Here is a 225,323-nt window from a genome sequence, read left to right on the forward strand (position 1 = left end):
TCGCAGGGGTGACGGGCTTGGCCAGCACCGCGTGGGCGCCGCTGTCGCGCGCCTGCGCCTTGCGGTCGTCGTCGACCCGGCCGCTCATGAACACGACCGGCAGGCTGCTGTGGCGCGACTCGCCGCTGGTGCGCAGAGCGCGGACAAAACCGAATCCGTCCATCGGCTGCATTTCCACATCGCACAGCACCAGGTCGGGCGCGTGGGCGGCGACCACCGCCAGTCCCGACTCGCCGTCGGCGGCCTGATGGACCGCCTTGACGCCCAGCGTGCCCAGCATCTTCGCCAGCACCATGCGGGTGAAGGATTCGTCTTCGACCACCAGGACCGACAGGGCGCCGAACGGCGTCCCCGTCTCGCCTGACGTCTTGCCTGCCGCAGCGCTCTCAGCCGACCGGTCAGTCATCACGCCCCGCCCTTTCGCTTGAGCGACCGGCCGGCGGAATGCTGCCGACGGTCATTTCGTGACCCGACCTGTGTACGATGGCAACCAGGGACGCGCAAGATGTCCAAATATACGAGGGTGCACACGGCCCTGGCTCATGCCCTGGCCCATGCTCTGGATGAGCGGTTGCACCGGCCCGTCCGCCCCGCTTAGATGGACGGCATGAGCTTCCTCGATCACATCCGCGCGTGCAACGCGCACGACCTGTCCGGCTTCCGCCCGTTCGAGCTGGACGGCCACACCGTGGGCTGGGTGCGCCATGCCCTGGCCGAGGCGCTGCCCGGGGTCGATCCCGGCTTCGTCGTCACCGCCAACCGGCTGACCATCGCGCCCGAGATCCGGGATTTCGAGGCGCGCTCCACCCTGCTCGACCATGCCGCCGCCTATCTGGTGGAACAGGGAACGGTCAAGGCGCTGCGCGGCGAATATTACCCGGTCCTGCCGCGCTGGGGGGCGGAGCCGCTGGCCCGGCTGGACCGTGCCGCCGTCGGTGCCTTCGGGATCGAGGCCTACGGCCTGCACATCAACGGCTTCGTCCGCGACGACTCCGCCGGTAATGGGGCCGGCGGACTTCTGCTATGGGTCGGCCGGCGCGCCAAGGACCGCGAGGTGGCACCGGGCCAGCTCGACAACCTGATCGCCGGCGGCCAGCCCATCGGCCTGAGCCTGGCCGAGAATCTGGAGAAGGAGGCGGCGGAGGAGGCCGGGCTCGACGCCGAGACCGCGCGGCGCGCCGTGCCGGTCGGCGCCATCAGCTACACCATGGAGACGGCGGCCGGGCTGAAGCGCGACCGCCTGTTCGTCTACGATCTGGAGCTTCCGCCCGGCCTCACCCCCGTCAACACGGATGGCGAGGTGGAGAGCTTCGAACTCTGGCCGCTCGACAAGGTGGCGGAGTCGGTGCGCGGCAGCGGCGAGTGGAAGTTCAACGTGACCCTTGTGGTGGCCGATTTCCTGATCCGCCATGGCCGGCTGACGCCGGAAAACGATCCCGACTATCTGGAGATCGCCCGCAGCCTGCGGCGGTAAGCCCGGCGCTTCGCCGGCCGGGTGCCGATCCGGACAAACAAAAGGCCCCGCCTCTTGCGAGAGCGGGGCTTTTTTCTTCCGGCCGCGGCGGCGCCCGGTACCCTGGTACTGGAGGCGGTTACTGGGGCAGCGGCTGCGGGCTGTCGGCCAGCGAGCGCAGGTAGGCGACGACGGCCGCGCGGTCGTCATCCTTCTTGAGGCCGGCGAAGGTCATCTTGGTGCCCGGAGCATAGCCCTTCGGGTCATAGAGGAACTTGTTCAGCTCGTCATAGGTCCAAGTACCCCCGGTCTTGACCAGCGCGTCGGAGTAGGCGAAGCCCTGCATGTGGCCCTTCGGACCGCCGACGATTCCGAACAGGTTCGGACCGACCTTGGCGGCGCCGCCCTTGTCGAAGCTGTGGCAGGCCGCGCAGGCCTTGGCCACCTTCTGGCCGGCCTCCGGGCTGGCGGCGGCGAGCAGCGGCGCGATCGGCGCCGGACCGGTGGGAGCGGCACCCTTGTCGGCGGGCGCGCTGGCCCCCTCGGGCGTCGCGACGACATAGACGCTCTTTTCGAGCGGCTTAGAATGAACCAGCACCTTGGACGCGAATCCGGCCAGCATCGCGATCAGCCCGGCCAGCAGCACGGCGCCGAAAACCTTGTTCCACTCCATGCTCATTGATGAGCCCCTTTGTTCCCTAATTTCAGTACACTCGGCGTTTCTCCCGCCCGCGGCTGAACGCGCCGCGGCTACCATAGCCCGCGGTCCGAAGCTTCTCATAGCCCGGCGGACCGCGAAAAAAGGTCGCATACAAATTTGTCGCAGTCACCAACCACTTAATTTGCTTGCGCATTACGCTGCATCGCAAAACAGCCGGAAGGCAGGCGCTGCGGCCCCCTGGCGGCTCTCGCACCGTCCGACATGCCATCGCCCGATGCCGCCCCTTGACGCCGCCCCGGCGTCCGTGGTTCACCCGCGCCAGAAAAGCGTCACGAATCCAAGCGTCCCGATTCCCTGACCCACCGGACCTTCCCACCGGAGTTTCCGCGCCATGCCGACCGCCGCCCCCGCCAGCATCTCCGTCGCCCGCCCGGCTAACCCGGTCGTGGTGATCCCGGCACGCATGGCCTCCGTCAGGTTGCCCGGCAAGCCGCTGGCCGACATCCTCGGCGCGCCGATGATCGTCCATGTGCTGCGCCGCGCCATGGAGGCGGAGATCGGCCCGGTGGTGGTCGCCTGCGCCGAGCCTGAGATCGCCCGCGCGGTCGAGGCCGCCGGCGGCACCGCGGTGCTGACGCGCCCCGACCATCCCTCGGGCTCCGACCGCATCTTCGAGGCGCTGCAGCTGATCGACCCGGAGGGGCGGCACGATGCGGTGGTGAATGTGCAGGGCGACCTGCCGACCATCGAGCCGGAGAGCGTGCGCGCCGCCTTCGCCCCGCTGGCCGACCCGGAGGTCGACATCGCCACCCTGGTGGCCGAGATCACGCGGGAGGAGGAGCGGACCAACCCCAATGTGGTGAAGGCGGTGCTGGAGCTGCCGGCCGGAGCCCGCCAGGGCCGCGCGCTCTATTTCACCCGCGCCACCGCGCCGACCGGCGACGGGCCGCTCTACCACCACATCGGTCTCTACGCCTACCGCCGGGCGGCGCTGGAGCGGTTCGTGTCGCTGCCGCCGTCGGTGCTGGAGCAGCGCGAGCGGCTGGAGCAGCTGCGCGCCCTGTCGAACGGCATGCGCATCGACGCGGCGGTCGTTGACGCGGTTCCGCTGGGTGTCGATACTCCCGCCGACCTGGAGCGCGCCTGCGCCCTCCTCTCCAGCCGTCAAGCCGGCTGACATCCGACACAGTCGGTCTTTTATTCAAGATCCGCCGGGGGAATTCCGCTCATGGGCACGTCCAACATCATCGCCTTCCAGGGCTTCCCCGGCGCCTATTCCGATCTGGCCTGCCGCAACGCGCGGCCGACCATGACGACGATGCCCTGCGCCACCTTCGAGGACGCCTTCTCCGCCGTGCGCGACGGGCGGGCGTCGCTGGCGATGATCCCGGTGGAGAACTCCATCGCCGGCCGCGTCGCCGACAACCACTATCTGCTGCCGGAAGGCGGCCTGCATATCATCGGCGAGCATTTCCAGCGGGTGAACCACCAGCTGCTGGCGCCGAAGGGCGCCACGCTGGACAGCATCCAGACCGTGCGCAGCCACATCCAGGCGCTGTCGCAGTGCCAGACCGCCATCCGCGGCCTGGGCCTGCAAGCGATCAACCATGCCGACACGGCCGGCGCCGCGAAAGAGATCGCGGCGATGAACGACCCGCGCCATGCCGCCATCGCCTCTTCGCTGGCCGCCGAGATCTACGGCCTCGACATCCTGAAGAGCGGGATCGAGGACGCCACCCACAACACCACCCGCTTCCTGATCCTGGCGCGCGAGCCGAAGCTGCCGGCGCTGGGCTCCTGCAAGACGATCACCACCTTCGTCTTCCGTGTCCGCAGCGTGCCGGCCGCGCTCTACAAGGCGCTGGGCGGCTTCGCCACCAACGGCATCAACATGACCAAGCTGGAAAGCTACATGGTCGGCGGCCACTTCACCCAGACCCAGTTCTACGCCGACGTCGAGGGCCATCCCGACGAACGCCCGCTGCGCCTCGCCCTGGAGGAGCTGGATTTCTTCGCCCGCGAGGTGAAGATCCTGGGCGTCTATCCGGCCAACCCTTTCCGCTATCAGGAAAGCCAGCGCGTCGGCGAGGACTGACGCTTTCCCGCAACGCCGCAAGTCTTTTCGCAGTTGCCGCAAGTCACGCGTCATTCCGCCGCAGTGACGCAACTTAGCCTTGGCCGCGTCCGGCCGGCGCTGGGCAAGATTAGCTGAAGTTGTTATACAGGAAGCACCGGCAAGCGCCGGTTCCACAAGGGTCCGATTACAACAAACACCACGGCGGCTGACGGGTGAGACCCCGCCGACGGCCATGGCGCCACGGATGGAGGTTGCCATGCTCACGATGGAAGATTGTCTGGGATTGGCCGATCTGGAGGCGGACGAGGTGGCGCAGATCGCCGCCCACGAACATATCCCCTTCATGGCCGCGCTGGAAAAGGGCGCCTCGCTTCTGCATGAACCCTGGGGCGATGCCGCCGTCCGCCAGATGGTCTGGGACAACCTGTGCTGCGCCACCTGCCGCAGCGCGGCCGAATCGGCCTCCCTGATGATGCTCTACAACGACACCTGCACCCGCCACCCCAACCCCTTCGACCGCCGCCGCTCCCCCACGCGTGCGGTGGGGGTGCAGCAGCGGCATTAGGAAGGGTGTCCACCCTTGCCCAGGATGACCGGCCTGACATCGTGTGCTACGCTTGGCAATATCTCAATTCCTGCTCTACGTCAGGCCGACCATGCGCATCATCCGAGGCATGTCCACGCCGCGTCCGGAGCCACCCGCTCCGGCGACCAAGCTCGCATCCGACCCGCCGGACAGCGGACTTTACGACGAGGACTTCGTCGCCTGGATCGAACGTCAGGCGGCGCTGCTTCGTTCGGGTACACTTACCGCACTGGATCGCGCCAACCTCGCCGAAGAGCTGGAGGATATGGGTAAGGCCAAGCGGCAGGAACTGCGCAACCGGCTTGAAGTGCTGCTCACCCATCTCCTCAAGTACCAGTTTCAGCCGGGCATGCGCACCGGCAGTTGGCTTGGAACCATCGGTGAACAGCGCCATCGCATCGAAGACGTGGTGGAGGAAAGCCCGAGCCTGCGCCCATTGCTTGCCGAATTGCTGGAGGATGCGAAGCTCTACAAGCGGGCCGTCCAAAAGGCATCGCTGGAAACCGGCTTGCCCGCCGGCACCTTCCCGACGGTCAGTCCCTATGGCAGGGAGGCGCTGGACGAGCGTTACTGGCCCGGCCCCGGCCCGCATCCGAACCTCGACTGACATGCCGAGGTCCGAAGATCGCAGTCTGAAGTCCGACATGCCCCTGATGAAGCGGATGCTCGGCTTCGTGCTTGCCTTTCAGATCGGCATCTTCGTGAAGCTGTTCATCCACTGATCCCTCACCCCTCCGCCATCCATTCCCGGATCAGGCGGTGGGCGATCGAGTCGGGCCGGGCGAGGCGGAAAGTCTCGTCCGGGGTGTGGCTGCGCAGGAAGTCGCGGTCGAACCAGCGGGCGCTTTCCAGCTCGTCGTTGCCGGTGTCGATGTCGAAGCTGGTGGCCCGCGCGGTGAAGCCCAGCATCAGCGAGGATGGGAAGGGCCAGGGCTGCGACGAGCGGTACCGGATGTCCGTCACCGTCAGCCCGACCTCCTCGAACACCTCGCGGGCGACGGTGTCCTCCAGGCTTTCGCCCGGCTCCAGGAAGCCGGCCAGCACCGAATGCATGCCGGGCGGGAACCGGCTCTGCCGGCCCAGCACCGCCCGGTCGCCGCCGTCATGGACCAGCATGATCACCGCCGGGTCGGTGCGCGGGAAATGGTGGGTGGCGCAGCCGGGGTTGGTACAGAGCCGCACATGTCCGCCCTCCGCCGTCGCCGCCGGGGAGCCGCAGACGCCGCAGAAGCGGTGGCGGGCATTCCACCACACCATGCCGCGGGCATAGGCGCACAGCGCCGCCTCGCCTTCCGGCATCAGCGGGCCGGTGGCGCGCAGATCCTCGAACCGGCCATGGCCGCGCAAGGCCGGCAGCGCGTCCGGGTCCTCGACCATCGACAGGTCGACGGTGAAGACCGGCGTGCCGTCCATCAGGCCGAGAAAGATCGGCACCGCGTCCAGCCCCTCCGCCGGCAGCAGGACGGCGCGGGGCGCATCCTCCGGACCGGCGACGAAGCTCTTGGTCTGCCAGATCGGCAGGACGCGGGACGCGGGGGCGAGCCAGGCCTCCGTCAGCCAATCCTCGTCCTTGCGGCGGAGGGAGGCGCGGTCGATGGGCGCGGCGGCGTAGATGTTGGGTCGGTTCGTCATGGCCCGTCGAGGCTGCCACAAGCCGGGCCGGGCGCAAAGCCCTGCCGGCGGAGGAGCTGCCCGGCGGAAACCGCGGCCTCTCCTCAAGCAGAGCCGGGGCGCTTTCGGGTTTCCGGGGCGGGCACACGCCGTTAGGATGCGGCAACCCTATCGACAGAAGTCTCAAGGAGCGACCATGACCGAACCCTGCCCCGCCCCGATGGTGGCGCTCGCCCAGCGGTTGGCCAACTCCAGCGGCAGCGTGGTCCGCCGCTATTTCCGCACTCCGGTCGCCATCGACGACAAGGCCGACGCCTCGCCGGTCACCATCGCCGACCGCGAGGCGGAGCACGTCATCCGCACCATCATCGAAAGCCAGCGCCCCGACGACGGCATCTATGGCGAGGAGCACGGCACCAAGAACCTGGACGCCGAATGGGTGTGGGTGATCGACCCCATCGACGGCACCAAGTCCTTCATCACCGGCCGGCCGATCTTCGGCACGCTGATCGCCCTGCTGCACCATGGCCGCCCGGTGCTGGGCATCATCGACCAGCCCATCGTCGGCGACCGCTGGATCGGCGTCGATGGCCGCCCGACCACCCACAACGGCCAGACGGTGCGCGTGCGCCCCTGCCCCGGCGGGCTGCCTGCCGCCATGTTCGGCACCACCTCGCCCGACCTGTTCCCCGGCAGCGATTACGAGGCCTACCGCCGCGTCGCCGCCAAGGTGAAGACGGCGTCCTACGGCGGCGACTGCTACAGCTACGGCCTGCTGGCGTCCGGCTATTACGACCTCGTCGTCGAGTCGGGGCTGAAGCTGTACGATTTCGCGGCCTTGGTGCCGGTGGTGACTGGGGCCGGCGGGCTGATGACGGATTGGGAGGGCAAGCCGCTCGACGCCAACTCCACCGGCCGGGTGATCGCCGCCGGCGATCCGCAGACCCACCGCGACGCCATGGCGACGCTGGCCGGTTGAGGGAAGCGCCATGACCGCCATCTCCCCTCCCGCCCGTTCCGTTTTTGAAACGTCCCCTGAAAAGCTGCGGCCCTTCCTGGAAGGGCTGGCGGCGCGGGTGTCGGGCGGGTCGAACTGGATGGTGCGCAAAAAGACCGTCTGCGACCTGCTGCTGGGGCTCGATGCCTTCTTCGCCCTGCCGGCGGCCGAACGCAGCGCCCTGATGGCCAACGGCGGCGCCTCCCCCGATCTCGCCGAGGCCGAGGGCAAGACCGACGGCGGGCCGGAGGATTTCCGCAAGGTCCTGCCGCTCTATGTCGGCGCCATCCTGGAAGGGATGCAGGAGACGGTCATCGCGTCCCCGGAACAGGCGGCGATCTATCTGCTGTCGATCCATCCGGAACATCAGGCGGCGGCGGAGGCCTGGATGCTGGCTGACCCGCGCAACGGAAAGTCGGTGCGCAAGCTGATGCGGACCGACCGCCGCTATCGCCAGTTGATGGACCGCATGGCCGACCATTGGCGCGCGGCGCGAAGCAACTGACCTGAGAACCGGAATTGCGCCCGGAATTGCGCTTGACCGGGGCGCGGGCGTGGCAATCTAACCAGAACGTCCGCACCCCACACAGGACCGCCGATGCGCCGCCTTCTCGTCCTTGCCGCCACGATCCTGACGCTGTCGACATCGGCGATCCTGGCGCCAGCGCAGGCCGCCACCCGGACCGTCACCGCGCTGAAGCAGTTCGGCGAGCCGCAGTTCCAGCCCGGCTTCACCCATTTCCCCCACGTCAATCCCGACGCGCCCAAGGGCGGGTCGGTCGGGCTGGCCGAATCGCAGCCGGGCACCTACGACAGCCTGAACACGCTGATCCTGCGCGGGGTGCGTCCGCGCACGCTGGGGCTGATCTCCGACACGCTGATGGTCGGGTCCGGCTGGGAGCTGGACGCCGCCTACGCCCACATGGCGGAAAGCGTCGAGGTGCCGGACGATTTCGGCTGGGCGATCTTCACGCTGCGCCAGGGCGCCCAGTGGCATGACGGCACGCCGATCACCAGCGCCGACGTGGTCTTCACCTGGGATGCGATCCAGGCCCATGGCGCGCCCTTCATCAAGTCCTTCCTCGACCGCACCGCCAAGGTGGAGGCGCTGGACGACCGCCGCTTCAAGATCACCCTGACCGGCACGGGGGAGATCAAGCCGATCATCGACTTCGCCACCACCTTCTCGCCGCAGCCAAAGCATTGGTGGACGGCGCAGGGGCGCGACATCTCCAAGACGACGCTGGAGCCGGTGCTGGGCAGCGGTCCCTACCGCATCAAGACGGTCGATGCCGGCCGCTCCATCACCTACGAGCGGGTCGCTGACTGGTGGGCGAAGGATTTGCCGACCGCCCGCGGCTTCTACAATTTCGACACCGTGAAGGACGACTTCTACCGCGACGACGACGTGATGTTCGAGGCGTTCAAGGCCGGCGCCTATGATTTCCGCGGCGAATACCGGGCGCAGCGCTGGACCACCGGCTACGACTTCCCCGCCATGAAGGACGGCCGCGTCAAGACGCTGGAGGTGCCGAGCGAGTTGCCGCTGGGCGCCCAGGGCTTCCGCCTGAACACCCGCCGCGACAAGTTCGCCGACCCGCGCGTGCGAGAGGCGCTGGCCCTGCTGTTCGATTTCGACTGGATCCAGAAGAACATCCTGTACGGCCAGTACAAGCGGACGCTCAGCAACTTCCCCAACTCCGACTTCGGCGCCAAGGGACCGCCCGGCCCGGCGGAGCTGGCGCTGCTGGAACCCTTCAAGGCGCAGCTGTCCGAGCGGCTGCTGACCCAGCCCTTCACCCTGCCGACCACCGACGGCAGCGGCAACAACCGCGCCCAGGTGCGCGAGGCGACCCGCCTGTTCAAGGAGGCCGGCTGGGAGGTCCGCAACGGCAAGCTGACCAACGGCAAGACCGGCGAGGTGATGGCGATCGAGTTCCTCGACGGCACCGGCGCGCTGACCCGCGTCATCCAGCCCTATGTCGAGAGCCTGCGCCGCGTCGGCATCGACGCCTCCCTGCGTCTGGTCGATACCGCGCAGTATCAGGCACGGCTGGACGAGTTCGATTTCGACTCGATCATCGTCAACCTCGCCTTCTTCACCCCGCCGGGCACCGAGCTGCGCGGCTATTTCGGCTCGGCCGCCGCCGGCCTCAAGGGATCGGCCAACTATTCCGGCATCCATGACCCGGTGGCCGACGCGCTGATCGAAAAGGCGCTGGGGGCCAAGGATCTCGAACTCGGTGCAGGCCGCCACCCGCGCGCTCGACCGCGTGTTGCTGTGGGGGTTCTACATGGTGCCGCAATGGCACAACCCGGAAAGCTGGATCGCCCACAAGGCGTGGCTGGCCCATCCCGCGGTCTGGCCGAAATACGACCAGGACTATCGCAGCACCAATTTCCCGGCGACCTGGTGGGTCGATCCGGCCGGCAAGGCGGCGCAGCCTTGATGACGCCCCATTGCGGGGCTAACTCCATAAGTCTGAACGCTTTTCGAGAAAACAAGCGAAGGAGGGGATCGGGCATGACGGGTCGGATGCGGTGGCTGGGCACCGGTATGGCGGCGGCAGCGGTGATGATGGCGGCAGCGCTTCTGCCGGCATCCCCGGCCGCGGCTCAGGACCAGGGCAAGACCGGGGGCAGCCACGCCCTGGCCCTGCACGGCACGCCGAAATACGGGCCGGACTTCCAGCATCTCGACTATGCCAATCCCGACGCCCCGAAGGGCGGCGAGGTCAAGCTGATGGCCTTCGGCGGCTTCGACAATCTGAACCCCTTCATCCTGCGCGGACAGGCCGCCGCCGGGGCCGGGCTGGTGTTCCAGACCCTGACCACCAGCAACGGCGACGAGGCGATCACCGAATACGGCCTGCTGGCCGAAAGCATCGAGGTCGCTCCGGACCGCACCTGGGTCGCCTTCACCCTGCGGCCGGAGGCCCGCTTCCACGACGGCCAGCCGGTCACGGCGGATGACGTGATCTGGAGCTTCGACACGCTCAAGGAAAAGGGCCACCCGCTCTACCGCACCTATTACGCTGACGTAACGAAGGCGGAGAAGACCGGCGAGCGCACGGTCAAATTCTCGTTCCGGGATGGCAACAATCCCGAGCTTCCAGTCATCATGGGCCAGTTGCCTGTGCTGCCCAAGCATGCCTTCGCCAACCGCGATTTCGCCACCACGACGCTGGAGCCGCTGATCGGCAGCGGTCCCTACAAGGCGGTGGACGTGCAGCCCGGCCGCGCCATCACCTATGAGCGGGTCAAGGACTGGTGGGCGAAGGATCTGCCGATCAACCGCGGCCGCTACAATTTCGACCGCATCCGCTACGACTATTACCGCGACCTCGACGTCGCCTTCGAGGCGTTCAAGGCCGGCGCCTTCGATTTCCGGCTGGAGAACTCGTCGAAGAACTGGACCACCGGCTACAACGTCCCGGCGGTGCAGAACGGCCAGATCATCAAGGAGGAGATCAAGCACGAGGACCCGCAGGGCATGCAGGCCTTCGTTTTCAACATCCGCCGCCCGGTCTTCCAGGACCGCCGTGTGCGCGAGGCGCTGAATTACCTGTTCGACTATGAATGGACGCGGGCCAACCTGTCCTACGGCCTGTACCAGCGCACCAAGAGCTATTTCGCCAACACCGAACTGGCCTCCACCGGCCTGCCCTCGCCCGAGGAGCTGAAGCTGCTGGAGCCGTTCCGCGGCCAGATCCCGGACGAGGTGTTCACCAAGCCCTACGAGCCGCCGAAGACCGACGCCAGCGGCAACATCCGCGGCAACCTGCGCACCGCGCTGGGCCTGCTGAAGGACGCCGGGTGGGAACTGAAGAACGGCAAGCTGGTGAATGCGCAGGGCCAGCCCTTCCGCTTCGAGTTCCTGCTGGTCCAGGCCGACATGGAACGCATCGTCCAGCCCTTCGTCCGCAATCTGGAGCGCGCCGGCATCGAGGCGCAGATCCGCGTGGTCGACAGCGCGCAGTACCAGAACCGCACCGATAATTTCGATTACGATATGATCATCGAGCGCTTCCCGCAGTCGTTGTCGCCCGGCAACGAACAGCGCGACTACTGGGAATCCTCGCGTGCCGACCAGCCCGGCAGCCGCAACTCGATCGGCATCAAGAACCCGGCCATCGACAAGCTGGTGGAGACGCTGATCGCCGCCCCCGACCGCCCGTCGCTGATCGCCGCCACTCGGGCGCTCGACCGTGTGCTGCTGTGGAACTGGTACGTCATCCCGCATTGGCACGACACGGTGTACCGCGTGGCCTATTGGAACCGTTTCTCCCATCCCACGGTTGCCCCAAAGTACGGCCTGGGCTTCCCGGACAGCTGGTGGATCGACGCGGACAAGAACGCGAAGCTCGCCAACAGCGCACGCCGCACGGGACCGTGAACCACGCTCTGGTCTAAGCTGTCGTTTCCTTGAGGATTGGGGAGGGTCGGGACACCCGCGATGCTGGCCTACATCATCCGCCGCCTGTTGCTGATCATCCCCACCCTGTTCGGGATCATGGTGATCAATTTCCTGATCGTGCAGATCGCCCCCGGCGGCCCGATCGAGCAGATGATCGCCCGCGTCCAGGGCACCGCGGTGGAGGCGACCTCGCGCATCGGCGGCAGCGCCGGCGGCGACGCCAACGCCGCCCAGCGCCAGAACCAGACCGGCGGCGACAGCGGCGGCAAGTATCGCGGCGCCCAGGGGCTGGATCCCGCCTTCATCAAGCAGCTGGAGAAGGAGTTCGGCTTCGACAAGCCGCTGCACGAACGCTTCATCCACATGATGTCGAACTACATCGTGTTCGATTTCGGAACCAGCTACTTCCGCGACCGCCGCGTCGTCGATCTGGTGCTGGAAAAGATGCCGGTGTCGATCTCGCTCGGCATCTGGACGACGCTGATCGTTTATCTGGTGTCCATCCCGCTCGGCATCGCCAAGGCGGTGCGCGACGGCCAGCCCTTCGACGTCTGGACGTCCGGCGTGGTGATCGTCGGCTACGCCATCCCCAGCTTCCTGTTCGCGGTGCTGCTGATCGTGGTGTTCGCCGGCGGGCGCTATCTCGACTGGTTTCCCTTGCGCGGTCTGGTCTCGGACAATTGGGGCAGCCTGCCCTGGTACCGCCAAGTGCTCGATTACTTCTGGCACATGGCGCTGCCGGTGTTCTCCATGGTGATCGGCGGTTTCGCCGGCCTGACCATGCTGACCAAGAACTCCTTCATGGAGGAGATCGGCAAGCAGTATGTGATCACCGCCAGGGCCAAGGGCCTGACCGAGAACCGCGTGCTGTACGGCCATGTCTTCCGCAACGCCATGCTGATCGTCATCGCCGGCTTCCCCGGCGCCTTCATCGGCATCCTGTTCACCGGCGCCATGCTGATCGAGGTGATCTTCTCGCTCGACGGGCTGGGGCTGCTCGGATTCGAGGCGGCGATCAACCGCGACTATCCGGTGATGTTCGGAACGCTCTATTTCTTCACGCTGCTGGGGCTGATCATGAATCTGGTCGGCGACATCACCTATGTGATGGTCGATCCCCGCATCGACTTCGACTCGCGGAGGGTGTGATGACTCCGCTGACCCCGGCGCCGGCTGGCCAATTTCAAGGCGAACCGCCGCGGCTTCTGGTCCTTCTGGATCTTCCTGGTGCTGTTCACCGTCTCGCTGGGGGCGGAGTTCATCGCCAACGACAAGCCGCTGCTGATCGAATACGAGAACCACTATTACTGGCCGGTTTTCCACACCTACCCGGAGACCACCTTCGGCGGCGAGTTCGAGACCGAAACCGACTACCGCGATCCCTATGTCCGCGACCTGATCGCCGCCAAGGGCTGGATGGTCTGGCCGCCGATCCCCTACAGCTACCGCACCATCAACTACAACCTGCCGGTCCCCGCACCCGCCCCGCCGTCCGCCGACAACTGGCTCGGCACCGACGACCAGGGGCGCGACGTGGTGGCGCGGCTGATCTACGGCTTCCGCATCTCGGTGCTGTTCGGGCTGGTGCTGACCGTCTTCTCCTCGGTCATCGGTGTCGCGGCCGGCGCGGTCCAAGGCTATTTCGGCGGGCTGACCGACCTGTTGTTCCAGCGCTTCATCGAGATCTGGCAGGGGCTTCCCACCCTGTTCCTGCTGATCATCCTGGCCAGCGTGGTGACGCCGACCTTCTGGTGGCTCCTGGGGCTGCTGCTGCTGTTCTCCTGGACCGCGCTGGTCCATGTGGTGCGGGCGGAGTTCCTGCGGGCGCGCAACCTCGACTATGTGCGCGCCGCCAAGGCGCTGGGGGCCGGCGACGTCACCATCATGGTGCGCCATGTGCTGCCCAACGCCATGGTGGCGACGCTGACCTTCATGCCCTTCATCCTCAACGGCTCCATCACCACCCTGACCGCGCTGGATTTCCTCGGTTTCGGCCTGCCGCCGGGATCGCCGTCGCTGGGCGAGCTGCTGGCCCAGGGCAAGGCCAATCTCCAGGCGCCCTGGCTCGGCCTGACCGCCTTCTTTGTGCTGGCGATCATGCTGAGCCTGCTGATCTTCATCGGCGAGGCGGTGCGCGACGCCTTCGACCCGCGCAAGACCATTGCCCAGATGTCCACCGCGCTGCCCGGCGAGGCCGCCGCGGCCACCGCGGCGCGCAAGGAAGCGGCGGAATGACGATGACGACCGTGAAGAGCCCGACATGAGCCTGATGCCCCCCAACCCCGACCTGCTGTCCGTGCGGGGTCTGCGCGTCGATTTCCGCTCGGGCGCCGGTGCCACGCAGGCCGTCAAGGGCGTGTCCTTCGACATCCAGAAGGGCGAGACGCTGGCGCTGGTCGGCGAATCGGGCTCCGGCAAGTCGGTGACGGCGCTGTCGATCCTGCAGCTGCTGCCCTATCCGATGGCGCACCACCCCGCCGGCTCGATCCGCTTCCGCGACACCGAGCTGCTGGGTGCCGAGGAGAAGACCCTGCGGCAGGTGCGCGGCAACCGCATCGCCATGATCTTCCAGGAGCCGATGACCTCGCTGAACCCGCTGCACAGCATCGAGCGGCAGATCAACGAGACCCTGTTCCTGCACAAGCGCCTGTCGACCGCCGCCGCCCGCGCCCGCACGCTGGAGCTGCTGCGCCTCGTCGGGCTGCCCGACCCGGAAAAGCGGCTGACCGCCTACCCGCACGAGCTGTCGGGCGGCCAGCGCCAGCGCGTGATGATCGCGATGGCGCTCGCCAACGAGCCCGACCTGCTGATCGCCGACGAGCCGACGACCGCGCTCGATGTCACTATCCAGGCGCAGATCCTGGCGCTGCTGAAGGATCTGCAAAGCCGCTTCGGCATGGCGCTGCTGCTGATCACCCACGATCTGGGGGTGGTGCGCAAGATGGCGGACCGCGTCTGCGTGATGAACCAGGGCGAGATCGTCGAGCAGGCCAAGGTCGACGACCTGTTCATCCGCCCGCGCCACGCCTACACGAAGAAGCTGCTGTCGGCCGAGCCGCGCGGCAACCCGCTGTCGCCGCCCGAGGATGCGGCGGAGGTGATGGCCGCCGATAGGCTGAAGGTGCATTTCCCGATCAAGAAGGGCCTGCTGCGCCGCACCGTCGGCCACATCAAGGCAGTGGACGGCGTCGATGTCGCGGTCCGCCGCGGCCACACCGTCGGCGTCGTCGGCGAATCGGGGTCGGGCAAGACGACGCTGGGCCTCGCGCTGCTGCGCCTGCACGCCAGCCAGGGCGCCATCCGCTTCGACGGCACCGACATCCAGGGCTGGCAGCCGAAGCGCCTGCGGGGCCTGCGCCGCGAGATGCAGATCGTCTTCCAGGACCCCTACGGCAGCCTGTCGCCCCGCCTGTCGGTCGGCCAGATCATCGGCGAAGGGCTGGGCATCCACGGCATCGGCGACGCCAAGGAACGCGAGACGATGGTCGCCCGCGCGCTGGAGGAGGTCGGCTTGCCGCCCGAGGCGCGCAACCGCTACCCGCACGAATTCTCCGGCGGCCAGCGCCAGCGCATCGCCATCGCCCGCGCCCTGGTGCTGAAGCCGAAATTCGTCGTGCTGGACGAGCCGACCTCGGCGCTCGACATGTCGGTGCAGGCGCAGATCGTCGACCTGCTGCGCGACATCCAGGCCCGCCACAACCTCGCCTATCTGTTCATCAGCCACGATCTGCGGGTGGTGCGGGCGCTGTCCAGCCACGTCATGGTGATGAAGGACGGCAAGGTGGTCGAACAGGGGCCGACCCAGCGCATCTTCGAGGAGCCGCGCGAGGAGTACACCCGCGCCCTGCTCGCCGCCGCGCTGAACCTGGAGGCGGTGGAGTCGCCGGCGGTGCGGACGTAGGGCGGGCGTGATCCCCAGGGCGCGGGAGTTGTCGACAAGATCTCCACGGATTTCACGGATTGGGACACGGATTTCACGGATGTCGCGGCCCAAGGCCGCACCCCTTCGTGAAGGGCCGAAGCGCCGCCAAGTTCAAAAAAATCCGTGAAATCCGTGTCTAAATCCGTGAAATCCGTGGAAGGCCCGCCCACCGAAACCACAGCGTCCGGGACGACCTGCCACCACGCCAAGGGCTTTATCCCGAACCGCTCCCTCGGGTAGGGTACCGCTCCCTTCGCACAGACCGACGCCGCCGCCATGACCGACACCGCCCTGCAAGACGCCGCCCGCCTCGCCGAAGCTGTCCGCTCTGGCGACCGCCGCGCACTGGCGCGGGCGATCACGCTGATCGAATCGACGCGTGCCGACCATCGCGCCACCGCCGAAGCGCTGCTGGAGGCGCTGCTGCCCTATACCGGCAACTCGGTGCGACTCGGCATCTCCGGCGTGCCGGGGGTGGGGAAATCGACCTTCATCGAAGCGTTCGGGCTGCATGTCATCGGGCTGGGGCACAAGGTCGCGGTGCTGGCGGTCGATCCGTCGTCGCAGCGCACCGGCGGCTCGATTTTGGGCGACAAGACCCGGATGGTCGACCTGTCGCGCGATCCCGCCGCCTTCATCCGCCCCTCCCCCGCCGGTGCGACGCTGGGCGGCGTGGCGCGCCGCACGCGCGAGGCGATGCTGGTCTGCGAAGCCGCCGGCTTCGACGTGATCGTGGTGGAGACGGTCGGCGTCGGCCAGTCGGAGACCGCGGTCGCCGACATGGTCGACCTGTTCATGCTGCTGCTGCTGCCGGCCGGCGGCGACGAGCTGCAGGGCATCAAGAAGGGCATCGTCGAGCTGGCCGACCTCGTCGTCGTCAACAAGGCCGACGGCGACCTCGCCGCCACCGCCCGCCACACCGTCGCCGACTACCGCCACGCGCTGACCCTGCTGCGCCACGGCGACTGGCGGGTGCCGGTTCTCAGCTGCTCCGCTTTCAAGAAGATCGGCATCGACACGATCTGGGACACCATCGGCGAGCACAAGGCGCTGACCGAGGCCAATGGCGCCCGCGCCACCCGCCGGGCGGAGCAGGCCCGCGCCTGGTTGTGGAGCGAGATCCGCGAGACGCTGATCGACCGGTTCCGCGCCCACCCGGCGGTGCGGGCCGATCTGGCGCGACTCGAGGCGGAGGTGACCGCCGGAACCACCATCCCCGCGGCGGCGGCCCACACCCTTCTTGGGCGCTTCCTCGACCGGACGGAAACCACCTGATCCAACGGGGCATAAACCGTTCAGCTTATGTTGCACCGCAACAAATCCGTTGCACCGCACCAACCGTAGGGCTATTCTGCACCGGGCGGGAAAGGGGCGACGTGCGCCGATTCGACTTTGTCGATCAGCCTCCGTTGCTTGGGCCGGGGTGCCCGCGGTCTCCTGGGGTTACGCCGGAGCGGCCTTTCCGTTTCCGCCAATATGCCTTGCTCTACGGGAGACAACGCCATGACCGCTCAGCCGACCCCCGCCAACGTCCTGAACCTGTTCAAGACCAACGCCCAGACCACTGCCGCCACCGCCGCCGCCAAGTCCGCCCGCGTCGCCACGCTGGTGCAGGACGGCTACCGCCGCTGGTTCGACGGCGTCACCGCCTCGGTCAACGACGCCAGCCGCCTGGCCGCCGGGCTGGGCAAGGCCCGCAACGCCGCCGATCTGGCCGCTCTTCAGCGCGACTGGCTGTCCACCACCCAGGCCCGCGTGACCGAGAGCGTGCAGGGCTTCCTGGACGTCTCCAGCAAGATCGCCGCCGAGATCACCACCCTGCCGGCTCCGGCCGCGGAGGCTGCCCCCACCGCGGCCCCCGTCGCTGCCCCGGCCCCGAAGGCCGAGGCTCCGAAGGCGGCGCCGGCGGCAGCCCTGGTGATTGCCCCGGCGCCGGAGGTCGAGGCCCCGAAGGTCGAGGCCGCTGCCCCGGTTCCGGCCGTGGCTGCCGAGACCGCCCCGGTTGCCGCTCCGGCCGCCGACCCGGTCGAGGTTCCGGTGAAGGAACTGGTCGAGACGGTGAAGGCCGAGACGGCCGCCCCCGCCGCGGCAATCGCCGCCGAGGCGAAGGCGGTGGCCAAGCCGGCGCAGCGCCGCCCCGCCAAGCCGCTGGCCGCCAAGCCGGCGTCGAAGACCTCCCCGACCGTGAACTGACACCGGTCGGCGCAAGACTGGCGCGGCGCGTCTCTTCGTCGGATCGAAGAGGCCGCCGCGCTTCGACTCTCCACAATCCCGCGACGACTCGGGCTTTAACGGTTTCATCGCGGTTCCCGGCTTGACGACAGGCTTGACGACGGCGCTTTTGTTCGACTATATAGCGGCCTCCTTCGGGCGGCAGGCCGTCCGTTACCGGGTTTCATTTGCTAAAATAAAGGAACAGTCCGATGGCACGTCGGTGCTCCGTGACCGGCAAGGGCACGCAGTTTGGCAACAACGTCAGCCACGCCAACAACAAGAATCGTCGCCGCTTCCAGCCGAACCTCCAGGAAACGTCGCTGCTCAGCGACAGCCTGGGTCAGCTGGTGCGTCTGCGCCTCTCGGTGAACGCGATCCGCTCGATCGAGCACAAGGGCGGCCTCGACGCCTTCCTGCTCGATGCGAAGGACGCGGTGCTGAGCCTGGATGCCCGTCGCATCAAGCGCCGGATCTCCAAGGCGCAGGAGAAGCAGCAGGCCGCGGCCTGATCGCTTCCCCGATTCTGGGGCGCGTTTGGTGTGCTGACGTGGGGCGCTTGCCGCTCCGCTGAAGAAGTTTAGGACGCGTACAGGACGATTCCGACTCCCGGTAAGAGAGCGGCGCGCGACATCCGAAAGGGTGCCGCGCGTTTCGTCGTTTCAGGGCCTGCTGTTTCCGGGCCTCTCATTTCTTGCGATGTGAACCATGGAACATCTCCCGAAAGATGTTCCACGCCGTTCCATCGTCAATGCTCCATCGGCCGCCGCCCTACTCCTCCAGCAGCCCGTCCGGATCCTCGGCATCCACCACCCGCCGGGCGATCTCATAGCCGAAGCCGGCGCGGCCCAGCGCCGCCATGTCCTTCTCCCGCTGCGACTCGCGCTGCTCCGGCCGCCGGTAGGGGCCCAGCCGCCGCCGCTTCGCCAGCGCCAGTGCCGCCGTCAGGTCCAAGTCCGGCCCGACATCCTCGCGCAGGCTGTCCAGCGCCTTGTCGGCCTCGTCGCGGCCGATGCCCTTGCCGGCCAGCTTCTGGGCGATCAGCCGGGTGGAGGCGCCACGGCGGTGCAGGCTTTCGGTGCGCATCCGGGCATAGGTCTCGTCGTTCAGCAGGCCGCTGCGGACATAGCGCGCCAGCAGCTCGTCGATCCAGCGGGCCCCCTCCTCGCGGTCGGTGCCGTGGGCCTTGGCCGACAGGTCGACCTTGCGCATCAGCACCCGGCGCAGGTTGGATGTCGAACTGGCGAAGCGCTCCAGATAATGCAGCGCCGCGTTCTCCAGATATTGCGGCGTGACCCGCTTCGGCGGCTTCCTCGCCGGCGAGCGGGCGGGGGGAACGGAACGCTTGTCGTCGGTGTTCATGGCAGTCCCTTCGGCGGCGGCGGTTGCCGGACGGGCAGGCCGCACGTACAGTCCGTGGCCTTACTGGCGGTCCGTGACCCACCCGGCGCCCTTTCCTGGCGAAACAGTTCCGGCCCTCACTCGGCTCCCCCCAAGGGCGCCGAAACCACAGGTGCCGGTTCCCAAAAGGCAGATCGTGACGCGATGACCCTTCCCCTTCCTCCCATGCCGCGCAATGTCGGTTCCGTCAACTGGATCGGCCTGTGGACGCTCTATGCACGCGAGGTGCGGCGCTTCATCAAGGTGCACCAGCAGACCGTCTGGGCGCCGGTGGTGACGACGCTGCTCTATTACGCGGTGTTCGCCCTGTCGCTGGGGTCGGCGGTGCGGATGGTCGGCGCAACACCTTACCTGGAGTTCCTGGCTCCCGGCCTGATCATGATGGCGATGGTGCAGAACGCCTTCGCCAACACCTCCTCCTCCGTGGTGATCGCCAAGGTCCAGGGCAACATCGTCGACATCCTGATGCCGCCCTTGTCGCCGATGGAGCTGGTCAGCGGCTTCGTGCTGGGCGGCGTCACCCGCGGCATCGTGGTCGGTCTGGTGACGGGCCTCGCCATCTGGGCGGTGATCCCGATGCACATGCCGCATCCGGGCTTCGTCCTGTTCCATGCGGTGATGGCGTCGATGCTGCTGTCGCTGCTGGGTCTGGTCGGCGGCGTCTGGTCGGAGAAGTTCGACAACATCGCCGCGGTGACCAACTTCGTGGTGACGCCGCTGTCCTTCCTGTCCGGCACCTTCTATTCGGTCGATACCCTGCCGCCGGTCTTCTGGTGGGTCGCGCATTTCGACCCGTTCTTCTACATGATCGACGGCTTCCGCTACGGCTTCATCGGGGTGTCCGACGGGGCGCGCTGGCTGGGCGTGGCGGTGATGCTGGGCGTGAATGCCGGCCTGTGGTGGCTCGCCTGGCGCATGTTCAAGACCGGCTACAAGCTTAAGGCGTGAAGACGCTGCGAAAACAGCGCTTTTTCACCCCTGTCCGTTGACAGAACCCATCAATCTCCGGATATTTGCCGTTCCCGGCGGTCAGGCATTGGCCGCCGGATTTTCCTTTTTTGGGAGACCAAGGCCGTGATCCCCGTCGTTATGCCCACATACGCCCGCGCCGATGTCGTTTTCGAGCGCGGTGAAGGTCCGTATCTCTACGCGACCGACGGGCGACGATTCCTCGACTTCGCCGCCGGCGTCGCGGTGAACGCCCTGGGTCACGCGCATCCCTATCTGGTCGAGAAGCTGACCGAGCAGGCGCAGAAGCTGTGGCACACCTCCAACCTGTTCCGGGTCGCCGGGCAGGAGAGCCTGGGCAAGCGCCTGACCGAGGTGACCTTCGCCGACACGGTGTTCTTCACGAACTCCGGTGCGGAAGCCTGGGAATGCGGCGCCAAGGCCGTCCGCAAGTACCATTACGACAGCGGCAACCCGCAGAAGAACCGTATCATCACCTTCGAGCAGGCCTTCCACGGCCGCACGCTGGGCGCCATCTCGGCCGCCAAGCAGGAGAAGCTGGTGCATGGCTTCGACCCGCTGCTGGACGGCTTCGACCAAGTGCCGTTCGGCGACCTCGACGCCGTGCGCGCCGCGATCACGCCCCAGACCGGCGGCATCTGCGTCGAGCCGATCCAGGGCGAGGGCGGCATCCGCGCCGGCTCGGTGGAGTTCCTGCGCGGGCTGCGCGCGCTGTGCGACGAGCATGGCCTGCTGCTGTTCCTCGACGAGATCCAGTGCGGCATGGGCCGCACCGGCAAGCTGTTCGCCCATGAATGGGCCGGCATCACGCCGGACGTCATGTGCGTCGCCAAGGGCATCGGCGGCGGCTTCCCGCTCGGCGCCTGCCTTGCGACCGAGCGTGCGGCGTCCGGCATGACCGCCGGCACCCACGGCTCGACCTATGGCGGCAACCCGCTGGCGACCGCCGTCGGCAACGCCGTGCTGGACGTCATGCTGGCGCCGGGCTTCCTGGACGAGGTGCAGAAGACGTCGATCCTGCTGCGCGGCCGCCTGGAGGAGCTGATCGCCAAGCATCCGTCGATGTTCCTGGAACTGCGCGGCCAGGGCCTGATGCTGGGCCTCAAGCTGGGCCAGCCGGTCGGCGAGGTGGTGGCGAAGCTGCGCGCCAACGGCCTGCTGTCGGTTCCGGCCGGCGAGAATGTGGTGCGGCTGCTGCCGCCCCTGACCATCGGCGAAGCCGAAGTGAACGAAGCCGTCGGGATTCTCGACCGGACGGCGCAGGAGTGCGTGGGATGAGCGGCGACAACAAGACAGTCCGGCATTTTCTCGACATCGACCGGATGGACGGCGCCACCCTGCGCCGCCTGCTCGACCATGCCGTGCGCATCAAGGCCGACCTGAAGACGGACCGGCTGGCCCACTCCACCCTGCTGGCCGGCCGCTCGCTGGCCCTGATCTTCGAGAAACCCTCGACCCGCACCCGCGTGTCGTTCGAGGTCGGCATGCAGCAGTTCGGCGGCAACGTCGTGGTGCTGAAGCCCGACGACATGCAGCTGGGCCGCGGCGAGACCATCGGCGACACCGCCCGCGTGCTGTCGCGCTTCGTCGATGCGGTGATGGTCCGCACCACCGGCGAGGAGCGGGTGCATGAGCTGGCGGCCCATGCCAGCATTCCGATCATCAACGGCCTGACCGACCAGACCCACCCCTGCCAGATCATGGCCGACCTGATGACCTTCGAGGAGCATCGCGGTCCGATCACCGGCCGGACCGTCGCCTGGATCGGCGACTGCAACAACGTCGCGGTCAGCTGGGCGCATGCCGCCGTGCGCTTCGGCTTCGAGCTGCGTCTGGCCTGCCCGACCGTCTACGGCCCGTCGCCGGAGCTGCTGGCCTGGGCCGAGCGCGAGGGCAACGGCCGCCTGGTCGTCACCGACAGCCCGGAAGAGGCGGTGCGTGGGGCCGAATGCGTCATCACCGACGCCTGGGCCTCGATGCACAACACCGATGTGGACGAGCGCGCGGCGATCCTCGCCCCCTATCAGGTGAACGAGGCGCTGATGGCGCACGCGCACCCCGAGGCGCTGTTCATGCACTGCCTGCCGGCCCACCGGAACGAGGAAGTGACCGACGGCGTGATCGACGGCCGCCATTCGGTGGTCTGGGACGAGGCGGAAAACCGCCTGCACGCCCAGAAGGCCATCCTCGGCTGGTGCATGGGCGTGCTGGACTGACCCTCCGCGCCCGATCCCTGCATTCAACGCTTCGATTGGCCCTCTTCCCACCCCGGGAGAGGGCCAAATTCGCATGGGTGCCCTACCGGCCTTGATTCGGCCCCTACGCACCCCGATCTTCGGCCCTACGCCTGCATAACCGGTCTCTGTACTTAAGGAATCTGCCCTATGGACGATCCGTCCGTCCGCCCGCTCACCGATGATTTCGTCCTGCCGTTCCAGATCGAGGCGTCGCGCCTGCGTGGCCGCATCATCAAGCTGGGACCGGCGATCGACGAGATCCTGACCCGCCACGACTATCCGCCCACCGTCGCCCGCTTCCTGGCGGAGACGGCGACGCTCGCCGTGCTGCTCGCCAGCATGCTGAAGTACGAGGGCATCTTCACGCTCCAGACCAAGGGCGATGGCCCGATCCGCCTGATGGTGGCCGATGTCACCTCGGTCGGTGACGTGCGCGCCTATGCCCAGTTCGATCCGGAAGCGCTGGCCAAGGCGGAGCGGGACGTCGATATCGCCCCGGCCGCCGCCCTGCTGGGCAAGGGCTACATCGCCTTTACGGTGGACCAGGGCCCCGACACCGACCGCTACCAGGGCATCGTCGAGCTGTACGGCAAGACGCTGACCGACTGCGTCCAGCATTACTTCCGCCAGTCGGAGCAGATCGACACCGGCCTGACCGTCTCGGTCGACCGCGCGGCGCTGCCGGACGGCTCCTTCGGCCCCTGGCGGACCGGCGGCATCATGGTCCAGCGCCTGCCGCAGGAGCAGGGGCTGACCGCGTCGGACAACGAGGACGATTGGCGCCGCGCCATGGCGCTGATGGCCAGCGTGTCCGGCGACGAGCTGCTGTCGACCGACCTGCCGGCCGCCGACCTGCTCTACCGCCTGTTCCACGAGGACGGCGTGCGGGTCTATGAGGGCAACGCCCTGCGCTTCGGCTGCCGCTGCTCGCGCGAGCGGGTGGAGACCATGCTGCGCGGTCTGCCCCGCGACGAGGTGCAGGAGCTGAAGATCGACGACGGCCGGGTCGAGGTGACCTGCCAGTTCTGCTCGACCGACTACCACTTCACCGACGCGGATCTCGACCGCGTGTATGGCCCTGCCTCCTAACGGGGAATAGGGTCCGACACGAACGCGTTCATGGGGGCGCGGCGTCCGCGCCGCGCCCCTTTTCTTTCCCAGCAACCCAGGTTGCCGAAAGCAGCCCAAGAACCGGAGCCCCCATGCTGTCGCGCCGCTTCACCCTCGCCGCCGGAATGGCCACCCTCCTGCTTGCCGCCTGCCAGAGCGCGCCGCCGCGGCCGGCGCCCCGTCCGGTCGACTTTTCCAATTTCGGGCCGATCGTTCTGAATGCCGGCACCGTCGACGTGGTCGACGCCTACCGTCCGGTCGGGGCCAAGCATGTGGAGGGCCGCTCCGCGGTTCCGCCGGCCGAGGCGGTGCGGCGCTGGGCGGCGGAGCGGTTGCAGGCGGCCGGCGGGACGGGCCGCGTGCGCGTCACCATCCGCGACGCCAGCATCGTCGAGGTGGCGCTGCCCACCAAGAAGGGCATCACCGGCTATTTCACCAACGACCAGGCCCAGCGCTATGACGGCCGGATCGAGGTCGAGATCGCTGGCGAGGTGCCGGACACCGGCAATGGCGGCTTCCGCGGCGTGACCCGCTCCACCGTCACCCATTCCACCACCGTGGCGGAGAACATCTCGCTGGCCGACCGCGAGGCGACCTTCCTGGAGATGACCCGCCGGATGATGGACGATCTGAACGCCCGCCTGGATGCCGGCATCCGCAAGGATCTGGCGCCGATGGTCCGGCGCTGACTTTTTTTGCAGGAGTTGGCCGGGCGCAAGAGTTGGCCCGGCCTTTGCGGTGAGGCACCCGACGTTTCGTCAGAACGGAGGGTGCCCATGCCGAAATTCGACCTCTATGTCGTCCGGCCGCCGGAGGGATCGGCCACGATCACAGCCATCCCCGAAGAAAAACAGCAGTCGTCCCAGGCGGCGCTCCGCAACCTCAGCCGCTCCGGCTGCATGGTGAAGTCCTTGGGCGACATAGACCTGTCCTTCGTCAAGAAGTCGGAGGCGCAGATCAAGCTGGAACTGGCGGTGCGGCAGATGTTCGCCGCCTCCGCCTACAAACCGCCGGTGTCCATTGTCTGGTAGTGGCTGTCCGGTGTTGACCGTCCGCTAACGGCATGAGGCGAGTGGCCTTCTGGCGGGGGCGGCAGAAACTGCCCCCGCCCGCCGCCCTCATCGGCACGTTCGGCCGGTAAATTCGGCGGTCAAGACCCTGTCCGGCAAAGCCTGCCCTAGATTTCCAGCTGCATGCCCAGCTCGACCACCCGGTTGGGCGGGATGCAGAAATACTCCGACGCGCTGGACGACAGCTTCGACAGGAAGATGAACAGCGGTTCCTGCCAGCGCGGCAGGCCGGACTTGCCATGGCTGCGGATCAGCGTCTCGCGGCTGACGAAATAGGTCGTCTCCATCGGCTCGAACGGCAATCCCGGGATGCGCTTGCTTTCCAGCGCCACCGGGATGTCCGGTTCGTCCTTGAAGCCGAAATGGACGATCAGCCGGAAGAAGCCGGCCGACAGCGCCTTCAACTCGAAGCGCTGCTCGTCCGGCACATGCGGCACGTCCTCGATGTCGACGGTCAGCAGCACGACGCGCTGATGCAGCACCTTGTAGTGCTTCATGCTGTGCAGCAGCCCCGGCGGCAGGCCGCGCGGGTTGCCGGTCAGGAACACCGCGGTGCCCGGCACCCGCTGCACCGACCCGCTCTTCAGCCGCTCCAGCAGCATGTCGAAGGGCAGCGCATCCTCGGCCAGCCGCTTGCGCACCACCTCGCGCCCGCGCCGCCACGTCGCCATCAGCAGGAAGACAGCCGCACCCACCACCAGAGGGAACCAGCCACCCTCCTCCACCTTCACCAGATTGGCGAGGAACAGCGCCATGTCGACGGTCAGGAACACCGCCAGCGCCAGCACCGCCTGCCACAGCTTCCAGCGGCCGAGCGAGCGCGCCACCTTGTAGGCCAGCAGCGTGGTCGCCACCATCGTGCCGGTCACCGCAATGCCGTAGGCGGCGGCGAGATTGCTGGAGGTCTGGAAGGTCAGCACCAGCAGGATGACGCCGGCCAGCAGCAGCCAGGTCAGCTGCGGCATGTACGATCTGGCCCTTCTCATGCTCCGACGTGTGCATCACCTCCATCCGCGGCAGATAGCGCAGATGCATGGCCTGCAAGGTCACCGAATAGGCACCGGAGATCACCGCCTGCCCGGCGATGATGGTTGCGGCGGTGGCCAGCAGCAGCAGCGGCACCTGCGCCCAGTCCGGCGCCAGATGGAAGAAGGGGTTCTCGATGGCTTCCGGCTCGTGCAGCAGCAGGGCGCCCTGGCCGAAATAGCACAGCAGCAGCGACGGCAGCACGATGGTGTACCAGGCGCCACGAATCGGCTTGCGGCCGAAATGCCCCATGTCGGCATAAAGCGCCTCCGCCCCGGTCACCGCCAGCACCACCGCACCCAGCAGCAGGAAGCCGTGCCAGCCATGGTTGAACAGCATCTCCACCGCATGGCCGGGCCACACCGCGCCCAGCACGCCGGGATAGCGGATGATCTGCCCCAGACCCAGCACTGCCAGCGTCAGGAACCAGACCATCATCACCGGTCCGAACAGCTTGCCGACCTTCTCGGTGCCGAATCGCTGCAGCACGAACAGTCCGACCAGGATGGTCAGCGTGATCGGGATGACATAGCTGTCCAGGGCGGGGGCGACGACATGCAGGCCCTCCACCGCGCTCAGCACCGAGATGGCGGGGGTGATCAGGCTGTCGCCGTAGAACAGCGAGGCGCCCATCACGCCGATGGCCATGACGACCCCGGTCCGCCGGTGCCCCGGGCGCATGCCGCGCAACGCCAGCGCGGTCAGCGCCAGGATGCCGCCTTCGCCCTGGTTGTCGGCGCGCATGATGAAGATGACGTATTTCACCGTCACCGTGATGATCAGCGCCCAGAAGATCAGCGACAGCACCCCCAGGATGACTTCGGGCGTCAGCGGGAAGCCGCCGCCCTCGGTCAGGCATTCGCGCAGCGTGTAGAGCGGGCTGGTGCCGATGTCGCCATAGACGACACCCAGCGCCCCCAGCGCGAGCGCGCGCAGCTTGGCCGCATGCTCCCGCCCATCCATGCTTGCTTCCATACCCGGTCCGCTCCGATCGTTTCCATGCACAGCCATGCCTAAGGTGGCTTGGCGTGACCGTGCAAGCACCGAATGGCGAAACGCGCCACCGGCACGACCGATCCCCGGTGATTTTCATCCCGACGGGTTCGGGACACCATAGCGCCGGCGCGGCACTCGGCACCGTTGCATCGGGGCCGGGGCCGTGCTTCCATTCCTGCGTGCACCGTGGGCAGTTCCGAGCCGGCAGCCATGTCCAACGATTTCCTGTTCGCCTCGGACAAGTCTCCCCCCGCAGGATCTTCCGGCGGGGCCGGCGGGACCGGCGACAGCGACCCTGCCGCTCCGCCCTGGCTGGTTCTGGTCGCCGACGACGAGCCGGAGGTGCATGCCGTCACCCGGCTGGCGCTCGCCCGGCTGCGCTTCCGCGGCCGCCCCGTCCGCCTGCTCGACTGCACCAGTGCGGCGGAGGCGGAACGCATCCTGCGCGACACCCCGGACATCGCCGTCATCCTGCTCGACGTGGTGATGGAGACCGAGGATGCCGGCCTGCGGCTGGCCCGCCGCATCCGCGAGGATCTGGGCAACCGCGCCATCCGCATCGTCCTGCGCACAGGCCAGCCGGCCCGCGTGCCGGAGGAGGATCTGGTCCTCGCCTATGAGATCGACGGCTACACCGCCAAGACCGAGCTGACGGCGCGCCGGCTGTTCACCAGCGTAGTGACGGCATTGCGCGCCTATGCCGATCTGGCGGCCCTGGAACGGGCGCTTGCCGAACGCGGCCGCGCGCTGGAGGAGGCGACCGTCCGCCTCAACCGCATGGCGACGCTGGACCCGCTGACCGGCGTGTGGACCCGCCGCCGCTTCCTGGAACTGGCGGCGGCGGAGCTGGCGCGGGCACGGCGCTATGGCCGGCCCCTCGGCGTCTTCCTGCTCGACCTCGACGGCTTCAAGACGGTCAACGACGCCCATGGCGATGCCGTCGGCGACGCGGTGCTGCGCGCGGTGGTGAAGCGGATCCGGGCGGCGCTCCGCATCTCCGATCACATCGCGCGGTCGGGCGGAGAGGAGTTCGTCGTGCTTCTGCCGGAAACCGACGTCGCCGGCACCGCCGTTGTGGCGGAACGGGTGCGCGCCGCCCTGGCCGACAGCCCGATCCCGGTGGAGGAGCGCGCGATCCCCGTCACCGCCAGCATCGGCGTCGCCAACTGGCTTCCCGATGAGCCCGGCGTCGAACAGACCCTGCACCGCGCCGAACACGCCTTGCAGGCCGCCAAGCAGGCCGGCCGCAACCGGGTCGAACGCGCGCCGGGGTAAAATCGTGCCGGGGTAAAATCATGCCGCCCCCGGCCTTCCGGCATGGCGACTGTGTAATATCGTTTCAGCGCCGCGATTGAACGACGACAAGCCAAGGGTTACTCCTATCGTTGGAAACATCTTGGCGTATGTCATTTCCGATCGGGGGTTCGCACATGTGGCAGGACTACACCAACGCGCTGATGACCGCCTTCGGACTGGCCGGACTGGGGTTCGGCATCGGCAAGCTCGTCATCGTGCTGGGCGAACGCGCGATCGAACGCCGCCACGGGTCGGAGGGGGTGCGCGACATCATCGCCCGCCGCGCCAAGCTGGAGACGAAACTGGAGGCCCGCCGCGGCGACCGCATCCGCGAGCTGAAGGATCTGGACGGTGCGGCCGAGGATGTGCTGCGCCGCCGCAAGGTGATGGAACGCCAGATCGAGGAGGCACGCCAGTCCGGCGAGCGGCTGGTCCGCCTGATCGGCGAGGAGGTCCAGGGCAGCCCCTGCTACGTCGCCATGCTGGTGAACAAATATGTCGGCACCAGCGCCGTCCAGCAGAGCCAGCATTCGCTGGTCGATCCCAGTTGGGCGCAGCCGCAGATGATCGAGGTGTGGGCGCGCTCGATGGCGGAGGCGCGGACGGAGATCGAACGGCGCTACCCTCCAGCCTTCGGCTATGCCGTGACGCGGATGCAGGAATTCCTGTCCGCCGACACCCCCGTCGCCAAGGCCAGCTGAGCCCCCCAATCGAAAGCCGGACCCGCCATGGACACCATGCCCTACATCTTTTCCGGTCTGGTCGGCCTCGCCTCCCTGGCGGTGTCGCTGCTGCTGGCGCTGCGCCGCCTGAAGACGTCGGAGGAGCGGATCGCCACCGCGGTTTCGCGCAAGCAGGCGCAGGTAGAGCGGATCAAGAAGATCGCCCGCGTCACGCTCCAGCAGGCCCGCGACCTGCGCGACGCCCGCCGCCGCAAGGCGATGGCCGAGCTGGGATGCGAGGATTTGGAGCAGCGCCTGAAGGCGGCCGGCGCCAATGACCGCCGCATCTATGTGCTGGACGACCGCCGCACACAGAAGGACCAGGGCTGGCTCCTGCGGGTGGTCAACATCGAATACGCCACCCGCGTCAATCCCACCCTCATCTCCACCGCGCTCGACAGCTGGAAGCGCGGCCGCCGGTTCCTCGTTTGGGCGCTCGACGAGAAGAAGGCCCGCGAAAAGGTCAACGCCCGCTTCCCGGAGAACAAGGGCTTCACCGTCATGGGCGTTGAATCCTATATCGAGTGAGAGCAGGGCAGGAAAGCCGCAACCTGCCTTAATGATGACATAAGTCCCATTTTCAGATTATCATCCCCGTGCGCACCCATGTGCCAGCGCCGGGGAGCCCTGCCATGATCCGTTATGCCGAGTTGCAGCTCGCCACCAACTTCAGCTTTCTGGAGGGGGCGTCGCACCCTGACGAGCTGGCGATGACGGCGGCGGCGCTGGGGCTGGCGGCGGTGGGGGTGACGGACCGCAATTCGCTGGCCGGCGTGGTGCAGATGCATGTGGCGGCGAAGAAGGCGGGCATCCGGCCGTTGATCGGCTGCCGGCTGGACCTGACCGACGCCGACAGCCTGCTGGCCTACCCGACCGACCGCGCCGCCTATGCGCGGCTGTCGCGGCTGCTGACGCTGGGCAAGATGCGGGCGCCGAAGGGCGAGTGCTTCATCGCCCGCACCGACGTGCTGGCCCATGCCGAGGGCATGCTGTTCCTGCTGCTCGGCCCCGACCGGCGCCCCGACCGGCGCGACGAGACGCTGCTGCGCGAGCTGCGCGCCTGGCGCGGCGGGCTGGCGCGCGGACAGCTCTATCTGGCCGCCAGCCACCGCTACCAGGGCGACGATGCCCGCCGGCTGCGCTGGCTCGCCGGACTGGCGGAGGCGGAGGGGGTGCCGCTGGTCGCCACCAACGACGTGCTCTATCACGGCGCCGGGCGGCGGGCTCTGGCCGACGTGATGACCTGCATCCGCCATCACACCACCATCGACGAGGCCGGCTGGCGGCTGTCCGCCAATGCCGAGCGGCACCTGAAACCGGCCGTCGAGATGATGCGCCTGTTCCGCGACCATCCCGACGCCGTCGCCCGGACGCTGGAGATCGCCGAGGCCTGCCGCTTCTCGCTGGAGGATCTGCGGTACGAGTATCCCGACGAGGTGGCGGAGGGCCGCGACCCGCAGGAGACCCTGGTCGCCCTGACCTGGGACGGGGCGGCCAAGCGCTATCCGTCCGACCGCTTCCCCGGCGGCATCCCCGATGCGGTGCGCCATACGGTGGAGCGCGAACTGGCCCTGATCGCCGAGCAGCGCTTTGCCCCCTATTTCCTGACCGTCCACGACATCGTCCGCTTCGCCAGGAAGAAGGACATCCTGTGCCAGGGCCGCGGCAGCGCCGCCAACTCCGCCGTCTGCTATTGCCTGGGCATCACCTCGGTCGATCCGACCGAAGTCGACCTGCTGTTCGAGCGCTTCATCTCCTCCGCCCGCGGCGAGCCGCCGGACATCGACGTCGATTTCGAACATGAACGGCGCGAGGAGGTGATCCAGTACCTCTACAGGAAATACGGCCGCGCCCGCGCCGGCCTGACCGCCACCGTCATCCGCTACCGCGCCCGCAGCGCGCTCCGCGAGGTCGGCAAGGCGATGGGGCTGTCGGCCGATCTGGTGGCGCGGCTGACCGGTTCGATCTGGGGCTGGAGCGGCCAGGGGGTGGATGAGGAGCGCGCCCGCTCGCTCGGCGTCGATCCCGACGACCCGAGGCTCAAGCGCACGCTGGAGCTTGCCCAGGAGCTGATCGGCTTCCCCCGCCACCTGTCGCAGCATGTCGGCGGCTTCGTCATCACCCGCGGCCCTTTGTCGGATCTCTGCCCGGTCGCCAACGCGGCGATGGCGGACCGCAGCACCATCGAGTGGGACAAGGACGACATCGACGCTCTCGGCATCCTGAAGGTCGACGTGCTGGCGCTGGGCATGCTGACCTGCATCCATCGCGCCTTCGACCTGATCGAACAGGTGCATGGGCAACGCTGGACGCTCGCCAGCCTGCCCCAGGACGACCCCGCGGTCTACGAGATGCTGGGGCGGGCCGACAGCCTGGGTGTCTTCCAGGTCGAAAGCCGCGCGCAGATGAGCATGCTGCCGCGGCTGCGGCCGAAGACATTCTACGATTTGGTGATCGAGGTCGCCATCGTCCGCCCCGGCCCGATCCAGGGCGGCATGGTCCATCCCTACCTACGCCGCCGCAGCGGCGCGGAGGACATCACCTACCCGATGCCGGCGCTTGAACCGGTCCTTTACCGAACGCTGGGCGTGCCGCTGTTCCAGGAACAGGCGATGAAGGTCGCCATGGTCGGCGCCGGCTTCAGCGCCGAGGAGGCCGACCAACTGCGCCGCGCCATGGCGGCCTTCCGCAAGACCGGAAAGGTCCAGCTGTTCCACGACAAGTTCATCGCAGGCATGATCGCCAACGGCTGCGACCCCGCCTTCGCCGAGCGCTGTTTCCAGCAGATCGAAGGCTTCGGCGAATACGGCTTCCCGGAAAGCCACGCCGCCAGCTTCGCCCTGCTGGTCTATGTCTCCGCCTGGATCAAGCGCCACCACCCCGCCATCTTCGCCGCCGCCCTGCTGAACAGCCAGCCGATGGGCTTCTACGCCCCCGCCCAGATCGTCCGCGACGTGCGGGAGCATGGCGTGACGGTGCTGCCGCCGGACGTGAACCTGTCGGGCTGGGATTGCGCGGTGGACGATCCGTCCTCCCTCCGCCTGGGTCTCCGCCTGATCAAGGGTTTCACCCAAGCCCACGCCGACTCGGTTGTCCTCTCCCGTGCCGGCGGCTACAGCGACCCTTACGACCTGTGGCGCCGCGCCCGCCTGCCGGTCGTGGCGCTGGAGAAGCTCGCCAAGGCCGACGCCTTCCGCTCCGTCGGGCTCGACCGCCGGGCGGCGCTGTGGGCGGTGCGGGCGCTGGGCGACCAGCCGCTGCCGCTGTTCGCCCGCCTGGACGGGCCGATGGCCGAGGAGCCGGAAGCCCCCCTGCCCGCCATGGCGCTCGGCGAGCATGTGGTGATGGATTACGGCAGCCTGTCCCTGTCGCTGAAGGCCCACCCGCTGTCGCTGCTGCGCGACGGCCTGCCCGGCATCACCCCGGCGGAGCGGCTGGCGCAGACGCGCGACGGCCGCCGCCTGACCACCGCCGGCCTCGTCCTGGTCCGCCAGCGGCCGGGCAGTGCCGAGGGCGTCGTCTTCATCACGCTGGAGGACGAAACCGGGGTCGCCAACCTCGTCGTCATGCCCGACGCCTTTGAGACCTTCCGCCGCCCGATCATGACCGCCCGGCTGATGGCCGCCACCGGCCGGGTGCAGAACCACGAGGGGGTGGTGCATCTGCGCGTGGAATCGCTGATCGACCTGTCCCACCGGCTGTCAGACCTGACCGGCGAGGATCGCCCGTCGGCAGGCCCCTTCCCCAAGGGCCGCAATTTTCATTGAGGGAGCCGATTGCTCCTGACATCACGCTGTCAGGAGGGGCGTGCTATCAAGAGGGCGTGCCGGCACGAACCACGAACATCCACCCCACTCGCTGTCAGGAGCCACTCCGATGAACATCCCGCACGTCGTCACCTGGTTCGAGATTCCCGTCACCGACCTCGCCCGCGCCGTCGCCTTCTACGAGACCGTCTTCGCCGCCAAGATGGTCCAGGAGCCCTGCCCCAGCGGCATGACCATGGCCGTCTTCCCGGCCGAGGGCACCGCCGTCAAGGGCTGCCTGATCCAGCATGAGGCCTGCAAGCCGAGCGCCGACGGCACCACCGTCTATCTGAACGGCGGCGACGACCTGTCCGCCCCGCTGGCCCGTGCCGAGCAGGCCGGCGCCCGCATCGTCGTGCCGAAGACGCTGATCACCCCCGAAATCGGCTATTTCGCCCAGTTCATCGACAGCGAGGGCAACCGCGTCGGCCTCTATTCGATGCACTGACCCCGCCAGCCCGCCGGAGCCGCCGCCATGCGCCGCGCCGACCGCCTGTTCCAGATCGTCCAGCATCTCCGCAAGGGGCGGCTGGTGACGGCTGCCGAACTGGCGCGGTGCCTGGAGGTGTCGGAGCGCACCGTCTACCGCGACATGCGCGACCTCGCCTCCTCCGGCGTGCCGGTGGAGGGCGAGGCCGGCGTCGGCTATCTGCTGCGCGACGGCTACGACCTGCCGCCGCTGATGTTCACCCAGGACGAGGTCGAGGCGCTGGTGGTCGGCGCCCGCCTCGCCCGTGCCTGGGTCGGCGGCGCGCTCGCCGATGCAGCCGCCCGCGCGCTCGACAAGGTGGAGGCGGTGGTTCCAGAGGCGCGGCGGCGCGAACTGGCCGACAGCCGCGTCTTCGTCCCCGATTTCTCCTTCCCCGCCGCCTTGCGCGACCGGATGGACGTGCTGCGCTGCGCCATCAACGCCAGGCGCGTGGTGATGTTCGACTACCGGCGCCAGGACGGCACCCATTCCGCCCGCGCGGTCCAGCCGCTGGGCCTGTTCTTCTGGGGCCGGGTGTGGACGCTGGGCGCCTGGTGCGAGCTGCGCGGGGAGTTCCGCAGCTTCCGCATCGACCGCATGGAAACCCTGCTGCCCCTGGAGCGCCGGTTCGACGAGATCCCCGGCCGCGGCCTGGACGACTATCTCGCCCTCTGGCGCAAGGAGGGCTGCCCGCAGGGGTGAACTCCCGTCAAACCCCGTCGATGTAGCTCAGCAGCGGCTGCCAGTCGCCGCGATGCTCGGCGGCGCGCTTGCCCGGCATGTCGAACAGGCTGAGGCCGCTTTCCGCCGCGTCGGCGTAGATCTGGCTGTCGCGCAGCCGCGTCACCACCTGATGGCCGATCCCGCCCAGGAAGCGGTCCAGCCGGTCGGCGGCCTTGGTGCGGGCGCGCATGCGGTTGCCGACCACTGCCACCGTGGTTTTCTTCTTGGCGATGCGCTTCAGCTCGTCGAGCTTGACCAGGAAGCGCTGGGTCGCCTGTTCGTCGAAGGCGCCGGGCAGCACCGGCAGCACGACGATGTCGGCCATCTTCACCAAATCCTCGATCTGCTTGGTCTTCAGCGCGGCGGGCGCGTCGATGACCAGCCGCTTGATGCCGCGCGGCGTGTCGGTGAAGTCCTTGGCCCAATCGAGCCCGACCAGCGCCGGCGCCTTCTCCGGCCGGCGCTCCAGCCAGCCGAGCGAGGAGCGCTGACGGTCCACGTCGGCCAGCACGGTGGGCAGGCCGGCCGCGGCGGACGCGGCGGCGAGGTGGGTGGCGACGGTCGTCTTGCCGCAGCCGCCCTTGATGTTGGCGACGAGGATCGTGAGCATGGCCGTGGACTCTACACCCCGGCGTCCGGCTTCGACCAGAAATGCTTGGTGTCGATGAAATCATGCCACAGGGCGACCAGCGCCGCCTCGGTGTCGGCCACGCCACGGGCATGCCAGCCGATGACGATGCCGGCGGCGCGCGGCTCGCCGGGGGCCGAGCGGCTGCCGTCGTCGTGCAGCTCGTGCAGAAGCCGGGTCGCCGTCGCCACGTCGTTCAAATGCCCCAGCGCGTCCTGGAAGGCGGCCATCTGCTGGATGTAGCGGCGCACCGGCTTGTCGTCATACAGGCTGCGGAAGAACTCCACGGCATAGCGCAGCTTCTTCAAGGCGATGCGCAGCTGGTGGCGCTGGGCCACCGGCAGATGGGCGAAGCCGTGGCCGGCCCGCTTGGCCTTCTTGTGGCGCTTGTTCAGCAGATGGTCGGCCAGCCCGATCACCGGCTGGAACAGCCGCACCGATTCCTCGCTGACCGGCTGGTCGCGCCAGCCGCGCTTCTCCACCCAGCTGCCGACGCCCAGCAGGAAGGCGGTGTAGCGGTCGGAGCGGATCGCCTCGCGCACGCCCTCATAGGCGCGCAGCCGCTTGGCCTCGGCCGCCGCCGCCAGCGCGTCCAGATCCTCCACCGCCGAGCGGCCATGGCCGTCGGCCTTGTGGAAGGCGTCGCGCACCGGCGCCAGCAGCTCCTCGCCGAACACGTCCCAGTCGCGCGCCGGCCCCAGGCTGCCGGCCAGCCACTTGATCTCGCCGACCAGCCACAGATATTGCGCGGCCGGGATGAAGGGCCGGAACAGCGCGGTGGCCGAGCGCAGCCGGCGCAGCGCGACGCGCATCTGGTGCACGCCCTCCGGATCCTCGCCAGCCAGCGTCACCGCCTCGTTCGCCACCATGTGGGCGATGCAGGCGCGCACGATGCGCGCCACCGCCCCCTCGACCGTCGTCTCAGGGTCGAGCACCAGCTTTTCGGCCTTCAGCGCCTTGTCGGCCGTGCCGTTGGCCAGCGCATGGCCGCGCTCCGCCTTGGTGCGCATCTCCAGCCGCAGCGGGGCGGCCTGCGTCAGTTCCTGCGCCAGATCGTAGAGTGCCGCGGGCGTACCGCTCTTCAGCTCCAGCTCCACCTCGCAGAGGTCGGTGGACCGCCCGTCGGGCAGCTCGATCCGGCCACGGTCGAAGGCGACCTCGATCACGGCGGCACCGTCGCCCTCGCCCAGCGTCACGTCCTGCGTGGTGCGCTCGACGATGGAGGTGAAGATCGGCCGGAGTTCCGAGTCGCTGAGCGATCCCAGCAGCTCGATGGCCTCGGCATCGGCGATCAGCGTCAGGTCGGGGGCGGCGGAGGTCACCGCGCATTCCCACTCGCCGCGGCCCAGCCCATCCTCGTCGGGGGCCGACTTGACCGTCTGGACGAAGCCGTCGCCGGTCTTGCGCACCCGCAGCGTCACCTTGCGCGCGGCAAGCCGGCGCTCCTCGGTGTCGTAATAGGTGCTTTCCAGGGTGCGTGTCGCCGCCGGACCGGTGGCCCGGTCTGCGATGGCGGAAGCGGCGCGCAGCCTGTCGAAGTCTTCCGGCTTCGCTGCCAGCTTCAGTTCCGTCTCGCGGTTGATCTCGGCCTCAGCCATCGCCTGCGCTTCAACCCCCGTTTTGCGGCCCATTGGCCTACAGTTGGGTGTTTGCACAGCCAATGGACAGGGTCAAGTTACGGAAATGTTGCAGAAGCCTGCGGTTGCGGCACCCGCCGGCTGTACGTCCGCCGCCGGTTCCTGGCGTTCGGCCATGGCTTTAACCAGGACGTTGCAGGGTCATTATGCCCCATTTCACCCCACCCTTGGGGCGTTGCAAAGCGTGCAGGCCTGTGGTTGGGTTCCCGCAAACTGAAACGGCCTGTCCCGTTGGGACCGGCCATCATTGGGGAAGTGCGACGATGACCGATTTCAACACGATCGACGACCTTGAGGTGAGCGGCAAGACGGTGCTGGTGCGCGCCGACCTGAACGTTCCGATGCAGGACGGCAAAGTGTCCGACACCACCCGCATCGACCGCCTCGCCCCCACCCTGAAGGAGCTGTCCTCCAAGGGTGCCAAGGTCGTGGTCCTGTCGCATTTCGGTCGCCCGAAAAACGGTCCGGACGCCAAGAACTCCCTGCGCAACGTGCTGGACGCCCTCAGCGCCGCCGTCGGCCAGAAGGTGGCCTTCGCCGAGGATTGCGTCGGCGAGAAGGCCAAGGACGCCATCGCCAAGGTGCATGACGGCGCCATCGTGCTGCTGGAGAACACCCGCTTCCACGCTGAAGAGGAAAAGAACGACCCGGCTTTTGCCAAGGAAATGGCCGCGCTGGGCGACATCTACGTCAACGACGCCTTTTCCGCCGCGCACCGTGCCCATGCCTCGACCGAGGGTGTCGCCCGCCTGCTGCCGAACGCCGCCGGCCGCCTGATGGAAGCCGAGCTGAAGGCCCTGACGCTGGCGCTGGAGAAGCCGGAGCGCCCGGTCGCCGCCGTCGTCGGCGGTGCGAAGATCTCCACCAAGCTGGAACTGCTCGGCAACATGGTCCGCAAGGTCGACCTGCTGGTGCTGGGCGGCGGCATGGCCAACACCTTCCTGTTCGCCCAGGGCACCGATGTCGGCGCCTCGCTGTGCGAGAAGGACATGGCCGACCAGGCCCGCGCCATCATGGCGACCGCCAAGGACTCCAACTGCGAGATCCTGCTGCCGAAGGACTTCGTCGTCGCCAAGGAGTTCAAGGCCGGTGCGGCCAACCGCGTCGTCGCCTTCGACGCCATCGGTGCTGACGAGATGGCGCTGGACGTCGGCCCGGCCACCGTCGAGTTCCTCGGCGTGAAGCTGCAGGGCGCCAAGACCGTCGTCTGGAACGGCCCGCTCGGCGCCTTCGAAATCCAGCCCTTCGACGCCGGCACCAACGCGGTGGCCGGTCTGGTCGCCGCCCGCACCGAAGCCGGCGGCCTGCTGTCGGTGGCCGGCGGCGGCGACACCGTCGCGGCGATGGCCCATGCCGGGGTCGAGGACAAGTTCACCTACGTCTCCGCCGCCGGCGGCGCCTTCCTGGAATGGCTGGAAGGCAAGGAGCTGCCGGGTGTGGCGGCGCTGAAAAAGTAAGCAGCTCCGCAGGATCGCAGACGCGAAAGGCTCCGGATTTCGGCCCGGAGCCTTTTTGCCGTCTCACCCCTGTCCAACCCGTTCCGCCCTCATCTTCAGCCACTCCGCCAAGCCCTGATCGTCCAATGCATATTGTCCGCGTGCCGACCGCCACAGGATGTTCTTCTGCCGCAGCGCCTCGATGGCCGCCTGCACGGCCGGCGGCTCCACCGTCTCCCCGACCGCATCGGCATAGGCTTGCAGAGCCGGGGCGGAGAAGGGAGCGGATTGCGGCCCCTCCAGCGCCAGCCGTTCGACCACCGCCTGCTGCAACGGCGTCAGCCCCGACCATGCGGACTCGTAGTCTTCCCACACCCGCTGGCGAAGCTCGGTCGCGCCGTCCGCCAACGTACGTTTCAGATCGCCGGCATCGCCGACCAGCAGCGCCGCATCCGACAGGATCCGCATCAGGGCCTCGGGCCGCCGCCCTACCGCGTCGAAGGCCGTGAAGACATCGTCCGCGTCGAACCGGTTGCCCTCGGCCAGCCGCTCGTTGATCCAAGTGGTGTAGGCGTCGGTATAGGCGCGGTCCAGGAGTGGAAAGCTGCGGACGCTGGTTCCGAAGAAGGGCTGGTCACGGTTCAGCACCAGTCGGCTCAGCTTGTCGCGGTGAGATCCGGTCAGCACGATCATCAGGTTCGGCCCGTCGCGGGCATCGTCGCGGGTGTTCAGCCGGTCGCGCGCCGCCTTCAGCGCGAACATGGCGTTCAGCCCGGCCTCCGTCGTCAGGGCGTGCTGCGCCTCATCCACCAGCAGGGCGATCCGCTTGTGCGTGCGCTCCAGCAGGGCCTCCAGCGCGTCGGCCAGCGTGGCTCCCTGCGCCTGCCCGATCCGGTCGATGTCGACCGAGACGCCGCCCATGCCCAGCTTGCTGAGTCCGACCGCCCGCGCCGCCTTGACCGGCAGGCTATCGGCCCGGCGAAGCTCGGCCTTCAACGCCTCCGTGATCAGATGGGCCGGATCGGCCGCCATGTCCGACCACAGATCGACATAGACCGACAGGACGCCGCGCCCTTCAAGCTCCGGCCCCAGATCGTGGCGCAGGAAGGTGCTTTTGCCGGTCCGCCGCGGTGCTGCCAGACAGAGCGTCGGCTCCGCCCCGATCGGCGCGTCCCCCGTCACGATGTCGGCCAGCGCCGCCGCCAGCTTCGGGCGGTGAAACAGGAACTTCTGTGCAGGCGTGGAGGCAGGGTGGGACGGCACGGGCGGCCTCATTAGGACCAATTATGGAATGAACCATAATTTATGTCCTGAAAAATAATCGTCAATAGTCCGCTGCGGACTGCGCAACGACCCGTGCGCACCAACCGTTTCCCCTTGCATCCGCCCACACGAATGGTCATAAAAGCGGCGGGAGACTGGCGTCGGACGAGTCCCTCGCCAACCCGGTCAGGTCCGGAAGGAAGCAGCCGCAACGAGTTACGGCTCGGGTCGTTCGTCCAGTCTCCCACCCTCAGCAAAAATTGCCAGCACGAAACAGACGGCGACAGCGCGGTGCCGGGACGCTATCCTGCGGCCCGAAACTCCCCTCCCGTCGTTTCGACAGGCCAGCCGCGTGACCGATACAACCGCCGAAATCACCGCCGCTTCCGCTCCTGCCACCGGGCAGGCTTACCGGGTGCTGGCGCGCAAATACCGGCCGAAGACCTTCGACGAGCTGATCGGCCAGGACGCGCTGGTCCGCACCTTGACCAATGCCATCCAGTCCGGCCGCATCGCCCAGGCCTTCATGCTGACCGGCGTGCGCGGCGTCGGCAAGACCACCACCGCCCGCATCATCGCCCGCGCACTGAACTGCACCGGACCGGACGGCACCGGCGGGCCGACGGTCAGCCCCTGCGGCGTCTGCGACAATTGCCGCGCCATCGCCGAGGACCGCCACGTCGACGTGATGGAGATGGACGCCGCCAGCCACACCGGCGTCGACGACATCCGCGAGATCATCGACGGCGTGCGCTACTCGCCTGTCTCGGCCCGCTACAAGCTCTACATCATCGACGAGGTCCACATGCTGTCCAAGAGCGCGTTCAACGCGCTCCTGAAGACGCTGGAGGAACCGCCGAGCCATGTGAAGTTCGTCTTCGCCACCACCGAGATCCGCAAGGTGCCGGTGACGGTGCTGTCGCGCTGCCAGCGTTTCGACCTGCGCCGCGTCGACGCCCAGGTGCTGAAAGAGCATTTCACCCGCGTCACCGCCATGGAAGGCGCCAATATCGAAGGCGACGCCGCCTCGCTGATCGCGCGCGCCGCCGACGGGTCGGTGCGCGACGGGCTGTCGCTGCTCGATCAGGCCATCGCGCTGGCCGCCGGCACCGTCACCGCGCAGCAGGTGCGCGACATGCTGGGTCTGGCCGACCGCACCCGCGTCATCGACCTGTTCGAGGCCGCCGTCTCCGCCAAGCCGGCAGAGGCGATGGACATCCTGTCCGACCTGCACCGGGTCGGCGCCGATCCGGTGGTGATCCTCCAGGATCTGCTCGACCTCGTCCACAATTTGACCCGCCTGAAGGTGGTGCCCGACAGCGCCAATGATCCCTCACTGCCCGAGGCCGAGCGCACACGCGGCGCCAGCCTGTCTTCCAAGCTCGGCATGCCGGCGCTGACCCGCGCCTGGCAGCTTCTGCTGAAGGGGCTGAACGAGGTGCAGGCCGCCCCGGTGCCGCAACAGGCGCTGGAGATGGTGATCGTCCGCCTGTCCTACGCCGCCGACCTGCCGACCCCGGGCGAGCTGATCCGCCAGTTCCAGGCCCAGCAGGCGAATGGTGGCGGGGCCGGCGCGCCGATGGGCCGCGGTCCCGGCGGCGGTGGCGGACCGGTCGCGGTCGCCAGCCAGTCCACTCACGCCGTTGCCCGTTCGATGGGCTCCGCTCAGCCGCAGAGCGCCCCGGTGGCGCAGGCGGCACCCGCCCCCATGGCCGCCCCGGCCGCCATCCCGGATGGCGAGGAACTGTCGCCGATGCCGCACGACTTCCGTGCGCTGGTGCAGCTGTTCTCCGACCGGCGCGAAGGCGCGCTCTACGGCTATCTGATGGAAACGGTTCAGCTGGTCCGCATGGAGCCGGGCACGCTGGAGCTGAAACTCCGCCCGGCCGCCCCGCCGACCCTGCCGGCCAAGGTCGGGCAACTCCTGACCGAATGGACCGGCCAGCGCTGGATCGTCGCGCTCTCCGAAGGTCCGGCCCAGCCGACGCTGGCCGAACAGGACAAGGCCGAAAAGCACCGTGCCTGGGCGGAGGCGGAAGCCAACCCGGTGGTGCGCGCCGTGCTCGACACCTTCAGCGGAGCGAAGATCATCGACATCCGCGATCTTGCCGAAGTTGCCGCGGCGGAGAGTGCAGCGGTTGCGGATGACGGCGAGACACCCGATTTCATGATTCAGCAGCAGGACGACGGGGTCTATTACCCCCTCGACGACGAAGGAGAGTACTGACCGATGAAGAATATCGGCAACATGATGAAGCAGGCCCAGCAGATGCAGGCCAAGATGCAGGAAATGCAGGCGAGCCTGGAGCAGGTCGAAGTGACCGGCCAGAGCGCCGCCGGCATGGTCGTCGTGACCGTCAACGGCAAGAGCGAGATGAAGAAGGTCAAGCTCGACAAGTCCGTCGTCGATCCCGAGGACGTCGAGGTTCTGGAGGACCTGATCGTCGCCGCCTTCAACGACGCCAAGAAGAAGGTCGAGCAGCACGTCGCCGAGGAAACCTCGAAGATGATGGGCGGCCTGAAGCTGCCGCCGGGCATCAAGCTGCCGTTCTGATTCTGACAGTCTTTTGTGCCTGACAGTCTTTTGTGAAAGTCCCCTCTCCCCGGAGGGGAGAGGCGGATTTGCACATCGATGATCGGACCTGAAATCGAACGCCTGATCCAGCTGCTGTCCAAGCTGCCGGGACTAGGCCCCCGGTCGGCGCGGCGGGCGGCGCTGCATCTGATGAAGCGGCGGGACAGCCTGCTGATCCCGCTGTCGGAAGCGATGGCGGCGGCCGGCGAATCGATCCGCGCCTGCTCCGTCTGCGGCAACCTCGACAGCCGCGACCCTTGCACCGTCTGCTCCGATCCCACCCGCGACCGCTCGGTCATCTGCGTGGTGGAGGATGCCGGCGACCTGTGGGCGCTGGAACGCACCCGCGCCTTCCGCGGCACCTATCATGTGCTGGGCGGCCTGCTGTCGGCACTCCAGGGCGTCGGCCCCGACGACCTTAACATCGCCGGCCTCGCCGAGCGTGCCAAGGATCCGGCGGTGCGCGAGATCATCCTGGCGCTGAACGCCACCGTCGACGGCCAGACCACCGCCCATGTGGTGACCGACCGCCTGACCGAGTCCGACGTGTCGATCTCCCGTCTCGCCCACGGCGTCCCGGTCGGCGGCGAGCTGGACTATCTCGACGACGGCACCCTGACCGCCGCGCTGAAGGCACGGCGGCCGCTGTAGTCTTTTACCGCTCGAACAGCCCGACCAGTTCCACATGGGCCGACCACAGGAACTGGTCGACCGGCCAGATCTTCACCAGACGATAGCCGCCATCCACCAAGACCCGCGCGTCGCGGGCGAAGCTGGCGGGATTGCAGGACACGCCCACCACCCGCGGCACTTTGCTGCCGGCGAGCGCCGCCGCCTGGGCCGCGGCACCGGCGCGCGGCGGGTCGAACACCACGGCATCGTAACGATTGAGATCCTTGGCGCTCAGAGGGTTCTCGAACAGGTCGCGCCGCTCCGCCGTCAGCCGCAGCCCCTGCACCGAACGGCCGAGTGCCGCCACCGCCGCCTCGTCGCCCTCCACCGCATGAACCGCCGCCTGTTGCGCAAGCGGAATGGAGAAGGTGCCGACGCCGGCGAACAGGTCGGCGATGCGGCCTGCCTGCCCCACCCCCTCACGCACCGCCGCCACCAGGGCGGCTTCGCCCTCCGCACTCGCCTGGAGGAAGGCACCGGGCGGCGGCTGGATCGGAACGCCTGCGAAACGGATGAAGGCCGGCCGGCGGTTCGCCACCGGCTCCGCTGCCGCGCGATCGGTCGGCTGCCAGGCGATACGGGCGATGCGCTCCAACTCGAATCCGACCAGCACCTCGCGCGCCGCGCGGTCCAGGCTGCGCGGCCCGACCAGCAGCAGATCGACCCCGCCCTCCAGATCGGTCAGCACCACGTCGGCATCGCCGCCGTCCGGCAGCAGGTCGGCCAGCAGGGTCCGCAAAGGCTCCACCAGCGCGAACAGGCGGGGCGACAGGACCGGGCATTCCTCCAGATCGACCAGCCGGTGGCTCTGCCGCTCGTTGAAGCCGAACCAGACCCGCTTGCCGCGCTTCAGCGCCGCGAATCGGGCGCGGCGGCGGGCACCGGCGGGCGTCCGCGCCAGCGGCTCCATCGGCACATCGCCGAGCCCGACCCGCTCCAGCGCCCCGCGCACCATCCCGACGGTCCAGGCGGCGTAGGTCGGATCGTCCATCTGCTGGAGCGTACAGCCGCCGCAGCGGCCGAAATGGCGGCAGGGCGGAGTTTGGCGGCCGGGGCCGGGCTCGAGCACCTCAAGCGGTTCGGCCCGTACGCCCTCCCCCTTCCCATCGCCGTCGGCGGCACGGACACGCACGCGGTCACCCGTCACCGTGTAGGGCACGAACAGGCGCAGCCCCTCGGCAAAGGCGATCCCGTCACCGCGCGCACCGACATCGGCGATGGACACCTCCATCTCCTGCACGTCACGGGGCGGCGGGGCGGTCTTGCGGGTCGGCTGGCGCCCCTTGGCAAAGGGGCGCTTGGCGGGACGCGTCATGTCGGGGGTCCGTTGGATGCGGGTCTGGAGCGACCTCCCTTTACGCCTCCAGCAGCTTGGCGCGCAACGGTTCCGGAATCGGCGTCGGGCGATGGGCAGCCTTGTCGACGATCACCGCCACCGCTTCCTGGGTCGCGATGCAGCGGTCGCCCAGGAAGATGGCGCAGCCCAGCGTGATCGAGCTGGTGCCCAGCCGCAGCATCCGTGCGCCGATACGCACCGTGTTGGGATAGAGCAGCTCCGCCTTGTATTCGATCAGGCTGCGCGCCAGGACGACGGTCCAGGGAACCTCATCGGTGAAGCCGCCGACCTGATGAATCAAGGCGACGCGCGCCTGTTCGAAATAGACGCCGAGGGCGTTGTTGTTGACGTGCCCGACGGCATCCAGGTCGTTGAAGCGCACGCGCTCTTCCCACCAGAAGCGGTAGAGATCGGGGCTCGTCAGGTCGGGTTTGCTCAGGTCGGGTTTGCTCAGGTCGGGTTTGCTCAGGTCGGGCGTGCCGGTCATGCCGTCTTCCTTGCCGTATAGGTCAATGCATCTCCGGACTGTGGCGTATGGTCCGGAACGGCGCAAGCCCGGCTTCGCGCCCTGCGGCCCCGGTTCGCAGCCATATTTCCAGGGTCGCCCGCGAATTCCCGCGCCAATCCCCGATTGGCCGTGTTATTGGAGTCGGACCAACCCTCCGCAACGGACCGGACGATGAGCAAGGACACCACCAACCAGACGGCCGAGGCGCTGTTCGAAAAGGCGCTGTCGATCGCCGAAAAGCACTTGGATGAGGCGATCAAGGAAGGTGGCCCGCTCGGCCCCTACATCGCCGTCGCCATGATCGAGGCTGCCGTGAACGCCGCCGTGGACGAGACCAGCCACGAAGACGTCATCGACATGCTGCGCGATCTCGCCGCCCAGATCGAGGCGGACGCCGACGAGGCGGAAGAGGACTGAAGCCTAGGCCGTCGTCAACGCCACTGCGGACCCTGCCTGCCGGCGCGCCTCGCGCCGGCGCAGGATCTCGTAGGCGACGGCGCCCAGGATGGTCAGGGCGATCAGCACCAGCGACAGCGCGTTGACCGCCGGCGTCAGGCCGGTGCGCACCTTGGTCGCGATGTAGACGGTCAGTGTGGTGTCCAGCCCGCGCACGAACAGCGTGGTGTTGTAGTTCTCGAAACTCTGCAGGAAGGCCAGCAGGGCCGCCGACAGGATCGCCGGCGTCAGGTACGGCAGCGTGATGCGCCGGAACACCTGCCCATGGGTGGCGCCGAGGTCGAGTGCGGCCTCCTCCAGCGCCGGGTCGAACCGCTCCAGCCTTGCCGAAAACAGCAGCATGGCATAGGCGGCGATGAAGCTGGATTGCGCCACCACGGTCAGGAACAGCCCGCCGCTGACCCCGAACCACTCCCGCCAGAACACCAGCGTCGAGATGCCGACGATCACCCCCGGCGTCAGCAGCGGCGACACCATCAGCGCGTAGAGGAAGGTCTTGGCCCGGCTGTGCAGCCGGTCGAGCAGCAGGGCCGCCGCCAGCCCCAGCGGCACGGCCAGCGCGATCACCCCCGCCCCGACGATCAGGCTGGTGCCCAGCGCCGCCCACATGCGCTGATCCTCCCACAGCGCCTGGAACCAGCCGAGCGTGAAGCCCATCCAGGGCGTCACGGTGGGAAAACGGCTGCTGTTGAAGGTCGCCGCCGCCATGATGCCCAGCGGCAGGAACAGATAGCCGAAGAACAGGACCAGATAGGCGCCGGTCAGCAGGCGGCGGAGGCGGGCAGCGGTCATGGCTTCGGGCTCACTTCGCGGTGGCTCATTTCGCAATATCCGCCAGCCCGACGCGGAACAGCCGCATCGCGCCGAGGATGAAGCCGATGCACAGCACCAGCAGGATGAAGGCGTAGGCCGCCCCTTGGTTCCAGTTCCCGCCTTCAAAGAACCAGTTGTAGATGATCTCGGTGAACCAGCGGCTGTTCGGCCCGCCCAGCAGGGCCGGCACCGCATAGCTGCCGGCAGCCAGCATGAAGGTCATGATGCAGCCGACGGCGATGCCCGGCTTGGCGTGCGGCAGCACGATGCGGCGGTGGATGCGCAGCCAGCCGGCGCCGAGATCCCGCGCCGCCTCGATCTGGTTGCGGTCCAGCGATTCGATGGCGTTGTACAGCGGGAAGACCATGAACAGGATGTAGACATAGACCATGCCGACGATCACCCCGGCGTCGCCGCCCAGGAATCGCTGCGGCTCGTCGATGATGCCCAGCCCCAGCAGGATCGCGTTCAGCGGCCCGTTGAAGGCCAGGATGATGTACCAGGAGAAGGTGCGCAGCAGCTCGTTGATCCAGAAGGGCACGACCAGCATCAGGATCAGCAGCGGCAGCCGCCGCTTCGGCGCCACCTGCGCCAGATAGTAGGCGACCGGATAGCAGACGGCCAGCGTGGTCGCGGTGACCAGCGCGCTGGCCCAGATCGTCTTCAGGAAGATCGACAGATGGATCTGGTTGGTCCACAGGGTCAGGTAGTTCCTGACCGTGAACACATCCTCCGGCCCGCCGATCTTGGAGGGCGGCAGCGACGGCCGGAAGGAGAAGCCGATCATCATCAGTTGCGGCAGCAGCACCAGCAGAGCCAGCCAGACCGCCACGGCCAGCAGGATCACCCCGGTCAGAACCGGGCCGTACCGGCGAAGAACCTCCGTCATTCGGGCGCTGCTCCAGCCTGTGGGACCGGTTTGACGCCTAACATGGGGATTCCCGCCGGCGCAAGCGCCGCTATATGACGATGACGTTCAGATGAGGGTCAGATGACGGTCTGCCCGATCAGCCCAGATTGTGCTTGGCCACCACAGCGGCGAAGTCGTCGCCGAAATGCTCGCCGACGCGGATGACGGAGACGCCGTAGGGGATTTCCTTCAGCGACGGGTGGTCGAGGTTCAGCGAGGTCAGCAGCGCCATCGGCACATGCTGGGTCACGCTCATCGCCCGCAGGCCGCGGATCAGGTCCAGGCCGGACAGGCCGTCCATCACCATCGAGGCGATGACCATGTCCGGCGGCACGCGCACGGCAAGGCTGATCGATTCGATGGGGTCGGTCACCGTCATGGTGCGGAAGCCGCAGGCGGCCAGCTCCGTCCCCAGCTTCTTGGCGACGACCTTGGACGGGGTGACCAGCATGATCTCGACGTTGCGCACGTCGACGTCGGTGACCTGGAACTCATAGCGCACCGGCAGGGCGCGGATGATCCGGTTGGTCTCGGCCAGCAGCGGCTGTTCGGCGCGGTCGACCAGTTCGGAAATGCGGTCGATGAAGATCTGGGCGTCGACCAGCTGCTTCTCGTCCAGCCGCTTCAGGCCGCTGAGGTAATCCTCCAGCCGGTGGGCGACGAGGCTGACGGTGGGATAGCCGAAGCTGGTGCCCATGCCCTTGAAATTGTGGGCCTCCAGCCGCAGGACGCCGATGGTCTCGACATCGCTGCGCTGGCCCTTCACGCGGTCCGCCAGCGTCGCGTTCATCAGCTCCAGCCGATCGCGCGCGTCGTCCACGAACTCCATGCGCAAGCGGTCTTCGAGGTCGTCGGTCGACATGTGCGAGGCCATGGAGCGGATTCCGGCTGGGGAGGGAAAGGGGTAACCCGAAGGTACACCAAATCCTTGCGCCGAAACAGACGCGGCGCGCCCCTATTCGAAAGGGCGCGCCGCGCGCAACAAAACCACTGGTTTTAAAGGGTGATCAGAGCCGGGCGAGCAGCTTCTGGAACCAGGCCAGACGCTCTTCCGTCTGGGCGATGTCCCGATCCAGCCACGAGGCGAAATGGCCGTCGCTGCCGACATCCGCCCGTTTCAGGTCGCCCAGCCGCGCCAGCTCGGTCTCGCTAAGCACCACGAGATTGTCGATCTGGTCGCGCTGCGACTCGACGTCCAGCAGATGCAGGAAGCGCAGCTTCAGCGCGATGACCAGCTTGTTCAGCCCGTCGGCCGACGGCGCGCGGACATTGGCGCGCATCAGCGTGTCGAACTCCGCCCGGCCGGCTTCGGTCGGACCCAGCAGGGCATTGTCTTCCATGCCGCTGCCGTCCAGCGCCTCGATCAGCCCTTCGTACCGCAGCATCTCCAGCGAGGTGCCCATCAGGTCCAGCGACGGACCCATCATGCGGTCTAGGAAATGACGGACGGAGCCGGCCAGATCGGCGTAGCGCAGCGGCCCACCCTGGATCAGCGTGCCCAGGACGACGAGGCGCACGGCCTCCTTCGGCATCAGCGAGTTGTCACGGTACATGGCGAACCCCCTAGGCGAGCCGCTGGATGCGAAGCCCCGGAAAAACGGAAAGGACGGCAAGGGCGACGGCCGGTCCACAGCAATGAAGCTGCGAACCGGTCGCAACACTACCCCACAAAGTAGGGATGCGCACGCTGTCTGTCCAGGGGGCAAAACGTCCTTATCGCCAAAAGGGTCTTTCCGGACCTGTTTCCAGGAGCCCCGCTCAGGCGGCGAGGCGCAGGTCGAGCCGGCTCCACACATCCAGCAGCGCGTCGACCAGCATGCCCATCTGCGCATCGGTGTGCAGGGGGGTCGGGGTGAAGCGCAGCCGCTCCGTCCCGCGCGGAACGGTGGGGTAGTTGATCGGCTGGACGTAGATGTTGTGCCGGTCGAGCAGTTCGTCCGAGGCGCGCTTGCAGCGGTGGGCGTCGCCGACCATCAGCGGCACGATGTGGCTCATCGACGGCATCACCGGCAGGCCGGCGTCGGCGAACATCCGCTTCAGCGTGGCGGCGCGTTCCTGGTGCTGCGTCCGTTCGGTCTGGCTGTGCTTCAGGTGACGGATGGAGGCCAGCGCCCCCGCCGCCATCACCGGCGACAGCGAGGTGGAGAAGATGAAGCCGGCGGCGAAGCTGCGGACGCAGTCGATCAGCGCGGTGGAGCCGGTGATGTAGCCGCCCTGGACGCCGAAGGCCTTGCCCAGCGTGCCCTCGACGATGGTCAGCCGGTCCATGGCTCCGTCGCGCTCGGCCACGCCGGCGCCGCGGGCGCCGTACATGCCGACAGCGTGCACCTCGTCCAGATAGGTCATGGCGCCGTGCTTGTCGGCCACGTCGCACAGGTCATGGATGGGGGCGATGTCGCCGTCCATCGAATAGACGCTTTCGAACGCCACCACCTTGGGACGGCCGGGGGCGATGCCCGACAGCAGCTCGTCCAGATGCTTGGGGTCGTTGTGGCGGAAGATGTGCTTTTCGGCGCCCGAGTTGCGGATGCCGGTGATCATCGAGTTGTGGTTCAGCGCGTCCGACAGGATCACGCAGTTGGGCAGGATCTTGCCCAGCGTGGTCAGCGTCGCGTCGTTCGACACATAGCCCGAGGTGAAGAGCAGCGCCGCTTCCTTGTGGTGCAGGTCGGCCAGTTCGCGTTCCAGCAGCACATGGTAGACGTTGTTGCCGGAGATGTTGCGCGTGCCGCCGGCACCGGCGCCGACCTGGTCCAGCGCGTCGTGCATCGCCTTCAGCACGTTCGGATGCTGGCCCATGCCGAGATAGTCGTTGGAGCACCAGACCGTGACCGGACGTTCGCGCCCGTGGGAATCGCGGAAGGTCGCCGTCGGGAAATTGCCCGCGTGGCGCTCCAGATTGGCGAACACGCGGTAGCGGCCGTCCTGCTTCAGGGTCGCAATCTGGTTGCGGAAGAAAGTTTCGTAATCCATCGCGCGTTTCCGTTCGCGTTCATTCACACGGTCGGCTGCACCGGATTCCAGACCTAGGGGCTAGGCCATTCGTCCGGCGCGTCGAAGAGGATCGCATGATCCTTCCCGGCATGCCACCCGGCATTGATCGAAATCAAGCCGCCGCCGCATGAGACCTTCGCACAAGTGGCAGGCTCCCCTGTCCTGCGGATGCCGCATGTCGGCGTCCCGCGGACAGGCCATCGGCACGGCGATGACTTGATTTCATCGGCGGCAATATGGGCCGAATGTGCCGGATGACCATAGCGGGGGTCCGGGAATACGTGCGCATATCTGCCCCGATCCATCGACCTGTTCCGGCGACCTGTTCCGGCGACCGGTCGAAGTTGCAGCGGGCGGAATCGTCCGTTGCAGGGTTGCCGCCGATTTTTATAAATCTATTGAAGTTGAAAAAATATCGTTTCCATCATCTCCTGCGCGCACTCGTTTGACGGGGAGAGGAAGATGGGCAAGCGGATCGTCCTGTGTTTCGACGGCACCTGGAACAAGCCGGGCAGCGGCAGCCAGCCCGACAAGGACAACGAGGCATCGACCAACGTCTGGAAATTCTCCAAGTCGGTCCTCGGCACCGCCCCGGACGGCACCGCACAGGTTTCCTATTACGATTCCGGCGTCGGCACCGATGAAAAGGGAGGCTTTCTCCACGACTGGTTCGACAAAATCTTCGGCGGCGCCTTCGGCCTTGGGATCGACAAGAAGATCAAGGACGGCTACCGCTTCCTCGCCTCGAACTACAGGGATGGCGACCATGTCTTCATCCTGGGCTTCTCGCGCGGCGCCTACACCGCCCGCAGCCTCGTCGGGCTGATCCGCAATGCCGGGCTGCTGCCGGCCGACAGGCTGGGCGAGACGGACGACGCCTACGCGCTCTACCGTAAGCGGGACGACGGTCCGGACGTGGGGGAGGCAAAGCGGTTCCGCGACACCAACGGTTCGACGCTGATCCCGATCCATTTCCTCGGCGTCTGGGACACGGTGGGCGCGCTCGGCGTGCCGCTCGGCATCTGCAAGCAGTTGGATCAGGACCTGTACGGCTTCCACGACACAGAACTCAGCAGCCTTGTCCGCAATGCCTTCCAGGCGCTGGCGATCGACGAGCATCGCAAGACCTTCGCCGCCAACCTCTGGGATCCGAAAGCGAAGCCGGCGCAGCGGATGGAGCAGCGCTGGTTCGCCGGCTGCCATTCCAACGTCGGCGGCGGCTATGACGACGACAGGCTGTCGGACATCACGCTGAAATGGATGATGGAGCACGCCGAGGTCTGCGGCCTCGCCATCGACCCCATCTGGGTGCCGGAGGTGTCGCCCGACAACGCCTTGGGCGTCATCGTCGATTCCTATGCCCGTTTCCTGGACGGGGTCGGCGAACTGGTGCAGCCGCGCCATTACCGCCCGGTCTGCGTCCTGCCCTTCAGCCAGGAGAACCTGCACGAGTCGGTGCCGCACCGTGCCGCCAGCGATGCGGGCTACGCACCGCCCAACATCGGCTACCGCAAGGCGCTGGCGCAGTTCGGCACGGTGCGGGAAGAGGAACCGGCCCCGGCCGGCTGACCGGGGGCCCAACGAAAAACGGGGCGGGGCCGTCCTCCGGCACCCGCCCCGCTTCACGATGACCTGAACCGGTCCTTACTTGGTGCCGAACATGCGGTCGCCGGCATCGCCCAGGCCGGGAACGATGTAGGCGTTCTCGTCCAGATGGCTGTCCAGCGCCGCGGTGAAGACCTTCACGTCCGGGTGTGCCTCGTGGAAGCGGCGCACGCCCTCGGGTGCTGCGACCAGCGCCATGAAGCGGATGTTGTGGTCGTCCACGCCGTGGCGGTTCAGCACGTCGCAGGCATGGGCCGCGGAGTTGCCGGTCGCCAGCATCGGATCGACGACGATGAACAGCCGTCCGTCGGCCGGCGGCAGCTTCACCAGATATTCGTGCGGCTGCTTGGTGTCATGGTCGCGGTAGAGGCCGATATGCCCCTCGCGCGCCGACGGCACCAGCTCCAGCAGGCCGGCCGACATGCCGAGCCCGGCGCGCAGCACCGGCACTACCGCCAGCTTCTTGCCCAGGATCACCGGGGCATCCATCGGCTGCAGCGGCGTCTCGATCCGCTCGGTGGTCAGCGGAATGTCGCGCGTCAGCTCATAGCCCATCAGCAGCGAGATCTCGCGCAGAAGGGTGCGGAACCCGCCGGTCGACCGCTCCTTGTTCCGCATATGGGTCAGCTTGTGCTGGATCAGCGGATGGTCGAGGACGAACAGGTTGGGAAATTCGGGCAGGGTGCGCATGGAATCCGGATCGCGGCTGACGGTGAGGTTGCCCCGATCCTAGCGCGCCTGGGGGGCCGGGGCCAAGGGGGCTGACCGGCAGCTGCGGTTTGTCCCTAGCCCCGCACCGCCTTCGCCGCCGCCACCTTCGGTTCCGGACGGTCGATGCCGTAGCGGATCACGCGGTTGCGGCCGGAATTCTTGGCCTGGTAGAGCGCGCGGTCGGCGCAGACCACCAGATCGTCGACGGTCAGGTCGGCCACCGCCTCCACCAGCCCGAAGGAGGCGGTGACCGGGATCACCCGGCCGTCGGGCAGCACCACCGGCGAGCGCATCAGGTCGACGCGCAGCCGCTCGATCACCGCATAGCCCTCGTCCAGCCCGGTTTCCTTCAGGCAGACCAGGAACTCCTCGCCGCCCATGCGGAAGGCCTCGTCGAAGCTGCGGACGCCGCGGCTGATGACGGCGGCGGTGGCGGCCAGCACCCGGTCGCCGATGTCGTGGCCGTAGCTGTCGTTGATGCCCTTGAACTTGTCGATGTCGGCCAGCGCGACGCAGAAGGGCTGGCCGGTGCGGCGATAGCGGTTGTGCTCGCGCTCCAGCGCCTCGCCCATGCCGCGGCGGGTGCGCAGGCCGGTCAGCGGATCCAGGCCGGAGGCGGCGGCGGCGAAGGCGCGCTCCATCCGCCGCAGATGCAGCATGAACTCCTCGAAGCGGCCGATCACCCCCTCATACTCGGATTCGGTCGGCAGTTCGCCGCTCGACGCCTTCAGCAGGATCAGCCGGGCCTGACGGTGCATCTGCTCGTGCAGGTTCGCCAGCTTCTGCACCGCCGGCTGCTGCAACAGGTCGTCGCGGCTGGCGGCTTGGCACCAGGCCTGGAAGGAAGCCGGGGCAGACGACCGTTCCCCGCCGCGGCCGTCGCGGTAGAAAACGGCGCGCTGCCACTGGCCGATCCAGCGCAGATGCTCATCGAGCACGGCGCCAAGCGCCTCGGTTGTGGACAGGGTGGTGGAATCGCTCATGGGCGCATCCTAGCCGACGGCGAAGGGTCCCGCCATGCGATCAAGATAAGCCGAAGCATTCGTCTAAAACAGGGCACTATTCCGGCGGACCATCCTCAAAGTGCCGCGACCGCCGAAAGGAAGGAGCGGACAAGCGCCGGATCCTTGTGGCCGGGGCGGTCTTCCACGCCGGACGAGACATCGACCTCGGTGGCGCCGGTGACCCGCACCGCCTCCGCGACATTGTCCACCGTCAGCCCGCCCGACAGCATCCAGGGCCGCGGCCAGCGGCGCCCGGCCAGGATCGTCCAGTCGAAGGCGATGCCGTTGCCGCCGGGCAGCGCCGACACCTTGGCCGGCGGCTTGGCGTCGAACAGCAGCCGGTCGGCGACCTCCGCCGCCTCCAGCGCCAGGGTCAAATCTTCCGGCCCGCCGATCTTGATCGCCTTCATCACCGGCAGGGCGTAGCGGGCCTTTATCTCGGCGATTCGGCGCGGCGTCTCGGCGCCGTGCAACTGGATCAGGTCGAGCGGGACCTGCCCGGTGACATGCTCCAGGAACTCGTCGTCGGGATCGACGAACAGCCCGACGGAGCGCACGCCGGTCGGCAGCAGCCGCGCCAGCTCCGCCGCCATCGCCGGGGCGATGGCGCGCGGGCTGCGCGGATAGAAGACGAAGCCGACATAGCGCGCGCCGCCGGCGACGGCGGCGCGCAGGCTTTCGGGCTCGCTCAGCCCGCAGATCTTGGCGGCGACGGTCATGCGGCCCCCTCAATTTCGGCGACGATGCGACGGGCGGCGGCGGCCGGGTCGGCATCGGCGGTGATCGGACGACCGATCACCAGATGGTCGGCGCCGGCCGCCAGCGCCTCGGCCGGGGTCATGATGCGCTTCTGGTCGTTGGTGGCGGCCCAGGCCGGGCGGATGCCGGGCACCATCAGGATGAAGTCGGGACCGCAGGCGGCGCGCACCAGCGCCACCTCGGCCGGCGAGCAGACGACGCCGTCCACCCCCGACGCCTTGGCCAGCTTCGCCAGCCGCACCACCTGGTCGGCCACCGGCACCGACTGGCCGACCGCGCCCAGATCGCCCTCGTCGAGGCTGGTCAGCACGGTGACGGCCAGGATCTTCGGCCGGTCCGCCCCGGCGGTCGCCGCCGTCTCCGCCGCCGCCCGCATCATCGCCGGGCCGCCGGCGCTGTGGATGGTCATGAAGGCCGGCTTCAGCGGCAGCGCCGCGCGCACGCCGCCGGCCACCGTGTTGGGGATGTCGTGCAGCTTCAGGTCGAGGAACAGCGGCGGCCCATCCTCGCCCACCACGGCACGGACGCCAGCCGGCCCCTGGGCGATGAAGAACTCCAGCCCCAGCTTGATGCCGCCGACGGCCCCGGCCACCTGCCCGGCGATGCGGCGGGCGGACTCGATCTCGGTGGTGTCGACGGAGCAATAGATGCGCGAGGCTGGCGCGGTCATGGGAAAGCGGTCTCCAGAACCCGGATGAGGATGGTGCGGCACCCTATCAAGGGATGGCCCGGCGCGCCAGTTTCAAGCCCTCCGCTCCCCCATCCATTGCTCGGCCGTCCACCTCTCCAGCGCCGCGAACAGGCCGGCGGCGGTGGCGCAGGCGACGGCCAGCGCCGCGGGGTCGGCAAGCTCTTCCTCCAGCCGGACCATCAGCGCCTTCCAGGCCCCCGCCATGTCCAACCCGTCCGATGCCAGGAAGCGCGCGCCGCGCCGGGCGTCATGGCCCAGCGCCCGGGTGATTCCCGGCAGCATCGCCCGACCGCCATGGGCCGAGCCGTCCAGCACGTAGCGCGCCGCCAGCCGGGCCGGCGCGCTGTCCAGCGGCGGCAGCCCCGCCATCTCCGGCAGCGCGTCCGGGTCGGCGCCCAGCACCCGCAGATCCTCGCGCAGCAGCGCCAGCCGCGCCGCGCCGTCTCCCCCGTCCTCCCCCAGCCCCCGCTCCACCGGCGCGTTGAAGCCGTGGAGAACGGCCAGCGCGCGGACATATTGCGGCGGCGTGATGTCCGGCCGGACCAGAGGCTGCAGCACCTCGGCCTTGTCCAGACGGTCGTGGCTCTCCCGCGTCGCGGCGCGCAGCGCCTGCCTTGCCGGTCCCATGATCCCGTTCTCCCCGTTTCCGGCTCAGGTCGGCGCCAGCACGCCGGGCAGCGGCGCCGGGCCACCGGTGGATGTCCCGACCGATGCCTGGCTGGCTTCCTGCTGCCGCGCCCACAGGGCGGCATAGGCGCCGCGGGCGGCCAGCAGGTCGGTGTGGTGGCCGCGTTCGATCACCCGGCCGGCCTCCAGCACCAGGATCTCGTCGGCGTCGATCACGGTGGACAGCCGGTGGGCGATCACCAGCGTGGTGCGGCCGCGGCTGACCTCGCGCAGGTTGGCCTGGATTTCCCGCTCGGTGTGGGTGTCGAGCGCGCTGGTCGCCTCGTCGAACAGCAGGATCGCCGGGTCCTTCAGGATGGTGCGGGCGATGGCGACGCGCTGCTTCTCGCCGCCCGACAGCTTCAGCCCGCGCTCTCCCACCGTGGTCTGGTAGCCGTCGGGCAGCGCCATGATGAAGTCGTGGATGTGGGCCAGCCGCGCCGCCCGCTCCACCTCCGCCGGGCTGGCGCCGGGGCGGCCATAGGCGATGTTGTAGAAGACGGTGTCGTTGAACAGCACGGTGTCCTGCGGGACGATGCCGATGGACGCCCGCAGCGAGGACTGGGTCACCCCGCGGATGTCCTGCCCATCGATCAGCACCCGGCCGCCATTGACGTCGTAGAAGCGGAACAGCAGCCGGCTGATGGTGGACTTGCCGGCCCCCGACGGGCCGACGATGGCGACCGTCCTGCCGGCCGGCACGGTGAAGCTGACATCCTTCAGGATCGGCCGGCGCGGGTCATAGCCGAACTCCACCCCCTCGAAGCGCAGCTCCGCCCCGTCGACCGCCAGCGGCTTCGCATCGGGGCCGTCGGCCACCTCGCGGTCGACCGCCAGCAGCGTCACCATCGATTCGATGTCGATCAGCGACTGCTTGATCTCTCGATAGACGACGCCGAAGAAGTTCAGCGGCTGGTAGAGCTGCAACAGATAGGTGTTCACCAGAACGAAGTCGCCCAGCGACATGCTGCCGTCGACGATGCCCTTGGCGGCCATGCCCATCACCGCCGCCAGCCCCAGCGAGATGATCGCCGACTGCCCGACATTCAGCAGCGACAGGCTCTGCTGGCTGCGCACCGCTGCCTTCTCGTAGCTCTGCAATGCGCCGTCGTAGCGGCGGGCCTCATGCTCCTCGTTGCCGAAATACTTGACCGTCTCGTAGTTCAGCAGGCTGTCGATGGCCTTGGTGTTGGCCTTGCTGTCGGTGTCGTTCATCAGGCGGCGGAACTTGATGCGCCATTCCGACACGAAGAAGGTGTAGAGGATGTAGCCCATCACCGTGACGAAGGTCGCCAGCGCGAACCAGACGCTGAACAGCTTCCACAGAATGGCGCAGACCAGTGCGATCTCCACCAGCGTCGGCACGATGGAGAACAGGGTGTAGCGCAGCAGCGACTCGATGGCGCGGGTTCCGCGCTCCAGCGAGCGGGTCAGGCCGCCGGTCTGGCGTTCCAGATGGAAGCGCAGCGACAGCGCGTGCAGGTGCCGGAACACCGACAGCGCCACCCGGCGGATGGTCCGCTGAGCCACCGTGGCGAAGACGGCGTCGCGCAGTTCGGCGAAGACCAGCGAGGTCACGCGGGCAAGGCCGTATGCGACGATCAGTCCCAGCGGGATGGCGACCACCGCACCCGGGCCCCCTCCCAATCCGGCACTGCCGCCGGCGCTGGCGGGCGTCAGCGCGTCCACCGCATGCTTGTAGAAGATCGGCACATAGACGTTGGCGACCTTGGCGCCGATCAGCAGAAGCATCGCCAGCACCACCCGCACCCGCGTTTCCACGGAATCGCGGGGCCAGATGTAGGGGCCGAGCGAGCGGATCGCGGCCCGCAGGTCGCCGGACGGGCGGGTGAAGGCGCTGGTGTCGGAGGTCGGCGGGAGGCTGCGGCGCATCGGATTTTTCAGTAGCCTTTACGGTGATGTCTGCCGGCCCAGGGAAGACCGGCCCCCGAAGGACCGTCGCCCGAATGCTGTGCAGGCGACGTAACCTAGGGACCGCGGCCGCATCGTCAAAGCCCCGGGTCACGGCTTTGACACGATTTTGCCGCGCCCCAGGGGCGCTTTCCGTGCATTTCCTTGCGCCATGGCAACGGACTGGAAACCACTTTCCTCTACCCTGCCGGGCGTATCGCGTTCGACCCGATCCGCAGACCAAGGCATTTGACCATGCAGAACGCCAGCTTCGCCGGCCGTTTCAAGGTGGGCACCCGCATCCAGGTGGGTTTCCTTCTGATCCTCGCCCTCCTCGTCCTGGTGGCAGCGCTGGGCGTCCGGTCCCTGTCGACGGTGGAGGAAGGCTTCACCCGTTACGCGACGATCTCCGACGGTTCGCTGCGGCTGTCCGACGTGGACGGCTCGGTGTCGGACATGCGCCGCAACGCGGTCAACTACTCCTTCTCCGGCAACAACGCCCTGATCGCTCCGATCCAGACGCAGCAGAAGAAGCTCGGCGACATGCTGCGCTCCATCCGCGACGCCACGCAGGATCCCGGCCGCCGCGCCAATCTGGAGGCGATGATCCGGCAGTTCGACAGCTACACCGCCAACTTTGCCCAGCTGGTCAAGCTGCGCGAGCAGCGTGACCGGCTGGTGGCGGACGAGCTGGTGCCGGCCGGCCTGAAGGCGCGGGAAGGGTTGAGCCGGACGATCGCCGCCGGCATCGCCGCCGGCGATTTCGAGACTGCGGCGCGCGCCGGTCAGGTGCAGGAGATGCTGGTCCTCGCCCGCCTCAGCGCCCAGCGCTTCCTGACGGACCAGACGGCGAAGTCGGCGGACGAGACGCGCGGCCGGATGGACTCCTTCCTCAAGGCGGCCGGCCCGCTGTCGGCCCGCATCGCCGACCCGGTGCAGAAGCGCGACGTCGAGGAGACGATCCAGCTCTCCACCCGCTATCTGGACAGCTTCAACCGGGTGGTCGCCGCGGTCAACGATGCCCAGACCCTGGCCTTCCGCACCATGACCGGCGAGGCGGAGGAATTCGCCACCCTGGTGGAGAAGACCATCGCCTCCCAGGCGGAGGCGCGCGGAGCCGTGCTGTCCGCCTCGCAGAACGACATGGAGAAGACCCGCAGCCTGCTGATCGGCATGGCGGTCGGCGCCCTCTTGATCGGCATCCTGGTGGCGCTGGTCACCGCGCGCTCCATCGTCCGCCCGGTGGTGCAGATGACCGGCACGATGACCGAACTGGCCGCCGGCAACCTCACGGTGGACGTTCCGGCGCTCGCCAACCGCGACGAGATCGGCAGCATGGCCAAGGCCGTGCTGGTGTTCAAGGAGAACGCCATCGAGAAGAAGCGGATGGACGAGGCGGAGCGCGAGAGGCTGGAGGCCGAACGCCGCGCCGCCGAGGCCCAGCGCGCCCGCGAGCAGGCCATCGGCGAGGAGATCGCCACCCTGATCGACGCCGTGTCGAAGGGCGACCTGGAGCGCCGCATCGATCTGGCCGGCAAGGACGGCTTCTACAGGACCATGTCGGAAGGCATCAACCGCCTGACCGACACGGTGGAGGCGGTGATCGCCGACCTGGGCGAGGTGCTGTCGGCGCTGGCCCAGGGCGACCTGAACCGCCGAGTCACCCGCGACTACCAGGGCGCCTTCGAGCGGGTGAAGACCGACGTCAACACCACCTCCACCCGTCTGACGGAGATCGTCGGCCAGATCACCCAGGCCGCCGAGACCATCGCCGCCGCCGCCGCGGAAGTGTCGCTGGGATCCTCCGACCTCGCCGACCGCACCGAACAGCAGGCCTCCTCGCTGGAAGAGACCGCGGCCAGCATGGAGGAGCTGGGGGCGACCGTGCGCTCCAACGCCGAGAACGCCCAGCGCGCCAACGTGATGGCGGCCCAGGCCCGCGGGTCCGCCGAGTCGGGCGGCGGCGTCGCCGGCTCCGCCATCGAGGCGATGCGCAAGATCGAGGAATCCAGCCGCAAGATCACCGACATCATCGGCGTGATCGATGAGATCGCCTTCCAGACCAACCTGCTGGCGCTGAACGCGGCGGTGGAGGCGGCGCGGGCCGGCGACGCCGGGCGCGGCTTCGCCGTGGTGGCGCAGGAGGTGCGGCAGCTCGCCCAGCGCTCCGCCCAGGCCTCGAAGGAGATCAAGGGCCTGATCCTGGACAGCGACGCCCAGGTCAAGGATGGCGTCGATCTGGTCAGCAAGGCCGGCGACGCGCTGCAGGGCATCGTGTCCGGGGTGCAGCAGGTGGCGACGCTGATCGCCGAGATGGCCTCGGCCTCGGCCGAACAGGCGACGGCGCTCGACGAGATCAACTCGACCGTCGCCAACATGGACGAGATGACCCAGAAGAACGCCGCCCTGGTGGAGGAAACCACCGCCGCCGCCCAGGCGATGAGCGGACAGGCCACCGACCTGAAGTCGCTGGTCGGCTTCTTCAAGTTCGATCAGGCGGCCGGCTTCGGTGCGGCTGGCTTCGGTTATGCCCAGGCGCCGCGCGCGATGGCGGCGGTCCAGGCCGCACCCGCGGTCACCACCACCCGCCGCGCTCCGGCTCCCACCCGCGCCACCGCCAAGCCGGCGGCGAAGCCCGCCGCCCGCGGCAACGGCACGGCCCATGCGACGGCCAAGCCGTCCGCCCGCGCCGACTTACCCACCCGCACCACCGCCGCCGCGGTCCCGGTCCTGAAGCACAGCACCAGCGACGACGACGACTGGAAGGAGTTCTGAGAGGGGGGGACAAACCGCCTCTGACCAGATCGGTGCATCTTGAAACGGAAAAGGCGTCGGGCCGATGACCCGACGCCTTTTTCCATTCCGGCTGCCGTCGGACGGCTTACTGCATGAACCAGCCATGGCTGACGACCAGCGACTGGCCGGTCAGCGCGTTGGACTCGAAGGACGCGAAGAACAGGGCGGCCTGGGCGACGTCCTCGACGGTGGTGAACTCGCCGTCGACGGTCTCCTTCAGCATCACCTTCTTCACCACGTCCTCTTCGGAGATGCCGAGCTCCTTGGCCTGCTCGGGGATTTGCTTCTCGACCAGCGGGGTGCGGACGAAGCCGGGGCAGATCACGTTGGCGCGCACGCCATGTGCCGCCCCTTCCTTGGCGACCACCTTGGCAAGGCCGATCAGCCCATGCTTGGCGGTGACGTAGGGCGCCTTCAGCGCCGACGCCTCCTTGGAGTGGACCGACCCCATATAGATGATGCTGCCGCTGCCCTGCTTGTACATCGTCCGCAGGGCGGCGCGCGTGGTCAGGAAGGCGCCGTCCAGATGGATGGACAGGAGCTGCTTCCACTTGGCGAACTCGAACTGCTCGACCGGCGCCACCGTCTGGATGCCGGCATTGCTGACCAGGATGTCGATGCGGCCGAAGGCGTTGGCGGCGCGGGCCATGCCGGCATCGACCTGGGCCTCGTCGGTCACGTCCATGGCGACGCCAAGAGCCCGCTTGCCCGTGGGGTCCAGGCTGGCCGCGGCGGCATCGGCACCGGCCTGGTTCAGGTCGGCGATGACGATCTTGGCGCCCTCGCGGGCGAAGGTCCGGGCGATCTCAAGCCCGATTCCGCTCGCCGCCCCGGTGATGACGGCGACTTTGTCCTGCAAGCGCATGGGTCCGCTCCTTCTCGATCGAGATGTCGGTGAGGGTGTCTCTTCGGTGATGTCCGGTCAGTCCGGCTTTCCGTCGTCGCGCAGCAGGTCGTGCGTGACGGGTCCGCCCAGCCGCGGCGGCATCGCCAGCCAGTCCGGGTGGGCAAGCGTGGCGAGGGTGTCGGCACGGCCGCTTTCCCAATGCTCCCGCATGCCGGCGTTGGAGAACTCGTAGTCCTTGCTGTCGCGCTCGTAGCTTTTGCGGCGGTAGATCAGGTGGATGATGTTGACCGCCGCCTCGCAGGCGGCGCCCCGCAGCGCTTTCGCCTCCGGCGTGTCCCGCAGATCCTCCGGCAGCCGGTCGAGCAACGTGACCAGCTGGTTGCGCAGGGTCTGCTCGTAGGTGACCTTGTCGGTGTTGAAGCGGGTGCGGCTGGAATAGGTGATGTCCTTCTGCCGCTCCAGCACCTCCGACATGCCGCGCGGCACCTGCCCGATGGCGCTCCACAGATCGACCTGGAAGACCAGCGTGTCGCGGCGCGGCCGGTCCTCCAGCACATGGTCGAGCGGCGTGTTGGAGACCAGCCCGCCGTCCCAATAGAAGCCGCCGTCGATCTCGACGGGGGCGAAGCCGGGCGGCAGGGCGCCGCTCGCCATCACATGTTCCGGCCCGATCCGGTGGGTCTCGGTGTCGAAATAGATCGAGTTGCCGGTCAGCACGTCGACCGCCCCCAGCGACAGCCGGATGTCGCCGCGGTTGATCCGGTCGAAGTCGATCAGATCCTCCAGCGTCTTCTTCAGCGGGGCGGTGTCGTAGAAACTGGTCGGCCCGGCGAAGGGACCGGCCGCCGCCCATTCCACCGCCGGCCGCGGCCGGAAGAAGCCGGGCTGGCCGGACAGCGCCGTCCGCCACGCGCTCCACTGGTTGAGGACCGAGATCGACGGCCCGTCGGGATCGAGCCGCCGCCACAGCGTCTCCGCCCCTTCCCAGGGCGAGGGCGGGGCGATGCGGCTCCAGAACTCCGACAGCGCGGCGCAGCGCCGCTCCGGCGGGTTGCCGGCGATCAGCGCCGCGTTGATGGCGCCGATCGACACGCCGGCCACCCAGGTCGGATGGATGTCGTGCTCGAACAGCCCCTCGACGACGCCCGCCTGATAGGCGCCGAGCGCGCCGCCACCCTGAAGGACGAGCGCCACCCGGTCATAGGGGGCGATGAGATCGGCAAAGGAACCGTCGCGCATCTGTGTCTTTCCCAACCAGTCAATCGATTGCAGACATCTTTCCTCGGTCGGCAAGCCAGATATGGGGCCGGAGTTGAATACGGCTATGCGGAAACATCCATGGATGACGGAGAATTCTTCATGACAGCCATGCCCATCTCCTGTAACCCGTCCGCACCCTTGCGAGAACCTACATCAAGGTATTACACCGCGATGAATTACTTGTAATACTCAGCACCGACCTGGAAAGGGCACTGCATCAGGCGGAGGCGGAATTCACCGCTCTTGCGGCAAATGCCGGGATTAACCTTTCGGTCGGAATTGCGTGCTGCAATCGCCACCGGACCTGTATCCGTATCCGTTTCCGGTTTTTTTGGAGGACGCCATGTCCCGCCGCCCCGCCCCGCGCCGCCTTCTTCCGCTCGCCGCCCTGCTGCTGCTCGGCGGTTCGCTGACCGGCTGCGGCGCCGTCGCCGGGGTGGCGAGCGGTGCCGCCAGCATCGCCGGCACCGCTGTCGACGTGGTCGGCACCGTGGCGGAAACCTCCGTCGACGTGGTGACCGCCCCGCTGCGGTAGGGCGTCTCCCGCCCTACCCCGCCACCATCGCCGCCAGCGTCTCCAGCCGGTCGGCCTCGTGCGCCGGCTTGTCCCAGCGGATGCGGTAGATGCGGGGGAAGCGCATGGCGAGCCCGCTCTTGTGCCGGTTCGACGGGTGCACGCTGTCGAAGGCGACCTCCAGCACCAGCCCGGCCTCCACCTCGCGCACCGGGCCGTAGCGGCGGGTGGTGTGGTTGCGCACCCAGCGGTCCAGCTCGACCAGCTCGGCGTCGGTGAAGCCGGAATAGGCCTTGCCGACCGGCACCAGCTCCTCGCCGCGCCAGACACCGAACGTGTAGTCCGAATAATAGCTCGACCGCTTCCCGTGGCCGCGCTGGGCGTACATCATCACGGTGTCGAGCGTCAGCGCGCCGCGCTTCCACTTGAACCACGGTCCCTTCGGCCGCCCAGCGAGATAGGCGCTGTCGCGCCGCTTCAGCATCAGCCCTTCGATGCCGTTCTCCCGCGCGCCCTCGCGCAGTTCCACCAGCTCGTCCCACCGGTCGAACGGCACCAGCGGCGACAAATCCATCCGCCGCGGCCGCACCGTCTCGTACCAGCGCTCCAGCCGGGCGCGCCGCTCGACGAAGGACAGGCCGCGCAGATCCTCGTCGCCGTCGAACAGGATGTCATAGAGCCGCACCCAGGCCGGCCCGTCGCGCAGCATCTGCGCCGTCACCGTCTTGCGGTTGAGCCGCTGCTGCAGATCGTTGAAGGGCGCCACCACCCCGTCGCGCGCCACCAGCAGCTCGCCATCCAGCACCGCGTCGAAGCTCATGTGATCGACGATGTCGGGGAAGGCGCCGGACACGTCGTCGCCGGTGCGGCTGTAGAGCCGCCGCTCTCCGCCGCGCGCCACCATCTGCACGCGGATGCCGTCCCATTTCCATTCCGCGGCATAGGCGGCGGGATCGAGCCCGGCGCGGTCCTCCTCCTCCAGCGGGTGGGACAGCATCATCGGGCGGAAGCCGGCCCCGGCCCCGGTCGCCGGCTGCTCCGCCCGCCCCTCCAGCCAGGCGAACAGCTCCGCATAGGGGGCGGTCAGCCCGTGCCAGACTTCCTCGACGTCGTCGACGCTCACCTCCGGCCGGGCCGCCTTGCCCCACTCCGCCAGCGCCGTCTTGGCGAGCCGGGCGGAGACGCCGATGCGCAGAGCCCCGGTGATCAGCTTCAAGAGCGCGAAGCGCCCCGACGAGTCGAGCGTGTCGAGCCAGCCCTCCACCAGCCCGATCACCTGCCCGCGCTTGGCGGCGCGCAGCGCCTCCACCACCTCGTCCAGGCTGGGCGGCAGGCTGTTGGCCCGCTCAGGACGTTCCGGCCAGATCAGCGCCACCGTCTCCGCCAGATCGCCGACATAGTCGTAGGACAGCGCCAGCAGCTCCGGATCGACACGCGTGGCGGCCAGTTCGCGGATCGCCGCCGGCTTGGCCTCGCGGAAGCTGAGCGCCCCGGTCAGCGCCGCCAGCGCCCAGCCGCGCTCGGGATCCGGCACGGTGGCGAAATGCTCGACCAGCAGGCGGATCTTGCCGTTGCGCGACGGCATGAAGACCAGCGCGTCGATCAGCGCGGCAAAGCGGTTCACGACGCCTCTCCTTCGCCAGCCTTCTCCGGCATCCCTTCCGAGTCCTCGTCCTCGAAGCCGATCAGCGCCAGCGCGCGGGCGCGGATGCCGCGGCCGGTGGCGTAATGGACCAGCGCCTCCTCCCGGCCATGGGTCACCCAGACCTCCGGCGCGCCGACATCCTCCAGCGTCTGGCACAGCTCGTCCCAGTCGGCATGGTCGGAGATGACCAGCGGCAGTTCCACCCCGCGCTGGCGGGCGCGCTGGCGCACCCGCATCCAGCCCGACGCCACCGCCACCACCGGGTCGGCCAGCCGCCGGGCCCAGCGGTCGGCCACCGCCGCCGGCGGAGCCAGCACCAGGGCGCCCTTCAACTCCTCCTTCGCCGCCACCGTGGCGGGGCGCAGCTCGCCCAACTCCACCCCCAGGCTGCTGTAGAGCCGGCAGAGCGGCTCCAGCGCGCCATGCAGCCAGATCGGCCGGTCGTAACCCGCCGCCCGCAGCAGCGTGATCAGCCGCTGGCATTTGCCGAGCGCATAGACGCCGACGACATGGCTGCGCTCCGGGAACAGCGCCATCGAATGCAGCAGCTTACATACCTCGCCCAGGTCGGGCGGATGGCGGAACACCGGCAGGCCGAAGGTCGCCTCGGTCACGAAGACGTCGCAGGGCACCGGCTCGAACGGCGCACAGGTGCGGTCGAGCCGGCGCTTGTAGTCGCCCGACACCACCACGCGCGATCCGGCATGCTCCATCACCACCTGGGCGCTGCCCAGCACATGGCCGGCCGGCACCATCCGCACCGTCACGTCGCCGATGCGCAGGGTCTCGCCATAGTCCAGCGCCTGCAGGCTGCCGCCCACCCCCTCGCCCATCCGCTGGCGCATGATGGCGAGCGTGCCCGACGTCGCCAGCACGGAGCGGTTGCCCGGCCTTGCATGGTCGGAATGGCCGTGGGTGACGACCGCGCGCTCCACCGGGCGCACCGGGTCGATGTAGAAGCCCCCCGGCTCGACGAAGAGTCCCTCGGGCAGGACCTTGATCCAGGTGTCGGGATGGGGACGGCTTGGATTGGCGCCCCCCTGATTGGATTGGTGTGCAGCGGACATGCGTCCTAATATAGGGCGCTCATAGCGGAGACCCAGCGCATGCACCCGATCCTGCTGCCGACCCCCGAAATCGCCGACGCGCTCGCCACGGGGCACCCGGTGGTGGCGCTGGAATCGACGGTGATCTCCCACGGCATGCCCTATCCGCGCAATCTGGAGACCGCCCGCGCGCTGGAGGCGGAGGTGCGGGCCGCAGGCGCCCTCCCCGCCACCATCGCGGTGATGGACGGGCGCATCCGAATCGGGCTGGACGACGAGGCGCTGGAGCGGCTGGCGACCGCCGGCCATGCCGCGCGCAAGCTGAGCCGCCGCGACCTGCCCGTCGCCCTGGCGACCAGGGCGCTCGGCGCCACCACGGTGGCGGCGACGATGATCGGGGCGCGGCTGGCCGGCATCCCGGTCTTCGCCACCGGCGGCATCGGCGGCGTCCATCGCGGGGCGGAGACCAGCTTTGACATTTCCGCCGACCTCGACGAGCTGGCCCGCACCTCGGTCTGCGTCGTCTGCGCCGGGGCCAAGTCGATTCTCGACCTGCCCAAGACGCTGGAGCTGCTGGAAACCCGCGGCGTGCCGGTCCTGGGCTTCGGCACCGAGGAATTTCCCGCCTTCTACAGCCGCCGCAGCGGCCTCTCCGTCGATCATCGCTGTGACAACGTGCAGGAGGTGGCGGAAATCCTGCGGACGAAATGGCAGCTCGGCCTGGAGGGCGGCGTGCTGCTCGCCAACCCGATCCCGGCAGCCGACGAACTCGACGCCGACGCGATGGAGGCGGCGGTCGCCCAGGCGCTGGCCGACGCGGATGCCAGGCGAATCAAGGGGAAGGACATCACCCCTCACCTGCTGGCGGCGCTGGAGGCGATTACCGGCGGGCGCAGCCTGACCGCCAACATCGCGCTGATCCGCAACAACGCGCGGGTCGCGGCGGGGGTCGCCGCCGCACTCGCCGGCCGCTAAAACCGATAGGATAGGACTACTCCCCCGGTGGTAAGGCTTTAGCCCCGGTACCGGCTTAAGACCCCGTTAACCGCCTGCGCGCAAATCTGTCGTCATCGAACGAGCGGAGGCTTTCATGCGCGCACCCAGCAGCACCTCGACCCTGGTTTCCCGGATGATTGCGATGGCCGGCCAAGGCGACGAGGCGCCGGGCGTCGCGGAGATGAAGGAGCCCGCGCACGTCAAGCGCATCGTCTGGGCCTCCCAGGCGGCCAAGCTGCGCGTGTCGCTGTCGGCCCGCTCCATCCACGAGATCGAAGCCGCCGTTACCGCCGACCTGGACAGCATGGAGCTGCCGGAAGTGTTCTTCACCTCCGTCGAGGTCGGCGGCCATGTCGTGACCTGCGACCTGGACGCCTCCGGCACCGCCTCGATCTTCGGGCTGATCGAGGCCCACGAATATGACGATCTGGTCGAAGAGGCCGGCGACGACGCCCTGTTCGGCGTCGATTGGGACGGCGTCTACATCACCCCGGCCCGCACGCGGCACTGAGCCCGGCGCCTCCGGTCCAAAAAGCCCCGCGTTCAAAACGCCCCGCAGGCAGCCTGCGGGGCGTTTCGCGTTTGCACCGAAAGCCGACGGTCCCGCAAGCCGAAGAGGGATGCAAACCGTCGAAGCTTGGCGAATTCCGCAGTCCCTGGGCCGCTATTCCAACCCTACGAAATCGGGCCCTACGAAATCGGGCCCTACGAAACCGGCCCCTACGAAACCGGCAGGGACGGCCGGTTCGCCCCTTGGGTGGGCAAGCCGACCACCACATCGTCGCGGATCACCGGCAGGCCGGCCCGCCGGTCCTCCCAGGCGGCCAGGAAGGCGTCGATGCGGTCGGCCGGCAGCGGGCGGCTGACGAAATAGCCCTGGATCAGGTCGCAGCCCATCAGCGACAGCACCTCCCACTGGGCCGCCTCTTCGACTCCCTCCGCCACTACGCTGTGCCGCAGATCGTGGGCGATGCGCGAGATGGACGACACCATGCTGCGCGCATCGGGCCGGCGGTGGACGTCGTCGATGAAGGCCTTGTCCAGCTTCAGCGTGTTGATCGGCAGCGTCCGCAGATAGGTCAGCGACGAATAGCCGGTGCCGAAATCGTCCAGCGCGATGTGGATGCCGGCCTTGCGCAGCGCGTTCAGCTTGCCGATGGCGGAATCGAGCGAGCCGATCATCTGCGACTCGGTGATTTCCAGCTCCAGCCGGTTCGCCGGCAGGCCGGTGCGGTCCAGGATCTCCAGAACCCGCGGCACGAAATCATGCTGGGCCAGTTGGACCGCCGACATGTTGACGCTCATCGTCACGTCGCCGGCCCCGCGGCAGGCCAGCCCGGCCGCCTCGATGCAGGCGGTTTCCAGCACCCACAGGCCGAGCGGAACGATCAGGCCGGAATCCTCGCAGACCGGAATGAAGCGGTCGGGCGACACCGGCCCCAGTTCCTGGTCGGTCCAGCGGATCAGCGCCTCGAAACCGCGGACCCGGCCGTCGCGCGTCGCCACCTGCGGCTGGTAATGCACGGTGAAGGCCTGGCGGTCGAAGGCCAGCCGGGCCCGGCTGAGCAGCCGCATGCGCTCCACCACCTTGAGGTTCATGTCGGCGGTGAAGGTGCAGATGCGCCCGCGTCCGCTGTCCTTGGCCCGGTACATGGCGGTGTCGGCATTCTGCAACAGATCGTCGAAGCAGCGGCCATCCCAGGGATAGCGGGCGATGCCGACGCTGCATGTCACGAAGAAATGCTGCCCCTCGACCAGGAAGGGGGCGGCGAACGCCTGTTCCAGCCGCTGCGCCACCTCCGCCGGATCGCCGGCCTCGCCACCCTGGACCACCACCACGAACTCGTCGCCGCCCAGCCGCGCGATGAACAGCCCGTCCCCCGCACCCTTGCGGATGCGCAGCCCCAGCATCATCAGCAGCTCGTCGCCGGCCTTGTGGCCGAAGCCGTCGTTGATGAACTTGAAATTGTCCATGTCGAGGAACAGCAGCGCCAGCGGCCCGGCTTTGCCGGATGCCTTGGTCTCGGCGATCAGCCGGTCGACATGCTGTTCCAGCGTCAGCCGGTTGGGCAGGCCGGTCAGGGAATCGTAATGGGCCAGATGGTCCAGCCATGCCTGCTGCCGCTTCTGCGCGGTGATGTCGGTGTAGGAGCCGCCCATCATCACCGGCTTCCCCCGCCCTCCTGTCCCGCCCTGCCCGTCCCCATCGAACAGGATCTTGCCGGTGGCGTAGAGCCACAGGTAATTGCCGTCACGATGGCGGACCCGGTATTCCACCCGGTATTCCGGCAGTTCGCCCGACAGGTGGCGTTGCAGCGCCTCCTCCGCCAGCGGCCGGTCTTCCGGATGGATGCGGTCGAACCAGGCCGCACGGGAATCGATGCTGGCGGCATCGACGCCCAGCAGCTCCTCGACCCGGCCGGACAGGACGCGGACGTCGTTGACGATGTCCCAGGTCCAGATGATGTCGCGCGATGCCTCCGCCACCAGCCGCATCCATCGCCCGCGTTCGCGCAGCGCATCCTGGCTGGCGGTCAGCTCGACGACCTTGGCCTGCAACTGCCGGCGCGACTCGGTCAGCGCCTCGTTGCTCCGCTGCAACGCCGCCTCAGCCTTCCGCCGGCTGCGCAGCGTGACGGACAGCACCAGAACCATGCCGAACAGCAGCAGCAGCACGCCGCCGACCGTCACCACCAGCCAGCGGTAGGTCTCCATGAAGGAGAAGGGCTTGTCGACCAGCCGGTCGAGCGGCATCAGCCGCGCGGGATCGATCCCATAGCGCTGCATCTGGCTGTAGTCGGCGGCCCGGATGACCGACTGGCGCCGCTCCATCGCCAGGGTGGCGACCGGCACGCCGTTCACCAGGGCGGCAGCCAGCCGACCGACCGCACGGCCATGCTCCTGCCCGCTCAGCAGGCTGCCGCCGGCGATGCCGTGGCCCAGCAGGAATTCCTGCAAGCCGTAGATCGGCGCGCTGCTCTTTTCGCTCATCAGTTCCAGGAACTGCTCGGGCGGCAGGATCAGGCCTTCCGGGTCGGTGGCATAGGTGCCCAGCAGCACCGCGCTGTCCGGCGGCAGGGCAGCCAGCCGCTCCTCCAGCCGGGCGAAGGGTAGCGCCGGCAGCACCTGCCGCTCCACCCCGGCGGGGAAGCGGCCGGCGGCGACCAGCGCCTCGATCTCGTCATCCAGCCCCAGGCCGGTCTCGGTGTCGTCGTGCAGGATGAACAGGCGTTGCAGCCGCGGATTGGCGGCCATCGCCATGCGCACGGTGCCCTCGATGTCCTTGGCCTCGTCGATGCCGACGACGTTGGCCTCATGCTCGGTCAGCCGCCGCGCCGAAATCGGCAGCACGCCGCCATGCACCATCGGCACCGGCCCGTAAATCTCGTTCCGCAAGTCCAGGCCGAAGGACAGCGCGGCATCGTCGGTGGAGACGATGGCGTCGACGGTGCCCTTCGGATGGCGATAGGCGATCAGCGCCCGCAGCCGCTCGATCCCGGCGGAGTCGGGGAAGCGCTTCCAGTCCAGGTAGTAGGGGATCGCCAGCGCATTGGGCGCCGCCGACGCCAGCATTTCCGAGATGCCGTCAGCCTGTCCGTCGGTCCACTCATAGCCCTGGTGGTAGGAGTGCAGGACCAGCACCGTCCGGTTGGGCGGCGTCGCCCGCCCGCCCGCCGGCACCGACAGCGTCGCCAGCACAAGCAGCCCCAGCAGCAGGACACTGCCGCGCGTCCATATGGAGGACCAGATGACGCTCCGTCCGGTCATGAGACACCCTTCGCTCGCTTGTCCGGCCGCCCCCCGATGGCCGCATGTCGCGCAGCCGCAGGAGACGTAGAGAGGTTTGGCCTTTCCTGACAAAAGGATATGCAGCGCAGTCATTTCGGCGCCAGAGTCTTTTGCTAAGGACTTCCCCCGTATTCATGGTTAATTTTCCATAGAAGATTGGAGAAGTTACAGAATCCTCGCGCTTCAGGCGCAATCTATTATTTGCGCATCCCGCCCTCTCGTTTTGCAGCGCAAACCGCGATGGGTGCCCGCTCTTCTCGCACATGCACAACAGCCGCCCAGGATATCGCGGATCCTTGCCGGCGGCCTTCTCGCGCTGGCGCCGCAGGAGAGCACCGCCGCGTCGTTGCGGAACAGAGGACAGTGCGCGGCTGTTGTCCTGGCTGCACCCCGCCCTTTCCTCCTCTTCGGGAGCCCCGCCCGTGTCCGCTGCCTCCACCCAGCCCACCCCCCGGCGCACTGCCAGGCCCCTGGCCTATACGCCGTCGGTCGAAAATCCGGGTCCCGATGAAGCGCAGGTCTTCAACGATCTGGCGGAGACGATGCTGTCGATCAGCGCCAAGACCTTCGAGGACAGCGGCCATGCCAACCGCAGCGTCCATGCCAAGAGCCACGGGCTGCTGATCGGCCGGCTGGATGTGCTGGACGACCTGCCGGCCGAACTGGCCCAGGGACTGTTCGCGAAGGCGGAGAGCTATCCGGCGATCCTGCGGCTGTCGACGACGCCGGGCGACATCCTGCCCGACAGCGTCTCGACCCCGCGCGGTCTGGCGGTGAAGGTGCTGGGCGTTTCCGGCGAGCGGCTGCCGGGGTCGGAGGGTGAGGCCACGCAGGATTTCGTCATGGCCAACGCCCCCGCCTTCTCGGCCCCCGATGCCAAGCAGTTCCTGTCGACGCTGAAGCTGCTGGCCGCCACCACCGACCGGGCGGAAACCGCGAAGAAGGTATTGTCGGCCGGCCTGCGCGTCGCCGAACGGGTGGTGGAGGCCTTCGGCGGCGAAAGCGCGACGCTGAAGACGCTGGGCGGCCACCCGGAAACCCACATCCTGGGCGAAACCTTCTACAGCCAGGCGGCATTGCGCCATGGCGATCACATCGCCAAGCTGTCGATCGTGCCGGTCTCGCCGAACCTGACCGCGCTGGAGAACGCGCCGCTGGACCTCAGCGGCAAGCCGAACGGCATCCGCGAGGCGGTGACGGAGTTCTTCCGCGACCACGAGGCCGTCTGGGAGCTGCGCGCCCAGCTGCGCACCGACGAGGAACGCATGCCGGTGGAGGATGCCAGCGTGGTGTGGCCGGAGGATCTCGAGCCCCTACCGCACCATCGCCCGCATCACCGTGCCGCCGCAGACGGCCTGGAGCGAGGAACGGTCGCGTGCCGGCGACGACCGGCTGTCCTTCAGCCCCTGGCATGGGCTGGCGGCGCACCGGCCGCTGGGCTCGATCATGCGCGCCCGGCGCCTCGCCTATGACCGCTCCGCCGAATTCCGCATGGAACGGAACGGCTGCCCGATGCACGAGCCGGCGGCGGGCTACCGGCTGCCGGGGTAGGCGCACAATCCCCTCTCCCCCGGGGAGAGGGTTAGGTCCTGTCTGACGAGCCTATTGACGTTGTGGTTTAGAGCCCAAGGTCAGTTTGATGGCTTACGATGCGACAGGGCTGCGACGCTACGAACTGAGCGATGCGCAGTGGGATCGGATCGCGGATTTGATGCCGCGGTCGAATCCGCGAGGTGGCGGTGTGTGGCGGGATCACCGTCAAGTGGTTGATGGGCTGATGTGGAAGCTGAACACCGGCGCCCAATGGCGGGACATTCCCGAACGCTACGGCCCCTGGCAGACGATCTACGAACGCTTTGTGCGATGGCGTTGCGACGGGCTGTTCGAGCGGATCCTCGACCGGCTGCGCTTGCAGCTTGATGCGGATGGTCGGATCGATGTGGACCTCTGGTGCATCGACGGCACCAGCATCCGGGCCAGTCGCTCGGCGGCTGGGGGCGGAAAAAGGGGGGCTCGGACGAGCCGGCCGACCACGCACTCGGCCGCTCCCGCGGGGGCTTCGGGACCAAAATCCATTTGGTGACCGATGGCAACGGCCTGCCGCTGGCCGCCGTGCTGAGCGCAGGTCAGCTTCAGGAAATCTCCTTCGCCGTCGCCGCCTTGGAGGCGGTCAGCTTGCCCACCCGCCGAGGGCGCCGACGCACCAAGCCTCGAAAGCTGGCTGGCGACAAGGGCTACAGCGCCAATCGCTTTCGTCAGTACCTGCGACGCCGCCACATCGAACCGGTCATTGCCATGCGCAAGGACGAACGCAGGCGAACCCACCGCGGCAGGCCGCCTCGGTTCGATCGGGAGGCATACCGGCGACGAAACGTCGTCGAGCGTGGCATCGGATGGCTCAAAGGATGCCGATCCGTTGCCACGCGACATGACAAGCTTGCCGTCAACTACATGACCTTCATCAGGCTCGCCATGATCCAGCGATGCCTGCGCGTCAGTAGGCCGTCAGACAGGACCTAGGGTGAGGGGGATGCACAGGGTGGATCACCCGAGAAATCTCCCTGTGCATCACCCTCACTGCAGGCTGCGCTGCATCTCCTCGAAGGTGCGGGAGAAGCCGTTCAGCGGAAAATCGATGTCGCGCTTGCCCAGGCGGGAGTTGACGCGGACCAGGATGGTCGAGCCGTTGCGGAACTGGTCGGCGACGCGGCCGGACACGAAGTTCGGGAACATGCACATGTTCAGCGTCGCCACATGCGATTCGATGCGCGGCTGGCGGTCGACGCGGATGGCGCAGCGGTCGATCAGCCCCTGGCTGGTGGTCAGGAACAGGTGGAAGTCGTTGCCGGTCGGGATGATGCTGAGCGCGATGAAGCCGACATCCTTCCCGTCGTCGAACAGGCGGTAGATCATCAGCCGGCAGGTTTTGCTGTCGGTCATCCGGTCGATGTCGCACTGGTTGGTCCAGGCGCCCTCCGGCCCGAAATCCGCTGCGGCCTTGGAGACGTCCACCGCGGCGGCGGGCTTGGCCGTCATCGGGGCTACGATCATCGTCACGGCCAGCAGCGCCGAGGCGACCGCCGCCTTGACCCCACCCAACAGCCCCTTTGCACGCATCGCCCCGTCCCCGCCATCGTTCGTGTTAACACGGAATGCGCCATGATAACCGGCGGTGGCGGGGGTGCAAGGAACGAGATGCCGCGCACCAGGGATCAGATGCGGCCTTCCTCGAAGTCGCGGAAGGCCTGCATCACCTCTTCCCGCGTGTTCATGACGAAGGGGCCGCCCCAGGCGATGGGCTCGCCGATGGGCTCGCCGGCCAGCAGCAGGAAGCGCGCGCCGTCGGCCCCGGCGACCGCCTCCACCCGCTCGCCGTCGCCCAGCACGATCACCCGCGGCCCGGAAAGCGGAGCGTCGCCCCCGACAGCCAGCGTGCCCTCGAACAGAACCAGGAAGGCGGTGTGCCCGGCCGGCAGCGGCTCGGCGAAGGCCACCGACGGCGGCAGCGCCACGTCGAAATAGCGGGCGTCGGTCGCCTCGGCCCGCACCGGTCCCGCCGTGCCGCGGGCGGTGTCGCCGGCGATGACGGTGACGGTCGCCCCGTCCTCGCGCCGTTCCACCGGGATGGAGGCGGCCGGGAATTCCTGATAGCGCGGCTCCGTCATCTTCAACCGGGCCGGCAGGTTGATCCACAGCTGGAAGCCGCGCATCAGCCCTTCGGTTTGCTCCGGCATCTCCGAATGGATCAGGCCGCGGCCGGCGGTCATCCACTGCACGCCGCCGGTCTCGATCACGCCCTCGTGCCCGTGGTTGTCGGCATGGCGCATGCGGCCGGCCAGCATGTAGGTCACCGTCTCGAACCCGCGGTGGGGATGGTCGGGGAATCCCGCCAGATAATCGGTCGGCTGGTCGGACCCGAACAGGTCCAGCATCAGGAAGGGGTCGAGCGTGCGCAGGCGGGGGCTGCCCAGCATGCGGGTCATGCTGACCCCGGCACCGTCGGAGGTGGCCATGCCCTCCACGGCGGCGAGCACCGGACGGACACCGGGGGCGGCTGGCTTGGCGGACATGGCGGCAACTCCTGAGCGGATACAATGACGATGCACCACAGGTAGTCCCTCGCGGCCCCGCCGTGAAGCCGGCCCGCCCGCGCCACAGCGTTCCGCTCCGCGCAACAATCGGACACGAAAAAAGGCCGCCGGAAAACCGGCGGCCTTTTCGCGAGAGACCCGTGGGAAAGGGATGTTCTTAGTGGATGCTCTCGCCATGCAGGGCGAGGTCGAGACCGTCGCGCTCCACATCTTCCTCGACGCGCAGGCCCATGACCACATCGACGACCTTCAGCAGGACGAAGGTGGCGACGGCGCACCAGACCATGGTGTAGAGGACGCCCTGGACCTGGATCCAGACGGCGGCGGCATTGCCTTCCAGCAGGCCCAGCGTGGCCTTCGGGTCGGCCTGGAGGACGGAGGCGAAGCCGCCTTCGCTGTTGGACACCGACATCTTGGCGAAGACGCCGGTCAGGATGGCGCCGATCAGGCCGCCGACGCCGTGCACGCCGAAGGCGTCCAGGCTGTCGTCATAGCCCAGCATGTGCTTGAGGCTGGTGGCCGACCAGAAGCAGACCACGCCGGCGACGATGCCGATGACGATGGCGCCCGTCGGGTCGACGAAGCCGGCGGCCGGGGTCACCGCGACCAAGCCGGCGACGGCGCCGGAGATGATGCCGAGGATCGACGGCTTGCCCTTGACGATCCACTCTGCGAACAGCCAGCCCATGGCGGCACCGGCGGTGGCGATGTGCGTGGCGGCCAGCGCCATGCCGGCACGCGGACCGGCGGTCAGGGCCGAACCGGCGTTGAAGCCGAACCAACCAACCCACAGCAGCGAGGCGCCGATCAGCGACAGCACCAGGTTGTGCGGCATGAAGGCTTCCTTCGGGTAGCCCTTGCGCTTGCCGATCACCAGCGCTGCGACCAGGCCGGCGACGCCAGCGTTGATGTGCACGACCGTGCCGCCGGCGAAGTCCAGCACGCCCAGGCCGAACAGGAAGCCCGACGGGTACCAGACCCAGTGGGCGATCGGCGCATAGACCACGATCGACCACAGCGCGGTGAAGACCAGCAGGGAGGAGAACTTCATGCGGTCGGCGAAGGCGCCGGTGATCAGGGCCGGGGTGATGATCGCGAAGGTCATCTGGAACATCATGAAGACCGGCTCGGGGATCGTCGTCGCGACGCCCGAGCCCGTCGCCTCGCCCAGCACGAAGGCCTTCGAGAAGTCGAGCCCGTTGAGGAACAGCCGGTCGAGACCGCCGACATAGGCACCGGTGCCGGTGAAGGCCAGGCTGTAGCCGATCACGTACCACAGGACGCTGATCAGGCAGGTGATGGCGAAGCTCTGCATCACCGTCGCCAGCACGTTCATCTTGCGGACCATGCCGCCGTAGAACAGCGCCAGGCCGGGGATGGTCATCATCAGCACCAGCGCGGTGGAGATGAGCATCCAGGCGGTGTCGCCGCCATTCAGCGCCGGAGCCGCCGGCGCGGCAGCAGCGGCGGCAGCCGCAGCCGCGGCAGCGGCGGCAGCCGCCGGATCCTGGGCAAGGGCTGCGGCCGGCATGCCGACCGCGCCCAGAGCAACCGCCATCATCGGTGCGGCCATAAGGAACAGACGGTTCATCGAGGCTCCTCTTTCTCCAAAATCGCTCCCACCCCCTTACGGCCGGCGCGGCACCGGAGGTGTTCCGCGCTCAAGCCACCGCACTGGGGCGACCCCGTCCCGGTCGCCCCGTCCCCGGCAAAGACGGGGCGGCGGACGGGACCAAGGACGCTTCCAGCGTTACAAGAAGCGTGCCAGTCGAAAACGGCTTGGAATCGTCAGGGTTGTCCCGGGCCGGGACATCCGAACGGGCACCCTCCTACGAGTCGCACCCGGTGTTTGCACAGGAAACAGGCAGATTTCGGAACCGACATTTCGCCGCAAATTCCGGGCTTCCGACCGAACGGCAGGGCCGGCAGCCCGTTTCGAGCCCGTGTCTGCCCGGCATTCTGGCTGCCATTCCGGCAGATGATGAAAATTTGAGCAGGACATGGCCCGAAAGCCGCCCATTGCGGCGGCATCGCGGCGGCGGCAATCCGCCACTCTATCCCTTCCGCCCAGTCCGTTCGGAGGAGTGGCGCATAAGCTCCCCTTTCCTCCTAGGACCGAGAGGAGCCGGTGCGGCGGGTAAGCCGATGCCAACCGTCCGCCGCGCCTATTGGACATGGCGGCGAGATGTGGCACCGTCAACGCCTCCATATGGATTGGCCGCAGCCGAGCGGCCGCAAGAATAAGGCAAAGGGGGTAACGGCCATGCTCGACAAACGGGATCTGCGCCTCGCACCGCGACGTGCGGTGGCGCTGGTGCTGGCCGGGGGACGCGGAAGCCGTCTGAAGCAACTGACCGACCGGCGGGCCAAGCCGGCGACTTATTTCGGCGGCAAGTACCGCATCATCGACTTCGCGCTGTCCAATTGCGTCAACTCCGGCTTCCGCCGCATCGGCGTGCTGACGCAGTACAAGTCTCACAGCCTTCTGCGCCATCTCCAGCGCGGCTGGAACGTCTTCCGCGGCGAGATGAACGAGTTCTGCGACCTGCTGCCGGCGCAGCAGCGCGTCAGCGAGACGGAGTGGTACCAGGGCACCGCCGACGCCGTGTACCAGAACCTCGACATCCTGCGCGACCACGAGCCGGAATATGTCCTGATCCTGGCCGGCGACCACATCTACAAGATGGATTACGGCGCGCTGCTACTCGACCACATCGACCGCAAGGCCGACGTCACCGTCCCCTGCATCGCGGTCCCGCGCGAACAGGCGAGCGGCTTCGGCGTGATGCACATCGACGAGGAGCGCCGCATCATCGACTTCGTCGAGAAGCCGGCCGACCCGCCGCCGATGCCCGGCCGTCCCGACATGGCGCTGGCCAGCATGGGCATCTATGTCTTCAACGCCCAGTTCCTCTACGACCAGCTGGAGCGCGATGTCGCCACCCCCGGCTCCAGCCGCGATTTCGGCAAGGACATCATCCCGCATCTGGTGAAGACCGGGGCGCGAATCATTGCCCACGATTATGCCGACAGCGCCATCATCGACGCGCCGGACGACGCCCCCTACTGGCGAGACGTCGGCACCATCGACGCCTATTGGGAGGCCAACCTCGACCTCTGCCACGTCACGCCGCAGTTGAACATGTACAACCGCGACTGGCCGATCTTCACCTATCAGGAACAGCTCCCCCCCGCCAAGTTCGTCTTCGACGACGAGAACCGGCGCGGCACGGCGATCGACAGCCTGGTGTCGGGCGGCTGCATCATCTCCGGCTCCACCGTGCGCCGCTCGCTGCTGTTCAGCTCGGTCCGCGTCAACTCCTACAGCGAGCTGCACGAGGCGGTGGTCCTGCCGGAATGCGACATCGGCCGCCATTGCCGCCTGAAGAAGGTGGTGATCGACCGCGGCGTTAGCATCCCCAACGGCCTCGTCGTCGGCGAGGACGCGGAGCTGGACGCCAAGCGCTTCCACCGCAGCGAGGGCGGCGTCGTCCTGATCACCCGCGAGATGATCGAGAAGCTGCCGAAGGAGTAGGGCGGCATTTCGCCGCCCTCCCCCGCCCCATGGCCCGCGCCGATGCGGTCCGGCTCCCCACCGGACCCGCATCGGCGCTATACCATGTCCACACCCTCCCGCCTTTCACCCCTCCCGCCTATCGCCGAGTGCCTTCCCGATGCGCGTCCTCTACGTCACGTCCGAATGCTACCCGATGGTCAAGACGGGGGGCTGGCCGACGTGTCCGCCGCCCTGCCGCCGGCCCTGAACGCCGCCGGTGCCGATGTCCGCCTGCTGCTGCCGGGCTATCCCGCCGTCCTGAACAGTTTGCAGAACCTGCACGAGGTCGGCGACCTGATCACCGACCTGCCCGGCTGCGACCGCGCCCAGCTGTGCATCGGCCGCACCGCCGACGGGGTTCTCGCCTATGCGCTGAAGGCGCCGTCGCTGTACGACCGTCCCGGCAACCCCTATCTCGGGCCGGACGGCAAGGACTGGGCCGACAACGCCCTGCGCTTCGCAGCACTCGCCTGGGTCGCCGCTGGCTTCGCCGCGGAGAAATCCTACGATCCCTGGTGGCGTCCCGACATCCTGCACGGCCATGACTGGCAGGCGGCGCTGATCCCCGCCTATCTGACCCTGCGCCCCGACCGTTTCGCCGGCCCCTTCCGGCCCGGCACGGTGCTGACCATCCACAACATCGCCTATCAGGGCCTGTTCGGCCCCTGGATGATGGGCGACCTCGGCCTGCCCTCCTCCAGCTTCCGCGTCGACGGCGTCGAATATTACGGCAACATCAGCTTCCTGAAGGCCGGTTGCTTCTATGCCGACCGCCTGACCACGGTCAGCCCGACCTACGCCAACGAGATCCAGACGGCGGAGCACGGCACAGGCCTGCAAGGGCTGCTCGCCACCCGCTCCGACGTGCTGACCGGCATCCTGAACGGCGTCGATTACGCGGTGTGGGACCCGGCGACCGACCCGCATCTGCCCGCCCGCTACACCCCCGACGACCTCGGCGGAAAGGACGCCTGCAAGGCCGACCTGCAATCCGCCTTCGGCCTGGACCGCCGCGCCGACGCCCCGCTGGCCGCCGTGGTCAGCCGCCTGACCTGGCACAAGGGCCTCGATCTGGTTCTGGAGGCGGCGGGCCAATGGGTGTCCTGGGGCGGCCAACTGGTGGTTCTGGGCAGCGGCGACGCCTCCAGCGAGGCCGGTTTCCGCCAGTTGGCCCAGTGGCATCCGCAGTCCATTGGCGTCCGCATCGGCTATGACGAGCCGCTGTCCCACCGCATCCAGGCCGGATCCGACCTGTTCCTGGTGCCGTCGCGCTCGGAGCCCTGCGGCCTGACCCAGCTCTACGCCCTGAAATACGGCACCCTGCCGCTGGTCCGCCGCACCGGCGGCCTCGCCGACACGGTGATCGACGCCAACCCGGCCGCCAGCGCCGACGGCAGCGCGACGGGCTTCCAGTTCGTCAACGCGACCGGCCAGGAACTGGTCTGGGCGTTGCGCCGGGCGATGAGCGTCTACCGCAAGCCCGACCGCTGGCAGGCGATGCAGCGCCGCGCCATGACGCGGGACTTCGGCTGGCATGGGCCGGCGGAGGAGTACATGGAGCTTTATCGGGGGCTTGGGGGGCGGTAGGCGGGCCGGCTCGCCACCCGTTTGCCTGGGGATCGCCCACGAAAGGCGGTTCCGTCGATGACGCCCGAGACCAGCACTGCGCCTGTAATCCGACCCTGGCTTATATCATTTTGCGATATACAATGATGCCATATTGAAGCATATATCGGTGAGAGATATATGGTTGATGAAGCGGTTGAGCGCCTTCTCGGATATCACCGGCGGCGCTACTGGCTGGAGAATGGGTGGAGCCTGCGGTTTCGCCTCTGGCGAACGCCGGTCACCGCGGAGAAGCCCCACGGCATGCGCTATTCGCTGACCCTGCACGATGTGGACGGCACCCGCCTGATGGGCTTCGACAACGCGCATGGAGTCGGCCGGGAAACCCGCTTCGACCATGAGCACCGTTATGGCCGTGTGGCCGATCCGGTTCCCTACGCCTTCACCGGAGCGGACGCACTGCTGAGCGATTTCTTCGCGGCCACGGAGCGCGCCTGCCGGACGGCGGGCGTTGCGCTGACCATCGCGCTGGAGGACACCGAGGATGACGACGACGGAGGGATTGGCGATGCGGACCTTGCATGATGTGCGCGACGAGATGCTGGCGGTCGCCCAGGGTACCCGCCCGGTTCCCCCGGTACGGTCGGTGACGGATGGCGAGGCGGTCTCCGGCCTTCTCGGCGTGCTGACCCCAGCCAACCGGGCATTGATGCACCTGATCGCCACCGAACGCCCGGAGACGGTCTCCCGCCTGGCCCAACTCGCCGACCGCGCCCAGCCGAATGTCTCACGAGCTCTGCAAGACTTGGCGAAGCATAGTCTGGTGCGACTGGTCCGCGACGGCATGAGCATCCGGCCGGAACTGGTCGCGGCGGAGATCGACGTCGATCTGGTGCGGGGGACTTGCCGTGTGGTGCCAATGGCAGTGGCGGCGGAGTAGAGGGCGGCTTCGGTTGACAACGTCGATTTTTCAGACCACGATCGTGGTCTGAAAAATCGACGCGAGGTGTTCCGTGGCCTACATTCAGACGATAGTGCGTAGAGATCCTTGGGAAGTTGAGCCGCGTTTGCAGCATCTCGGACTCACCTCGTCCGGATTGAGACGCATCCGCGACGTTGCCCAACTGGCAAGAGCTAATAATTCCACAGAAGATCACGCAGCAAATGCTCCCGGCACTCATGCGTATCAGGATGGAGTTTGGTGCCTCAGAAATGAATTTGTTGGAAACGATTGGAAACGAGAACGCCCCGGCGGGGTTGAGGCAATTGTAAATATGAGTGTTGGGGTGAGGGTTGCGTTTGCAAACGTTGATCGTTGCTGCGACATAAATCACTCTCCTCAACCAATTTCCGGAAAAGGATCCGGAACGGAAAGGTTGTGCCAAGGCAATCTTTTTGGCGATTTGCCAACATATACAAAGCAACAGAGCAATAACGGGATACCCTTATTTTACTGCATGGTTGATCCTGATGGTCGTATTGAGCTTTCTCGCCCGACCGTTGAAAATCGCACCTTTGGTCCGTGCGTAGAGCGTAACTTCATCTCGAATGGCGAAGATGACGGTGAGAAGCTTGTAAAGCCGAGCGATGGCGGCGATGCTGTTGACATGGTTCCTTCGATCTCCAGAAAAGTAGTGTAGATGGTCTTTAATCCAAAACGGCTCAGCTTGGCACGCATGCGCCGCCGAATGACTGGGAAAGAGCTTGCAAGTACTGCCGGAATTTCGGCGGATACTTTGTCGCGTATTGAAAAGGGATACCGTCCGCCGGAAGATAATACGGTAAGCAAGCTCGCGGCGGCGCTTAGCTACCCGACTGAATTCTTCTATGGAGAGGATCCCATAGATCTCGACGAGGCGGGCGTCAGTTTTCGTAGCTTCTCAAAAATGAGTGCTGCGGAAAAGGCCGCGGCCACTTCGGCTGGGCAACTCGGTCTTCAGTTGACGGCGTGGACAGAGAAACGCTTTGATCTACCACGCCCAGACTTACCCGATCTTAGCTACCAAGCAGACCCAGAAAAAGCTGCCATTGAAATACGGCAGTATTGGCAAATTGGGGAACGCCCTATCGGGAACATGATCGGGCTCCTAGAAAGTAAAGGCGTTAGGGTTCTCTCGCTCAGCGAAGACACCGCGAACGTCAATGCTTTCTCATTTTGGAGAGATGGCAAGCCGTATATATTCCTCAACAACTTCAAGACTGCAGAGAGCAGCATATTTGACTGCGCTCATGAGCTTGGACATTTGCTAATTCATTGCAAAGGTGACTTGCGAGGAGAAAGGCTACTCGAACGCGAAGCGGACGCATTCGCGGCTGCTTTTCTCATGCCGCCTAATGATGTCAGCGCAAAAATGACCAGACCTATTACGAGCGCAAACATCATTGCTGGCAAAGGAAGGTGGAAGGTTTCCGCTTTCGCTCTTCTATACCGCCTCTGGAAGATGGGAATAGTTTCTACGGAGCATCAGTACAGGTCGCTGTGCATAGATCTGAGCAAGAGGGGATATAGATCTGGAGAACCCGTAGGTATAGAACGCGAATATTCCATGATATGGAGGCAGGTCTTCTCCTCCCTTTGGGCAGAGCGCGTTACTAAGGATGACGTAGCTAAGGAACTGCGCTTGCCCATTGATGAATTGGAAGGGCTTATAGCAAATATGACTGGCCCAAGACAAAGGCCAGCGGGGCGCATGCTGTCGCAAGCGTAACGTTGTGTTGCAAGCTCACTCAAGAACTGGATGTACCCAACGAACGGCCAGCCCCATCGCCGCAGCAGACCGCACGTCACGCACGCCTTTTCCAGGCTCCCCTTACCGCCGACCGCCATTCATGATAGGACTATAAGCCTCAGCTGCCCGAGGAGTGTCCTGCATGCATCGCGAACGGTGCCACGCCCCCTTGCGCCCGTCCTTCCGCGCACCTGCTCCGCCGGATGGAACAGTGAACAGCCCACGGAAAACCGTTCCAACCTGTTCCAAACGTTCCATCCGACCGCCGCCGCCCATGCCCGGCGGCCCCGCGTGGAACAGTGAACACTCCCCCGAAACCTGTTCCACGCTGTTCCACCCGCCCCACTCCGCCCCCAAAACGAAACGGCCCCCTTCCCTTGCGGGAAGAGGGCCGTCGTCGTTTCAGCTACCCGGTTCGGCTCAGTCGCGCTTGACCGTGTCGCTGTTCAGCGCCGCCTGCGCCGCCGCCAGACGGGCGATCGGCACGCGGTAGGGCGAGCAGGAGACATAGGTCAGACCGACCTTCTCGCAGAAGGAGATCGAGGCCGGGTCGCCGCCATGCTCGCCGCAGATGCCGAGCTTGATGTCCGGACGGACCTTGCGGCCGCGCTCGGTGGCGATCTCCACCAGTTCGCCGACGCCGGTGACGTCCAGCGACTGGAACGGGTCCTGCTCCAGGATGCCCTGGCGCTGGTACTCCGGCAGGAAGCTGCCGGCGTCGTCGCGCGACAGGCCCAGCGTGGTCTGGGTCAGGTCGTTGGTGCCGTAGCTGAAGAACTCGGCCGATTCGGCGATCTCGCCGGCCTTCAGGGCCGCGCGCGGGATCTCGATCATCGTGCCGGTCAGATACTCCACCGCGACACCGGTCTCGGCCTTCACTTGCTCGGCGGCGCGGTCGATCACCGCCTTGAGGATGTCGAACTCCTTCTTCGTGATGATCAGCGGGATCATCACTTCGGGAATGACGGCCTCGCCGGTGGTCTTGGCGACCTCGGCGGCGGCGGCGAAGATGGCGCGGGCCTGCATCTCGTAGATCTCGGGGTACGAGATGCCCAGACGGCAGCCGCGATGGCCCAGCATCGGGTTCGCTTCATGCAGCTGGATGGTGCGGTGGCGCACCCGCAGCGGATCGGTGCCGGTGGCCTCGGCGACCTCCGCCATGTCCTCTTCGGTGTTCGGCAGGAACTCGTGCAGCGGCGGGTCGAGCAGGCGGATCGTCACCGGCAGGCCGGTCATGATCGTGAACAGATCGACGAAGTCCTTCTTCTGGAAGGGCTCCAGCTTGGCGAGCGCCTTGCGGCGGCCGGCCTCGTCCTCCGCCAGGATCATCTCGCGGACGGCCAGGATGCGCTCCGGGTCGAAGAACATGTGCTCGGTGCGCGACAGGCCGATGCCCTCGGCGCCGAACTTCCGCGCGGTGCGGGCGTCCAGCGGGGTCTCGGCGTTGGCGCGGATCTTCATCCGGCGGATCTTGTCGGCCCAGCCCATCAGGGTGGCGAAGTCGCCCGACAGCTCCGGCTGGATCGTCGGAACCTCGCCCAGCATCACCTCGCCGGTGGAGCCGTCGATGGTCAGGATGTCGCCTTCCTTGACGGCGACGCCGCGGACCGACATCTGCTTGGTCTTGTAGTCGATGCGCAGGTCGCCGGCGCCCGACACGCAGGCACGGCCCATGCCGCGGGCCACCACCGCCGCGTGGCTGGTCATGCCGCCGCGGCTGGTCAGGATGCCGCGGGCGGCATGCATGCCGTGGATGTCCTCGGGCGAGGTCTCGATGCGGCAGAGGATCACCGACTCGCCCTTGCCGGCCATCTGCTCAGCCTCGTCGGCGGTGAAGACCACCTTGCCCGAGGCGGCACCGGGGGAGGCCGGCAGGCCCTTGGCGATGATCTTGCGGTCGGCCTTGGGGTCCAGCGTCGGGTGCAGCAGCTGGTCGAGCGAGGCCGGATCGATGCGGCGGACCGCCTCGTTCTGGTCGATGACGCCCTCGTTCGCCAGATCGACGGCGATCTTCAGCGCCGCCGGGGCGGTGCGCTTGCCGTTGCGGGTCTGCAGCATGAACAGCTTGTTCTGCTGGACCGTGAACTCGATGTCCTGCATGTCGCGGTAGTGCTTCTCCAGCTTGAGGCGGACCTCGTTCAGCTGGTTGAACACCTCCGGCATCACCTCCTCCATGGCGGGGAGGTCGGACTTGTTGGCGATCTTGCCGGCGACGGTCAGGTGCTGCGGCGTGCGGATGCCGGCGACGACGTCCTCGCCCTGGGCATTGACCAGATACTCGCCGTAGAAGGCGTTCTCGCCGGTCGACGGGTTGCGGGTGAAGGCCACGCCGGTGGCGCAGTCGTTGCCCATGTTGCCGAAGACCATGCACTGCACGTTGACCGCGGTGCCCCAGTCGGCCGGAATGTCGTGCAGCTTGCGGTAGGTGATGGCGCGGGCGTTCATCCAGGAGCCGAAGACGGCGCCGATGGCGCCCCATAGCTGCTCCTGCACGTCCTGCGGGAAGGGACGGCCCAGCTCGCGCTCGACCGCCTTCTTGTAGTCCTCGATCACCGCCTGCCAATCCTCGGCCGACAGGTCGGTGTCGAGGTTGTAGGACTTGTCGCGCTTGTGGTTGTCGAGGATGTCCTCGAAATGGTGATGCTCAACGTCGAGCACGACGTTGGAGTACATCTGGATGAAGCGGCGGTAGCTGTCGTAGGCGAAGCGGCCGTCGCCCGACCGCTTGGCGAGGCCGGCGGCGGTCGCGTCGTTCAGGCCCAGGTTCAGGACGGTGTCCATCATGCCCGGCATCGACGCGCGGGCGCCGGAACGGACCGACACCAGCAGCGGGTTGGCCTGATCGCCGAACTTGGCGTCCATCGCCTGTTCCAGCCGCGCGATGGCGGCGTTCACCTGCGTCGTCAGCTCCGGCGGATAGGAGCGTCCGTTGGCGTAGAAATAGGTGCACAGCTCGGTGGTGATCGTGAAGCCCGGCGGAACGGGCAGGCCAAGATTGGCCATCTCGGCCAGATTGGCGCCCTTGCCGCCCAGCAGGTTCTTCATATCGGCCCGTCCTTCGGTGGCACCGGCCCCGAAGCTGTAGACCCACTTGGATTCACCCTGGCTCGCCATCGCGGATTTCCTCTCGCCCCATGGTCGTCCGGCATGTGGGTGCTCCCCTTGTCTCCAACGACCGTTCCACCCTGCGGAAATCCGCCGGGCGAAACCCCGTGGTCAGTTTGCTTGACCGCACATGCCGCTGAGTGGACCTTCTATCGCCCCAAACGTTGGGACACAAGACAGTCGCGTGGTCTAGAACAGGATGACCTGCGCTTCACCGGCAAAGGAGCGTTGCGGCTATATCGTATTGCCCAGATCCTCGCCTGCATCGCCATTACTCCGGCGGATCCGCATAATACCGATTCGAATGGTGAATTGCGCCCGAAGTACCCCGTAAATCCAAAGAAAAACGGGACCATTTCCCATGCAAATGTTTCAGATGCTGAAGCAAGCGTCGGCCGGACATTCGACCCAGTGCTTGCCCTCCCCCGCCAGCCAGCTCACGAGCGCCGCCGACGGCATCGGCCGGGCGAACAGATAACCCTGGCCGATGGCGCAGCCTTCCGCCTCCAGCATGCGGTGCTGGGCTTCGCGCTCCACCCCCTCCGCGACGACGGTCAGGCCCAGCGCCTCGCCGATCTGGACGATGGCGCGGACCAGGGGGCGGTTGGCGGCGTCGATGTCCAGTTCCTTGACGAAGCTGCGGTCGATCTTGAGTTCGCCGACCGGAAAACGCTTCAGATAGCTCAAGGACGAATAGCCGGTGCCGAAATCGTCAATGGACAGGGTGACGCCCAGCGCGTGCAGGGCGTCCAGCGCGTCATGGACGCCGATCTCCTCCGTCATCATCAGCCGTTCGGTGATCTCCAGCGTCAGATCGTTGGCCGGGATGCCGTTGGTGGCCAGCGCGGCGCGGACCTGATCCGGCAGGTCGCCGCGGGCGAAGCGGACGGCGGAGACGTTCACCGCCAGCCCTGGCACCGGCACCCCCGCCGCGCGCCAGCGGCCGAGCTGCGCCACCGATGTCTGCAACACCCAGCTGTCCAGCCGGTCGATCAGCCCGCACTCCTCGGCCAGCGGCACGAACTCCGCCGGCGACACCGCTCCCCAGCGCGGGTGGGTCCAGCGGATCAGCGCCTCCACCCGGTGCAGGCAGTTCGGCTTCAACCGCAACTGGGGCTGGTAATACAGTTCGAACGGTGCCTCGTCCTCCGGACAGCCCGCCTCCTGGCGATCCAGCGCCTCGCGCAGAGCCGCCTCCATCTCCAGCCGGCGGACCGCCTGCTCGTTCATGTCGCGGCGGAAGAAGTGGCAGCGGTTGCGGCCCGCCTGCTTGGCCCGGTACATCGCCGCGTCGGCCTGGCGCAGCAGCGTGTCGAAATCCATGCCGTCGTCGGGATGCACGGCGATGCCGATGCTGGCGGTCGGGGTCAGCGTCAGATCGGCCACCGTCACCGGCACCGCCAGGGCGGCAAGCACCCGCTCGGCCAGCAGCGAGGCATGTGCCGCGTCACAGCCCGGCAGCAACGCCACGAACTCGTCGCCGCCCAGCCGGGCCAGCGTGTCGCCCTCGATGAACAAGTGCTTCAGCCGGGTCGCCACCTCCACCAGCAGCCGGTCGCCGACCGCATGCCCCAGCGAGTCGTTGATGGTTTTGAAGCGGTCGATGTCCAGGAACATCAGCGTCACCGGCTGCCGGGTGCGCCCGGCAAGCGCCAGCGCCGCGGTGGCGCGGTCGGCCAGAAGCTGGCGGTTGGGCAGCCCGGTCAGCGTGTCGAAGTAGGCCAGCCGGTTGATCTCCGCCCGCGCCCGGTCATGTTCGATGGCGAGCGCGCACAGATGAACGCAGGCTTCCACCAGCCGGCGGTGAAAAGCGGCAACGGGGCGCGGATGGTGGTAATAGAGCGCGAAGCTGCCCAGCATGCGGGCGTCCCGCCCCTTGATCGGGTTGGACCAGCAGGCGGCCAGCCCATGGGCCAGCGCAATGTCGCGACGCTTGGCCCAGCGCGGATCGTCGGCGATATCGACGGACATCACCGCCTCACCCGCGCTCATCGCGCTGCCGCAGCAGCCGACGTCCGGCTCGATCGGAAGCCCGTCGATGTTGGCAGTGTAGCCGGCGGGCAGCGACGGGGCTGCGGCCACACGCATGCGGTTCTCGTCGTCGCGCAGCATCACCGAGCAGGCGACGTCCGGCGCGCAGGCCTCCACCTGCCGACAGAGGAAATCCAGGACCTGCTTCAGCGACCGGCCGGTCGCCACCAGTTCCAGGACATTCTGCTGCAGGCGGGCCACCGCCTCCGCCCGCTCGCGCTCGTCGAAGCTGCGCATCTCGCACAGAAGCAGCTCATCGTCCCCATCGGTCAGATGCTGCCAGAACAGATCGACCGGGACCGGGTCATGGCGGAGGATCCGCAAGGCGCCGGCACCGGGCGGCGGATGATCCCCCCGCGCACCGTCCCACACCGCTTGCCAGTCACGTCCGCCGAGATCGAGCAGGCTGGGCAGCGAGCGTCCGACCAGCGTCTCCAGGTGGAGGCCGGTCAGCCGGGCAAAGCCGGGGTTGGCACCGACGATGGCGCCGTCGACCGATGTCCAGACCAGGGCAGCGTTCCATTGCGCGGCGGTTGCCCGCAACAGGCGATCGGACGGCAGACGGTCGTCCAGCGCGGTCGCGGCCGAGTCCATGACCCCTGATCCCTCCGGACATGCTTCGGAAACGCCGCGTCGGCGCCCCGGGAGAGTCAGCTAACATGAACACACGCGGCACGGTCAAGGCTCGTCGCGCTTCGGCCAACTTGTTGCAGCCACACAAGAACGGTTCTAATCCGCCATCGCTGAAACCGTTCGTGCACAACAAAAAGGGAGGAAGCGGTTTCCCACTCCCTCCCCATCGTCATTGGCCTTCGGATGGCGCCCCCGGGGGGAGCGCCGTCCTCGGGATCAGCTGCAGCCGGTGGTCGACCCGCAGCTGTCGCACTTCAGGCAGGTGCCGTTGCGGACCAGGGTCATGTTGCCGCACTCGCCGCAGGGATCGCCCTCATAGCCGCGGGCGCGGGCCTCGCGGATGCGGTCGAAGCGCTGGTCGCTGGTGCTGCCGCCATAGGCCGTGCCGGTGGCCGCGGTGGCCGCGACATGGCCCTGCACAGTGGCGGCGGCAACCGCCGGGCTGGCCGACATGGCCGCCTGGGCGGACGCCTGAGTGCCGGCCGAGGCGGTGACGCTGACCGCCGCCGTATCGGTGCCGGTGGCGGCGAAGGCCGCTGCGGCGCTGGCACGCTGGACCTGACCGCCCGTCTGGCCGCCATGCAGGACGCGCAGGTTGTTGCGGACATAGCCGGTGGAGGCGATGCGGCGGACGATGTCGGACGGCTGCACCTGGGTGTCCGGCAGGTCGCCCTGCTTGTCACCACTGCCGACCGTCGACGGCACCAGATCCTCCGGCGTGGCGTGCGCCAGATCGGTGCGGTTCAGGTAGGAGATGGCGATCTCGCGGAAGATGTAGTCGATGATCGACGTCGCCATCTTGATGGTGTCGTTGCCGGTCACCATGCCCGACGGCTCGAAGCGCGTGAAGGTGAAGGCCTCCACGAACTCCTCGAGCGGAACGCCATACTGCAGGCCGATCGACACCGCGATGGCGAAGTTGTTCATCAGCGACCGGAAGGCGGCGCCTTCCTTGTGCATGTCGATGAAGATCTCGCCCAGGCGGCCATCCTCATACTCGCCGGTGCGCAGGTACACCTTGTGGCCGCCGACATTGGCCTTCTGGGTGTAGCCCTTGCGGCGGTGGGGCAGACGCTCGCGCGAGCTGCTCTTCCGCTCGACCACCCGCTCGATCACCTTCTCGACGATGCGCTCGGTGACCATCTGGGCGCGGACGGCGGCAGGCGCCTCGATCATCGCATCGACCGCCTCGCCATCTTCCTCGTCGTCAAGCAGGGCGGCCTGCAGCGGCTGGCTCAGCTTGGAGCCGTCGCGGTAGAGCGCATTCGCCTTCAGGCCCAGGCGCCAGGACATCAGGTAGGCGTCCTTGCACTCGTCGACCGTCGCCGTGTTCGGCATGTTGATGGTCTTGGAGATGGCGCCGGAGATGAAGGGCTGCGCCGCCGCCATCATCGTGATGTGCGATTCCCAGGACAGGAAGCGCTTGCCGATGCGGCCGCAGGGGTTGGCGCAGTCGAACACCGACAGATGCTCGTCCTTCAGGAAGGGCGCGCCCTCCAGCGTCATGGCGCCACAGCAGAACGTGTTGGCCGCCTCGATCTGGGCCTTGGTGAAGCCGATGTGGCTCAGCAGGTCGAAGCCCGGGGCGTCCAGCGTCTCGGCCGGGATGCCCAGCGTCTGGGTGCAGAAGTCGGCGCCAATGGTCCAGCGGTTGAAGACGAACTTGATGTCGAAGGCGGTGGCGAGGTTGCCCTCGAGCCGTTCCAGCAGCTCGGCGGTGAAACCCTTGGCCTTCAGCGACTCGTGGTTCACGCCGGGGGCGTTCTTCAGCGTGCCGTGGCCGACGGCATAGAGCGCGATCTCTTCGATCTGGTCCGGGGTGTAGCCGAGCGTCTTCAGCGCCTCCGGCACCAGACGGTTGACGATCTTGAAGTAGCCGCCGCCGGCCAGCTTCTTGAACTTCACCAGGGCGAAGTCGGGCTCGATGCCGGTGGTGTCGCAGTCCATCACCAGACCGATGGTGCCGGTCGGGGCGACCACGGTGGCCTGGGCGTTGCGGTAGCCGTGGGCCTCGCCCAGTTCCAGCGCCTCGTCCCACACGCGGACGGCGGCGAGCGCCAGTTCCTGGTCCGGGCAGAGGTCGGCGACGAAGGGCACCGGCTCGACCGCAAGGCCCTCATAGCCGTTCATCTCGCCGTTGGCGGCGCGGCGATGGTTGCGGATGACCCGCAGCATGTGGTCGCGGTTGGCCTCGAAGCCCGGGAAGGTGCCCAGCTCCTGCGCCATCTCGGCCGAGGTGGCATAGGCGACGCCGGTCATGACGGCGGAGATGCCGGCGCAGTAGGCGCGGCCCTCGTCCGAGTCGTAGGACAGGCCGGATGCCATCAGCAGGCCGCCGAGGTTGGCGAAGCCGAGGCCCAGCGTGCGGAACTCGTAGGAGAGCTGGGCGATTTCCTTCGACGGGAACTGCGCCATCAGCACGGAGATTTCCAGCACGATGGTCCACAGCCGGCAGGCATGCTCGAACGCCTCGACGTCGAAGGAGCCGTCCTTCAGACGGAACGACATCAGGTTCAGCGACGCCAGATTGCAGGCGGTGTCGTCGAGGAACATGTATTCCGAGCACGGGTTCGAGGCGTTGATGCGCCCCGAGGCCGGGCAGGTGTGCCACTCGTTGATGGTGCTGTCGAACTGCACGCCCGGATCGGCGCAGGCCCAGGCGGCGTAGCCGACCTTGTCCCACAGGTCGCGGGCACGGACGGTCTTCACCACCTTGCCGTTGGTGCGGCCGATCAGGTTCCAGTCGGCATCGTCCAGCACCGCCTGCACGAACTCGTTGGAGATGCGCACGGAGTTGTTGGAGTTCTGGCCGGAGACCGTCAGGTAGGCTTCCGAATCCCAGTCGGTGTTGTAGGTCTTGAACTCGATCGAGGTGAAGCCCTGGCCGGCGAACTGGATCACGCGCTGGATGTAGTTCTCAGACACCTGATCCTTGCGGGCGGCGAGGATCGCCTTCTTGAGCTCCTTGTTTTCCTTCGGGTCCAGGCCCGACTGGGCGGCGGCCATCACCGACGTCAGGTGCTTCTGGCAGATCTTGGAGCCGGTCACGAGTGCTGCGACCTTCTGCTCCTCGTTCACCTTCCAGTCGATGTAGCCTTCGATGTCCGGGTGATCCATGTCCACCGTGACCATCTTGGCCGCACGGCGGGTGGTGCCGCCCGACTTGATGGCGCCGGCCGCGCGGTCGCCGATCTTCAGGAAGCTCATCAGGCCCGACGACTTGCCGCCGCCGGCCAGCTTCTCGCCCTCGCCGCGCAGACGGGAGAAGTTGGAGCCGGTGCCCGAGCCGTATTTGAACAGGCGGGCTTCACGCACCCACAGGTCCATGATGCCGCCTTCATTCACCAGATCGTCGGCGACGGACTGGATGAAGCAGGCATGCGGCTGCGGATGCTCGTAGGCCGAGGCGGACGAGGTCAGCAGGCCGGTCTCTGAAATCGACATAGAAGTGGCCCTGGCTCGGGCCGTCGATGCCATAGGCCCAGTGCAGGCCGGTGTTGAACCACTGCGGGCTGTTCGGGGCCGCCATCTGGGCGGCCAGCATGAAGCGCATCTCGTCGAAGAAGGTGTGCGCGTCGGCCTCGGTGTCGAAATAGCCGCCTTTCCAGCCCCAATAGGTCCAGGTGCCGGCCAGACGGTCGAAGACTTGGCGGGCCGAATGCTCACCGACGAAACGCTTTTCCTTCGGCAGGGCGGCCAGCTTCTCCTGGTCCGCCTCCTTGCGCCACAGCCAGGACGGGACGGTGTTCTCCTCCACGGCGCGGAGCGCTGCGGGGACGCCGGCCTTGCGGAAATACTTCTGGGCCAGGATGTCGCTGGCGACCTGAGAGAAGTTGTCCGGCACCTCGATGCCGGTCTGCTGGAAGACGATCGTCCCATCCGGGTTGCGGATCTCGCTGGTCGCCTGGCGGAAACCGAGGCTGGCGTAGGCGTCCTGGCCTTCGTGCGTGAAACGACGCTCAATCCGCATGATGAGACTGTCCCTTGCTTGGAGCCCGCCGCGGCGCGCTCAAATGGAAATATGGTGCGACCCATCCCGTCGAAGCAGCCGGCGGTCTTCATCCGCCGTCCGGCCCGGCAACGCAGATGGCGCCGTGCAAACAGAGGGCTCGATGCCCGGCTGTCCGCCGTCGCCGCTGTGCTGCCGACCGGGGCCGCCGCTAGAGGCCGGCCGGGTCACGTGAGCGGCATCCTAGCCAGCGCAGCCGGGGCAAGCAAGCCCCACTCTGCTAGATATTGTGGTTGACATCACCGAACCCCTCAAAACCTTGATCTTGTGGTGTTCAACCCGTCACTGCGGATCCTGTTCCCGCCTGCCAAGCAATTTTTTCAGGGGCGGTGGCGGACCGCATCGCGGTCGTGAGGCACAAACTGTAGGCACTCAAATCACCGCCGATGCCGGATCGGACGGCGCCACGCCCCGATTAGAGCGCAAAACGCGGGCGATCACCAGTGCTTCGTTGCAGTGAAAATCAACATCTTGTTGCCTGTGCCCCATTGTACACACCACCGATTCGCTGCGCTTCGACTCGAGGCAAATTGGCGGAATCCAAGGGGCGACTCGAAAAAGGGGGTGAAGCAGCCCTCGAGTCGCCGCCGGTCGGCCTGCGGATCGACACGGAGGAGGGGTGGCGACGGCCTCCCCGCAACTATTTCAAGCGTCCCCGGTTAAGGCGGGTGGAGCCAAGATGGATCCCGCGGGATCCCATAGATCCTTGGGGGAGGAAAAGCGCCCATGCTGAAGATCACCCACAAGATGTGGTTCGCATTGCCGGCACTGACACTGCTTGTCGGTATAGCGACTCCGCCGGGTGCGGCTGCCCAGAGCGTCATCATCAATGGTTCGACTCCGGCCGTCGGTGCGGCGGTGGAACGCAAGACCGGCCCCAGCGTCGACCAGCTGATGGACCGCAGCGTCCTCGGTGCCGACGGGTCGAAGATCGGCACCGTCACCGACGTGATCCTCAACGACAAGGGCGAGGCCCAATACATCGTCATCCATTCCGGCGGCATTCTGGGCTTCGGCGGCAAGAACATCGCGGCCGACCTGACCCTGGCCGACCTGCGGACCGGCACCGAGGCGATCCATCTGCGCGAGGTGACGGCCGCCAGCGTGCGCGACATGCCCGAATTCCGCTACGACGACAGCATAACGTCGCTGACCCGCAGCCCGGAGCCACGGCGGCATTAGCAAAATGGAGCAATGAAAAAGGCCGCGCCCCAACCGGGACGCGGCCTTTCTCCTACCCTTCCGGGAGATCGCTAAGCCCCCTCCCCTGCGGCGACGCAGGAAAGGACGGCGTCAGGCGATCACTCGTCGTTCTGCTGCTTGCGCTTCAGAGCGGCACCCAGGATGTCGCCCAGCGAGGCGCCCGAGTCGGACGAACCGAACTCGGCCATCGCCTGCTTCTCTTCCTCCATCTCGCGGGCCTTGATGGACAGCGAGATACGGCGGGAAGCGCGGTCGATCTGGGTGACCTTGGCATCGACCTTCTCGCCGACGGCGAAACGGTCCGGGCGCTGTTCCGAACGGTCGCGGGACAGGTCCGACTTGCGGATGAAGCCGGTGTAGCCCTCGCCGACGGTCACTTCGATGCCGCCGTCCGTCACCTGCGTCACGGTGCAGGTCACGACTTCGTTCTTCTTCAGGCCGGCAGTGGCCGACTTCGAACGGGTCGCTGGCCAGCTGCTTGATGCCGAGGCTGATGCGCTCCTTCTCGACGTCGACGTCGAGAACCTTGACCTTGACGCGGTCGCCCTTCTTGTACTCGGCGATCGCCTCTTCACCCGACTTGTTCCAGTCGAGATCGGACATGTGGACCATGCCGTCGATGTCGCCCGGGAGGCCGACGAACAGACCAAACTCGGTGATGTTCTTGACTTCGCCTTCCAGCTCGGTGCCGGGACCGAACTTGTCGGTGAAGGTCTCCCACGGGTTGTCCAGGCACTGCTTCAGGCCGAGGCTGATGCGGCGCTTCTGCGGATCGACGTCCAGGACCATGACCTCGACTTCCTGCGAAGTCGACACGATCTTGCCCGGATGGACGTTCTTCTTGGTCCAGGACATTTCCGAAACATGGACCAGGCCCTCGATCCCCGGCTCCAGCTCCACGAAGGCGCCGTAGTCGGTGATGTTGGTGACGCGGCCCTTGAACTTCGCGCCGACCGGATACTTGGCCTCGACGCCTTCCCACGGGTCGGCTTCGAGCTGCTTCATGCCCAGGCTGATGCGCTGGGTTTCCGGGTTGAAGCGGATGACCTGGACCGTGACGGTCTGGCCGATCTGCAGGGCTTCCGACGGATGGTTGATGCGGCGCCACGCGATGTCGGTGACGTGCAGCAGGCCATCGACGCCGCCCAGGTCGACGAACGCACCGTAGTCGGTGATGTTCTTGACGACGCCCTGGAGGATTTGGCCTTCCTTGAGGTTGGCCACCAGCTCCGAACGGGCCTCCGCACGGCTCTCTTCGAGCACGGCGCGGCGCGACACGACGATGTTGCCGCGCGAGCGGTCCATCTTCAGGATCTGGAACGGCTGCGGGGTGCCCAGCAGCGGGGAGATGTCGCGGACCGGACGGATGTCGACCTGGCTGCCCGGCAGGAAGGCGACGGCGCCCGACAGGTCGACCGTGAAGCCACCCTTGACGCGGCCGAAGATGACGCCGGTGACGCGGGTCTGGTCGTTGAACGACTTCTCCAGCAGGGCCCAGGCTTCTTCGCGCTTCGCCTTCTCACGGCTCAGCATCGCCTCGCCGTTCTTGTCTTCCATCCGCTCGAGGTAGACCTCGACGGTGTCGCCCGCCTTCAGCTCGGGCGGCTGGCCGGCAACGGCGAATTCCTTCAGCGCGACGCGGCCTTCCGACTTCAGACCGACGTCGATGGTGACCATGTCGTTCTCGACGGCGACGACGCGTCCCTTGACGACCGTACCTTCGAGCGACTCGGCCGCGCCCAGCGACTCTTCAAGCAGAGACGCGAAGCTTTCCTTTTCGACCGTGCGGGCCAGTGACTGTGCCATTGAAACTCCTAAAGGTGGCGCGAAAGCAGCCCCGTTCCGGTCCCGCCCGCGGCAAAACGGGTGGGACCTCGACCGAACCGCCGCGCCGGGCACCACGCCCGGCGACTTGGTTGATGGTTTTCCATGGAGGGGGTCGGACCCGTTCGCGCCGCCACCGGCGGCCCGTCAACGGAAGTCGGAAGCGGCGGCGTTACGCCGTGGGCTTCAGACCGGTTTTCGAACCGATGTGGGCGACCGCCATCGAGAACACCTGATCGGCATCGAGAGCGGACGTATCAAGCACAAAAGCGTCGGCAGCCGGACGGAGCGGGGCCACCGCTCTCTGGCTGTCGCGCGCATCACGAGTCTTCATGTCCTCCAGGACATCGGAGGATATAGCCGGAATCCCCCGTCTCTGCAACTCCTTGAGTTGCCGTTCGGCCCTGACCTCCACCGAAGCGGTAATGAACAGTTTGGCCTGGGCATCGGGGCAGACAACCGTTCCGATGTCGCGCCCATCCAGAACGGCCCCAGGCGCGCCGCCCGGCGGGTGGGCGGCGAAGCGCCGCTGGAAGTCGAGCAGCGCCGCCCGCACCTCCGGCACCGCCGCCACCTTGCTGGCCGCCTGCGCCGCCTCGTCGGTGCGCAAGGCCACCTCCCGCAGGATCGGATGTTCGGGGTGCAGGTCATAGGCAGCCCGCGCCGCCGCCGTATTGTCGGCCGGATCGCCGCCGGCCCGCAGGACCGACACGCCGACCGCGCGGTACAGCACGCCGGTGTCGAGATGGGCAAAGCCGAAGGCGTCGGCGATGCGCTGAGACAGGGTGCCCTTGCCGCTGGCGGCCGGGCCGTCGATGGCGACGACCACGGTCCCGACCGGAGTGCCCTGGTTGGAAAGCGGCTGCGTCATCGCCTCAAGCCTCCACGATCGCGGCACCGAGCCCGTTCATCAGCCCGACGAAATCGGGGAAGCTGGTGTCGATGAAGGCGCCGTCGTCGACCGACACCGGCTGTTCGGTCGCCATGCCCAGGACCAGGAAGCTCATCGCGATGCGGTGGTCCATGGCGGTGAGGACAGTGGCACCGCCCTTCGGCGGCTTGCCGGTGCCATGGACCGTCAGGCTGTCGTCGGCACCGACCTCCACCGACACGCCGCAGCGGGTCAGCCCCTCCGCCACCATGGCGAGGCGGTCGCTCTCCTTCACACGCAGTTCCTTCAGCCCCAGCATCACCGTGGTGCCCTCGGCACAGGCGGCGGCGGCGGCCAGGACCGGGTATTCGTCGATCATGCTCGGCGCGCGATCCGCCGGCACCACGATGCCCTTCAGGGCGCTGTGGCGAACCCGCAGGTCGGCCACCGGCTCGCCCGCTTGGTCGCGGCGGTTCTCGAAGGCGATTGATCCCCCCATCTCCACCAGCGTGTCGTAGAGGCCGGTGCGGCGCGGGTTCATGCCGACGTCGTTCAGCAGAAGTTCGGAGCCCGGCCGCAGCAGGGCGGCGACCGCCGGGAAGGCAGCACTGCTGGGATCGGCCGGCACATGGATGCTGCGGCCGGTCAGCTCCGGCTGGCCGGTGACGGTGACGGCCAGCGCGCCGTCCTCCAGCCGCTCGGTCGTCACGGTGGCGCCGAAATGGCGCAGCATCAGTTCGGTGTGGTCGCGGGTCGGCTCCGCCTCGATCACCGTGGTCGCGCCGGCGGTGTTGAGGCCGGCCAGCAGGATCGCCGACTTGACCTGGGCGGACGCGACCGGCAGGCGGTAGGTGATCGGAACCAGCTCGCCGCTGCCGACCACGGTCAGCGGGAGACGTCCGCCGGAGCGGCTGACGAAGCGGGCGCCCATCTCCTCCAGCGGCTTGGTGACGCGGGCCATCGGCCGTTTGTTCAGCGAGGCGTCGCCGGTGAAGACGCAGGAGATCGGATGGCCGGCGACCAGCCCCATCAGCAGGCGGGCGGCTGTGCCGCTGTTGCCCATGTCGAGAACCTGCGCCGGTTCCTGCAACGCACCCAGCCCGACGCCGCGCACGCGCCAGACACTCCCCCCTTGGCCGTCGTCGCTCCGCTCCGCCTCGGCGCCCAGCAGACGCATGGCAGCCGCGGTGTGCAGCACATCCTCGCCCTCCAACAGGCCATGGATCACCGTCTCGCCCACGGCGATGGCGCCCAGCATCAGCGACCGGTGCGAGATCGACTTGTCGCCGGGCACGCGGATGCTGCCCCGGATCGCGCCGGTGGTGGTGGAGCGCAGCGGCCTTGCGTGCGTCATGGGACGGGTCCTTCGGATCGGAACGGGAAGCGGTTGTGGCCGCCGTTCCTATCACAGCCCCCGCCTCGATGCGAGAGGGGCCAAATCGCCGCCTGTACCGGCGCCATCCGCTCCAGGGTCCCGGCCGCACCCCGGCAGCCTCCGCCTTGCGCACATGAAAAGAGGCCGCCCGTAAGCGGCCCCGAGTTCAAGGAGGAAACCAAATGGAGGAGTTGCACGGTGTGCAGGTCCGTTCTAGCGAGTTATGGTTAACGCCGTGTAAAGGCAACCCCTGCCCGGGCGGGATACCACTTTCCCGCCGGTGCTGCGACGCCGCGGCGGCCGGCTCGTCTCATCTTTTTTTTGACAAGCGCCGCAGGGCATGGCAAAGGGCGCCTCTTGAGAACCCCCCTGATTTTTGTGACGGAGGACGTGGCGTGGCCAAACCCGAATGGGGCGTCAAGCGCATCTGCCCGAGCTGTGGCGCTCGTTACTATGACATGCGCAAGGACCCGCCGGTCTGCCCGAGCTGTGGCGCGCAGTTCGATCCTGAGGCTCTGCTGAAGTCCCGCAAGGCCCGTCCGGCCCCGGTCGACGACACCAAGAAGGCGGCTGTCGTGGCCGAGGACGAGGAAGAGGTCGAGACCGAGGCCGAGAACTCCGGAGCTGGAGGATGCCGAGGACGACATGTCGGTCGACGACATCGAGGAAGCCGACGACACCGCCGAGGACGAGGACGATGTCCTGATCGAGGACACGTCCGAACTGGGCGAGGACGACATGGACGAGGTCGTCGACGTCGAGGGTGAGGACGAGGAGGAGCGCTGACCGGCGCCCCTCCCAGTGGCGGCGGGACGGCCGGCGGGGTGGTGAAAAAAGCGCGAAAGGACGAATTTTCCGCTTGCATCACTCCGCTGCCTGACTATTATCCCGCTCCACCAAGGCCGGACGGAAACGACCGGCCCCCAGAGTTAAGGGGCCATAGCTCAGCTGGGAGAGCGCTACAATGGCATTGTAGAGGTCAGGAGTTCGATCCTCCTTGGCTCCACCAAATCGATCAAGGGCCTGGTGAGTAATCGCCGGGCCCTTGGTGCGTTTGGACCGGGCACCAGATAAAGACGCCGGTTCGGTGCATAGTTGCGGAACTCCATCGGGCCGCATGGAAATGCCGCCGCGCTGCGGACGGCACGACGGCATCTCCAGTTGCCGGGACCAGCTACTTCAGCCAGCGATCGAAAACCGCCTGATACTGGCCGGTGGCGACGGCCTGGTGCAGCCACTGGTCGACCCACAGCTTCAGCACGATGTCGCGCGGCAGCAGGAAGGCCTTCTCCGAGAAGTCGAAGGGCTGGTCAGGATGGACGGCGCACAGTTCCGGATGCAGCTTCTGCTGAAGCCGCGTCTCCACCGCGTCGGTGATCATCAGGTCGGCCTTGCCGGCGACGATCTGGTCGAAGATGGTGACGTTGTCCAGATGGACTTCGATCTGGGCCGTGCGGATGTTGGCGCGGGCGAACTTCTCGTTGGTGCCGCCAGGGTTGACGATCAGGCGGACGCCGGGCTTGTCGATGTCGGCGACGGTCTGGAAGCGGTCCTTGTTCTCGCAGCGGGTGATCGGCGTCTTGCCGTCGCGCATCAGCGGATCGGAGAACAGCGCCTTCTTCTGCCGCTCCAGCGTGACGGAGACGCCGCCGACGGCGATGTCGTACTTGTCCGCCAGCAGGTCGGGCAGGAGGTTGCCCCAACTGGTCTTCACGAACTCCACCTTCACGCCCAGCGCCTTGCCCATCGATTCGGCGAGGTCGATGTCCATGCCCTCGAACTTCTCGGTCTGCGGGTTCAGGTAGGTGAAGGGCTTGTAGTCGCCGGTGGTGCCGACGCGCAGCGTACCGGCCGACAGAACGGCATCCAGGCGCGAGTTTTCAGCCGGCTGTGAAGCGGCCGATGCCGACGGAGCGGTCTGCGCCAGCGCACCGGCGGACGACAGGGCAGTAACGGCACAGACCAGCACCGCGCCGACGGCTGCGGCAAGGCTCCGGCCGCTGTGGCGCAGGGTATGGACAGGCATGAAAATCCTCCCGATGCATTGTTTGCCGCCCGGATGGTACGGCGCAGGGAGGATTGTGGCGAGGGGCTGCGATCCGGACGAACGGAGTTCAGATATGCAGCCGCTAAAAAATGCGGCAGCCCCAAGAGCAGCCCTGGAACGGCGAAGGCCGCGAACCCGTTCCGGTTCGCGGCCTTCAGAATGGTGGGCGGTACTGGGATTGAACCAGTGACCCCTACGATGTCAACGTAGTGCTCTCCCGCTGAGCTAACCGCCCACTGTAGCAACCGGCGGAGAAGCGCTTGGCGTCGTTCCGTCCGGCGTGGGCGGGTGTATACCGACCTCCTTGCCGACACGCAAGCTCTTTCGCACCACCCATCCGCTTTTTTTATCCGCCGGCGGCAGGGAGGCGGCCGGCCCCCTCACAGACGGTTCCGTGACAGAGGTTCCGTGACACTGGGGCCGGCGTCCATTACATCATTCGATCATGGACGCCTCCTTCGACGCGCAACGCGGCGCTGGTGCCGGTGCCGACCCGGCCGCCGCTCCGCTGCCCAACGCCCCGGCCTTCGAAATTCTGGCCCCGCAGAGCCAGAGGCTGCCGCTCGTGCTGGCATCGCCGCACAGCGGCAATGCGTATTCCGCAGAGTTCCTCGCCTCGTCCCGCCTGGATGCCCGGGCGCTGCGCAAGTCGGAGGATTGCTTCGTCGACGAGATCTTCGCCTTCGCCCCGGGCTTCGGCGTGCCGCTGATCCGCGCCCTGTTTCCGCGCGCCTATCTGGACGTCAACCGCGAGGCCTACGAACTGGATCCGGAGATGTTCGCCGATCCGCTGCCGGCCTATGTCAACACCCGCTCCCCCCGGGTGGCTGCGGGGCTGGGCACCATCGCCCGCGTGGTCGCCAACGGCGAAGACATCTACAAAGGCAAGCTGCGCTTCGCCGAGGCGCTGGACCGCGTCAGCCGCTGCTACACCCCCTATCACAACGCGCTGCGCCAACTGGTGGACGGCACCCGCGACGCCTTCGGCCATGTCCTGCTGATCGACTGCCATTCCATGCCGTCGGGCAGCGTCACCACCGGTGGACGGGGCAACGGGCGCGGCGGCACCCATCCCGACATCGTGTTGGGCGACTGTTTCGGCAATGCCTGCGCCCCGGCGGTGATCGACGCGGCGGAGGATTACCTGCGCGGGCTGGGCTATGCGGTCAGCCGCAACAATCCCTATGCCGGCGGCTACACCACCCGCCATTACGGCCGGCCGCGCCAGGGCATCCACACGCTTCAGATCGAAATCGCCCGAGATCTCTACATGGACGAGGCGGCGCTAACCCGCCTGCCCTATCTTGGCACCCTGGCCCGCCACATGACCGAACTGGTCGACACGCTGGGCCTGCTGCCGCCCGACGGGCTTGGTCCGCGCTGACCCTCCTGCCCCCCGGCCAACGGACCGTCAGGCCAAAAAAAGGGCCGCGGGCGGACCCGCGGCCTTCAGTCTAGGGAGGAAACGCCCAAGAAGTGCGTTACGCCAACGTCCACGCCGAGGCGCAACCGTTGCCGCACTGCACAATATGAGCGCGTGGCGTCCCGGCTTCAAGCCCAAAAAGAATTTCTTATTCATTACATCACGTTAATCGAGACAGGAGATACCGCGAACCGGATAGGATCTCATCTAGATTTGCTGCACCGCAGCATAACCTTTCGTGAAACAGTTTGCCCCAAAGGACAAAAGGTGCCGTACCTTCGGACCGCTATCGTGAGCGTGACGGCGGGAGTTCGGAACCAAGGCCGCCCTTTGTCGTTTCGCAGTGGTCCAATACCGGGTGTCCGCCACGGCGGCCCTGAAGTTGCGGACTGCGGAACGCCCTGCCGGCGGCCAATAAGGAGAAGAAGATCGTGAGCAGGCTCGTCGTCGTATCCAACCGGGTCGCCCTTATGGAAGAGGGCAAGCAGGCCGCAGGCGGTCTCGCCGTCGCCATCCTGGCAGCCTTGAAGAAGACCGGGGGCATCTGGTTCGGGTGGAGCGGAACGGTCGTCGATGGCGAGTCCCAGGCGGAGCCGACCAAGACGGAGGCCGGCAAGCTGACCTACGCCACGCTGGATCTGGGCCGCCGCGATCATGAGGAATATTATAACGGTTTCGCCAACCAGACCTTATGGCCGCTGTTCCACTACCGCCTGGGCCTGATCTCGGTGAACCGTCGCACGCGCGAGGGCTATTCCAGGGTCAACGCCTATTTCGCCGACAAGCTGGAGCCTCTGCTGCGCCCGGACGACATGGTCTGGGTCCACGACTATCACCTGATCCCCTTCGGCGACGAGTTGCGCCGCCGCGGCTGTTCGCAGCGCATGGGCTTCTTCCTGCACACGCCCTTCCCGCCGCCGGAACTGCTGACCGCCCTGCCCAACCACCGCGACCTGATCCGCGAGCTGTGCGCCTACGATCTGGTCGGCTTCCACACCGCCACCGACCTGCGCGGCTTCTGCGACTACATCCGCACCGAGACCGACGGCACGGTGGAACAGCGCGGCGCCTACGGCACGGCGATGATCCGCGCCTTCGGCCGAACCCTGATGGCGAAGGTGTTTCCCATCAGCATCGATACCCCGGCGCTGGAAAGCCTGGCCCGCACCGCCGGCCGCTCGCGCCAGGCCGAACGGCTGCGCGAAAGCCTGGTGGGACGCCGGCTGATCATCGGCGTCGACCGGCTCGATTATTCCAAGGGCCTGCCGCAACGCTTCGCCGCCTTCGAGCAGCTTCTGGAAAGCTACCCGGAGCATTGCAACCGCGTCTCTTTCCTTCAGGTCGCCCCGCCAAGCCGGGAGGATGTGCCGGAATACATCGCCATCCGCCGCGAATTGTCGGAGATGGCCGGCCGCATCAACGGCCGTTTCGCCGAGTTCGACTGGCAGCCGATCCGCTACCTGAACCGCAGCTTCGGCCAGCGCGTTCTGGCCGGCTTCTACCGGTTGGCCAATGTCGGGCTGGTGACGCCGCTGCGCGACGGCATGAATCTCGTCGCGAAGGAGTATGTCGCCTGCCAGGACGCCGACAATCCGGGCGTGCTGGTGCTGTCCCAGTTCGCTGGTGCCGCCCACGAGATGGGCGAGGCGCTGATCGTCAACCCGTTCGACATCGAGGGCGTCGGCGACGCGCTGCAACGGGCGCTGACCATGCCGCTGGGCGAGCGCAAGGAGCGCCACGCCGCCCTGATGCAGACCCTGCGGCGGCAGGACATCAACTGGTGGCGCGAAAGCTATGTAGACGCATTGACGCGGGCACCGTATGACTTTCCGGTCACCTGAGCATCCGCTCGGCCCACCAACAGCGCAGATCCGGATCCATGGCCGCCGACCTCTCCCCCGCCATTCCCGGCACCGCCGGTAACGCTGCTCCCATTCTGGCCCCCATTCTGGTTGCCGACATCGGCGGCACCAATGCCCGCTTCGGCCTGATCGACGGACGCATCGTCCGCGACACCCGCGTGCTGCGCTGTGCCGATTACGCCTCGATCGAGGATGCGGCCACCGCTTACCTGACGGCGGTCGGGCTGGCGGCGGTCGGCACTCCCGGCCGGCCGCGGCGCGGCGCCTTCGCGGTGGCCGGGCCGGTTACCGGCGACCGCATCGCCATGACCAATCTGGTCTGGCAGTTCTCCGTCAACCGGGTGCGGGACGCGCTGGGGCTGGACGGGCTGGTCGTCATCAACGACTTCACCGCCGTCGCCCTGTCGGTGCCGCGTCTGGCCGAAGAGGATCGCCGCCAGATCGGCGAGGGCGCGCCGCAGGCGGGTGCCGTTGTCGGCGTGCTGGGGCCGGGCAGCGGGCTGGGCGTGTCCGGTCTGGTGCCGGGCGCCAACAACCGCTGGACCGCACTGTCGGGCGAGGGTGGTCATGTCACCATGGCGCCGATCAGCGACCGCGAAAGCGCCGTGCTCGGCCAGTTGCGCAAGAGCTTCGAGCATGTCTCGGCCGAACGGGTGCTGTCCGGCCCCGGCCTCGTCAACCTCTACGGCGCGCTGTCGATCCTGGACGGGCGGGAGCCGGCCGCCCTCACGCCTGCGCAGGTGGCCGACAACGCCCTGAACGGCAGCGAGGCCCATTGCGTCGAGGCGGTGGAGATGTTCTGCGCCATGCTGGGCACCGTCGCCGGCAACCTCGCTCTGACGCTGGGCGCGCGCGGCGGCATTTATATCGCCGGCGGCATCGTGCCGAAGCTGGACACGCTGTTCACCCATTCCCGCTTCCGCAAGCGCTTCGTGGAGAAGGGCCGGATGCGCGATTTCCTCGCACCGGTGCCCAGTTACGTCATCACCCACGAACTGCCCGCCTTCCTGGGCCTCGCCGAGGCGGCAGGAGCGGAATAAGGCCCGAACAGTAGGGAAGCCACTGGAGGGGTGCGGCCGATTGCGCATCCCATCGGTGGTTCCCCCTATTGCGCGACTTGTCGCTTGAACCGGCGGGTCGCCCTCCACATGGTTGTTCCCCTCTCTTTCGGATTTGCATCGGAACACCATGCCTGCCGACCTTCGTGTCCGTTTCCTGCACCCGTCGGGCGCCATCGGCCCCGGCAAGATCGCCCTGCTGGAGGCCATCGACCGCACCGGCTCGATCTCCGCCGCCGCGCGGTCGCTGGACATGACCTTCCGCCGCGCCTGGTTCCTGGTGGAGACGATGAACACCGCCTTCCGCGAACCGGTGATCCGCACCTGCGTCGGCGGGCGTGAGGGTGGCGGTGCCGGCCTGACCCCGCTGGGCCAGGAGGTGGTCGCCCGCTATCGCCAGACCCAGGAGGAGGCGCGCAAGGCCGCCGAGCCGCATCTGCGCTGGCTGGACGAAGTGCTGAAGGAGACGGAGACGGAGAGCCGGGCACAGGCTACAAGACTCGAATGCCGATGGCACGACATAGGCCGCGCCCCGATGCAGGCGGCCATCGAAGCAAAGGGCGGCGCCCTCATGGATGAAAAGATTTCTCGAGAAAAAGATCGCGCAGATCATTATAGAAGATTTTGAACCCGAAGAACATTTTTGAAAAGCAGAATAATGGAAAAATCCGTCAACATCGCATATCTTCCACGGCTCGACCATCTCCGTGCATTTGCAGCTCTTATCGTTTTATACTACCACTCGTTTCAGATCCTCCCACAATCGGCGGGTGGGAACCTGATTGAAGGTTGGGTCCATACAAAAAACCCGTTGCTGGCGATGGTGGTGGAGGGACACACCGGCGTCGCGCTCTTCATGGTGTTATCGGGCTTCATCTTCACATGGGGCGCAAACGGCCGTGAAGTCTCTTATTTCGGCTTCCTGCGGAACCGCTTGCTCCGAATCTATCCTCTCTATGCCTGGCTTCTCCTTGTCGGTATCGCCATGACGCCGGATGCCGTCGATCCGGCCAAAATTCTCGAGATGGCGGTTCCATTCCTGAATGCCGGGAACAAGGCGACCTACGGGGTAGCAACCAGCCTGTTCTGGACGGTCGCCGTCGAGTTCCAGTTTTATCTGATCTTCCCCTTCCTGCTGTCGATCCTGAACCGGCAGGGATGCCGACAACTGGCGTTGATGATCCTGTGCGCATTCGTCTATCGGCTCATCGCCGATCAGTTCGGCGCGAATTCCCGCGCAATCGCTTATTGGACGATCGTCGGACGCATCGATCAGTTCCTGATCGGCATGATCGCGGCCGTGGCGCTGCGCCGCTGCAACGATACTCCACAGGGCGCCTTGTGGCTCGGCCGGGCCTTCCTGCCCGCAATCCTTCTGATGCTGACCATGATCACGGTTTTCCATCGGGCCGGAGGTTATCCGGTGATCGCCACCTGGAAGACAGTCTGGCCCACCGTCGAGGCGGCCGGCTGGGCACTCGTCATTGTGACCTATCTGTCCGTCCGCATTTCCGGTTCCCCCGCCCTATCGCGGATGACGGCTTATATCGGCTCGATCTCCTATTCCATCTATCTGACCAACTTCATCGTCATCACGCAGATCGGGAAATACGGTGACATTCTTAAGCTGATGCAGAATCCGCACATCAATGCGCTGCTGGTCTGCACGGCCGTGGTTCTACCGGCGTCGATCGCTCTTTCCACCCTGACCTATTTCGCCATCGAACAACCGTTCATGAAGATGCGCCGGAAATATATGGTCGAACCGCAACGGCCATTGCGCATGGCCGCCTGATCCCGCCGTTCGCCCGACATGCCGATTTCGCGGTGCAACGTCCGCTTTTTCTTCCATGCGCGCCGTGCAGCCCTGGGCAACCGGAAGTCCGATGGTGCGGCGGGACGAGGCACCGTACATATGGCTCTGTTGCAGCTCGGCGCCAGCGTGACCGTACGGCAACAACCCGTTTCCCCCGACCTCATCCGGCATCCGGACGGGCCGCAGCCGCGGCGCCGCACCGCCGTGCCTTTGCCCGAGCCGATCCCCCCGCCATGCTGTCCCTCCCCCTGCCCGTCACGGCCGCCGACGCCTTCGGTGCCGCCGCCTTCGCCGGTTCGTGCCTGTGGCCGCTGATGAAGAAGCGCCGTGCCCTGCTGGCCGGGCAGGCCGCCACCAACCTGATGTTCATCACCCACTATGTGCTGCTGGGGGCGCACACCGCCGCGGCGCTTTGCCTGCTGGTGGTGGCGCAGGCGCTGGCGGCGCTGCCGGAAGGGCGCAGCCGCTGGCAGACGGCGATCTTCGCGGCGACGGTGCCGGGCGTCGCCGCCATCGCACTGTTCACCTGGTCCGGCCTGCCGTCTGCGCTGTCCAGCCTGGGCATCACCTTCTCCACCCTTGCCCGCTGGCAATCGGACGCGGTCCGCATGCGCATTCTCCTGCTGGTGGCCGGCGGTTTCTGGGTCAGCCACAACGCGCTGGTGATGTCGCCCTTCGCCATGGCGTCGGATGCCTTCTGTGCCGCCGCCAACCTGCTGCGCCTGCGCGGCGCGCTGCGCAGGGAGGAGGCTCCGGCAGCGGTGCCAGCCGCAAATGCCAATGCGCTGCCCTCCGGCGCCGCCGCCGCCTGAACCGTCCTCACTGGAACGGGCTAACGCCTCCGGACGGGTTCTCCCTGTCCGGGGGCGGTCGAATTGGGCACTGGCGCACCGGCACCGTCGCGCCTAAAAGAGGCCTCGTGCACCGCAACGGCAGCGACGAAGGACGGCCCATTCATGCTGAAGCGTCTTTACGACTGGACCATGGCCAAGGCCGCGTCGAAGGATTCGACCGCTTGGCTGGCCGGTGTGTCCTTTGCCGAAAGCTCCTTCTTCCCGCTGCCGCCGGACCTGCTGCTGGTGCCGATGGTCATCGCCAACCGCAAGGCGGCGTGGAAGCTGGCGACGATCTGCACGCTGGCCTCGGTGGTCGGCGGCATCGCCGGCTATATGATCGGCTATTTCCTGTACGAGACGATCGGCCGCTGGGTGATCGAGTTCTATCACCTGACCGACAAGTTCGAGCAGCTGCGCCACACCTTCGTCGAGTACGGGGCGGAAATCCTGATCATCAAGGGCATGACGCCCATCCCCTACAAGCTGCTGACCATCACAGCCGGCGTGGCGCATCTACCGCTGTGGGTTTTCATCGGCGCTTCGATCATCTCGCGGTCGATCCGCTTCTATCTGGTCGCGGCTCTGCTGTATTTCTTCGGTCCGCCGATCCGCGCCTTCATCGAAAAGCGGCTGACCCTCGTCACCAGCGTGTTCGCGGTGGCGCTGATCGGCGGCTTCCTGGTGGTGAAGCTGCTGTAAGCCGCCACCCTCTTCCAGACAGACAGGACCTCCATGCCTCCGCGCGGGCGCCCGCCCCATCCCAGCCGCGCCCGCTCCCGGACCGCAGCCCCCGCCCTCTCGTCCGCACCGTCAGCCCCGGAGCCCACCGAATCGCGCAAGCTGTTCCGCGTGGCCGGGCTGGCCGCCGTGTCCGCCCTGTTCACCCATGAGCCGGAGCGGGTGGAGCGCCTGTTCTTCGACGAGCGGCTGAAACCGGCGGTCGGTGCCTTCTGCAAGGCGATGGCGGCGGCCCGCAAGCCCTACCGCATGGTGGAGGCGGAGGAACTGGCGAAAGTCGCCGGCACGGTTCTGCACGGCGGCGTGGTCGCGCTGATGGCGCCTCGGACGCTGCCGCTGTTCGACACCGAGGCCGCGCGCCGGGCAACGGAGCCGCTGCTGATCCTGGACGGGGTCGGCAACCCGCACAATCTGGGCGCCATCCTGCGCACCGCCGCCTTCTTCGGCCTGCCCCGCGTCCTGGTCTCCGACCATCCCGGCCAGGCATTGCCGTCCGAGGCCGCCTATCGCGTGGCGGAGGGCGGGTTCGAGTGGGTGGCGCTGGAGCGCGCCCCCGCCCTGCCGGCCGTGCTGAAGCGGCTGCGCACCAGCCACCGGGTGTTCGGGACGGCACTGGACCAGACCCGGCCGACCGTCGATGCCGGCGCGCTGACGGGCTGGCGCGGCAAGCAGGGTGTGAAGCCGCCGGCCGTCGTGCTGGGCAACGAGGAGGACGGCATTCCGCCGGCCACGCTCGCGGCCTGCGAGGCAGTGCTGACCATCCCCGGCAGCGGCCGCGTCCAGTCGCTGAACGTCGCCGCCACCGCCGCCATCCTCATCCATGCCCTGGCCGCCGGGTAAGGGCTGCCTTCAGCCGAGCGCCGCGATCAGCACCACCGCCACCAGGGCGACGGACGCCAGCGGCAGCAGTTCCACACCGTTGCGCGTCCAACTGGGGACGGCATTGTGGTGGCCCACATGGCCGTTCGCGATGTCGTCGGCCCAACCGTGGCGCGACGGCACCGCACCCGGGGCCGACACCGCTGGGGCGGCCGGGTTCGCCATGTCGACGACGCCGTCGCCGCGGTGATAGTCGCCGGTCTGCCGGGCCAGCGCCGGATTGGGCCGGCCCTGCATCAGGCGGGAATCGTCCAGTTCGACCTCGACCCCGGCCGCCTCGACCCGCTCGATCACCGCGGCGGTTTCCTCCGGCGTCATCGTGTCGACGGGCAGGATACCGCCCAGCGCCTCGGCGCTCAGCCGGTTGCCGTTGCGGCGGCCATGGTCGATGAGGGATTGGATCAGGCGCTCGTCGGTGGTGCTGGCCATGATGGCTCTCCTTTTTTCAAGTTCCCAGCAGATCACAAGCTCAAACGCGCGAAACAGCCCGAAGGTTCACCGGCACGCCGACTCCGCTGGCGCCACCTTGCCGCAGCCCGGCCGCGACCCGACATAAGAGGTCACTCCAACGGATCGTCATGATGGGAGACCCGACCATGCTGGGGCATTTTCTGCGCAAGCCGGCGACGCTGCCGACGCCGGAGGAGGCGCTGCCCGGCCGCAGCCAACCCGTTCCGGTTCCCGAACAGCACCATGTCAACGGCCATCGCCTGACCGGCCCCTATCCGCCTGGGCTGGAGGTCATCGACCTCGGGCTCGGCTGCTTCTGGGGAGCGGAGCGCAAGTTCTGGCAGGTCCCCGGCGTCTGGGTGACCGCCGTCGGCTATCAGGGCGGCCATACCCCGAACCCGACCTATGAGGAGGTCTGCTCCGGCCGCACCGGCCATACCGAGGCGGTGCGCGTCGTCTATGACCCGGCGATGGTGAAGGCGGAGGATTCTGCTGCGCGTCTTCTGGGAGTCGCACGACCCGACCCAGGGCATGCGCCAGGGCAACGATGTCGGCACCCAGTACCGGTCCGCTGTCTACACCCACAGCCCCGCCCAGCAGGCGGCGGCGGAAGCGACGCTGGCGGCCTATCAGGAGCGGCTGGCCCAGGCCGGCTATGGCCCGATCACCACCGAGATCCGCGAGGCTCCTCCCTTCTACTTCGCGGAAGGCTACCACCAGCAGTATCTTGCCAAGAATCCAAACGGCTATTGCGGGCTTGGCGGCACCGGCGTCACCTGTGCGGCCTGATGAAACACGGGTAAACGCCGGGGTGCGGTGCCCCTGACGGGCTTAGCCCTTGCGGTTGCGCCACACCGGCCCTTGCGGGTATGGTTCGGGCGGCTCTTGAAAGCTCCGGCGGCATCATCCCGCGGGAGCGCCGCCCGTCCAGCTGCGATTGTCATGACCAAGGAAAGAACCGAGCTGGCGACGCCGTATCTCAGCGGCCTGCTCGAATTCTGGCTCACCAAATCCGTCGCCGGCCGGCCGCCGGTCCCCAGCAGCATCGCCCCGGCCGACCTCCGGCCGTGGAAGGACAACATCGCCGTCTTCGAGGTGATCGGGGAGGAAGCCGGCACCTTCGTCTATTCCTATTACGGCAAGGCGCTGGCAACCGCTTTCGGCCAGTCGCGCCTGGGCGCCACGCTGGACGACCTGCCGCCGGAACAGCGGGCATTGCTTCAGCCGGAATACGAGACGGTGCGCCGCGAGCGGCTGCCTGTCGCCCGTGTCCACACCGCGGTCTTCGGCGGGCGCACCCGCAGCTTCGAGCGGCTGGTGCTGCCGATGTCCAGCGACGGCGTCAGCATCGACAAGCTGCTGGTCGCCGCATACGAGATGACGCCGCGCGAGCTGGCGGCACGTCCCCCCCTGCCGGGTGGCTCCTCCTCCGGTCCAGTCCCCCTCACCGTTCAGAAGCCCGGAGCCTCGGCATGAGCCCGCGTATGCCGCATCTCGCCGCCCCGCCCACCCAAGCGGGGGTGGTGACCGCCGACGAGTTCAATCTGTGGTGCGCGCTGAACGGCCGACCGTTCAATCTCGTCCCGAACCCGCGCCCCGACGGCCGCGTGATGTGGGATGTCGAGGTTCTGCCCGGCACCCCGCGCGCCGGGACCGTCTATTCCACCAACCTGTCGGACGAGGCGCTGGCGGTGGTCGCCGGCTTCGCCTTCCTGTCGGGCGTCGAATGGGCCTATGAGGCGCGCGACCCGGCGGAGGCGGAGGCACCTGCGACCCCGTGCGAAGCCGCACCGGTGGCGGAGGCGGCAACCGCCATCCCCGGCCCCGCCACGGCCCCCGCCGTGCCCTGCGCGCCCGCCGCTCCGGCCGGCCCGGTGGATTATCCCGCCGTCTATTCGCTGCCCACCGTCTCGCTGCTGCAGACCCCGCCGCCGCGCCCGGTGCAGCAGCATGACGAGTCGGTGCTGGCCCGCAACGCGCGGATGCTGGAAACCGTCCTGAAGAATTTCCGCGTCCGCGGCGAGATCATGGATGTCCGCCCCGGCCCGGTCGTCACCCTCTATGAATTCGAGCCGGCGCCCGGCACCAAGTCGGCCACCGTCATCAACCTGACCGATGACATCGCCCGCTCGATGAGCGTGGTCACCGCCCGCATCGCCATCGTTCCCGGCCGCAGCGTCATCGGCGTCGAGCTGCCGAATCCGGTGCGCGAGATGGTCTACCTGCGCGAGAGCTTCGACCACGACGCCTTCCGCAACACCACGGCACAGCTCGCCATCGCGCTCGGCAAGGACATCAGCGGCGAGCCGGTGGTGGCCGACCTCGCCCGCATGCCGCATCTGCTGGTCGCCGGCACCACCGGCTCGGGCAAGTCGGTGGCGATCAACACGATGATCCTGTCGCTGCTCTACCGGCTGCCGCCGGAGCGCTGCCGCTTCATCATGGTCGATCCCAAGATGCTGGAGCTGTCGGTCTATGACGGCATCCCGCATCTGCTGACGCCCGTCGTCACCGACCCCAAGAAGGCGGTGGTCGCCCTGCGCTGGGCCGTGCGCGAGATGGAAAGCCGATACGAGGCGATGTCCAAGCTCGGCGTGCGCAACATCGAGGGCTACAACGCCCGCATGGCCGAGATGATCGCCAATGGCGAGAAGATGCCGCGCCGCGCCCCGGCACCGGGCGAGCCGGAGAACGTCTTCGACCTGACGCCGTCGGAACCGACGCCGCTTCCCTACATCGTGGTCATCGTCGACGAGATGGCCGACCTGATGCTGGTGGCCGGCAAGGAGATCGAGGCGGCGATCCAGCGTCTGGCCCAGATGGCGCGCGCCGCCGGCATCCACCTGATCATGGCGACGCAGCGCCCGTCGGTCGACGTCATCACCGGCACCATCAAGGCCAACTTCCCGACCCGCATCAGCTTCCAGGTCACCAGCAAGATCGACAGCCGCACCATCCTCGGCGAAGCCGGGGCGGAGCAGCTGCTGGGACAGGGCGACATGCTGTACATGCAGGGCGGCGGCCGCATCACCCGCGTCCATGGTCCCTTCGTCTCCGATTCGGAGGTCGAGGAGATCGTCCAGTATGTGAAGGCCCAGGGCGCTCCCAACTACGTCACCGCCATCACCGAGGAGGAGGAGGAAGCCGCCGCGGTGGAGGATGAGGACGGCGGTTCGGTTGCGACCGGCGACGACCTCTACATGCAGGCCGTCAATCTCGTGGTCCGCGAGGGCAAGGTGTCGGTCAGCTTCATCCAGCGCCAGCTCCAGATCGGCTACAACCGCGCCGCCCGCCTGGTGGAGCGGATGGAGACCGAACGCGTGGTCGGTCCCGCCAACCACCAGGGCAAGCGCGAAGTCCTGCTGTCCCACGCCGGCCTGTCGGCCAAGCGCGCAGGCGTGTGATCGATCATCCGGAGGAGCTTTCTTCCTCTGTGGAGAGGGCTCCTCCGGTTGGGAGACGACAGCAAGAAAGCAAAAGGCTCCCCTATGGACCCGAAGCCCCATTTTGAAAGCCTCGCCCGCTACAACCGCTGGGCCAACCGCCGCCTTTACGAGGCCGCGGCGCAGCTTTCCGATGCTCAGTTCCGCGAGGACCGCGGCGCCTTCTTCGGCTCTGTCCGCGGCACGCTGAACCATATCCTGGTCGCCGACCGGGTGTGGCTGGAACGCATCGAGGGGGCCGGGCCGAAACCGTCGTCGCTCGATGAAATCCTCCATGACGACTTCGCCGGCCTGCGCACTGCCCGCGAAGCGGAGGACGAGCGTATCCTGCGCGTCCTGGCAGCCACCCCGGCGGAGCGGTTCGAGTCGGTTCTCTCCTACCGCAGCATGGCCGCCACGGCGCATGAGCTGCCCTTCTCCCAGATCGTCACCCATATCTTCAACCACCAGACCCACCATCGCGGGCAGGCCCACACGCTGCTGAGCCAGTTCGGGCTGGGCGCGCCGACGATCGACTTCGTCTATTTCCTGCTGGAGACGAAATGAGCCAGACAGGAAGCAGGCCCGTCGCCGACCTCGCGGCTCTGGAAGCCCTCTATGGCGAGCCCGCCGCTCCCTCCATCGCCAAGGAAGTGCCGGCGCTGACCCCCGGCTACCGGGCGCTGATCGAGGCGTCGCCCTTCTTCGTTCTCGCCACCAGCGGGCCGGATGGGCTGGACGCCTCGCCGCGCGGCGACCAACCCGGCTTCGTCCGGGTCGCGGACGACCGTACCCTGCTGATCCCCGACCGCCGCGGCAACAACCGCATCGACAGCCTGCGCAACATCCTGGCCGATCCGCGGGTCGGTCTGCTGTTCCTGGTGCCGGGACTGAACGAGACGCTGCGGGTCAACGGCCGCGCCGTGATCGACACCGACCCGGCCTTGTGCGAGAGCTTCGCGGTGGACGGCAAGGTGCCGAAGTCGGTGCTGGTCGTCAGCATCGAGGCGGTGTTCTTCCAATGCGCCCGCGCCCTGCTGCGGTCCCGCCTGTGGGACCCGGCGGTGCAGATCGAGCGCCGCAGCCTGCCGTCGGCAGGAGTCTTGATGGCCGAGGCCAGCGCCGGGCGTGAAGGCGGCGACGCCTATGACCGGTCGCTGGCCGAGCGCATCCCCAAAACCCTGTACTGACCCGGCATTCCTACTGCGCGGCGAGCCTGTCGGTGGCCGGCAGCCGGATGGTGAAGACCGAGCCCTCGTCGTGCTCGCTCTCCACCGACAGGGTTCCGCCATGGGCGGCGACGATCTTCTGCGTCATGTAAAGTCCCAGCCCCGACCCCTTGGTTCCGCGCGACGACGAGGCGCGGAAATAGATCGAGCCGATTCGCTCCACCTCCTCCGGGGTCATGCCGAAACCCCGGTCGGCGACGCGGATGACGATACCGCCTCCGTCATCGAAGGCGCTCACCCGGACTGCCGCGTCCGCCGGCGAGTAGCGCAGCGCGTTCTGCACCAGATTGCCGATGGCCACCCCCAGGAAGGGCGCATCGACCAGCATCGGGCGGTCGGGAGCGTCGATCGACAGCTCCAGCCGTTCCTCCGCTTCCGTCCCCCTCAGGCCGCCCAGCACCTCGTCCATCAACTGGCCCAGCGCCACCGGTTCCGGCTTCAGCGCCAGCGCCCCCTGGTCGAGCGCATCCGAGGACAGGAACAGATCCACCAGCTCTGCCATCTTGTGGGTGGTGCTGCGGATGCGTTGCAGGCGGGACAGCGCCGACGGCGACTCCACCACGCCCGACAGTTCGATCATCTGGGCCGCGCTGTCGATGGCGGCCAGCGGAGTACGGAATTCATGCGACAGCATCGCGACGAAGCTGCGCTGCTCCTCCGCCCGCTTGGTGGCGAAGGCCGATTCCTCCCGGGCACGCAGCCGTTCCGCCTGAAGCCTGCCGATGCGCAGGGCCAGACCGGTGCCCAGCACCATCACCGCCACCATCGAGGCGACCTGATAGGGATCGGCGATGAAGAAATCGGCAGGCAGCGCGCCCCGCAGGATCAGTTGGGCCATGATCAGCCCACCAAGGGACACCAGGGTGCTGGCCAGATAGAAGCGCGGGCTGAGATCGCTCGGGTTCAGCCAGGCCATGCGTGCGGTCAGCACCAGCGCGATCACCACCACGACCAGCGCCGACAGGGTCACCACCGGGTTGGTCAGGGCGTAGAGCGGTGAAACCGTCGTCGGCAATGCCAGCAGCACCAGCAGGGCCAGCCCCTGATAGCAACGCGCCAGCTTCGGCGCCCGGGTCTGCAGATCGAGGATATAGACCCACATGATCAGTGCCGTGGCAAAGCCGAGGAAACCGCTGCTGCCCACCAGCAAGTTCATGATCCAGCCCGGCAGATCCGGCAGCAGGGCTGCACCGATGCCGTTGGCGAACAGGTAATAGCAGAAGACCGTGGCGACATAGGCGGTGTAGGACAGCAGCGCCCCGTCACGCAGAAGCAGGCCCAACGCGACATAGCCCAACACCAGGATGCCCAACACCCCCAGGAAAAACCCCTGGAACAGCAGATCCTTGGTCTGGTGGCCGACATAGGCGGCGGGAGACCACACCCGTGCCGACAGGCGGATGGCGCTGACCGAATCGACGCGCAGGTAAAGCGAAACCGGCTTTCCCTCCGGAAGGGTCAGCGGCAGGCTGTGCAGCCGGGTCTTCATCGGCCGCTGGCTGAAGGGAACGAAGTCTCCCAGCCGGACCAGCCGGTAGGCGGCAGGATCCTGCGGCCGGCCCACGGCTCCGTTTGCCTTCGGAATGAAGAGATCGAGATGGTCGATATAGGCTTCGCCCATCTCCAGGAGCCAGTCCGCCGGCGCACCGGGTTCGCGCATCAGGTCGAAGCGGTACCAATGGATGTCGCGGGTCTGGCCGACACCGCGGAAATCCCCAAGCGGCTCCATCTGCCCATCGGCGTCGGCCTTCAGGATGGCGGCGAAGTCGAACTTGCGGTCGGGATCGATCAGCCGGGCGAAATGGCCGGCCAGGGTGGCGCTGGCGGTGGCTGGCCCGAGCCGAAGCGGCTCCACACCGGACACCGTGGCGGCGGCTGTGCCGGCGAACCACAGAAGAAGCGCCGTCAGCAGGGCGATCGGCCCCGCCATCCGGCGGCAAGACGCGGATGAGGCCGGGGAACCGGCATTGCGCCCGCCAGGGCCGTTCTGCCGGGCAGAAGGGCGGCGATTCCAGCCTCGCCATTCCCTGCCGTTGTTCGCGTCCTTCATCATCGCGGGTTATCGATATGGATAAAGTTTTAGCAAAACATTAAGTTTGTATGCATTACGTCCTTCCAACTCTTCTGGTTCCCGGCCGTCGTCAGATGCGTGAAGGGGACAGCTTGAACTCCACCACCGTGTCGGTGGAGGCAAGGGCGCTGACCAGCGCCATCGGATCGGGGTCGCCTTTCCCCTGAAGCACCAGCTGGCATTCGAACTGGCCGCTGCCGTTGGCGAGATGAAAGGCCCAGTCGACCACCTCGAACCCGTGTTTCTTGGCCTGCGCCCGCAGTTCTTCCGGCGGCGGGGCCTTGTCGCGCGGGAAGACCAGCGTCAGGTGGACCACCGACTGGTGGGGCAGCAGCCGCTCGACCGGCCGCAGCAGGCTCATCACCAGGATGGTCAACAGCGCCGCGGCGATGGCGACCGCATAAAAGCCGAGCCCGATGACGATGCCGATGGCCGAGGTCGCCCAGATCGAGGCGGCGGTGGACAGGCCGCGGATCGACAGCCCCTCGCGCATGATGACCCCGGCGCCGAGAAAACCGATGCCGGTGACGATGCCCTGGATCACCCGCGTCGGATCGCCGGTCAGGGCAGCCGCGTGCGGCGCCCCCTGCGTCCCGATGCCGCCATACCACATGGAGGGGTAGGCGTTGACCACAGTCAGCGCGGCCGAGGCCAGGCAGACCAGCCCGTAGGTCCGCATCCCGGCCGCCCGCCCGTGATAGCTGCGCTCGTACCCCAGCAGCAGCCCGACCGCCAAGGCTCCCAAAAGATGCAGCAGGATCAACCCGTTGGTCGCCAACTCGGCCTGCGACCAGTAGGAGCGCAGCAAATCCATGGCCCATTCCATTCCCGATCGAGGTTTCCAATGAAGACCTCCACCGCAGTCTAGCGCAGCCCGGGCGATGGCGCCTGCGCAACAGAAGGCGCCATTCCGTCACAGGCCGCAAGTGGCCCCACTTGACCTGAGTCAATTCCAGCTCGCCGGAAAGTACCGATACTAAGGGCCGAAAACCAGTACCTAAGGACCAGCCATCAGGGCTGGCACCGGGACCGGTTCGACCTGTTTCCGCTCCGACCGAGAGTGCCGCCATGAGGCCCACCCCCTCCCCCGTCCTGTCCCATCCGTCCGACCGGAAGGCGACCGACTCCGCACCGGCCCCGACCCGCCGGGCCGAGGGGCTGATGTTCCTGTGGCTGGCGGTGCTGGTCTGGCCGGTGATCGCCGTCGGCACCGTCGCCGCCTACGGCTTCTCGATCTGGATGTACCAGATCCTCACCCACTGAGCCCAGCGCTCCCCCAGGACCGACATGCCCCGCGCACCCGAAGTCCACATCTCCAGCCTCGTCATCCAGCACAGCCCCGACCACACCGACGCGGTGCGCCAGGCGGCGGCTTCCGTCGCCGGGCTCGACTGGTGTGCCGCGGAGAACGGCAAGGCTGTGGTGACCCTGGTCACCGCCAGCGCGGCAGAGGTCGTCGACCGCATCGCCCTGCTCAACGCCATTCCCGGCGTCCACACCACCACCATGGTCTACCACCACTACGAACCCGCGGACGCGATCGACGCAGCCTGACCCCTCTCCCCTGGACTGTCACCCGGATCCCCAGCCAGGCGCGCCGTTTCCGCCTTTTCCCGACCGAATTTCCTCCGACCCTGGAGTCCTCCCCATGTTTCTGTCCCGCCGCGATTACCTGAAGGCGCAAGCCGCCGCTGCCGCCGCCGCGGCGGCCGGAATCTCGCTGCCCGCGTCCGCCGCCAACATCCTGACCGGGGAAGGCGCCAAGCTGACCTGGTCGAAGGCCCCCTGCCGGTTCTGCGGCACCGGCTGCGGCGTAATGGTCGGCGTCAAGGACGGCCGCGTCGTCGCCACCCACGGCGACGTGAAGGCCGAGGTGAACCGCGGCCTGAACTGCGTGAAGGGCTATTTCCTGTCCAAGATCATGTATGGCGAGGACCGGCTGAACCAGCCGCTGCTGCGCATGAAGGACGGAAAGTTCGACAAGGACGGCGAGTTCGAGCCGATCAGCTGGGACGCAGCCTTCGACATCATGGCCGCCAAGTGGAAGGAGACCCTGAAGAAGAAGGGTCCGACCGCCGTCGGCATGTTCGGCTCCGGCCAATGGACCATCTATGAGGGCTATGCCGCCTCCAAGCTGATGAAGGCTGGCCTGCGCTCCAACAATCTCGACCCGAACGCCCGCCACTGCATGGCGTCGGCGGTGGCCGGCTTCATGCGCACCTTCGGCATGGACGAGCCGATGGGCTGCTACGACGACATGGAGCAGGCCGACGCCTTCGTGCTGTGGGGCTCCAACATGGCGGAGATGCACCCCATCCTGTGGACGCGCGTCACCGACCGCCGCCTCAGCCATCCCGGCTGCAAGGTCGCCGTGCTGTCGACCTACGAGCACCGCAGCTTCGACCTCGCCGACATCGGTCTGGTCTTCACCCCCGGTTCCGACCTGGCGATCCTCAACTACATCGCCAACCACATCATCAAGACCGGCCGGGTCAACAAGGAGTTCATCGAGAAGCACTGCAACTTCAAGCGCGGCCGCGACGACATCGGCTATGGCCTGCGTCCCGACAACCCCTTGGAGAAGAAGGCGAAGAACGCCGCCAACGCCAACGACTCCGACCCGATCAGCTTCGACGAGTTCGCCAGGTTCGTCGAGCCCTACACGCTGGATAAGGCCCACGAGCTGTCGGGCGTGCCGAAGAACCGGCTGGAGGCGCTGGCCGAGCTGTACGCCGACCCGAAGGTGAAGGTCGTGTCCTTCTGGACCATGGGCTTCAACCAGCATGTCCGCGGCGTCTGGGCCAACAACCTCGTCTACAACATCCACCTGCTGACCGGCAAAATCTCCCAGCCCGGCTGCGGCCCCTTCTCGCTGACCGGCCAACCTTCGGCCTGCGGCACCGCGCGCGAGGTCGGCACCTTCTCCCACCGGCTGCCCGCCGACATGGTGGTGACCAACCCCGAGCACCGCAAACACGCCGAGGAGATCTGGAAGCTGCCGGAGGGGACCATCCCCGACAAGGTCGGCTACCACGCCGTCCAGCAGGACCGCATGCTGAAGGACGGCAAGCTCAACGCCTACTGGGTCATGTGCAACAACAACATGCAGACGGCCCCGAACACGGCGAAGGAGACCTTCCCCGGCTACCGCAACCCGGAAAACTTCATCGTCGTCTCCGATCCCTACCCCACCGTGACGGCGCTGGCCGCCGACCTGATCCTGCCCACCGCCATGTGGGTGGAGAAGGAGGGCGGCTACGGCAACGCCGAGCGCCGCACCCAGCTGTGGCGCCAGCTGGTCGATGCGCCGGACGGCGCTCGGTCCGACCTGTGGCAGATCATGGAGTTCTCCAAACGCTTCCGCATCGAGGAGGTGTGGCCGGAGGAATTGCTGAACAAGAAGCCGGAGCTGCGCGGCAAGACCCTGTACGAGGTGCTGTTCCGCAACGGTCAGGTCGACCGCTTCCCGCTGTCCGACCTCGACCCGACCTACAACAACCAGGAGGCCAAGGACGCCGGCTTCTACGTCCAGAAGGGCCTGTTCGAGGAATACGCCGCCTTCGGCCGCGGCCACGGCCACGATCTGGCGCCCTTCGAGCAGTACCACCAGGAACGCGGCCTGCGCTGGCCGGTGGTGGACGGCAAGGAGACCAAGTGGCGCTACCGCGAGGGCTCCGACCCGTATGTGAAGGCCGGCGAGGGCATGCGCTTCTACGGCAACAAGGACGGCAAGGCCAACGTCTTCGCCCTGCCCTACGAGCCGCCGGCCGAAGCGCCCGACACCGACTATCCCTTCTGGCTCAGCACCGGCCGCGTGATCGAGCACTGGCACAGCGGATCGATGACGCTCCGCGTTCCGGAGCTGCGCAAGGCCTTCCCGAACGCCGTGGTGTTCATGCACCCCGACGACGCCAAGGATCTCAACGTCCGGCGCGGGCAGGAGGTGCGCGTCACCTCCCGCCGCGGCGAGGTCCGGGTGCGGGTCGAGACTCGCGGGCGCAACAAGCCACCGCGCGGCCTGGTCTTCGTCCCCTTCTTCGACCACACGGTCCTCATCAACAAGGTGACGCTCGACGCCACCGATCCCATCAGCAAGCAGACCGACTACAAGAAATGCGCGGTCAAGATCACGCCAGTCCTGAACGCCTGAGGAGTGCCGGCATCATGAAGACCCGTTTCCTGATCGCCGCGCTGGCCCTGCTGGCCGGCATCCCGGCCATGACCATCGGCGTCACCTCCGGTGTCGTCGCCGCCGACAAGCCCGTCGTGATTGCGGACGCCACCGGCACCGTGGGGGGGATCAAAGTCCCCTCCGCCAACCATCCGATCACCACGGATGTCCCGGCCGAGGCGACCCACCGCGAGATCACCGACGACCAGAAGCGCGTGCGCAACTACGCCGACCAGCCGCCGCTGATCCCGCATGCTATCCGCGACTATCAGATCGACCTGAACATCAACAAGTGCCTGACCTGCCACGACCGCCGAAACACGGCCGGCTCGCAGGCCCCCATGCTGTCGGTCACCCATTTCCAGGACCGTGACGGCCAGACGCTGGGCACGGTGGCGGCCCGCCGCTACTTCTGCACCCAGTGCCATGTGCCGCAGACCGACGCCCAGCCGATCGTTCCCAACAGCTTCCAAGACTTTGACTCGGTCCTGGGCCATGCCCAAGGCGGCCAGAAATGACAATCCGCTCCGCATTGCTGGGCCTGTGGCGGCTGTTCGCCCGCCCCAGCGTCCATTTCAGCCTGGGTTTCCTGACGCTGGGCGGCTTCATTGCCGGCGTCGTCTTCTGGGGCGGCTTCAACACCGCCCTGGAGGCCACCAACAAGGAAGCCTTCTGCATCAGCTGCCACGAGATGCGCGACAATCCCTATGAGGAGCTGAAGCAGACCATCCACTTCACCAACCGGTCGGGCGTGCGCGCCAGCTGCCCGGACTGCCACGTCCCGCACCAGTGGACCGACAAAATCGCCCGCAAGATGCAGGCATCGAAGGAGGTCTGGGGCAAGATCTTCGGCACCATCGACACCCGCGAGAAGTTCCTCGACAAGCGCCGCGAGCTGGCCGAGCACGAATGGGCGCGGCTGAAGTCCAACAACTCGCTGGAATGCCGCAACTGCCACAGCGCCGACTCGATGGACATTACCAAGCAGAACCCGCGCGCCGCCAAGATGCACGAGACCTATCTGTTCACCGGCCAGAACACCTGCATCGACTGCCACAAGGGCATCGCCCACCACCTGCCCGACATGCAGGGGATCGAGCCGGGCTGGAGCATGAAGACCAGCCAGAAGTAAGGATCGAGTTGATGCAACGGCCCCGCTTCCGAAAGGAGCGGGGCCGTCGGTGTTTCAGGGGAAACGCTTCACTCTGAAATCCAGGGATTGAGCAACGGAACACTCATCGGCTCGAAATCCTTCGTGTTCCGTGTCACCACCGTCAAACGATGGACCAGGGCCGTTGCTGCGATCATGCTGTCACGCTCGGGGCGCGGAGTCGGGACATGCAATGTGGCGCACCGCTTGGCCACATCGGCATCGACAGGAAGGATCCGCCCCTGAAACACCACCAGGACGTGGCCGTCAATCCAACTGCGCAGTGCCGTTCCGTGGGCAGGATCCTTCCGCGCCACCAAACCGGCGCCACGTTCGATCTCGAACAGGGTGATTGCCGAGATGAACAAGTCGGCCGGCATCGCTTTGGAAGCCCAAGTCACCAATCCGGCATTGGCTCGTGCTGGCCGCCGCAACTCCGACACGGCGTTGGTATCCAACAGATACATCAGTCCAGATCCACCGGGCGGGCCATAGCCTGTAGCTTCGGCGGGTCGAAATCGAAATCCGCCTCCTCCCCTTCCTGCCGCAACAGGTCCAAAAGCGAGCCTCCCTCACCGGACAGGCGGCGGTACGTGTCATAACGCAACAGAACAAAGGCCGGTTCGCCACGGTCGGTAACGATCACGGGTCCATCCTCGGCTGCTCGTTTGGCCTCGCTCGGGTTCTGATTGAACTCACGGCTGGAAATCATGCGCCCCATGGTGTCCCTCTTCTGAGAACCGCTGCTCACGCGTCGCCATGGACGACCGCTATGAAGACGATACAGATCGCCCCCATCAGAGACAAGATGCGTGTAGTTACATAGCTACATCAAACCTTCACCTATCCCAGCATCGCCACCACCGACAGAGCCAGCAGCGTCACCAGCACCGCTTCGCCAAGTCCGACCAGCCCGCGCAAGCCCAGCGCCACCCACCAGCTCGCCCAATCGCGGCGGTGACGAACCTCCTTCAGCAGACGTTCCTGGATACCGGCGACGGTACGGCGTGCCGACAGGCTGGCGATGCCGCCGACCAGCGCCACCAGACCGGTGCCCAGCACGAAATACAGCGCCCCCTTCCAGCCGGCGAAATGGTCGGGATCGTTCAGGTAATGGCCGGCGCCGACGACGATCCAGACAGCGGCCGGCCAGACGCCGACAATCTCCGGGCCGGGTCCTTCTCCCTTCGGCCCTTCTCCGCTTGGCGCATCGCCCATCGCCGCCTCCCCTCAGCCACCCGGCACATGGCGGTAGGCCAGCACCCGCGTCGCCGGCCCGCCTTCGACGTCGGCCAGCGGCAGCAGAAGCTCGACGAACTTCGCCCCCGGCAGCATCGGATCGTCGCGCACCAGCAGGCAGCGCGGCTCGCCGCTTTCCAGGCAGGCGCGCAGGTCGGACAGCCAGCGCTGCGCCGCCTGCTCCGGGTGGCAGTCGGTCACCCGCCGTGTCGTCGGCCGCTCGGCCAGCCGGCGTTGCAGGGCGCGGCCGCAGGACTTGTAGACGAAGTCGCTGCCATCGGCGGTCGGCTCCATCAGAGCGGTGCGCGGCACGCTTTCCCGGACCTGGGCCGTGTCGATCTCGCTTGCCAGCGGCATGCGGCGCTTGCGCTTCAGCCTCACCCAGTGGGTGTAGAGGATGCGGACCTGCGGCGTCTGTTCCGCATCGATCACGTCGGCCCGGCAGGGCGGCGGCGGAAGGTCCAGCACCGGAGTCGCCACCGGCGCCGAGGCGAAGGCCGCTGCCGCCGGCACCGGCTGGGAGACCGGCTGCGGAATGGGGCGCGAGGCCGCGGCGGTGACCAGCGTGTGGGCCTGCCCGGCGGGCGTATGGCCGATCCGTCCGCCATGCTTCTTCAGCATCGGCAGCGGCGCCCAGGCGGTGCAGGTGTGATAGCCCTTGGTGATGCGGCGGTAGTCCTGGCTGCTGGCGGTCCGGCATTCCCCCTCCACCCCGTGGCGGGCGACATGCACCAGCGTGTTGTCCTCCGACAGCGCGCGCTCGCCGCCCCACGAGACGCAGGCGGCGCAGGCGCGGCTGTCCTTGGCGAATGCGTGGCTCATCGGGGCGTATCTCCAATGGGTATGCGAAATGGGAGAAGGGGAATTGATGCGTCCCTTTCCCCCGCCATTCAAGGCCCGCATGGGGCGGCAGTGCCGCGCCCGAGATTCAGTCATGCGAGGGTGACATCCATGCCACCCCTTCCCCCCCGGCCCGGAACCCCCTATAAGGGGGCCTTGCACGACATGCCCATCCCGCTCTCCGTCTCCGGTCCCCCGGTGCCGGGGGGTTTTCGGCTGACCACATTTCAGAGAAGCGGACCCATGCCCAAACGCACCGACATCAAATCCATCTGCATCATCGGCGCGGGTCCGATCGTCATCGGACAGGCTTGCGAGTTCGACTATTCCGGCGTTCAGGCGTGCAAGGCGCTGCGCGAGGAAGGCTACCGGGTCATCCTCGTCAACTCCAACCCGGCCACCATCATGACCGACCCCGGTCTGGCCGACGCCACCTACATCGAGCCGATCACCCCGGCGGTCGTCGCCAAGATCCTGGAGAAGGAGCGTCCCGACGCCCTGCTGCCGACGATGGGCGGCCAGACCGCGCTGAACACGGCGATGGCGTTGTCCGACGACGGCACGCTGGAGCGGCTCGGCGTGGAGATGATCGGCGCCAAGCGCGACGTCATCGCCAAGGCCGAGGACCGCATCCTGTTCCGCGACGCCATGGACAAGCTGGGCCTGGAGTCGCCTAAGTCGCGCATGGTCCGCACGCTGGACGAGGCGATGGACGCGCTGGAGTTGGTCGGCCTGCCCGCCATCATCCGTCCCAGCTTCACGCTGGCCGGCACCGGCGGCGGCATCGCCTACAACCGGGCGGAGTTCGAGGACATCGTGCGCGGCGGCCTGCGTGCCAGCCCGGTCGGCGAGGTGCTGATCGAGGAATCGGTGCTGGGCTGGAAGGAATACGAGATGGAGGTCGTGCGCGACGGCGCCGACAACTGCATCATCGTCTGCGCCATCGAGAACATCGACCCGATGGGCGTCCACACCGGCGACTCGATCACCGTAGCGCCGTCGCTGACGCTGACCGACAAAGAATACCAGATCATGCGCGACGCCTCGATCGCCGTGCTGCGCGAGATCGGCGTCGACACCGGCGGCTCGAACGTGCAGTTCGCGGTCAACCCGGCCAACGGCCGCCTGATCGTCATCGAGATGAACCCGCGCGTGTCGCGCTCCTCGGCGCTGGCGTCGAAGGCCACCGGCTTCCCCATCGCCAAGATCGCCGCCAAGCTGGCGGTCGGCTACCGGCTGGACGAGCTGACCAACGATATCACCGGCACCACGCCCGCGAGCTTCGAGCCGACGATCGACTATGTCGTCACCAAGATGCCGCGCTTCACCTTCGAGAAGTTCAAGGGCTCGGAGCCGCTGCTGACCACCTCGATGAAGTCGGTGGGCGAGGCGATGTCCATCGGCCGCACCTTCCAGGAGTCGGTGCAGAAGGCCCTGCGCTCGATGGAGACCGGCCTGACCGGCTTCAACGAGGTGAAGATCGGCGGGGACGAGAACCCGGACCGCACCGCCATCCGCGGCGCGCTCGCCACCCCCACCCCCGACCGCCTGCTGGTGATCGCCCAGGCCTTCCGCCACGGCTTCACCGTGGACGAGGTGCAGGCCGTCTCCAAGTACGACGCGTGGTTCCTGGAGCAGATCAAGGCGATCACCGACCGTGAGGCGGCGATCCGCGCCGGCGGGCTGCCGACCGACAAGGCCGGCTGGTTGAAGCTGAAGCAGATGGGCTTCTCCGACGCCCGTCTGGCCGAGCTGGCCAAGACCACCGAAGCCGCGGTCGCAGCGTCCCGCCGCATGGCCGGCGTTACCCCGGTCTACAAGCGCATCGACACCTGCGCCGCCGAATTCGCGTCCGCCACCCCCTATATGTACTCGACCTACGAGACCGACGGGACCGGCGAGGCCGAGTGCGAATCGGACCCGACCGACAAGCGCAAGGTCGTCATCCTCGGCGGCGGTCCGAACCGCATCGGCCAGGGCATCGAGTTCGACTATTGCTGCGTCCATGCCGTCTACGCCCTGCAGGAGGCCGGCATCGAGACCATCATGGTCAACTGCAACCCGGAGACCGTATCCACCGACTACGACACCGCCGACCGCCTGTATTTCGAGCCGCTGACGGCCGAGGACGTGGTGGAGCTGGTGCGGGTCGAGCAGCGCAACGGCACCGTGCTGGGCTGCATCGTGCAGTTCGGCGGCCAGACCCCGCTGAAGCTCGCCGCAGCATTGGAGGCCGCCGGCATCCCGATCCTCGGCACCTCGCCCGACGCCATCGACCTGGCCGAGGACCGCGAGCGCTTCCAGAAGCTGTTGGTCGATCTGAACCTGAAGCAGCCTGCCAACGGCCTCGCCCGTTCGCTGGAAGAGGCCGAAGCGGTCGCCGCCCGCATCGGCTTCCCGGTCGTCATCCGTCCGTCCTACGTGCTGGGCGGCCGGGCGATGGAGATCGTCCACGACATGACCGGGCTCCAGCGCTACATGGGCACCGCCGTGCAGGTGTCGGGCAAGAACCCGGTGCTGATCGACAGCTACCTGCAGGACGCCATCGAGGTCGACGTGGACGTCGTCTGCGACGGCGAGCAGGTCTATGTCGCCGGCGTGATGGAGCACATCGAGGAGGCCGGCATCCATTCCGGCGACAGCGCCTGCGCCCTGCCGCCCTACACGCTGCCGGCCGACACCATCGCCGAGATCAACCGCCAGTCGGACGCGCTCGCCCATGCGCTGAAGGTGGTCGGGCTGATGAACGTGCAGTTCGCCGTCAAGGCCGGCACCGTCTACATCCTGGAGGTCAACCCGCGCGCCAGCCGCACGGTGCCCTTCGTCGCCAAGGCCACCGGCACCGCCATCGCCAAGATCGCGGCCCGCGTCATGGCCGGCGAGAAGCTGTCCGCCTTCACGCTGAACGGCCCGACCCCGCCGCACACCGCGGTCAAGGAAGCGGTCTTCCCCTTCGCCCGCTTCCCCGGCGTCGACATCGTGCTGGGTCCGGAGATGAAGTCGACGGGCGAGGTCATGGGCCTCGACCACAACTTCGCGCTGGCCTTCGCCAAGGCGCAGCTCGGCGCCGGCGTCACCCTGCCGGTCAAGGGCAGCGTCTTCGTCTCGGTCAAGGACCACGACAAGCCGGCGCTGGCGGTGATCTCCAAGAAGCTGCACGAGATGGGCTTCAGCATCCTCGCCACATCCGGCACCGCCAAGGTGCTGAGCGATGCCGGCGTGCCGGCGGAAACCATCAACAAGGTGGTCGAAGGCCAGCCCCACATCGTCGACGCCATGATCAACGGCAACGTGCATCTGGTGATCAACACCACGGAAGGCGCCCAGGCGCTGTCCGACAGCTTCAGCCTGCGTCGCACCGCGCTGACCTACAACATTCCGTACTATACGACGGTGGCAGGAGCACGCGCAGCAGTGGAAGCGATTGCCGCACTCCGGAACGGCAGCCTTGAAGTCGCCCCGTTGCAGTCGTACCTTAGCGGATCGTATTAAGGACGGACGACGGCGCGGCGGACCTCCTCCGCGCCGTCTTCGTCCTTGATGTCGCTTTGGACAGGTCGAACGACTGCAAGCGGTGATGGACCGAACATGGAAAAAGTTCCGATGACAGCGGCGGGCTTCAACCGCCTCCAGGAGGAATTGAAGCACCTTAAGATCACCGAACGCCCGGCGGTCATCAAAGCCATCGCGGAAGCCCGCGAACATGGCGACCTTTCGGAAAACGCCGAGTATCACGCGGCGCGCGAACGTCAGAGCTTCATCGAAGGCCGCGTGCTGGAGTTGGAGGACAAGATCAGCCGTGCCGAGGTCATCGACCCGGCCAAGCTGACCGGCAGCACCGTGAAGTTCGGCGCGACCGTGACCCTGGCCGACCAGGACACGGACGAGGAGACGACCTATCAGATCGTCGGCCAGGACGAGAGCGACATCAAGAACCGCCTTCTGTCGATCCAGGCGCCGCTGGCCCGCGCCCTGATCAACAAGTCCGTCGGCGACAGCGTCGAGGTGTCCACCCCCGGCGGTTCCAAGCTGTACGAGATCGTTTCGGTCGAGTTCCGTTGACGTTTCAACCGCCCTCTCCCACCCCGGGAGAGGGCGGTTGTCCCCTTATCCCCCAAGCTTTTCCCTGAAGAAGTCGTTCACCCGCCGGATCGCGTCCGAGCGGGCGTCTTCGTCCGTGCCGACATGGGCAGTGCCGCCGGGGGCGGTGGCGAGGTCCTTGCGCTTGCGCACCGGCGCGTCCGGCGCGTCGAAGCCGTGATAGGCGTCGGGATAGACCACCAGATCCACCTTGCCCTTGACCCCGTCGCGCCCGGACAGCTCGACGCAGCTCTCCGGCGGCGTCCAGTCGTCCTTGCCGCCGACCAACAGCAGCAGCGGGCCGTCCGGCTGCCAATCCTCCTTGCTCAACGCCGCCTTGCAGCCCGGGTAGAAAGCGACGGCGGCGCGGAAGCCGCCCTCCTCGGTCCCGGCCGGTCCATCCTCGCCGGCGCCATAGGCGACCATCACGGTGCTCGCCCCCTGTGACCAGCCGATCAGACCGATGCGGTCATGGTCCACCTCCGGCCGCTTGCGCAGGAAGGCCAGTGCCGCCCAAGCGTCGCGCTTGCGCTCCACCGTGGCGCGGACGGTCCGGTCCTTCAGCGCGGTGGTGCAGACCTCCTCCACATCGCGCGGACCGAAGCTGTCGACCATCAGCACCTCGTAACCCTGCCGCTGCAGGTGGGTGGCCCACCAGACATGGCGCGGCGACACCCGGCCGTTGCGGGCATAGAGGCCGCCGCAGCCATGCAGCATCACCACCGCCGGGTGCGGGCCGTTGCCCGCCGGGCGCAGCAGCCGGCCGCTCAGCATCGTCGGCGTGCCGCCGGTCAAATCCCCGTCGACAGACGGAAAGCGCACGATCTCTTCGGCATGGACACCGACCGCGGCCTGCACAGGCGCCGCCGACAGGGTCAGCCCCCCAACCGCGATCACGCCCGCCGCGATCCCACCGGCACCGGCATACAGCACCGCCCCCAACACAGCCGCAAGACCGCGGGTGGAAGCCTTCATTCTGCAGCGTCCCCGACCTCCGGCGCCTGCCCCGACGGCGGCGCTCGCGGTTGCAATATTAAACCTCCGCGATGCGGAAGGCCATGGGCGCCCGGCATTTGTCCCTGCGGACGCGTCGTCCACTTATCCGCCAGACGGCGAAAGCTGCCTTGCCGCCGCGTTTGAGCTAGGCTGCGGGACGATGAATGATCTCCGCACTCCCCTTCCGTCCTTCGGCGCCTTCTGCCTCTACTGGCTGCGGCTGGGGCTGACCAGCTTCGGCGGTCCGGCCGGGCAGATCGCGATGATGCAGAGCGAGCTGGTCGACCGCCGCCGCTGGATCGACCAGACCCGGTTCCTGCATGCGCTGAACTTCTGCATGCTGCTGCCGGGACCGGAGGCACAGCAGCTCGCCACCTATATCGGCTGGCGGATGTATGGCATGCGCGGCGGGCTGGTGGCGGGCGGGCTGTTCGTGCTGCCGGGTGCGCTGGTGCTGCTGGCCCTGTCCTGGATCGCCGCGGCCCATGGCGACACCGGGCTGGTCGGCGCGCTGTTCGACGGCATCAAGCCGGCGGTGGTGGCGATCATCGCCGCCGCGGTCTGGCGCCTGGGCCGCCGGACGCTGAAGGGCCCGGCCGCCGTCGCCCTGGCCGGTGCGGCCTTTCTGGCGCTGGCGCTGCTGCACCTGCCCTTCCCACTGGTTATCGGCGGCGCGGCGGTGATCGGCGGTGTGGCGGCGCGCACCGGTCGCCATTGGTTCGCCCATCCGCATCCGGCGGGCGACGATGGCTCCGACGGCGGTTCCACCACCGACCCGACGGCGGAGCCCGCTCCGAAGGCCGGACGGCTGCTTACCCTGCTTGGGCTGGGCTTGGTTCTGTGGGCGGTGCCGGTGGGCGCGGTCCTGCTGGCCTTCGGTGCCGATCCCTGGCGCGGCATTGCGGCGCTGTTCACCAAGGCTGCCTTCATCACCTTCGGCGGCGCCTATGCCGTGCTGCCATACATCGCCGGACAGGCGGTGGACAGCTATGGCTGGCTCAGCCCGCGGGAGATGATCGACGGGCTGGCGCTGGCCGAGACGACGCCGGGGCCGCTGATCCTGGTCACGCAATATGTCGGTTTCTTCGCCGGCTGGAACCGGCCGGGCGCCCTGTCGCCGGCGCTGGCGGGAACGCTGGGGGCGGCGCTGACGACTTACGTCACCTTCCTGCCCTGCTTCCTGTTCATCTTCGCCGGCGCCCCCTATCTGGAGCGGCTGATCCACAACCGTCTGGCCGCAGGGGCGCTGGCCGCCATCGCCGCGGCGGTGGTGGGGGTGATCCTGAATTTGGGCGTCTATCTGGGAATGGCGGTGCTGCTGCCGGACGGGCAGCATACGGCAGGCAGCCTGATCTGGGCCTGGGCGATCATGCTGGCAGCACTTTACGCGCTGACCCACCGGGGGGTGGCGATCCACTGGGTGGTGGCGGGGGGAGCGGCGGCGGGCCTGATCCAGGCGCTCGCCGCCTCTTCCTTGTAGACTGAGCAGGGTCGAACGAGCTGGGGCCCGCTCAGCGCCGGGTGGCGCGGGCGGGCGTCTCGTCCTCCGCGTAATCCTCGTCCTCGTCGTCCTCATTCCCTTCCGGGATGTCGGGCGAATCGACGTCGATGGGAACGCCGGGGGTGTGCTTGCTGGTGCGGATCGACAGGGCCGACTTCACATGGGCGACGTTGGGCGCCGCCGTCAGCTTGGTCGTCAGGAAGCGCTGGTAGTCGTCCCAGTCCTCCGCCACGATCTTCAGGACGAAGTCATATTCGCCGGCCAGCATGTTGCACTCACGCACGAGCGGCCAGCTGTTGACGAGCTCCTCGAATTTCTTTAGGTCCGCTTCGGCCTGGCTGCTGAGGCCGACCTGGGCGAACACCGTGACGCCGAACCCCAGTGCATCGGGGTTGACGTCGGCGTGGTAGCCACGGATGAATCCCGCCTCCTCCAGCGCGCGGACGCGGCGCAGGCAGGGCGGAGCGGAGATGCCGGCACGTCGGGCAAGCTCCACATTGGTCATCCGGCCGTCGTTCTGCAGATCGCGCAGAATCCGACGGTCAATTCGGTCGAGTTTGACCCGCCGCATGGTTTACTCGGTCGCTCCGGGGATGATTTGGAGAAAGGATATTACACGGGCATGGTGTCTACGCCAAGACGGAAACCCCCGCAAGGGCGAGCAACCCCGATAACGGTCTTTTCGCCGCAGCCCTCCCGCCTGAGGGCTCCCCTCCCTTCGAAGCTTCAACGATCCGGGTTCTCATGCAACCTCTGACCAGCGCGCCTCTGACCTGCTGGGTCGTGTCGGACGGCAAGGCCGGCATGGAAAACCAGTGCATCGGTCTGGCGGAGTCGCTCGGCCTGACGCCGGTCGTCAAGCGCGTGCATCTGCGCACGCCCTGGCGCCAGCTGACCCCCTACTGGCGCATCGGCAACCAATTCGCCGCCGGCCCCAACGGCGATCCGGTGGGGCCGCCCTGGCCCGACCTGCTGATCGGCACCGGGCGGCAGTCCATCGCCGTCTCGCTGGCGGTGCGCCAGCAGTCGGGCGGCCGGACCTTCACCGTCCAGATCCAGGATCCAGTGATGAACCCGCGCCATTTCGACCTGATCGTCGTGCCGCGCCATGACAGGCTGCGCGGCGACAACGTGATGGTGACCCGCGGCGCCCTGCACCGGGTGACGCCCGCCATCCTGGCCGACGCGGCCGAACGCTTTGCCCCGCGTCTGGCGCACCTGCCGCACCCGCGCATCGCCGTGCTGATCGGCGGCGACAACGGCGTCTACCGCCTGACGCCCACCATCATGGGCGATGTGGCCGAACGGCTGGCCAACCTGACGCGCAGCCATGGCGCCGGGCTGATGGTCACCCCATCGCGCCGCACCGGCGCCGACAACGAGGCGATCCTGCGCGCCCGCCTGTCCGGCCTGCCGGCGGAGGTGTGGGACGGCAGCGGCGAGAATCCTTACTTCGCCTATCTCGGCCTCGCCGACGCCGTGGCGGTGACCTGCGACAGCGTGTCGATGACCTCGGAAGCCTGCTCGACCGGCAAGCCGGTCTATGTGATCGAGCTGGAGGGCGGGTCGCCCAAGTTCCGCGCCTTCCATGACGGGCTGTACCAGGACGGCATCACGCGGCCCTTCGACGGCTCCCTGGACCATTGGGACTATGCGCCGCTGAACGAGACGGAGGTGGTGGCCGAAGAGGTGCGGCGCCGCCTGTCCGCCCACCGCAGCCGATTCGGCCTGTCGTAGCGGGAGAGCGGGGTGCGGCGCGACCAATGCGCGCACCCCGCTGGTACGACCGGTTTGCTGCGGAGTTCGGGCGCCGGCCATGCCATAAGCGCTGGCAAACCGGCCGTTCCGACAAACACGGTCCGGGGCCGTCCTTCCATCCGGAACTTCCGCCGCCATGACCACTCCCGACGCCGTTTCCGCCTCTTTCCTGCGTTGCCTGGATAACAGCCGGCTGTTCGACCAGCCCTACAATCACTGGCTGCTGTCCGAGGCGCTGCCGGAGGAGTCCGCCGACGCCATCGCCGAGCTTCCCTGGGGTCCGCCCCCGGTGTCCGACACCTATGGCAAGCGCGAGACCAACAACGCGTCGCGCACCTATTTCGGCGAGGAGAACCGCGCCAAATATGCGGTGTGCGAGACGGTGGCCCAGGCCTTCCAGAGCCGCGCGGTGGTGGACGCGATCCAGAAGACCTGCAACGTCGACCTGACCGGCACCAGCCTGCGCATCGAATATTGCCAGGACACCGACGGCTTCTGGCTGGAGCCGCACACCGACATCGGCGTCAAGAAATACACGATGCTGGTCTATCTCTCGAAGGGGCCGAACTGCTCGCACTGGGGCACCGACGTGCTGGACGAGAGCCGGACCGTCGTCGCCCGCGCGCCCTACGCCTTCAACGAGGGGCTGATCTTCATCCCCGGAAGCAACACTTGGCATGGCTTCGAGAAACGTTCGATCGACGGGGTGCGCAAATCGATCATCGTGAACTATGTCGGCCCGGAATGGCGGGCGCGGCAAGAATTGTGCTTCCCTGACAAACCTGTTGCATAAAACTTCCGCCGTGTTTAAGTGACGCCGGTTTTGGGGGGCAAAGCCACCGTCGGCACGCTCTTTGGGAGTCTCGTACCCATGTCCATGCTTGATCTGGACAAGTTCCGCGCTACCCCCCTGCAGCACGATCCCTATGATTTCCTGTGCGTTCCGGGTTTCGTGAAGCGGGAGTATCTGGAAGAGCTGCACCGCGACTATCCCAAGGTGGACAAGCCCGGCTCGATCCCGCTGGGCGTCTTCCCCCAGGGGCCGAGCTTCGACCGAATGATCGCCGAACTGAAGGGGCCGGAGGTTTGCAAGGCCTTCTCCGACAAGTTCGATGTGGATCTGTCGAAGTACCCGACCATGTTCACGGCGCGCGGCATGTGCCGGCCGACCGACGGCAAGATCCATCCGGATTCGGCCAGCAAGGTCATCACCGTTCTGATCTACATGAACCCGCCCTGGGAAGCAACCGGCGGCCGCCTGCGCATCCTGCGCTCCCAGAACCTGGAGGATTACGCTGCCGAGGTCCCGCCGGAGGAAGGCACCCTGATGTGTTTCCGCCGCAGCGACACCTCCTGGCACGGCCATTATCCTTTTGAAGGCCAACGCCGCGCGATCCAGATGAACTGGGTCAAGGGCGGCGTCTATATCTGGCACGAACAGTGGCGCCACCGCATCGGCGCCTGGGCGAAGGGCGTCTTCGGTGGTCAGCAGTCGGCAGGCTATTGAGGACAGTGGGTTTTTAGGGCCGATTATCAGCCGTCATCCCCGCGAAGGCGGGGATCCAAGAAACTCCGCATTCAAGCGGCTGAAGCGACTGGATTTCCGCCTTCGCGGGGATGACGGCCGAAAAACGTGAAACCCAGAAGGGCCGCATCCGTCCCCTCAGTCGATCAGATCCTCGACCTCGCGGATGCGGCCATTGTCGATCATGAACTGAACCAGCTCCGGGCGCTGCTTGCCGAGCGTGCGGTGGCGCTGGCGCACGGCGGCGATCAGGTCGCCGTTGCGGCCGAGGATGTCGTCGGCGAATTCGATCATGCGCAGGTTGGGCCAGGTCTGGGCCCGGATCGCGACCACCGTCCCCACCGCGTCGGCCGCCGGCAGTTCCGGGCGCGCCTGGGCCAGAATCATGGTCAGCGCTGCGGTGGACCGCGATACGCCCGCATGGCAGTGGACCAGCAGGTGGCGGCAATCCACCGGTTCGGCCAGCAGGTCGCGGCCGAAGGCCAGGATGCGTTCCACATCCGACCGTTCCGGCGCGATCTGGCCCTGGGTCGGCTCGATGACGTCGTGGAAACGCAGCTCCAGCCGTTCATGCTCGCCATAATCGCCGAACGCGCTCGGCTCCGTCATGTCGGGGTCGAGGATCGACAGCACATGGCTGACCTTGCCGCCGCCGAAATTGCAAAGCTCGCTGAGACCGCAGACCGTCAGGCCGAAGGGCACGAAATCGCTGGCCATCATTCTCTCGTTCGATTGCAGGGGAAGAAAATCGAAGGGATTTGCGGCCAGCATTTGGCACCGCGCGCCGCGGCCCCGTCAACCCGGCGGAAGCCGGGCCGGTCAAAGAATCCAGGCCGATCAAAGAATGTTGAACAGGTAGAGCAGGAGGATGACGGGGATCGGAATGCCGACCAGCCACAGCAGGATGCCTCGCACGTAGCTTCTCCTTCTTCCGTTGATGACGGGCGATGCGGCCGGACGCCGCCGGCCCTCTCACCCCTCATCAACGGTGCAGCCGCCGGTTGGTTGCAGCCGCGCGAACGAGCGTCAGGCCTCCTCAGCCCCCTCCTCGCCGGAATCAGCAGCCGGAGCATCGGCGGCCGGCGCCGCAGCCGGACGCGGGCGGGGTGCGCGCAGCTTCTTCAGCAGCAGGGAGAAGGGCTTCAGCGCGGTGTCCATGATGGTCTGGTCACCCTCCAGCCGCGACAGCAGGAAAGCGCCGGCTTCGAGGGTGGAGACGCTGTCGCGCCGCGGCTCCTTGCGCGCCTGCCCATAGAGCGAGCGGAACTGCGGGTTCAGCACGATGCGGCGGCATTTCAGCAGCCAGGCATTGCGCCACCACAAGGTCTTGGCCTGGCTCCAGGTGCCGTCCAGGACGATGACGCCTTCCAGATCCTCCAGGATCTCCGCACTGTCGCGCAGCGGCTCGCCGTTCCTGTCGACCACCCCCACCTCCGCACGCGGAGCGCCGCCATCCTTCACCGGGCCGAGATACAGCACGCCCCAGCGCTTGGGATCGACCTCCCGCCCCAGGATGCGCTTCAGGCCCGGCCAGCTCAGCCCGACCTTCACCAACGAATTGGCGAATTGCAGATGGGCGATCTGGGCGGTGCCCAGATTTTCCCGCTTCTCCTGCGGATGCTGCAGGATCAGCAGGAAGACGCCGTTGTCGATCGGCTGGACTGCCTCACAAATGCACAGGTGATTAGGCTTTAGGCAGGTCGGGCAGGAATTGGGGACGGTGGCGCTGTGCATGGGAGGTACGCATTCCTTGAAGGGGATTGGCCGCGAATATGGGTTGGAACGACGCGGAAGGGAACACATCTCACATCAAGGACGGCGATGCTCACCGAAGAGCGGTGGCCGTCACGGCGTGTACGACAAATCCCCTCCCAAGACTCCCTCGTGTCATACCTGTTCATGTGGGTTCAAGTGGCTTCGTATAAACCGTTTGTAGAGATTTAGTCGTGTGTCATGGAACTCGTGTGACGCGCTTAACAGCTGGCCTGGAACTTGCGTAGTTATTATCCAGGCAAACAGGACGACGGGTGGGCCAGGACCGGCCTTAGTCAGGCTGATCCGCGGTGCCATCCGGCGCTCAGAAGGAGACCTGCCATGCTGCCCGCCCACCTTGCCGACCGCCTGCTGAAGCAGCGCCGCGATGCCGACAGCGCGGAGTTCGCCCGCCAGCTGCCGCTCCACGCCCCGATGGACGCGGATGATCCGCGCTGGATGACCGAGCCGGACGGGTCGGAGCAACCCGGCCGCCGCGAGCCCGACTGGGCGACCGACTACTGACCGGCAGTCAGCCTGCGATGGCCGGTTTGCGGTGATCCGACAGACGACCCCGTCGGTTGTCGGACATCGGCTGCCCGGCCGGCCATAGCCCCGACTCGCGTCTTGCGGCCTGCCGAAGGCCGCTTCGATCCTCTTTCCCCACGTCGTGCCAGCCCTGCCCGTCCCAGGCGAGGGTCCAGCTGCCTGGGCGCCCGCCCCGGCAGCGCTCCAGCATGACCGACCAGTGCGGCATCCCCAGCCCCGGCGGGCCTCCGGCCGGGCGTGGTGCCGCATCCCCCTCCTCATCCAGACTGGGAACGGCATCCAGCCGCCAGCGGGTCACCGCTGCGCTGAGCCCTTCCGCCCGCTCGCCCGCCATCCGTCGGCCTGCCAGCCGCCGGCCTTCCATCCGTTGGTTGCGCCCGTCCGATGCGCCGGCGCTCGCGTCCAGCAGGAAGCCGGTCACCCCCGAAGACTCGGCGGCAAGCTGCAGCCGCCGGCTGGCGGTCAGGTCCAGCCCCTCCAGTTCGCCCAGCACCGCCGATAGGGTGGAGCAGCGCAGCGCCTCCTCCATCGCCCACAGCGCGTCGACCGGCCGCACCGCCCGCACCGCGACCAGCCGATCGGGCGTGAGCCCGTAGGCCGCCAACCCCGGGGCATACAGGTCGCGCCCGCGTAGGATCCACAGCACCGGCCTTTTCGGGGTCGCCAGCCGGGCCAGCAGCGCCGCGGTGAATCCGGTGCCGGCCCCCGGGTCGTCCGCAGCCACCGCATGCAGGCAGCCCAGCGGCAGCCCGCCGTCGGGCAGATGGCCATCGACCGAGTCGATGCCGAACGCCAGGGTCCGTCCCCCTTCGCCGCCCGCTCCCTCGATCCGCCGGATGCGTGCGCGCAGGTCGGCCAGCATTCCGGCTCGGTCGCGCGGTGCCGCGTCCGCAGATGGGGAGGAGGACAAGGGGACAGGCATGACTAAGGCTCCGCTCGACAGGCATATGTTCCTGATATGTTCTATCATGAACGCTTGTCGAGAGGGAGTCTGCGACTCCTGTCTTGTTTTGAGACCGTTTGCCCTGAGGTCAGCCGTCGCTGGGATCAGTTGGCGATTGGCGTCGCGCCGATCTTGCCGCGCGGGGCGGCCTTGATGGTCGGGCCGGCATTGTCGACGGGCTTCGCCAGGGTGGTGGAGGTGCCGCGGCTGCCACGCGGGGTGCTGCCCTTCAGGCTGAGCAGATGCAGCCGGACATAGGCGGTGGAGCCGCCGACCTTCACCGCCACCCAGTCGCTGTTGCGCACACGGCCCAGCGTGGTCACCGCCTGCCCCGTCCCAATCGTTGCGATGACGCCCGAGCCGCCAGCCGGCTGGGCATAGGCCGGCGTCGGTTTGTCCACCTGCCATTCCCCATAGATCGGCTCCAGCCCGGTTCCGGTGTCTGGTGCTGTCCGCACGGTCGGCGGATTGGGGGTCCGCTGGTACGGCATGCAGCCGGGAACCATCAGCGTGGCCAGGGCCACCATCAAGGGAAGGGTACGCAGACGCCGGATCATCGCTCACCTTGAGATGGAACGGTGCTTTGCAGGAACGGGATGAACGGAAAGGGTAAACGGGTGGGTTGTGGACCTTCGGCGCGACCATACAGGAGGCGGCCCCCTCTTCGCCACCGCAGCGCAGCTGGAGTCGTTATGCGCTTTTTGAGGCACGCCGCCCAGTCGCAAAAAATTATCTCAAATTCGATCTTTTTCGACGCCGTTCCGCGCAGGAGTCCCAAGCCGCCCCGCGTATCTTGACCATCACGACGGCACCTTACGGGGGCATCCGGCCATGATTTCCTCCCTCGGCAGTTCCAACAGCGCGGCGACGCTTCAGAAATTCTTCTCCAAGGCGGATGCCAACAGCGACTCGTCGCTGTCCAAGGACGAGTTGCTGGGCGCGCTCGGCGGCACCTCGGCAGCCTCCGACAGCGGGAAACTGTCGTCCGCCGTCGACGGCCTGATCGGCAGCCTGGACAGCGACAGCAACGGCTCGCTCAGCACGACCGAATTCAGTTCCTTCGCCAGCCAGTTCGACTATGGCAGCGGCAGCGCCCTGCTGGCGGCGCAGGAGCAGGCGAGCGCGATGCAGCAGCAGTTCGCCCAGAACCTCTATTCCAGCCTGGACAGCGACAGCAGCGGCGGCATCAGCACCGACGAGCTGACATCCGTCCTGACCTCCGCCGGCCAGTCGAGCACCGATGCCGCATCTCTGTTCAGCAGCCTCGACAGCGACGAGGACGGGTCGATTTCCCAGGACGAGTTGAGCAGCGCGCTGAAACAGGCCGACGCCAACCGCCCGCCGCCCCCGCCGCCACCCGCCAATGACAGCGGCACCACCAGCGCTTCCGACAGCAGCAGCACGGACTCGACTTCGTCGACCTCCTCCAGCTCGTCGTCCTCGTCTTCGTCGTCCAGCACCGCGTCGGCGGGCGGCACGACCAGCTACGACCCGCTGGACACCAACAAGGACGGCTATGTGTCGGAACAGGAACGGATGGCCGCCTATGGCGGCATGCAGCAGCAGACGGGCGGCGTCACGTCCAACCGCCTCAGCGGCGACATGCTGCGGACATTGATGCAGGGCATCAACGAGGTTGCCGCGTAGCCTTGTGGGTTCGGATGCGCGGCACGGGGAAAGGCGGTCGGCGGGTGGCGCCGGCCGCCTTTTCTTTTACCCGATCTTCTCCGAATGCCGTCAAACCGCCCGGCTGTGCCGTCCGGCGCCTTTGGACAGGTGGGTGTCGAAGCGGGCGGCGACGATGCGCATCAGCGGCCGCGCGCTCTCCGGCACATGGACACGCCGGCCGTCCACCACCGCGACGCCGTCGGCGACCAGATCGGCCATGCCCTTCAACTCCGCGTCGAAAGCGGACTCGGGCAAGCCGTGGGCACGGGCGATGGCGGCGGTGTCGACCGACAGGTCGCACATCAGCCGCATGATCAGGTCGCGCCGCACCTTGTCGTCCTGGGTCAGCGCGATGCCCTTGCCGGTGGGCAGGCGGCCCTCCTCGATGGCGGTGGCGTAATGGTCGAAGGGCACCGCGTTCTGCACGTAGCCCTGCGGCAAGGCACCGATGGAGGAGGAGCCGAAGCCCAGCAGAATCTCAGCATCGTCGGTGGTGTAGCCCTGGAAGTTGCGGCCCAGCCGCCCTTCCTCCTGCTGCACCGCCAGCTCGTCGCCGGGACGGGCGAAATGGTCGAGGCCGATGGCGCTGTAGTCGGCGGCCGACAGCGTGTCGGCGATGGCGGCGAACTGCTCCCAGCGGCCGAGCGAACCGGCCAGGACCGACTCGTCGATCTTCTTCTGGTGGGTCTTCATCCATGGCACATGGGCGTAACCGAAGACCGACAGCCGGTCGGGCTCCATTTCCAGCGCAATTTCGGCGGAGCGGGCGACGCTCTCCACCGACTGGTGCGGCAGGCCATACATCAGGTCGAGATTGACGCTGGCGATGCCGGCGTCCTTCAGCCAGGCCAGCGCCTGTTCGGTGACGGCGCGCGGCTGGACGCGGTTGATCGCCTGCTGCACCGTCTCGTCGAAATCCTGCACGCCCAGCGAGGCGCGGTTGACCCCGGCGCGGCCCATCGCGGCCGCCATCTCCGCCGTCAGGGTGCGGGGATCGATCTCCACCGCCAGTTCGGCATCGTCGGCGACGTCGAAGCGCCTGAGCAGCAGTGCAATCATCGCCTCGAAATCGTCGGGCGCCATCATGGTCGGGGTGCCGCCGCCGAAATGGATGTGGCGAACCGACAAACGGCCGGGAATGCGGTCGGCCACCATGGCGATCTCGCGCCGCATATGGTCGAGATACTCCGCAATCGGCTCATAGCGGGCGACGATCTTGGTGTGGCAGCCGCAGTACCAGCACATCTTCTGACAGAAGGGGACATGCAGGTAGAGCGATCCCGAGCGGGACGGCTCGGTCGCCTCCAGCCAGCCACCATAGACATCGCCGTTCACCTCTGGCGTGAAGTGCGGCGCGGTCGGATAGCTGGTGTAACGCGGCACCCGCAGCCCGTCATACTTGGCGAGCAGCGCGGCGTCGACACCGTGGGCGACACCATGGGAATGGGACGGGTTGGCGGGGGCCGGCGAAACGGCCAGGGCGGTGATGGCGTTCATGAGCGACAGAGTGCCGCAGTCCCCCCACCCCTGCCTTGATCCACGTCAAGATCGGAAAGAGCCGCCTTTTGGCGGATGCCGCGTCAGCGCTTCGCGGCGGCGGCGAGGCGCTGTTCCAGATGCTCGTGCAGCAGGTTCAGGTTCATCCGGTTGGCCTTGAAGGCGATGTCGAACACGGTGCCCAGCACCGGGACCGACCCTCCCGCCCAATCCAGCAGCACGTTGAAGACCATGCGGGCCACCAGCGTCTTCGGCAGGTCGAAGCGGGCGGCCTCCATGATGATGTAGGCGGAAACGAACGCCGTCACCGTATCGCCGGCCACCGGCACCACGCTGGCGATGCCGTCCAACCCGATGGGGATGCGGGTGAAGGGAATGCGCCAGCGGGTATCCATCAGCCGGGTCAAGCGGCGAAGCCTCTCCAGCCGTTGGAAGTCGATGGGGACCGAGCCGCCTGCAGCGCCCAGCGGCGGCGCTTCGGCAACGGCGTGCCGGCGTGTGCGGATGGCGTCGATCATCGCATGTCCCCCCGATCAGGCGGTCCCGCGCCCGTAGCGCGACTCCCCGCAAGGGAAGAACCCGCCGATCCCCCCGGCGGTTCCACCCTCCGGGCACAAAGTTCGCACACCCAGCGGACAGCATGCCGGCCTTCCGCCCGCGGCAATCCCATGGGCCATCCCATAGGCCATCCCGGTGCGGCGGATCTCAGCTTGCCCGGGCAACTTCCCGCGCCCGCGCACTGCCGGCGGCATGGAGCAGCGCATAGCCGGCCAGCGCCGAGGCGAGCGAGCCGGTCAAGACGCCCAGCCGCACCGCCACCGCATGATGCGGATCGGCGAAGGCCAGCGTCCCGATGAACAGGCTCATGGTGAAGCCTATGCCGGTCAGCACGGCGACGCCGTAAATCTGGCTCCAGCTGGCACGGGCGGGCCGCTCGACCACGCCGGTCCGCACGGCGATCCACACTGCCAGGAAGACGCCCGCCTGCTTGCCCAGGAACAGGCCGAGCGCGATGCCCAGCGGCACCGGCTCCAGCAGGCTGGCCGGGGTGATGCCGTCGAGCGGCACGCCGGCATTGGCGAGCGCGAAGACCGGCATGATCAGGAAGGCAACCCAGGGGTGCAGCGCATGCTCCAGGCGATGGAGCGGCGCGTCCGGCGCCCGCTTGCCGGCGCGGTCATTGACCCGCAACGGAATGGCGAAGGCCAGCACCACGCCGGCCAGCGTCGCGTGGATGCCCGATTTCAGCACGCACACCCATAGGACCAGCCCCAGCACCAGATAGGGCGTCAGCGACCGCACTCCTGCCCGGTTCAGCAGCCACAGACCGACCGCCGATGCCGCCGCCAGCCCCAGCGCCAGCGGCACCAGCCCGTGGCTGTAGAAGATGGCGATGATCACGATGGCGCCCAGATCGTCCATGATCGCCAGCGCCAGCAGGAAGACGCGCAAACTGCTGGGAACCCGGTTGCCCAGCAGGGCCAGCACGCCGAGCGCGAAGGCGATGTCGGTGGCGGCCGGGATCGCCCAGCCCTGCAGGGCGCCCGGTTCGGCCTGGGCGAACAGGCAATAGACCAGCGCCGGCACCGCCATGCCGCCGAGCGCCGCGATGCCGGGCAGCATCGCCTTGGCCGGGCTCGACAGTTCGCCCTCCAGCACCTCGCGCTTGATCTCCAGCCCGACCAGCAGGAAGAAGATCGCCATCAGCCCGTCGTTGATCCACAGGATCAGCGGCTTGTCCAGCCCGACGCCGCCGGCCGTCACCGCCACCTTCATCGCCAGGATCGCATCGTAGAGCGGGGCCGCCGGCGAGTTCGCCCAGATCAGAGCAAGCACCGCCGCAATCATCAGGACCACGCCGCTGGCGCTTTCGGTTTTCAGGAAGGTGGCGAGGCGTCTCAGCGTCATCGCGTCTCGTCTTTCCGGACAGTTGGTCGATGGGAACAGGTGGCACCGTCAGGCTTCCGTTGGAAGATGCCGGTGTCGAAAAATTCCGGTGCCGACGAGCGGCAGAGCATCGCGGCGAATTGACGCGCTTGTGCATCTAAGCTGCTGCCACTGTTCCAAATTCCGGCCTCGAATACTTGAGGCCAGTCGGGCTTATGTCTTTTGGTCGCTGGCGATAACTGAGGCCAGCCGACACAATTCACCCAACAGCATCAGCAGAGCCGAAGGGCGATCACCTGAAAGGCGATCACCTGAAAGGCTCTGGGCAAGGCCGGCAAACGGCCGCCCGTTCCGGAGGAAACGACCATGACCACGCTTTACTGCGCCTGCTGCGGCAGGCCCTTCGTCCGCACGTCCGCCCGCGGCCCGGCGCCCTTCTACTGCTCCCAGGATTGCCGGCTTCAGATGGCGATCCGCCGGCGCGCCTGGAGCGAGCGGACCGACAGCATCACGGCCACCCGACGGACCGTCGAGCGGCACGAGGTGGAGCACGCCGACCCGGCCCCATTCGGCCGCATCCCCGGCACGGCGGCGGGACAGCGGACCGCAGCCTTCTGGAGATGAAACGCACGGTCGCGGGATCGGTGGCAAAAGGGCGGTAAGACGCCCGCAAAACACCGGCAAGCCGGGGGAGAAGACAGGCGGGAAAATGGAACTCGCCCCTTGCAGCGGGCCGAAGCCGACCTCATGTGGTCGCGGTCACGCTGGCACCCCGCGGTGCCGGCGTGAAACCCGTCGGTTGCACCCAGTTGGCCACCGCCACCTGATTGCCGCCATCTGACTGCCGGAGCCCCGCCCCTACATGCTCGAACTCCTCTCCGACCCGAATGTCTGGGCCAGCCTTCTGACGTTGACCGCGTTGGAGATCGTGCTGGGCATCGACAACATCATCTTCATCTCGATCATGGCGTCGAAGCTGCCGCCCGAGCGGCAGCACAGCGCGCGGCGCGTCGGCCTGGCGCTGGCGCTGCTGACCCGCCTGGCGCTGCTGGCCTCCATCGCCTGGGTGGCGCAGCTGACCCAGCCGCTGTTCACCGTCGCCGGCTGGGATGTGTCTGGCCGCGACCTGATCCTGATCCTCGGCGGCCTGTTCCTGCTGGCCAAGGGCACGCTGGAGATCCACCACACCGTCGAAGGCCATGAGGAGGGCGGATCGGCGCCCAAGCACGCCACCTTCACCTCAGTGGTCATCCAGATCATGTTCCTGGACATCGTCTTCTCGCTCGACAGCGTCATCACTGCGGTCGGCATGTCCGACCATCTGCCGGTGATGGTCGCCGCCGTCGTCATCGCCATGGCGGTGATGCTGTTCGCCTCCGGTCCGGTCGGCGATTTCGTGAACCGTCACGTCACGGTGAAGATGCTGGCGCTGTCCTTCCTGCTGCTGGTCGGCGTGGCGCTGGTGGCGGACGGCTTCGGCTTCCACATCCCCAAGGGCTACCTGTACTTCGCCATCGCCTTCTCCACCCTGGTGGAGGCGCTGAACCTGCTGGCCCGGCGCAAGCACAACGCGGCGCACTGACCGAAAGAAGGGGGGCGCCGTCCGCGACGCCCCCTTCCCCCGTCACGCCTCGGCGCGTTCGGCCATCAGATGCTCGTAGGCGACCTTGAACAGGTCGCGGATCGACACGATGCCGACCGCGCGCTTGCCCTGGGTGATGGGCAGGTGCCGGTAATGCTTGTCATGCATCAGCTTCAGCGCGTCGACCGCGTCGGCATCGGGCGGCAGGCTGTCGGGGTTGCGGGTCATCACCGCACCGACCTCCACCGACGACGGGTCGAGATCCTTGGACAGCACCTTGTTGTTCAGGTCGCGCTCGGTGACGATGCCGATCAGGGCGCCGTGGTCCACCACCAGCACCGCGCCGATGTTCTTGTCGGCCATCATCTTCGACACCGTGGCGACGGAGGTGTCCTCCGGCACCAGGATCAGTTCCTGCGACTTCACGACGTCCGGAACCAGCTTGCGTTTCATCAACTCCCCCGGGATCTGGTTGTTGTGGACCAGACTGTAGCCAAAGCAAACGATCGGGGAGAACAACGGCATCGCAGCAAATCCGGCGCCGATTGTCGCAGGCAGACCTTTTGAATACTTACGAAGCTTTTCCCTTCATGACGCTCCGGTCCTCATGACGCTTTGGGAAAGGTGAATGCCGGCCCAGCCGACGACTGCCGTCCGGCGATCACCATGCCCAGCGCCAGCAGCAGCGCCCCCAGCAGTACCACGGCGGCGGCCCCCAGCAGCACGGCATTGAAGCTGCCGGTGCGGGTCACCACCAGCCCGGCCGGCAGCGGCCCGATGATCTGCCCCAGCCCATAGGCGGCGGTCAACGCCCCGACCACCCGGGCCGAGGCACCGGCCGACAGCTGCCGTCCCAGCGCGAAAGCCTGGGAGACGATGCCGACGAAGGTACCGCCGAACAGCAGCGCCGAAATGACCGCCACCGTCGGCGAGCCGGTCATCGGCAGAAGGATGGTGACGGCCTGGGTCAGGTGAGCCAGGATCAGCGACCACCAGCTGTTCGACCGGCGGGCGACCGCGGCCCAGAACACCCCGGCGCCCATCGCCCCCAACCCGGCCACCATCCAGGCGGCCTCTCCGACCGCGGCGGTGCCGGGATCGGTCTTCAGGATCGACACCAGGAAGGTGGCCGACACGATGTAGCCGCCGCCTTCCAGGAAATAGGCGAGTGTCAGCAGCAGGAGCGGCGCCGACAGCCCTCCCCGCCGTGCCGTACCGGCATCTCCCGCCGCCCCGGCCGTGGCGGGTTGCGGTTGCGGCGGCGGGTCGCGCACCCAGAGGCCGGGCATCAGCCCCAGCACCGCGCAGATCGCCCCCAGGGCCAGCCAGTCGCCGGCCCAGCCCAGCCGGTCGCCGAACAGCGCGACGAACAATCCCGACGATGCAATGCCCAGCCCCACCCCGGTGTAGAGCCAGCCGGCGAAGCGTTCGCCGCCCCGCCGCGTCAGCGTGTCCAGCACCATGGCGATGCCCAGGATGAAGATGCCGGCGCTCGACACCCCCGACAGGAAGCGCAGGACCAGCCAGACCGGCATCGCCTGCCCGGCATCGCCCAAATCCAGCCCCATCGCCGCGGTGGTGGCGACGCTGACCAGCAGCGACAGCCGGTACATCGCCGTCCGCGTGGCGCCGTGCGGCACCAGCCCGGCGCCCAGCGCACCGATGAAATAGCCCAGATAGTTCAGAGAAGCGAGCAGCCCCGCCCCGTCGGCCCGCAGCCCGGTGGCCTCCTGCATCGCCGGCAGGATCGGGGTGAAGGCGAAACGCGCGACACCCATTGCGATGGCAAGCCCGATCAGGCCGCCAACCAGCACCCGCACCATGATCCACGCCCTCTCGTTTTTTCGGCCGGCGCCTTTGACCGGATACCGTTCGATGCAACGAACGTCCGGTGGGCCGATTGATTTGGCGTCCATCATGGCCGCGGCCCTACCCTCATTTCCAATGAATTGTTCTGATGATAAGCTCCACTTTCAGTGATGGGTGCCATGCACGGGAAGTGGAAGGAGGCCTCGCGATGGATCTGGCCGGTTTGCGGGTGGTGAAGGCGGTCGCCGACACCGGGAGCGTCAGCCGGGCGGCGGAGGCGCTGAACTGCGTGCAGTCCAACGTCACCGCACGGATCAAGCGGCTTGAGGAGGATTTGGGCGTCGACCTGTTCCTTCGCCTCAGCCGCGGTATGGAGCCGACACCGGCCGGCCGGGTGCTCAGCGGCTATGCCGACCGGGTGCTGCGGCTGGTCGCCCAGGCCCGCGACGCGGTGGCGGAAGCGGCAGGGCGCGGCGGCCGGCTGGCGGTGGGCAGCATGGAATCGACCGCCGCGGTACGGCTGCCGCCGATCCTGTCCCGCTTCCATCGCGACCATCCCGACGTGGAGCTGACCATCACGCCCGGCCCGACCGAGACTTCTGCTGGCGGAGGTGCTGGCCGGCCGTCTGGACGGTGCCTTCGTCGGCGGCGAGGTGGCCCATCCCGACCTGATCGCCCGGCGCATCTCCGACGAGGAGCTGGTGCTGGCCGAGCCGGCCGCCGGACTGACCACCGACTCCGCGCACCGCACCCTGATCGCCTTCGGCCGCGCCTGCGCCTATCGCGGCCGGGCGGAGATGGCGATGCGCGAGGCCGGGCGCGTGCCCTTTCGGGTCATGGAGTTTGGCACGCTGGACGCCATCCTCGGCTGCGTCGGCGCCGGGATGGGGGTGACTGTGATGCCCCGGTCGGTGGTCGAGCGCGACCCTTGGCACGAGCTGCTGGCGGCCCGGCCGCTGCCGGATGCGTTCGCCCGCATGCCGACCCAGTTCGTGCGGCGTGCCGACGCCATCGAAACCGCCAGCCTGCGCGCCTTCATGGAGGCGTTTTCGCAAACCTCCGGCCCGGCCATCGCTGCGAATGGCGCAATGCAGGGTGCGACAGGGTCGCCCACATCACGCGCAGGGTTGAACGGCTCATCGGCGGCGTGCTAGGCAGGCGCGGGTTGGCCATCCGGCCCTGTGCCATGCGCGTGCCCTATTCCTGGGAAACGGCTCCGATCGGCCCCCAAGGGCGATAGCGGGACCACGGACGCGCGGCTGGCACTGCGGGCCGGAACAGCGGAGAAGAGATCATGCCCTACGTCGTTACCGACGGCTGCATCAAGTGCAAGTACACCGACTGCGTCGAAGTCTGCCCCGTGGATTGCTTCTACGAGGGTGAGAACATGCTGGTCATCCACCCGGACGAGTGCATCGACTGCGGCGTGTGCGAGCCGGAATGCCCGGCCGAGGCGATCGTCCCCGACACCGACGACCGCGCGACCAAGTGGCTGGAGATGAACCGCGACTATTCCGGCCAGTGGCCGAACATCACCCGCAAGAAGGACGCGCCGGCCGACGCCGACGAGTTCAAGGGTGTGGACGGCAAGTTCGAGAAGTATTTCTCCCCCAAGGCGGGCTGAGACCGAATGACGATGCGGCCCGGCCCCCGATCCGAGTAGGATTTTTCGAGTCGGGCCACATCAACCGATTGCACCAATCGATGTTGCTATGCAAAATCGACGGGGCGGCCATGGCCGGGCGATGGACGATTTCCGCCCGGTAGATTGCGCGTTCCCTTTGTAACTCGGGCGTAACATCGCTATAATGCGCGCCCGGAGCCGGCCTTCGCGCCATTGCCGGTTTTCCCATCGTTCCAGGACCTGTGGCTTTTGTGATCGTCGTGGATGGGTCCCATCCCCACGGCGCCATAATCGTCCGGGGTCCTTTTTCGTCCCTTCCACCGGGGCGGCAAAATGGCGTGATCGCGAGAAGTGAGAGCCAATCCACATGTCGAACAAGCTTGACTTCGAAGCCGGTGACTTCGTCGTTTATCCGGCTCATGGCGTCGGTCGGGTCGAAGGGATCGAGACCCACAGCATTGCCGGACTCGAGGTTCAACTCTACGCGATCACGTTCGAGAAAGAGCGCATGACGCTCAAGGTTCCGGTTACCAAAGCCCGCAACGCCGGCCTGCGCCGCCTGTCCTCCAAGGACCGGATCAAGGTCGCGCTGGAGACTCTGCAGGGCCGTTCGCGCGTCCGCCGCACCATGTGGAGCCGCCGCGCCCAGGAGTATGAAGCCAAGATCAACTCCGGCGATCCGGTGTCTATCGCCGAGGTGGTGCGCGACCTGTACCGCGGCGCCGACCAGTCCGACCAGTCCTATAGCGAGCGCCAGATTTATCAGGCCGCCCTGGAGCGTCTGGCCCGCGAGCTGGCCGCCGTCGAGAAGATCGACGAGACCAAGGCGACCGAGCGTCTGGAATTGGTGCTGTCCAAGGCCGCCTGATTTCAGGTCCCGGTTTCCGGGCTCTTAGACGTCCGTGACACGAACGGGCGCGCGGCTGCTACGTCACGCCGCGCGCCCGTCTCGTTTTTCGCCTTTGTTTCCACGGCATGACACGCCTAAACTCCGGCCGCCTTCCGGCGGACAGCGTCGGAACGACTTCGCGAACGACGCCGAAGGGAATCGAGTTTGGGTCTGCCGCCGCGCCTTGGTCTTCCCAACCGCCGGACCAACCGACCTGCCGGCCCCGGTGCCGGCGCCCTTGTCGGTGCCCTTGAGGACGACAGCCGGTTCGCGTCGCTCGGCCGGCCGCGCCGGATTCTGGGCCATCGGCGCCATCCATGCACAGCCGGACCGGCTGGACCCGATCCATCAGGCCGTCGGGCAGCGCTTCCGCCCCGGCGACCGGTTGGTCTATCTCGGCAACATGATCGGCGTCGGCGAGCAGGTGGTGGAAACCATCGACCGGCTGCTGGCCTTCCGCATCGCCCTGCTGGCGATGCCGGGCATGATCGCGTCCGACATCGTCTACCTGCGCGGCCAGCAGGAGGAGATGTGGCAGAAGTTGCTGCAACTCCATTTCGCCCCCGATCCGCGCACCGTGCTGGACTGGATGCTGCGCCAGGGCGTTGCGCCGACGCTGGCGGCCTATGGCGGTCATCTCGATGCCGGCAGGGCGGCGGCACGCGGCGGGGCGGTGATGCTGGGCCGCTGGACGCGTGAACTCCGGCAGGCGGTGGCCGCGAGGCCCGGTCATGAGCAGCTGTTCAACGCGCTGCGCCGCGCCGCCTACACCGGCGGCCCGGTCTCGCAGGGCGGGGTGACGGATGACGGCTCCTCCGACGGGCTCCCGGAAGACGCTGGGGACGGCGAAGGCTGGACCGGCAGCAGCCGCGGCGGCGGAAGCCTGCTGCTGGTCAATTCCGGCATCGATCCCCGCCGCCCGCTGACCGGCCAGGGCGATGCCTTCTGGTGGGGCAGCGCCGGCTTCGCCCGGCTGGAGCAGTCCTATGGCGGTTTCAGCCGTCTGGTGCGCGGCTACGACCCCAACTGGATGCCGGAAAGCCCCGGCGTCGGTGTCGGACCGGCGACGGTGACGCTCGACGGCGGCTGCGGCCGCGGTGGCTACCTCGTCTGCGCCTGCTTCGATTCTTTCGGTGAGATGCTGGACCTTTTCCAGGCGTGACCCAACCTCAGGTTCTGCCGGATCGCTCCGTCCGACCGTAACTTCGCGCAATAACAGTGAAGAGTCTTCGTTGTCCGTCCCTCGCCGGCCGCCCACGAACGGGTCGCCGGTGAAATTCCTTTTTTCCCTAGTGATCCGCCCCCCCTACACCTGCGTATGATTCCGCAACAGGGCGCGCTCATGCTTGTTGTCTTAACCCGACGGCATCGACCGGCGGCAGGCGGCAAAGCGGCGAAGACCCGATAGTACGGGGATATGCGAAGGAACACGATGCCGCCCAGACGGGAAGGAAGGGACGGATGGCATACATCGACGATCCGGAGACTCAGCGTGCAAACCTGAGCTTCATCAAGGCATCCATGCGCGAACCGTTGCTGTCGCGCGACCATGAATTCGACCTCGCCCGAAAATGGCGGGAGGGCAACGACGAGCGAGCCCTGCATCAGCTGGTCCGGGCATACACCCGTCTGGTGGTGGCCACCGCATCGCGGTTCCGCAATTACGGCCTGCCGATGGGCGACCTCGTCCAGGAGGGCAATGTCGGACTGATGCAGGCGGCCAGCCGCTTCGAACCCGACCGCGAGGTGCGTTTCTCCACCTACGCCGCCTGGTGGATCCGTTCGGCCATGCAGGACTATATCCTGCGCAACTGGTCGATCGTGCGGACCGGCACCACCGCCGCGCAGAAATCCCTGTTCTTCAACCTGCGCCGGCTGCGCGCCAAGATCGACAGCGCCACCCAGAACGGCAGCGGCGCCCCCCTGACCAGGGAAGGCCGCGAGTGGATCGCCGGCGAACTGAAGGTCGAGGTGTCGGAGGTCGAGGCGATGGAGATGCGCCTGTCCGGTTCCGACCAGTCGTTGAACACGCCGGTGGCCGATGGCTCCGACGACGACTGGCAGGATTTCCTGGCCGACCAGCGCCCCTCGCCCGAGGATGTGGTGATCGGCATGCGCGACGCCAGCACGCGCTCGCAGTGGCTGGCGGAGGCGCTGGGCGAACTGAGCCCGCGCGAACGCACCATCATCCGCGAACGCCGCCTGCGCGAGGAAGGCGCAACGCTGGAGGAACTCGGCCGTGAACTGGGTGTCAGCAAGGAGCGCGTGCGCCAGCTGGAGCACCGGGCGCTGCTGAAACTGCGGCAATCGATGCTGAAGCGGGTCGAGGATTCCGACGACCTGCTGGCGGAGGCGTGAGAGAGCGCCCTCTCCCTGGAAGAAAGAGGGCGCTTTTTACAGCATCAATGCCGGAAGTGCCGCATTCCGGTCAGCACCATCGCCAGACCCTTCTCGTCCGCGGCGGCGATCACGTCGTTGTCGCGGATCGAACCGCCCGGCTGGATTACCGCCGTCACCCCCGCTTCCGCGGCGGCCAGCAGGCCGTCGGCGAAGGGGAAGAAGGCGTCCGATGCAACCACCGAGCCCTTGGTCAGCGGCTCCGACAGGCCGGCGGCCTTGGCGGCTTCACCCGACTTGATGGCGGCGATGCGGGCCGAGTCGACGCGGCTCATCTGGCCGGCGCCGACGCCCACAGTGGCGCCGTTCTTGGCGTAGACGATGGCGTTCGACTTGACGTGCTTGGCGACGCGGAAGGCGAACAGCAGGTCGGCCAGTTCCTGTTCGGTCGGCGCGCGCTTGGTGACGACCTTCAGCTCGGCCGGGTCGACGCGGCCGCTGTCGCGGTTCTGCAACAGGAAGCCGCCCGACAGCTGCTTGATCATCATGCCGGGCTCGGCCGGGTTCGGCACGTCCTTGGTCAGCAGCACGCGCAGGTTCTTCTTGGTGGCGAGCAGCGCGCGGGCGGCCTCGTCGGCGTCCGGGGCGATCACCACCTCGGCAAACAGCTTGGAGATCTCCTCGGCCGTCTCGGCATCCAGGCTGCGGTTGACGGCGATGATGCCGCCGAAGGCGCTGACCGGATCGCACAGCAGAGCCGACTTGTAGGCCTCCAGCAGGTTCGACCCTTGCGCCACGCCGCAGGGGTTGGCGTGCTTGATAATGGCGACGGCCGGCTGCTCGAACTCCGCCACCAGCTCGAAAGCGGCGTCGGTGTCGTTCAGGTTGTTGTAGGACAGCTCCTTGCCCTGCAGCTGCACGGCGGTGGCAACGCCCGGACGCTTCTCGCCGGTGACGTAGAAGGCCGCCTGCTGGTGCGGGTTCTCGCCGTAGCGCAGTGTCTGTGCCAGCGAACCCGACAGGGTGGTGCGCGGCGGGAAGGTCTCGCCCAGCTGGCCGGCCAGCCAGGTGGAGATGGCGGCATCGTAGGCGGCGGTGCGGGCATAGGCGCGCTGGGCCAGCTTGCGGCGCAGGGCCAGCGTGACGCAGCCGTCATGGGTCGCCAGCTCGTCCATCACCGCCTCGTAGTCCGACGGCTCGGTGACGATGGCGACGAAATCATGGTTCTTGGCGGCGGCGCGGATCATCGCCGGCCCGCCGATGTCGATGTTCTCGACGCAGTCGTCGTAAGCCGCACCCTTGGCGACCGTCGCCTCGAACGGGTAGAGGTTGACCACCACCAGATCGATGCCGGGGATGTCGTGCTGCGCCATCGCGTCGGCGTGGATGTCGCGGCGGGCCAGGATGCCGCCATGGACGCGCGGGTGCAGGGTCTTGACGCGACCGTCCATGATCTCCGGGAAGCCGGTGTGGTCTGAGACCTCCTTGACCGGCACACCGGCCTCGGCCAGACGCTGGGCCGAACCGCCGGTCGACAGGATCTCGACGCCGCGGGCGGCGAGCGCCTTGCCCAACTCCACCAGACCGGCCTTGTCGGACACGGAAATCAGGGCGCGGGCGATGCGGACCTTGTCGGGAGCGGGGGCGTGGTTGGCTTTGGGCGGGCTCATGGCGTCATCCTGATCGCTGCGGGAATTGCATAAGGCCGCAGGCAACCGGGGAGACCCGGACAAGCACGGAAGAAGAAAAGCACGGACGACCACGGAGATGCCGCTCAGCTGTGCTTAGCCGCGTCCGCCCGTCCGTCTGCACATTGCCGGCCCGGACGGACATGGATAAGCACGGCGTGAAGAGTCCCGTGGTCGTCCGTGCCCCAAAATCCCGTGTTCATCCGTGTTTCCACGCCTCTCCCGAAGGGAATAGGCCCGGCCACCGCGGATGGGCGCGATTTACGCCGCCTTGCGCTCGCGGCGCAAGGCCCATTTCACCGTCAGCCCTTCGGGTCCGCATTGTCCCTGCATCATGATCTGCCGGGTGCGGCGGGGCTCCTCCCCGCTACCGAGATAGACGCTCTCCGCCACCTCCAGCACGGCGCCGGTCACCCGCATGCGCCAAGCATTGCCGCTGGGAAGGCGCAACAGCACCTGATCGTTGCCGCCATTGCCCTGTGCCTGGACGGGAACGACTTGGACATTGGGGTGCAGGTGGAAGCGGATGGCGTAGGGCTGCGGCTGCGGGGTGGCGCCGATCACCGGCTCCAGCGTGTCCTCGCCGCGCAGATCCTCGCCATTGTCGGCCAGATAGACGCGGCGGCGGTGCAGAAGGCCGAAGCCCTTGCTGTAGCCGTTGTGGGTGGCCACCACCAGCATGGCCCCGTCCGATTCCTGGCGTTCGCAGCTGACATGCGTCGGCCTACGGCCGAGCCCGCCCTTCTCCAGCACCTCCGACGAGTTGGTGTCGGCGACCACCATGGTCGAGTGGGCGGAGGTGCCGGCCAGCGCCGCGCGCCAAGGGCCGCGCTGCGACGGGTGGCTGCCGCAATTGACGATCAGCCGCTCCTTGTTGACGGAAACCTCCATCGACAGGGTGCCGGCATGGGCGGTGCGGTCGAGCCCGACCGGCGGCGGCGCGCCGGTGTCGAGCAGAACCAGCGTGCGCCCGGCAAGCAGGCGCTCGAAGCCGGTGTGCGGCGCGCTTTTCAGCGGACGGCCACGGGCATCGGCCTGGGCCAGCACCGTATCGATCAGCGCCGGCTCTTCCTCCCGCCCGCCATTGAACAGGGCGAGTCCGCCATCGACATGGCGGAAGAAGCGCAGGGCCGGCGTCATGCGGTCTATGGCGTGCTGGAGGGTTTCTGGCACCTCCTCCTTCGCGACACGCAGGACCGCGCGCATGTCGATCAGGTCGCGCAGCACCCGCATCTGGATCGACGGGTTGCGCTCCACATGACCGCCGTCGGGCAGGATCTGACGGGGCAGCTCCTTGTCGAGCAGGCGCAACGCCTCCCGCGCCGCCTTGTCCTGGTCGGGCAGGCAATAGCCGCCATAGAGCAAGCCCTTGATCGCGCCGATCAGCCGCTCGCCGTCCAGCTTGGCCGGCGCCACCCGCAGGAGGTGGCGGAGCTGGCGGGCCATGCTCTCGAACACCCGGGCGCGGAACTCGTCGTCGGCGGACGCGCAGTAGAAATCATGCAGGCCGATCCAACTGGACAGCCGCATGCCCAGCACGTCGGGCGCCCAGCTCTGTGAATGCCAGCCACCGTTCTGGTCCAGCCAGGACCACACCAGCACCCGCGCGCGGCGCCGCGCGGTGTCGCCGCCGACCGCGCGCAAGTCGCGCAGCCATTCGAAGCCGTGTGCGGCGCGCAGCCAGCCTGGGCTGACGCCCTGGGGCCGCCAGTTGGGCACGCCGTTGGGGTCGACCATGACCGGCTGGCCGGCAAAGCTCATCCGGCCGGCCAGCATGGCGTTGCCGGTGTCGGTATCGCCCGGCCAGGGATCGGGCGGGATCACCGCCAGCGCGCCCGGCGCCTTGCCGCCCAGCATCAGGGCGTAGAGGGGGTTCCCATAGGCAAGGCGCGCCATGCCGCTGCGAAACCGTCCGTTCCCGTCGCCCATCTGCGCCGACTCCTTCAGGACCGCAAGCGGCGTCGGCAGCCGGCGGAGGGTGATGATGCGGTGCGGGAGAACGCGGACGGAAGCATGGCTCGTGTCGTATCAATTCGCCGCCCGCACCGCAAGACGGGGCTGGGATTTATCCCGCGGTGCGGACCGCAAAAGGCTTCAGTCCGGGCGCCGACGCAGGCGTGCCACGAAGAAGCCGTCGATCCCGCCGAGATCGGCCAGCATGCCCGGCAGGCTGCGGACCTCCCCCGCCTCGTTGATCAGCTCCGACAGGCCGCCAAGCTCGTCGGCGGTCACAGGCCAACGCTCCACCCGCTTGTCCTGTTCCAGCAGGCGGGCGACCTGCGCCTCCCCTTCCTCCGGCTGGATCGAGCAGGTGCAGTAGATCAGCGTGCCGCCGGGCTTCACCAGCCCGACAGAGCGGGCGAGCAGCCGCGACTGGGCACGGGCCAGCTTGGCGATGTCGTCCGGCGTCTTGACCCGCAGGATATCGGGATGGCGCCGGATCGCCCCCGTAGCCGAGCAGGGCGCGTCGAGCAGCACGGCGTCGGCCGGCTCCTCCGGCTCCCAGCTGGTGGCGTCGGCGGCCAGCACATCGGCCTCAAGGCGCAGGCGCTTCAGGTTCTCCGTCACCCGCTCCAGCCGGCGTGCCGAGCGGTCGATGGCGGTGACCCGAGCGCCCCGCACCACCAGCTGCGCCGTTCTTGCCGCCGGGGGCGGCACACAGGTCGAACACCCGTTTGCCCGACAGATCGCCGAACAGCTTGGCCGGCAGCGAGGCAGCGAGATCCTGGACCCACCATTCCCCGTCCTCGAAGCCCGGAAGCTCGGTCACCGACCCGCCGGTCGGACGGCGCAGCGATCCGGTCGGCAGCAGGGTGGCGCCCAACCGTTCCGCCCAGCCCTCCGGATCGGACTTGACGGTGATGTCGAGCGGCGCCTCGTGCAGGTGCGCCTCGACGATGCCGCGGGTGCGGGCGGTGCCGTAGGCGGAGCGCCAAGACAGCCACAGCCAGTCCGGCGTGTTCAGCCGCCCGGCATCCTGCCGCGCCGCCATCTCCGCCCCTTCGCGCCCGATGCGGCGCAGCACGGCGTTGATCAGCCCCTTGTAGGGAGCGGCGTTGCGCGCTGCCGCCAGTTCCACCGCGGTGTCGACGGCGGCGTGGGCGGGGGTGTTCAGGAATACCAGCTGCGCCGTGCCCAGCCGCAGCATGTCGTGGATGGCCGCCTTGGGCAGGCCCGGCTTGGCGAGGCTGGCCTGGATCATCTCGTCGATCTGGCCCAGCCGGCGCAGGACGGTGGCGACCAGCAGGCGGACGAAGCCGCGGTCGCGCGGCTGCAATGCCGCCAGTTCGGGATGCGCGTCGAACGCGTCGTCGAAGGGGACGGACTTGCGCAGCACGTCGCGCAGCAAGTCGAGCGCAACGCCGCGGGCGGCGAGGGAAGTGTCGGTCATGTGTATGGATCTAGCGCGCCGGACGGCCAGTGTCGATACGGGATGCCCAGCGATTTCAAAAGCCCGTTGCCGGGCCGCGGCGGCCGGAAAAGCGAAGGGCCGGTGCGTTGCCGCCCGGCCCTTTGATCTTCGCTTTCACCGGAGAACTGGAGCGGGCGAAGGGATTCGAACCCTCGACCCCAACCTTGGCAAGGTTGTGCTCTACCCCTGAGCTACGCCCGCGCTCCCGTCGTCCGGGAGCCGCTTTCTACGGAAACACGGCCTCCGCCGCAAGAGGAAAATTCACCCTCCCCTCACTTTTTTCGCGACCTCTCCTTCCACCCTTGCTGCCCTCCCTTTCCGCACCGCGGCACCGGGCAGCTTGCGTCCCGGCAGCAGGGCGTTATGGTACGCCGCCATACGGCAACGGATGGAGATTGCGGCATGGCCGGCACCATCACCCTGACCCGCGATGGAGCGGTCGCGACCCTGACCCTGTCCAACCCGGACAAGCTGAACGCCTTCGACAAGCCGATGTGGCACGCCCTGATCGGCCATCTGGGGGCGCTGGAAGCCGATGAGGAAACCCGCGTCGTCGTCATGCGCGGCTGTCCCGGCTCCAACGGCGCCCGCACCTTCTCCCCCGGCGCCGACATCTCGGAATTCGAGAGCGAGCGCAACAGCCCGGAACAGGGGGCGAGCTACGGCGACCTGATGGACGAGGGGCTGGATGGGCTGCGGGCCCTGCGCCAGCCGGTTCTGGCCGCCATCGACGGCCCTTGCTGCGGCATCGGTCTGGCGGTGGCGCTGGCCTGCGACCTCCGGGTCTGTTCGGAGAGCAGCCGCTTCGGCGTGCCGGTCAGCCGGCTCGGCATCTCCATGGGACCGACGGAGTTGAAGCTGGTGGCCGACGTCGCCGGCGGTCCGGCGGCGCTGGAGATCCTGCTGGAGGGCCGCGTCTTCGGTGCGGCGGAGGCCAAGGACAAGAAGCTCGTCCACCGCATCGCCCCGGATGAAGGCTTCGAGGCGGAGATCGCCGCCACGATCCAGCGCATTGCCGCCGGCGCGCCGCTGGCTGCGACCCTGCACAAGCGCTATGTCCGCCGCCTGTCGGATCCGGCACCGCTGACCGAGGCGGAGGTCGCCGAATGCTACCGCTGTTTCGGCACCGAAGATTTCCGCGAGGGCTACCGCGCGTTCCTGGAAAAGAGGAAGCCGGTGTTCGCCGGGCGTTGACGTGATAAGGCTGGCGGCCTGATCAGGACGAGCCCATGAGGAGACTTACCGCGATGACGATCCATCCAACCGTTCGCCCCCTGCCGCAGAAGACCATCGGCGTGCTCGGCGGCATGAGCAATCAGGCCACCGGCGAATATTACCGTCTTCTCAACGACGGCCTGAATGCCCGGCTGGGCGGCTGGGACAACGGCGAGATCGTCATCGTCAGCGTGAATTTCGGCAACATCGAGCATTTCGTCCGCACCGGCGACTGGAACGGCGCCGAACGCTATCTTTCCGGCAAGGTCGATGCGCTGGAGCGGGCCGGCGCCGATCTGGTCATCTGCGTGTCCAATACCATGCACCGGGTGGTCGAGCCGATCATGGCCGGCCGCAGCATCCCCTTCATCCACATCGCCGACCCGACGGGCGAGGCGATCGCGAAGGCCGGGCTACAGCGGGTCGGCCTGCTCGGCACCGCGGCGACCATGCGGTCCGACCTGCTGGCGGAGCGGTTCCGCGACCGTTTCGGCATCGAGCTTCTGGTGCCCGACGAGGCCGATCAGGCCACCGTCGACCGCATCATCTTCGATGAGCTGGTGCGGCGCGACCTGCGCCCCGACTCCAAGGCCGAGTACCTGCGCATCGTCGAGGATCTGCGCCGCCGCGGTGCCGGGGGCGTGATCCTGGGCTGCACCGAGATCTTCCTGCTGATCGACCAGCCCGACCTGCCGGGCTTCCCGGTGTTCGACACCACGCGGCTGCACACCCAGGCGGCGGTGGACTTCGTCTCCGCAGGCGGGTGAGCCGCCTTGGACCACGCTTACGCATGGCAGGGCTTTCGCATGGACGATGGTCAATGCGGCGTGACGCCTCACATTCGTAGGGTTCCGCTCCCTGCCTGACGGTCCGTCATGTCGCGCGTCACCCCTCTGATCATCGCCTGCGCCCTGTTCATGGAGAACCTCGACTCGACGGTGATCGCCACCGCCCTGCCGGGGATCGCGCAGTCGATGGGCGAGGATCCGCTGCGGCTCAGCCTGGCGATGACCTCCTACATGCTGGCGCTGGCGGTGTTCCTGCCGGTCAGCGGCTGGGCCGCCGACCGGTACGGCGCCCGCACCGTCTTCGCCAGCGCCATCGGCGTCTTCATGGCGGGCTCCATCGCCTGCGGCCTGTCCAACGGGCTGGCGGAGCTGGTGGCCGCCCGCATTCTCCAGGGCATGGGCGGGGCGATGATGGTGCCGGTCGGCCGGCTGATCCTGCTGCGCACCGTGCCCAAGGACCAGCTGGTGACGGCGATGGCACGGATGACCCTGCCGGCGCTGATCGGGCCGGCGCTGGGGCCGCTGGTCGGAGGGGCGATCACCACCTACGCCTCCTGGCGCTGGATCTTCTTCATCAACGTGCCGATCGGGCTGGTGGGCATCGCCCTGGTGCTGGCGCTGATCCCCAACCTGAAGGAGGAGCAGCGCGATCCCTTCGACGCCCGCGGCTTCCTGTGGAGCTCCATCGCGCTGGCCGCCTTCATGTTCGGTTTTGAGAATGTCGGGCGCGACCTGCTGCCGGCCTACGCGGTGGCGATCCTGCTGGCGGTGGCGCTGCTGGCGACCGTCGCTTACCTGCGCCACGCCCGGCGGGTGGCGCGGCCGGTGCTGGACCCGTCGCTGTTCAAGTTGCAGACCTACCGGGCGTCGGTCCTGGGCGGCACCCTGTTCCGCATCGGCATCGGCGCGGTGCCCTTCCTGATGCCGGTGATGCTGCAGATCGGCTTCGGCCTGACCGCCTTCGAGTCGGGCGCCCTCACCTTCGCCGGGGCGGCGGGCGCCCTGACCATGAAGGCGCTGGCGGGCCCGATCCTGCGCCGCTTCGGCTTCCGACCGGTGCTGACGCTGAACTCCATCGTCAGCGGCGTGATCCTTGCCAGCTACGGCGCCTTCCGTCCCGACACGCCGCATCTGGTGATCCTGGGCGCGCTGCTGCTGGGCGGCTTCTTCCGCTCGCTGCAATTCACCGGCATGAACACGCTGAGCTATGCCGAGGTGCCGCAGCCGATGACCAGCCGCGCCAACACGCTGGCCAGCGTGATGCAGCAGTTGTCGATGAGCCTGGGCGTGGCCGTCGGCGCCACCGCGCTTCACCTGACCGTGCAGTGGAGCGGCGCGCTGACCCCGGCCTCCTTCGTTCCCGCCTTCCTGACGGTCGGGCTGATGGCCTGTGCCTCCAGCCTGCCCTTCTGGCGCCTCCCCGCCGATGCCGGCGACGAGATCAGTGGACATATCGGCCATCGCGGGCCGGATAAGCCGGCGGGCGATGCCCGCAGCGCGACGGTCAAGGCCGCCGCCCTGACCGACGCCGCGGATTAGCAAAACGGGGGCGAACGACCACCGACCCGTTTCCGAGCATCGCAAACATCCCTATCCATTTTGCGGATATAGAGAAATCGCTGGCACTTCGGATGAGAATAATTCCGGCGATCATGATTAATTTTCGTGCGAGTCAGGGTTGGTAGCGCGTGCGTTCCGGGCGCGTTCCCGCTATAAACATGCATGGCGGCCATGCGCCGCCCTCAAGATAACGGGAGGCTCCGGGCGGTTGCGCATCGGGGCGGGACAGCATGATGGATTGGGACAAGCTTCGGGTCTTCCACGCGGTGGCCGAAGCCGGCAGCTTCACGCACGCCGGCGAGACGTTGAACCTCAGCCAGTCGGCGGTCAGCCGCCAGATCAGCGCGCTTGAGGAAAGCCTGGGCGTTCCGCTGTTTCACCGCCACGCCCGCGGGCTGATCCTGACCGAACAGGGCGAGCTGCTTCACCGCACCGCCCGCGACGTCTTCGCCAAACTGTCGATGACCGAGGCGATGCTGACCGAAAGCCGGGAGCATCCGAAGGGCCCGCTGCGGGTGACGACGACCGTCGCCTTCGGATCGACATGGCTGACGCCGCGCATCAACGAGTTCATGTCGATCTACCCTGACATCCAGCTGACGCTGCTGATCGACGACGACGAGTTGGATCTGGCGATGCGCGAGGCGGACATCGCCATCCGCATGAACACGCCGCGCCAGCCGGACCTGATCCAGCGGCATCTGATGTCGATCCGCTTCCACCTCTATGCCAGCCAAAGCTATCTGAAGAAGAAGGGCTCGCCCAAGACGCTGGCGGAGCTGGACAGCCACGACCTGATCACCTACCCGCCCGACGTGCGGGCACCGATCCCCAACGTCAACTGGATCATGGAGATGGGCGATCCGTCGCCCAACCGGAAACCGATCCTGCAGGTCAACAGCGTCTACGCCATCTACCGCGCGGTGGAGAGCGGACTCGGCATCGGTGCGCTGCCCGACTTCCTGGTCGACAGCTTCTCCAAGGACGTGAACTCGGATCCTGCCGGATGTCGACGGGCCGAAGGTCGACGCCTACTTCGTTTATGCCGAAGAATTGCGCCATTCCAAGCGCATTGCCGTCTTCCGTGACTTCCTGGTTAAAAAAGTGGCAGAAACTCCGTTCTAACCACGAACATTTTCAGTGATCTGTTAAGAGAATTGCCGAAAACGACAGCGCCGCTCCAACTTACCGGGGCGGCGCTGTCGTTTTCGGCATTTTTATTAGCTTTCTAAGGGACATCTGAAGCCATGCGTGTCTTGCATGGTAGATTTATACATTTATGCCTGGAAAGTTGGCAGCAGAATGGTCAAATTTTGATCGTTGGATGTTGCGACGCAGCATCTGATGTTTCGTCCCGGAGGTCTCCCCTCCGGGGTTGGGTCCTCGGACCCAGCGTCTCCCAGACGTGAAGCCTCCCTGTTCAACTCGCCGCTAATCCATCGGGTTAGCGGCGGTTTTTTTATGTGCACAGGGTTGGGGTCTCACCGGGGTCTCAGGATTGCTTCGCTTGGCGGGCTGGTCCTCCTCGACGCTGCCGGCAGCCCCGGCACGAGCGGGCGCTCGTCCATCTGCTGATCATGACGCCGATTGCCAACAGGACGGGCGCTTGACGGCCTCCTTGAACCTCCGACCGCCGCGCAGCGGCCCGAGGCTACCTGTTCTGCCGATCCCCTCGGCCCCACGGCGCGAGTCGCGGCTCCCGCTGCGCCAGGAGGCTTGCCCTCAGCAGCCGGCAGCGGCGGAACCGCAGCGCTCGCGCCGCATCTTCACCGCGTCTCTGCAGCGGCACAGCCGCGCCGCCACCGCGAAACCGCCGCAGGGGCATAGCGAATCGACCGCACTCCAGTCGCGCATCGGCAGCGCACACCGCAGCGCCCTACAGCTGCGGTACAGGGCGCATTCAGGGTGCGCTGGCGATGGCTTTCGGCGTGATCGGGGATGTAGGCGCAATAACGCAAACTGTTAGCAAGCCCGCCTCGAATGTCCCCGCGGCGGCCCCACGACGAGCGACATAACGCTGGCGACGTTGGCCAATTGGCGCGAGCGCCCGACCGGGGTGACCGATGTCGTCACCCTGGACGAGGGTCGAGAGGTAAGCAATCTACCGCGCTTGCAACATCCAGGAGGCGAGCTTCGCTGGCATCGTTTAAGCGGTAGCGCGGCGGCTTTTCCATCCTAACATTGCCTCATATTCAGACCCGCACCGCAACTCCATTCGCCTGTCTCCTGGGCAATCGACTAAAATCCCAAAGGAGAGAATTAAAATATTTCCCTAATTATACCGCGGTGTAAACTTTATAGATTGTCGAAAATTACATTTAGTTCCAAAATATATCATTTTTCTCTTTCTCAATCATGTAAAACAATAGGCAGTTTCCGCAATTAAATGCAGGAGACATTCGCTCAACGACAGAGAATGCACCATTTCGTTGATTTTTTTGCATGTTTCGTCTTAGCAACAAAGCGGAATGCACTCTATGATTGGGTGGCGTGGCCCATTGGTCGTAACGCTCACGCACTGATTGCAAGGTGAAACACCCATGCCGCCGTCGCCGTCCCCGTCCACTCTCGCGTTGATCCGCCAAAGCCTGATGTCGGGCGGTCGCCTCCCGGCAATGGTTGCGGCTCCCATCGCACTCGGCGTTTCGCTGGCCGGCAGCGCCGCATCGGCGGAAACACTGTCCACGGTTCAGAATCAGACTTTCGAGCCGACCGGCAGCAACATCCTCATCACCAGCACCGGCGGCGTGGTCGATAGCGGTACCGGCAACGTGTACACCGATCAGACCACCGGCGTGTGGGTCAAGTCTGCCGGTGGCTGGACCCTGACCAACCAGGGCACGATCAGGATTTCGGTCGACACGAACTTCTATCAGGCCGACGGCATCTACGGGCAGACCTACGGCACCGTCATCAATTCCGGACTGATCGACGTTCAGAAGACCTACGATGGCATCCTGTTCGCCAATTCGTCGGGGTCGCTGAGGTCAGTCGTCGAGAACACCGGGACAATCATCGGCAACTGGGCCGGCATCGAATCCTCCCACGCGCTCAACCTCACCAATGGGACGTCGTCCGACGGAGCGGCGCTGATCAAGAATGTCCGGTCGGCGACGGCTTACATGCAGACGGATTATGCCGCGGTCATGGTCGCCGGGCTAACCACGCCCTCCTTCGTCACCAACTATGGCACGATCATCGGCACCACCGACGCGCTCTCCGTCACCGGTGTCTCGACCATCGTCAATTATGGGACGATTGCCGCCGGAAACGGCTACAGCGCGATCAAGACCTACGGGTTCGGCGCCGGCAGCCTCATCACCCTGAAGGACGGCAGCGTCGTGGTCGGTGGCATCCAGGCCGGGGGCGCCAACCAGGTTCTGCGGCTGGAAGGCAGCGGCAGCCTGAGCGGATCGGTGTCCGGCCTGACCAGCCTGACCATGAGCGGAACCGAGTGGACGCTTGGCGGCGCGAGTTCGGCCACCACCACGAACCTCCAGGCCGGCACGCTGCGCGTCAACGGCTCGCTCACCACCGGGCTGCAGCTCAGCAGCGGCACGACGCTCGCCGGCACTGGAACGGTCGTCGGGAATCTGACCACCCCGTCCGGCACCACCCTGTCGCCCGGCGGCTCCAGCACGCCCGGCACCCTGACGGTCACCGGCAACTACACGCAGGACAGCGGCAGCACGCTGGCGATCCGGACGACCTCGTCCACCGCCAGCAAGCTGGCCGTCACCGGCACCGCCACAATGGGCGGCGCGCTGTCCGTCACTTCGGCCGGCAGCGGGTACGGTGCCAGCACGACCTATACCATCCTGACCACGACGGGTGCTCTGTCCGGTGCCTTCACCTCCGTCACCAACAGCGACGCGACGCTGACCCCGACGGCCACCTTCGACACGGCGAACAAGGAAATCAAGCTCACCCTGACCAAGGTGACCTCCCCGCCGCCTCCCCCGCCTCCCCCTCCGCCTCCCCCTCCGCCACCGCCTCCTCCCCCGCCTCCCTCTCCGCCGTCGCCACCACCTCCGCCGTCGCCCACCCCCGATCCGGTTCCGACACCCACGCCCACACCCACACCGACGCCCGATCCCACTCCGACGTCTCCGCCGCCACCTCCGCCCCCGACCGGCGTGATCGACACCAGCCGCCCAAGCTTCACCGACAGCGACAGTGCGGTCCAGGGCAGCACGGTCACCTTCGACGGCGGAACGCTGCGTCCGACCTTGCCGCTGACGGTTGGCCAATCGGTCATCGTGACCGATCAGGGCGGCACCATCACGCCCAACGGCAGCACCGTCACGCTCGCAGGTGCCGTCGGCGGCACCGGCGCGCTGGCCGCGTCCGGTCCCGGCACTTTGGTCGTCTCCGGACAGCTCGCCAACGCGGGCGGACTGTCCGTCACCAACGGCGCGGCCCTGACCGTCGCGCAGAGCGGCGTGGTCGCCGGCGGCACGCTGACGGTGAACAGCGGCGGCAATGCCACGGTCGGCGGCATCGTCGCGGTGCCGGTGACGGTCGCCCGCAACGGCACCGTCACCGTGGCCGAGGGTGGCGGCGTCGGCGGCACGCTGACGGTCGAGGGCGGAACCCTGACCGTCGCCCCCTACGGCGCGGTCAACGGTGCGGTCACCGTGACCTCCGGCGGCAACGCCACCCTGGCCGGTGCCGTCATGGCTCCGGTTACGGTCGGCGAAGGCACCGTCACCGTGGCCGCCACCGGCAGCACCGGCACGCTCACCGTGGGGAACGGCGGGGTGGTTTCCGTCAACGGCGTGGTCGCCGGCTCCCTCACCACCAGCGCCGGCTCGACTTTCAGCGGCGGCGGCACGGTCCGTGGCCCGGCGACACTTTCCGGCATCCTGTCTCCAGGCAACTCGCCCGGCGTGCTGACCTTCCAGTCCGCCGTGACGCTGACCGGCACCAGCGTGCTGCGCGCCGAAATCGACGGCCCGACCGCCGGCTTCGGCGCCGGTCGGCACGATCAAGTCCGGGTACAGGGAGCGTCCTTCATCGCGGCCGGCACGCTGACCCCCGTGCTGCGCGACATCAGCGGCGACGCCACCAACAGCTACACCGCGACGCTGGGGCAGAGCTTTACCATCGTCCAGGCGGATGGCGGCGTGTCCGGCAGTTTCGCCGCTGTGACGCAGCCGGCGGCGGGGCTGGAGGCCGGAACCCGCTTCGATACGCTGTACGACGCCACCGCAGTCCGGCTGGTGGTCACCCCGGCCAGCTACGCGGTCCGCGGCGGCACGTCCAACCAACGGGCCGCCGGTGCGGCGGTCGACGCGCTGCGCCCCGCCGCCGGGGCCCGGTTGGACGGCGCCCTGGATGGTGTCGCCGCCCCGCTGTTCGGCGGCCTCTACGGCCTGTCGGGCAGCGGCATCGCCGGGGCGCTCGACCAACTCTCCGGCAAGCTGCACGCAGACACGTTGGCCGCCGACCGAACCAGCCGCCGCCTGTTCGGCAGCGCGGTGGAGAGCCGTCTGTCGGCGCTGCGCAGCGGCGAAGCGTCGTCGTCGGGCGTTCGGCTGGCCGGCGGCAGCAACGGCACGGTCGCCGTCGGTGAGACCGGCGGGACAAAGGGTTCCGGCGGCATCTGGGGACAGCCGCTGGCAGCCTATGGCCGGACCGGTTCGGACGGCAACGCCGCCGGCACCACCGAGCGGATCGGCGGCTTCCTGTTGGGCATGGACCGCAGCTACGAGAATGGGATGACCGGCGGCGTGGCGCTCGGCTACCTGCGCAACCGCGTCAGCTCCCGCGACGGGCTGGGCAAGGCCGATGTGGACAGCTATCAGGCGACGCTCTACGGCTCCTGGAACCTGCGCGGTTCGGCGGACAGCCCCTTTGTAGAGGGTGCCATCGGCTACGGTTACGCCCGCTACGATGCGTCTCGTGCCATCGCCTTCGGCGGGCTGGCGCAGGGCGCCGGCGCAACGGCGGACGGCCATGATTTTTCCGTCGAGATCGCCGCCGGACACCGCATGGGTTTTGCCGGCTCGGACAGCGTCTGGATCGAGCCGCGGGCCGGCCTGCGGTTCGACCGCATCACCCGCGAGGCGTTCCGGGAATCGGGCGGCGGCGTGGCGCTGGACATCGAGGCGGCGGGCTGGAGCAGCCTGCGCAGCGCGGTTGGCGTGCGTACCGGCACTGGCATCACGGTCGGCGGCTGGCGCCTGTCGCCGAACGCCGCCCTGGCGTGGCAACATGACTTCGCGGACGCGACGGCGACCACCACCAACCGGTTGGGCGGTGCGGCCTTCACCGCCGACGCCAGCAAGCCGGGCCGCGACGCCCTTGTGGTCGGCGCCGGGCTGGGTGTGGTTCTGACCGACCGGATGAGCGCCACCATCGACGTCCAGGATGCGATCCGCACCCGTGAGAACAGCCTGTCGGCCACCGCCAGCCTGAAATGGAAGCTGTGAAGGACCTGACGGCGGTGCGCGGAATCGTCTTCATGGGCATGCTGGGCGCGCTTCCGCTCCTCGCGGGCGTGGCGCCCGCCGGCGCCGTGGAGCCGGGCAGGACCTTTGGCGACTGGCAGACCGAATGCGAGACGCCCACCGACGGGAAACCGCGTTGCTTCCTGTCGCAGACCCGCGTGGTGGAGAACAAGGAGTCGAAGCAGGCGACCCGCATCCTCAAGGTGTCGGTCGGCTATTTCGCACCGGACGGCAAGGGCGTGATGGTCGTGATCCTGCCGCTGGGCGTCGACCTGCGCGCCGGGGCGGCGCTGACCATCGACGACGGCAAGCCCATGCCCCTCACCTACCAGCAGTGCCTTCAGGACGGCTGCCTCGCCAACGCCCCGATGGACGAGGCAGCCCTGACCGCGCTGCGCCGGTCCAAGGGGGCGCAGGTCACGGTCCGTCCCTATGGCGGCGCGCAGAACGTTGCTTTTCCGATCTCGACCAAGGGGGTTACCGACGGGCTGGCCGCCCTGAAGCCCTGACCGGGTTGCCGGTCACCGCAGCCACGGCACCGTGGACCGCCTCGTCCCAGCACCCGGGCGCCGGCTGCCGGTGCAGGGTGACGGTGGGGTACCAGGGCGTGCCGCTACGGCCCAGCAGCCAGCGCCAGTCCGGTGCGTGCGGCAGCAGGACCGCTGTCGGACGTCCCATCGCCCCGGCAAGATGGGCAACCGCCGTATCCACGCAGACCACATGGTCGAGCTGCGCCAGCACCGCCATGGTGTCTGCAAAGCTCTCCAGCTCCGGTCCCAGATTGACCAGCGGCGCCGTGCCATAGATGCACGCGGACTCGGCCTGCGCCGGCCCCTTCTGGAGCGACACCAGAACCGTCCTTTCCAGTGCCAGGAGCGGCGACAGCCGCGCCAGCGGCATCGAGCGGCTGCGGTCGTTTCCGTGGGTCGGTCGCCCGGCCCAGACCAGCCCGACGCGGCGGTAGCCGCGGGGCAGCAACCCGTCCAGGCGCCACTTCCAGCGCTCCACCCGCGCCGGCTCGGCCCGCAGATAGGGAACCGCGGCCGGGATCGTCCCCACCACCGTGCCGAACAGCCCCGGCAGGCTGGACAGCGCCGCCCAGGCGTCGAACGGCGGCGCCTCCTCCCAGGCGCTGAAGGCCCGCTGCCCGCCGGGAAGGGAGCGGATCACCGGCAGCATGTCCGGGCTGCAGGCGACCGCCAGACGCGAACAGAGCGCCGCCGCCATCGGCAGGTATCGCGCGAACTGTATGCTGTCACCGAAGCCCTGATCGGCGACCAGCAGAAGGGTGCCGCCGGGCATCGGATGCCCATCCCAGGGCTTCACACCGGCGTGCCCGTGTCGCTTCTGGATCGTGGGTGGAAGCGGCGGCGGCACGCCGGGAAGGCGCCAGCGCCATTCATACTCGCGCCAGCCCTCCTCCAGCCGTCCGGAGAGCAGGAGCCCCTCGGCCAGTTCGAAATGCGGCTCCGGCCAATCCGGGCGAAGCCGGACGGCCCGCCGCTCGCAGGTGATCGACGCCTCGATCTCCAGCCGGTCATAGAGCGCGATGCCCAGATTGTACCAGCCCGCCGCGTCGCCGGGATCGAGTGCCACGGCACGGCGGCCGTGGACGGCAGCCTCGTCCAGCCGGCCCTCGCGGCGGTGGATTTCGCACAGGTCGCTGTGGGATGGCGCGAACGGCATGGCGGCGGCTACAGGCTGTAGCCCAGCCCGTGGATGACCGGCTCCAGGATCGGGATCACCGGCTTCAGATGGGCCATATAGGCACGGTAACGACCAATGGATCGGCCGTGGAGCTTCTCCGCGACCTGGGCGTGGCTGGGCGTGCGGGCAAAGCGCCGGTTCTCCTCGAAGCGCAGGCAGCGCCGGTCGAACCCCAGCCTGAGGAAACCCAGCAACCGCCGCACCGCCGGCTCCGGCTCGCGCACCAAATCCTCGTAGCGCAGCGGCAGGTAGCGCAACGGCATCTCGCGCCGGTAATGCTCCACCAGATCGAACACCCGCAGGACGTGGCGGGCTGCCGTCTCCGGATCGTTGGCGCAATGGAAGCCGTGGGTCAGGTTGGTCCCCATCATCGACAGCACCACGTCCAGCGGATGGCGCAGCACATGAACGACCGGGGCGGCGGGAAACATCAGCGCGATCAGGCCGAGATGCGTTTCGTTGAAGGGCATCTTGTCGGTGAACAGCGTGTGGCCGGGCTTGACCGGGACCAGCTTGCGGGCATGGCGCAGATAGGCGTCGCGCAGTTGCTCCAGCCCGTCGCGCTGGTCGCCCATCCAAAGCTCCGACAGCGCTTCTGGATAGGTCAGCGGGCTGCCCAGAATCTGCGGCAGCGCCTGGACCACCGCGCCGAGGGACGGCAGTTCGTCCCCCGCAGCGACGGCGGGGTGATAGGACAGGATCTGCTCGACCAGCGTGGTGCCGGAGCGTGGGGCACCCACGATGAAAACCGGCTGCGTCCCGGCGGCGGCTCCGGCTGTGGCCCCGGCTGTGGACGTGTCCAATCGCGGCATCAGGCGCAGGCGAGGCGCGACGAAGAAGGCGGCGAGGCGCGCGATCAGAATCCACCGCCGGCTCCTCGCCGTAGCGACGCCCGGCCTGCCGGAGCAGAGCCTTGCCGGTGGCGAAAGCGGCGAACGCCTCATCGTGGCGGCCCATCCGGTCGAGAATGCGTCCCTTCTCCAGCAGCGCGTCGGGATCGGCGCCATGCCGGGCCGCTGCGGTGTCGAGCACCGCCAGCGCCTGCTCCGGATCGCCGCACCGGGCCAGCAGGGCCGCCGCGAAGGTGTTGACGCCGCGATGGCCGGGATCGAGACGCCGGGCGCGCCCCACGAAGCGTTGCGCGGCGGGGAGATCGCGGGCCGCATCCTCGGTCTGTGCCCAGCCGTGCCATGTCAGGGCGATGGACGGGTGCAGGGTCGCGGCCAGCCGGTAGGTCCGCCGGGCATCGTCCGGTCGGCCCTGCTGCGTCAGGGCCCAGGCGAGATTCGCCACGGTCGCAGCGTCTGGCGGCGCCAGGGCCAGCGCACGGCGGTAATGGAACTCGGCAGCCTGCGGCCGGTGGGTATCGGCCAGCACCAATGCCATCAGCAGGTGGGAGCGTGCGCTTTCCGGTGCCAGCCGGACCGCATTGCGAGCATGGAATTCGGCCTCCGCCGCGCGGCCCGTTCGGAACAGCAGCCCGGCAAGCTCCTGCGTCACCGGAACGTCATCGGGTGCGGCCCGTAACCGCCGCTCCAGCGCCGCGGCGTCGGGGTTGGCGCTTGGACGGTCGATGGGCATGGTCGGCATTAGGGGGGCGCCAGGAGGGTTGGACGCCCGCATGGGGCTTGGTTCGACAGAGGATAGTGAAGAGCCTGGACTACGGCAATCCTTGGCTGATCGACTATCCCAAGATGGGTTGTCGACTGGTCCTCTGCCGCAGAGGCTCGCATTCCTTCATCAGCACTGCCCGCCGGCAACGCCTCCATGTCGGCTGGAACCCCGGTGCGCTCCGGGTGAAGCTCGTAGACGTCGTCAGCATCCGCCAATGCAGGAAGGGCCGCCCCACAGGACGGCCCCTCGCTTACAATCGACAATCAAGCCCACAGGCGGGCCAGGCTCGGCTTCAGGCCAGTTCGGCCGTTTCGATCTGCTCGGCGCGCTTGTTCACGTTCTTGCGGATTTGCTCCAGCGCGGCCAGCGGGATGTCGATCTTCACACAGGGTTCCTGAATGCGCGGGTCGTCTCCCGGATACAGCGCCTCATACTCGGCAGCGTTGTCGTAGGCCTGACGGTTGTCGGCTTCGAGATAGGTCTCGACCGGCAGCCCTTCGGCGTACATGCCGTCATGGCTGTCGAGTTCAATGTGGAAATACTCGATCTCCTCCATCGCATCCACCTGCCGGATCGACGAGCCGTTGATCAGCAGACGGGCCGAAACACCATAATCGCCGATCAGCAGCGCATGGCTGGGGGAGATATAGAGATCGCGGGACGGCATGTTCCGGGCGATGGCGTCACGGGCGATCCGCACCGGCAGATGGACCTTGCGCAGATGCTCGGTATCGAAGGACGAGCCCGCCAGCAGACGCCGGCCGATCCAGCGGATCGAACGGAACTCACCGCTCACCGACGACTTGATCATATCGCCGATCTTCAGGCTTTCGACGGGCACTTCGCCCAGCATGGTATGAACGTAAGTGCCGCGGAGGATGCAGGTCGGAGTCGGGATCGGAGCCATTGAGTGGGAAGTCCCATTTCGGTTTGAGAAGCCCTCCGCCTGCCCTCCCGGATTTTCCAGGATCGGGGATGACGGTGGTAAGTCTGGAAGGTTACCCCCCTATGCAATTCGTGGGTGTGCGAAGTTGTGCAAATTTACGACCACCCGTGACCAATTGCCTCAGTCCCTTGGATGTGACCGATCCCCTTCACCGCTCCGGGCAGCCACCGCCTTCGTTCCGTGACGGTTGCGGCATTTCGTCCCCGTCCTGCCCCTCCAGCGCTTCGCGGGCAATGGCGAGGATGTTGTCCAGACGGATGACCAGTTCGTTCTCGCACAGGGCGGAACGTGCCGCAGCCGCCTCATTCATGATCGCACGCAAGGCTTCTTTCCGTGTCATGCCGTCCCCCGATCCGATATCGATCCCACGATGCCCGCCCGGCCTTTCGACAGCTCCCCGCTCGGAGGGCCGTTTTCCCTGTGAAGAACTTCACAGCACGCACCCCGTCGTTTCGCATACCCATTTATGCATCAGCAACGGAGGGCTCTCCCATGCACATGCGCAACATCAGGGTGAACGGCAAGCGGACCAGCATGAAGCTGATGCCGGTGGAGTGGGAGTCGCTTGAGGAAATCTGCGCCCGCGAATTCATGACGATGAGCGAGCTGGTGTCGAAGATCGATGCCGAACGCCAGGACTGCGACAATCTCACCGGCTGCGTCCGTGTCTATGCCCTGTGCTACTTCCGCAAGGCCGCCAACCTGTCGGAGCCGATGCCGCGCCACCGCCACACCGCGGCCGTGGCCTTCGCAGCGGAGTGACGGCGTAATGCGGCCGTTCCGTCCGGCATAAGCGGTTCGCCGAAGCGGCGCCCGCCGGGTTCGTTCCATCGGACAGGACCGCTGGCGAGGCCGCCGCCGGCACACCATGTTCGACGCAGGCCCCGTTCCGGCGGCCGACCTCTCTCTTTCGCGTCGACCGAAGCGGTGTGCCAATGCAGGATGCCCACCAGTTTCCCGTCTACAGCGTCGGTGAGCGGCGGGCCGATGCGGTCGTTCATGCCATCGGCGTCACCGCCGGCCTCGCCGGCTTCGTCTGGCTGCTGAATGACGGTGTGTTTTCCGGCGCCGTGCCGGTCCACACCGCGCTGGCGCTGACCGTCTACGGACTGGGTCTGTTGGGGATGCTGACGGCCTCGGCCGCCTACAACCTCGCCCCGCCCGGCTTCGGCAAGGCAGTGCTGCGGCGGATCGACCATGCCATGATCTTCGTGATGATCGCTGGTACCTACACGCCCTTCACGCTGGGGCTGGGCCAAGGGATCGGGCTGGGCGGCGCCGTGTGGGGCGGGGCCGCCTTCGGCGCCGCGTTGAAGCTGCGCTTTCCAGGTCGCTTCAACCGGCTGGGGCTGGCGCTCTATCTTGGACTGGGCTGGGCAGTGGTCACGGCGCTGGAACCGCTGGGATCGGCATTGTCGGCGCCCGCCCTGTGGCTGCTGGTCGCCGGCGGGCTCGTCTACACCGTCGGCGTCGTCTTCCATCTGATGGATCGCATGCCCTACAACAATGCCGTCTGGCATCTGTTCGTGCTGGCCGCGGCCAGCTGCCATTTCGCCGCAATCGCAGTCGCTTTTCTTTGACCGCCTTCTCTGATTGCCGCTCCACGGAATTGCCGTTGCGGCAGAGGACAAGCCGCAACGGATTCCGTATCTTCCGCGGATCACAGTCCCAGGAAGGCATGATGGGCCGGGCAGAGAAAAACCGAGCGGCTATGGACAGGCGCAAAAGTGGGAGGCCGTCCATCGGCGGCGCGATGCTCGCAGGGGCGGCAGCCGCACTCTCGATCATGGTGGTCGGCGGGGCCGCAAGGGCGGAGCCGTCCTTCGACTGCAAGGCGGCCTCCACACCGGTGGAAAAGGCGATCTGCGCCGATCCCAAGCTGGCCGATGCCGACCGGGAGATCGCCGATCTCTACAAGTCGCTGCAGGATTTGTCTGGCACCGCCGACCGTGACCGGCTGCGGGCGGAACAGCGGTCCTGGCTGGCGCAGCGCAACCAGTGTGCGACCGCCGCGGCACCAAGCCCCTGCCTCGGCCCGGTGCTGGATACGCGGCGCACCGCGCTGTCCGAGTCGATGCCGAAGGCGGTCGCCGCGATGTCCGCCATCGTCGACGGCATCCCCGGCGATCCGGCCGGCGCCGCCAAACGGCTTGGCGAAATCCGCGGCGAGCTGGGCAAGGGATGGAACGCCTACCTGCTGCGCTTCGGCCCCTCCCCCGACCGCGCGAAGGCGGAGGCGCTGCTGCGCGAGGCCATCGCCGGCATCGAGGATTCCTACGCCCGCGAGACGGCATCCGGGGTCGATCTCGCCACCGACGACGGCTTCCTCACCGCTCTGCGCGTCGTCAGCGACGAGGTGGAGATGGCATGGCCCTGTTCGGTGATGGAAAAGCGGGGAGCGGCGGCCTGGAAGGCGATGGAACCGCTCTATGGCAGCAACCGCGACAATTTCGGCGCCTATCCCGCCTGCCCCGACGACAAGGCCCTGCTCGCCACTCCCGCCTGGAAGGCGGTTGACGACCTGCTCGCCCCGATGCTGGAGGCGGCTTCCAACCGCACCGGCACCATCCGCTTCGCCACCTACCGCCAGATGGGCATCGACCGCATGAAGTCGGCGGTCGATCCGCGCCTGTTCCTCGCCGATCAGGGCGCCGATCAGGGCGCCGATGCCCCGCAACTGCCCCAGCTGGTCAAGGATGCCTCCGGCTGGTCCAACCCGCGCTGGATCGCGCCCGGCTGGGGCGACAGCCTGCGCAAGGGCGTGGACGGTGCGGTAACGGCCTGGACGCCGCAGATCGCCACCCGCTACGGCATTCCCGCCGCCGAGGCCCGCAAGATCGCCGAGGCGGTGGCCGCCCAGGGGCTGAATGGCAGCATCGGCCTGATCACCGACAATCTGGAGCTCCAGAAGGACACCCGCCTGCCGGACTGGCTGCGCGGCAGTTGGAGCTGGAGCGGCGGCGGGGCGGAGGACCCGCCCTTCAACGCCCCCGCCGGGAAGGCGCGCATCGACGAGACCGGCATCTGCATCGGCAACGAATGCACGGGCTATGATGTCGCCGGCCAGGGGGAGGATGCCGTCTTCGACCCCAAGGAGGTCCCCGGCGGGGTGAAGCCCGCCGCCAACGCCGCCAGCCAAGCGGTCAGCCTCGCCCCGGTATCGGCCGGCGGCAGCCTGACCGTCGTTCCGCTTGCCGGCGGAAATCTGCTGGTCACCGGCACGGCCAAGCCGGTGGTGCTGAAACGCGAAGGAAAATAGACAGGCACCGGCGCCGTCCTTCTCCCGGGAACGCGAAAGCCTTGCCTGCATCGTTCGGGTAAGCGACACTTCGCGGCGCGTGCTGCGGTTGCGGAACCGCACGCGGCTTTCCGGGGGGAGGCATGGCACGGAACCTCAAGGCGCTCGGGTTGTGGCGCACCGCGCTGGTCGCCAGCGTCCGCAAGGACGCGCCGGACCTGTCGGCGCGGCAATTGGCGATCCTTCTCCAGGTTTATCTGACCGACCCGCCGCACACCGTGCGCGGTTTGGCGTCCCTGCTGAACATTTCCAAGCCGGCGGTGACCCGTGCGCTCGACCGTCTGTCGGTCCTGGGCTTCGTCAAGCGCAAGCGCGATGCCGAGGACAAGCGCAACGTGCTGGTCCAGCGCACCGTGAAGGGCAGCGTCTATCTGTCCGATTTCGCCGAACTGGTGATCGCCGCCGGCGCCGTCGCACCGGAGGACATGGCCCGCATCCAGGCCGACGAGCAGTTGGCCGCCGCCGCCAAGGCAAGGCTGGAGGCGGAGCTGCAGGAGGTCCCGGCACGGGAGGCCGCCCCGCTGGAGGTCTCCGCGCCCTGACCGGTCCCCTCCCCTGTCCGAAGGGGAAGGGAACTGCGTCTTACAGCAGCGCTTCCAGAACGCGGTCGGGCGGGGCGTGGCCGTCGGTGAAGGTCTTGATGTTGATCACCACCTTCTCGCCCATGTCGATGCGGCCTTCGATGGTGGCGGAGCCCATGTGCGGCAGCAGGACAACATTGTCCAGCCGCAGCAGCTTCGGGTTGACCGCCGGCTCATGCTCGAACACGTCCAGGCCGGCGCCGGCGATCTCGCCCTTCGACAGCATGCGGGTCAGCGCCACCTCGTCGATCACCTCGCCGCGCGAGGTGTTGACGATGTAGCAGTGCGGGCGCAGCAGCTTCAGCCGGCGTTCCGACAGCAGATGGTAGGTGGCCGGCGTGTGCGGGCAGTTGATCGACACGATGTCCATCCGCGCCAGCATCTGGTCCAGGCTGGACCAGTAGGTCGCCTCAAGCTCCTGCTCCAGCTCCGGATGGACACGGCGGCGGTTGTGGTAGTGGATCGACATTCCAAATGCGCGCGCCCGCTTGGCCAGCGCCGAGCCGATGCGGCCCATGCCCAGGATGCCCAGCCGCTTGCCGCTGATGCGGTGGCCCAGCATGGTGGTCGGCCCCCAGCCGGTCCACTGGCCGGAGCGGACCAGCCGCTCGCCCTCCGCCACGCGGCGCGCGGTGGCCAGCAGCAGCGCCATGGTCATGTCGGCGGTATCCTCGGTCAGGACGCCGGGGGTGTTGGTGACGACGATGCCGCGCTCGCGCGCCGCCTTCAGATCGATGTGGTCGACGCCGGTGCCGAACGAGGCGATCAGCCGCAGCTGCGGCCCGGCGGCCTCGATCAGCGCGCGGTCGATGCGGTCGGTGACGGTGGGCACCAGCACCTCGGCGATGGTCATCGCGTCCTGCATCTGGGCGGGGGTGAGCGGCACGTCGTCCGGATTGAGCCGGGTGTCGAACAGCTCCATCATGCGCGTCTCGATGACGTCCGGCAGCTTGCGGGTGACGACAACGAGCGGCTTCTTCTTGTCGGTCATCGGTGCTGGTCCTCCCTTGCCCCGGCTGCCCGCATCTGAAGGTCTCGGCACAGGCTGCTCCGGTCCATGGTTGCCATACCAAGCGGTCGTTGGACTGTCCAGAAGTCCGTCGCGAAAGGCCACCCTGCGGCAAGCCGGCCGCACCGTCCGATTGGGGGTGGCGGCGCTTGCCCTATCGAACGGGTGGTCTCTATAGTGCGGCCCGGTTTGCCCTCCCCTGTCCCTGTTCCGGTGCCGCCATGCCTGTCCGCCGCCGCTCCGTCTTCGCTGCTCTGGCCCTGATCGCGGGGTTGGGGGCGGGGCTTTTCGCGGGCGTTGAGGGCACGGCGCTCGCCGCGGAGGGGAAGGACCCGACCCACGCGTCGGGCCTGCCGATCCCCCGCTTCGTCACCGTGCGCGTCGGCGAGGTGAACCTGCGCTCAGGCCCCAACGGCAGCTACCCCATCGAATGGGTGTTCAAGCGCAAGGACATGCCGGTGGAGATCATCCAGGAATTCGACACTTGGCGCCGCATCCGCGACTGGGAGGGGGCGGAAGGCTGGGTACACCAGAGCGCGCTGTCCGGACGCCGCGGCGTGCTGATCGTCGGCCAGACCCGCGCGATCCATGAGTCGCCGCGCGGCGACAGCGGCGTGGTGGCGCGGGCCGAGCCCGGTGTCATCGGATCGTTGAAGAAGTGCCGCGACGAGTGGTGCGAGGTCGATGTGAAGGGCTATCGCGGCTGGATGAAGCGCGCCGATTTCTGGGGCACCTACCCCGGCGAGAAGATCGAGTAGCCGGTCCCGTCATTCCCAGGTGCAGATCGGCGCCGGCAGGGCTTGAAGGCGGGCGGGAAAGGCCGTACGGTCGCGGCCTTACCTTTCTCTTCTGCAAGAGCAGTCCCATGAGCGGCGCGTCCGGCAAACAGATCAAGAAAGTGGTGCTCGCCTATTCGGGCGGCCTCGACACCTCGGTCATCCTGAAGTGGCTGCAGGAAACCTATTCCTGCGAGGTGGTGACCTTCACCGCCGACCTCGGCCAGGGCGAGGAGCTGGAGCCTGCCCGCAAGAAGGCGGAGCTTCTGGGCATCAAGCCGGAAAACATCTTCATCGACGATCTGCGCGAAGAGTTCGTGCGCGATTTCGTCTTCCCGATGTTCCGCGCCAACACGCTCTACGAGGGCACCTACCTGCTCGGCACCTCGATCGCCCGGCCGCTGATCGCCAAGCGCCAGATCGAGATCGCCAACATGGTCGGCGCCGACGCCGTCGCCCATGGCGCCACCGGCAAGGGCAACGACCAGGTCCGCTTCGAGCTGGGCTATTACGCCCTGCGCCCGGACATCACGGTCATCGCGCCGTGGCGCGAATGGACCCTGAACAGCCGCACCACGCTGCTGGACTACGCCGAGAAGAACCAGATTCCGATCGCGAAGGACAAGCGCGGCGAGGCCCCCTACTCCACCGACGCCAACCTCCTGCACATCTCGTACGAGGGCAAGGCGCTGGAAGATCCGTGGGTCGAGCCGGACGAGGACATGTACACCCGCTCCGTCGCCCCGGAAAAGGCGCCGGACACCCCGACCTACATCGAAGTCGAGTTCAAGAACGGTGACGCGGTCGCCATCGACGGCAAGGCGCTGTCGCCGGCGGCCCTGCTGACCGAACTGAACCGGCTGGGCGGCGAGAACGGCATCGGCCGCCTCGATCTGGTCGAGAACCGCTATGTCGGCATGAAGTCGCGCGGCGTCTACGAGACCCCCGGCGGCAGCATCCTGCTGGTGGCGCACCGCGCGATGGAGAGCATCACGCTCGACCGTGGCGCCGGCCACCTGAAGGACGAGCTGATGCCGCGCTACGCCGAGCTGATCTATTGCGGCTACTGGTGGAGCCCGGAACGCTTGGCCATCCAGGCGCTGATCGACCAGAACCCAGTCGCTGGTCAACGGCACCGTCCGTCTGAAGCTGTTCAAGGGCAACGTCACGGTCGTCGGCCGCCAGTCGCCCAACTCGCTGTACCGCATGGACTATGTGACCTTCGAGCAGGACAGTGTCTACAACCAGAAGGACGCGGAAGGCTTCATCAAGCTGAACGCGCTCCGCCTGCGTCTGGGCGCGATGGCCAAGCAGAAGATCGGCTGATAAGGGACTTGCTCCACCGCCCGCCAGCCGGGCGGTGGAGCGTCCAACCGCTTATTGTGCCGCCAGCATGTCGCGGCGGATTTCGACGGCCCGGTCGGCCGCCTTGCCGACCACCTCCTGAAGCCGGTCGAACTCGGCGCTGTAGCTGCCGACGCCGAAGGTCAGCGACCGCAGCTCCACGATCAGATCCTGCATGTCCGCCTGGGGCATGCACGCCTTCACCTCGTCCCAGCCGGGCCAGCCCGGCCGCGCATCGAAGCCCAGCAACTGGCCACGCCGTCCGCTGACCAGACGCTGGACCTTCGGCGTGAAGGCGCTGGGCACCGCGATGGTGACGGTCAGGATCGGCTCCAGCAGCACCGGCTCGCAGGTCGGCAGGGCATCGGCCATCGCCTGCCGCGCCACCGTCTTGAAGGCCATGTCGGAGCTGTCGACGGCGTGGAACTGGCCGCCGGTCAGCGCCACCGCGAAATCCACCACCGGAAAGCCCAGCGGCCCACGCACCGCCGCGTCGCGCACGCCGGCCTCCACCGCCGGGATGTACTGGCGCGGCACGGCGCCGCCGACCACCGCATCCTCGAACCGGATGCCCGACCCGCGCGGCAGCGGCCGGATCTCGACATGGATGTCGGCGAACTGGCCGTGGCCGCCGGTCTGGCGCTTGAAGCGGGCATGGTGGCCGGTGCCCTTGCGGATCGTCTCCTTGTAGGGCACCTGCGGCGGCTGGCCTCTCACCGCGACGTTGAAGCGGCTGCGCAGCCGGTCCATCGCCAGCTTCAGATGCACGTCGCCCTGGCCCCACAGCACCAGTTCGCCGGTCTCGGCCGACTGGTCGAGCGTCAGGGACGGGTCCTCCTCCCGCAGCTTCTGCAGAGCTGCGGACAGCTTCACCTCGTCATTGCGGTTCTCGGCGCGGAGCGCCAGCCCATGCACCGGCGGGGCAGCGGCCGGCCAGTCGGCGGGCGGGCCAAGATTGGCCTTCTCGGTCAGACGGTCGCCGGTCGCCGCCTTTTCCAGCCGGCCGAGCGCCACGAGGTCGCCGGCGACGGCCTGTGGCACCTTGGTCTGGTCACGGCCGAACTGCTGGAAGATGCCCGACACCCGCTCAGCCCCCAAAATCATGCCGTCGGTGACGGTGCCGCGCCAGATGCGGGCGAGGCTGAGCTTCCCGGCATGGGACCCCAACATCGTCTTCACCACCTGCGCCGCTACCGCCGTGTCGGCCGGGATGTCGATGCGGGCCGCGGTGGCGGCAACCTCCGGCCCTTCGTGCCGCAGGGCCTTCAGCAAGCGGCGGATGCCATTGTCGTTCTCCGCCGACCCGAAAAAGACCGGCACGATCAAATCGTCAGCCAGTTCGTGCGCCAGCGTCTCGTATAGCTCGGCACTGTCGGGAGCCATGTCCTCCAGCAGCTTTTCCAGCAGGCCGTCGTCGAAATCGGCCGCCGATTCCAGCATCGCCTGCCGCGCCTCCGCCTCCCAGTCGCGGGCGCCGTCGGGAAGGGCGACCAAGTCGGACGGCTTGTGCGGGTTGAAGCGCCAGGCACGCTCGCTGACCAGATCGACCAGCCCGGTGATCTGGCCGTTCTCGCGCAGCGGCACCTCGCGCAGCACCAGCTTGCGGGCCGAAACCTCCTGATAGGCGGCGACGACGTCGCGAACCCTGATATCGCCCAGCGTGTCGATCTTGTTGATGAACAGCAGATGCGGGATGCGGTGGTCGTCCAGCACCTTGAACAGCGGGGCCAGCAGCACGGCCTTTTCCGGTGCGGCCTCCGCCACGACGATGGCGATGTCGGCGGCCATCAGCGCCGCCTGCGCTTCTCCCGCCAGTTCCACCGAACCGGGGCAGTCCAGGATCGACCAGCGTTCCCCCAGGTAATCGAAGGAGGCGACGTTCAGCTCGGTGCTCATCGACCGGGCCTTCGCCTCCGGCGAGTTGTCGCCCACGGCATTGCCGTCGCGCACGCTGCCCTTGCGGGTGACGGCCCCGGCGGCGAACAGCAGGCTTTCCAGCAGTGTCGTTTTGCCGGCGAGATAGGGGCCGACCAGCGCCGCGCAGCGCGCCGTCCGGATTTGCGTATGCGGCATTCACACCTCCCGTCGAAGCTTCGGGCTGTCGTGACCGGGGGACGGGGCCAGGGCGGGAATGGGGCCGCCGGCCCCGGCCGCCGGGGCGGCCCGTTCGCGTGTGGCACTTCAGACTGGCACTTTAAAGACTTGGCACTTCCAGAAGATTGCGTCCGGATCGGGCGACGGGCGGCGGCGGACGGGCGCTGGAAAACGCATCTGGTCCGGGGCCGGCGGGGCGCCCGCATCGGACTTTCGATGCTCCACCCGAATGGCACGGCTGTCGATGGAAAAAAGGGGCGGCAAACCGTCACGCGCGGGCTGTGGGCGCGGCCGATGCGTCGATAAGCCGCATCGGCGCGTGGATGACCCGCCGATCCCTGTCCGGCCGCCCCAGCCGGACGGATAATACCTTCAAATGCAACGAGATAATCCTCAAGGATGTGTTGTCTCGTCTCTCATTCGTAATATTGCTATGTTGCAATGCAATATGATCGCTTGGAAATGCAACGAACAAACCCATGAAACCTTCTGCTAGTAGCCTTACGGGAAAATGGCCACATGCGAAGGCGATGGCGGCCGGACAAAACTCGTCAGGGTCGCGCGGCATCTGCCGTCCGCCCCGCATTCCTTGGGGAAAGTGCACATGCGCCTGTGGTTTCGTTTGCTGGCGGTCGCCCTGATTGCCGTCGGGACTGCCGTTTCCGCCCCGCTGTCCAGCCCGGCCGTCGCCGAGCAGGCCAAGCCGACGCAGGAGGACGCGAAGTCCATCACCCTGAAGGCGGCGGACCTGATCGCCGCCCAGGGCCTGGACGAGGCCGCCAAGGCGTTCAACGCCGACGGTCCGTACAAGCACGGTGAGATCTACGTCAACGTCATCGATTTCACCGGCGTGTGGAAGGTCTACCCGCCGCGTCCGGCCGGCGTCGGCCAGAGCGTCATCAACGTCAAGGACCCGGACGGCCGCTTCATCGTCCAGGACGTGCTGGCCGTCGCCAAGGACAAGGGCGAAGGCTGGGTCGAGTATCGCTGGCTGAACCCCGCCAGCAACAGGATCGAACCGAAGATCACCTACGTGAAGCGCGTGCCGGGCCAGGAACTGGTCGCCTATGTCGGCATCTACAAGTGACGGCTCCCGCGTAGGGCGATGACCGGCGGGTAGGGCCGTTGGGGGCGGAACTGTTGGGGGTGAGCATGAGCGGCGGTGTCTTTGCGCGTCTGTCCGGCCTGTCTGTGGCAGGCCGTGTGTTCGCAGCGCCCCTGATGGGGATCGTCCTGACGGTGGCGGCGCTGGTGCTGGCCGACCGACAGTCGGAGCAGGCCCTGGGCGCCGTGGACGCCATCCACCGCGAGGCGGCGGAGCAGTTGGGCCGCATCGACCGGCTGGTCGCCATCGCCTACGTCATCCACAGCGACGTGTCCCGGCATCTGGCATTGTCGGGGTCCGGGATCGAAGAGAAGAAGCTCCAGGCCATGCGCGACGCCATCGCCGCCAACCTGGGCAAGGCGCGCGCAGCCATTGCCGAGCTGCGGGCCATGCCACTGGTCGAGGCGGAGCGGGCGATGCTGGACGAGGTGTCGGCGCGGATCGGCGCCTATGCCAAGGCGGTGGACGAGATGAACCAGATGGCGGCAATCGACCGCCTGATCGGCATCCCGATGATGGCCCACACCGACGACCAGTTCGCCGCCCTGACCGCCAAGGTGATGGAGACGCAGGCAGCCATCGGCCGTTCCACCGCCGCCGCCACCCAGGCCACCCGCGATGCCGCCGCATCGGCCCGCCGCGACTTCGCCCTGGTGATGGCCGGGCTGCTGCTGGCGATGATGGCGGCCGGGCTGCTGCTCGCCCGCTCCATCACCCGGCCCTTGCAGCGGCTGTCGAGCAACACGGCCGATCTAGCCGCCGGAAAGCTCGACACCGCGGTCGAAGGCGGCTGGATGCACAACGAGATCGGCGCCATGGCCCGCGCGCTGGAGGTGTTCCAGACCAACGCCCGCGAGGTGGAGCGGCTGACCGCCGACCAGCAGCGCCAGAAGGCGGAAGCCGAGGTGGAAAAACGCCGTGCCATCCAGGAACTGGCCGACCTGTTCGAGGCCCGCGTGGCGGAGGTGGTTCAACTGGTCGGTTCCGGCGCCCATCAGGTGCGCAGCAACGCCGCCGGCATGCTGGAGCGCGCCAACAGCGCCAACCGGCAGGCCGCCACCGTCGCCGCCGCCAGCGCCCAGGCCGGCACCAGCGTCCAGACCGCCGCCGCCGCGACGGAGGAGATGTCGGCCTCCATCGCCGAGATCGGCGATCAGGTCCGCCGGTCCTTCGACATGGTGCGCGGCGCGGTGCGCGCGGTCGAGGAGACCAACGCCCACGTCGTCGGTCTGTCCGACGCCGCCCACCGCATCGGCGAGATCGTCGGCCTGATCAACTCCATCGCTGCCCAGACCAACCTGCTGGCGCTGAATGCGACCATCGAGGCGGCGCGGGCGGGCGAGGCCGGCAAGGGCTTCGCCGTGGTGGCGAGCGAGGTGAAGAACCTCGCCACCCAGACCGCCAAGGCCACCGAGGAGATCGGCGCCCAGATCGCCACCATGCAGGGCGTGACCGGAGCCGCCGTCACCGCGATCAAGGGGGTGGGCGAAACGGTGGTCGGCATCGACGAGATCGTCGGCTCCATCGCCGGGGCCATGGAACAGCAGGCCGCCGCCACCCAGGAGATCACCCGCAACGTGCAGGAGGCCGCTGCCGGCACCGCCGAGGTCTCCCACACCATTGCCACGGTGTCCACCAGCGCCGGGGAAACCGGCACCGCCGCCGGCGAAGTGCTGCGCGCCGCGGAACTGCTGGACGGTCAGGCGGTGACCCTGAGCCGCGAGGTGACGAACTTCATCGGCCGGCTTCGGGCGGGTTGAGGAGAACGGGCAGAGGGCGGCGGCATAAGTCAGCGTCTCATCACCCATCTGTGAAGTTTAGCCGCATCGGACTTGAAACGATCCGCCTGCGCCCAAGCTGTTGTCCCGGGACCGCGGGGGGCAGCGGCCGGTGACGGCTGCGCCAATGCCGGGTTATGATGCAGGACCCAACAAGAAGGATCGAAGCATGAAAATCGACATCGGGATCTCGGACGCAGACCGCAAATCCATCGCCGAAGGGCTGAACAAGGTTCTGGCCGACACCTTCGCGCTCTACATCAAGACCCATTCGTTCCACTGGAACGTCACCGGTCCGATGTTCAACACACTCCACACCATGTTCATGACCCAGTATACGGAGCTGTGGACCGCGCTGGACGAGATCGCCGAGCGTATCCGCGCCCTGGGCTATCCGGCGCCGGGCAGCTTCTCGCAGTTCGCGCAGCTGGCCTCGATCAAGGAAGAGGCGGGCGTTCCCAAGGCGAACGACATGATCCGCCAGCTGGTCGAAGGCCATGAGGCCGCCGCCCGCACCATCCGCGGCGTCTTCCCGCTGGCCGAGCAGGGCAGCGACGAGCCGACCGCCGACCTGCTGACCCAGCGCCTGCAAATCCACGACAAGACCGCCTGGATGCTGCGCAGCATGCTGGAGTAGTCACCGCACCGGCCGCGCTGCGGTCGGCCGCACAGGGTCAGGGCCTCCCCATCCGGCAGGATCGGGAGGCCCTTTCCGTTTTCAGTCCGACCGCTTTCCTTACGCCACGGTTCCGCTACGCCGCGGTCTTGGCGTGCTGGCGGACCGGCAGGTTGGGAATGGTCAGGGTGAAGATGGTGCCGCCGTCACGCTCGATCTTCAGCGTGGCGCCGGCCTGGTGCGACAGCGCCTGCACGAGATTAAGGCCGAGCCCGCTGCTGGCGCCGCCGCGGCTTGGGCGCTTGTGCTGGCTCGGCATGCCGGCGGGCAGCCCGACGCCGTCGTCGCGCACGATCAGCCGCATGCCGTTTTCCTCGCGCTCCAGCAGCACGCGCACCGTTCCCGGATGACCGTGCGGGAAGGCGTGCAGCAGGGCGTTGGACACCAGCTCGCTGGTGGCGATGGCCAGCGGCGTGGCGCGGTCGGCATCGACGATCCAGTCCTGCGCCTCCAGTTCCAGCCGGGCGGCCGTCGGGTTGTCGGAACGGACCAGCCCGTCGCACATCTGGCGCAGCGCGTCGGCAAAGTTGATGTGCGCCGGCTCGGCCGAACGGTGGAGCAGCTCGTGCAGCAGGCTCATGGTCTGGATGCGGCGCAGGCTCTCGTCGAAGCCGCGCCGTGCCCTCTCGTCGATGCGGGCGGCTTGGAGGCGCAGCAGGCTGCAAATGACCTGGAGGTTGTTCTTCACCCGGTGCTGAACCTCCTTCAGCAACACCTCCTTGTCGGTCACCGCCGCTTCCAGCTGGGCGTTGGCCCGCTCCAGCTGGGCGGTGCGCTGGTGGACGTTTTCTTCCAGCGTGTCATAGGCGTGTTGCAGGGCGTCCTCGGCCTCGCGCTCCTTCCGGGCGCGCTGGATGGCGAGCGCGCCGATCACCGCCACCGTCGCGCAGGCCGCGGCGGCGAAGGCGGCGTAAATCCACAGCCGCTCGCTCCAGCGCCGCAGGACGCTTTCGGTGGTGATGGTCACCGCGGCCGACAGGCCGGTGTCGCCGATCGGACGGGTCACGGTGATGTCGTCGGCGTGGCTGGCGGCTTCATCCCCGGGATTGCCGCCCATGGTGCCGCCACCTTCCGGTTCGCGCAGCAGCGGCGTTCCGTCCGGCAGCATGATGGAGATGCTGTGGCCGTAGCCGACGTCGAGCGAGCGGTAGACATCGCGGAAGGCCCGCGCGTCGAGCCCCGCCACCGCCCAGCCGCGCGGCGCGGCGCCGGCACCGCTGGCGGCCGTACCGCCCGGCAGAGGCTGCGCCAGGACAACCACCGCGCGCCTGCCCATCCGGCCGCTGCCGATGGTCATGCCATTCGGCTTCAGCGCCGGCATGCCGGCGCCGGGTGCTGCGTCCGGCAGGCTCGACAGCCGCAGGGCGCCCGCGGCATCGCGGATCTCCAGCCCGACCACATGGGGCGCGCTGGCCGCCAGCAGGGCCATGCGGTCGCGGGTCGCGACATCGTCGGGCAGCGGCGTGCCGGCTGGACTGGCCAAGGTCGCCGCCTGGGTCAGCAGCAGGTCGCCCGACTCGATCAGACGGGCGGCGTGTTCGGCCGCCAGCAGTCCGATGTTGCCGGCGACGCCGGTCGCCTGCTGGACCGCCTCGTTGCGATCGCGCCAAGCGAAGACGGCCGACAGCCCGATGGTCAGCAGAACCGCGGCGGTGCAGGCGATCAGGACCAGCGCCGAACCGGGCAGCCGGTAGAGCGGAGAGGATTGGGAACGCAGCGCGCGCAACGGCATCGTGTCGGAAACCATCTGGAGATACGGCCACTTCATTCTTAGCCGGAAACGGTAACACCGCCCGGCGGGTGACGGTTCCGCCGAAGGCTACCCGTGTTGAAGCGGCAGCAGCCACCACCTATTGTGGGGTGCCGACAAAGTCATCCCGCGTTGGTAAGGACTTGGCAAGACTCCGGCAGGCATGGGGAGGATAGTTTTATGCGGATCGACGGGACGGCCTATCGCACCATCTGGCCGGACGGCGAGGGTGTCGTCGCCATCATCGACCAGACCAGGCTGCCGCACGATTTCGCCGTCGTCCGCCTGACCAGCCTGGAGGAGGCCGCCCACGCCATCCGCGCCATGCTGGTGCGCGGCGCCCCGCTGATCGGTGCGGCGGCAGCCTATGGCGTGGCGCTGGCCCTGCGGACCGACGCCAGCGACCACGGTCTGGAACGGGCCTGCGCCACCCTGCTGGCGACCCGCCCGACCGCCGTCAACCTGCGCTGGGCGCTGGAGCGCATGCGCGGCCGGCTGATTCCGCTGCCCGAGTCGCAGCGCATCGGCGCCGCCGAGGCGGAGGCCGCGGCCATCGCCGACGAGGATGTGGAGATCAACCGCTCCATCGGCCTGCATGGTGCCGCATTGATCCGCGCCGCGGCGGCACGCAAGGCGACCGGTGAGCCTGTCAATGTGCTGACCCACTGCAACGCCGGCTGGCTCGCCACCGTCGATTGGGGCACGGCGCTCGCCCCCGTCTATGCCGCCTTCGAGCAGGGCATCCCGCTGCATGTCTGGGTCGACGAGACCCGCCCGCGCAACCAGGGTGCCAGCCTGACCGCCTGGGAACTGAAGCAGCATGGCGTCCCTCACACCGTGATCGCCGACAATGTCGGCGGCCACCTGATGCAGCACGGCAAGGTCGATCTGTGCATCGTCGGCACCGACCGCACCACCGCGACCGGCGACGTCTGCAACAAGATCGGCACCTATCTGAAGGCGCTGGCCGCCCACGACAATGGTGTGCCCTTCTATGTCGGGCTGCCCTCGCCGACCATCGACTGGACCATCGCCGACGGCGTGCGGGAGATTCCCATCGAGGAGCGCGACGGCCGCGAGGTGAGCGAGCTGGCCGGCCGCACCGCAGATGGCCGGATCGAGACGGTGCGCGTCACCCCCGACGGCAGCCCGGTGGCGAATTACGCCTTCGACGTCACGCCGGCAAGGCTGGTGAGCGGCCTGATCACCGAACGCGGCGTCTGCCCCGCCTCGCGCGAAGGGCTGCTGGGGATGTTTCCGGAGCGGGGGTAAGGGGGACTGGGATCAGGGGCGGCGGTTGGACAGCAGCCGCCGCAGCAGCGGCCATCCCAACTGGCGCGACCCGTCTTCGGCATTCTTGGCATCAAGCCATTGATCGGCCAATTCACGGACCTGCCAGTCACCGAGAAAGCGGTCGCAGTCGATGGCGGTATAGAGTCGAACCCGCTCTTTTCCCAGCCTTTCGAAATAGGCAAGCGCTCTTTGGCGGTCGATGTCTTCCATAGGCCCCAATGAAACGGAGATTGCGGGACGGCCGGTTCTGACCTTTGCCGATCCTCCGGATATTGGGAGCAGCCTGTCGCCTGTGCAACTGTCCGTTCGTTGTTGTTCCATCCCCCGGAAGGTGAATGGACCATCCCCATCGGTGGCCGGCTAGCGGCGGCCGGGGTCGAAGCAGCCGGTGTCGAGACAGCCGGTGTGCACGACATCGGCGGACAGCGGAATGCCGGCCCGCGCGGCGGCCTGCTCCAGCGAAGCGCGGTCGGGCCAGTAGAGCCGTCCGCCGACCTCCGCCAAGACGCCTCGCTGCCGAATCACCCACAGGCCGCTGAACGCCATCTCGACGATCCGCCCCATCGGAGAGTCGGATGGCAAGCGGAGCGGTCGGTTCCTGTCTAAATCGCTGTCGTCGATTGTCATCTCTGGTCTTCCCGGTGTCGGCCTTTCGGCATTGGACGTCTGCACGCCCGCAGCAGGAGCCGAACTCAGTTTTCCCCAAGGGATAATGAATGAGGTCCTAAAGGGTTTCCTGCCCAATTCACAAGAATTTTTGATCGTAAAATCTCAGACCATTTGTAAACGCCCGTACACAATTTACGTGGTCTTACCACACCATTTGTTAACCATAATATTATTATTGTTATTTCTCGGGTCGGATGCCGGAATCGGCGTACACGCTGCCCCGCATGGCGCCATGCCGCACATCCGCCCAACCTTCCGTACCGCTCGCATTCCAAAAGGAGTGGAACCCCCTGACCGGATGAGATCGATACCCCGAAATGGTCACAGCAAGGACCGGCTTCACTCACCAAACATAAGCTTGACCGCCTGTTCCCGGCCTGACGGCAGGGTGGCGGCCGGCTTATCGACGTGCCTGTGTTTGAAGGAAGAGACCGATGAAGACCACCATGCGGACATTCTCCACCGGGGCGATGGCGCTGCTGATCGGCGCGACCCTGCTCGGCGGCTGTTCGAACCTGAACCATCGCGAGAACCGCGCGCTGACCGGCGGCGCCATCGGCGCAGCCGGCGGGGCAGCCATCGGTGCAGTCACCGGCGGCAGTGCCGTCTATGGCGGATTGCTGGGCGGTGCCGCCGGCGCGGCAGTCGGCGCCTTGACGGCGGACGAGGGCAGGCACCGGCGCTGAGCGCGCAGGGCGCGGACCAGAGGACGCCCCAAAGGATACCGAGGGGGCAGGATGGCCGATTTGGCCCCTCCCCTCCCTAATCTTCCTCGTCGTCCTCGAACTGGTCGAGGCTGAGCGAGCGAACCTCGGTGCTCGGGTTCGGGGCCGGCGGGGCAACCGGCGGCATGCCGCCCGGACGGGCGGCGGCCAAGCGGTCGGCAGACGGGCGGGCGGCGGCGCGGCCGGGCGGCAGATGGGCGTTGGGGCCCTTCAGCGGACTGTTCAGCGTGCCGCGCGGGCCGATGCTGGGTTCGTCGCCGAAATCGGGCAACGGCGGAATGCGGTCCATCACCCGCCGGATCAGGGCGGCGATGCGGTCGGCCTCGCCGCGCAGGGCCTGCCCGCGCTCCCCCTCATAGAGCGGGTCGTCCAGGAACTTGCGGATTTCCAGGACGCCGCGCAGCTCCACGCCGCACATCTCATGGGTGCCGATGGGCAGGGCCTTCACCCGCGCGAAGCTGGCGAAGAAGGCGGCGCTGCCCTCCACGAACTGGACCACCATGCGGGCGTGCAGACGCTCCAGCGCGGTGGTCATGGGGTCGATCAGAATCCTCCATCTCCTCCGGCGCGGCGTCCAGCCGCTCCTGGGTCAGGGCGGCCAGCGCAAAGAAGTCGCGCACCCGCCGGCTGAAACGGCGATAGCGGGCCAGCCCGCCGACCGACACCCGCTCGCGCGCCGTCTGGGCCAGTTCGGCCGACTGCTTCAGCATGGCGTCGAGCCGCATCAGCAGCGTCGCGATCTCGCGCTGCCGCTGGGCCGCGCTGCGGCCGGGCGTGGGCGCCGGCGGAGCGGCCGGGCGGCGGGGAGGGTTTGAACGCATCATGCCGGTACGGGGTGGATCCTCGACGGTCTATTCACTTTGGCCAACTTTGGGGGGCAACGCTGGGGTGGAGTCAACGCTGGGTTCGGACGGTGACCGACTTTTGCCCGCCCTCGCGCATCACCGTCAACTGCACCGGCGTGCCGACGCGCAGAAGGCCGATGCGGTTGCGGAAATCGGTGGCGCTGCGCACCGGCCGCCCATCGACCGCGATCACCACGTCGCCGCTGCGCAGGCCGCCGCTGTCCGCCGGCGATCCGCGCTCGATCTTGGCGATCAGCGCGCCCTCGTCGCCCTTCAGGCTCATGCTCTCCGCAAGATCGGGAGTCAGGTCCTGGATGGCGACGCCCAGCCGGCCGCGGCGAACCTCGCCATATTCGCGCAGCTGTTCCACCACCGACCGGACGATGCTGACCGGCACCGCGAAGCCGATGCCGACCGAGCCGCCGGCCGGGCCAATGATGGCGGTGTTGATGCCGATCAGCTCGCCCTGGAAATTGACCAGGGCGCCGCCGGAGTTGCCCGGGTTGATCGAGGCGTCGGTCTGGATGAAGTCCTCGTAGCCTTCGATCTTCAACCCGCTGCGCCCCGTTGCCGAGACGATGCCGGAGGTCACCGTCTGCCCCAGTCCGAACGGGTTGCCGATGGCGACGACGAAATCGCCGACTTTGGTGCGGTCCGAATCGCCGATGGACAGCGCGGCCAGCCCGTCGGCCTTGATCTGCAGAAGCGCAATGTCGGTGGCGGCGTCGCGGCCGATCAGCTTGGCGCGCAGGCGGCGGCGGTCCTTCAGGGTGACCGCGATCTCCTGCGCGTTCTCCACCACATGGTTGTTGGTGACGACATAGCCGTTGCGGGCATCGATGATCACGCCCGACCCGGCGCTGACCTGCGGCTTGGACTGCGGCATCTGGTCGGGAAGGTTGAAGAAGCGACGGAAGAACGGGTCGCGCAGCAGCGGGTTTTCAGCCTGGGGCGCCTGGCTCAGCACCGAGATGTTCACCACGGCCGGCGTCACCTGCTCCAGCATCGGGGCGATGGTGCCGCCGCCCACCGCACCCAGGGGCAGCGCCGCTTCGGCCGGCGAGGCCCCGAGGCCGATGGCGGAACCGATCCGGCCCAGCGCCGAGTCGGCGGGTGCCACCAGCGCGCCGCCGGTCAGCGCCGCGATCCCGACCGCCGCCGCAAACATCACCGGACGCGCCGCCGTCTTCATGGACTGTTCCTTTCCTTTTGGGAATTTCTAAGGCGAGATGGCCATCGATCGGGCTGATTTGGGATAAAAACGAAGTCTGTTCAAGCCTGTCGGCCGACCGACGGCCTTCAGAGCCAAGCCCGCCTCCATGGCCGTGCCCTGTCCGCCAAATCCGCTGCATCGATGATACCGTGGTGGCGTCGGAAACTCCCGGTAAAGAAATACGGTGGTATAGGACGACGGTCGGCGTGGCCCCGGAGATGCCGGGAAGGCGCGGCTGTCGAGGAACGGGTTGAGCGCTATGAGCGGCGGGTCACTGCTCGAACTGACCGAGCAAGAGTATCTGCAGATGGAAGAGGCCCTGTCGCAGACCGCGCGGGGGCGGGCTTTCCTGCGCATGCGCGACCGGCGCAGCCGCGTCGTCGCCTCCGACGAGTTTCACCGGCTGGTGGACAAGCTGTGCACCCAGGTCGACCGGCTGAGCGGCACATCCTCCAGCGCCTTCACGGCCTTCGCCTCCGGCGAGGATCCGCGCATCCAGCAGGAGCTGACCGCCATCACCCAGGTGGTGCGCGAGGCGCGCAGCGACATCGCGGCCCTGAAGGCGACCGACACCGGGTCCAACCGCATCGAGGCGGCGACCGGCGAACTGGACGAGATCGTCGCCGCCACCGAACGCGCCACCACCGACATCCTGAACGCGACGGAGAAGATTCAGGAAATCACCATGTCGATCCCGCGCGACGACGACGATCTGGCCGAACGGATCGACGCGGTCGAGGCATGGTGCATCGAGATCATGACCGCCTGTTCCTTCCAGGACATCACCGGCCAGCGCACCACCAAAGTCGTCAACACTCTGCGCTACATCGAAGAGCGCGTGAACACGATGATCGAGATCTGGGGCGTCGAGCGGCTGGCCGTCGCCGATCCCCAGCAGCATGCGTCGGGCGAAGTGTCCTCGCACCGCAAGCTGGGCGACACCCGGCCGGACGCGCATCTGCTGAACGGTCCTCAACTGGGCGGTCCGGAGGTCAGCCAGGACGCCATCGACGCGCTGTTCGACAGCGTGCCGGGGGTGGCCGAGCGGGCAGAGCCGCTGCCAGCCGATGTGGAGCCTTCCCCACCCCCGCCGCCACCCCCGCCACCCCCGCCCCCGCCTCCTGTCGCGAAGCCGCCTCCGCCCCCGCCTCCGCCTGCCGATTCCGGCGGCGGCGGGATCTCGCAGGCCGACATCGACGCCTTGTTCGCGTGACCGGCCATGGCGCAAGACGGCAAATCCCGCATCCGACTGACCCAGGACCAGCTCGACCGTGTGTGCGAGCGTCATGTCCGATTCGCCGAGGGGCGTCCGAACGGCGCCCGCGCCAACCTGCCCTTCTTCGACCTGTCCGGCCTGTCGCTGGCCGGCCGTAACCTGACGGGCGCCCATCTGGCCGGCGCCATCCTGCGCGACGCGGACCTGCGCGGCACCGTGCTGGACCATGCAGACCTCTATGGCGCCGACCTGCGCGGGGCCGACCTGTCGGAGGCGCGGCTGTTCCGCACCGACATGCGCGGCGCCAACGTGCGCGGCGCCAAGCTCGACGGCGCCACCATGGTGGAGGTCGACCTGCGCGACGGCAGCATGGTCAACCGCAACAGCGCCGGCGAACTGAAGGTGGTGGGCTTCGATCCCGGTCCCGCCGACATGGCGTCGGCCCGCCTGACCAACGCCGACATGGCGCGGGCCAAGCTGTCGGGCAGCTTCGCCCAGGCGGCGGACTTCACCAACACCCGGCTGTCCGGCGCCCGGCTGGATCGCACCGACCTGCGCGGGGCCAACTTCTCCGGTGCCGACCTGCGCGGCGCCGACCTCAACGGCTCCGACCTGCGCGGCGCCATCCTGGAGGGGGCGAGCCTGGATGCCGATGGCCTGGAACAGGCGATCCGCACCGACGAGCAGGCCGTTGCTGCCCGGCAGGCACCGCTCCAAGCCCCGGCGGCAGAGCCCGAACCGGAGGAATCCGTCGCAGACGAACTGCCGGCCCTGCCGGTGGACCAGCTGGACAGCATGCTGCGCCAGCACATGATCTGGCTTGGCACCAGCGGCAAGCAGGGCTGCCAGCTCGACCTGACCGGGCTGAACCTGGAAGGGGCGGACCTGACGGGCAAGATCCTGACGCTGGCCAAGGGCAGCGGCGCCCGGCTGCGCCACGCCCGGCTGAACGGCGCCCAGTTGCAGGCCGCCCAATTCGACGGTGCCGACCTGCGGTCCGCCGATCTCAGCCGCGCCGACCTGCGCGGGGTGAAGCTGGACCGCGCCATCCTGATCGACAGCCGGCTGGATGGAGCCAATCTGGGCATGCTGCTGGTCAGCGCCGGCGCCAAGGTGATGCGCGCATCGCTGGTGCGGGCGCGGCTGGCCGGCGCCTCGCTGGCCCAGACCAACCTGAAGGGCAGCGACCTGACCCTGGCCGACCTGACCGGCTGCGACCGCTCGTCGGCGGTGCTGGAGGGCGCCATCCTGGAAGGGACGCGGCTGAGCGGAGCCTGAGCCGGTTCACGGGTTTTCTTTCGCGAAGCCGTTGATTGCTTTCAAATTTCCGTCACGATCCATGCCGGAGATTGCCGCCGCGCGCCCTGGAAGGAACAGGGTCTTTGGTGGCAAAACACTTTCCACCGTTCAGAAAAACGATTGTGTCGTAACGGCTTAGCACCGCGGGTGGGGCTTGACGCCTTATTCGCCCGGTGGCACGCTGCTGTCCAAGCGCGGCGCAATCCGACCAAAATGTGCCCGCATCTGATGGGGGAACGTCAACGGTCATGACCAAGTCGGAACTGATCCAACGGCTGGCGGAGCGGAACCCGCACCTGTACCAGCGCGACATCGAAAAGATCGTCGGCACCATCTTCGACGAGATCACCGAGGCGCTGGCGCGGGGCGACCGGGTGGAGCTGCGCGGCTTCGGCGCCTTCTCCATCAAGAAGCGGGACGCGCGCACGGGTCGCAACCCCCGGACCGGGGAATCGGTTGACGTCGGCGAGAAATGCATTCCTTTCTTCAAGACCGGCAAGCAGCTTCGCGAGCGTCTGAACACGGAGTGAGCGCCGGCCCGGCCCTGTCCCAGCGCCGTATTCCGGCCGTATCACTCTCAAGGAACCTTAGCCTTGCGCCATCTTTCCTGGATCGTCACCATTCCCGTGGCCCTCGTCGCGATCCTGTTCGCGATCTCCAACCGCGGTATCGTGACCCTGTCGCTGTGGCCGCTGCCCTTCACGCTCGAAACGCAGGTGTATCTGGCCACGCTGATCGCGCTGGTGGTGGGCTTCGTTGCCGGCGGCTTCATCGTCTGGAACAGCCAGCGCCGCCATCGCCGCCGGGCCCGCCGCGAGGGCAACCGCGTGCTGTATCTGGAGCGTGAACTGAAGGAGGCGCAGGCCCGCGCCGCCGCGGCCGAGAAGCGTCTGGCCGAAAGCACCCGTCCGGTTTCCGGCCCGGTTTCGGGCACACTGCCCGGCTCCACCCTGCCGGTCGCGGCCGCCCAGGGCAGCGCGCCGACCGTTCACTGAACGTCACACTGGGCCTCATCGGTCGGAACCGTCGGCCTGAACCGTCGGCCAAGACCATCGATTGATCATCGGTTCAGGGGTTCCGCCCCTTTCCATCGGGGCGGAACGCGATGCCGGCCGGCGGGAGGGGGTTCCATGCGCACCGTCAGCGGCGCCGAGCTTCGATCCGTTCTGCACCACCGCATGCTGGTCGAACGCCTGCGGCAGACCTTTCGCGCCGGCGTGGAAGCTCCGCCGGCTCACCGCCATCGGGTCGAGACCTATGGCGCCAGCGACGCCGCACTGCTGCTTGCCCCCGCCTGGCAGGTCAATCAGGCGATCGGGCTGCGCATCGACACCGTCTTTCCCGACAATGCCGGCAGTGACCTGCCGCGGACGCAGGGCGTCTATCTGCTGGTCGACGGCAAGACCGGTGTGCCCCAGGTTCTGATGGACTCCTCCACTGCGCTCGGCCGGCGCAGCGGTGCCGCATCCTCCGCACTCGCCGCCTCCTATCTGGCGCGGCCGGACGCCGACCGGATGCTGGTGGTCGGCACCGGTCCGCTGGCCCTGGAACTGGTGGAGGCGCATACCGCGGTGAGGCCGCTCCGCCATGTGCTGGTCTGGGGGCGAGATCCGCAGAAGGCCCGCAAGCTTGCCGCCCGTTTCCACAGGCCGAAATTCCGCATCGAGGCGACTGCCGACCTCGAAGGGGCGGTGCGTGGCGCCGACATCGTCGTCTGCGCCACCGCGTCGCACAGCCCGCTGATCCGCGGCGACTGGCTGCAGCCGGGCCAGCATCTGGACCTGCTGGGCGGCGTGACGCCGGAGATGCGGGAGGTCGATGACGAGTGCATCCGCCGCGCGCGCGTCTTCGTCGATTGCCGCGACCGCACGCCGGCCGAGGCCGGCGACATCGCACAGCCGGTGGCCTCAGGCGTGCTGACGTCCGACGACATCGCCGGCGACCTGTTCGAACTCGGCCGCGGCGAACGGGCCGGCCGGCGTTTCTACGACCAGATCACCCTGTTCAAGTCGGTGGGCACCGCCCTGGCCGACCTGTGCGCCGCCCGGCTGGCGACGGAGATGGTGCTGCACAACAATTCGATCCGCTGAAGCCGTTCGATCATTGAATCGCTTCAGTTGCCGAGCCGGTCTTGCCGGAGCCAAGCGTAACCTTGAGTCTACGAAAGATAAGGTTACGGGCAGCCAACCCTGCGCTACTATTCGACGATTCCGCCCATCTGCCCGACAACCTGCATGGCGATCCGCATCGAAGGATAAGGAACGGCCGATTGAATGGCCCTGCCCTCCCCCCGCTTTCCGACGAGTCCACCGGTTCCGAACGCATTGCTGCGGACGGTTCGCTGCCTTTCCGCAAGCCGAGGCTGGAGGCCGCCATCGGCTGGCTGGCCGCCTGCGGCTTCCTGTTCCTCGCCGTCGTCACCGTGGTCGTCGGGGTGCAGTCGCGCGAACGGGCGATCGATGGGGCACAGGAACGCGCGCGGGCAGCCGTCCGTGTCCTGGCGGAACATGCCGCCCGCCTGTTCGATGCCGCAGACCTGCTGGTGGAATACGCCGCCCAGGAAAGCGCCGGACGGCCCTGGGCCGAGGTCGCACAGTCGCGCGCCCTGTGGGACAAGCTGAACGCCCAGCGCGCCCGGCTGCCCTTCCTGGACGCCATCTGGCTGAACGATGCGACGGGGCTGCTGCGGCTGACGACGGCAGCCTTCCCGGCACCCTATTCCGATGCGTCCGACCGCGAGATCTTCCTGTTCCATCAGCGCAACGCGCAGCAGGGCCGCCTGCTCGACCAGCCCCATGTCGGGCCCCGTATCATCGGCCGGGTGACCAACAAGGCCACCTTCCTGCTCAGCCGCCGGCTGTCCGAACCGGATGGTGGCTTCCGCGGCATCGCCTCCGTCACCATCGATCCGTCCTATCTGTCGGGCTTCTACAAGGAATTGGACCTCCCGCACGAGCCGGTGACCGTTCTGGTGCGGGCCGGCAACCTCGACGTTTTGGTGCGCGAGCCCGACAGGTCCGCCGAGCCCGCCCCGCTGTCCGACACCGCCCGCCGGGCAATCGAGGTCGAGCCGGACGGCGGCGTCGCCCGGGACGGCGCCACCATCGTCGCCCATCGCCGGGTCGACAGCTGGCCCGTCCATGTGGTGGTCCGGCTGGATCTGGCACCGATTCTGGCGTCCTGGCAGCGGTTGATCGCGCCCTATGCCGGTTTGGCGGCGGCGGCGGCCATGGCGCTGGCCGCCCTCTCGGTCTTCGGCTTCCGGCAGGCCGGTGCCGCCCGTCAGGTTCAGCGCGAACTGGAGCGGCGGGTGCGCGACCGCACCGCCTCGCTGGAGCGGACCATCGGTGAGCGCGACGCGGTGCTGGCGCAGAAGGATTTGCTGATGCGCGAGGCCAACCACCGCATCAAGAACAGCCTGCAGGTGGTCTCCAGCCTGCTGAGCCTTCAGGGGCAGGCGGTCGGCGATGCGCAGCTGAGCGAGCATCTGCTGGAAGCCGGACGCCGCGTCCAGGCCATCGCCGACATCCACCGTCTGCTCTACCGCGTGGACGACGTCCATTTCATCCCCTTTCACGACTATCTGACCGAGCTGTGCCGGGAGTTGGAGCGCTCCGCCCGCTCCGAAGGCGGCAACTGGCGGCTGGAATTGGTGGTTGAGCCGGTGGAGGTGCCGACCGACCATGCGGTGCAGTTGGGCCTGCTTGCCAACGAACTGGTGATGAACGCCATCAAGCACGCCTACCGGCCGCTTGCCTCCACCGTGGTCGGCATGGCGGCCGCATCGCAGGCCGATGCTGCTGACCGAGCCCCGGAAGACACGAACGTCATCGTCGTCGGGCTGCGGCGGGACGGTGAGACCTTGCAGATGATCGTCGGCGACCGCGGTGTCGGCTTGCCGCCCGATTTCGACTGGCGCCGCAGCCGCAGCCTGGGCATGCGGCTGATCCACACCCTGTCCAAACAGTTGGACGCCATCCTGTCGATAGAGAACGCCGATCCCGGGGTGCGCTTCACGGTCAGCCTGCCGCACCGCTTCGCCGCTGGTGGTATCCCGGAATAAGCCATCCTACCGAGAAAGAGGCCGAACTTCGCAACTTCCGAACCACCACTCGTCATACGGGAGTATAATAACGTCTCATTCCCGTATTTTGCTTGCGCTGGCGAGATTTCCTTCGGAGGATCGCTGTCACGGCACTGGCCGCGGGTGGTCCGACCGCAGATGGTCCTGACGGATCCATGTTTGCGCTAACGGCCTTCCGCGAGTCGGACCGGACCATCCGCCAACGGCTTGCCAGGGACGATGACCGTGACCGTCTCCGCCTCTTCCATGGACGCTGCCCCCCGCCTGCGGGCGCCGTCCAACCGGCTTCTGCTCGGCGCCGGCTTCATGCTGCTGTCGGCACTGCTGTTCGGAATCGGCAACACGGCGGTGCGGTGGGCCTCGACGGTGATGGACCCGCTTGAGGTCGTGTTCTTCCGCAACCTGTTCAGCCTGCTGTGGATGCTGCCCTGGGCACTGACGGCCGGTGCGCCCGCCTGCCGGGCGGTGCTGGCGGAACGGCGGCTCGGACCTTATGTGACGCGGGCGCTGACCACGCTCTGCGCCATGAGCGCCTGGTTCTACGCCATCTCCCAAATCCCGCTGCCCACCGCGACGGCGGTCAGCTTCGCCATCCCGCTGTTCGTGGCGGCGGGGGCGGCATTGCTCCTGGGCGAGCGGGTGCGGCCACGGCGCTGGGCCGCGGTCTGCGCCGGCCTGATCGGCGTGATCATCGTGCTGAGGCCAGGGGCGGCGCCGATCGATCTGGCCTTTCTGGCCCTGTTCGTCCATTGCGTCGCCGCGGCCGGCACTGTCCTGCAGATGCGGCTGCTCAGCCGGAAAGACAGCTCTCCGGTGATCGTGACCTTCCTCGGTCTGCTGGTGACCCCGATGGCCCTGGTGCCGGCGCTGTTCGTCTGGACCTGGCCGAGCTTTAGCACGCTGGGCTGGCTGGCGCTGCTGGGCGGCGTGCTGACACTGGGGCAGTTGGCGATGACGAAGGCGCTGTCGCTGGCCGAATCCTCGGCGATGATGCCATACGATTATGCCCGGCTGCCCTTCACCGCCATCGTCGCCTGGATCGTCTTCGGTCAGACCATGGACTTGTGGGGCTGGGTGGGTGCCCTGGTGATCGCCGGCTCCGCCCTCTATACCATGCACCGCGACGCGGCGGACGGCCGCAAGATGGCGCAGTCCAAGCCCAACTAGCCGGCGCTTTCCGTCTCTCCGCCCTTTTCGGCGCGCAGGGTCTCCTTCGCCCGCAGCCAATGGCCAGGGGTCAGGTTGGCGCGTACGGTCTGCACGGCGGCTGCCAGCACCGCGGCATCATCGGTGAAGCCGGCGATCAGCAGCCAGTCCGGCACCGCGTCCACCGGCAGCACGAAATAGGCCAGCGCCGCCAGCAGGATCGCCTTGGCCCGGTATGGGGTCGCCGGGTCGGTCGCGCAGAAATAGGCGGCCAGCAGTTCCTCCAGAAAGGGGACGCGATGCAGGTTGGCCCGCAGCTTTCGCCAGAATCGGCGGCGGACCAGCCGTTCGTCACGCTCGACCCGGTCGGGATCGGAAACCGCCAGCGCGGTGCCGGTGTCCAGAGAGCGGCCAAGCGAGGGAGAGACGGACGATGCGGTCATGGACGCGAGACTCCCTTTTGGAATTGGCCCGTTCGCAGATGGAAGATCGCGGCGTCGGCATGATGCCTCGCACCATACGGTGTGGTATGGTTCAGCGGCCATCTGGTAAACGACAAGTGCGATCGCATCCTGTTGGACACAAGGCCGGCGCCATGCGCGGACCGGTCGCAATTAAGGAGGAGATGCCATGAACATCCAGGGACTGTCCGCAATCGTCACTGGCGGCGCCTCGGGCATGGGAGCGGCGACGGCGCGCCATCTGGCCGGGCTCGGCGCCAAGGTGACCGTGCTGGACGTCAACGAGGACGCGGTGCTGAAGACCGCGCATGAGATCGGCGGGCTGGGTCTTGTCTGCGACGTGACCGACGGCGCTTCGGCCGAGCGGGCGTTCGATCAGGCGCGCTCGGCCCATGGGCCGGCCCGCATCGCGGTGAACTGCGCCGGCATCGCGCCCGCCCAGCGCATCGTCGGCCGCGATGGCCCGATGCCGCTGGAGAATTTCCGGTCGGTGATCGAGATCAACTTGATCGGCAGCTTCAACATCCTGCGGCTGGCTGCGGCCGACATGGCCAAGCTGGACCCGTTGGACAGCGGCGAGCGCGGCGTGATCGTCAACACCGCCTCGGTCGCCGCCTATGAGGGGCAGATCGGGCAGGCCGCCTATGCCGCGTCGAAAGGCGGCATCGTCGCCCTGACCATCTGCGCCGCCCGCGATCTCGCCCGCAACGGCATCCGCGTGATGACGGTGGCCCCCGGCCTGATCGGGACGCCCATGCTGCTGAACATGCCGCAGGAGGTCCAGGACAGCCTCGCCGCCACCGTCCCCTTCCCCAAGCGCTTCGGCAAGCCGGAGGAATATGCCCGCCTCGTGCAGCATATCCTGGAGAACGAGATGCTGAACGGTGATGTCATCCGCCTGGACGGCGCCATCCGCATGGCCCCCCAGTAAGGACATCGCATCGGTCAGGGGCGGCTCCCTCCATCAGGGTTGGGACCGCTCCTGCAACTGTCGATGTGGTGCCTTGGGATGAGGCGATGCCCTCAGACTTCCACCATGGCGGCTTCGTCAGCGCGTTCCGCCTCGCCCAGCAGGTCGATCAGCAGGGTGGTGCAGTGCTGAAGCCGCTGGTCGGCGGTGGCGGTCGCCATGTCGCGGCCGGTCATCTCCTGCCATTCCTGCAGCATCAGCGCCAGATGCTTCCGGACGTGATCGTCCCGATCCAGTCGCCGCGTCGCCATGTCGCCTCCCCATTTTTTCGATCCGTCGGAACCGAAGCCCGACTCCGATGGCCGCGCCCGGTGGCGCGTCCTACCCTTTGTGTGGCCTCTAAGTGGGTAGTCAACCAGCCAATCAACAGTCGCAGCCCAAGATGGTCACAGCCGGCATGCGTCGCTCTTCCGGGCTTGCTCCGATGGCAACGGGGGCATGACCTGTTGGAAAAGCTGGCCCTGTTGGAAAGCGGGGCCTGAACCGACCGTTTCAGTGCCATCGGATCCGTCCCACGGCTCCATCGACTGGACCGGGACCGGCAATTCCCCGTAAGAAAACAGATCGAAGATTAGAGGAAAGGCAACCGCTTCATGACCGATGCAACGGTGCGTGCCAAACTGCTGGGCCTGCCCGGCAGCCTGCGCAGCAACTCCAACTCGCTGGCCATCCTGCGCGGACTGCAGGACGCCCTGCCGGCCGGCGCCAGCATGGACATCCGCGACCTGCGCCTGCCGCTCTACGACCAGGACATCGACACGCCGGACGCCCCGGCGGAGGTGCATGCCTTCCGTCAGGCCATTGCCGACGCCGACGGCGTGGTCATCGTCACGCCGGAATACAATTACGGCATGCCGGGCGTGCTGAAGAACGCGCTGGACTGGGCCTCGCGCCCCTATGGCAAGTCGGCGCTGATCGGCAAGCCGGTGCTGGTGATTTCCAACTCTCCCGCCTTCACCGGCGGCGTGCGGGCGCACCAGCAGGTGAACGACACACTGCTGGCGCTTCCGGCCAAGCTGCTGGGCGGCCCCCAGGTCGTGATCGGCGGCGTCGGCGAGAAGATCAAGGACGGCAAGCTGGCCGACGAAGCGGTGCTGAAATTCACGCTTGGCGCCATCGACAGGATGATCGCCGCAAAGTAGCGCCCAAAGGAAAAGGGCCGGCCCCTTCCGGAGCCGGCCCTTTTCCTTGTTCGGGTCCTGCCGACGCGATCAGTCGCGCAGGTTGCCGCAGGCGCGCTGGATGCGCTTGCACGCCTCTTCCAGCGCTTCCGTCGAGGTCGCGTAGGAGATGCGGAAGTGCGGGGCGAGGCCGAAGGCCGAACCCTGGACGACGGCGACGCCTTCGGACTCCAGCAGGTAGGTGACGAAATCCTCATCGGTCTCGATCACCTTGCCGTCCGGCGTGGTCTTGCCGATGGTCCCGGCGCAGGACGGATAGACGTAGAAGGCGCCTTCCGGCTTCGGGCAATGCAGGCCATTGGCCTGGTTCAGCATCGACACCACCAGGTCGCGGCGCTGGCGGAAAGCCTCGCCACGCTCCTTGATGAAGTCCTGCGGACCGTTCAGCGCCTCTACGGCGGCGGCCTGGGCGATGGAGGTCGGGTTGGAGGTCGACTGGCTCTGGATGACGCCGATGGCCTTGATCAGTTCCTTCGGGCCACCGGCATAGCCGATGCGCCAGCCGGTCATCGCATAGGACTTCGACACGCCGTTGACGGTCAGGGTGCGGTCGTACAGCGACGGCTCGACCTGGGCCGGGGTGACGAACTCCAGGCCGTCATACAGCAGGTGCTCGTACATGTCGTCGGTCATCACCCAGACATGCGGGTGCTTGACCAGCACGTCGGTCAGCGCCTTCATCTCGGCGCGGGTGTAGGCAGCGCCCGACGGGTTCGACGGTGAGTTCAGGATCAGCCACTTGGTCTTCGGCGTGATCGCCTTCTCCAGCTCGGCGGGCTGTAGCTTGAAACCCTGCTCGGCCGGGCAGGAGACGAAGACCGGCGTGCCTTCCGCCAGCTCGACCATGTCCGGATAGCTGACCCAATAGGGCGCCGGGATGATGACCTCGTCGCCCTGGTTCAGCGTCGCCATCAAGGCGTTGTACAGCACCTGCTTGCCGCCGACGCCGACGGTGATCTGCTCCGGCGTGTAGTTCAGGCCGTTCTCGCGCTCGAACTTGGCGCAGATCGCCTTCTTCAGAGCGGGCGTGCCGTCCACCGCGGTGTATTTGGTGTCACCGGACTCGATCGCCTTGATGGCGGCGGCCTTGATGTTGTCGGGGGTATCGAAGTCCGGCTCGCCGGCACCCAGGCCGATGACGTCGCGACCGGCCGCTTTCAGTTCGCGGGCTTTGTTGGTCACGGCGATGGTCGGCGACGGCTTGATGCGGGACAGGCGGGACGCGATGATCGACATGGCGATGGGCCCCCTCAGGGCTATAGAGACGGTGTGGCGGAGACGTCGTTGGGACGCCTGCCCCTCCGGGTGGAAGGCGCGAGGCCGGACCTTACTTGCGCTCTACCCCGGTTGCAAGGCCGGTCGGCCGGTGAAAGCCGTGCGGTTCGGCGGTTTTTCCGCCCTGTGGCTGTGCTGTACCGGACCGAGCCCGCGGGTATTTCCAACCGTCCGCGGATCGGACCCGCAGCCCCGGCAAATCCCGCACCCGACCCTTTGCAGCATTATTTCTTACAGCACAAATGAACGCCATGACGGCACGGCAGCGTCATGGCCGCTTCACTTGACAGCTTTGGCGTTGCGGTGTGTAAGGTCTGGCGTTGGGGACAAAATTCAACGAAGGGATGAGAACCGTGTTTTCCCGTATCGTGCTTGCGGCCTCGGCCGCGCTGATGCTGACCGGCGGCGTTGCTCTGGCCCAGGACGTGATCCAGACCCGCAAGGCCGGGTTCGAGGACTACAAGAAGGCGATGGGCGAGATCAAGGACGCGGTGGGCAAGGGCGACCTCGCCGCCATCGGTCCGGTCACCGATCGCATCGACGCCTTCGCCGCCAAAATCCCCAGCCTGTTCCCGCCCGGCTCCGACAAGGGCAAGACCGCGGCCAAGGAAGTGATCTGGGCCAACTTCCCGGATTTCACCGCCAAAGCGCAGGGCCTTCAGGCGTCCGCGCAGGCCCTGAAGGTTGCCGCCGCTTCCGGCGACAAGGCTGCGACGGCCAAGGCGTTCGGCGCGATGGCTGACAGCTGCAAGGCCTGCCACCAGCGTTACCGCTCCGAATAAGCGGTGCTGCTGACGGAAAAGCCCTTCCCCACCGGCGTGGGGAAGGGCTTTTTCTTTGCCCGGTCTTTCTTCGGAACAGGCCTTCTTGAAGATGGGCCTTACTTGAAGACGGGTTGCGGCGTGGCCGGCGTGCTGGCCGGCAGCAGCGGGTAGTCGACACGCGGCTGCTGGCCGGTCAATGCGGTCAGGAAGGCGGTGATCTTGTCGATCTCCTGGTCGGACAGGGTGGCGCCGAGCTGGCTCGACCCCATCACCGCGACCGCCTGGCGCAGGTCCCATACCTTGCCGGAATGGAAATAGGGGGCGGTCAGCGCGACGTTGCGCAGGGTGGGCGCGCGGAAGACATACTCGTCGTCGGCGGTCTTGGTGACGGCGAAGCGGCCCTTGTCGCCCGGCGGCAGGATCTCCGCCCCCGGCTTGGTCACGACGCCGAAGGGGAAGTAATCGTGGCCGCCGACATTGACGCCGTTGTGGCAACCGGAACAGCCCTTGTCGATGAACAGCTCAAGCCCGGCCTTCTGCGTGTCGGTCAGCGCGTCGGCCTTGCCCTCCAAATACTGGTCGAAGGGAGCGGCGGGGGTGGTCAGCGTCGCCTCGAACGCCTCGATCGCCATGGCGACATTGTCGAAGCTGACCGGGTTCTTCTCGTTCGGGAAGGCGTCGGCGAATTTGGCCTGATAGGCGGGAATGCTGTTCAGCACCGCCATCACGCGGTCGGGCGTGCTGTTCATCTCCACACCGGCCTGGATCGGCCCCTTGGCCTGGGCCTTCAGGTCTTCGGCACGGCCATCCCAGAACTGGGCGACGTTCAGCACGGCGTTCAGCACCGTCGGCGCGTTGCGCGGCCCCTTCTGCCAGCCATGGCCGACCGAGGTTTCCAGCCCGTCGACACCGCCAAGCCCCAGATTGTGGCAGCTGTTGCAGGAGAAGATGCCGCTGGCCGACAGGCGCGGATCGAAGAACAGCATCTTGCCGAGTTCGATCTTCTCGCGGGTGACCGCGTTGTTGCGAACCACGGGCAGGGTGGCGGGCAGCGGCTTGAACAGCTCGCGCGCGCGGCCCATCAGGGCATCGCCGCCCGCAGCCGGCTGATCGGCGGCCGGCGCGGTGCCGGTGCTGGCGGCAAGGATGACCAGGGCAGCGGTGGCGGCGACCAGAAGGCCTTTCAGTCCAGCGGTTGATTGGGCGGCTGGGCGGTGTCCGGTGTGTGCGTGCATGACTGGCGGTCCCCCGGCCGGCCGACATCCCCACCACAACCTGAAGGTTTATCCAGGCAAAGGGCGATCGATCCGGGAAATCGGGCCGGCATCATTGGTTTCGTGGTGTTTTGTGCGGATCAATCTGGAGTTATTCTAAACTGGAAGACGTCCAGTCCCAGATGGCGCATTGTCGCACACAACCAACGGCATATGTCGCGGAAGACAGCCCGGCGGGAGCCGCCGACAGTCTCAGCCGGCAGCGCGCAGCACCAGGAAGACCAGTCCGGCCGACGTCGCCAGGATCGCCAGCGCCAGCGCCGCCGGGGCACGGCACGGCTCCGTCGCCGCCAGCCTCGCCGGCAGGGTCTTGCGACCGGTGAGCATGGGACGGATCAGATTGTCCTTCCTGACCAGCAGATAGAAGAACACCGCGGCCACATGCAGCCCGATCAGCACGAAGATGCCGTTGGCGAGCAACCGGTGCAGCGAACCGAGCAGCGACACCGTGGCGCCGGATGCCAGCGGCACCAGTGGACCGTCGACCAGGATGTCGTCGCTGGTGAACAGGCCGCTGCCCGCCTGGACCAGCAGCACCAGCAGGAGCGCCACCACCATCAGCGCGCCCAGCGGGTTGTGGCCCAGGGTGAAGGCGGCCTCCCCACCCGCGCGGGAACGCTTCAGATAGTCGTGGATCGCCCCCGGTCCCTTTACGAACTCGGTGAAGCGGGCGGTCTGGCTGCCCACCACGCCCCAGGCCAGCCGAAACAGAACGAGAATCAGAACTGTTTCGCCTGCCAACATATGAACGGCAAGCACACCAAGCTCAGCCGACAGAATCGCGACCGCCACCGCGGCGACAAGCGCCCAATGAAACAGGCGGGTCGGCAGGTCCCAGACCCGCAGCTCCCGTCCATGTTTCTCCCGAGTCGCGGTATGACCACTTGCCATCGCTCGATCCTCGCAGTGTTCGGCCATGTTTTCGGCCCCCGTCATCTGCGGCAAATGGACGGATTCTTTATCCTGATCCTGAAAACGCCGCGGTCCCGTGGTGGCAAAGGTCGATGGACGTGTCAACAGGCTTGAAGCGCCGCCCGGACGACGGATATGAGAATGCGACGCATCAGCCGGCCTGCCGGCGCAAAGACAGCCATAACTCCCCAATCACCCCGGTTATAAGGACCCCGCCATGCCCGACAAACAGCTCCTCCACCTCGTGTTCGGCGGCGAACTCGTGCGTCCGGACTCGGACCAGTTCGTCGATCCGTCGAAGCTGCACATCGTCGGCATCTTCCCGAGCTATGAGGATGCCTACAAGGCATGGCGCGGCGCCACCGGCCAGACGATCGACGACGCCCACACCCGCTATTACATCGTCCACCTGCACCGCTTCCTCGATCCGGCAGCTGGCGATCACAAGCACTGATGCCGGCATCCGGCGGCGCGCCCGAAGCGGGATCCCAGGGTTGGGAACCGCCGGGGGCGCGCCGACGTTGACCGGTCGATGACCGTATACTTCACCAGCGACACCCATTTCGGCCATGGCGGCGCCCGCGGCCGTTTCCGCCGTCCCTTCGAGTCCACCGCTGAGATGGACGCGGCGATGGAGGCGAACTGGAACGCCACCGTCGGCCCCGGCGACGAGGTCTGGCACCTCGGCGATTTCGCCCTGCACATGAAGCCCGACGCCATGGCCGCCCTGCTCGGCCGGCTGAACGGCACCAAGCACCTGATCGCCGGCAACAACGACGGCCCGGAGACGCTGGCGCTGCCCGGCTGGGCCAGCGTCGGGCATTACGCCGAACTGACGCTGGACGGCGTCGATCTGGTGATGTGCCATTACGCCTTCCGCACCTGGAACGGCATGCACCGCAAGGCGCTGAACCTGCACGGCCACAGCCACGGCCAGTTGAAGCCGCAGCCGCGGCAGATCGACGTCGGCGTCGATGTCTGGAATTTCCGCCCGGTCACCCTGTCCGAACTGACGGTCCCCCGCCCGCGGCGCAAGGCGGTCCCGGTGTCAGGCAGCCCCTAACGCCGCCGTCTGCCGCAGACGCTCAATCAACAGGCGGCAGGCGGCGTCGGCCGGCACCGGGCGGCCGGTCAGCCAGCCCTGGACCTGGGTGCAGTTGTGGTGGCGCAGGAAGTTGGCCTGCTCGGCCTTCTCCACCCCTTCGGCAACCACATGCAGGCCCAGCATGTCGGCCATGGCGATGATGGTGGAGACGATGCCGGCGTCCTCGCGCTCGTTCGGCACGCCGTTGATGAAGGAGCGGTCGATCTTCAGCGTGGTGATCGGCAGCCGCTTCAGGTAGCTCAAGGACGAATGGCCGGTGCCGAAATCGTCCACCGCAACCCGGATCCCCATTGCCTTCAACGCCGCCAGCACCGCCAGCGCATGGTCGAGATCCTGCATCACCGCGCCTTCGGTGATTTCCAGCTCGATCAGGCCGGGAGGCAGGCCGTGGCGGTCGATGATGCGGCGGAAATCCTCGGCGCTGCGATTGCGCAGATGCTTGGGCGAGATGTTGACGGCGACCGGCACCGGCTCCATCCCGGCATCCAGCCATTCGCGCATCTGGCGGCAGGCCTCGTCGAGCACCCAGTCGCCGAGCGGGACGATGAAGCCGGTCTCCTCGGCCACCGGGATGAACTCGCCGGGCGGGATCATGGTTCCCTGAGTTTGCCCCTGCCCCGGCTTCTCCCAACGCAGCAGCGCCTCGAACCCTTCCAGCGAGTAATCGATCAGCGACACCTTGGGCTGGTAATGCAGGCGGAACTGCTTCAGCGCCAGCGCCGCCCGCAGATCGCCGTCCAGCGCCAACTGACGCCGCGCCTGTTCGGCCAGTTCCGGACGGAAGAAGGCATGGCGGCGTCCCCCATCCGCTTGGCGGCGTAGAGAGCCGTTTCGGCCGCGCGCAGAAGCACCTGCGGGTCGTCGCCGTCCCCATGGTCCCCGGCAAGATCCGTCGGGTAGACGGCGATGCCGATTGCCGGCCGGACGTAATGCTCGCAACCCGGCAGGGTGACCGGCGCGTCGAAGGCGTCGAGGATGCGCCCGGCGATTGTCGCCGCCTCGTCGGCATCGCGGATTTCCTCGAGCAGCACGGCGAAATCGTCGGTGCCGATGCGGCCGACCAGATCGGCGGCACGCACCGAGGCGACGATCCGGTGCGCAACCTCCTGCAACAGCGCGTCGCCGGCCTGATGGCCCAGCGTGTCGGTGATCAGCTTGAAGCGGGACAGGTCCAGGCACAGCACGGCGAAGGGACGCCGGTACCGGCGGCTGCGCTCCACCGCCGCTTCCAGCAGCGATTCGATCATCGCGCGGTTGGGCAGGCCGGTCAGCCGGTCGCGGGTGGCCAACCGCATCAGTTCGCGTTCATGGCGCACCCGCTCGGTTACGTCGGCCAGTGCGCAGACGAAGCCGCGCCGCCCCTGCACCACCAGCGGCGAGACGCTGAGCGAGGCGTCGATCCGCTCGCCGCTTTCGGCGCGCTCGATCGCCAACGCCTCCTCCCGCACCGGCTCGGGTACACCGGTGTCGGTGGCCATGCCGGCCAGCAGCGCATCGATCCGCACCCGGTCGGAGGCGGCGAACAGCCCGGACAGCGGACGGCCGCGAAGTTCCCCGGCAGGCACGCCGAACAGGGCGACGGCGGCGGGGTTGTGTTCCTCGATGCGGCCGCGGGCGTCGACCAGCAGGATCGCCTCGCCGACATTGTTCATGATGCCGGCCAGCCGCTCGTCCCGCTCGATCAGGGCGATGGCGGCGCGGCGGAAGAACTCCATGGCGCGGGCCATCGCACCGAATTCATCGCGGCGGTCGCGGCCGGGAATGTCGATGTCGGTCCGTCCTTCCGTCAGCAGGCGCATGCGGTCCGAGAGCGCCTCCAGCGGCCCGACCACATGCTGCGACAGAAACAGCGATCCCGGCCAGCTCAACACCAGCAACGCCGCCAGGAACAGCAGGAAGCCCGACGCCTCGATCAGGAAATCGCGGTCGAGGTCGCCGATGTCGCCGGCGGCGGCTATGGCCCAACCCCAGGCTTCGAAGCGCCCCTCCGCCGTGACCGCACGGTCGATGGCCGGCCAGCCCGACGGGACGATGCCGTCCGTGAAAATTTTGACATGAAAGGGTTTGGCCGACAGGGCCAGCAGGGCCGTCCGCGCCCGGTCGCGCGCCTCGTCGCCGGAGATCGCACCGGATGCCGCAGACTGTTCCAGATCCCGCAGAAGCAGCCCGGCGGACTCCACCAGGGCGGCGGCAAGCTGGCCCCGCTCGGCGATCATGCCCTGCCGCAGCAGGTAGAGCGCGGGGATCGCCGCCATCAGGCAGCCGATCAGGCCGATCCAGGTCAGCCAGCGGATCTTGCGGCGCAGCGTCATCGGGCTTGGCGTCGCTCTCTGGTCCGTTCGATAAACGGACGGTTGGTGATGTGAAAGGGAAGGTGACGACTTCATTTCAGTCGTGCAACGCAATTTTTCTTCGCACGCGCAAGATACGTCTGTCCAACCCATACGAAGGTTGCATGCTGCGACGCTTTGTCTCTGCTCCGCCTTCCGGTCCCCCCTGCCACTCCCCCGCCGGACAGCGAGCGGCGGGGGAGAACGGCCGGTACCGCTTCACCTCACCCCTGGCCGGGATAAAGGCGCTGGAAGCCTTCGGTGACGCGGGCGATCACCGCCGGATCGCGCTCCCGCCAATAGCGCGGGTCGCGCATCAGGGTGCGCAATTCCGCCTCGCCCTCGCCGCCGCCCGCGCGGTTGCCGGCCATCGAGAGCGCCGCCGGCTCGCTGCCGGTCATCATCGCATAGAGCGCCATGACACCTTCGTAGGTGGTCGCCAGCCCTTCCACCGCAGCCGGCGGCAGGGTCTTGCCGGCCCAGGCCAGGAGCTGCCGCGACACCTCGCGCCAGCGCTCCTCTCCGCCGAACCGGGCGACCAGCCGCTCGACCTCGCGCTCCGCCTGGAATTCGGCGGCCATGGTCTGGATCAGCGGCACCATCCGCTCGGCGGCGAGATCATAGAGAAGCTGGGCCTGATCCGCGGTGTAGCCGGCTTCGTGCAGGCGTCCGTTAATTTCCGGGTCGGACTGGAACAAGCCATGGTCGCAGGCGATGCTGTAACCGTCCGGCGTCTCCGGCGCTCCCAGCAGCCGGCGGCGCTGTGCCGGGTCGAGCGTGGCCAAATCGAAGCTGGCCGGATCGAGGGAAGCGGCCTGGGGAGGCGAGTCGGACGCGGTGTCCGGTGGTGCCTGCCGGGACTGGCCCTGCGACGACAGGCGGCGCTCCAGCTCCAGATAGGATTTCAGCAGGGCTTCGACCCGAAGGGCGCCGGTCTTGGGGTCGCGGAATTTCTCCGGAACCGGCAGCGGCGGCACCATATCGGCGGCAGCGGTGGATTCGGTCAGCAGAGTGTCGGCCATCATCAACTCCTGCAAGGAAGGGGAAAAAAGGGCGGCAGAACCGCCGATCAGCCGGCCCGTCCCCGCGCGGCCAGCGCGAGGATGGTGGCGACCAGCTGGCGCTGCCCTTCGAGGTGACGGAGCGCCGCTTCCGACGCGTCGGGCCCCAGTGCGCGGTCGAGCGTCATTGCCCGCAGCACCGCCAGCACACGCTCCCCGTCACGTCCGGCGAAGCAGCGGGCGAAGCTGGGCGCCGGGTCGGCATCCGCTGCCGCACCGATTTGCGGATCGGCAGGAAGCGTCGCCTCCAGCCAGTCCCAGCCGGCCTGCTCGATCGTCGGGCGGTCAGCCATTGGGCGGTCAGCCATTGGAGCCACCGGCACCCGCTCCGGCGTCCAGCCCGGCGCCGGCAACCTGCGCCCGCATCAGCTTGGCCGGCACGCCGAAGGCCTCGCCCAGCCAATGCGCGGTCGCCGCCGCATCCACAGTGGCCTCCGCCTCCGGCCCCAGCGCCTTGACGCTGTCCAGCCAGCGCAGCGTCGCCTGGACGTCGCGCTGCGCCTGCGCCTGGGCGAGCGGGGAACGGTGCTGCAACTCCACCAACCGGCCGTCCACGGTGATGTCCGGGATCTCGCCGCGCCGGCGCAGGATCGACACTGCCCGCAGCACCAGCGGCGTCATCAGCTCGGCCTGCAGGCGGCCATAGGTGGCGCCCAGCAGCCGCGCCATCTCGACCGAGCGTTCCAGCACCTCGGTCGCGGTCATCCGCGCCGACTCCACCGGCCCCAGCCGGTCGACCAGCAGCGCATGGCGGATGCGGCCGCGCAGATCGTCCAGCACCAGCTGCGACACGTCGAACCGGCCGGGGTTGGCCAGCGGCGTCAGGCCGGCTGACCCGACCGCCTTGGGGATGATGGTGCCGGGCACCAGCCGGATGGTGGTGGGGTTCAGCACCCCGTCATCGTCAGCCTGCCAGATGCCGGTGACGGCGATGGAGGCGTTCTTCAACACCAGTTCCACCACCTTGTTGGCGGTCTTGATGTCGGGCAGCGCCTTCATCACCGGAGAGCGGCCATAGGTCTCGCCCGGTGCCTTGAGCCAGCGGAAATTGACGAAGGGGGACTGGGCGAAGCGCCCCTGCGCCAGCCAGGACGGTTCGGCGAGCCCGCTGTCCAGCACCACGCCCCAGCGATAGGCAGTCCCGTCGGGCAGCACCGCCTCGACCAGCGGGAAGCGGCTGTCGGGCTCCCCCGCCGCCTGCTTCCGCACCTCATCTGGCAGGTCCGCACCGGGGAAGCGCTGGAGGATCTGGGCCAGCGTCGCCTCGCTACGGCGGAACGTGGCGTCCAACCGGCCGTCCGGCCCCTCCTCCAGAACCGCCTCGGCCAGCGGGACGGCGGTGAAGCGCAGGCTGGACGGGGCGCCGGGGGCGGCCTCCTCCATCAAAAGGCTGGCGGTGCCGACGGCGACGAGGTCGAGGAAGGACTGATCGATCTCCACCGCGAAGTTGGAGCGGTCGAAATGGGCCTGGACGATGCCGGCGGCACGGTCGAGCAGCGGAGCGACCCGGTCGCGCTCCGCCCCGGTCAGGGTGGGACCGGGCTGGAAGCCGAACCAGCGCGACCAGGGCGGCGTCAGTTCCGACAGCAGGCTGGCGGCCAACTGCTCGACCGCGTCGGGGGCGGTGCCGTCGAACAGCCGGTCGACCCGGCGTTCGCCCGGCGTGCCGCCGCCGCGGAAGGGCCGGCCGTTGGGCAGCGCATGGTCGTAACACTCCTGCCAATGGCTTTCCCACACGCTGCGCCGTTCGCGGGCGACGCGGTAGCGGTCAAGCAGGGCTTCCGGTTCCGACAGGTCACCCTTCCGCCGGGCGGACGGTTTCACGGCTGCGGATGCGGGCATGCGCGGTCTCCTCCAGTCAGGTGGCGGTGCAGTTGCCAGGGGGTCAGCACCCGGCGGGCGCGCAAGCCGATCAGGCGCTTGACCGCCTCGACGCAGGTGAAGGGCCCCCAGGGGGCGGGGCCGGCTGGGCGGCGCAGCGGGGCGGCGTCGACCGTCAGCCCCTGGGCGCGGTACCAGCCCGGCAGGTCGAAGTCGGCGGGCAGGTCCAGCACCGCGATGTCGGTGAAACCGGCCAGCGGATCGACCGCCACCCAGCGCCGACCGTCGGTCAGCAGGGCCAGGCAGTGGCGGAAGCCCGGCTTCAGCAACCGCAGCCACCACAAGGGCGCTTCGCCGCGATAGACGATCCAGGCGGCGGTCCAGGGGGCGGCGCTCATCGCGCGATGCCTTTGTTGCGCAGCGCCGGGGCGATCACGGTGAACGCCTCCTGCCACAGCGAATGGGCCCGCTGTTCGCGGAAGCGGTCCGGTTCCGGCGCGCTCTGGCGGCGGCCGTAATGGACCAGCACATGCAGGTGGTCGCGCATCAGCTTGCGCGCCCGGTACAGGCGGTCGACCACCTGAAGAAGGTCCTGCGGCTCGCAGGGCCGCGCGACCTGCCCACAGCCGGCGACAACCCGCGCCCCGGCTGCCTTGGCCTCATGCGCCTGCACCGCCCAGAACCACGCCTCCTCCGCATCGGCAAAGGGTTGGCCCTCGACGCTGTAGGGCTCCGGCTTCAGCGGAACGGTCCGGGAAAGGCTGGTTGCAGGCAAAGCGGTGGCGGCCGGACGCAGCATGCTGGTCTCCTTGCGGCTTCGGATTTTTTGGGAAGAGAGACACCGGACCTGCTTCGCGGCCGCGCCTTCTGTTTGCGTTATGTTCCCGCCACTGCCCGCGGTCAATGGTTTTATGAAAAAGTTCCTAGGGACGCTGTCGCCGCTTTATGAGATTATCGTCCCATGCTGAAACATACGGACATCTGGCGGGCCATCGACCGCCTCGCGGCACAGCACGGGCTCTCCGCCTCCGGGCTGGCACGGCGCGCCGGACTGGACCCGACCACCTTCAACAAGAGCAAGCGCACCACCAACGACGGCAAGCTGCGCTGGCCGTCGACGGAAAGCATCTCCAAGGTGCTGGACGCCACCGGCGCCTCCCTGTCGGAGTTCGTGTCGCTGGTCGGCGACGGCGCCGGTACCACCCCGCTGCAACGGGTTCCGGTGATCGGCTATGCCCAGGCCGGGTCGGCCGGCTATTTCGACGATGCCGGCTTCCCGGCCGGCAGCGGCTGGGACGAACTGCTGTTTCCGAGCCTGGGCGACCCGCATGCCTATGCGCTGGAGATTTCCGGCGACAGCATGGAACCGGTCTATCGCGACGGCGACACCATCATCGTCTCGCCTGCCGCGCAGATCCGCCGCAACGACCGCGTCGTCGTCCGCACCAAGGGCGGCGAGGTGATGGCCAAGCAGTTGATGCGCGAGACGGCGACCAAGATCGAACTGCTGTCGATCAACCGGGCCCACCCCGACCGCAGCATCCCGCTGTCGGACGTCGCCTGGATGGCGCGGATCATCTGGGCGAGCCAGTGAGGAGGTCAAACACCTCCCCACCCGGCGCGCGATCCTAGGAAAATTTGCCTTTACCGCATATCCCGACAGGCGCTATCGTCCATTCCATGGACCGTGCCGCCCGCCTGGACAGCCTTCACCGCACCCATGACGCCAAGCCGCCGAAGCAGGAGCTTCGCTCCGCCCTGCTCGGCGGCCCAAGCCGCGCCAACGCCCTCAAACGCGCGGCAACGCTCCGTCTGCACAGCACGCTCGCGGCGGAAGCACGCCTCGCCACGGCCCGGCGCCGCGGCGCGTTGACCGCCGCGACCTGCCGGACCGACGCGTGGCTGGCCCGGCTGGCCGCCACGCTGGCCCATCACCGCCGGGCGGCGGTGGCGTTGCTCGATCAGCGGAACGCGTATTCCCAGTAAAGCGCCCGCGCCCGCTGGAACAGCGGTCCCGCCGCAAGGCTGCGGTCCTCCACCTTGATCACCGGCACGCATTTGGCGTGGTTGCCGGTGGAAAAGACCTCGTCGGCTTCCAACACGTCCTGCGGGGTCAGGGTGCATTCCTCCACCGTCACGCCATCATTGCGCAGCAGGGCGATGATGCGCTGGCGGGTGATGCCGTTCAGGAAGCAGCCGTTCGGCACCGGCGTGCGCACCACCCCGTCCTTGGCGATGAAGAGGTTGGACGTGGCAAACTCGGCCACATTGCCGATGGCGTCCAGCATGATGGCGTTCTGGAAGCCACGCTTGCGCGCCTCGGTCAGCGCCAGCCCGGCGTTCGGATAAAGACAGGCAGCCTTGGCCTCGGTCGGGGCCATGGTCGGGATCGGCCGGCGGCGGGTGGAGATGCAGGCGGCGAAGCCCGTCGGCTGCGGCAGCGGGTCCTCGTAGATCGACAGGACGAAGCGCGTGCTCTCCGGCGCCGGGGCGACGAAGCCGTCGTCGGCGTAAAACATCGGGCGGATGTACAACTCGGCTTCCTTGGGAAAACGGCGGATGCCGTCCCAGCACAGCTCTTCGATCTCACCGGCGGTGACCATCGGCTCCAGCCCCATCACCTGGGCGGACCGGATGGCGCGGGCGCAGTGCAGGTCGAGGTCGGGGGCCACGCCCTGGAAGGCACGCGCGCCGTCGAAGACCGTCGAAGAGAGCCACAGCGTGTGGGACAGCGGTCCGACGATGGGCGGATTGCCCTCCACCCACTCGCCCTGGATCCAGCTCCACGCCTGGCCTGCCATGCCGCCCATGATTTCGGTCCTTCCCTAGAAAGAAAATGTGTCCCTACGCGGGGCGACGCCGGCCGGCACCGCCCATTCGTGGTTCGTGGTCGTTGGTGATCTCCCGAAGAGCATACCCCCTCGCCGCCATCGGTCAACCGGTGCGCACGCAATCGTCCCGTGCGATGGAGCGGATTGCGGCTTCGGCCGTTGATAGGGAAGAGCGAGCAACCGCAATCCACCGACAGAGGGAAACCGCCTCATGCCGATCGCCGATCCCGGCCTCAGCGCCGCCCCGCAGACCTTCTCCTCTGGCCCTTTCCCCGGCCCGCACGAGGATATTCCCGGCGTCGATCTGCCGGGCACCGACAACCCCGACCTGCCCAACCCCGGCGGCCCCGGCACCACCGACAGCCCGGCTCCCGGCAACGACCTGCCGCCATCGCGCCCGACCGACCCGGACTTCGTCTGAGAAGCCCCAAAATGAAAAAAGGCGCCCCCGAAGGGGCGCCTTTTCCGTGTCGCGAACGTTTGTCCGCGATCAGCGGCGCGCAACCATCAGCTTCTTGATCTCGGCGATGGCCTTGGCGGGGTTCAGACCCTTCGGGCACGCCTTGGTGCAATTCATGATGGTGTGGCAGCGATAGAGGCGGAACGGGTCCTCGAGGTTGTCGAGGCGCTCGCCCGTCATCTCGTCGCGGCTGTCGGCGATCCAGCGATAGGCCTGGAGCAGGATCGACGGGCCGAGGTAACGGTCGCCGTTCCACCAGTAGCTGGGGCACGAGGTCGAACAGCAGAAGCACAGGATGCATTCGTAGAGGCCGTCCAGCTTGGCGCGGTCCTCCGGCGACTGCAGCCGCTCGCGGCTCGGGGCCGGCGACTGCGATTGCAGCCACGGCTTGATCGAGGCGAGCTGGGCATAGATGTGCTTCAGGTCGGGGACCAGATCCTTCACCACCGGCATGTGCGGCAGCGGGTAGATCTTGACGTCGCCCGGCACGTCCTCGATGGCCTTCAGGCAGGCCAGCGTGTTCGTGCCGTCGATGTTCATCGCGCACGACCCGCAGATGCCCTCGCGGCAGGAGCGCCGGAAGGTCAGCGTGCTGTCGACCTGATTCTTGATATAGATGATCGCGTCGAGGATCATCGGCCCGAACTTGTCGAGGTCGACCACATAGGAGTCGACGCGCGGGTTCTGTCCGTCGTCCGGGTTCCAGCGGTAGATCTTGAAGGTCTTGGCCCGCTTGGCGCCGCTCGCGACGTTCACGGTCTTGCCGACGCCGACCTTGGAGTTGGCTGGCAGGTTGAATTCAACCATGGCTGATTTCCTTTATCCGGCGGGCCTTAGTACACACGGGCCTTGGGCGGGAAGACCTCGACCTCATCGGTCAGCGTGTACATATGGACCGGGCGGTAATCGATCTTCGTCTCGCCATTGTCCGCGACCCAGATGACGGTGTGCTTCATCCAGCCTTCATCGTCGCGGTTCGGATAGTCCTCACGGGCATGGGCGCCGCGGCTCTCCGGACGGTTCTGGGCGGAATGCAGGGTGGCGACCGCCTGACCCAGCAAATTGTCCAGCTCCAGCGCTTCGACCAGATCGGAGTTCCAGACCAGCGAGCGGTCGGAGATGGCGATCTCGCCCTTCTTGGCATAGACCGCGTCGATCTTCTTGACGCCTTCGTCCAGGACCTCGCCGGTGCGGAAGACGGCGCAGTTGTTCTGCATCGTCCGCTGCATGTCCAGCCGCAGGTCGGCCGACTTGATCGAGCCCTTGGCGTTGCGGATGCGGTCGAACCGCTCCAGCGCCTTGTCGCAAGCGTCCGGCTTGACCGACGGGGCCTTGCCCGGCTGGACGATCTCGGCGGCGCGGATGGCGGCCGCACGGCCGAACACCACCAGATCGAGCAGCGAGTTGGAGCCCAGGCGGTTCGCGCCATGGACCGACACGCAGGCCGCCTCGCCAATCGCCATCAGGCCCGGCACCACCTGATCCGGGTTCGAAGCGGTCGGCGACAGCACCTCGCAGTGAACGTTGGTCGGGATGCCGCCCATGTTGTAGTGGACGGTCGGCAGAACCGGGATCGGCTCCTTCGTGACGTCCACGCCGGCGAAGATCTTGGCCGTCTCGGCGATGCCGGGCAGGCGCTGGTGAATGATTTCCGGCGGCAGATGCTCGAGGTGCAGGTGGATGTGGTCCTTGTGCTCACCCACGCCGCGGCCTTCGCGGATCTCGATGGTCATCGAGCGGGACACGACGTCGCGCGACGCCAAATCCTTGGCCGACGGGGCATAGCGCTCCATGAAGCGCTCGCCGTTGGAGTTGGTCAGGTATCCGCCCTCGCCGCGCACGCCCTCGGTGATGAGGCAGCCGGAGCCGTAGATGCCGGTCGGGTGGAACTGCACGAACTCCATGTCCTGCAGAGGCAGGCCGGCGCGCAGGACCATGCCGCCGCCGTCGCCGGTGCAGGTGTGGGCCGACGTCGCCGAGAAGTAGGCGCGGCCGTAGCCGCCGGTCGCCAGCACCACCAGCTGGCCGCGGAAGCGGTGCAGCGTGCCGTCGTCCAGGTTCCAGGCCAGCACGCCCTTGCAGACGCCGTCCTCCATGATGAGGTCGAGCGCGAAGTATTCGACGAAGAACTCCGCCTCATGCTTCAGCGACTGCTGGTAGAGGGTGTGCAGGATGGCGTGGCCGGTGCGGTCGGCGGCGGCGCAGGTGCGATAGGCCTGGGTCTTGCCGTACTGCGCGGTCATGCCGCCGAAGGCGCGCTGGTAGATCTTGCCTTCCGGCGTGCGCGAGAAGGGCACGCCGTAGTGCTCCAGCTCGATGATCGCCGGGATGGCCTCGCGGCACATGTACTCGATGGCGTCCTGGTCGCCCAGCCAGTCCGACCCCTTCACGGTGTCGTACATGTGGTAGCGCCAGTCGTCCTCGCCCATGTTGCCGAGCGCGGCCGAGATGCCGCCCTGCGCCGCCACGGTATGGGAGCGGGTCGGGAACACCTTGGTGATGCAGGCGGTCTTCAGGCCCTTTTCGGCCATGCCGAAGGTGGCGCGCAGACCGGCGCCGCCGGCGCCGACGACGACGACGTCATAGGTGTGGTCGATGATGTTGTAGGCGGTCGCCATGGTCGTCAGGCTCCGATGAAGATCTTCACGACGGCCAGCACGCAGGCGGCCGCCAGGGCGAAGGACAGGAACTTGACGCCGATGATCAGCGCCATCTTCTGCCATTCGGCATGCACGTAGTCCTCGATGACCACCTGGAGCCCGGACTGGGCGTGGTGGAAGGTGACCACGGCGGTGAGGATCATCATCACGGCCGAAAAGGGCGACTTCATCCAGGCAATGAAGGCGGCGTGATCGGCACCCAGATGACGGATGACGCCGAAAACGAACCAGACGGTCAGCGGGACCAGGGCGATCGCGGTCAGACGCTGCGACCACCAATGTTCGGTGCCATGCTTGGCGGAACCCAGACCGCGTGCGACCTGCAACGGCGAGCGGAGGGTCTTGCTATTGGACGCCATGTCTTATCTCCTCACCACACGGCCAGGCCGACGATCCAGGTCAGCACGGTCAGCACTGCCGTCGCGCCGAGGACGACCTTGTTGTTGCGGTCGGCGTCGGTCAGCTCGAACGACTTGCCGGCGTCCCAGACCAGGTGGCGGATGCCGTTGCACAGGTGGTAGTAGAGCGCCGCCGACCAGCCGAACATCAGCAGCAGGCCGAAGAAGGAGCCGATGAAGCCCTGCGCGCGCGCAAACGCTTCCGGACCGGCAGCGGCGGCAACCAGCCACCAGACCAGCAGGAGCGTGCCCACAGCCAGCCCGACGCCCGTGATGCGGTGCGTGATGGACATGACTGCGGTCAACGGGAGTTTGTAGACTTGAAGGTGCGGGGAGAGCGGCCGACCGCTGCCGTTTGCCATTGCGTCGTCCTCTGTTCGCGGCCGGACGCGGCGCAACATGACGATTGCCGCGGCGGCTGGGTGGTGCGTGCCCTTTTGAGACGGCTGTCCCGTCCTATTGGTTGGCGCAATGAATTACGCTCACGCAGCATCCGAGTCAACGGCGGGGGGTGGCCGAAAGTGCTGGTGTGACGATTTTGGCGCAGCGCGGGAAGTGGCTGAAAAGAAACGGCCTTCCGGTCCTGTGGTAATACCAGCCAATGAGGACAGTCCGGGACCGCCGCGCTTGCGCTGGCGCTACTTGTCGAAGCGCCGCACGTTCTCGACCATCATCGAGTACATCTGCGTAATCAGTTCCGCCGGACGCAGACGACCGAACGGAATGTTGTCCTTCGCCCATTCGACCAGCCCCGGCGGCGGCTTCACCGGCGCCACCTCGTACCCCGCCTTCTTCAGGGCGGCGGTCACCGCCTTCGCCTGCTTGGCATAATCCTCGTTGAAGAAGGACTTGTCGGCATCCTTGATCGCCTTGGCGATGATGTCCTCGATGGGGGCGGGCATGCCGATGCTGGAACCGGATCTGGTTGGCGGACGTGGCGACACCCTGTCACAGCGCGGAGCCGTCCGCAATTCCGGGGGGAGGCGGACGGCATCGGCGAAGCCCTCGAACATACAGGGAACATGGATGCCCGGCGGCTGGATTTCAACACGCCCGGCCTAAAGCCCCTCGTCATCGAAAGTATCGTCGGCTGTCCCTTACGAGACCAGCGCCGCGTCCTTCTCCGCGATGACGTTGGCGATGGCGGCGCGTTCGGCGGCGGTCAAGCGCAGGCTGGCGCTCTTCAGCTGGCCACAGGCGGCCATAATGTCCTCGCCGCGCGGGGTGCGGACCGGGCTGGCATAGCCGGCGTTGTTGACGATGTCGCCGAAGACCTGGATCGCCTTTGCGGTCGACCGCTCATAGGGAGCGCCCGGCCATTCGTTGAAGGGGATCAGGTTGATCTTGGCCGGAACGCCTTCCAGCAGCTTGACCAGTGCCCGCGCATCGGCCGGCGTGTCGTTGATCCCCTTCAGCATCACATATTCGAAGGTGATGCGGCGGGCGTTCGACAGGCCCGGATAGTTCCGGCAGGCGTCCATCAGCTCGCGCAGCGGGTATTTGCGGTTGATGGGCATGATGATGTCGCGCAGCTCGTCGGTCACCGCGTGCAGGCTGACCGCGAGGTTCACGTTCAGCTCCTGGCCGCAGCGCTCCATCATCGGCACGACGCCGGAGGTCGACAGGGTGATGCGCCGCTTGGAGATCGAGATGCCGTCGCCGTCCATCACGATCTTCAACGCCTTGGCGACGTTGTCGTAATTGAACAGCGGTTCGCCCATGCCCATCATGACGATGTTGGACAGCATGCGCCCGTCGGGCGGCGCCGGCCATTCGCCCAGCATGTCGCGCGCCAGCATCACCTGCGCCACGATCTCCGCCGCGTCCAGATTGCGCACCAGACGCTGCGTGCCGGTGTGGCAGAAGCGGCATGTCAGCGTGCAGCCGACCTGGGAGGAGACGCAGAGCGTGCCGCGATCCTCCTCGGGGATGTGGACGCTCTCCACCTCCTGCCCGTCGGGCATGCGCAGCAGCCACTTGCGGGTGCCGTCCGCCGACTTCAAATCCGTCACCACCGTCGGCCGCGCCACGATGTAGGCGTCGGCCAGCTTTTCCCGCACCGGCTTGGCCAGCGTGGTCATTTCGGTGAAATCGGTGGAGCCGCGGTGGTAGAGCCAGTGCCAGAGCTGGCGTGCCCGGAACTTTTCCAGGCCGATCGACAGCATCTCGGCTTCCAGCTCTTCGCGGGACAGGCCGACAAGGTTCTTGCGTCCGTCGGCATCGGTCGCCGGCAGAACGAAGGCGGAAGCATGATTGGAGGCGCTCATGGCCCCATTACATAGGGCCATGAGCGCGCGGAGTCAAAAGACTCGAAGGCAAAAAGACCAAGTAATCCGCTGCGGCGATCAGCGCTTCACGCCGCAGGCCTCGTTGATGGCGTCATAGGCCTGCCCGACGCCGGCCAAGCTGTAGGTGTCGGTCGTCTTGGTGCCACGGCCGGACACGCCCTTCACCACCATCTGCTTGCCGTTGCGCAGCGCCGCGGTCACGGTGCGGTCGGCATCGGCATCGCGAGCCCAGGCGGTCTCGCCGTCGGTGAACAGCTTGAAGTCCTTGCCGTCGATGCTGACCTCGGCCTCGCTGCCCTTCTTGAACGGATAGCCGACGATGACGCTGACGACGTCAAGGGCCTTTTCCGCCGGGCGGTGGGTGACCAGCGTGTAGATGTCGCCGCGCTTCGCCTTCGGCTCCGACTTCTTGGGCTGGCTGGAGATGTAGCACACCTTCTGGCCCTTCTCCTCGAACAGGAACGCGTTCCAGTCCTTGAAGGTGCCGAGGTGGCGCGGGTCGGCCGCGGCGGCCGGCGCGGCGGTCATGCCGGCGGCCAGAAAGCCGGCGGCGAGGATGGAAGAGACGACAGAACCGGCAAAGACGGCCCCGGCAAATCGGCGGACGGCGTTGGGAAGCAACATCGGTCTTGCGTCTGCTCGTTGTTGGTCCGTGGGGTGCGGGCGGACACTACCCCAAACGGACTGACCATTCCAAGACCGCCGGGCCGGTGCAGGGTCGTTTCTCACAGGCCGCCCTGCTCGCCGCGTGACATTTTGACACGCATAAGCACAATGGAGGGTCATAAACTTGCCGCTGGCGTAACCATGGGTTCACGCTATACCTGCGCCCGGCATGAATGCGACGGGGACTGGCATGGCCAAGCTGCTGGTGGTGGACGACGATCCGGTCACGCGCAACCTGATCCGCGCGATCCTGACCCGCGAAGGCCATGACCTGACCCTGTGCTCCAGCGCCCCGGAAGCCATCGGCATCCTTTACGTCCAACAGTTCGACCTCGTCCTCACCGACATCATCATGCCGGACCATGACGGGTTCGAGGTCATCAAGGCCGCGCGGACGCTGCGTCCGGAGATGCCGGTCGTCATCCTGTCGGCCATCGACGACAAGGTGCCGGCCGAACTGACATCCGCCGCCTTCGCCAAGCTGGGCGTGTCGCGTGTCATCTCCAAGCCGGTCAATCCCGGCCTGCTGGCTTCGGAGCTGTTGGCAGCACTTGTCGCCGGTTGAATGAATCGTGCAATGGGATTACTTTGCCGGACGCGCACCGCAGACGCGCAACCGCTGGGAATGCCATGCTCCACGACGATGCACGGCCAGAGATGGCCGATCCGGTCGCCAAACCACCTTTCAAGGTTCTGGTCGTCGATTCCGATCCGTCGCTGCTGGCCAAGGCACGGTCGGCGCTGGACGGGCTGTCGATCGACGGCGCCGGGGTCGAGCTGACCGGCGCCACCTCCGCCGCCGAGGCGCGCGACGCCTTGCAGCGGCATCCCGACACCGCCCTGATCCTGCTGGAAACCGCGCTTGAAGGCCCGAAGGCGGGGTTGGAGCTGGTGGCCTATCTGCGGCGCGAACTGGGCAACCAGCGCACCCGCATCCTGGTCTGCACCGATGAACGGGAGGACGAAGCCGGGAACGGGGATACGGGAAGCGAGGATGAGGCCATCGCCGCCAACGACGTCGGCGACTGGCGGGTCAAGGCGGAGCTGACGCCGCGCGCCCTGCGCACCGCCGTTGCTGGCCAGCTGCGCACCTTCGCCAGCCTCCAGACGCTGGCGGCGGGGCGCAAGGGGCTGGCCCGCATGCTGGTGGCCACCACCGGCCTCTTGGAGATGCGCACGCCCGACGTGCTGTTTCCCAACATCCTGCCGCGCGTCGTCGGACTGCTCGGCATCGGCCACCATGCGCTTCTCTGCATCCAGGGCGACACTCTGCCGCGCGACCGCAAGATCCGCGTGCGCGCCTCCACCGGCCGCTTCGCCAAGTGGAAGGACGTGGAGGTCGCGGAGCTTGGCGAGCCGCGGGTGGAGGCGGCGCTGGAGCGGCTGTCGCCCAGCAGCGAGACGATCATCGAGCCGGATTTCTGTGCGCTGCGCCTGCGCGCCAACGGCGGCATCACCGGCATGATCTATGTCGAGGGCCGCAACGACGGCACCGCCCGCGAATGGCAGCTGATGGAGCTGTTCCGCAACAAATGTTCCATCGCCTTCGAAAACGCCCTGCTGATCGAGGAACTGAACACCTCGCAGAAGGCCACCGTCCTGGCGATGGGCGCGCTGGCAGAATACAAGGACAACGCCGCCACCGGCCATCTCCAGCGCATCGAGAAGCTGGTGGGCTCCATCGCCCGCGAGTTGCACCAACGCGAGAAGTTCCGGGACGAGCTTGATGCCGACTTCGTCGAGAAGGTCGGGCTGGCGGCCCTGCTGCACGATGTCGGCATGCTGAGCGTGTCGGACGAGACGCTGGGCATGCCGGGCGAGCTGACCGGCATCGACATGCAGATGATCCAGCGCCACACCGAGATCGGCCACCGCATCCTGGCCGAGGCGGCGGTGCCGCTGCGTGGCCGGTCGCTGCTGTCCATCGCGGCGGAGATCGCGCGCTACCATCACGAACGCTACGACGGATCGGGCTATCAGGAGGGTCTGCGCGGCAGCGCCATCCCCATCGGCGCCCGCATCATGGCGGTGGCCGACGTGTTCGACGCGCTGATCACCAGCCGCCAGTACCGCAGCGCCTGGGCGGTGGAGGATGCGATGGCCTGGATCGTCGAACGGTCGGGCCGCGACTTCGACCCCGACGTCGTCGATGCCTTCGTGCACGTTGTCCGCCGCTTCCAGACCGACGACCCTGGCTGGTTCCCAAAGGCGGGGGGTGGCCACGGCATGCTGGGCGGCGCCATCGGCCGCAAGCTGCGCGCCCTGTTCGGCCGCCGGGCGGAGGCGATGTAGCCTCTCTCCTGGCAAAGGTGCATCGCTTTGGCAGGATATTGATGCCCGTCGGCAACTACGCCACTCACGCAGACAGAGAAAGCCCATTATTCTTTCCGGCACATCGCCCAAGCCGGAGACCGTGCCATGCTGGACCTGCGACCCAACTGCGAATGCTGCGACCGCGACCTGCCGCCCGAGGCGACGGACGCCTATATCTGTTCCTTTGAATGCACCTTCTGCGCCGATTGCCGTGCCCGGCTGCCGGGGGAGCGCTGCCCGAACTGCGGGGGCGAGCTGTTGCGGCGGCCGATCCGCCCGGCGGCGAAGCTGGCGGCCAACCCGCCGTCGGCCACGCGCATCGTGAAGCCGGACGGCTGCACCCCGCTGTTCTAGCCCTGACGGATCGAAGGCCCGGATCGGCAGTGCTGTCGCTGGCGTTCGCCGCGCAAATCGGCCAGACTGGCGCTATCGCTCCCGGGGATCCGCCCCCGGACGGAGCGCAGGGACCGTCGCAGCATGCTCACGCTCTACAGCTTTCCCACGCCCAACGGACGCAAGGCCTCCATCCTGCTGGAGGAGTTGGGACTGCCCTATACCGTCCACCGTGTCGATCTGGCCGCCGGCGAGAACAAGCGGCCGGACTTCCTGGCGGTCAGCCCGATCACCAAAATCCCGGCGCTGGCGGAAGAGCTTCCGGGCGGCCGGGTGCGGCGCCTGTTCGGCTCCGGCGCCATCCTGCTGCATTTCGCCGAGCGCACCGGCCGGCTGCTGCCCGAGGATGAGGACGAGCGGGCCGAGGCGATGAGCTGGTTCATGCTGGGCATCAGCGACCTCGGCCCCACCGCCATCGACATGCAGCGCTTCGCCGCCCGCTCTCCTGACCGCATCCCCCATGCCATCGACCTGTACAAGGGCGAGCTGATGCGCTGCTATGCGGCGCTGGAGGAGCGGCTGGGCGCGGCGGAGCATTTGGCCGGCGCCTCCTACTCCATCGCCGACATCGCCTGCTTCCCCTTCATCGCCGCCGCGGCGGTGGCGGGCGGCGGATTGCTGGAACGCTTCCCCAACCTGAAGCGCTGGCACGACACCGTCGCCGCAAGGCCGGCGGTCCAGCGCGGAATGTCGGTGCCCGATCTGGCCGCTTCCGGCTGAGCGGACGATCCTCGCCCCTCAGCCGTCCTCACCCGGTTTTCCCCGAACGTCCTCCGGCCGTTCCAACCAGACGTCAGAGACATGCCGATCAACAACCGCATCGCCGCCTTCCAGGACGACATGACCGCGTGGCGGCGCGACATCCACGCCCACCCGGAACTGGGGTTCGAGGAAAAGCGGACCTCCGACATCGTCGCCGCGAAGCTGGCGGAGTTCGGCATCGCGGTGCATCGCGGCCTGGGCGGAACCGGCGTGGTCGGCACGCTGACGGGGCTTGGCAGCGGCAGCAGCCGGGCCATCGGCCTGCGCGCCGACATGGATGCGCTGCCGATGCCTGAGGCCAACGACTTCGACCATGCCTCGCGCCATGCCGGCAAGATGCACGCCTGCGGCCATGACGGGCACACCACCATGCTGCTGGGTGCCGCCCGCTATCTGGCGGAGACCCGCAACTTCGACGGCACCGTCCACTTCATCTTCCAGCCGGCCGAGGAAGGCCTGGGTGGGGCGAAGCGGATGATCGACGACGGGCTGTTCCGGCAGTTCGACTGCGAGCAGGTCTATGGCCTGCACAATTGGCCGGAGCTTCCGGCCGGCCGGATCGCCGTGCATCCCGGCCCGGTGATGGCCGCGGCCAACCAGTTCGAAATCCATGTGACCGGCCACGGCGCCCACGCCGCCATGCCCCATCGCGGCATCGATCCGGTCCTGGTGTCGGCCCACATCATCACCGCAGCGCAGAGCCTGGTCAGCCGCGGCACCAACCCGGCCGAAAGTGCCGTCGTGTCGATCACGGTGGTGGAGGCCGGGACCGCGGCCAACGTCATCCCCGACAGCGCGCGGATGCGCGGCACCATGCGCACCTTCTCGGAAGAGAACCACAGCCGCATCCAGGAGCAGTTCGGCCGCCTCGTCTCCAGCATCGCCGAAGGTCTGGGTGCCACGGCGGAGTTGCGCTTCCGCCCCGGCTATCCCGCCACGGTCAACAGCGAGCCGGAGGCGCGCATCGCCGCCGCTGCCGCCGCCAAGGTGGTTGGCGAGGAGAATGTGGTCTGGGCGCCGGACCCGACCATGGCGGCGGAGGATTTCGGCTATATGCTGAAGGAGCGGCCGGGTGCCTACATCTGGCTCGGCCATGGCGGCCATCTTGGATCCTCCTGCCGTCTGCACAACCCGCATTACGACTTCAACGACGCGATCCTGACCACCGGCGCCAGCTATTGGGCGTCGCTGGTCGAGACGATCCTGCCGCGGAGCGCCTGACCGTCCCATGAAGCTGCCGTCCCGTCCCCGCCAGATCCCACATCCAATCCCGCATCTGATCCCGCTGCTGTTCGCCCCTGCCCTTCTGCTGGCCTCCTGCCAGGGCGGCAACGACCGCGCCGACGGCAATCTGCTGCCGGCGCAGGCGGAGGCCGGCACCGTCTGGCAGGGCGACCACAGCAGCGCTGCCGAGCGCGCCTATGTCGTCGCCCGCGACTCCGGCGAATGGTCGGCATTGTGGGCGCGGGTCGGCGAACCGGCCCCGTCCTCCTTGCCCGGCGGGCGGATGGCGGTGGCGGTGTTCCTGGGGCCGCGCGACAGCGCCGGCTACGGCGTCGCCATCGACAGCGTGCAGCAGAAGGGCGCCGACCTGATCGTCGGCTATCACGAGATGGTGCCCGGCCCCGCCCAGGCTGTGGCGCAGATGCGCACCAGCCCCTACGCCATCCGCCTGCTGCCCGGCACGGCGGGGACGCCGAAGTTCGTTCGGGGGAAGTAGAAGGCGGGAGGTGGCGTCAGACCGCCACCTTCACCGCGGCATCTGCCACGGCAACTCCCCGCCGACCAGCTTGCCGGCATCCGCCGACGGCAGCGGGCGGGCGAAGTGATAGCCCTGGCCGTAATCGCAGGCCAGCGCCCGCAGCAGATTGGCGTCGGCGCTGGTCTCGATGCCCTCGGCGATGACGTCGAAGCCCAGCAGGCGCGCCAAATCCATGATGATGCGGACGATGGCGCGGTTTTCCTCCGACTGGTGCATGGCGGAAACGAAGGAGCGGTCGACCTTCAGGCTGTCGATGGGCAGCTTGTGCAGATAGGACAGCGACGAATAGCCGGTGCCGAAATCGTCGATCGACAGCTTGATGCCCAGCGCCCGCAAGTCGCGCAGCAGGCGGATCGACTGTTCCGCCTTGTCCATGACGGCACTTTCCGTCAGCTCCAGCTTGATCCAGGACGGCTCCACCCCGGTCTCGCGCAGAACCTCGCGCACGACCTGGACGAAGTTGGGATCGGACAGCTGGTGCGTGGACAGGTTGACGCTCATGAACAGCGGGGCGGAGCCCGGTTCGCGGCGGTCCTGCCACTCCGCGATCTGCAAGCAGGCCTGCCGCAGCACCCAGGTGCCGAGCGACACGACCAGACCGGTGCTCTCGGCGATGGGGATGAAGATGCCGGGCGGGATGTTGCCGCGTTCCGGGTGGTTCCAGCGCATCAGCGCCTCGAACCCCGCCAGCCCGCCGGTCACCATCTCCACGATCGGCTGATAGGCGACCCACAGGTCGCTGCCGCTGTCCAATGCGCTGCGCAGGTCATGCTCCAGCCGCACCTGCTCGACCACATGGGAGTGCATCGCCGGGTCGAACCAGGCCTGCCGCCCGCCGCCCTGCTCACGGGCGCGGGCGGTGGCGATCTCGGCGTCGCGCAGCACGTCGTCGGGCCGTTCGTGGGTCGGCGCCGCTATGGCGACGCCGATGCTGGCGGACAGGAACACCGTGCCGCCCGAACTGGAGCGGGCCGAGCGCACCACCGACGCCAGCTCCTCGATGGCGCCCTCCAGCACCGGCCGGTCGCAGGCGCCGCCGGCCAGCATGGCGAAGGCATGGTCGCTGACGCGGGCGATCAGGTCGAAGGCGGCGGCCTGCGCCGCCATCCGCTGGGCCAGACCGTCCAGCACCTCGTTGGCGAAGCCCTGGCCCATGCTGCTGCGGATTTCCGCGAAACGGTCGATGTCCAGGATGACGAGGGTGAAGGGCTCGCCCATGTTGCGGTAGTCCGCCATGTGCTTCAGCAGCATCAGGCGGTTGGCCAGCCCGGTCACCGGGTCGTAATAGGCGAGGCGGAACAGGTCGTCCTGCACCTGACGGCGTTCGGTCATGTCCTGCAGAATGACGAAGTAGCCGGCGATGGCGCCGTCTTCCGCCCGGTGCGGCGCATGAAGCCGCGTGACGTAACGCTGCTGCCCGTCGGCCTGGGTGATCCAGCCTTCCGTCTGCACCGTCTCGCCCGCCAGCGCGCGCTTGGCCGCCCCGACGGTGTTGCGCAGTTGGTCCTGCCCCAGCAGGTCGCCGATGGTGGTGCCGACCGCCTTCTCCAGAGTTGTCCCCATCATCTCCAGATAGGCGCGGTTGGCATAGATGTGCCGCCTCTGCGGGTCCATCAACGCCACCTTCACCGTCATGGCGTCGAGAATCTGACGCAGGGCGTCGAGCCCCGGCGCGCCGGATGTGGCACCCGATAAAGCGTCGGCCAGCGCGGTGATTCGGGGATCAGGACTCATGGCGAGGATAGAGTGGGGTACTCATCAGGAAATCGATACCCAACACTTACGCGAAGTGTCACCCGCCCGTCAAAACCAAAGCTGCCTTAGTGCAACAGAGCTTGAACGTTTCTATAGCCGATCCATCGGAGACACGGCTGCATATCCATGGGCATATCATAGTATTCATTCAAGCGCGGGTTGCACCATCGCCGAACGCACAATCCCGCTTTTCTGTTTCTCACTGTGCGAATAGAGGAATGGGTTTCGTTTTCTATCGGGGTGTCTGCGGCCTGCGATTGCATCTCAAGTCGAATGTTCGGCGGACAATCAGTCTTGTGCGGTGCAGGAACGCGGCAAAGGCATGGCTGTGCCCTGTAATGGAAGGACATCGGCGGGCAGGCGCGGATTTATACTGCCAAGACAAGTGGGGACAACGACGTCGAGGATGTCGCCCGACCCGGCGCCGCCTTGCCGCAAATCCCATGATGAAAAGCCCCAATGACGGGCAACCATCACCATTCTGGGCAGGAACCACGCCATGGCTCTCAAGGACTTCCTGGTCGTCGTCGACGATACGCCTGCGTCCGCAGCGCGTCTCGACCTCGCAGCACGGCTCGCAGCGCGGTGCGATGCGCACCTGACCGCGCTCTATGCCTTCACCGACACGGTGTTCCCCGGCTACATCGAAGCCGAAATCCCGCAGGAATTGCGCGAAAGCCGCCGCCAGAGCCGCAAGGACCAGACGGACCGGATGCAGGCGGCCTTCGACGACGTCATGCGCCTGCACGGCATGACCGACCGATCCGAATGGCTGGCGCAGGAAGCCGATCCGACCATCGCCGCCGCGGTCCGCGGCCGCTATGCCGATCTGGTCGTGGTCGGCCAGCCCGATCCGGACCGCGACCGCGACCAGCTTGTCGCCCAGCCGGCCGACCTGCTGTTCGAATGCGGCCGGCCGCTTCTTGTCGTGCCCTATGCCGGCCGTTTCTCCAGCATCGGCGAGCGGGTTCTGGTCGGCTGGAACGGCAGCCGCGAGGCGGCGCGCGCCATCGGCGACGCCATGTCCCTGCTGACCGCCGCCAAGCGCGTCGTGGTGATGGCCGCCAATCCGAAGCCCGGCCCGAACGGCCTGGGCGACGAGCCCTGCGCCGACATCGCCCGCCATCTGTCCCGCCACGGCTGCCGCGTGGAGGCCACCCATGTTGCCACCGACGTGGTGGAGCCCGGCGACACCCTGCTGAACATGGCCGCCGACGAAAGCTGCGACCTGCTGGTGATGGGCGCCTATGGCCGTTCGCGCTTCCGCGAGCTGGTGCTGGGCGGCATGACCCGCTTCATGTTGCAGCACATGACCGTTCCGGTGCTGATGAGCCATTGAGGGGGTGCGGCTTCCGGCTGCGCCCTCCCCGACCCGTGGGGTTAAGCGACCGCCCGCGTCTTCCCCAAGTCCCTCCGCAACCATCGCGAGTCGCTCCTCCCAGCCCGTGGGGAAAAGCGACCGCGCCTCTTTGTCCACCCTGATCCCCTTGGGGAAAAGCGGCGGATTCGTGGGGAAAAGCGGCGCGACTCGGGGTTTCCCCATGGGGACAAGCGGCGACTCAACTAATAAGTCTAACAACTAACCGTCGACTAGCACGGTCGCCTAACCCCACATTGACTCCATCGGCCGCCGCTCACCAGGATGCCACAACATCCGGGTGAGGCTGCTATGGGCGACATACACAAACTCGTGATCGAGCATGGCCGGGACAAGGCGCGCGCCCTGGTCCGGCCCGAAGAGCGGACGCT

General features: G+C 67.5%; 203 protein-coding genes, 3 tRNA genes, 1 other RNA gene and 11 pseudogenes (2 of these 218 running past the window's edge). 124 read left to right on the forward strand and 94 right to left on the reverse strand.

Annotation, left to right across the window (positions count from 1 at the left end):
• A protein-coding gene (locus ACWPN3_RS22055) for a response regulator (RefSeq protein WP_247872910.1) crosses the window boundary here: on the reverse strand, window positions 1-406 show its 5' portion. 50 nt of this gene lie to the left of the window's left edge; the window shows 406 of its 456 coding nt (coding positions 1-406); it begins with the start codon at window positions 404-406; its stop codon lies beyond the left edge, outside the window.
• Between the two features lie 201 nt (window positions 407-607).
• Between ACWPN3_RS22055 and ACWPN3_RS22060 the strand changes: the two genes are divergently transcribed.
• Window positions 608-1,474: an NUDIX hydrolase gene (locus ACWPN3_RS22060; protein WP_492241175.1), complete on the forward strand. Its 867-nt coding sequence runs from the start codon at window positions 608-610 to the stop codon at window positions 1,472-1,474.
• 118 nt (window positions 1,475-1,592) lie between these two features.
• Here ACWPN3_RS22060 and ACWPN3_RS22065 read toward each other — a convergent pair whose 3' ends face one another.
• Window positions 1,593-2,132 carry a c-type cytochrome gene (locus ACWPN3_RS22065; protein ID WP_109445395.1) on the reverse strand — a complete coding sequence of 180 codons (540 nt, stop codon included), beginning with the start codon at window positions 2,130-2,132 and terminating at the stop codon, window positions 1,593-1,595.
• A 373-nt stretch (window positions 2,133-2,505) separates the two neighbouring features.
• Here ACWPN3_RS22065 and ACWPN3_RS22070 point away from each other — a divergent pair, with 373 nt between their 5' ends.
• From ACWPN3_RS22070 to ACWPN3_RS22085, 4 genes are all read left to right on the forward strand, one after another.
• The gene (locus tag ACWPN3_RS22070) at window positions 2,506-3,291 is read left to right on the forward strand and encodes a 3-deoxy-manno-octulosonate cytidylyltransferase (protein ID WP_109445394.1); all 786 of its coding nucleotides are present in this window, start codon (window positions 2,506-2,508) and stop codon (window positions 3,289-3,291) included.
• 51 nt (window positions 3,292-3,342) lie between these two features.
• Window positions 3,343-4,209, forward strand: coding sequence for a prephenate dehydratase (locus tag ACWPN3_RS22075; protein WP_098739012.1), 867 nt, complete (start codon window positions 3,343-3,345; stop codon window positions 4,207-4,209).
• 238 nt (window positions 4,210-4,447) lie between these two features.
• The gene (locus ACWPN3_RS22080; protein WP_492241176.1) at window positions 4,448-4,756 is read left to right on the forward strand and encodes a hypothetical protein; all 309 of its coding nucleotides are present in this window, start codon (window positions 4,448-4,450) and stop codon (window positions 4,754-4,756) included.
• A 91-nt stretch (window positions 4,757-4,847) separates the two neighbouring features.
• Window positions 4,848-5,384: a DUF29 domain-containing protein gene (locus tag ACWPN3_RS22085; RefSeq protein ID WP_492241177.1), complete on the forward strand. Its 537-nt coding sequence runs from the start codon at window positions 4,848-4,850 to the stop codon at window positions 5,382-5,384.
• A gap of 119 nt (window positions 5,385-5,503) precedes the next feature.
• On the opposite strand, the gene nudC is transcribed toward ACWPN3_RS22085, so the two are convergent.
• The gene (nudC, locus tag ACWPN3_RS22090; protein ID WP_492241178.1) at window positions 5,504-6,409 is read right to left on the reverse strand and encodes an NAD(+) diphosphatase; all 906 of its coding nucleotides are present in this window, start codon (window positions 6,407-6,409) and stop codon (window positions 5,504-5,506) included.
• A gap of 175 nt (window positions 6,410-6,584) precedes the next feature.
• Between nudC and hisN the strand changes: the two genes are divergently transcribed.
• From hisN to rpmB, 10 genes and pseudogenes are all read left to right on the forward strand, one after another.
• Entirely contained in the window at window positions 6,585-7,367 is a 783-nt protein-coding gene (gene hisN / locus ACWPN3_RS22095) for a histidinol-phosphatase (protein WP_492261744.1), read from the forward strand.
• A gap of 10 nt (window positions 7,368-7,377) precedes the next feature.
• Window positions 7,378-7,890 carry a hypothetical protein gene (locus tag ACWPN3_RS22100; RefSeq protein ID WP_492241180.1) on the forward strand — a complete coding sequence of 171 codons (513 nt, stop codon included), beginning with the start codon at window positions 7,378-7,380 and terminating at the stop codon, window positions 7,888-7,890.
• 417 nt (window positions 7,891-8,307) lie between these two features.
• Window positions 8,308-9,462: pseudogene (locus ACWPN3_RS22105) on the forward strand (extracellular solute-binding protein); the annotation flags it as partial.
• Between the two features lie 447 nt (window positions 9,463-9,909).
• Complete coding sequence (locus ACWPN3_RS22110; protein WP_492241392.1) at window positions 9,910-11,781, forward strand: extracellular solute-binding protein; 1,872 nt, start codon at window positions 9,910-9,912, stop codon at window positions 11,779-11,781.
• Between the two features lie 60 nt (window positions 11,782-11,841).
• Complete coding sequence (locus ACWPN3_RS22115; protein WP_109445388.1) at window positions 11,842-12,951, forward strand: microcin C ABC transporter permease YejB; 1,110 nt, start codon at window positions 11,842-11,844, stop codon at window positions 12,949-12,951.
• Between the two features lie 78 nt (window positions 12,952-13,029).
• The gene (locus tag ACWPN3_RS22120) at window positions 13,030-14,037 is read left to right on the forward strand and encodes an ABC transporter permease (RefSeq protein WP_492261745.1); all 1,008 of its coding nucleotides are present in this window, start codon (window positions 13,030-13,032) and stop codon (window positions 14,035-14,037) included.
• Window positions 14,038-14,062: 25 nt separating this feature from the next.
• The gene (locus ACWPN3_RS22125; protein WP_492241181.1) at window positions 14,063-15,703 is read left to right on the forward strand and encodes an ABC transporter ATP-binding protein; all 1,641 of its coding nucleotides are present in this window, start codon (window positions 14,063-14,065) and stop codon (window positions 15,701-15,703) included.
• Window positions 15,704-16,000: 297 nt separating this feature from the next.
• Window positions 16,001-16,999, forward strand: a complete 999-nt coding sequence (gene meaB, locus ACWPN3_RS22130; protein WP_492241182.1) for a methylmalonyl Co-A mutase-associated GTPase MeaB — start codon at window positions 16,001-16,003, stop codon at window positions 16,997-16,999.
• Window positions 17,000-17,227: 228 nt separating this feature from the next.
• Window positions 17,228-17,917 carry a hypothetical protein gene (locus ACWPN3_RS22135; RefSeq protein WP_492241183.1) on the forward strand — a complete coding sequence of 230 codons (690 nt, stop codon included), beginning with the start codon at window positions 17,228-17,230 and terminating at the stop codon, window positions 17,915-17,917.
• A 230-nt stretch (window positions 17,918-18,147) separates the two neighbouring features.
• Window positions 18,148-18,447: a 50S ribosomal protein L28 gene (gene rpmB / locus ACWPN3_RS22140; protein WP_012973047.1), complete on the forward strand. Its 300-nt coding sequence runs from the start codon at window positions 18,148-18,150 to the stop codon at window positions 18,445-18,447.
• Between the two features lie 259 nt (window positions 18,448-18,706).
• Here the strand turns inward: rpmB and ACWPN3_RS22145 are convergent, their stop codons facing one another.
• On the reverse strand, window positions 18,707-19,297 hold the full coding sequence (locus ACWPN3_RS22145; protein WP_109448668.1) for a regulatory protein RecX: 591 nt from the start codon (window positions 19,295-19,297) through the stop codon (window positions 18,707-18,709).
• Between the two features lie 183 nt (window positions 19,298-19,480).
• Between ACWPN3_RS22145 and ACWPN3_RS22150 the strand changes: the two genes are divergently transcribed.
• From ACWPN3_RS22150 to ACWPN3_RS22175, 6 genes are all read left to right on the forward strand, one after another.
• A complete protein-coding gene (locus ACWPN3_RS22150; protein ID WP_109051954.1) occupies window positions 19,481-20,284 on the forward strand; it encodes an ABC transporter permease in 804 nt (267 codons plus the stop codon).
• Window positions 20,285-20,410: 126 nt separating this feature from the next.
• Window positions 20,411-21,583 (forward strand): aspartate aminotransferase family protein, encoded by a 1,173-nt coding sequence (locus tag ACWPN3_RS22155; RefSeq protein ID WP_109448666.1) that lies wholly within the window; start codon window positions 20,411-20,413, stop codon window positions 21,581-21,583.
• Entirely contained in the window at window positions 21,580-22,521 is a 942-nt protein-coding gene (gene argF / locus ACWPN3_RS22160; protein WP_109448664.1) for an ornithine carbamoyltransferase, read from the forward strand. Before ACWPN3_RS22155 ends, argF begins: the two co-directional genes overlap by 4 nt.
• A gap of 168 nt (window positions 22,522-22,689) precedes the next feature.
• Window positions 22,690-23,631 (forward strand): Hsp33 family molecular chaperone, encoded by a 942-nt coding sequence (locus tag ACWPN3_RS22165; RefSeq protein WP_492241184.1) that lies wholly within the window; start codon window positions 22,690-22,692, stop codon window positions 23,629-23,631.
• 113 nt (window positions 23,632-23,744) lie between these two features.
• The gene (locus ACWPN3_RS22170) at window positions 23,745-24,341 is read left to right on the forward strand and encodes a hypothetical protein (RefSeq protein WP_492241185.1); all 597 of its coding nucleotides are present in this window, start codon (window positions 23,745-23,747) and stop codon (window positions 24,339-24,341) included.
• Between the two features lie 87 nt (window positions 24,342-24,428).
• Window positions 24,429-24,683 (forward strand): hypothetical protein, encoded by a 255-nt coding sequence (locus ACWPN3_RS22175; RefSeq protein WP_109448658.1) that lies wholly within the window; start codon window positions 24,429-24,431, stop codon window positions 24,681-24,683.
• 146 nt (window positions 24,684-24,829) lie between these two features.
• Here the strand turns inward: ACWPN3_RS22175 and ACWPN3_RS22180 are convergent.
• Window positions 24,830-26,723 (reverse strand): annotated as a pseudogene (locus ACWPN3_RS22180) (potassium transporter Kup).
• A 231-nt stretch (window positions 26,724-26,954) separates the two neighbouring features.
• Between ACWPN3_RS22180 and ACWPN3_RS22185 the strand changes: the two are divergent.
• From ACWPN3_RS22185 to ACWPN3_RS22210, 6 genes are all read left to right on the forward strand, one after another.
• Window positions 26,955-28,019 carry a GGDEF domain-containing response regulator gene (locus ACWPN3_RS22185; RefSeq protein ID WP_492261746.1) on the forward strand — a complete coding sequence of 355 codons (1,065 nt, stop codon included), beginning with the start codon at window positions 26,955-26,957 and terminating at the stop codon, window positions 28,017-28,019.
• A gap of 155 nt (window positions 28,020-28,174) precedes the next feature.
• Window positions 28,175-28,741, forward strand: coding sequence for a hypothetical protein (locus ACWPN3_RS22190; protein ID WP_109452961.1), 567 nt, complete (start codon window positions 28,175-28,177; stop codon window positions 28,739-28,741).
• 27 nt (window positions 28,742-28,768) lie between these two features.
• Entirely contained in the window at window positions 28,769-29,290 is a 522-nt protein-coding gene (locus tag ACWPN3_RS22195) for a hypothetical protein (protein ID WP_492241188.1), read from the forward strand.
• Between the two features lie 104 nt (window positions 29,291-29,394).
• Window positions 29,395-32,529 carry an error-prone DNA polymerase gene (locus tag ACWPN3_RS22200; RefSeq protein WP_492241189.1) on the forward strand — a complete coding sequence of 1,045 codons (3,135 nt, stop codon included), beginning with the start codon at window positions 29,395-29,397 and terminating at the stop codon, window positions 32,527-32,529.
• 109 nt (window positions 32,530-32,638) lie between these two features.
• Window positions 32,639-33,016 (forward strand): VOC family protein, encoded by a 378-nt coding sequence (locus tag ACWPN3_RS22205; RefSeq protein ID WP_109448650.1) that lies wholly within the window; start codon window positions 32,639-32,641, stop codon window positions 33,014-33,016.
• A gap of 27 nt (window positions 33,017-33,043) precedes the next feature.
• Window positions 33,044-33,739, forward strand: a complete 696-nt coding sequence (locus ACWPN3_RS22210; protein WP_492241190.1) for a helix-turn-helix transcriptional regulator — start codon at window positions 33,044-33,046, stop codon at window positions 33,737-33,739.
• Between the two features lie 7 nt (window positions 33,740-33,746).
• Here the strand turns inward: ACWPN3_RS22210 and ACWPN3_RS22215 are convergent, their stop codons facing one another.
• Window positions 33,747-34,370 (reverse strand): nucleotide-binding protein, encoded by a 624-nt coding sequence (locus ACWPN3_RS22215; RefSeq protein ID WP_109448646.1) that lies wholly within the window; start codon window positions 34,368-34,370, stop codon window positions 33,747-33,749.
• A gap of 11 nt (window positions 34,371-34,381) precedes the next feature.
• Complete coding sequence (locus tag ACWPN3_RS22220) at window positions 34,382-35,986, reverse strand: CYTH and CHAD domain-containing protein (RefSeq protein WP_492241191.1); 1,605 nt, start codon at window positions 35,984-35,986, stop codon at window positions 34,382-34,384.
• A gap of 302 nt (window positions 35,987-36,288) precedes the next feature.
• Between ACWPN3_RS22220 and ACWPN3_RS22225 the strand changes: the two genes are divergently transcribed.
• Window positions 36,289-37,482, forward strand: coding sequence for a phosphoglycerate kinase (locus ACWPN3_RS22225; RefSeq protein WP_109448642.1), 1,194 nt, complete (start codon window positions 36,289-36,291; stop codon window positions 37,480-37,482).
• Between the two features lie 63 nt (window positions 37,483-37,545).
• On the opposite strand, the gene ACWPN3_RS22230 is transcribed toward ACWPN3_RS22225, so the two are convergent.
• Window positions 37,546-38,724, reverse strand: coding sequence for an AAA family ATPase (locus tag ACWPN3_RS22230; protein WP_492241192.1), 1,179 nt, complete (start codon window positions 38,722-38,724; stop codon window positions 37,546-37,548).
• Between the two features lie 150 nt (window positions 38,725-38,874).
• On the opposite strand from ACWPN3_RS22230, the gene ffs reads away from it, so the two are divergent.
• From ffs to recR, 4 genes are all read left to right on the forward strand, one after another.
• Window positions 38,875-38,972, forward strand: an RNA gene (gene ffs / locus ACWPN3_RS22235) — signal recognition particle sRNA small type.
• A 104-nt stretch (window positions 38,973-39,076) separates the two neighbouring features.
• On the forward strand, window positions 39,077-40,951 hold the full coding sequence (locus tag ACWPN3_RS22240) for a DNA polymerase III subunit gamma/tau (RefSeq protein ID WP_492241193.1): 1,875 nt from the start codon (window positions 39,077-39,079) through the stop codon (window positions 40,949-40,951).
• Between the two features lie 3 nt (window positions 40,952-40,954).
• Window positions 40,955-41,278, forward strand: a complete 324-nt coding sequence (locus ACWPN3_RS22245) for a YbaB/EbfC family nucleoid-associated protein (RefSeq protein ID WP_063635355.1) — start codon at window positions 40,955-40,957, stop codon at window positions 41,276-41,278.
• 78 nt (window positions 41,279-41,356) lie between these two features.
• Window positions 41,357-41,950 (forward strand): recombination mediator RecR, encoded by a 594-nt coding sequence (gene recR / locus ACWPN3_RS22250; RefSeq protein WP_109448636.1) that lies wholly within the window; start codon window positions 41,357-41,359, stop codon window positions 41,948-41,950.
• A gap of 4 nt (window positions 41,951-41,954) precedes the next feature.
• On the opposite strand, the gene ACWPN3_RS22255 is transcribed toward recR, so the two are convergent.
• Window positions 41,955-43,286, reverse strand: coding sequence for a class I SAM-dependent RNA methyltransferase (locus tag ACWPN3_RS22255; protein ID WP_492261747.1), 1,332 nt, complete (start codon window positions 43,284-43,286; stop codon window positions 41,955-41,957).
• A 40-nt stretch (window positions 43,287-43,326) separates the two neighbouring features.
• A complete protein-coding gene (locus tag ACWPN3_RS22260; protein WP_492241195.1) occupies window positions 43,327-43,794 on the reverse strand; it encodes an acyl-CoA thioesterase in 468 nt (155 codons plus the stop codon).
• 192 nt (window positions 43,795-43,986) lie between these two features.
• Here ACWPN3_RS22260 and ACWPN3_RS22265 point away from each other — a divergent pair, with 192 nt between their 5' ends.
• Complete coding sequence (locus tag ACWPN3_RS22265; RefSeq protein ID WP_014248877.1) at window positions 43,987-44,232, forward strand: hypothetical protein; 246 nt, start codon at window positions 43,987-43,989, stop codon at window positions 44,230-44,232.
• A 3-nt stretch (window positions 44,233-44,235) separates the two neighbouring features.
• Here ACWPN3_RS22265 and ACWPN3_RS22270 read toward each other — a convergent pair whose 3' ends face one another.
• The 5 genes from ACWPN3_RS22270 to hemA form a co-directional block, all read right to left on the reverse strand.
• Window positions 44,236-45,063: an ABC transporter permease gene (locus ACWPN3_RS22270; protein ID WP_109448630.1), complete on the reverse strand. Its 828-nt coding sequence runs from the start codon at window positions 45,061-45,063 to the stop codon at window positions 44,236-44,238.
• A 25-nt stretch (window positions 45,064-45,088) separates the two neighbouring features.
• Window positions 45,089-45,973 carry an ABC transporter permease gene (locus ACWPN3_RS22275; protein ID WP_109448628.1) on the reverse strand — a complete coding sequence of 295 codons (885 nt, stop codon included), beginning with the start codon at window positions 45,971-45,973 and terminating at the stop codon, window positions 45,089-45,091.
• Window positions 45,974-46,091: 118 nt separating this feature from the next.
• The gene (locus ACWPN3_RS22280; protein WP_109051932.1) at window positions 46,092-46,868 is read right to left on the reverse strand and encodes an Hpt domain-containing protein; all 777 of its coding nucleotides are present in this window, start codon (window positions 46,866-46,868) and stop codon (window positions 46,092-46,094) included.
• A gap of 133 nt (window positions 46,869-47,001) precedes the next feature.
• On the reverse strand, window positions 47,002-47,547 hold the full coding sequence (locus tag ACWPN3_RS22285) for a hypothetical protein (RefSeq protein ID WP_109051931.1): 546 nt from the start codon (window positions 47,545-47,547) through the stop codon (window positions 47,002-47,004).
• Between the two features lie 205 nt (window positions 47,548-47,752).
• Complete coding sequence (gene hemA / locus ACWPN3_RS22290; RefSeq protein WP_109448626.1) at window positions 47,753-48,967, reverse strand: 5-aminolevulinate synthase; 1,215 nt, start codon at window positions 48,965-48,967, stop codon at window positions 47,753-47,755.
• A gap of 483 nt (window positions 48,968-49,450) precedes the next feature.
• On the opposite strand from hemA, the gene ACWPN3_RS22295 reads away from it, so the two are divergent.
• A complete protein-coding gene (locus ACWPN3_RS22295; protein WP_109448624.1) occupies window positions 49,451-50,557 on the forward strand; it encodes a T6SS phospholipase effector Tle1-like catalytic domain-containing protein in 1,107 nt (368 codons plus the stop codon).
• Between the two features lie 75 nt (window positions 50,558-50,632).
• On the opposite strand, the gene upp is transcribed toward ACWPN3_RS22295, so the two are convergent.
• From upp to ACWPN3_RS22325, 6 genes are all read right to left on the reverse strand, one after another.
• Window positions 50,633-51,283, reverse strand: coding sequence for a uracil phosphoribosyltransferase (gene upp, locus ACWPN3_RS22300; RefSeq protein ID WP_098738971.1), 651 nt, complete (start codon window positions 51,281-51,283; stop codon window positions 50,633-50,635).
• 95 nt (window positions 51,284-51,378) lie between these two features.
• Window positions 51,379-52,287 carry a diguanylate cyclase gene (locus ACWPN3_RS22305; RefSeq protein ID WP_109448622.1) on the reverse strand — a complete coding sequence of 303 codons (909 nt, stop codon included), beginning with the start codon at window positions 52,285-52,287 and terminating at the stop codon, window positions 51,379-51,381.
• Window positions 52,288-52,382: 95 nt separating this feature from the next.
• A complete protein-coding gene (locus tag ACWPN3_RS22310; protein ID WP_492241198.1) occupies window positions 52,383-53,027 on the reverse strand; it encodes a phosphoribosylanthranilate isomerase in 645 nt (214 codons plus the stop codon).
• Entirely contained in the window at window positions 53,024-53,737 is a 714-nt protein-coding gene (gene pyrF, locus ACWPN3_RS22315; RefSeq protein WP_492241199.1) for an orotidine-5'-phosphate decarboxylase, read from the reverse strand. Before pyrF ends, ACWPN3_RS22310 begins: the two co-directional genes overlap by 4 nt.
• A gap of 72 nt (window positions 53,738-53,809) precedes the next feature.
• A complete protein-coding gene (locus tag ACWPN3_RS22320) occupies window positions 53,810-54,385 on the reverse strand; it encodes a biliverdin-producing heme oxygenase (protein WP_492241200.1) in 576 nt (191 codons plus the stop codon).
• Between the two features lie 24 nt (window positions 54,386-54,409).
• Window positions 54,410-56,317, reverse strand: a complete 1,908-nt coding sequence (locus tag ACWPN3_RS22325; protein ID WP_492241201.1) for an ABCB family ABC transporter ATP-binding protein/permease — start codon at window positions 56,315-56,317, stop codon at window positions 54,410-54,412.
• A gap of 273 nt (window positions 56,318-56,590) precedes the next feature.
• Here ACWPN3_RS22325 and ACWPN3_RS22330 point away from each other — a divergent pair, with 273 nt between their 5' ends.
• On the forward strand, window positions 56,591-59,110 hold the full coding sequence (locus ACWPN3_RS22330; RefSeq protein ID WP_492261748.1) for a methyl-accepting chemotaxis protein: 2,520 nt from the start codon (window positions 56,591-56,593) through the stop codon (window positions 59,108-59,110).
• Window positions 59,111-59,216: 106 nt separating this feature from the next.
• Here ACWPN3_RS22330 and ACWPN3_RS22335 read toward each other — a convergent pair whose 3' ends face one another.
• Together ACWPN3_RS22335 and ACWPN3_RS22340 are read right to left on the reverse strand one after the other, a co-directional pair.
• On the reverse strand, window positions 59,217-59,996 hold the full coding sequence (locus ACWPN3_RS22335; RefSeq protein ID WP_492241204.1) for a 3-hydroxybutyrate dehydrogenase: 780 nt from the start codon (window positions 59,994-59,996) through the stop codon (window positions 59,217-59,219).
• Between the two features lie 57 nt (window positions 59,997-60,053).
• Window positions 60,054-61,217, reverse strand: a complete 1,164-nt coding sequence (locus ACWPN3_RS22340; protein ID WP_492241205.1) for a patatin-like phospholipase family protein — start codon at window positions 61,215-61,217, stop codon at window positions 60,054-60,056.
• 364 nt (window positions 61,218-61,581) lie between these two features.
• Between ACWPN3_RS22340 and ACWPN3_RS22345 the strand changes: the two genes are divergently transcribed.
• Window positions 61,582-61,773 carry a hypothetical protein gene (locus tag ACWPN3_RS22345; protein ID WP_109448606.1) on the forward strand — a complete coding sequence of 64 codons (192 nt, stop codon included), beginning with the start codon at window positions 61,582-61,584 and terminating at the stop codon, window positions 61,771-61,773.
• A gap of 13 nt (window positions 61,774-61,786) precedes the next feature.
• Here ACWPN3_RS22345 and ACWPN3_RS22350 read toward each other — a convergent pair whose 3' ends face one another.
• Together ACWPN3_RS22350 and ACWPN3_RS22355 are read right to left on the reverse strand one after the other, a co-directional pair.
• Window positions 61,787-63,376, reverse strand: a complete 1,590-nt coding sequence (locus ACWPN3_RS22350) for a cisplatin damage response ATP-dependent DNA ligase (RefSeq protein ID WP_492261749.1) — start codon at window positions 63,374-63,376, stop codon at window positions 61,787-61,789.
• The gene (locus tag ACWPN3_RS22355) at window positions 63,373-64,464 is read right to left on the reverse strand and encodes a ligase-associated DNA damage response exonuclease (RefSeq protein WP_109448602.1); all 1,092 of its coding nucleotides are present in this window, start codon (window positions 64,462-64,464) and stop codon (window positions 63,373-63,375) included. Before ACWPN3_RS22355 ends, ACWPN3_RS22350 begins: the two co-directional genes overlap by 4 nt.
• 39 nt (window positions 64,465-64,503) lie before the next feature.
• Here ACWPN3_RS22355 and ACWPN3_RS22360 point away from each other — a divergent pair, with 39 nt between their 5' ends.
• Both ACWPN3_RS22360 and ACWPN3_RS22365 read left to right on the forward strand, forming a co-directional pair.
• Window positions 64,504-65,418: a pseudouridine-5'-phosphate glycosidase gene (locus ACWPN3_RS22360; protein WP_492241208.1), complete on the forward strand. Its 915-nt coding sequence runs from the start codon at window positions 64,504-64,506 to the stop codon at window positions 65,416-65,418.
• 115 nt (window positions 65,419-65,533) lie between these two features.
• Window positions 65,534-65,950, forward strand: coding sequence for a hypothetical protein (locus ACWPN3_RS22365; protein ID WP_109448598.1), 417 nt, complete (start codon window positions 65,534-65,536; stop codon window positions 65,948-65,950).
• Window positions 65,951-66,159: 209 nt separating this feature from the next.
• Here ACWPN3_RS22365 and ACWPN3_RS22370 read toward each other — a convergent pair whose 3' ends face one another.
• Window positions 66,160-69,207: an EAL domain-containing protein gene (locus ACWPN3_RS22370; RefSeq protein ID WP_492241209.1), complete on the reverse strand. Its 3,048-nt coding sequence runs from the start codon at window positions 69,205-69,207 to the stop codon at window positions 66,160-66,162.
• A gap of 443 nt (window positions 69,208-69,650) precedes the next feature.
• On the opposite strand from ACWPN3_RS22370, the gene ACWPN3_RS22375 reads away from it, so the two are divergent.
• Window positions 69,651-70,700, forward strand: a complete 1,050-nt coding sequence (locus ACWPN3_RS22375) for a catalase family protein (protein ID WP_492261750.1) — start codon at window positions 69,651-69,653, stop codon at window positions 70,698-70,700.
• Window positions 70,701-70,867: 167 nt separating this feature from the next.
• A protein-coding gene (locus ACWPN3_RS22380) for an IS5 family transposase (protein ID WP_492241211.1) occupies window positions 70,868-71,748 on the forward strand; the annotation gives its coding sequence in 2 pieces (ribosomal slippage) (window positions 70,868-71,242 and window positions 71,245-71,748; 879 coding nt in all).
• Window positions 71,749-71,802: 54 nt separating this feature from the next.
• Here ACWPN3_RS22380 and ACWPN3_RS22385 read toward each other — a convergent pair.
• The 3 genes from ACWPN3_RS22385 to ACWPN3_RS22395 form a co-directional block, all read right to left on the reverse strand.
• On the reverse strand, window positions 71,803-72,345 hold the full coding sequence (locus ACWPN3_RS22385; RefSeq protein WP_492261751.1) for an invasion associated locus B family protein: 543 nt from the start codon (window positions 72,343-72,345) through the stop codon (window positions 71,803-71,805).
• Window positions 72,346-72,440: 95 nt separating this feature from the next.
• Window positions 72,441-73,298 carry a pirin family protein gene (locus tag ACWPN3_RS22390; protein ID WP_492241213.1) on the reverse strand — a complete coding sequence of 286 codons (858 nt, stop codon included), beginning with the start codon at window positions 73,296-73,298 and terminating at the stop codon, window positions 72,441-72,443.
• A gap of 178 nt (window positions 73,299-73,476) precedes the next feature.
• Window positions 73,477-74,910, reverse strand: coding sequence for an ammonium transporter (locus ACWPN3_RS22395; protein ID WP_109448590.1), 1,434 nt, complete (start codon window positions 74,908-74,910; stop codon window positions 73,477-73,479).
• 672 nt (window positions 74,911-75,582) lie between these two features.
• Here ACWPN3_RS22395 and glgC point away from each other — a divergent pair.
• The 6 genes from glgC (at window position 75,583) to ACWPN3_RS22425 (ending at window position 81,149) form a co-directional block, all read left to right on the forward strand.
• Window positions 75,583-76,854 (forward strand): glucose-1-phosphate adenylyltransferase, encoded by a 1,272-nt coding sequence (glgC, locus tag ACWPN3_RS22400; protein WP_492241214.1) that lies wholly within the window; start codon window positions 75,583-75,585, stop codon window positions 76,852-76,854.
• 201 nt (window positions 76,855-77,055) lie between these two features.
• On the forward strand, window positions 77,056-78,462 hold the full coding sequence (glgA, locus tag ACWPN3_RS22405; protein WP_492261752.1) for a glycogen synthase GlgA: 1,407 nt from the start codon (window positions 77,056-77,058) through the stop codon (window positions 78,460-78,462).
• A gap of 159 nt (window positions 78,463-78,621) precedes the next feature.
• Complete coding sequence (locus ACWPN3_RS22410) at window positions 78,622-79,026, forward strand: toxin-antitoxin system TumE family protein (RefSeq protein ID WP_492241216.1); 405 nt, start codon at window positions 78,622-78,624, stop codon at window positions 79,024-79,026.
• Window positions 79,010-79,381, forward strand: a complete 372-nt coding sequence (locus ACWPN3_RS22415) for an HVO_A0114 family putative DNA-binding protein (protein ID WP_492241217.1) — start codon at window positions 79,010-79,012, stop codon at window positions 79,379-79,381. The genes ACWPN3_RS22410 and ACWPN3_RS22415 overlap by 17 nt, the downstream gene beginning before the upstream one ends.
• A gap of 73 nt (window positions 79,382-79,454) precedes the next feature.
• Window positions 79,455-80,081, forward strand: coding sequence for a hypothetical protein (locus ACWPN3_RS22420; protein WP_492241218.1), 627 nt, complete (start codon window positions 79,455-79,457; stop codon window positions 80,079-80,081).
• The gene (locus ACWPN3_RS22425; protein ID WP_492241219.1) at window positions 80,082-81,149 is read left to right on the forward strand and encodes a helix-turn-helix domain-containing protein; all 1,068 of its coding nucleotides are present in this window, start codon (window positions 80,082-80,084) and stop codon (window positions 81,147-81,149) included.
• 441 nt (window positions 81,150-81,590) lie between these two features.
• Here the strand turns inward: ACWPN3_RS22425 and ppdK are convergent, their stop codons facing one another.
• From ppdK to ACWPN3_RS22440, 3 genes and pseudogenes are all read right to left on the reverse strand, one after another.
• Window positions 81,591-84,284, reverse strand: coding sequence for a pyruvate, phosphate dikinase (gene ppdK, locus ACWPN3_RS22430; protein WP_492241220.1), 2,694 nt, complete (start codon window positions 84,282-84,284; stop codon window positions 81,591-81,593).
• A gap of 363 nt (window positions 84,285-84,647) precedes the next feature.
• Complete coding sequence (locus ACWPN3_RS22435) at window positions 84,648-86,900, reverse strand: putative bifunctional diguanylate cyclase/phosphodiesterase (RefSeq protein ID WP_492241221.1); 2,253 nt, start codon at window positions 86,898-86,900, stop codon at window positions 84,648-84,650.
• 255 nt (window positions 86,901-87,155) lie between these two features.
• Window positions 87,156-90,909: pseudogene (locus ACWPN3_RS22440) on the reverse strand (vitamin B12-dependent ribonucleotide reductase).
• 765 nt (window positions 90,910-91,674) lie between these two features.
• Between ACWPN3_RS22440 and ACWPN3_RS22445 the strand changes: the two are divergent.
• Window positions 91,675-92,130 (forward strand): PRC-barrel domain-containing protein, encoded by a 456-nt coding sequence (locus ACWPN3_RS22445; RefSeq protein ID WP_109051901.1) that lies wholly within the window; start codon window positions 91,675-91,677, stop codon window positions 92,128-92,130.
• Window positions 92,131-92,249: 119 nt separating this feature from the next.
• On the opposite strand, the pseudogene rpsA reads toward ACWPN3_RS22445, so the two are convergent.
• The 3 genes and pseudogenes from rpsA to aroA form a co-directional block, all read right to left on the reverse strand.
• Window positions 92,250-93,957, reverse strand: a pseudogene (gene rpsA / locus ACWPN3_RS22450) (30S ribosomal protein S1).
• Between the two features lie 190 nt (window positions 93,958-94,147).
• Window positions 94,148-94,804: a (d)CMP kinase gene (gene cmk / locus ACWPN3_RS22455; protein ID WP_492261896.1), complete on the reverse strand. Its 657-nt coding sequence runs from the start codon at window positions 94,802-94,804 to the stop codon at window positions 94,148-94,150.
• Between the two features lie 46 nt (window positions 94,805-94,850).
• Entirely contained in the window at window positions 94,851-96,200 is a 1,350-nt protein-coding gene (gene aroA / locus ACWPN3_RS22460) for a 3-phosphoshikimate 1-carboxyvinyltransferase (protein WP_492241222.1), read from the reverse strand.
• Window positions 96,201-96,403: 203 nt separating this feature from the next.
• Here aroA and ACWPN3_RS22465 point away from each other — a divergent pair.
• The 3 genes and pseudogenes from ACWPN3_RS22465 to ACWPN3_RS22475 form a co-directional block, all read left to right on the forward strand.
• Window positions 96,404-96,775, forward strand: a pseudogene (locus ACWPN3_RS22465) (TIGR02300 family protein); the annotation flags it as partial.
• 91 nt (window positions 96,776-96,866) lie between these two features.
• Complete coding sequence (locus ACWPN3_RS22470; protein ID WP_492261912.1) at window positions 96,867-97,007, forward strand: hypothetical protein; 141 nt, start codon at window positions 96,867-96,869, stop codon at window positions 97,005-97,007.
• Between the two features lie 147 nt (window positions 97,008-97,154).
• Window positions 97,155-97,230: transfer RNA gene (locus ACWPN3_RS22475), tRNA-Ala, on the forward strand.
• 165 nt (window positions 97,231-97,395) lie between these two features.
• Here ACWPN3_RS22475 and ACWPN3_RS22480 read toward each other — a convergent pair.
• Entirely contained in the window at window positions 97,396-98,247 is an 852-nt protein-coding gene (locus ACWPN3_RS22480) for a transporter substrate-binding domain-containing protein (protein WP_492241223.1), read from the reverse strand.
• Window positions 98,248-98,428: 181 nt separating this feature from the next.
• Window positions 98,429-98,503 (reverse strand) — tRNA-Val (locus tag ACWPN3_RS22485).
• A 210-nt stretch (window positions 98,504-98,713) separates the two neighbouring features.
• Here ACWPN3_RS22485 and ACWPN3_RS22490 point away from each other — a divergent pair.
• The 8 genes from ACWPN3_RS22490 to ACWPN3_RS22525 all read left to right on the forward strand — a co-directional run bounded on the left by ACWPN3_RS22490 (window position 98,714) and on the right by ACWPN3_RS22525 (window position 106,841).
• Window positions 98,714-99,652, forward strand: a complete 939-nt coding sequence (locus ACWPN3_RS22490) for an N-formylglutamate amidohydrolase (RefSeq protein WP_109448567.1) — start codon at window positions 98,714-98,716, stop codon at window positions 99,650-99,652.
• Between the two features lie 470 nt (window positions 99,653-100,122).
• Complete coding sequence (otsA, locus tag ACWPN3_RS22495; protein WP_098738939.1) at window positions 100,123-101,532, forward strand: alpha,alpha-trehalose-phosphate synthase (UDP-forming); 1,410 nt, start codon at window positions 100,123-100,125, stop codon at window positions 101,530-101,532.
• A 38-nt stretch (window positions 101,533-101,570) separates the two neighbouring features.
• Window positions 101,571-102,593, forward strand: a complete 1,023-nt coding sequence (locus ACWPN3_RS22500) for a glucokinase (RefSeq protein ID WP_109448565.1) — start codon at window positions 101,571-101,573, stop codon at window positions 102,591-102,593.
• 148 nt (window positions 102,594-102,741) lie between these two features.
• Window positions 102,742-103,239, forward strand: a complete 498-nt coding sequence (locus tag ACWPN3_RS22505) for a winged helix-turn-helix domain-containing protein (RefSeq protein WP_492261753.1) — start codon at window positions 102,742-102,744, stop codon at window positions 103,237-103,239.
• Between the two features lie 30 nt (window positions 103,240-103,269).
• Entirely contained in the window at window positions 103,270-104,406 is a 1,137-nt protein-coding gene (locus tag ACWPN3_RS22510) for an acyltransferase family protein (RefSeq protein WP_109448563.1), read from the forward strand.
• 254 nt (window positions 104,407-104,660) lie between these two features.
• Window positions 104,661-105,239, forward strand: coding sequence for a YgjV family protein (locus ACWPN3_RS22515; RefSeq protein ID WP_109448561.1), 579 nt, complete (start codon window positions 104,661-104,663; stop codon window positions 105,237-105,239).
• A gap of 144 nt (window positions 105,240-105,383) precedes the next feature.
• Window positions 105,384-105,962, forward strand: a complete 579-nt coding sequence (locus ACWPN3_RS22520; protein ID WP_085090362.1) for a YqaA family protein — start codon at window positions 105,384-105,386, stop codon at window positions 105,960-105,962.
• Between the two features lie 33 nt (window positions 105,963-105,995).
• Window positions 105,996-106,841 carry a TrmH family RNA methyltransferase gene (locus ACWPN3_RS22525; protein ID WP_109448559.1) on the forward strand — a complete coding sequence of 282 codons (846 nt, stop codon included), beginning with the start codon at window positions 105,996-105,998 and terminating at the stop codon, window positions 106,839-106,841.
• 9 nt (window positions 106,842-106,850) lie between these two features.
• On the opposite strand, the gene ACWPN3_RS22530 is transcribed toward ACWPN3_RS22525, so the two are convergent.
• Window positions 106,851-107,309, reverse strand: a complete 459-nt coding sequence (locus tag ACWPN3_RS22530) for a hypothetical protein (protein ID WP_109448557.1) — start codon at window positions 107,307-107,309, stop codon at window positions 106,851-106,853.
• 167 nt (window positions 107,310-107,476) lie between these two features.
• Between ACWPN3_RS22530 and msrA the strand changes: the two are divergent.
• The 5 genes and pseudogenes from msrA to ACWPN3_RS22555 all read left to right on the forward strand — a co-directional run bounded on the left by msrA (window position 107,477) and on the right by ACWPN3_RS22555 (window position 111,942).
• Window positions 107,477-108,119 (forward strand): annotated as a pseudogene (gene msrA / locus ACWPN3_RS22535) (peptide-methionine (S)-S-oxide reductase MsrA).
• A gap of 153 nt (window positions 108,120-108,272) precedes the next feature.
• Entirely contained in the window at window positions 108,273-108,806 is a 534-nt protein-coding gene (locus ACWPN3_RS22540; protein WP_109448553.1) for a PAS domain-containing protein, read from the forward strand.
• A complete protein-coding gene (locus ACWPN3_RS22545; RefSeq protein ID WP_492241224.1) occupies window positions 108,803-110,734 on the forward strand; it encodes a DNA translocase FtsK in 1,932 nt (643 codons plus the stop codon). Before ACWPN3_RS22540 ends, ACWPN3_RS22545 begins: the two co-directional genes overlap by 4 nt.
• A gap of 84 nt (window positions 110,735-110,818) precedes the next feature.
• Window positions 110,819-111,319, forward strand: a complete 501-nt coding sequence (locus tag ACWPN3_RS22550) for a DinB family protein (RefSeq protein ID WP_492241225.1) — start codon at window positions 110,819-110,821, stop codon at window positions 111,317-111,319.
• The gene (locus tag ACWPN3_RS22555; protein WP_492241226.1) at window positions 111,316-111,942 is read left to right on the forward strand and encodes a pyridoxamine 5'-phosphate oxidase family protein; all 627 of its coding nucleotides are present in this window, start codon (window positions 111,316-111,318) and stop codon (window positions 111,940-111,942) included. The genes ACWPN3_RS22550 and ACWPN3_RS22555 overlap by 4 nt, the downstream gene beginning before the upstream one ends.
• 10 nt (window positions 111,943-111,952) lie before the next feature.
• On the opposite strand, the gene ACWPN3_RS22560 is transcribed toward ACWPN3_RS22555, so the two are convergent.
• Together ACWPN3_RS22560 and ACWPN3_RS22565 are read right to left on the reverse strand one after the other, a co-directional pair.
• Entirely contained in the window at window positions 111,953-113,911 is a 1,959-nt protein-coding gene (locus tag ACWPN3_RS22560; RefSeq protein WP_492241227.1) for a sensor histidine kinase, read from the reverse strand.
• A 211-nt stretch (window positions 113,912-114,122) separates the two neighbouring features.
• Window positions 114,123-114,866, reverse strand: coding sequence for an MgtC/SapB family protein (locus ACWPN3_RS22565; protein ID WP_109452954.1), 744 nt, complete (start codon window positions 114,864-114,866; stop codon window positions 114,123-114,125).
• 254 nt (window positions 114,867-115,120) lie between these two features.
• Here ACWPN3_RS22565 and ACWPN3_RS22570 point away from each other — a divergent pair, with 254 nt between their 5' ends.
• The 5 genes from ACWPN3_RS22570 to ACWPN3_RS22590 all read left to right on the forward strand — a co-directional run bounded on the left by ACWPN3_RS22570 (window position 115,121) and on the right by ACWPN3_RS22590 (window position 119,355).
• Window positions 115,121-115,315, forward strand: coding sequence for a periplasmic nitrate reductase, NapE protein (locus tag ACWPN3_RS22570; protein WP_492241228.1), 195 nt, complete (start codon window positions 115,121-115,123; stop codon window positions 115,313-115,315).
• A gap of 24 nt (window positions 115,316-115,339) precedes the next feature.
• Complete coding sequence (locus tag ACWPN3_RS22575; RefSeq protein ID WP_492241229.1) at window positions 115,340-115,606, forward strand: chaperone NapD; 267 nt, start codon at window positions 115,340-115,342, stop codon at window positions 115,604-115,606.
• Between the two features lie 94 nt (window positions 115,607-115,700).
• On the forward strand, window positions 115,701-118,202 hold the full coding sequence (napA, locus tag ACWPN3_RS22580) for a nitrate reductase catalytic subunit NapA (protein WP_492241230.1): 2,502 nt from the start codon (window positions 115,701-115,703) through the stop codon (window positions 118,200-118,202).
• 14 nt (window positions 118,203-118,216) lie between these two features.
• A complete protein-coding gene (locus ACWPN3_RS22585; protein WP_199237643.1) occupies window positions 118,217-118,741 on the forward strand; it encodes a nitrate reductase cytochrome c-type subunit in 525 nt (174 codons plus the stop codon).
• On the forward strand, window positions 118,738-119,355 hold the full coding sequence (locus ACWPN3_RS22590; RefSeq protein ID WP_376957624.1) for a cytochrome c3 family protein: 618 nt from the start codon (window positions 118,738-118,740) through the stop codon (window positions 119,353-119,355). Before ACWPN3_RS22585 ends, ACWPN3_RS22590 begins: the two co-directional genes overlap by 4 nt.
• A gap of 68 nt (window positions 119,356-119,423) precedes the next feature.
• Here the strand turns inward: ACWPN3_RS22590 and ACWPN3_RS22595 are convergent, their stop codons facing one another.
• The 4 genes from ACWPN3_RS22595 to ACWPN3_RS22610 form a co-directional block, all read right to left on the reverse strand.
• Entirely contained in the window at window positions 119,424-119,840 is a 417-nt protein-coding gene (locus tag ACWPN3_RS22595) for a type II toxin-antitoxin system VapC family toxin (protein ID WP_492241232.1), read from the reverse strand.
• On the reverse strand, window positions 119,840-120,094 hold the full coding sequence (locus ACWPN3_RS22600) for a type II toxin-antitoxin system Phd/YefM family antitoxin (RefSeq protein WP_492241233.1): 255 nt from the start codon (window positions 120,092-120,094) through the stop codon (window positions 119,840-119,842). The genes ACWPN3_RS22595 and ACWPN3_RS22600 overlap by 1 nt, the downstream gene beginning before the upstream one ends.
• A 122-nt stretch (window positions 120,095-120,216) precedes the next feature.
• The gene (locus ACWPN3_RS22605; protein ID WP_492241234.1) at window positions 120,217-120,591 is read right to left on the reverse strand and encodes a hypothetical protein; all 375 of its coding nucleotides are present in this window, start codon (window positions 120,589-120,591) and stop codon (window positions 120,217-120,219) included.
• A 12-nt stretch (window positions 120,592-120,603) separates the two neighbouring features.
• Window positions 120,604-121,434: a PAS domain-containing protein gene (locus tag ACWPN3_RS22610; protein WP_492241235.1), complete on the reverse strand. Its 831-nt coding sequence runs from the start codon at window positions 121,432-121,434 to the stop codon at window positions 120,604-120,606.
• A 261-nt stretch (window positions 121,435-121,695) separates the two neighbouring features.
• Here ACWPN3_RS22610 and carB point away from each other — a divergent pair, with 261 nt between their 5' ends.
• Entirely contained in the window at window positions 121,696-124,944 is a 3,249-nt protein-coding gene (gene carB / locus ACWPN3_RS22615) for a carbamoyl-phosphate synthase large subunit (protein WP_492241236.1), read from the forward strand.
• A gap of 96 nt (window positions 124,945-125,040) precedes the next feature.
• Complete coding sequence (gene greA / locus ACWPN3_RS22620; RefSeq protein WP_012972887.1) at window positions 125,041-125,514, forward strand: transcription elongation factor GreA; 474 nt, start codon at window positions 125,041-125,043, stop codon at window positions 125,512-125,514.
• 45 nt (window positions 125,515-125,559) lie between these two features.
• On the opposite strand, the gene ACWPN3_RS22625 is transcribed toward greA, so the two are convergent.
• Window positions 125,560-126,507: a dienelactone hydrolase family protein gene (locus ACWPN3_RS22625; RefSeq protein ID WP_199237644.1), complete on the reverse strand. Its 948-nt coding sequence runs from the start codon at window positions 126,505-126,507 to the stop codon at window positions 125,560-125,562.
• Window positions 126,508-126,688: 181 nt separating this feature from the next.
• Between ACWPN3_RS22625 and chrA the strand changes: the two genes are divergently transcribed.
• Window positions 126,689-128,008 carry a chromate efflux transporter gene (gene chrA / locus ACWPN3_RS22630; protein ID WP_492241237.1) on the forward strand — a complete coding sequence of 440 codons (1,320 nt, stop codon included), beginning with the start codon at window positions 126,689-126,691 and terminating at the stop codon, window positions 128,006-128,008.
• 31 nt (window positions 128,009-128,039) lie between these two features.
• Here chrA and ACWPN3_RS22635 read toward each other — a convergent pair whose 3' ends face one another.
• Window positions 128,040-128,600 (reverse strand): Lrp/AsnC family transcriptional regulator, encoded by a 561-nt coding sequence (locus ACWPN3_RS22635; RefSeq protein ID WP_109448471.1) that lies wholly within the window; start codon window positions 128,598-128,600, stop codon window positions 128,040-128,042.
• A 173-nt stretch (window positions 128,601-128,773) separates the two neighbouring features.
• Here ACWPN3_RS22635 and ACWPN3_RS22640 point away from each other — a divergent pair, with 173 nt between their 5' ends.
• The 3 genes from ACWPN3_RS22640 (at window position 128,774) to ACWPN3_RS22650 (ending at window position 131,294) form a co-directional block, all read left to right on the forward strand.
• Window positions 128,774-129,766 (forward strand): mitochondrial fission ELM1 family protein, encoded by a 993-nt coding sequence (locus ACWPN3_RS22640; protein ID WP_492261754.1) that lies wholly within the window; start codon window positions 128,774-128,776, stop codon window positions 129,764-129,766.
• A gap of 157 nt (window positions 129,767-129,923) precedes the next feature.
• A complete protein-coding gene (locus tag ACWPN3_RS22645; protein ID WP_109448474.1) occupies window positions 129,924-130,580 on the forward strand; it encodes a 2OG-Fe(II) oxygenase in 657 nt (218 codons plus the stop codon).
• A 78-nt stretch (window positions 130,581-130,658) separates the two neighbouring features.
• Complete coding sequence (locus ACWPN3_RS22650; RefSeq protein WP_109448475.1) at window positions 130,659-131,294, forward strand: 2OG-Fe(II) oxygenase; 636 nt, start codon at window positions 130,659-130,661, stop codon at window positions 131,292-131,294.
• A gap of 156 nt (window positions 131,295-131,450) precedes the next feature.
• Here ACWPN3_RS22650 and ACWPN3_RS22655 read toward each other — a convergent pair whose 3' ends face one another.
• Window positions 131,451-132,032 (reverse strand): tyrosine phosphatase family protein, encoded by a 582-nt coding sequence (locus ACWPN3_RS22655; protein ID WP_247873098.1) that lies wholly within the window; start codon window positions 132,030-132,032, stop codon window positions 131,451-131,453.
• Between the two features lie 306 nt (window positions 132,033-132,338).
• Entirely contained in the window at window positions 132,339-133,046 is a 708-nt protein-coding gene (locus tag ACWPN3_RS22660) for a tRNA-uridine aminocarboxypropyltransferase (RefSeq protein WP_492241239.1), read from the reverse strand.
• A 360-nt stretch (window positions 133,047-133,406) separates the two neighbouring features.
• Here ACWPN3_RS22660 and ACWPN3_RS22665 point away from each other — a divergent pair, with 360 nt between their 5' ends.
• Window positions 133,407-133,589, forward strand: a complete 183-nt coding sequence (locus ACWPN3_RS22665) for a hypothetical protein (protein WP_109448476.1) — start codon at window positions 133,407-133,409, stop codon at window positions 133,587-133,589.
• Window positions 133,590-133,596: 7 nt separating this feature from the next.
• Here ACWPN3_RS22665 and ACWPN3_RS22670 read toward each other — a convergent pair whose 3' ends face one another.
• Together ACWPN3_RS22670 and ACWPN3_RS22675 are read right to left on the reverse strand one after the other, a co-directional pair.
• Window positions 133,597-134,535 (reverse strand): ImuA family protein, encoded by a 939-nt coding sequence (locus ACWPN3_RS22670; RefSeq protein WP_492241240.1) that lies wholly within the window; start codon window positions 134,533-134,535, stop codon window positions 133,597-133,599.
• Between the two features lie 125 nt (window positions 134,536-134,660).
• The gene (locus ACWPN3_RS22675) at window positions 134,661-135,113 is read right to left on the reverse strand and encodes an SH3 domain-containing protein (protein WP_109448478.1); all 453 of its coding nucleotides are present in this window, start codon (window positions 135,111-135,113) and stop codon (window positions 134,661-134,663) included.
• 274 nt (window positions 135,114-135,387) lie between these two features.
• Between ACWPN3_RS22675 and xopAW the strand changes: the two genes are divergently transcribed.
• A complete protein-coding gene (xopAW, locus tag ACWPN3_RS22680; protein ID WP_492241241.1) occupies window positions 135,388-136,203 on the forward strand; it encodes a XopAW family type III secretion system calcium-binding effector in 816 nt (271 codons plus the stop codon).
• Window positions 136,204-136,293: 90 nt separating this feature from the next.
• Here xopAW and hemN read toward each other — a convergent pair whose 3' ends face one another.
• From hemN to nhaA, 3 genes are all read right to left on the reverse strand, one after another.
• Window positions 136,294-137,721 carry an oxygen-independent coproporphyrinogen III oxidase gene (gene hemN / locus ACWPN3_RS22685; protein WP_492241242.1) on the reverse strand — a complete coding sequence of 476 codons (1,428 nt, stop codon included), beginning with the start codon at window positions 137,719-137,721 and terminating at the stop codon, window positions 136,294-136,296.
• An 83-nt stretch (window positions 137,722-137,804) separates the two neighbouring features.
• Window positions 137,805-138,239 carry a DUF4112 domain-containing protein gene (locus ACWPN3_RS22690; protein ID WP_109448482.1) on the reverse strand — a complete coding sequence of 145 codons (435 nt, stop codon included), beginning with the start codon at window positions 138,237-138,239 and terminating at the stop codon, window positions 137,805-137,807.
• 187 nt (window positions 138,240-138,426) lie between these two features.
• Window positions 138,427-139,629 carry a Na+/H+ antiporter NhaA gene (nhaA, locus tag ACWPN3_RS22695; RefSeq protein ID WP_492241243.1) on the reverse strand — a complete coding sequence of 401 codons (1,203 nt, stop codon included), beginning with the start codon at window positions 139,627-139,629 and terminating at the stop codon, window positions 138,427-138,429.
• 345 nt (window positions 139,630-139,974) lie between these two features.
• On the opposite strand from nhaA, the gene ACWPN3_RS22700 reads away from it, so the two are divergent.
• Together ACWPN3_RS22700 and ACWPN3_RS22705 are read left to right on the forward strand one after the other, a co-directional pair.
• Window positions 139,975-140,232: a hypothetical protein gene (locus tag ACWPN3_RS22700; protein WP_109448486.1), complete on the forward strand. Its 258-nt coding sequence runs from the start codon at window positions 139,975-139,977 to the stop codon at window positions 140,230-140,232.
• 238 nt (window positions 140,233-140,470) lie between these two features.
• Window positions 140,471-141,190: a TerC family protein gene (locus tag ACWPN3_RS22705; RefSeq protein WP_109448488.1), complete on the forward strand. Its 720-nt coding sequence runs from the start codon at window positions 140,471-140,473 to the stop codon at window positions 141,188-141,190.
• Window positions 141,191-141,232: 42 nt separating this feature from the next.
• On the opposite strand, the gene ACWPN3_RS22710 is transcribed toward ACWPN3_RS22705, so the two are convergent.
• Together ACWPN3_RS22710 and ACWPN3_RS22715 are read right to left on the reverse strand one after the other, a co-directional pair.
• The gene (locus ACWPN3_RS22710) at window positions 141,233-141,643 is read right to left on the reverse strand and encodes a CBS domain-containing protein (protein WP_109048118.1); all 411 of its coding nucleotides are present in this window, start codon (window positions 141,641-141,643) and stop codon (window positions 141,233-141,235) included.
• Window positions 141,644-141,795: 152 nt separating this feature from the next.
• Window positions 141,796-143,013, reverse strand: a complete 1,218-nt coding sequence (locus ACWPN3_RS22715) for a YbfB/YjiJ family MFS transporter (protein ID WP_492241244.1) — start codon at window positions 143,011-143,013, stop codon at window positions 141,796-141,798.
• Between the two features lie 194 nt (window positions 143,014-143,207).
• On the opposite strand from ACWPN3_RS22715, the pseudogene ACWPN3_RS22720 reads away from it, so the two are divergent.
• From ACWPN3_RS22720 to ACWPN3_RS22745, 6 genes and pseudogenes are all read left to right on the forward strand, one after another.
• Window positions 143,208-143,534, forward strand: a pseudogene (locus ACWPN3_RS22720) (LysR family transcriptional regulator); the annotation flags it as partial.
• 76 nt (window positions 143,535-143,610) lie between these two features.
• Window positions 143,611-144,153, forward strand: coding sequence for a LysR substrate-binding domain-containing protein (locus ACWPN3_RS22725; RefSeq protein WP_492261755.1), 543 nt, complete (start codon window positions 143,611-143,613; stop codon window positions 144,151-144,153).
• Window positions 144,154-144,293: 140 nt separating this feature from the next.
• On the forward strand, window positions 144,294-144,623 hold the full coding sequence (fdxA, locus tag ACWPN3_RS22730; RefSeq protein ID WP_098738899.1) for a ferredoxin FdxA: 330 nt from the start codon (window positions 144,294-144,296) through the stop codon (window positions 144,621-144,623).
• Window positions 144,624-144,990: 367 nt separating this feature from the next.
• On the forward strand, window positions 144,991-145,491 hold the full coding sequence (locus tag ACWPN3_RS22735) for a CarD family transcriptional regulator (RefSeq protein WP_492261756.1): 501 nt from the start codon (window positions 144,991-144,993) through the stop codon (window positions 145,489-145,491).
• 271 nt (window positions 145,492-145,762) lie between these two features.
• Window positions 145,763-146,674 carry a hypothetical protein gene (locus ACWPN3_RS22740; RefSeq protein ID WP_492261757.1) on the forward strand — a complete coding sequence of 304 codons (912 nt, stop codon included), beginning with the start codon at window positions 145,763-145,765 and terminating at the stop codon, window positions 146,672-146,674.
• Between the two features lie 299 nt (window positions 146,675-146,973).
• Window positions 146,974-147,870: an RNA polymerase factor sigma-32 gene (locus tag ACWPN3_RS22745; RefSeq protein ID WP_109048123.1), complete on the forward strand. Its 897-nt coding sequence runs from the start codon at window positions 146,974-146,976 to the stop codon at window positions 147,868-147,870.
• A gap of 44 nt (window positions 147,871-147,914) precedes the next feature.
• On the opposite strand, the gene purH is transcribed toward ACWPN3_RS22745, so the two are convergent.
• The 4 genes and pseudogenes from purH to ACWPN3_RS22765 all read right to left on the reverse strand — a co-directional run bounded on the left by purH (window position 147,915) and on the right by ACWPN3_RS22765 (window position 153,150).
• Window positions 147,915-149,519, reverse strand: a complete 1,605-nt coding sequence (gene purH / locus ACWPN3_RS22750; protein ID WP_492241247.1) for a bifunctional phosphoribosylaminoimidazolecarboxamide formyltransferase/IMP cyclohydrolase — start codon at window positions 149,517-149,519, stop codon at window positions 147,915-147,917.
• 279 nt (window positions 149,520-149,798) lie between these two features.
• Window positions 149,799-151,466, reverse strand: a complete 1,668-nt coding sequence (locus ACWPN3_RS22755) for a heparinase II/III family protein (RefSeq protein ID WP_109448501.1) — start codon at window positions 151,464-151,466, stop codon at window positions 149,799-149,801.
• A 165-nt stretch (window positions 151,467-151,631) separates the two neighbouring features.
• Window positions 151,632-152,928, reverse strand: a pseudogene (locus ACWPN3_RS22760) (RsmB/NOP family class I SAM-dependent RNA methyltransferase).
• A 147-nt stretch (window positions 152,929-153,075) separates the two neighbouring features.
• Window positions 153,076-153,150, reverse strand: a tRNA-Gly gene (locus ACWPN3_RS22765).
• Between the two features lie 201 nt (window positions 153,151-153,351).
• On the opposite strand from ACWPN3_RS22765, the gene ACWPN3_RS22770 reads away from it, so the two are divergent.
• The 4 genes and pseudogenes from ACWPN3_RS22770 to ACWPN3_RS22785 all read left to right on the forward strand — a co-directional run bounded on the left by ACWPN3_RS22770 (window position 153,352) and on the right by ACWPN3_RS22785 (window position 157,637).
• Window positions 153,352-154,143 (forward strand): enoyl-CoA hydratase/isomerase family protein, encoded by a 792-nt coding sequence (locus ACWPN3_RS22770; RefSeq protein ID WP_492241249.1) that lies wholly within the window; start codon window positions 153,352-153,354, stop codon window positions 154,141-154,143.
• A gap of 53 nt (window positions 154,144-154,196) precedes the next feature.
• Window positions 154,197-154,931 carry an aspartate/glutamate racemase family protein gene (locus tag ACWPN3_RS22775; RefSeq protein ID WP_492241250.1) on the forward strand — a complete coding sequence of 245 codons (735 nt, stop codon included), beginning with the start codon at window positions 154,197-154,199 and terminating at the stop codon, window positions 154,929-154,931.
• Window positions 154,932-155,039: 108 nt separating this feature from the next.
• Complete coding sequence (locus tag ACWPN3_RS22780) at window positions 155,040-156,491, forward strand: DHA2 family efflux MFS transporter permease subunit (protein ID WP_109448509.1); 1,452 nt, start codon at window positions 155,040-155,042, stop codon at window positions 156,489-156,491.
• Between the two features lie 254 nt (window positions 156,492-156,745).
• Window positions 156,746-157,637 (forward strand): annotated as a pseudogene (locus ACWPN3_RS22785) (LysR family transcriptional regulator).
• Window positions 157,638-158,234: 597 nt separating this feature from the next.
• On the opposite strand, the gene ACWPN3_RS22790 reads toward ACWPN3_RS22785, so the two are convergent.
• A complete protein-coding gene (locus ACWPN3_RS22790; RefSeq protein WP_492261758.1) occupies window positions 158,235-158,366 on the reverse strand; it encodes a hypothetical protein in 132 nt (43 codons plus the stop codon).
• 761 nt (window positions 158,367-159,127) lie between these two features.
• Between ACWPN3_RS22790 and ACWPN3_RS22795 the strand changes: the two genes are divergently transcribed.
• Window positions 159,128-162,946, forward strand: coding sequence for an autotransporter domain-containing protein (locus ACWPN3_RS22795; protein WP_492241251.1), 3,819 nt, complete (start codon window positions 159,128-159,130; stop codon window positions 162,944-162,946).
• Window positions 162,943-163,473, forward strand: coding sequence for an invasion associated locus B family protein (locus ACWPN3_RS22800; RefSeq protein ID WP_492261759.1), 531 nt, complete (start codon window positions 162,943-162,945; stop codon window positions 163,471-163,473). Before ACWPN3_RS22795 ends, ACWPN3_RS22800 begins: the two co-directional genes overlap by 4 nt.
• Here ACWPN3_RS22800 and ACWPN3_RS22805 read toward each other — a convergent pair.
• The 5 genes and pseudogenes from ACWPN3_RS22805 to ACWPN3_RS22825 all read right to left on the reverse strand — a co-directional run bounded on the left by ACWPN3_RS22805 (window position 163,442) and on the right by ACWPN3_RS22825 (window position 167,553).
• On the reverse strand, window positions 163,442-164,650 hold the full coding sequence (locus ACWPN3_RS22805) for a glycosyltransferase family 9 protein (RefSeq protein ID WP_109096638.1): 1,209 nt from the start codon (window positions 164,648-164,650) through the stop codon (window positions 163,442-163,444). The genes ACWPN3_RS22800 and ACWPN3_RS22805 overlap by 32 nt on opposite strands.
• An 8-nt stretch (window positions 164,651-164,658) precedes the next feature.
• Window positions 164,659-165,411, reverse strand: a complete 753-nt coding sequence (locus tag ACWPN3_RS22810) for a sulfotransferase family protein (RefSeq protein ID WP_492261760.1) — start codon at window positions 165,409-165,411, stop codon at window positions 164,659-164,661.
• Between the two features lie 241 nt (window positions 165,412-165,652).
• A pseudogene (locus ACWPN3_RS22815) lies at window positions 165,653-166,294 on the reverse strand (tetratricopeptide repeat protein); the annotation flags it as partial.
• 283 nt (window positions 166,295-166,577) lie between these two features.
• On the reverse strand, window positions 166,578-167,192 hold the full coding sequence (locus tag ACWPN3_RS22820; RefSeq protein ID WP_109096636.1) for a Hint domain-containing protein: 615 nt from the start codon (window positions 167,190-167,192) through the stop codon (window positions 166,578-166,580).
• Window positions 167,193-167,379: 187 nt separating this feature from the next.
• Complete coding sequence (locus tag ACWPN3_RS22825; protein WP_199237521.1) at window positions 167,380-167,553, reverse strand: hypothetical protein; 174 nt, start codon at window positions 167,551-167,553, stop codon at window positions 167,380-167,382.
• 170 nt (window positions 167,554-167,723) lie between these two features.
• Between ACWPN3_RS22825 and ACWPN3_RS22830 the strand changes: the two genes are divergently transcribed.
• The 4 genes from ACWPN3_RS22830 to ACWPN3_RS22845 all read left to right on the forward strand — a co-directional run bounded on the left by ACWPN3_RS22830 (window position 167,724) and on the right by ACWPN3_RS22845 (window position 171,071).
• Window positions 167,724-167,993 carry a ribbon-helix-helix domain-containing protein gene (locus tag ACWPN3_RS22830; protein WP_098738887.1) on the forward strand — a complete coding sequence of 90 codons (270 nt, stop codon included), beginning with the start codon at window positions 167,724-167,726 and terminating at the stop codon, window positions 167,991-167,993.
• 173 nt (window positions 167,994-168,166) lie between these two features.
• Window positions 168,167-168,811: a PAQR family membrane homeostasis protein TrhA gene (gene trhA / locus ACWPN3_RS22835; protein ID WP_247872846.1), complete on the forward strand. Its 645-nt coding sequence runs from the start codon at window positions 168,167-168,169 to the stop codon at window positions 168,809-168,811.
• Between the two features lie 131 nt (window positions 168,812-168,942).
• A complete protein-coding gene (locus ACWPN3_RS22840) occupies window positions 168,943-170,490 on the forward strand; it encodes a lysozyme inhibitor LprI family protein (protein ID WP_492241254.1) in 1,548 nt (515 codons plus the stop codon).
• Window positions 170,491-170,612: 122 nt separating this feature from the next.
• Window positions 170,613-171,071 (forward strand): MarR family transcriptional regulator, encoded by a 459-nt coding sequence (locus ACWPN3_RS22845; protein WP_492241255.1) that lies wholly within the window; start codon window positions 170,613-170,615, stop codon window positions 171,069-171,071.
• Window positions 171,072-171,111: 40 nt separating this feature from the next.
• Here ACWPN3_RS22845 and ACWPN3_RS22850 read toward each other — a convergent pair whose 3' ends face one another.
• Window positions 171,112-172,101, reverse strand: coding sequence for a 2-hydroxyacid dehydrogenase (locus ACWPN3_RS22850; RefSeq protein ID WP_109096633.1), 990 nt, complete (start codon window positions 172,099-172,101; stop codon window positions 171,112-171,114).
• Between the two features lie 239 nt (window positions 172,102-172,340).
• On the opposite strand from ACWPN3_RS22850, the gene ACWPN3_RS22855 reads away from it, so the two are divergent.
• On the forward strand, window positions 172,341-172,877 hold the full coding sequence (locus ACWPN3_RS22855) for an SH3 domain-containing protein (RefSeq protein ID WP_492241256.1): 537 nt from the start codon (window positions 172,341-172,343) through the stop codon (window positions 172,875-172,877).
• Between the two features lie 107 nt (window positions 172,878-172,984).
• Window positions 172,985-174,221: pseudogene (locus ACWPN3_RS22860) on the forward strand (argininosuccinate synthase).
• 51 nt (window positions 174,222-174,272) lie between these two features.
• Here the strand turns inward: ACWPN3_RS22860 and ACWPN3_RS22865 are convergent.
• On the reverse strand, window positions 174,273-176,312 hold the full coding sequence (locus ACWPN3_RS22865; RefSeq protein ID WP_492241257.1) for an elongation factor G: 2,040 nt from the start codon (window positions 176,310-176,312) through the stop codon (window positions 174,273-174,275).
• A 625-nt stretch (window positions 176,313-176,937) separates the two neighbouring features.
• Between ACWPN3_RS22865 and ACWPN3_RS22870 the strand changes: the two genes are divergently transcribed.
• From ACWPN3_RS22870 to ACWPN3_RS22880, 3 genes are all read left to right on the forward strand, one after another.
• Window positions 176,938-177,420 carry a cache domain-containing protein gene (locus ACWPN3_RS22870; protein WP_377808416.1) on the forward strand — a complete coding sequence of 161 codons (483 nt, stop codon included), beginning with the start codon at window positions 176,938-176,940 and terminating at the stop codon, window positions 177,418-177,420.
• A 65-nt stretch (window positions 177,421-177,485) separates the two neighbouring features.
• Window positions 177,486-179,198 carry a methyl-accepting chemotaxis protein gene (locus tag ACWPN3_RS22875; RefSeq protein ID WP_492261897.1) on the forward strand — a complete coding sequence of 571 codons (1,713 nt, stop codon included), beginning with the start codon at window positions 177,486-177,488 and terminating at the stop codon, window positions 179,196-179,198.
• Between the two features lie 187 nt (window positions 179,199-179,385).
• Window positions 179,386-179,853 (forward strand): Dps family protein, encoded by a 468-nt coding sequence (locus ACWPN3_RS22880; protein ID WP_098738879.1) that lies wholly within the window; start codon window positions 179,386-179,388, stop codon window positions 179,851-179,853.
• A gap of 115 nt (window positions 179,854-179,968) precedes the next feature.
• Here the strand turns inward: ACWPN3_RS22880 and ACWPN3_RS22885 are convergent, their stop codons facing one another.
• The gene (locus tag ACWPN3_RS22885) at window positions 179,969-181,639 is read right to left on the reverse strand and encodes a sensor histidine kinase (RefSeq protein ID WP_492241259.1); all 1,671 of its coding nucleotides are present in this window, start codon (window positions 181,637-181,639) and stop codon (window positions 179,969-179,971) included.
• A 183-nt stretch (window positions 181,640-181,822) separates the two neighbouring features.
• On the opposite strand from ACWPN3_RS22885, the gene mtnA reads away from it, so the two are divergent.
• Entirely contained in the window at window positions 181,823-182,914 is a 1,092-nt protein-coding gene (gene mtnA, locus ACWPN3_RS22890; protein WP_492241260.1) for an S-methyl-5-thioribose-1-phosphate isomerase, read from the forward strand.
• Between the two features lie 12 nt (window positions 182,915-182,926).
• Here mtnA and ACWPN3_RS22895 read toward each other — a convergent pair whose 3' ends face one another.
• Both ACWPN3_RS22895 and ACWPN3_RS22900 read right to left on the reverse strand, forming a co-directional pair.
• A complete protein-coding gene (locus ACWPN3_RS22895; RefSeq protein ID WP_109096626.1) occupies window positions 182,927-183,145 on the reverse strand; it encodes a hypothetical protein in 219 nt (72 codons plus the stop codon).
• Between the two features lie 150 nt (window positions 183,146-183,295).
• The gene (locus tag ACWPN3_RS22900; protein WP_492261761.1) at window positions 183,296-183,481 is read right to left on the reverse strand and encodes a hypothetical protein; all 186 of its coding nucleotides are present in this window, start codon (window positions 183,479-183,481) and stop codon (window positions 183,296-183,298) included.
• A gap of 557 nt (window positions 183,482-184,038) precedes the next feature.
• Between ACWPN3_RS22900 and ACWPN3_RS22905 the strand changes: the two genes are divergently transcribed.
• Entirely contained in the window at window positions 184,039-184,290 is a 252-nt protein-coding gene (locus ACWPN3_RS22905; protein ID WP_492241262.1) for a YMGG-like glycine zipper-containing protein, read from the forward strand.
• A 76-nt stretch (window positions 184,291-184,366) separates the two neighbouring features.
• On the opposite strand, the gene ACWPN3_RS22910 is transcribed toward ACWPN3_RS22905, so the two are convergent.
• From ACWPN3_RS22910 to ACWPN3_RS22920, 3 genes are all read right to left on the reverse strand, one after another.
• Entirely contained in the window at window positions 184,367-184,864 is a 498-nt protein-coding gene (locus tag ACWPN3_RS22910; RefSeq protein WP_492241263.1) for a hypothetical protein, read from the reverse strand.
• Window positions 184,749-185,153, reverse strand: a complete 405-nt coding sequence (locus tag ACWPN3_RS22915) for a hypothetical protein (protein ID WP_492241264.1) — start codon at window positions 185,151-185,153, stop codon at window positions 184,749-184,751. Before ACWPN3_RS22915 ends, ACWPN3_RS22910 begins: the two co-directional genes overlap by 116 nt.
• A 70-nt stretch (window positions 185,154-185,223) precedes the next feature.
• A complete protein-coding gene (locus tag ACWPN3_RS22920; protein WP_492241265.1) occupies window positions 185,224-186,366 on the reverse strand; it encodes a Do family serine endopeptidase in 1,143 nt (380 codons plus the stop codon).
• A 280-nt stretch (window positions 186,367-186,646) separates the two neighbouring features.
• On the opposite strand from ACWPN3_RS22920, the gene ACWPN3_RS22925 reads away from it, so the two are divergent.
• The 7 genes from ACWPN3_RS22925 (at window position 186,647) to ACWPN3_RS22955 (ending at window position 194,153) form a co-directional block, all read left to right on the forward strand.
• Entirely contained in the window at window positions 186,647-187,600 is a 954-nt protein-coding gene (locus tag ACWPN3_RS22925; RefSeq protein ID WP_492241266.1) for a hypothetical protein, read from the forward strand.
• Between the two features lie 6 nt (window positions 187,601-187,606).
• Window positions 187,607-188,881: a pentapeptide repeat-containing protein gene (locus ACWPN3_RS22930; protein WP_109445830.1), complete on the forward strand. Its 1,275-nt coding sequence runs from the start codon at window positions 187,607-187,609 to the stop codon at window positions 188,879-188,881.
• 269 nt (window positions 188,882-189,150) lie between these two features.
• The gene (gene ihfB / locus ACWPN3_RS22935; protein ID WP_085090428.1) at window positions 189,151-189,432 is read left to right on the forward strand and encodes an integration host factor subunit beta; all 282 of its coding nucleotides are present in this window, start codon (window positions 189,151-189,153) and stop codon (window positions 189,430-189,432) included.
• A gap of 63 nt (window positions 189,433-189,495) precedes the next feature.
• A complete protein-coding gene (locus ACWPN3_RS22940) occupies window positions 189,496-189,897 on the forward strand; it encodes a lipopolysaccharide assembly protein LapA domain-containing protein (protein WP_492241267.1) in 402 nt (133 codons plus the stop codon).
• Window positions 189,898-190,032: 135 nt separating this feature from the next.
• The gene (gene lhpI / locus ACWPN3_RS22945) at window positions 190,033-190,992 is read left to right on the forward strand and encodes a bifunctional Delta(1)-pyrroline-2-carboxylate/Delta(1)-piperideine-2-carboxylate reductase (protein WP_492261762.1); all 960 of its coding nucleotides are present in this window, start codon (window positions 190,033-190,035) and stop codon (window positions 190,990-190,992) included.
• Between the two features lie 179 nt (window positions 190,993-191,171).
• Window positions 191,172-192,965: a sensor histidine kinase gene (locus ACWPN3_RS22950; RefSeq protein WP_492241269.1), complete on the forward strand. Its 1,794-nt coding sequence runs from the start codon at window positions 191,172-191,174 to the stop codon at window positions 192,963-192,965.
• Between the two features lie 246 nt (window positions 192,966-193,211).
• Window positions 193,212-194,153, forward strand: a complete 942-nt coding sequence (locus ACWPN3_RS22955) for a DMT family transporter (protein ID WP_492241270.1) — start codon at window positions 193,212-193,214, stop codon at window positions 194,151-194,153.
• Here the strand turns inward: ACWPN3_RS22955 and ACWPN3_RS22960 are convergent.
• Window positions 194,150-194,575 carry a YkvA family protein gene (locus tag ACWPN3_RS22960; RefSeq protein WP_492241271.1) on the reverse strand — a complete coding sequence of 142 codons (426 nt, stop codon included), beginning with the start codon at window positions 194,573-194,575 and terminating at the stop codon, window positions 194,150-194,152. The genes ACWPN3_RS22955 and ACWPN3_RS22960 overlap by 4 nt on opposite strands.
• A gap of 187 nt (window positions 194,576-194,762) precedes the next feature.
• Here ACWPN3_RS22960 and ACWPN3_RS22965 point away from each other — a divergent pair, with 187 nt between their 5' ends.
• On the forward strand, window positions 194,763-195,524 hold the full coding sequence (locus ACWPN3_RS22965; RefSeq protein ID WP_492241272.1) for an SDR family NAD(P)-dependent oxidoreductase: 762 nt from the start codon (window positions 194,763-194,765) through the stop codon (window positions 195,522-195,524).
• A 92-nt stretch (window positions 195,525-195,616) separates the two neighbouring features.
• Here the strand turns inward: ACWPN3_RS22965 and ACWPN3_RS22970 are convergent, their stop codons facing one another.
• Entirely contained in the window at window positions 195,617-195,814 is a 198-nt protein-coding gene (locus ACWPN3_RS22970; RefSeq protein ID WP_109445842.1) for a hypothetical protein, read from the reverse strand.
• A 342-nt stretch (window positions 195,815-196,156) separates the two neighbouring features.
• On the opposite strand from ACWPN3_RS22970, the gene ACWPN3_RS22975 reads away from it, so the two are divergent.
• Window positions 196,157-196,705, forward strand: a complete 549-nt coding sequence (locus ACWPN3_RS22975) for an NADPH-dependent FMN reductase (protein ID WP_109445844.1) — start codon at window positions 196,157-196,159, stop codon at window positions 196,703-196,705.
• Between the two features lie 69 nt (window positions 196,706-196,774).
• Here ACWPN3_RS22975 and ACWPN3_RS22980 read toward each other — a convergent pair whose 3' ends face one another.
• The gene (locus ACWPN3_RS22980; RefSeq protein WP_109445846.1) at window positions 196,775-197,980 is read right to left on the reverse strand and encodes an aspartate transaminase; all 1,206 of its coding nucleotides are present in this window, start codon (window positions 197,978-197,980) and stop codon (window positions 196,775-196,777) included.
• Between the two features lie 383 nt (window positions 197,981-198,363).
• Here ACWPN3_RS22980 and ACWPN3_RS22985 point away from each other — a divergent pair, with 383 nt between their 5' ends.
• On the forward strand, window positions 198,364-198,801 hold the full coding sequence (locus ACWPN3_RS22985) for a c-type cytochrome (RefSeq protein ID WP_109445848.1): 438 nt from the start codon (window positions 198,364-198,366) through the stop codon (window positions 198,799-198,801).
• A 98-nt stretch (window positions 198,802-198,899) separates the two neighbouring features.
• Here the strand turns inward: ACWPN3_RS22985 and ACWPN3_RS22990 are convergent, their stop codons facing one another.
• Together ACWPN3_RS22990 and ACWPN3_RS22995 are read right to left on the reverse strand one after the other, a co-directional pair.
• On the reverse strand, window positions 198,900-200,018 hold the full coding sequence (locus tag ACWPN3_RS22990) for a cytochrome-c peroxidase (protein ID WP_492241273.1): 1,119 nt from the start codon (window positions 200,016-200,018) through the stop codon (window positions 198,900-198,902).
• Between the two features lie 231 nt (window positions 200,019-200,249).
• Window positions 200,250-200,948: a cytochrome b/b6 domain-containing protein gene (locus ACWPN3_RS22995; protein WP_492241274.1), complete on the reverse strand. Its 699-nt coding sequence runs from the start codon at window positions 200,946-200,948 to the stop codon at window positions 200,250-200,252.
• A 238-nt stretch (window positions 200,949-201,186) separates the two neighbouring features.
• On the opposite strand from ACWPN3_RS22995, the gene ACWPN3_RS23000 reads away from it, so the two are divergent.
• On the forward strand, window positions 201,187-201,423 hold the full coding sequence (locus tag ACWPN3_RS23000) for a DUF4170 domain-containing protein (RefSeq protein ID WP_098738845.1): 237 nt from the start codon (window positions 201,187-201,189) through the stop codon (window positions 201,421-201,423).
• Between the two features lie 78 nt (window positions 201,424-201,501).
• A complete protein-coding gene (locus ACWPN3_RS23005; protein ID WP_492241275.1) occupies window positions 201,502-202,032 on the forward strand; it encodes a metallophosphoesterase family protein in 531 nt (176 codons plus the stop codon).
• Here ACWPN3_RS23005 and ACWPN3_RS23010 read toward each other — a convergent pair.
• From ACWPN3_RS23010 to ACWPN3_RS23040, 7 genes are all read right to left on the reverse strand, one after another.
• Complete coding sequence (locus ACWPN3_RS23010) at window positions 202,018-202,821, reverse strand: putative bifunctional diguanylate cyclase/phosphodiesterase (protein ID WP_492261763.1); 804 nt, start codon at window positions 202,819-202,821, stop codon at window positions 202,018-202,020. The genes ACWPN3_RS23005 and ACWPN3_RS23010 overlap by 15 nt on opposite strands.
• Window positions 202,782-204,386: a diguanylate cyclase domain-containing protein gene (locus ACWPN3_RS23015; protein WP_492261764.1), complete on the reverse strand. Its 1,605-nt coding sequence runs from the start codon at window positions 204,384-204,386 to the stop codon at window positions 202,782-202,784. The genes ACWPN3_RS23010 and ACWPN3_RS23015 overlap by 40 nt, the downstream gene beginning before the upstream one ends.
• A gap of 242 nt (window positions 204,387-204,628) precedes the next feature.
• Window positions 204,629-205,429, reverse strand: a complete 801-nt coding sequence (locus ACWPN3_RS23020) for a capsid assembly protein (RefSeq protein WP_492241277.1) — start codon at window positions 205,427-205,429, stop codon at window positions 204,629-204,631.
• A gap of 44 nt (window positions 205,430-205,473) precedes the next feature.
• Entirely contained in the window at window positions 205,474-205,773 is a 300-nt protein-coding gene (locus ACWPN3_RS23025) for a Bbp19 family protein (RefSeq protein ID WP_492241278.1), read from the reverse strand.
• Entirely contained in the window at window positions 205,766-207,307 is a 1,542-nt protein-coding gene (locus ACWPN3_RS23030) for a portal protein (protein ID WP_492261765.1), read from the reverse strand. The genes ACWPN3_RS23025 and ACWPN3_RS23030 overlap by 8 nt, the downstream gene beginning before the upstream one ends.
• Complete coding sequence (locus tag ACWPN3_RS23035; RefSeq protein WP_492241280.1) at window positions 207,286-207,684, reverse strand: hypothetical protein; 399 nt, start codon at window positions 207,682-207,684, stop codon at window positions 207,286-207,288. Before ACWPN3_RS23035 ends, ACWPN3_RS23030 begins: the two co-directional genes overlap by 22 nt.
• On the reverse strand, window positions 207,681-208,085 hold the full coding sequence (locus tag ACWPN3_RS23040; protein ID WP_109445866.1) for a hypothetical protein: 405 nt from the start codon (window positions 208,083-208,085) through the stop codon (window positions 207,681-207,683). Before ACWPN3_RS23040 ends, ACWPN3_RS23035 begins: the two co-directional genes overlap by 4 nt.
• A gap of 162 nt (window positions 208,086-208,247) precedes the next feature.
• Here ACWPN3_RS23040 and ACWPN3_RS23045 point away from each other — a divergent pair, with 162 nt between their 5' ends.
• Complete coding sequence (locus ACWPN3_RS23045) at window positions 208,248-208,880, forward strand: S24 family peptidase (RefSeq protein ID WP_109445868.1); 633 nt, start codon at window positions 208,248-208,250, stop codon at window positions 208,878-208,880.
• A gap of 44 nt (window positions 208,881-208,924) precedes the next feature.
• Window positions 208,925-209,272 carry a hypothetical protein gene (locus ACWPN3_RS23050; protein ID WP_492241281.1) on the forward strand — a complete coding sequence of 116 codons (348 nt, stop codon included), beginning with the start codon at window positions 208,925-208,927 and terminating at the stop codon, window positions 209,270-209,272.
• Here the strand turns inward: ACWPN3_RS23050 and ACWPN3_RS23055 are convergent.
• Window positions 209,248-210,096 (reverse strand): branched-chain amino acid aminotransferase, encoded by an 849-nt coding sequence (locus tag ACWPN3_RS23055; RefSeq protein ID WP_109445872.1) that lies wholly within the window; start codon window positions 210,094-210,096, stop codon window positions 209,248-209,250. The genes ACWPN3_RS23050 and ACWPN3_RS23055 overlap by 25 nt on opposite strands.
• Window positions 210,097-210,328: 232 nt before the next feature.
• Here ACWPN3_RS23055 and ACWPN3_RS23060 point away from each other — a divergent pair, with 232 nt between their 5' ends.
• Window positions 210,329-210,538: a hypothetical protein gene (locus ACWPN3_RS23060; protein ID WP_109445874.1), complete on the forward strand. Its 210-nt coding sequence runs from the start codon at window positions 210,329-210,331 to the stop codon at window positions 210,536-210,538.
• A gap of 69 nt (window positions 210,539-210,607) precedes the next feature.
• On the opposite strand, the gene ACWPN3_RS23065 is transcribed toward ACWPN3_RS23060, so the two are convergent.
• The 7 genes from ACWPN3_RS23065 to ACWPN3_RS23095 form a co-directional block, all read right to left on the reverse strand.
• Window positions 210,608-211,384, reverse strand: a complete 777-nt coding sequence (locus ACWPN3_RS23065; protein ID WP_377808385.1) for a succinate dehydrogenase iron-sulfur subunit — start codon at window positions 211,382-211,384, stop codon at window positions 210,608-210,610.
• A gap of 26 nt (window positions 211,385-211,410) precedes the next feature.
• A complete protein-coding gene (gene sdhA / locus ACWPN3_RS23070) occupies window positions 211,411-213,195 on the reverse strand; it encodes a succinate dehydrogenase flavoprotein subunit (RefSeq protein WP_109051846.1) in 1,785 nt (594 codons plus the stop codon).
• Between the two features lie 5 nt (window positions 213,196-213,200).
• A complete protein-coding gene (gene sdhD / locus ACWPN3_RS23075) occupies window positions 213,201-213,596 on the reverse strand; it encodes a succinate dehydrogenase, hydrophobic membrane anchor protein (RefSeq protein ID WP_098738834.1) in 396 nt (131 codons plus the stop codon).
• Between the two features lie 11 nt (window positions 213,597-213,607).
• Window positions 213,608-213,997: a succinate dehydrogenase, cytochrome b556 subunit gene (sdhC, locus tag ACWPN3_RS23080; RefSeq protein ID WP_098738833.1), complete on the reverse strand. Its 390-nt coding sequence runs from the start codon at window positions 213,995-213,997 to the stop codon at window positions 213,608-213,610.
• Window positions 213,998-214,273: 276 nt separating this feature from the next.
• A complete protein-coding gene (locus ACWPN3_RS23085) occupies window positions 214,274-214,537 on the reverse strand; it encodes a hypothetical protein (RefSeq protein WP_014248979.1) in 264 nt (87 codons plus the stop codon).
• 195 nt (window positions 214,538-214,732) lie between these two features.
• Window positions 214,733-215,902: a dual-specificity RNA methyltransferase RlmN gene (gene rlmN, locus ACWPN3_RS23090; protein WP_109445876.1), complete on the reverse strand. Its 1,170-nt coding sequence runs from the start codon at window positions 215,900-215,902 to the stop codon at window positions 214,733-214,735.
• A gap of 78 nt (window positions 215,903-215,980) precedes the next feature.
• Window positions 215,981-216,547: an invasion associated locus B family protein gene (locus ACWPN3_RS23095; protein ID WP_109445878.1), complete on the reverse strand. Its 567-nt coding sequence runs from the start codon at window positions 216,545-216,547 to the stop codon at window positions 215,981-215,983.
• A 232-nt stretch (window positions 216,548-216,779) separates the two neighbouring features.
• Here ACWPN3_RS23095 and ACWPN3_RS23100 point away from each other — a divergent pair, with 232 nt between their 5' ends.
• From ACWPN3_RS23100 to ACWPN3_RS23125, 6 genes are all read left to right on the forward strand, one after another.
• Window positions 216,780-217,154, forward strand: a complete 375-nt coding sequence (locus ACWPN3_RS23100) for a response regulator (protein WP_109445880.1) — start codon at window positions 216,780-216,782, stop codon at window positions 217,152-217,154.
• A gap of 65 nt (window positions 217,155-217,219) precedes the next feature.
• Window positions 217,220-218,881: an HD domain-containing protein gene (locus ACWPN3_RS23105; protein ID WP_492241282.1), complete on the forward strand. Its 1,662-nt coding sequence runs from the start codon at window positions 217,220-217,222 to the stop codon at window positions 218,879-218,881.
• Window positions 218,882-219,007: 126 nt separating this feature from the next.
• Window positions 219,008-219,256: a DUF1272 domain-containing protein gene (locus ACWPN3_RS23110; RefSeq protein WP_492241283.1), complete on the forward strand. Its 249-nt coding sequence runs from the start codon at window positions 219,008-219,010 to the stop codon at window positions 219,254-219,256.
• A gap of 123 nt (window positions 219,257-219,379) precedes the next feature.
• Window positions 219,380-220,015: a glutathione S-transferase family protein gene (locus ACWPN3_RS23115; RefSeq protein ID WP_098738827.1), complete on the forward strand. Its 636-nt coding sequence runs from the start codon at window positions 219,380-219,382 to the stop codon at window positions 220,013-220,015.
• Window positions 220,016-220,096: 81 nt separating this feature from the next.
• The gene (locus ACWPN3_RS23120; RefSeq protein WP_492241285.1) at window positions 220,097-221,278 is read left to right on the forward strand and encodes a M20 aminoacylase family protein; all 1,182 of its coding nucleotides are present in this window, start codon (window positions 220,097-220,099) and stop codon (window positions 221,276-221,278) included.
• Window positions 221,279-221,285: 7 nt separating this feature from the next.
• Complete coding sequence (locus ACWPN3_RS23125) at window positions 221,286-221,777, forward strand: protease complex subunit PrcB family protein (RefSeq protein ID WP_109445891.1); 492 nt, start codon at window positions 221,286-221,288, stop codon at window positions 221,775-221,777.
• 30 nt (window positions 221,778-221,807) lie between these two features.
• Here the strand turns inward: ACWPN3_RS23125 and ACWPN3_RS23130 are convergent, their stop codons facing one another.
• On the reverse strand, window positions 221,808-223,553 hold the full coding sequence (locus ACWPN3_RS23130; protein ID WP_492241286.1) for a putative bifunctional diguanylate cyclase/phosphodiesterase: 1,746 nt from the start codon (window positions 223,551-223,553) through the stop codon (window positions 221,808-221,810).
• 520 nt (window positions 223,554-224,073) lie between these two features.
• Here ACWPN3_RS23130 and ACWPN3_RS23135 point away from each other — a divergent pair.
• Entirely contained in the window at window positions 224,074-224,913 is an 840-nt protein-coding gene (locus ACWPN3_RS23135; protein ID WP_492241287.1) for a universal stress protein, read from the forward strand.
• Between the two features lie 330 nt (window positions 224,914-225,243).
• Window positions 225,244-225,323, forward strand: partial view of a replication protein RepA gene (locus tag ACWPN3_RS23140; RefSeq protein ID WP_376957783.1) — the start only. The gene runs 841 nt beyond the window's last position; 80 of the gene's 921 nt are visible here — the first part of the coding sequence; it begins with the start codon at window positions 225,244-225,246; the stop codon falls past the right edge of the window.

The organism is Azospirillum sp. UENF 111221, assembly GCF_058780625.1.

Bases quoted from the DNA above. Each gene is read 5' to 3' on its own strand.
- ACWPN3_RS22355 (WP_109448602.1), bottom strand. From the start codon at position 64,464: ATGTCCGCTGCACACCAATCCAATCAGGGGGGCGCCAATCCAAGCCGT.
- ACWPN3_RS22115 (WP_109445388.1), top strand. From the start codon at position 11,842: ATGCTGGCCTACATCATCCGCCGCCTGTTGCTGATCATCCCCACCCTG.
- ACWPN3_RS22415 (WP_492241217.1), top strand. From the start codon at position 79,010: ATGCGGACCTTGCATGATGTGCGCGACGAGATGCTGGCGGTCGCCCAG.
- ACWPN3_RS22185 (WP_492261746.1), top strand. From the start codon at position 26,955: ATGTCCAACGATTTCCTGTTCGCCTCGGACAAGTCTCCCCCCGCAGGA.
- ACWPN3_RS22805 (WP_109096638.1), bottom strand. From the start codon at position 164,650: ATGCCGTTCGCGCCATCCCACAGCGACCTGTGCGAAATCCACCGCCGC.
- ACWPN3_RS22110 (WP_492241392.1), top strand. From the start codon at position 9,910: ATGACGGGTCGGATGCGGTGGCTGGGCACCGGTATGGCGGCGGCAGCG.
- ACWPN3_RS23130 (WP_492241286.1), bottom strand. From the start codon at position 223,553: ATGAGTCCTGATCCCCGAATCACCGCGCTGGCCGACGCTTTATCGGGT.
- ACWPN3_RS22540 (WP_109448553.1), top strand. From the start codon at position 108,273: ATGACCAAGGAAAGAACCGAGCTGGCGACGCCGTATCTCAGCGGCCTG.
- ACWPN3_RS22910 (WP_492241263.1), bottom strand. From the start codon at position 184,864: ATGACCACCGCGCTGGAGCGTCTGCACGCCCGCATGGTGGTCCAGTTC.
- ACWPN3_RS22060 (WP_492241175.1), top strand. From the start codon at position 608: ATGAGCTTCCTCGATCACATCCGCGCGTGCAACGCGCACGACCTGTCC.
- ACWPN3_RS22325 (WP_492241201.1), bottom strand. From the start codon at position 56,317: ATGCGCCGCAGCCTCCCGCCGACCTCCGACACCAGCGCCTTCACCCGC.
- ACWPN3_RS22670 (WP_492241240.1), bottom strand. From the start codon at position 134,535: ATGCCTGTCCCCTTGTCCTCCTCCCCATCTGCGGACGCGGCACCGCGC.
- ACWPN3_RS22165 (WP_492241184.1), top strand. From the start codon at position 22,690: ATGGACGATCCGTCCGTCCGCCCGCTCACCGATGATTTCGTCCTGCCG.
- ACWPN3_RS22895 (WP_109096626.1), bottom strand. From the start codon at position 183,145: ATGGAAGACATCGACCGCCAAAGAGCGCTTGCCTATTTCGAAAGGCTG.
- ACWPN3_RS22550 (WP_492241225.1), top strand. From the start codon at position 110,819: ATGGACCCGAAGCCCCATTTTGAAAGCCTCGCCCGCTACAACCGCTGG.
- rlmN (WP_109445876.1), bottom strand. From the start codon at position 215,902: ATGAGCGCCTCCAATCATGCTTCCGCCTTCGTTCTGCCGGCGACCGAT.
- ACWPN3_RS22565 (WP_109452954.1), bottom strand. From the start codon at position 114,866: ATGGATTTGCTGCGCTCCTACTGGTCGCAGGCCGAGTTGGCGACCAAC.
- ACWPN3_RS22530 (WP_109448557.1), bottom strand. From the start codon at position 107,309: ATGGCCAGCACCACCGACGAGCGCCTGATCCAATCCCTCATCGACCAT.
- hisN (WP_492261744.1), top strand. From the start codon at position 6,585: ATGACCGAACCCTGCCCCGCCCCGATGGTGGCGCTCGCCCAGCGGTTG.
- rpmB (WP_012973047.1), top strand. From the start codon at position 18,148: ATGGCACGTCGGTGCTCCGTGACCGGCAAGGGCACGCAGTTTGGCAAC.
- ACWPN3_RS22830 (WP_098738887.1), top strand. From the start codon at position 167,724: ATGCACATGCGCAACATCAGGGTGAACGGCAAGCGGACCAGCATGAAG.
- ACWPN3_RS22655 (WP_247873098.1), bottom strand. From the start codon at position 132,032: ATGATGGCCAGCGATTTCGTGCCCTTCGGCCTGACGGTCTGCGGTCTC.
- aroA (WP_492241222.1), bottom strand. From the start codon at position 96,200: ATGACGCACGCAAGGCCGCTGCGCTCCACCACCACCGGCGCGATCCGG.
- ACWPN3_RS23125 (WP_109445891.1), top strand. From the start codon at position 221,286: ATGAAGCTGCCGTCCCGTCCCCGCCAGATCCCACATCCAATCCCGCAT.
- ACWPN3_RS22215 (WP_109448646.1), bottom strand. From the start codon at position 34,370: ATGCTCACGATCCTCGTCGCCAACATCAAGGGCGGCTGCGGCAAGACG.
- ACWPN3_RS22660 (WP_492241239.1), bottom strand. From the start codon at position 133,046: ATGCACAGCGCCACCGTCCCCAATTCCTGCCCGACCTGCCTAAAGCCT.
- ACWPN3_RS23110 (WP_492241283.1), top strand. From the start codon at position 219,008: ATGCTGGACCTGCGACCCAACTGCGAATGCTGCGACCGCGACCTGCCG.
- ACWPN3_RS22905 (WP_492241262.1), top strand. From the start codon at position 184,039: ATGAAGACCACCATGCGGACATTCTCCACCGGGGCGATGGCGCTGCTG.
- ACWPN3_RS22310 (WP_492241198.1), bottom strand. From the start codon at position 53,027: ATGACCGTCGCCGCCAAGATCTGCGGGCTGAGCGAGCCCGAAAGCCTG.
- ACWPN3_RS22795 (WP_492241251.1), top strand. From the start codon at position 159,128: ATGGTTGCGGCTCCCATCGCACTCGGCGTTTCGCTGGCCGGCAGCGCC.
- ACWPN3_RS22925 (WP_492241266.1), top strand. From the start codon at position 186,647: ATGAGCGGCGGGTCACTGCTCGAACTGACCGAGCAAGAGTATCTGCAG.
- ACWPN3_RS22190 (WP_109452961.1), top strand. From the start codon at position 28,175: ATGTGGCAGGACTACACCAACGCGCTGATGACCGCCTTCGGACTGGCC.
- ACWPN3_RS22255 (WP_492261747.1), bottom strand. From the start codon at position 43,286: ATGACGCGTCCCGCCAAGCGCCCCTTTGCCAAGGGGCGCCAGCCGACC.
- ACWPN3_RS22305 (WP_109448622.1), bottom strand. From the start codon at position 52,287: ATGAGCGATTCCACCACCCTGTCCACAACCGAGGCGCTTGGCGCCGTG.
- ACWPN3_RS22435 (WP_492241221.1), bottom strand. From the start codon at position 86,900: ATGGACTCGGCCGCGACCGCGCTGGACGACCGTCTGCCGTCCGATCGC.
- purH (WP_492241247.1), bottom strand. From the start codon at position 149,519: ATGAGCCCGCCCAAAGCCAACCACGCCCCCGCTCCCGACAAGGTCCGC.
- ACWPN3_RS22590 (WP_376957624.1), top strand. From the start codon at position 118,738: ATGACAATCCGCTCCGCATTGCTGGGCCTGTGGCGGCTGTTCGCCCGC.
- ACWPN3_RS22595 (WP_492241232.1), bottom strand. From the start codon at position 119,840: ATGTATCTGTTGGATACCAACGCCGTGTCGGAGTTGCGGCGGCCAGCA.
- ACWPN3_RS22210 (WP_492241190.1), top strand. From the start codon at position 33,044: ATGCGCCGCGCCGACCGCCTGTTCCAGATCGTCCAGCATCTCCGCAAG.
- ppdK (WP_492241220.1), bottom strand. From the start codon at position 84,284: ATGGCGAGCCAGGGTGAATCCAAGTGGGTCTACAGCTTCGGGGCCGGT.
- ACWPN3_RS22960 (WP_492241271.1), bottom strand. From the start codon at position 194,575: ATGACCGCATCGTCCGTCTCTCCCTCGCTTGGCCGCTCTCTGGACACC.
- ACWPN3_RS22585 (WP_199237643.1), top strand. From the start codon at position 118,217: ATGAAGACCCGTTTCCTGATCGCCGCGCTGGCCCTGCTGGCCGGCATC.
- ACWPN3_RS22875 (WP_492261897.1), top strand. From the start codon at position 177,486: ATGAGCGGCGGTGTCTTTGCGCGTCTGTCCGGCCTGTCTGTGGCAGGC.
- ACWPN3_RS22520 (WP_085090362.1), top strand. From the start codon at position 105,384: ATGCTGAAGCGTCTTTACGACTGGACCATGGCCAAGGCCGCGTCGAAG.
- xopAW (WP_492241241.1), top strand. From the start codon at position 135,388: ATGATTTCCTCCCTCGGCAGTTCCAACAGCGCGGCGACGCTTCAGAAA.
- ACWPN3_RS22285 (WP_109051931.1), bottom strand. From the start codon at position 47,547: ATGTACCGTGACAACTCGCTGATGCCGAAGGAGGCCGTGCGCCTCGTC.
- ACWPN3_RS22915 (WP_492241264.1), bottom strand. From the start codon at position 185,153: ATGATGCGTTCAAACCCTCCCCGCCGCCCGGCCGCTCCGCCGGCGCCC.
- ACWPN3_RS22270 (WP_109448630.1), bottom strand. From the start codon at position 45,063: ATGACCGCTGCCCGCCTCCGCCGCCTGCTGACCGGCGCCTATCTGGTC.
- ACWPN3_RS22780 (WP_109448509.1), top strand. From the start codon at position 155,040: ATGTCGCGCGTCACCCCTCTGATCATCGCCTGCGCCCTGTTCATGGAG.
- ACWPN3_RS22480 (WP_492241223.1), bottom strand. From the start codon at position 98,247: ATGCCTGTCCATACCCTGCGCCACAGCGGCCGGAGCCTTGCCGCAGCC.
- ACWPN3_RS22385 (WP_492261751.1), bottom strand. From the start codon at position 72,345: ATGCGTGCAAAGGGGCTGTTGGGTGGGGTCAAGGCGGCGGTCGCCTCG.
- hemN (WP_492241242.1), bottom strand. From the start codon at position 137,721: ATGAACGCCATCACCGCCCTGGCCGTTTCGCCGGCCCCCGCCAACCCG.
- ACWPN3_RS22690 (WP_109448482.1), bottom strand. From the start codon at position 138,239: ATGATCGACGCCATCCGCACACGCCGGCACGCCGTTGCCGAAGCGCCG.
- ACWPN3_RS23060 (WP_109445874.1), top strand. From the start codon at position 210,329: ATGCCGATCGCCGATCCCGGCCTCAGCGCCGCCCCGCAGACCTTCTCC.
- ACWPN3_RS22665 (WP_109448476.1), top strand. From the start codon at position 133,407: ATGCTGCCCGCCCACCTTGCCGACCGCCTGCTGAAGCAGCGCCGCGAT.
- ACWPN3_RS22870 (WP_377808416.1), top strand. From the start codon at position 176,938: ATGCGCCTGTGGTTTCGTTTGCTGGCGGTCGCCCTGATTGCCGTCGGG.
- napA (WP_492241230.1), top strand. From the start codon at position 115,701: ATGTTTCTGTCCCGCCGCGATTACCTGAAGGCGCAAGCCGCCGCTGCC.
- ACWPN3_RS22275 (WP_109448628.1), bottom strand. From the start codon at position 45,973: ATGACGGAGGTTCTTCGCCGGTACGGCCCGGTTCTGACCGGGGTGATC.
- ACWPN3_RS22395 (WP_109448590.1), bottom strand. From the start codon at position 74,910: ATGAACCGTCTGTTCCTTATGGCCGCACCGATGATGGCGGTTGCTCTG.
- ACWPN3_RS22850 (WP_109096633.1), bottom strand. From the start codon at position 172,101: ATGACCGACAAGAAGAAGCCGCTCGTTGTCGTCACCCGCAAGCTGCCG.
- ACWPN3_RS22075 (WP_098739012.1), top strand. From the start codon at position 3,343: ATGGGCACGTCCAACATCATCGCCTTCCAGGGCTTCCCCGGCGCCTAT.
- upp (WP_098738971.1), bottom strand. From the start codon at position 51,283: ATGCGCACCCTGCCCGAATTTCCCAACCTGTTCGTCCTCGACCATCCG.
- ACWPN3_RS22995 (WP_492241274.1), bottom strand. From the start codon at position 200,948: ATGGCAAGTGGTCATACCGCGACTCGGGAGAAACATGGACGGGAGCTG.
- glgC (WP_492241214.1), top strand. From the start codon at position 75,583: ATGCTCGACAAACGGGATCTGCGCCTCGCACCGCGACGTGCGGTGGCG.
- ACWPN3_RS23065 (WP_377808385.1), bottom strand. From the start codon at position 211,384: ATGGTTGAATTCAACCTGCCAGCCAACTCCAAGGTCGGCGTCGGCAAG.
- ACWPN3_RS22600 (WP_492241233.1), bottom strand. From the start codon at position 120,094: ATGGGGCGCATGATTTCCAGCCGTGAGTTCAATCAGAACCCGAGCGAG.
- ACWPN3_RS22225 (WP_109448642.1), top strand. From the start codon at position 36,289: ATGACCGATTTCAACACGATCGACGACCTTGAGGTGAGCGGCAAGACG.
- ACWPN3_RS23025 (WP_492241278.1), bottom strand. From the start codon at position 205,773: ATGGCTGACCGCCCAATGGCTGACCGCCCGACGATCGAGCAGGCCGGC.
- ACWPN3_RS22070 (WP_109445394.1), top strand. From the start codon at position 2,506: ATGCCGACCGCCGCCCCCGCCAGCATCTCCGTCGCCCGCCCGGCTAAC.
- sdhC (WP_098738833.1), bottom strand. From the start codon at position 213,997: ATGGCAAACGGCAGCGGTCGGCCGCTCTCCCCGCACCTTCAAGTCTAC.
- chrA (WP_492241237.1), top strand. From the start codon at position 126,689: ATGAATGATCTCCGCACTCCCCTTCCGTCCTTCGGCGCCTTCTGCCTC.
- sdhA (WP_109051846.1), bottom strand. From the start codon at position 213,195: ATGGCGACCGCCTACAACATCATCGACCACACCTATGACGTCGTCGTC.
- ACWPN3_RS23100 (WP_109445880.1), top strand. From the start codon at position 216,780: ATGGCCAAGCTGCTGGTGGTGGACGACGATCCGGTCACGCGCAACCTG.
- ACWPN3_RS22640 (WP_492261754.1), top strand. From the start codon at position 128,774: ATGCAACCTCTGACCAGCGCGCCTCTGACCTGCTGGGTCGTGTCGGAC.
- ACWPN3_RS22330 (WP_492261748.1), top strand. From the start codon at position 56,591: ATGCAGAACGCCAGCTTCGCCGGCCGTTTCAAGGTGGGCACCCGCATC.
- ACWPN3_RS22555 (WP_492241226.1), top strand. From the start codon at position 111,316: ATGAGCCAGACAGGAAGCAGGCCCGTCGCCGACCTCGCGGCTCTGGAA.
- ACWPN3_RS22735 (WP_492261756.1), top strand. From the start codon at position 144,991: ATGTCGAACAAGCTTGACTTCGAAGCCGGTGACTTCGTCGTTTATCCG.
- ACWPN3_RS22360 (WP_492241208.1), top strand. From the start codon at position 64,504: ATGCACCCGATCCTGCTGCCGACCCCCGAAATCGCCGACGCGCTCGCC.
- recR (WP_109448636.1), top strand. From the start codon at position 41,357: ATGATCGGACCTGAAATCGAACGCCTGATCCAGCTGCTGTCCAAGCTG.
- argF (WP_109448664.1), top strand. From the start codon at position 21,580: ATGAGCGGCGACAACAAGACAGTCCGGCATTTTCTCGACATCGACCGG.
- ACWPN3_RS23085 (WP_014248979.1), bottom strand. From the start codon at position 214,537: ATGCCCGCCCCCATCGAGGACATCATCGCCAAGGCGATCAAGGATGCC.
- ACWPN3_RS22515 (WP_109448561.1), top strand. From the start codon at position 104,661: ATGCTGTCCCTCCCCCTGCCCGTCACGGCCGCCGACGCCTTCGGTGCC.
- ACWPN3_RS22320 (WP_492241200.1), bottom strand. From the start codon at position 54,385: ATGGGACCGGCAAGGCAGGCGCTGCGCGCCGCGACGCGGGAGAGCCAC.
- ACWPN3_RS22470 (WP_492261912.1), top strand. From the start codon at position 96,867: ATGTCGGTCGACGACATCGAGGAAGCCGACGACACCGCCGAGGACGAG.
- greA (WP_012972887.1), top strand. From the start codon at position 125,041: ATGGAAAAAGTTCCGATGACAGCGGCGGGCTTCAACCGCCTCCAGGAG.
- trhA (WP_247872846.1), top strand. From the start codon at position 168,167: ATGCAGGATGCCCACCAGTTTCCCGTCTACAGCGTCGGTGAGCGGCGG.
- ACWPN3_RS22260 (WP_492241195.1), bottom strand. From the start codon at position 43,794: ATGACCGGCACGCCCGACCTGAGCAAACCCGACCTGAGCAAACCCGAC.
- ACWPN3_RS22985 (WP_109445848.1), top strand. From the start codon at position 198,364: ATGAGAACCGTGTTTTCCCGTATCGTGCTTGCGGCCTCGGCCGCGCTG.
- ACWPN3_RS22775 (WP_492241250.1), top strand. From the start codon at position 154,197: ATGACGATCCATCCAACCGTTCGCCCCCTGCCGCAGAAGACCATCGGC.
- ACWPN3_RS22085 (WP_492241177.1), top strand. From the start codon at position 4,848: ATGCGCATCATCCGAGGCATGTCCACGCCGCGTCCGGAGCCACCCGCT.
- ACWPN3_RS22200 (WP_492241189.1), top strand. From the start codon at position 29,395: ATGATCCGTTATGCCGAGTTGCAGCTCGCCACCAACTTCAGCTTTCTG.
- ACWPN3_RS22605 (WP_492241234.1), bottom strand. From the start codon at position 120,591: ATGGGCGATGCGCCAAGCGGAGAAGGGCCGAAGGGAGAAGGACCCGGC.
- ACWPN3_RS22125 (WP_492241181.1), top strand. From the start codon at position 14,063: ATGAGCCTGATGCCCCCCAACCCCGACCTGCTGTCCGTGCGGGGTCTG.
- ACWPN3_RS22525 (WP_109448559.1), top strand. From the start codon at position 105,996: ATGCCTCCGCGCGGGCGCCCGCCCCATCCCAGCCGCGCCCGCTCCCGG.
- ACWPN3_RS22490 (WP_109448567.1), top strand. From the start codon at position 98,714: ATGGACGCCTCCTTCGACGCGCAACGCGGCGCTGGTGCCGGTGCCGAC.
- ACWPN3_RS22365 (WP_109448598.1), top strand. From the start codon at position 65,534: ATGCGCGCACCCAGCAGCACCTCGACCCTGGTTTCCCGGATGATTGCG.
- ACWPN3_RS22370 (WP_492241209.1), bottom strand. From the start codon at position 69,207: ATGACCGGACGGAGCGTCATCTGGTCCTCCATATGGACGCGCGGCAGT.
- ACWPN3_RS22700 (WP_109448486.1), top strand. From the start codon at position 139,975: ATGACCACGCTTTACTGCGCCTGCTGCGGCAGGCCCTTCGTCCGCACG.
- ACWPN3_RS22560 (WP_492241227.1), bottom strand. From the start codon at position 113,911: ATGGCGGGGCCGATCGCCCTGCTGACGGCGCTTCTTCTGTGGTTCGCC.
- ACWPN3_RS22855 (WP_492241256.1), top strand. From the start codon at position 172,341: ATGCCTGTCCGCCGCCGCTCCGTCTTCGCTGCTCTGGCCCTGATCGCG.
- sdhD (WP_098738834.1), bottom strand. From the start codon at position 213,596: ATGGCGTCCAATAGCAAGACCCTCCGCTCGCCGTTGCAGGTCGCACGC.
- ACWPN3_RS23000 (WP_098738845.1), top strand. From the start codon at position 201,187: ATGCCCGACAAACAGCTCCTCCACCTCGTGTTCGGCGGCGAACTCGTG.
- ACWPN3_RS23135 (WP_492241287.1), top strand. From the start codon at position 224,074: ATGGCTCTCAAGGACTTCCTGGTCGTCGTCGACGATACGCCTGCGTCC.
- ACWPN3_RS22135 (WP_492241183.1), top strand. From the start codon at position 17,228: ATGACCGCTCAGCCGACCCCCGCCAACGTCCTGAACCTGTTCAAGACC.
- ACWPN3_RS22710 (WP_109048118.1), bottom strand. From the start codon at position 141,643: ATGAAACGCAAGCTGGTTCCGGACGTCGTGAAGTCGCAGGAACTGATC.
- ACWPN3_RS22975 (WP_109445844.1), top strand. From the start codon at position 196,157: ATGACCGATGCAACGGTGCGTGCCAAACTGCTGGGCCTGCCCGGCAGC.
- ACWPN3_RS22845 (WP_492241255.1), top strand. From the start codon at position 170,613: ATGGCACGGAACCTCAAGGCGCTCGGGTTGTGGCGCACCGCGCTGGTC.
- ACWPN3_RS22195 (WP_492241188.1), top strand. From the start codon at position 28,769: ATGGACACCATGCCCTACATCTTTTCCGGTCTGGTCGGCCTCGCCTCC.
- ACWPN3_RS23105 (WP_492241282.1), top strand. From the start codon at position 217,220: ATGCTCCACGACGATGCACGGCCAGAGATGGCCGATCCGGTCGCCAAA.
- ACWPN3_RS22675 (WP_109448478.1), bottom strand. From the start codon at position 135,113: ATGATCCGGCGTCTGCGTACCCTTCCCTTGATGGTGGCCCTGGCCACG.
- ACWPN3_RS22150 (WP_109051954.1), top strand. From the start codon at position 19,481: ATGACCCTTCCCCTTCCTCCCATGCCGCGCAATGTCGGTTCCGTCAAC.
- ACWPN3_RS22280 (WP_109051932.1), bottom strand. From the start codon at position 46,868: ATGGCCTCGCACATGTCGACCGACGACCTCGAAGACCGCTTGCGCATG.
- ihfB (WP_085090428.1), top strand. From the start codon at position 189,151: ATGACCAAGTCGGAACTGATCCAACGGCTGGCGGAGCGGAACCCGCAC.
- ACWPN3_RS22820 (WP_109096636.1), bottom strand. From the start codon at position 167,192: ATGGCTCCGATCCCGACTCCGACCTGCATCCTCCGCGGCACTTACGTT.
- pyrF (WP_492241199.1), bottom strand. From the start codon at position 53,737: ATGACCGCGCCAGCCTCGCGCATCTATTGCTCCGTCGACACCACCGAG.
- lhpI (WP_492261762.1), top strand. From the start codon at position 190,033: ATGCGCACCGTCAGCGGCGCCGAGCTTCGATCCGTTCTGCACCACCGC.
- ACWPN3_RS22755 (WP_109448501.1), bottom strand. From the start codon at position 151,466: ATGGGCGACGGGAACGGACGGTTTCGCAGCGGCATGGCGCGCCTTGCC.
- ACWPN3_RS23120 (WP_492241285.1), top strand. From the start codon at position 220,097: ATGCCGATCAACAACCGCATCGCCGCCTTCCAGGACGACATGACCGCG.
- ACWPN3_RS22880 (WP_098738879.1), top strand. From the start codon at position 179,386: ATGAAAATCGACATCGGGATCTCGGACGCAGACCGCAAATCCATCGCC.
- ACWPN3_RS22425 (WP_492241219.1), top strand. From the start codon at position 80,082: ATGGTCTTTAATCCAAAACGGCTCAGCTTGGCACGCATGCGCCGCCGA.
- ACWPN3_RS22265 (WP_014248877.1), top strand. From the start codon at position 43,987: ATGAGCAAGGACACCACCAACCAGACGGCCGAGGCGCTGTTCGAAAAG.
- ACWPN3_RS23115 (WP_098738827.1), top strand. From the start codon at position 219,380: ATGCTCACGCTCTACAGCTTTCCCACGCCCAACGGACGCAAGGCCTCC.
- ACWPN3_RS22510 (WP_109448563.1), top strand. From the start codon at position 103,270: ATGGAAAAATCCGTCAACATCGCATATCTTCCACGGCTCGACCATCTC.
- ACWPN3_RS22865 (WP_492241257.1), bottom strand. From the start codon at position 176,312: ATGCCGCATACGCAAATCCGGACGGCGCGCTGCGCGGCGCTGGTCGGC.
- ACWPN3_RS22100 (WP_492241180.1), top strand. From the start codon at position 7,378: ATGACCGCCATCTCCCCTCCCGCCCGTTCCGTTTTTGAAACGTCCCCT.
- nhaA (WP_492241243.1), bottom strand. From the start codon at position 139,629: ATGACGCTGAGACGCCTCGCCACCTTCCTGAAAACCGAAAGCGCCAGC.
- ACWPN3_RS22920 (WP_492241265.1), bottom strand. From the start codon at position 186,366: ATGAAGACGGCGGCGCGTCCGGTGATGTTTGCGGCGGCGGTCGGGATC.
- fdxA (WP_098738899.1), top strand. From the start codon at position 144,294: ATGCCCTACGTCGTTACCGACGGCTGCATCAAGTGCAAGTACACCGAC.
- ACWPN3_RS22570 (WP_492241228.1), top strand. From the start codon at position 115,121: ATGAGGCCCACCCCCTCCCCCGTCCTGTCCCATCCGTCCGACCGGAAG.
- ACWPN3_RS22705 (WP_109448488.1), top strand. From the start codon at position 140,471: ATGCTCGAACTCCTCTCCGACCCGAATGTCTGGGCCAGCCTTCTGACG.
- ACWPN3_RS22080 (WP_492241176.1), top strand. From the start codon at position 4,448: ATGCTCACGATGGAAGATTGTCTGGGATTGGCCGATCTGGAGGCGGAC.
- ACWPN3_RS22340 (WP_492241205.1), bottom strand. From the start codon at position 61,217: ATGCGCGACGGTTCCTTTGCCGATCTCATCGCCCCCTATGACCGGGTG.
- ACWPN3_RS22390 (WP_492241213.1), bottom strand. From the start codon at position 73,298: ATGTCCGCCAAGCCAGCCGCCCCCGGTGTCCGTCCGGTGCTCGCCGCC.
- ACWPN3_RS22500 (WP_109448565.1), top strand. From the start codon at position 101,571: ATGGCCGCCGACCTCTCCCCCGCCATTCCCGGCACCGCCGGTAACGCT.
- ACWPN3_RS22610 (WP_492241235.1), bottom strand. From the start codon at position 121,434: ATGAGCCACGCATTCGCCAAGGACAGCCGCGCCTGCGCCGCCTGCGTC.
- ACWPN3_RS22505 (WP_492261753.1), top strand. From the start codon at position 102,742: ATGCCTGCCGACCTTCGTGTCCGTTTCCTGCACCCGTCGGGCGCCATC.
- ACWPN3_RS22175 (WP_109448658.1), top strand. From the start codon at position 24,429: ATGCCGAAATTCGACCTCTATGTCGTCCGGCCGCCGGAGGGATCGGCC.
- ACWPN3_RS22335 (WP_492241204.1), bottom strand. From the start codon at position 59,996: ATGCGCTTGCAGGACAAAGTCGCCGTCATCACCGGGGCGGCGAGCGGA.
- ACWPN3_RS23015 (WP_492261764.1), bottom strand. From the start codon at position 204,386: ATGACGCTGCGCCGCAAGATCCGCTGGCTGACCTGGATCGGCCTGATC.
- ACWPN3_RS22980 (WP_109445846.1), bottom strand. From the start codon at position 197,980: ATGTCGATCATCGCGTCCCGCCTGTCCCGCATCAAGCCGTCGCCGACC.
- ACWPN3_RS22885 (WP_492241259.1), bottom strand. From the start codon at position 181,639: ATGGTTTCCGACACGATGCCGTTGCGCGCGCTGCGTTCCCAATCCTCT.
- ACWPN3_RS22545 (WP_492241224.1), top strand. From the start codon at position 108,803: ATGAGCCCGCGTATGCCGCATCTCGCCGCCCCGCCCACCCAAGCGGGG.
- ACWPN3_RS22790 (WP_492261758.1), bottom strand. From the start codon at position 158,366: ATGCGCGACTGGAGTGCGGTCGATTCGCTATGCCCCTGCGGCGGTTTC.
- ACWPN3_RS22245 (WP_063635355.1), top strand. From the start codon at position 40,955: ATGAAGAATATCGGCAACATGATGAAGCAGGCCCAGCAGATGCAGGCC.
- ACWPN3_RS22220 (WP_492241191.1), bottom strand. From the start codon at position 35,986: ATGGCTGAGGCCGAGATCAACCGCGAGACGGAACTGAAGCTGGCAGCG.
- ACWPN3_RS22575 (WP_492241229.1), top strand. From the start codon at position 115,340: ATGCCCCGCGCACCCGAAGTCCACATCTCCAGCCTCGTCATCCAGCAC.
- ACWPN3_RS23055 (WP_109445872.1), bottom strand. From the start codon at position 210,096: ATGGGCGGCATGGCAGGCCAGGCGTGGAGCTGGATCCAGGGCGAGTGG.
- ACWPN3_RS22170 (WP_492241185.1), top strand. From the start codon at position 23,745: ATGCTGTCGCGCCGCTTCACCCTCGCCGCCGGAATGGCCACCCTCCTG.
- ACWPN3_RS22965 (WP_492241272.1), top strand. From the start codon at position 194,763: ATGAACATCCAGGGACTGTCCGCAATCGTCACTGGCGGCGCCTCGGGC.
- ACWPN3_RS22650 (WP_109448475.1), top strand. From the start codon at position 130,659: ATGTCCATGCTTGATCTGGACAAGTTCCGCGCTACCCCCCTGCAGCAC.
- ACWPN3_RS22900 (WP_492261761.1), bottom strand. From the start codon at position 183,481: ATGGCGTTCAGCGGCCTGTGGGTGATTCGGCAGCGAGGCGTCTTGGCG.
- ACWPN3_RS22145 (WP_109448668.1), bottom strand. From the start codon at position 19,297: ATGAACACCGACGACAAGCGTTCCGTTCCCCCCGCCCGCTCGCCGGCG.
- hemA (WP_109448626.1), bottom strand. From the start codon at position 48,967: ATGGATTACGAAACTTTCTTCCGCAACCAGATTGCGACCCTGAAGCAG.
- meaB (WP_492241182.1), top strand. From the start codon at position 16,001: ATGACCGACACCGCCCTGCAAGACGCCGCCCGCCTCGCCGAAGCTGTC.
- ACWPN3_RS23035 (WP_492241280.1), bottom strand. From the start codon at position 207,684: ATGAGCGCCGCCCCCTGGACCGCCGCCTGGATCGTCTATCGCGGCGAA.
- ACWPN3_RS22345 (WP_109448606.1), top strand. From the start codon at position 61,582: ATGTCCCGCCGCCCCGCCCCGCGCCGCCTTCTTCCGCTCGCCGCCCTG.
- ACWPN3_RS23005 (WP_492241275.1), top strand. From the start codon at position 201,502: ATGACCGTATACTTCACCAGCGACACCCATTTCGGCCATGGCGGCGCC.
- ACWPN3_RS23040 (WP_109445866.1), bottom strand. From the start codon at position 208,085: ATGCTGCGTCCGGCCGCCACCGCTTTGCCTGCAACCAGCCTTTCCCGG.
- ACWPN3_RS22065 (WP_109445395.1), bottom strand. From the start codon at position 2,132: ATGAGCATGGAGTGGAACAAGGTTTTCGGCGCCGTGCTGCTGGCCGGG.
- ACWPN3_RS22445 (WP_109051901.1), top strand. From the start codon at position 91,675: ATGCTGAAGATCACCCACAAGATGTGGTTCGCATTGCCGGCACTGACA.
- ACWPN3_RS22410 (WP_492241216.1), top strand. From the start codon at position 78,622: ATGGTTGATGAAGCGGTTGAGCGCCTTCTCGGATATCACCGGCGGCGC.
- ACWPN3_RS22970 (WP_109445842.1), bottom strand. From the start codon at position 195,814: ATGGCGACGCGGCGACTGGATCGGGACGATCACGTCCGGAAGCATCTG.
- mtnA (WP_492241260.1), top strand. From the start codon at position 181,823: ATGCGGATCGACGGGACGGCCTATCGCACCATCTGGCCGGACGGCGAG.
- ACWPN3_RS22205 (WP_109448650.1), top strand. From the start codon at position 32,639: ATGAACATCCCGCACGTCGTCACCTGGTTCGAGATTCCCGTCACCGAC.
- ACWPN3_RS23095 (WP_109445878.1), bottom strand. From the start codon at position 216,547: ATGTTGCTTCCCAACGCCGTCCGCCGATTTGCCGGGGCCGTCTTTGCC.
- ACWPN3_RS22295 (WP_109448624.1), top strand. From the start codon at position 49,451: ATGGGCAAGCGGATCGTCCTGTGTTTCGACGGCACCTGGAACAAGCCG.
- ACWPN3_RS22715 (WP_492241244.1), bottom strand. From the start codon at position 143,013: ATGGTGCGGGTGCTGGTTGGCGGCCTGATCGGGCTTGCCATCGCAATG.
- ACWPN3_RS23045 (WP_109445868.1), top strand. From the start codon at position 208,248: ATGCTGAAACATACGGACATCTGGCGGGCCATCGACCGCCTCGCGGCA.
- ACWPN3_RS22770 (WP_492241249.1), top strand. From the start codon at position 153,352: ATGGCCGGCACCATCACCCTGACCCGCGATGGAGCGGTCGCGACCCTG.
- ACWPN3_RS23030 (WP_492261765.1), bottom strand. From the start codon at position 207,307: ATGCCCGCATCCGCAGCCGTGAAACCGTCCGCCCGGCGGAAGGGTGAC.
- ACWPN3_RS22625 (WP_199237644.1), bottom strand. From the start codon at position 126,507: ATGAAGGCTTCCACCCGCGGTCTTGCGGCTGTGTTGGGGGCGGTGCTG.
- ACWPN3_RS22840 (WP_492241254.1), top strand. From the start codon at position 168,943: ATGGACAGGCGCAAAAGTGGGAGGCCGTCCATCGGCGGCGCGATGCTC.
- ACWPN3_RS22635 (WP_109448471.1), bottom strand. From the start codon at position 128,600: ATGCGGCGGGTCAAACTCGACCGAATTGACCGTCGGATTCTGCGCGAT.
- ACWPN3_RS22990 (WP_492241273.1), bottom strand. From the start codon at position 200,018: ATGCACGCACACACCGGACACCGCCCAGCCGCCCAATCAACCGCTGGA.
- ACWPN3_RS22645 (WP_109448474.1), top strand. From the start codon at position 129,924: ATGACCACTCCCGACGCCGTTTCCGCCTCTTTCCTGCGTTGCCTGGAT.
- ACWPN3_RS22930 (WP_109445830.1), top strand. From the start codon at position 187,607: ATGGCGCAAGACGGCAAATCCCGCATCCGACTGACCCAGGACCAGCTC.
- carB (WP_492241236.1), top strand. From the start codon at position 121,696: ATGCCCAAACGCACCGACATCAAATCCATCTGCATCATCGGCGCGGGT.
- nudC (WP_492241178.1), bottom strand. From the start codon at position 6,409: ATGACGAACCGACCCAACATCTACGCCGCCGCGCCCATCGACCGCGCC.
- ACWPN3_RS23020 (WP_492241277.1), bottom strand. From the start codon at position 205,429: ATGATGGCCGACACTCTGCTGACCGAATCCACCGCTGCCGCCGATATG.
- ACWPN3_RS22745 (WP_109048123.1), top strand. From the start codon at position 146,974: ATGGCATACATCGACGATCCGGAGACTCAGCGTGCAAACCTGAGCTTC.